Source organism: Thioalkalivibrio sp. K90mix, assembly GCF_000025545.1.
Lineage (GTDB): Bacteria > Pseudomonadota > Gammaproteobacteria > Ectothiorhodospirales > Ectothiorhodospiraceae > Thioalkalivibrio.
In genome coordinates this window covers 1166460-1395837 of the sequence record NC_013889.1, presented here as the reverse complement: position 1 = coordinate 1395837, position 229378 = coordinate 1166460, and the positions used below count along the sequence as shown (strand labels likewise).

The 229378-nt window shown below is 64.1% G+C and carries 209 protein-coding genes, 4 tRNA genes, 1 other RNA gene and 5 pseudogenes (2 of these 219 only partly in view); 78 read left to right on the top strand and 141 right to left on the bottom strand.

Features of this window, described 5'->3' with window-relative positions; translation table 11 throughout:
- The 4 genes from TK90_RS06625 to TK90_RS06610 form a co-directional block, all read left to right on the top strand.
- Positions 1 to 1854 carry the 3' end of a retention module-containing protein gene (locus tag TK90_RS06625; protein ID WP_012982709.1) on the top strand. It extends 4755 nt beyond the left edge of the window, so 1854 of the gene's 6609 nt are visible here — the last part of the coding sequence; the start codon falls outside the window, past its left edge; its stop codon occupies positions 1852 to 1854.
- A 104-nt stretch (positions 1855 to 1958) separates the two neighbouring features.
- Positions 1959 to 2288 carry a hypothetical protein gene (locus tag TK90_RS06620; RefSeq protein ID WP_012982708.1) on the top strand — a complete coding sequence of 110 codons (330 nt, stop codon included), beginning with the start codon at positions 1959 to 1961 and terminating at the stop codon, positions 2286 to 2288.
- Between the two features lie 145 nt (positions 2289 to 2433).
- Positions 2434 to 4290: a retention module-containing protein gene (locus tag TK90_RS06615; RefSeq protein WP_012982707.1), complete on the top strand. Its 1857-nt coding sequence runs from the start codon at positions 2434 to 2436 to the stop codon at positions 4288 to 4290.
- A 209-nt stretch (positions 4291 to 4499) separates the two neighbouring features.
- Complete coding sequence (locus tag TK90_RS06610; RefSeq protein WP_012982706.1) at positions 4500 to 6128, top strand: retention module-containing protein; 1629 nt, start codon at positions 4500 to 4502, stop codon at positions 6126 to 6128.
- A 62-nt stretch (positions 6129 to 6190) separates the two neighbouring features.
- Here the strand turns inward: TK90_RS06610 and TK90_RS06605 are convergent, their stop codons facing one another.
- Both TK90_RS06605 and TK90_RS06600 read right to left on the bottom strand, forming a co-directional pair.
- The gene (locus TK90_RS06605) at positions 6191 to 8098 is read right to left on the bottom strand and encodes a LapD/MoxY N-terminal periplasmic domain-containing protein (RefSeq protein ID WP_012982705.1); all 1908 of its coding nucleotides are present in this window, start codon (positions 8096 to 8098) and stop codon (positions 6191 to 6193) included.
- A 10-nt stretch (positions 8099 to 8108) separates the two neighbouring features.
- Entirely contained in the window at positions 8109 to 8786 is a 678-nt protein-coding gene (locus TK90_RS06600) for a transglutaminase-like cysteine peptidase (protein WP_017926617.1), read from the bottom strand.
- Positions 8787 to 9195: 409 nt separating this feature from the next.
- Here TK90_RS06600 and TK90_RS06595 point away from each other — a divergent pair, with 409 nt between their 5' ends.
- A complete protein-coding gene (locus tag TK90_RS06595) occupies positions 9196 to 10584 on the top strand; it encodes a TolC family outer membrane protein (protein ID WP_041444331.1) in 1389 nt (462 codons plus the stop codon).
- Between the two features lie 68 nt (positions 10585 to 10652).
- Here the strand turns inward: TK90_RS06595 and TK90_RS06590 are convergent.
- Positions 10653 to 10728 (bottom strand) — tRNA-Thr (locus TK90_RS06590).
- Positions 10729 to 10771: 43 nt separating this feature from the next.
- Positions 10772 to 10858, bottom strand: a tRNA-Leu gene (locus tag TK90_RS06585).
- 102 nt (positions 10859 to 10960) lie between these two features.
- Here TK90_RS06585 and queA point away from each other — a divergent pair.
- The 5 genes from queA to secF all read left to right on the top strand — a co-directional run bounded on the left by queA (position 10961) and on the right by secF (position 16425).
- Entirely contained in the window at positions 10961 to 12028 is a 1068-nt protein-coding gene (gene queA / locus TK90_RS06580) for a tRNA preQ1(34) S-adenosylmethionine ribosyltransferase-isomerase QueA (RefSeq protein WP_012982702.1), read from the top strand.
- Positions 12018 to 13133 (top strand): tRNA guanosine(34) transglycosylase Tgt, encoded by a 1116-nt coding sequence (gene tgt / locus TK90_RS06575; protein WP_012982701.1) that lies wholly within the window; start codon positions 12018 to 12020, stop codon positions 13131 to 13133. The genes queA and tgt overlap by 11 nt, the downstream gene beginning before the upstream one ends.
- Positions 13134 to 13229: 96 nt before the next feature.
- The gene (yajC, locus tag TK90_RS06570; RefSeq protein ID WP_012982700.1) at positions 13230 to 13559 is read left to right on the top strand and encodes a preprotein translocase subunit YajC; all 330 of its coding nucleotides are present in this window, start codon (positions 13230 to 13232) and stop codon (positions 13557 to 13559) included.
- Between the two features lie 36 nt (positions 13560 to 13595).
- The gene (gene secD, locus TK90_RS06565) at positions 13596 to 15464 is read left to right on the top strand and encodes a protein translocase subunit SecD (protein WP_012982699.1); all 1869 of its coding nucleotides are present in this window, start codon (positions 13596 to 13598) and stop codon (positions 15462 to 15464) included.
- Positions 15465 to 15477: 13 nt separating this feature from the next.
- Entirely contained in the window at positions 15478 to 16425 is a 948-nt protein-coding gene (gene secF / locus TK90_RS06560; RefSeq protein ID WP_012982698.1) for a protein translocase subunit SecF, read from the top strand.
- 81 nt (positions 16426 to 16506) lie between these two features.
- Here secF and TK90_RS06555 read toward each other — a convergent pair whose 3' ends face one another.
- From TK90_RS06555 to TK90_RS06540, 4 genes are all read right to left on the bottom strand, one after another.
- A complete protein-coding gene (locus TK90_RS06555; protein WP_012982697.1) occupies positions 16507 to 17025 on the bottom strand; it encodes a DUF302 domain-containing protein in 519 nt (172 codons plus the stop codon).
- A 40-nt stretch (positions 17026 to 17065) separates the two neighbouring features.
- Positions 17066 to 17596, bottom strand: a complete 531-nt coding sequence (locus TK90_RS06550; protein ID WP_012982696.1) for a C40 family peptidase — start codon at positions 17594 to 17596, stop codon at positions 17066 to 17068.
- Positions 17597 to 17912: 316 nt separating this feature from the next.
- The gene (locus TK90_RS06545) at positions 17913 to 18686 is read right to left on the bottom strand and encodes a hypothetical protein (protein WP_012982695.1); all 774 of its coding nucleotides are present in this window, start codon (positions 18684 to 18686) and stop codon (positions 17913 to 17915) included.
- 51 nt (positions 18687 to 18737) lie between these two features.
- A complete protein-coding gene (locus TK90_RS06540; RefSeq protein WP_012982694.1) occupies positions 18738 to 20300 on the bottom strand; it encodes a bifunctional aminoglycoside phosphotransferase/ATP-binding protein in 1563 nt (520 codons plus the stop codon).
- A 152-nt stretch (positions 20301 to 20452) separates the two neighbouring features.
- Here TK90_RS06540 and mrcB point away from each other — a divergent pair, with 152 nt between their 5' ends.
- The 5 genes from mrcB to truD are packed head-to-tail and all read left to right on the top strand — an operon-like array spanning position 20453 to position 27083.
- Positions 20453 to 22795, top strand: coding sequence for a penicillin-binding protein 1B (gene mrcB, locus TK90_RS06535; protein ID WP_012982693.1), 2343 nt, complete (start codon positions 20453 to 20455; stop codon positions 22793 to 22795).
- The gene (locus tag TK90_RS06530; protein ID WP_012982692.1) at positions 22795 to 23343 is read left to right on the top strand and encodes a tetratricopeptide repeat protein; all 549 of its coding nucleotides are present in this window, start codon (positions 22795 to 22797) and stop codon (positions 23341 to 23343) included. Before mrcB ends, TK90_RS06530 begins: the two co-directional genes overlap by 1 nt.
- A 43-nt stretch (positions 23344 to 23386) precedes the next feature.
- Positions 23387 to 25330: an ATP-dependent DNA helicase gene (locus tag TK90_RS06525; RefSeq protein ID WP_026148259.1), complete on the top strand. Its 1944-nt coding sequence runs from the start codon at positions 23387 to 23389 to the stop codon at positions 25328 to 25330.
- Positions 25321 to 26022 carry a tRNA (adenosine(37)-N6)-threonylcarbamoyltransferase complex dimerization subunit type 1 TsaB gene (gene tsaB, locus TK90_RS06520; protein ID WP_012982690.1) on the top strand — a complete coding sequence of 234 codons (702 nt, stop codon included), beginning with the start codon at positions 25321 to 25323 and terminating at the stop codon, positions 26020 to 26022. The genes TK90_RS06525 and tsaB overlap by 10 nt, the downstream gene beginning before the upstream one ends.
- Positions 26019 to 27083, top strand: coding sequence for a tRNA pseudouridine(13) synthase TruD (gene truD, locus TK90_RS06515; protein WP_012982689.1), 1065 nt, complete (start codon positions 26019 to 26021; stop codon positions 27081 to 27083). The genes tsaB and truD overlap by 4 nt, the downstream gene beginning before the upstream one ends.
- A 29-nt stretch (positions 27084 to 27112) precedes the next feature.
- Here the strand turns inward: truD and TK90_RS06510 are convergent, their stop codons facing one another.
- Complete coding sequence (locus TK90_RS06510) at positions 27113 to 27556, bottom strand: PAS sensor domain-containing protein (RefSeq protein ID WP_012982688.1); 444 nt, start codon at positions 27554 to 27556, stop codon at positions 27113 to 27115.
- Positions 27557 to 27780: 224 nt separating this feature from the next.
- Between TK90_RS06510 and TK90_RS06505 the strand changes: the two genes are divergently transcribed.
- Positions 27781 to 29001, top strand: coding sequence for an ISL3 family transposase (locus TK90_RS06505; protein ID WP_012981499.1), 1221 nt, complete (start codon positions 27781 to 27783; stop codon positions 28999 to 29001).
- 49 nt (positions 29002 to 29050) lie between these two features.
- On the opposite strand, the gene TK90_RS06500 is transcribed toward TK90_RS06505, so the two are convergent.
- Together TK90_RS06500 and TK90_RS06495 are read right to left on the bottom strand one after the other, a co-directional pair.
- Positions 29051 to 29659: a DUF3365 domain-containing protein gene (locus TK90_RS06500; protein ID WP_012982687.1), complete on the bottom strand. Its 609-nt coding sequence runs from the start codon at positions 29657 to 29659 to the stop codon at positions 29051 to 29053.
- 216 nt (positions 29660 to 29875) lie between these two features.
- Entirely contained in the window at positions 29876 to 30436 is a 561-nt protein-coding gene (locus TK90_RS06495) for a Smr/MutS family protein (RefSeq protein WP_012982686.1), read from the bottom strand.
- A 125-nt stretch (positions 30437 to 30561) separates the two neighbouring features.
- Between TK90_RS06495 and surE the strand changes: the two genes are divergently transcribed.
- Genes surE through rpoS form a run of 5 tightly spaced genes read left to right on the top strand, consistent with a single transcriptional unit; the run spans position 30562 to position 34499 of the window.
- Entirely contained in the window at positions 30562 to 31335 is a 774-nt protein-coding gene (surE, locus tag TK90_RS06490; RefSeq protein ID WP_012982685.1) for a 5'/3'-nucleotidase SurE, read from the top strand.
- Positions 31325 to 31990: a protein-L-isoaspartate(D-aspartate) O-methyltransferase gene (locus tag TK90_RS06485; RefSeq protein WP_012982684.1), complete on the top strand. Its 666-nt coding sequence runs from the start codon at positions 31325 to 31327 to the stop codon at positions 31988 to 31990. The genes surE and TK90_RS06485 overlap by 11 nt, the downstream gene beginning before the upstream one ends.
- A 47-nt stretch (positions 31991 to 32037) precedes the next feature.
- Positions 32038 to 32622: a YqaA family protein gene (locus TK90_RS06480; RefSeq protein ID WP_012982683.1), complete on the top strand. Its 585-nt coding sequence runs from the start codon at positions 32038 to 32040 to the stop codon at positions 32620 to 32622.
- A 31-nt stretch (positions 32623 to 32653) separates the two neighbouring features.
- The gene (locus TK90_RS06475) at positions 32654 to 33394 is read left to right on the top strand and encodes a peptidoglycan DD-metalloendopeptidase family protein (RefSeq protein WP_012982682.1); all 741 of its coding nucleotides are present in this window, start codon (positions 32654 to 32656) and stop codon (positions 33392 to 33394) included.
- Between the two features lie 25 nt (positions 33395 to 33419).
- Positions 33420 to 34499, top strand: coding sequence for an RNA polymerase sigma factor RpoS (gene rpoS, locus TK90_RS06470; RefSeq protein WP_012982681.1), 1080 nt, complete (start codon positions 33420 to 33422; stop codon positions 34497 to 34499).
- A 24-nt stretch (positions 34500 to 34523) separates the two neighbouring features.
- On the opposite strand, the gene TK90_RS06465 is transcribed toward rpoS, so the two are convergent.
- Positions 34524 to 34904, bottom strand: coding sequence for an Mth938-like domain-containing protein (locus TK90_RS06465; RefSeq protein WP_012982680.1), 381 nt, complete (start codon positions 34902 to 34904; stop codon positions 34524 to 34526).
- Positions 34905 to 35100: 196 nt separating this feature from the next.
- Here TK90_RS06465 and alaC point away from each other — a divergent pair, with 196 nt between their 5' ends.
- Genes alaC through thrC form a run of 3 tightly spaced genes read left to right on the top strand, consistent with a single transcriptional unit; the run spans position 35101 to position 38876 of the window.
- Complete coding sequence (alaC, locus tag TK90_RS06460) at positions 35101 to 36330, top strand: alanine transaminase (protein WP_012982679.1); 1230 nt, start codon at positions 35101 to 35103, stop codon at positions 36328 to 36330.
- A gap of 55 nt (positions 36331 to 36385) precedes the next feature.
- Positions 36386 to 37699, top strand: coding sequence for a homoserine dehydrogenase (locus TK90_RS06455; RefSeq protein WP_012982678.1), 1314 nt, complete (start codon positions 36386 to 36388; stop codon positions 37697 to 37699).
- A 34-nt stretch (positions 37700 to 37733) separates the two neighbouring features.
- Complete coding sequence (thrC, locus tag TK90_RS06450) at positions 37734 to 38876, top strand: threonine synthase (protein ID WP_012982677.1); 1143 nt, start codon at positions 37734 to 37736, stop codon at positions 38874 to 38876.
- Between the two features lie 57 nt (positions 38877 to 38933).
- Here the strand turns inward: thrC and TK90_RS06445 are convergent, their stop codons facing one another.
- Positions 38934 to 39722 (bottom strand): dihydrofolate reductase family protein, encoded by a 789-nt coding sequence (locus tag TK90_RS06445; protein ID WP_012982676.1) that lies wholly within the window; start codon positions 39720 to 39722, stop codon positions 38934 to 38936.
- Positions 39723 to 39865: 143 nt separating this feature from the next.
- Between TK90_RS06445 and ribA the strand changes: the two genes are divergently transcribed.
- Positions 39866 to 41011, top strand: coding sequence for a GTP cyclohydrolase II RibA (gene ribA / locus TK90_RS06440; RefSeq protein WP_012982675.1), 1146 nt, complete (start codon positions 39866 to 39868; stop codon positions 41009 to 41011).
- 26 nt (positions 41012 to 41037) lie between these two features.
- Here the strand turns inward: ribA and TK90_RS06435 are convergent.
- A pseudogene (locus TK90_RS06435) lies at positions 41038 to 41580 on the bottom strand (glutamate dehydrogenase); the annotation flags it as partial.
- A gap of 103 nt (positions 41581 to 41683) precedes the next feature.
- Here TK90_RS06435 and TK90_RS06430 point away from each other — a divergent pair.
- Complete coding sequence (locus TK90_RS06430) at positions 41684 to 42958, top strand: IS256 family transposase (protein ID WP_012981820.1); 1275 nt, start codon at positions 41684 to 41686, stop codon at positions 42956 to 42958.
- 39 nt (positions 42959 to 42997) lie between these two features.
- Here TK90_RS06430 and TK90_RS06425 read toward each other — a convergent pair.
- Positions 42998 to 43888, bottom strand: a pseudogene (locus TK90_RS06425) (Glu/Leu/Phe/Val dehydrogenase); the annotation flags it as partial.
- A 63-nt stretch (positions 43889 to 43951) separates the two neighbouring features.
- Here TK90_RS06425 and dusA point away from each other — a divergent pair.
- The gene (gene dusA, locus TK90_RS06420; RefSeq protein WP_083767892.1) at positions 43952 to 44929 is read left to right on the top strand and encodes a tRNA dihydrouridine(20/20a) synthase DusA; all 978 of its coding nucleotides are present in this window, start codon (positions 43952 to 43954) and stop codon (positions 44927 to 44929) included.
- A 7-nt stretch (positions 44930 to 44936) separates the two neighbouring features.
- Here the strand turns inward: dusA and TK90_RS06415 are convergent, their stop codons facing one another.
- On the bottom strand, positions 44937 to 46094 hold the full coding sequence (locus tag TK90_RS06415) for a cupin domain-containing protein (protein ID WP_012982673.1): 1158 nt from the start codon (positions 46092 to 46094) through the stop codon (positions 44937 to 44939).
- A gap of 3 nt (positions 46095 to 46097) precedes the next feature.
- A complete protein-coding gene (gene purB / locus TK90_RS06410) occupies positions 46098 to 47465 on the bottom strand; it encodes an adenylosuccinate lyase (RefSeq protein ID WP_012982672.1) in 1368 nt (455 codons plus the stop codon).
- A 117-nt stretch (positions 47466 to 47582) separates the two neighbouring features.
- Here purB and TK90_RS06405 point away from each other — a divergent pair, with 117 nt between their 5' ends.
- Positions 47583 to 48971, top strand: coding sequence for a lyase family protein (locus tag TK90_RS06405; protein ID WP_012982671.1), 1389 nt, complete (start codon positions 47583 to 47585; stop codon positions 48969 to 48971).
- Between the two features lie 3 nt (positions 48972 to 48974).
- Here TK90_RS06405 and TK90_RS06400 read toward each other — a convergent pair whose 3' ends face one another.
- The 7 genes from TK90_RS06400 to TK90_RS06370 are packed head-to-tail and all read right to left on the bottom strand — an operon-like array spanning position 48975 to position 57240.
- Entirely contained in the window at positions 48975 to 50924 is a 1950-nt protein-coding gene (locus TK90_RS06400; protein ID WP_012982670.1) for a bifunctional diguanylate cyclase/phosphodiesterase, read from the bottom strand.
- A 45-nt stretch (positions 50925 to 50969) separates the two neighbouring features.
- Entirely contained in the window at positions 50970 to 51809 is an 840-nt protein-coding gene (locus TK90_RS06395) for an HDOD domain-containing protein (protein ID WP_012982669.1), read from the bottom strand.
- On the bottom strand, positions 51806 to 52198 hold the full coding sequence (locus TK90_RS06390) for a hypothetical protein (RefSeq protein WP_012982668.1): 393 nt from the start codon (positions 52196 to 52198) through the stop codon (positions 51806 to 51808). Before TK90_RS06390 ends, TK90_RS06395 begins: the two co-directional genes overlap by 4 nt.
- A gap of 15 nt (positions 52199 to 52213) precedes the next feature.
- Positions 52214 to 54961: an aconitate hydratase AcnA gene (gene acnA, locus TK90_RS06385; protein ID WP_012982667.1), complete on the bottom strand. Its 2748-nt coding sequence runs from the start codon at positions 54959 to 54961 to the stop codon at positions 52214 to 52216.
- A gap of 16 nt (positions 54962 to 54977) precedes the next feature.
- The gene (hflD, locus tag TK90_RS06380) at positions 54978 to 55607 is read right to left on the bottom strand and encodes a high frequency lysogenization protein HflD (RefSeq protein WP_012982666.1); all 630 of its coding nucleotides are present in this window, start codon (positions 55605 to 55607) and stop codon (positions 54978 to 54980) included.
- Between the two features lie 53 nt (positions 55608 to 55660).
- A complete protein-coding gene (gene mnmA / locus TK90_RS06375) occupies positions 55661 to 56782 on the bottom strand; it encodes a tRNA 2-thiouridine(34) synthase MnmA (RefSeq protein ID WP_012982665.1) in 1122 nt (373 codons plus the stop codon).
- Positions 56779 to 57240 (bottom strand): NUDIX hydrolase, encoded by a 462-nt coding sequence (locus TK90_RS06370; protein WP_012982664.1) that lies wholly within the window; start codon positions 57238 to 57240, stop codon positions 56779 to 56781. Before TK90_RS06370 ends, mnmA begins: the two co-directional genes overlap by 4 nt.
- Before the next feature lie 125 nt (positions 57241 to 57365).
- Between TK90_RS06370 and icd the strand changes: the two genes are divergently transcribed.
- From icd to clpA, 3 genes are all read left to right on the top strand, one after another.
- On the top strand, positions 57366 to 58622 hold the full coding sequence (icd, locus tag TK90_RS06365) for an NADP-dependent isocitrate dehydrogenase (protein ID WP_012982663.1): 1257 nt from the start codon (positions 57366 to 57368) through the stop codon (positions 58620 to 58622).
- A 143-nt stretch (positions 58623 to 58765) separates the two neighbouring features.
- Positions 58766 to 59092: an ATP-dependent Clp protease adapter ClpS gene (gene clpS, locus TK90_RS06360; protein ID WP_012982662.1), complete on the top strand. Its 327-nt coding sequence runs from the start codon at positions 58766 to 58768 to the stop codon at positions 59090 to 59092.
- A 5-nt stretch (positions 59093 to 59097) separates the two neighbouring features.
- The gene (gene clpA / locus TK90_RS06355; protein WP_012982661.1) at positions 59098 to 61365 is read left to right on the top strand and encodes an ATP-dependent Clp protease ATP-binding subunit ClpA; all 2268 of its coding nucleotides are present in this window, start codon (positions 59098 to 59100) and stop codon (positions 61363 to 61365) included.
- Between the two features lie 107 nt (positions 61366 to 61472).
- Here the strand turns inward: clpA and infA are convergent, their stop codons facing one another.
- Positions 61473 to 61691 carry a translation initiation factor IF-1 gene (gene infA / locus TK90_RS06350; protein WP_012982660.1) on the bottom strand — a complete coding sequence of 73 codons (219 nt, stop codon included), beginning with the start codon at positions 61689 to 61691 and terminating at the stop codon, positions 61473 to 61475.
- 206 nt (positions 61692 to 61897) lie between these two features.
- On the opposite strand from infA, the gene fabD reads away from it, so the two are divergent.
- The 10 genes from fabD to TK90_RS06300 all read left to right on the top strand — a co-directional run bounded on the left by fabD (position 61898) and on the right by TK90_RS06300 (position 70567).
- Complete coding sequence (gene fabD / locus TK90_RS06345) at positions 61898 to 62842, top strand: ACP S-malonyltransferase (protein ID WP_012982659.1); 945 nt, start codon at positions 61898 to 61900, stop codon at positions 62840 to 62842.
- A gap of 46 nt (positions 62843 to 62888) precedes the next feature.
- Positions 62889 to 63626, top strand: a complete 738-nt coding sequence (fabG, locus tag TK90_RS06340; protein ID WP_012982658.1) for a 3-oxoacyl-ACP reductase FabG — start codon at positions 62889 to 62891, stop codon at positions 63624 to 63626.
- 130 nt (positions 63627 to 63756) lie between these two features.
- Positions 63757 to 63996, top strand: coding sequence for an acyl carrier protein (gene acpP, locus TK90_RS06335; RefSeq protein WP_012982657.1), 240 nt, complete (start codon positions 63757 to 63759; stop codon positions 63994 to 63996).
- A 129-nt stretch (positions 63997 to 64125) separates the two neighbouring features.
- A complete protein-coding gene (gene fabF / locus TK90_RS06330; RefSeq protein ID WP_041444223.1) occupies positions 64126 to 65346 on the top strand; it encodes a beta-ketoacyl-ACP synthase II in 1221 nt (406 codons plus the stop codon).
- An 11-nt stretch (positions 65347 to 65357) separates the two neighbouring features.
- The gene (locus tag TK90_RS06325) at positions 65358 to 66689 is read left to right on the top strand and encodes an aminodeoxychorismate synthase component I (protein ID WP_012982655.1); all 1332 of its coding nucleotides are present in this window, start codon (positions 65358 to 65360) and stop codon (positions 66687 to 66689) included.
- Complete coding sequence (pabC, locus tag TK90_RS06320) at positions 66686 to 67495, top strand: aminodeoxychorismate lyase (RefSeq protein WP_012982654.1); 810 nt, start codon at positions 66686 to 66688, stop codon at positions 67493 to 67495. Before TK90_RS06325 ends, pabC begins: the two co-directional genes overlap by 4 nt.
- Positions 67482 to 68519 carry an endolytic transglycosylase MltG gene (gene mltG / locus TK90_RS06315; RefSeq protein WP_012982653.1) on the top strand — a complete coding sequence of 346 codons (1038 nt, stop codon included), beginning with the start codon at positions 67482 to 67484 and terminating at the stop codon, positions 68517 to 68519. The genes pabC and mltG overlap by 14 nt, the downstream gene beginning before the upstream one ends.
- Complete coding sequence (gene tmk / locus TK90_RS06310) at positions 68516 to 69175, top strand: dTMP kinase (protein WP_012982652.1); 660 nt, start codon at positions 68516 to 68518, stop codon at positions 69173 to 69175. Before mltG ends, tmk begins: the two co-directional genes overlap by 4 nt.
- Positions 69142 to 70149: a DNA-directed DNA polymerase gene (locus TK90_RS06305; RefSeq protein WP_210399560.1), complete on the top strand. Its 1008-nt coding sequence runs from the start codon at positions 69142 to 69144 to the stop codon at positions 70147 to 70149. Before tmk ends, TK90_RS06305 begins: the two co-directional genes overlap by 34 nt.
- A gap of 79 nt (positions 70150 to 70228) precedes the next feature.
- Positions 70229 to 70567 (top strand): PilZ domain-containing protein, encoded by a 339-nt coding sequence (locus TK90_RS06300; protein ID WP_012982650.1) that lies wholly within the window; start codon positions 70229 to 70231, stop codon positions 70565 to 70567.
- A 22-nt stretch (positions 70568 to 70589) separates the two neighbouring features.
- Here the strand turns inward: TK90_RS06300 and TK90_RS06295 are convergent, their stop codons facing one another.
- Entirely contained in the window at positions 70590 to 71708 is a 1119-nt protein-coding gene (locus TK90_RS06295) for an aminotransferase class V-fold PLP-dependent enzyme (protein WP_012982649.1), read from the bottom strand.
- Positions 71709 to 71889: 181 nt separating this feature from the next.
- Between TK90_RS06295 and TK90_RS06290 the strand changes: the two genes are divergently transcribed.
- From TK90_RS06290 to TK90_RS06275, 3 genes are all read left to right on the top strand, one after another.
- Entirely contained in the window at positions 71890 to 73251 is a 1362-nt protein-coding gene (locus tag TK90_RS06290) for an adenosylmethionine--8-amino-7-oxononanoate transaminase (protein WP_012982648.1), read from the top strand.
- Between the two features lie 222 nt (positions 73252 to 73473).
- Positions 73474 to 74172 (top strand): LuxR C-terminal-related transcriptional regulator, encoded by a 699-nt coding sequence (locus TK90_RS06285; protein ID WP_012982647.1) that lies wholly within the window; start codon positions 73474 to 73476, stop codon positions 74170 to 74172.
- Positions 74173 to 74636: 464 nt separating this feature from the next.
- Complete coding sequence (locus TK90_RS06275; RefSeq protein WP_012982646.1) at positions 74637 to 74921, top strand: hypothetical protein; 285 nt, start codon at positions 74637 to 74639, stop codon at positions 74919 to 74921.
- A gap of 140 nt (positions 74922 to 75061) precedes the next feature.
- On the opposite strand, the gene TK90_RS06270 is transcribed toward TK90_RS06275, so the two are convergent.
- From TK90_RS06270 to uvrB, 5 genes are all read right to left on the bottom strand, one after another.
- The gene (locus tag TK90_RS06270; RefSeq protein ID WP_012982645.1) at positions 75062 to 75814 is read right to left on the bottom strand and encodes an S-methyl-5'-thioinosine phosphorylase; all 753 of its coding nucleotides are present in this window, start codon (positions 75812 to 75814) and stop codon (positions 75062 to 75064) included.
- Between the two features lie 13 nt (positions 75815 to 75827).
- On the bottom strand, positions 75828 to 76379 hold the full coding sequence (locus TK90_RS06265) for a hypoxanthine-guanine phosphoribosyltransferase (RefSeq protein WP_012982644.1): 552 nt from the start codon (positions 76377 to 76379) through the stop codon (positions 75828 to 75830).
- A 158-nt stretch (positions 76380 to 76537) separates the two neighbouring features.
- Positions 76538 to 76906 carry a DsrE family protein gene (locus tag TK90_RS06260; protein WP_012982643.1) on the bottom strand — a complete coding sequence of 123 codons (369 nt, stop codon included), beginning with the start codon at positions 76904 to 76906 and terminating at the stop codon, positions 76538 to 76540.
- Positions 76907 to 77044: 138 nt separating this feature from the next.
- Positions 77045 to 78052 (bottom strand): beta-N-acetylhexosaminidase, encoded by a 1008-nt coding sequence (nagZ, locus tag TK90_RS06255; protein WP_041444221.1) that lies wholly within the window; start codon positions 78050 to 78052, stop codon positions 77045 to 77047.
- A gap of 78 nt (positions 78053 to 78130) precedes the next feature.
- Complete coding sequence (uvrB, locus tag TK90_RS06250; protein WP_012982641.1) at positions 78131 to 80164, bottom strand: excinuclease ABC subunit UvrB; 2034 nt, start codon at positions 80162 to 80164, stop codon at positions 78131 to 78133.
- Positions 80165 to 80267: 103 nt separating this feature from the next.
- Between uvrB and TK90_RS06245 the strand changes: the two genes are divergently transcribed.
- Together TK90_RS06245 and TK90_RS06240 are read left to right on the top strand one after the other, a co-directional pair.
- Positions 80268 to 81458: a pyridoxal phosphate-dependent aminotransferase gene (locus tag TK90_RS06245; RefSeq protein WP_041444220.1), complete on the top strand. Its 1191-nt coding sequence runs from the start codon at positions 80268 to 80270 to the stop codon at positions 81456 to 81458.
- Positions 81459 to 81513: 55 nt separating this feature from the next.
- Positions 81514 to 81589, top strand: a tRNA-Asn gene (locus TK90_RS06240).
- Between the two features lie 791 nt (positions 81590 to 82380).
- Here TK90_RS06240 and TK90_RS06235 read toward each other — a convergent pair.
- From TK90_RS06235 to TK90_RS06150, 14 genes are all read right to left on the bottom strand, one after another.
- Positions 82381 to 82863, bottom strand: coding sequence for a hypothetical protein (locus TK90_RS06235; protein WP_148216248.1), 483 nt, complete (start codon positions 82861 to 82863; stop codon positions 82381 to 82383).
- A 660-nt stretch (positions 82864 to 83523) separates the two neighbouring features.
- The gene (locus TK90_RS06230) at positions 83524 to 83829 is read right to left on the bottom strand and encodes a hypothetical protein (RefSeq protein WP_012982638.1); all 306 of its coding nucleotides are present in this window, start codon (positions 83827 to 83829) and stop codon (positions 83524 to 83526) included.
- A complete protein-coding gene (locus TK90_RS14480) occupies positions 83816 to 84334 on the bottom strand; it encodes a terminase small subunit (RefSeq protein ID WP_168021572.1) in 519 nt (172 codons plus the stop codon). The genes TK90_RS06230 and TK90_RS14480 overlap by 14 nt, the downstream gene beginning before the upstream one ends.
- A gap of 678 nt (positions 84335 to 85012) precedes the next feature.
- Positions 85013 to 85540: a hypothetical protein gene (locus tag TK90_RS06210; protein ID WP_012982635.1), complete on the bottom strand. Its 528-nt coding sequence runs from the start codon at positions 85538 to 85540 to the stop codon at positions 85013 to 85015.
- Positions 85541 to 85553: 13 nt separating this feature from the next.
- A complete protein-coding gene (locus TK90_RS06205; RefSeq protein WP_012982634.1) occupies positions 85554 to 86021 on the bottom strand; it encodes an ATPase AAA in 468 nt (155 codons plus the stop codon).
- 82 nt (positions 86022 to 86103) lie between these two features.
- Positions 86104 to 86595, bottom strand: coding sequence for a hypothetical protein (locus TK90_RS06200; protein ID WP_012982633.1), 492 nt, complete (start codon positions 86593 to 86595; stop codon positions 86104 to 86106).
- A gap of 4 nt (positions 86596 to 86599) precedes the next feature.
- Positions 86600 to 86824 carry a hypothetical protein gene (locus TK90_RS06195; protein ID WP_012982632.1) on the bottom strand — a complete coding sequence of 75 codons (225 nt, stop codon included), beginning with the start codon at positions 86822 to 86824 and terminating at the stop codon, positions 86600 to 86602.
- A gap of 16 nt (positions 86825 to 86840) precedes the next feature.
- Positions 86841 to 88199 carry a replicative DNA helicase gene (gene dnaB / locus TK90_RS06190; RefSeq protein WP_012982631.1) on the bottom strand — a complete coding sequence of 453 codons (1359 nt, stop codon included), beginning with the start codon at positions 88197 to 88199 and terminating at the stop codon, positions 86841 to 86843.
- Positions 88196 to 89077: a hypothetical protein gene (locus TK90_RS14475; RefSeq protein WP_012982630.1), complete on the bottom strand. Its 882-nt coding sequence runs from the start codon at positions 89075 to 89077 to the stop codon at positions 88196 to 88198. Before TK90_RS14475 ends, dnaB begins: the two co-directional genes overlap by 4 nt.
- A 423-nt stretch (positions 89078 to 89500) precedes the next feature.
- On the bottom strand, positions 89501 to 89743 hold the full coding sequence (locus TK90_RS06175) for an AlpA family transcriptional regulator (RefSeq protein ID WP_012982628.1): 243 nt from the start codon (positions 89741 to 89743) through the stop codon (positions 89501 to 89503).
- Positions 89744 to 89815: 72 nt separating this feature from the next.
- Positions 89816 to 90499: a hypothetical protein gene (locus TK90_RS06170; RefSeq protein WP_012982627.1), complete on the bottom strand. Its 684-nt coding sequence runs from the start codon at positions 90497 to 90499 to the stop codon at positions 89816 to 89818.
- Entirely contained in the window at positions 90496 to 91770 is a 1275-nt protein-coding gene (locus tag TK90_RS06165; protein WP_012982626.1) for a tyrosine-type recombinase/integrase, read from the bottom strand. The genes TK90_RS06170 and TK90_RS06165 overlap by 4 nt, the downstream gene beginning before the upstream one ends.
- A 273-nt stretch (positions 91771 to 92043) precedes the next feature.
- Positions 92044 to 92970, bottom strand: a complete 927-nt coding sequence (locus TK90_RS06155) for a cytochrome c (protein ID WP_012982625.1) — start codon at positions 92968 to 92970, stop codon at positions 92044 to 92046.
- Positions 92971 to 92973: 3 nt separating this feature from the next.
- A complete protein-coding gene (locus TK90_RS06150; protein WP_012982624.1) occupies positions 92974 to 93441 on the bottom strand; it encodes a cytochrome c in 468 nt (155 codons plus the stop codon).
- 229 nt (positions 93442 to 93670) lie between these two features.
- Here TK90_RS06150 and TK90_RS06145 point away from each other — a divergent pair, with 229 nt between their 5' ends.
- Positions 93671 to 94333 (top strand): L-fuculose-phosphate aldolase, encoded by a 663-nt coding sequence (locus tag TK90_RS06145; RefSeq protein WP_012982623.1) that lies wholly within the window; start codon positions 93671 to 93673, stop codon positions 94331 to 94333.
- Position 94334: 1 nt separating this feature from the next.
- On the opposite strand, the gene TK90_RS06140 is transcribed toward TK90_RS06145, so the two are convergent.
- Positions 94335 to 94883 (bottom strand): NUDIX hydrolase, encoded by a 549-nt coding sequence (locus tag TK90_RS06140; protein ID WP_012982622.1) that lies wholly within the window; start codon positions 94881 to 94883, stop codon positions 94335 to 94337.
- Between the two features lie 124 nt (positions 94884 to 95007).
- Here TK90_RS06140 and hspQ point away from each other — a divergent pair, with 124 nt between their 5' ends.
- The 3 genes from hspQ to TK90_RS06125 are packed head-to-tail and all read left to right on the top strand — an operon-like array spanning position 95008 to position 97752.
- Positions 95008 to 95328: a heat shock protein HspQ gene (gene hspQ, locus TK90_RS06135; protein ID WP_012982621.1), complete on the top strand. Its 321-nt coding sequence runs from the start codon at positions 95008 to 95010 to the stop codon at positions 95326 to 95328.
- 40 nt (positions 95329 to 95368) lie between these two features.
- Positions 95369 to 97054 carry a dihydroxy-acid dehydratase gene (ilvD, locus tag TK90_RS06130; protein WP_012982620.1) on the top strand — a complete coding sequence of 562 codons (1686 nt, stop codon included), beginning with the start codon at positions 95369 to 95371 and terminating at the stop codon, positions 97052 to 97054.
- A gap of 11 nt (positions 97055 to 97065) precedes the next feature.
- Entirely contained in the window at positions 97066 to 97752 is a 687-nt protein-coding gene (locus TK90_RS06125) for a rhomboid family intramembrane serine protease (protein WP_012982619.1), read from the top strand.
- Positions 97753 to 97756: 4 nt separating this feature from the next.
- On the opposite strand, the gene galU is transcribed toward TK90_RS06125, so the two are convergent.
- From galU to TK90_RS06040, 17 genes are all read right to left on the bottom strand, one after another.
- The gene (gene galU / locus TK90_RS06120) at positions 97757 to 98647 is read right to left on the bottom strand and encodes a UTP--glucose-1-phosphate uridylyltransferase GalU (RefSeq protein ID WP_012982618.1); all 891 of its coding nucleotides are present in this window, start codon (positions 98645 to 98647) and stop codon (positions 97757 to 97759) included.
- Positions 98648 to 98702: 55 nt separating this feature from the next.
- A complete protein-coding gene (locus tag TK90_RS06115) occupies positions 98703 to 98987 on the bottom strand; it encodes a ComEA family DNA-binding protein (protein WP_012982617.1) in 285 nt (94 codons plus the stop codon).
- Between the two features lie 63 nt (positions 98988 to 99050).
- Entirely contained in the window at positions 99051 to 99782 is a 732-nt protein-coding gene (gene pyrF, locus TK90_RS06110; RefSeq protein WP_012982616.1) for an orotidine-5'-phosphate decarboxylase, read from the bottom strand.
- Positions 99783 to 99805: 23 nt separating this feature from the next.
- Positions 99806 to 101032: a tetratricopeptide repeat protein gene (locus TK90_RS06105; protein ID WP_012982615.1), complete on the bottom strand. Its 1227-nt coding sequence runs from the start codon at positions 101030 to 101032 to the stop codon at positions 99806 to 99808.
- A gap of 326 nt (positions 101033 to 101358) precedes the next feature.
- Positions 101359 to 101676 (bottom strand): lipopolysaccharide assembly protein LapA domain-containing protein, encoded by a 318-nt coding sequence (locus TK90_RS06100; protein WP_012982613.1) that lies wholly within the window; start codon positions 101674 to 101676, stop codon positions 101359 to 101361.
- A gap of 5 nt (positions 101677 to 101681) precedes the next feature.
- Complete coding sequence (locus TK90_RS06095; protein WP_255349327.1) at positions 101682 to 102038, bottom strand: integration host factor subunit beta; 357 nt, start codon at positions 102036 to 102038, stop codon at positions 101682 to 101684.
- Positions 102039 to 102077: 39 nt separating this feature from the next.
- Positions 102078 to 103748: a 30S ribosomal protein S1 gene (rpsA, locus tag TK90_RS06090; protein ID WP_012982611.1), complete on the bottom strand. Its 1671-nt coding sequence runs from the start codon at positions 103746 to 103748 to the stop codon at positions 102078 to 102080.
- Between the two features lie 82 nt (positions 103749 to 103830).
- Positions 103831 to 104538, bottom strand: a complete 708-nt coding sequence (cmk, locus tag TK90_RS06085) for a (d)CMP kinase (protein WP_012982610.1) — start codon at positions 104536 to 104538, stop codon at positions 103831 to 103833.
- Positions 104535 to 105839: a 3-phosphoshikimate 1-carboxyvinyltransferase gene (aroA, locus tag TK90_RS06080; RefSeq protein ID WP_012982609.1), complete on the bottom strand. Its 1305-nt coding sequence runs from the start codon at positions 105837 to 105839 to the stop codon at positions 104535 to 104537. Before aroA ends, cmk begins: the two co-directional genes overlap by 4 nt.
- 3 nt (positions 105840 to 105842) lie before the next feature.
- A complete protein-coding gene (locus tag TK90_RS06075) occupies positions 105843 to 106724 on the bottom strand; it encodes a prephenate dehydrogenase/arogenate dehydrogenase family protein (protein WP_012982608.1) in 882 nt (293 codons plus the stop codon).
- Positions 106721 to 107878 carry a histidinol-phosphate transaminase gene (gene hisC / locus TK90_RS06070; RefSeq protein ID WP_012982607.1) on the bottom strand — a complete coding sequence of 386 codons (1158 nt, stop codon included), beginning with the start codon at positions 107876 to 107878 and terminating at the stop codon, positions 106721 to 106723. The genes TK90_RS06075 and hisC overlap by 4 nt, the downstream gene beginning before the upstream one ends.
- 12 nt (positions 107879 to 107890) lie before the next feature.
- The gene (gene pheA / locus TK90_RS06065; protein ID WP_020146707.1) at positions 107891 to 108949 is read right to left on the bottom strand and encodes a prephenate dehydratase; all 1059 of its coding nucleotides are present in this window, start codon (positions 108947 to 108949) and stop codon (positions 107891 to 107893) included.
- Positions 108950 to 109009: 60 nt separating this feature from the next.
- The gene (locus TK90_RS06060) at positions 109010 to 110173 is read right to left on the bottom strand and encodes a 3-phosphoglycerate dehydrogenase family protein (RefSeq protein WP_012982605.1); all 1164 of its coding nucleotides are present in this window, start codon (positions 110171 to 110173) and stop codon (positions 109010 to 109012) included.
- Between the two features lie 38 nt (positions 110174 to 110211).
- Complete coding sequence (gene serC, locus TK90_RS06055) at positions 110212 to 111297, bottom strand: 3-phosphoserine/phosphohydroxythreonine transaminase (protein WP_012982604.1); 1086 nt, start codon at positions 111295 to 111297, stop codon at positions 110212 to 110214.
- On the bottom strand, positions 111294 to 113906 hold the full coding sequence (gene gyrA, locus TK90_RS06050; protein WP_012982603.1) for a DNA gyrase subunit A: 2613 nt from the start codon (positions 113904 to 113906) through the stop codon (positions 111294 to 111296). The genes serC and gyrA overlap by 4 nt, the downstream gene beginning before the upstream one ends.
- Positions 113907 to 114047: 141 nt before the next feature.
- Complete coding sequence (mtnA, locus tag TK90_RS06045) at positions 114048 to 115124, bottom strand: S-methyl-5-thioribose-1-phosphate isomerase (protein WP_012982602.1); 1077 nt, start codon at positions 115122 to 115124, stop codon at positions 114048 to 114050.
- Positions 115125 to 115136: 12 nt separating this feature from the next.
- Complete coding sequence (locus tag TK90_RS06040) at positions 115137 to 117467, bottom strand: DNA internalization-related competence protein ComEC/Rec2 (RefSeq protein ID WP_012982601.1); 2331 nt, start codon at positions 117465 to 117467, stop codon at positions 115137 to 115139.
- Positions 117468 to 117580: 113 nt separating this feature from the next.
- On the opposite strand from TK90_RS06040, the gene TK90_RS06035 reads away from it, so the two are divergent.
- Complete coding sequence (locus TK90_RS06035; protein WP_012982600.1) at positions 117581 to 118147, top strand: DUF2062 domain-containing protein; 567 nt, start codon at positions 117581 to 117583, stop codon at positions 118145 to 118147.
- 65 nt (positions 118148 to 118212) lie between these two features.
- On the opposite strand, the gene TK90_RS06030 is transcribed toward TK90_RS06035, so the two are convergent.
- Both TK90_RS06030 and TK90_RS06025 read right to left on the bottom strand, forming a co-directional pair.
- On the bottom strand, positions 118213 to 118926 hold the full coding sequence (locus TK90_RS06030) for an ABC transporter ATP-binding protein (RefSeq protein ID WP_012982599.1): 714 nt from the start codon (positions 118924 to 118926) through the stop codon (positions 118213 to 118215).
- Entirely contained in the window at positions 118919 to 120169 is a 1251-nt protein-coding gene (locus TK90_RS06025) for a lipoprotein-releasing ABC transporter permease subunit (RefSeq protein ID WP_012982598.1), read from the bottom strand. Before TK90_RS06025 ends, TK90_RS06030 begins: the two co-directional genes overlap by 8 nt.
- A 91-nt stretch (positions 120170 to 120260) precedes the next feature.
- Here TK90_RS06025 and TK90_RS06020 point away from each other — a divergent pair, with 91 nt between their 5' ends.
- The 5 genes from TK90_RS06020 (at position 120261) to TK90_RS06000 (ending at position 126868) form a co-directional block, all read left to right on the top strand.
- The gene (locus TK90_RS06020) at positions 120261 to 120659 is read left to right on the top strand and encodes a hypothetical protein (RefSeq protein ID WP_012982597.1); all 399 of its coding nucleotides are present in this window, start codon (positions 120261 to 120263) and stop codon (positions 120657 to 120659) included.
- Entirely contained in the window at positions 120656 to 121726 is a 1071-nt protein-coding gene (locus TK90_RS06015; RefSeq protein WP_012982596.1) for an agmatine/peptidylarginine deiminase, read from the top strand. The genes TK90_RS06020 and TK90_RS06015 overlap by 4 nt, the downstream gene beginning before the upstream one ends.
- 6 nt (positions 121727 to 121732) lie before the next feature.
- Positions 121733 to 122632 (top strand): carbon-nitrogen hydrolase, encoded by a 900-nt coding sequence (locus tag TK90_RS06010; protein WP_012982595.1) that lies wholly within the window; start codon positions 121733 to 121735, stop codon positions 122630 to 122632.
- 99 nt (positions 122633 to 122731) lie between these two features.
- Positions 122732 to 126205, top strand: a complete 3474-nt coding sequence (gene mfd / locus TK90_RS06005; RefSeq protein WP_012982594.1) for a transcription-repair coupling factor — start codon at positions 122732 to 122734, stop codon at positions 126203 to 126205.
- The gene (locus TK90_RS06000; RefSeq protein WP_012982593.1) at positions 126206 to 126868 is read left to right on the top strand and encodes a CsiV family protein; all 663 of its coding nucleotides are present in this window, start codon (positions 126206 to 126208) and stop codon (positions 126866 to 126868) included.
- Positions 126869 to 126908: 40 nt separating this feature from the next.
- On the opposite strand, the gene TK90_RS05995 is transcribed toward TK90_RS06000, so the two are convergent.
- From TK90_RS05995 to TK90_RS05985, 3 genes are read right to left on the bottom strand one after another with little or no spacing between them, the layout of a single operon-like run.
- Positions 126909 to 127874 carry a S49 family peptidase gene (locus TK90_RS05995; protein ID WP_012982592.1) on the bottom strand — a complete coding sequence of 322 codons (966 nt, stop codon included), beginning with the start codon at positions 127872 to 127874 and terminating at the stop codon, positions 126909 to 126911.
- A gap of 9 nt (positions 127875 to 127883) precedes the next feature.
- The gene (locus TK90_RS05990; RefSeq protein WP_012982591.1) at positions 127884 to 128582 is read right to left on the bottom strand and encodes an HAD family hydrolase; all 699 of its coding nucleotides are present in this window, start codon (positions 128580 to 128582) and stop codon (positions 127884 to 127886) included.
- Positions 128579 to 129565 (bottom strand): RluA family pseudouridine synthase, encoded by a 987-nt coding sequence (locus TK90_RS05985; protein WP_012982590.1) that lies wholly within the window; start codon positions 129563 to 129565, stop codon positions 128579 to 128581. The genes TK90_RS05990 and TK90_RS05985 overlap by 4 nt, the downstream gene beginning before the upstream one ends.
- Positions 129566 to 129997: 432 nt before the next feature.
- On the opposite strand from TK90_RS05985, the gene TK90_RS05980 reads away from it, so the two are divergent.
- Positions 129998 to 132814 (top strand): Rne/Rng family ribonuclease, encoded by a 2817-nt coding sequence (locus TK90_RS05980; RefSeq protein WP_012982589.1) that lies wholly within the window; start codon positions 129998 to 130000, stop codon positions 132812 to 132814.
- A gap of 73 nt (positions 132815 to 132887) precedes the next feature.
- Here TK90_RS05980 and TK90_RS05975 read toward each other — a convergent pair whose 3' ends face one another.
- Complete coding sequence (locus tag TK90_RS05975) at positions 132888 to 133382, bottom strand: low molecular weight protein-tyrosine-phosphatase (protein ID WP_012982588.1); 495 nt, start codon at positions 133380 to 133382, stop codon at positions 132888 to 132890.
- Positions 133383 to 133606: 224 nt separating this feature from the next.
- Here TK90_RS05975 and TK90_RS05970 point away from each other — a divergent pair, with 224 nt between their 5' ends.
- Positions 133607 to 134842: a flagellar hook-length control protein FliK gene (locus TK90_RS05970; protein WP_041444217.1), complete on the top strand. Its 1236-nt coding sequence runs from the start codon at positions 133607 to 133609 to the stop codon at positions 134840 to 134842.
- A gap of 9 nt (positions 134843 to 134851) precedes the next feature.
- Complete coding sequence (locus TK90_RS05965) at positions 134852 to 135211, top strand: EscU/YscU/HrcU family type III secretion system export apparatus switch protein (RefSeq protein WP_012982586.1); 360 nt, start codon at positions 134852 to 134854, stop codon at positions 135209 to 135211.
- Positions 135212 to 135229: 18 nt separating this feature from the next.
- On the opposite strand, the gene TK90_RS05960 is transcribed toward TK90_RS05965, so the two are convergent.
- The 44 genes and pseudogenes from TK90_RS05960 to TK90_RS15495 form a co-directional block, all read right to left on the bottom strand.
- Positions 135230 to 135649, bottom strand: a complete 420-nt coding sequence (locus tag TK90_RS05960) for a DUF2802 domain-containing protein (protein ID WP_012982585.1) — start codon at positions 135647 to 135649, stop codon at positions 135230 to 135232.
- Positions 135650 to 135743: 94 nt separating this feature from the next.
- Positions 135744 to 135962 carry a hypothetical protein gene (locus tag TK90_RS05955; protein WP_012982584.1) on the bottom strand — a complete coding sequence of 73 codons (219 nt, stop codon included), beginning with the start codon at positions 135960 to 135962 and terminating at the stop codon, positions 135744 to 135746.
- Positions 135963 to 136062: 100 nt separating this feature from the next.
- Positions 136063 to 136521 (bottom strand): chemotaxis protein CheW, encoded by a 459-nt coding sequence (locus tag TK90_RS05950; protein WP_017926412.1) that lies wholly within the window; start codon positions 136519 to 136521, stop codon positions 136063 to 136065.
- Positions 136522 to 136605: 84 nt separating this feature from the next.
- On the bottom strand, positions 136606 to 137337 hold the full coding sequence (locus TK90_RS05945; RefSeq protein WP_012982582.1) for a chemotaxis protein CheW: 732 nt from the start codon (positions 137335 to 137337) through the stop codon (positions 136606 to 136608).
- The gene (locus TK90_RS05940; RefSeq protein ID WP_012982581.1) at positions 137334 to 138140 is read right to left on the bottom strand and encodes a ParA family protein; all 807 of its coding nucleotides are present in this window, start codon (positions 138138 to 138140) and stop codon (positions 137334 to 137336) included. The genes TK90_RS05945 and TK90_RS05940 overlap by 4 nt, the downstream gene beginning before the upstream one ends.
- Positions 138137 to 139054, bottom strand: a complete 918-nt coding sequence (gene motD / locus TK90_RS05935) for a flagellar motor protein MotD (protein ID WP_012982580.1) — start codon at positions 139052 to 139054, stop codon at positions 138137 to 138139. The genes TK90_RS05940 and motD overlap by 4 nt, the downstream gene beginning before the upstream one ends.
- A 7-nt stretch (positions 139055 to 139061) precedes the next feature.
- Complete coding sequence (locus tag TK90_RS05930) at positions 139062 to 139805, bottom strand: flagellar motor protein (protein ID WP_012982579.1); 744 nt, start codon at positions 139803 to 139805, stop codon at positions 139062 to 139064.
- Positions 139806 to 140912 (bottom strand): chemotaxis response regulator protein-glutamate methylesterase, encoded by a 1107-nt coding sequence (locus TK90_RS05925; protein ID WP_012982578.1) that lies wholly within the window; start codon positions 140910 to 140912, stop codon positions 139806 to 139808.
- A 2-nt stretch (positions 140913 to 140914) separates the two neighbouring features.
- Positions 140915 to 143062, bottom strand: a complete 2148-nt coding sequence (locus tag TK90_RS05920) for a chemotaxis protein CheA (protein ID WP_012982577.1) — start codon at positions 143060 to 143062, stop codon at positions 140915 to 140917.
- A 79-nt stretch (positions 143063 to 143141) separates the two neighbouring features.
- Positions 143142 to 143918, bottom strand: coding sequence for a protein phosphatase CheZ (locus TK90_RS05915; protein ID WP_012982576.1), 777 nt, complete (start codon positions 143916 to 143918; stop codon positions 143142 to 143144).
- Between the two features lie 102 nt (positions 143919 to 144020).
- Positions 144021 to 144401 (bottom strand): chemotaxis response regulator CheY, encoded by a 381-nt coding sequence (gene cheY / locus TK90_RS05910; RefSeq protein ID WP_012982575.1) that lies wholly within the window; start codon positions 144399 to 144401, stop codon positions 144021 to 144023.
- Between the two features lie 59 nt (positions 144402 to 144460).
- Positions 144461 to 145222: an RNA polymerase sigma factor FliA gene (locus TK90_RS05905; protein WP_012982574.1), complete on the bottom strand. Its 762-nt coding sequence runs from the start codon at positions 145220 to 145222 to the stop codon at positions 144461 to 144463.
- Positions 145219 to 146043 carry a MinD/ParA family protein gene (locus TK90_RS05900; RefSeq protein ID WP_012982573.1) on the bottom strand — a complete coding sequence of 275 codons (825 nt, stop codon included), beginning with the start codon at positions 146041 to 146043 and terminating at the stop codon, positions 145219 to 145221. Before TK90_RS05900 ends, TK90_RS05905 begins: the two co-directional genes overlap by 4 nt.
- A gap of 159 nt (positions 146044 to 146202) precedes the next feature.
- A pseudogene (flhF, locus tag TK90_RS05895) lies at positions 146203 to 147274 on the bottom strand (flagellar biosynthesis protein FlhF); the annotation flags it as partial.
- Between the two features lie 78 nt (positions 147275 to 147352).
- The gene (flhA, locus tag TK90_RS05890) at positions 147353 to 149464 is read right to left on the bottom strand and encodes a flagellar biosynthesis protein FlhA (protein WP_012982571.1); all 2112 of its coding nucleotides are present in this window, start codon (positions 149462 to 149464) and stop codon (positions 147353 to 147355) included.
- Entirely contained in the window at positions 149464 to 150615 is a 1152-nt protein-coding gene (gene flhB, locus TK90_RS05885) for a flagellar biosynthesis protein FlhB (RefSeq protein WP_012982570.1), read from the bottom strand. Before flhB ends, flhA begins: the two co-directional genes overlap by 1 nt.
- A 1-nt stretch (position 150616) precedes the next feature.
- Positions 150617 to 151378: a flagellar biosynthetic protein FliR gene (fliR, locus tag TK90_RS05880; protein WP_012982569.1), complete on the bottom strand. Its 762-nt coding sequence runs from the start codon at positions 151376 to 151378 to the stop codon at positions 150617 to 150619.
- 18 nt (positions 151379 to 151396) lie between these two features.
- Positions 151397 to 151666, bottom strand: a complete 270-nt coding sequence (gene fliQ, locus TK90_RS05875; protein WP_012982568.1) for a flagellar biosynthesis protein FliQ — start codon at positions 151664 to 151666, stop codon at positions 151397 to 151399.
- Positions 151667 to 151674: 8 nt separating this feature from the next.
- Positions 151675 to 152442, bottom strand: coding sequence for a flagellar type III secretion system pore protein FliP (fliP, locus tag TK90_RS05870; protein ID WP_041444215.1), 768 nt, complete (start codon positions 152440 to 152442; stop codon positions 151675 to 151677).
- A complete protein-coding gene (gene fliO / locus TK90_RS05865; protein ID WP_012982566.1) occupies positions 152442 to 152885 on the bottom strand; it encodes a flagellar biosynthetic protein FliO in 444 nt (147 codons plus the stop codon). The genes fliP and fliO overlap by 1 nt, the downstream gene beginning before the upstream one ends.
- A gap of 3 nt (positions 152886 to 152888) precedes the next feature.
- Entirely contained in the window at positions 152889 to 153500 is a 612-nt protein-coding gene (fliN, locus tag TK90_RS05860) for a flagellar motor switch protein FliN (protein ID WP_012982565.1), read from the bottom strand.
- 12 nt (positions 153501 to 153512) lie between these two features.
- A complete protein-coding gene (gene fliM, locus TK90_RS05855) occupies positions 153513 to 154487 on the bottom strand; it encodes a flagellar motor switch protein FliM (RefSeq protein ID WP_012982564.1) in 975 nt (324 codons plus the stop codon).
- Between the two features lie 8 nt (positions 154488 to 154495).
- Positions 154496 to 154984 (bottom strand): flagellar basal body-associated protein FliL, encoded by a 489-nt coding sequence (gene fliL, locus TK90_RS05850; protein ID WP_012982563.1) that lies wholly within the window; start codon positions 154982 to 154984, stop codon positions 154496 to 154498.
- 289 nt (positions 154985 to 155273) lie between these two features.
- Positions 155274 to 156368 (bottom strand): flagellar hook-length control protein FliK, encoded by a 1095-nt coding sequence (locus TK90_RS05845; RefSeq protein ID WP_012982562.1) that lies wholly within the window; start codon positions 156366 to 156368, stop codon positions 155274 to 155276.
- Between the two features lie 63 nt (positions 156369 to 156431).
- Entirely contained in the window at positions 156432 to 156884 is a 453-nt protein-coding gene (locus TK90_RS05840; protein ID WP_012982561.1) for a flagellar export protein FliJ, read from the bottom strand.
- A gap of 1 nt (position 156885) precedes the next feature.
- Positions 156886 to 158262, bottom strand: coding sequence for a FliI/YscN family ATPase (locus TK90_RS05835; RefSeq protein WP_012982560.1), 1377 nt, complete (start codon positions 158260 to 158262; stop codon positions 156886 to 156888).
- On the bottom strand, positions 158259 to 158960 hold the full coding sequence (locus tag TK90_RS05830; protein ID WP_012982559.1) for a FliH/SctL family protein: 702 nt from the start codon (positions 158958 to 158960) through the stop codon (positions 158259 to 158261). Before TK90_RS05830 ends, TK90_RS05835 begins: the two co-directional genes overlap by 4 nt.
- Positions 158957 to 159970, bottom strand: a complete 1014-nt coding sequence (gene fliG, locus TK90_RS05825) for a flagellar motor switch protein FliG (protein WP_012982558.1) — start codon at positions 159968 to 159970, stop codon at positions 158957 to 158959. The genes TK90_RS05830 and fliG overlap by 4 nt, the downstream gene beginning before the upstream one ends.
- Positions 159960 to 161618: a flagellar basal-body MS-ring/collar protein FliF gene (fliF, locus tag TK90_RS05820; protein ID WP_012982557.1), complete on the bottom strand. Its 1659-nt coding sequence runs from the start codon at positions 161616 to 161618 to the stop codon at positions 159960 to 159962. The genes fliG and fliF overlap by 11 nt, the downstream gene beginning before the upstream one ends.
- A gap of 29 nt (positions 161619 to 161647) precedes the next feature.
- Positions 161648 to 161977 carry a flagellar hook-basal body complex protein FliE gene (gene fliE / locus TK90_RS05815; RefSeq protein ID WP_012982556.1) on the bottom strand — a complete coding sequence of 110 codons (330 nt, stop codon included), beginning with the start codon at positions 161975 to 161977 and terminating at the stop codon, positions 161648 to 161650.
- Positions 161978 to 162097: 120 nt separating this feature from the next.
- On the bottom strand, positions 162098 to 163471 hold the full coding sequence (locus TK90_RS05810) for a sigma-54-dependent Fis family transcriptional regulator (protein WP_012982555.1): 1374 nt from the start codon (positions 163469 to 163471) through the stop codon (positions 162098 to 162100).
- A 186-nt stretch (positions 163472 to 163657) separates the two neighbouring features.
- On the bottom strand, positions 163658 to 165046 hold the full coding sequence (locus tag TK90_RS05805; RefSeq protein WP_041444213.1) for a sigma-54-dependent Fis family transcriptional regulator: 1389 nt from the start codon (positions 165044 to 165046) through the stop codon (positions 163658 to 163660).
- Positions 165047 to 165132: 86 nt separating this feature from the next.
- Positions 165133 to 165666, bottom strand: coding sequence for a PilZ domain-containing protein (locus TK90_RS05800; RefSeq protein WP_012982553.1), 534 nt, complete (start codon positions 165664 to 165666; stop codon positions 165133 to 165135).
- Between the two features lie 69 nt (positions 165667 to 165735).
- Positions 165736 to 169611: a phosphoribosylformylglycinamidine synthase gene (purL, locus tag TK90_RS05795; protein ID WP_012982552.1), complete on the bottom strand. Its 3876-nt coding sequence runs from the start codon at positions 169609 to 169611 to the stop codon at positions 165736 to 165738.
- Positions 169612 to 169697: 86 nt separating this feature from the next.
- Entirely contained in the window at positions 169698 to 170117 is a 420-nt protein-coding gene (locus TK90_RS05790; RefSeq protein ID WP_012982551.1) for a secondary thiamine-phosphate synthase enzyme YjbQ, read from the bottom strand.
- Between the two features lie 54 nt (positions 170118 to 170171).
- Positions 170172 to 170532: a transfer-messenger RNA gene (ssrA, locus tag TK90_RS14690) on the bottom strand.
- An 18-nt stretch (positions 170533 to 170550) separates the two neighbouring features.
- Complete coding sequence (gene rlmM / locus TK90_RS05785; protein ID WP_012982550.1) at positions 170551 to 171645, bottom strand: 23S rRNA (cytidine(2498)-2'-O)-methyltransferase RlmM; 1095 nt, start codon at positions 171643 to 171645, stop codon at positions 170551 to 170553.
- A 99-nt stretch (positions 171646 to 171744) separates the two neighbouring features.
- Entirely contained in the window at positions 171745 to 173478 is a 1734-nt protein-coding gene (gene soxB, locus TK90_RS05780) for a thiosulfohydrolase SoxB (RefSeq protein WP_012982549.1), read from the bottom strand.
- 473 nt (positions 173479 to 173951) lie between these two features.
- Positions 173952 to 174956 (bottom strand): class I fructose-bisphosphate aldolase, encoded by a 1005-nt coding sequence (locus TK90_RS05775; RefSeq protein ID WP_012982548.1) that lies wholly within the window; start codon positions 174954 to 174956, stop codon positions 173952 to 173954.
- A 134-nt stretch (positions 174957 to 175090) separates the two neighbouring features.
- Complete coding sequence (locus TK90_RS05770) at positions 175091 to 175648, bottom strand: RDD family protein (RefSeq protein WP_012982547.1); 558 nt, start codon at positions 175646 to 175648, stop codon at positions 175091 to 175093.
- A 32-nt stretch (positions 175649 to 175680) separates the two neighbouring features.
- Positions 175681 to 176151 carry an SgcJ/EcaC family oxidoreductase gene (locus TK90_RS05765; protein ID WP_012982546.1) on the bottom strand — a complete coding sequence of 157 codons (471 nt, stop codon included), beginning with the start codon at positions 176149 to 176151 and terminating at the stop codon, positions 175681 to 175683.
- A gap of 37 nt (positions 176152 to 176188) precedes the next feature.
- Complete coding sequence (locus TK90_RS05760) at positions 176189 to 177751, bottom strand: phospholipase D family protein (RefSeq protein WP_012982545.1); 1563 nt, start codon at positions 177749 to 177751, stop codon at positions 176189 to 176191.
- Positions 177752 to 177887: 136 nt separating this feature from the next.
- Positions 177888 to 177964, bottom strand: a tRNA-Val gene (locus tag TK90_RS05755).
- A gap of 267 nt (positions 177965 to 178231) precedes the next feature.
- Complete coding sequence (locus tag TK90_RS15495) at positions 178232 to 178429, bottom strand: ribbon-helix-helix domain-containing protein (protein WP_012982544.1); 198 nt, start codon at positions 178427 to 178429, stop codon at positions 178232 to 178234.
- Positions 178430 to 178573: 144 nt separating this feature from the next.
- On the opposite strand from TK90_RS15495, the gene TK90_RS05745 reads away from it, so the two are divergent.
- From TK90_RS05745 to TK90_RS05730, 4 genes are read left to right on the top strand one after another with little or no spacing between them, the layout of a single operon-like run.
- Positions 178574 to 178795, top strand: a complete 222-nt coding sequence (locus TK90_RS05745; protein ID WP_012982543.1) for a hypothetical protein — start codon at positions 178574 to 178576, stop codon at positions 178793 to 178795.
- Positions 178788 to 180026, top strand: a complete 1239-nt coding sequence (locus TK90_RS05740) for an Arm DNA-binding domain-containing protein (RefSeq protein ID WP_012982542.1) — start codon at positions 178788 to 178790, stop codon at positions 180024 to 180026. The genes TK90_RS05745 and TK90_RS05740 overlap by 8 nt, the downstream gene beginning before the upstream one ends.
- Positions 180019 to 180306 (top strand): hypothetical protein, encoded by a 288-nt coding sequence (locus TK90_RS05735; RefSeq protein ID WP_244406390.1) that lies wholly within the window; start codon positions 180019 to 180021, stop codon positions 180304 to 180306. Before TK90_RS05740 ends, TK90_RS05735 begins: the two co-directional genes overlap by 8 nt.
- A complete protein-coding gene (locus tag TK90_RS05730; RefSeq protein WP_012982540.1) occupies positions 180299 to 181261 on the top strand; it encodes a TraI domain-containing protein in 963 nt (320 codons plus the stop codon). The genes TK90_RS05735 and TK90_RS05730 overlap by 8 nt, the downstream gene beginning before the upstream one ends.
- 70 nt (positions 181262 to 181331) lie before the next feature.
- Here the strand turns inward: TK90_RS05730 and TK90_RS05725 are convergent, their stop codons facing one another.
- Positions 181332 to 181790 carry a hypothetical protein gene (locus tag TK90_RS05725; protein ID WP_012982539.1) on the bottom strand — a complete coding sequence of 153 codons (459 nt, stop codon included), beginning with the start codon at positions 181788 to 181790 and terminating at the stop codon, positions 181332 to 181334.
- Between the two features lie 155 nt (positions 181791 to 181945).
- Between TK90_RS05725 and TK90_RS15040 the strand changes: the two genes are divergently transcribed.
- Positions 181946 to 182320 carry a hypothetical protein gene (locus TK90_RS15040; protein WP_148216247.1) on the top strand — a complete coding sequence of 125 codons (375 nt, stop codon included), beginning with the start codon at positions 181946 to 181948 and terminating at the stop codon, positions 182318 to 182320.
- Here TK90_RS15040 and TK90_RS05720 read toward each other — a convergent pair.
- From TK90_RS05720 to TK90_RS05635, 17 genes are all read right to left on the bottom strand, one after another.
- Positions 182317 to 183425 (bottom strand): IS3 family transposase gene (locus tag TK90_RS05720; RefSeq protein ID WP_148216246.1). Its coding sequence is split into 2 segments (ribosomal slippage): positions 182317 to 183173 and positions 183173 to 183425, totalling 1110 coding nucleotides; the frame shifts between segments, so codons are not numbered across the junction. The genes TK90_RS15040 and TK90_RS05720 overlap by 4 nt on opposite strands.
- A 214-nt stretch (positions 183426 to 183639) precedes the next feature.
- A complete protein-coding gene (gene brxL / locus TK90_RS05710; RefSeq protein ID WP_012982536.1) occupies positions 183640 to 185688 on the bottom strand; it encodes a BREX system Lon protease-like protein BrxL in 2049 nt (682 codons plus the stop codon).
- Positions 185688 to 188048, bottom strand: coding sequence for a BREX-1 system phosphatase PglZ type B (gene pglZ / locus TK90_RS05705; RefSeq protein ID WP_012982535.1), 2361 nt, complete (start codon positions 188046 to 188048; stop codon positions 185688 to 185690). Before pglZ ends, brxL begins: the two co-directional genes overlap by 1 nt.
- Entirely contained in the window at positions 188045 to 188812 is a 768-nt protein-coding gene (locus TK90_RS05700) for a hypothetical protein (protein WP_012982534.1), read from the bottom strand. The genes pglZ and TK90_RS05700 overlap by 4 nt, the downstream gene beginning before the upstream one ends.
- Complete coding sequence (locus TK90_RS05695; RefSeq protein WP_012982533.1) at positions 188806 to 189798, bottom strand: hypothetical protein; 993 nt, start codon at positions 189796 to 189798, stop codon at positions 188806 to 188808. Before TK90_RS05695 ends, TK90_RS05700 begins: the two co-directional genes overlap by 7 nt.
- A gap of 130 nt (positions 189799 to 189928) precedes the next feature.
- On the bottom strand, positions 189929 to 193453 hold the full coding sequence (locus tag TK90_RS05690) for an Eco57I restriction-modification methylase domain-containing protein (RefSeq protein WP_012982532.1): 3525 nt from the start codon (positions 193451 to 193453) through the stop codon (positions 189929 to 189931).
- A gap of 8 nt (positions 193454 to 193461) precedes the next feature.
- Positions 193462 to 194379 (bottom strand): DUF559 domain-containing protein, encoded by a 918-nt coding sequence (locus tag TK90_RS14685; RefSeq protein WP_012982531.1) that lies wholly within the window; start codon positions 194377 to 194379, stop codon positions 193462 to 193464.
- Positions 194380 to 194482: 103 nt separating this feature from the next.
- Complete coding sequence (locus TK90_RS05680) at positions 194483 to 194845, bottom strand: hypothetical protein (RefSeq protein ID WP_041444209.1); 363 nt, start codon at positions 194843 to 194845, stop codon at positions 194483 to 194485.
- 146 nt (positions 194846 to 194991) lie between these two features.
- Positions 194992 to 196266 carry an IS256 family transposase gene (locus TK90_RS05675; RefSeq protein WP_012981820.1) on the bottom strand — a complete coding sequence of 425 codons (1275 nt, stop codon included), beginning with the start codon at positions 196264 to 196266 and terminating at the stop codon, positions 194992 to 194994.
- A complete protein-coding gene (gene brxC / locus TK90_RS05670; RefSeq protein ID WP_244406389.1) occupies positions 196218 to 199343 on the bottom strand; it encodes a BREX system P-loop protein BrxC in 3126 nt (1041 codons plus the stop codon). Before brxC ends, TK90_RS05675 begins: the two co-directional genes overlap by 49 nt.
- 14 nt (positions 199344 to 199357) lie before the next feature.
- Positions 199358 to 199909, bottom strand: coding sequence for a BREX protein BrxB domain-containing protein (locus TK90_RS05665; protein WP_012982530.1), 552 nt, complete (start codon positions 199907 to 199909; stop codon positions 199358 to 199360).
- Positions 199896 to 200675, bottom strand: a complete 780-nt coding sequence (locus TK90_RS05660) for a hypothetical protein (RefSeq protein WP_012982529.1) — start codon at positions 200673 to 200675, stop codon at positions 199896 to 199898. The genes TK90_RS05665 and TK90_RS05660 overlap by 14 nt, the downstream gene beginning before the upstream one ends.
- 61 nt (positions 200676 to 200736) lie before the next feature.
- Positions 200737 to 201942, bottom strand: coding sequence for a hypothetical protein (locus TK90_RS05655; RefSeq protein WP_012982528.1), 1206 nt, complete (start codon positions 201940 to 201942; stop codon positions 200737 to 200739).
- A gap of 504 nt (positions 201943 to 202446) precedes the next feature.
- Positions 202447 to 202893: a hypothetical protein gene (locus TK90_RS05650; protein ID WP_012982527.1), complete on the bottom strand. Its 447-nt coding sequence runs from the start codon at positions 202891 to 202893 to the stop codon at positions 202447 to 202449.
- A gap of 275 nt (positions 202894 to 203168) precedes the next feature.
- Positions 203169 to 203870 (bottom strand): YajG family lipoprotein, encoded by a 702-nt coding sequence (locus TK90_RS05645; RefSeq protein ID WP_012982526.1) that lies wholly within the window; start codon positions 203868 to 203870, stop codon positions 203169 to 203171.
- 20 nt (positions 203871 to 203890) lie between these two features.
- Entirely contained in the window at positions 203891 to 204499 is a 609-nt protein-coding gene (locus TK90_RS14680; RefSeq protein WP_012982525.1) for a hypothetical protein, read from the bottom strand.
- Positions 204496 to 205527 (bottom strand): YafY family protein, encoded by a 1032-nt coding sequence (locus TK90_RS05635; RefSeq protein ID WP_012982524.1) that lies wholly within the window; start codon positions 205525 to 205527, stop codon positions 204496 to 204498. Before TK90_RS05635 ends, TK90_RS14680 begins: the two co-directional genes overlap by 4 nt.
- A gap of 186 nt (positions 205528 to 205713) precedes the next feature.
- On the opposite strand from TK90_RS05635, the gene TK90_RS05630 reads away from it, so the two are divergent.
- From TK90_RS05630 to TK90_RS05620, 3 genes are all read left to right on the top strand, one after another.
- The gene (locus tag TK90_RS05630; RefSeq protein ID WP_012982523.1) at positions 205714 to 205902 is read left to right on the top strand and encodes a hypothetical protein; all 189 of its coding nucleotides are present in this window, start codon (positions 205714 to 205716) and stop codon (positions 205900 to 205902) included.
- Positions 205903 to 206368: 466 nt separating this feature from the next.
- A complete protein-coding gene (locus tag TK90_RS05625; protein WP_041444318.1) occupies positions 206369 to 208177 on the top strand; it encodes an ATP-binding protein in 1809 nt (602 codons plus the stop codon).
- A gap of 53 nt (positions 208178 to 208230) precedes the next feature.
- Positions 208231 to 209208, top strand: a complete 978-nt coding sequence (locus TK90_RS05620) for a sensor domain-containing diguanylate cyclase (protein ID WP_012982521.1) — start codon at positions 208231 to 208233, stop codon at positions 209206 to 209208.
- Between the two features lie 144 nt (positions 209209 to 209352).
- Here TK90_RS05620 and TK90_RS15245 read toward each other — a convergent pair whose 3' ends face one another.
- The 4 genes from TK90_RS15245 to TK90_RS05605 form a co-directional block, all read right to left on the bottom strand.
- Positions 209353 to 209679: a hypothetical protein gene (locus tag TK90_RS15245; RefSeq protein ID WP_012982520.1), complete on the bottom strand. Its 327-nt coding sequence runs from the start codon at positions 209677 to 209679 to the stop codon at positions 209353 to 209355.
- Between the two features lie 430 nt (positions 209680 to 210109).
- Positions 210110 to 210736, bottom strand: coding sequence for an outer membrane protein (locus TK90_RS05615; RefSeq protein ID WP_012982519.1), 627 nt, complete (start codon positions 210734 to 210736; stop codon positions 210110 to 210112).
- A gap of 130 nt (positions 210737 to 210866) precedes the next feature.
- The gene (locus tag TK90_RS05610) at positions 210867 to 211499 is read right to left on the bottom strand and encodes a hypothetical protein (protein WP_041444206.1); all 633 of its coding nucleotides are present in this window, start codon (positions 211497 to 211499) and stop codon (positions 210867 to 210869) included.
- A gap of 155 nt (positions 211500 to 211654) precedes the next feature.
- On the bottom strand, positions 211655 to 211939 hold the full coding sequence (locus TK90_RS05605; protein WP_012982517.1) for a hypothetical protein: 285 nt from the start codon (positions 211937 to 211939) through the stop codon (positions 211655 to 211657).
- A 198-nt stretch (positions 211940 to 212137) separates the two neighbouring features.
- On the opposite strand from TK90_RS05605, the gene TK90_RS05600 reads away from it, so the two are divergent.
- The 5 genes from TK90_RS05600 to TK90_RS05580 all read left to right on the top strand — a co-directional run bounded on the left by TK90_RS05600 (position 212138) and on the right by TK90_RS05580 (position 216397).
- Entirely contained in the window at positions 212138 to 212374 is a 237-nt protein-coding gene (locus TK90_RS05600; protein WP_012982516.1) for a type II toxin-antitoxin system HicB family antitoxin, read from the top strand.
- A gap of 98 nt (positions 212375 to 212472) precedes the next feature.
- On the top strand, positions 212473 to 212676 hold the full coding sequence (locus TK90_RS05595; protein ID WP_012982515.1) for a hypothetical protein: 204 nt from the start codon (positions 212473 to 212475) through the stop codon (positions 212674 to 212676).
- Between the two features lie 57 nt (positions 212677 to 212733).
- On the top strand, positions 212734 to 213726 hold the full coding sequence (locus tag TK90_RS05590) for a hypothetical protein (protein ID WP_012982514.1): 993 nt from the start codon (positions 212734 to 212736) through the stop codon (positions 213724 to 213726).
- Entirely contained in the window at positions 213723 to 214526 is an 804-nt protein-coding gene (locus TK90_RS05585; protein WP_012982513.1) for a DUF3320 domain-containing protein, read from the top strand. Before TK90_RS05590 ends, TK90_RS05585 begins: the two co-directional genes overlap by 4 nt.
- Positions 214527 to 215431: 905 nt before the next feature.
- Complete coding sequence (locus TK90_RS05580; RefSeq protein WP_012981492.1) at positions 215432 to 216397, top strand: IS5 family transposase; 966 nt, start codon at positions 215432 to 215434, stop codon at positions 216395 to 216397.
- 581 nt (positions 216398 to 216978) lie between these two features.
- Here TK90_RS05580 and TK90_RS05575 read toward each other — a convergent pair.
- From TK90_RS05575 to TK90_RS05565, 3 genes are all read right to left on the bottom strand, one after another.
- Positions 216979 to 217260 (bottom strand): helix-turn-helix domain-containing protein, encoded by a 282-nt coding sequence (locus TK90_RS05575; RefSeq protein ID WP_012982512.1) that lies wholly within the window; start codon positions 217258 to 217260, stop codon positions 216979 to 216981.
- Positions 217257 to 217607, bottom strand: coding sequence for a type II toxin-antitoxin system RelE/ParE family toxin (locus TK90_RS05570; RefSeq protein ID WP_017940737.1), 351 nt, complete (start codon positions 217605 to 217607; stop codon positions 217257 to 217259). Before TK90_RS05570 ends, TK90_RS05575 begins: the two co-directional genes overlap by 4 nt.
- 171 nt (positions 217608 to 217778) lie before the next feature.
- Complete coding sequence (locus tag TK90_RS05565) at positions 217779 to 218354, bottom strand: SOS response-associated peptidase (RefSeq protein ID WP_012982510.1); 576 nt, start codon at positions 218352 to 218354, stop codon at positions 217779 to 217781.
- On the opposite strand from TK90_RS05565, the pseudogene TK90_RS15365 reads away from it, so the two are divergent.
- The 4 genes and pseudogenes from TK90_RS15365 to TK90_RS05555 all read left to right on the top strand — a co-directional run.
- Positions 218333 to 218425 (top strand): annotated as a pseudogene (locus tag TK90_RS15365) (LexA family protein); the annotation flags it as partial. The gene TK90_RS05565 and the pseudogene TK90_RS15365 overlap by 22 nt on opposite strands.
- Positions 218426 to 218763: 338 nt before the next feature.
- A pseudogene (locus TK90_RS14660) lies at positions 218764 to 219042 on the top strand (type II toxin-antitoxin system RelE/ParE family toxin).
- 11 nt (positions 219043 to 219053) lie between these two features.
- The gene (locus TK90_RS05560) at positions 219054 to 219326 is read left to right on the top strand and encodes a HigA family addiction module antitoxin (RefSeq protein ID WP_012982509.1); all 273 of its coding nucleotides are present in this window, start codon (positions 219054 to 219056) and stop codon (positions 219324 to 219326) included.
- 87 nt (positions 219327 to 219413) lie between these two features.
- Positions 219414 to 219704, top strand: a complete 291-nt coding sequence (locus TK90_RS05555; protein ID WP_012982508.1) for a nucleotidyltransferase family protein — start codon at positions 219414 to 219416, stop codon at positions 219702 to 219704.
- 21 nt (positions 219705 to 219725) lie between these two features.
- Here TK90_RS05555 and TK90_RS15360 read toward each other — a convergent pair whose 3' ends face one another.
- The 3 genes from TK90_RS15360 to TK90_RS15355 form a co-directional block, all read right to left on the bottom strand.
- The gene (locus TK90_RS15360) at positions 219726 to 222887 is read right to left on the bottom strand and encodes a site-specific integrase (RefSeq protein ID WP_012982507.1); all 3162 of its coding nucleotides are present in this window, start codon (positions 222885 to 222887) and stop codon (positions 219726 to 219728) included.
- Positions 222887 to 224911 (bottom strand): hypothetical protein, encoded by a 2025-nt coding sequence (locus TK90_RS05545; protein WP_012982506.1) that lies wholly within the window; start codon positions 224909 to 224911, stop codon positions 222887 to 222889. Before TK90_RS05545 ends, TK90_RS15360 begins: the two co-directional genes overlap by 1 nt.
- 634 nt (positions 224912 to 225545) lie before the next feature.
- Positions 225546 to 226043, bottom strand: a complete 498-nt coding sequence (locus tag TK90_RS15355) for a hypothetical protein (RefSeq protein WP_231291122.1) — start codon at positions 226041 to 226043, stop codon at positions 225546 to 225548.
- A gap of 860 nt (positions 226044 to 226903) precedes the next feature.
- On the opposite strand from TK90_RS15355, the gene TK90_RS05530 reads away from it, so the two are divergent.
- Both TK90_RS05530 and TK90_RS05525 read left to right on the top strand, forming a co-directional pair.
- Positions 226904 to 228061 (top strand): hypothetical protein, encoded by a 1158-nt coding sequence (locus tag TK90_RS05530; RefSeq protein WP_012982504.1) that lies wholly within the window; start codon positions 226904 to 226906, stop codon positions 228059 to 228061.
- Between the two features lie 529 nt (positions 228062 to 228590).
- Positions 228591 to 229378, top strand: the beginning of a protein-coding gene (locus tag TK90_RS05525; RefSeq protein WP_041444204.1) for an EAL domain-containing protein. It continues 1504 nt past the right edge of the window; the window shows 788 of its 2292 coding nt (coding positions 1-788); the start codon lies at positions 228591 to 228593; the stop codon falls past the right edge of the window.

The window sequence follows — 229378 nt, the reverse complement described above, 5'->3', positions numbered from 1 at the left end:
AACCCGGATGGGCTTCCGTCTTGGGAGAATCGTGGCGGTACGCGGGACACCTTTAAGGTCTTTGTGAACGGCGAGGAGCTCTACGAGACCTCGTGGTACGACCCGGCCAATTCGGATAGCACCGTGTTCCCTGCCGAGGACGAGTCGCTGACGGTGACGCTGGATGAAAACGGTCAAGCGGAGGTTGTGTTCGAGGTGCGTTCTACGCATCCGGACGAAGTCGTCGATGTCAGCAACATCCAGGGGCAGCTGGATGTCACGTCCACTATCTACACGGTTTCGCTCGACGGCAGCATCGATGACCCGGGCGAGATCGACTACTACCAGCTGGAGGTACAGGGCGGCGAACTCCTGGTGAACGGCAACGTACAGTCAGCGGTCGATGGCCTTTATACGGTGAACCCGGCCGATATCGATGGATTGACGGTACGTCCCGATGCTGGATCCGATGAGATCGAGGTGTCGGCGCAAGCAGTTTCCACGGATGGCGTATGGAGCGACGTGGATGTCGACAGCACGGAGGTCGTTTACGCCAGTGCAGTGAGCGCGGTCGATAATCTGAATACGGCCTATGTCGGCGAGTCGTTGGAAGAACACCTGAGCGGTCGTGAGAAAGCGACGGATTGGACAGAGACTCGCGAGTTCACGATAAGTGAGGGCTATACGGGTTCGGTCTCTATGGCTGCGGAGTTCAGCCTTTGGGCAGGGATCATTTCTCAGGGCGAAGCCGAATTCACGTGGGCGCTCTACCAAGACGACATTGTTGAAGGTGAACAACTTCTTGCGAGTGATGTTATCACGCGAAAGGCTTCAGATGGTTCCGACTTGAACGTGCCGCTGGACCTACCCGAGGACCTGAGTTCGGGGTCTTACCGACTGGAACTGGTTGGGGAGCAAACCAACGGCTGGAGCTTTGGTCCCATCTCTTGGGGCGGGGAGGTCGGATTCTCGGAGATTGTGGTAGACCAGCAGGCGTCTAACACGGTTACTGGGAATGTGATTACGGATGAGGATGCCGAAGGCAATTCCGATGAGCCAGGAAGCGATTCGACGACCCTGAGCGTCTTCGATGGCGATGGATTCGTCGAAGTCGAAGGCGAACATACGGTGGCCGGGGAGTTTGGTTCACTGACCCTCGCGGAGGACGGGACGTATACCTATACGGCATCCAATGATGTTGCCAACGCCGGGAACATCGAGACCTTCGATTACAAGCTGACGCATCCGAACGGTGACGAAGCGGTTGCGACCCTTTCGATCCGTATCGACAGCCCGGATGTGGAGGTGATCTGGGGTGACGATCTCGAGCCGGGCGCAACCATTGCGGGTACGGAGGTAGACGAGATCCTGGTGGGCACCTCGGGTGCGGATCAGATCGCGGCTGGTGCCGGCAATGACATCCTGATCGGTGGTGACGGTGCCGATACGTTTATCTGGCCCGGTGATGTGGCCGGGGACGTCCCGTCGACCGGCCCAGGGAACTCCGGAGACGACTTTGATCCCGACGAAATGCCGCAGGATGTGGTGCGAGATTTCACGGTCGATTGGGAACAAGGTTTTACTGGCGAAGGGGATGCTGACCGGCTGGACCTTTCGGACCTGCTGGTCGGAGCGGACTCCGACAATGTCGATGAGTTCATCCTCGCGGTAGAGGATGGCGAAGGCAACACGGTTCTGTATGTACGAACGGAGGGCGACACGTCGCCGGGCAATAGTGGTAACGCGAATAACGGCAATGGTGAATGGGCGCACAATCAGTCCATCGTGTTGGAGGGCGTTAGCATGGACGGCAGGGATTCGGCTGAATTCGTCAAGCAATTGTTGGATAACGACCAGCTGAAGATCGACCAGTAACTGGTCGAACGGGAAGAAGCCCCGCCGGTCCGAATCGGCGGGGCTTTCCCGTGTCTGAGGGTGTAGGCTGGGTACTGGAATACCGAGCGGCCGGGAGGCGGCCTATGTATGTGAGACGGGATGCAGAAGGCAGGATTGACTTAGTGAGTCGGGACGCGAATGCCGAGTGTGCGGAGTTTATGGCGGCCGAGTCGCCGGAACTTCTGGGCTTCTTGGCTGGAAATAATGCTGAGCCTGCGCCCGCCGCGTTGCAGGCCTCGGATCTGGAGCTGATTCGTGTGCTGGAGGACCTGGTGGAGGTGCTCACGTACAAGGGTGTGATCCGGTTTACGGACCTTCCGGATGCGGCGCAGCAGAAGCTGCTGGGCCGCAAGGATCTTCGGGCTTCGGCTCGGCGACTGAATTTGATGGAAGACGACGAAGGCCTTCTCTAGAAAAGGCTGGCTAGAACATCACGTGTCATGCACAGCGGTGTGCCGGTGGCGATGGACCCAGACCAGGCACTGAGGTTGGATCGATTATGGACGCGAAGGCGTTTGTTTGAGCCGGTCTTGAGGGCTGGCGCATGAGGGGGATTCGATGGCAGTGAATACGGTAGTGGCCACCGTCCAGGCATTGACCGGGACTGTGATTGCGAGAGATGTCGACGGCAATTCCAGGGTGCTCGCCGTCGGCGATCCCGTGTATGCGGGGGAAGAGGTGATCCCACTGCAGGGGGCGTCGGTTGATCTGCAGGCGATGGAAGGTGGTGTCTTGTCGCTCGGTGAGGGTCAGCAGGTCCTGGTGGGCGAAGCTCTGGCGGATAGCGGCCGTGCGGACAATCCAGAGATTCCGACGGCGGAAGAAGTGATTGCGGCCCTGGAGCGTGGTGAGTCACTGGATGCGCTGATTGCGCCACCGGCGGCCGGTCTCGAAGGTGGTGATAGCGATGGCGGCGGTTTCGTGCGTGTCGCACGCATTAACGAGCCAGTAGAGCCGATTAACTACACTTTTCCGGAAAACGTCTTCGGTCGTCCCGATGCTCTGGGCGAGACCGTCGCGGTGCCGGGAGGAGAAACGGCGGACACGGTTGTGCCTCCCGGGCAGCCACCAGTAGAACCACCGGTTGAGCCGCCCCCTCCGGTGACCGCCAACCCGACGCTAACGGTGTCGGTATCCGTGGCGGCCGGATACGGCTATGACGACGCGAACGATGCGGCTGCGGGCGATGTGGTCTTCGAGGTTTCCCATACCCTGAATCTGGATGGGCTGGACCCCGCTCTAGCCAGCGCAATCGTCTACAGCATTGTCGGCGGCGATACGGCGTATCTTGCGCTCGCTCAGGATGGGGCGGGCAACTGGGTGGTGGTGCTGACCGAGGCCGGGGCGGCCGCAATCCGGGCAGGTGTGGTGGACGGTAACCAGTTGAACGTGATCGTGGAGGGGACGATTGAACTGGTGGACCTTCCCGATCTGGTGGATACCGACAACGCTTTTGCGCCGGTTCCCGAGCCGGGGATTGTCGAGCCCCCAGTTGAGGCGGATCTTTTCGCCTCAGCGCACGTGGTCGGGGCCAGTCCCGCCATCGGAACGATGGCAAACGTTCATGGCTTGAAGGACACAGGCGCCCAAAGTGCGGCCGTGTCTTACGGAGAGGGGTTTTTCGCCGTAGATCACCAAGGCAACAATAATCCCAGTGCGATTGACTTTATCGAAGCCCTGCTCTTCGAGTTTCGAGAACCGACCGACACCGCGGTGTTCCAGATTGAAGGTGCAATCAATGGCGGCTCGTATCACCTTTACGATGCCGATGGAGTGCGCATCGGCGAGGCTCGTGATCTTGCCGCGGATGTGAACGAAGACGGTTTCCTGGAGCTGAGCGGCGAGACGTTTTCCTATATTGCATTTCAGGGCGGCAGTACAGGTTCGGGAGGGAGCGGGGATCGAAGCGAGTTCTCGGTTCGACCGGTGGATTTGTCGGTCCAGGTTGGCGAGGGCGATGATGCCGATTTCTATCCTGCCGGAGGCGATGAAGCCCTGGTTGCCGATTCGGTGGAGACGCTCGAAGAGGCCGATGACTTTGGCGCGAACTTCCTGACGGTGGACTCGGATCAGGACATTTTCGTGGTTGCGGAAGGCGGGCAGGGCACGACGGACGACCCCGCTCGGTTCGTGATACAGGGGTTTAGTCTGGAAAGCGACAACGGCGCCGCCCAGATTACGCTCGGCGAGCTCCTGTCGAGCGCGAGCCAGGAGACCATCGACCAGTACCTGATGGCCGAGTCGCAGGGAGAAGATACGGTGCTGCACATCAGTTCCGGGGGCATGCTCGGGACGGATACGGGCGGGGCCGATTACGCGATTACGCTGGAAGGGGTCAGCATGGACGGTTTCGACTCGTCCTATGATTTCATTCAGACGCTGATCGAGAACGGCCACCTGACAATCGATCAGTAAGGGGCTGTCTGCCTGATGGAAGAAGCCCGGGCCGCATCGCGGACCCGGGCTTTTTTGTTCATACGCAACCGAGACCGCCAGTGTGTTGACGGTTGCGTGAGGCGAATCCACGACCTGTACTTCAGTACAGCTAACGGAATTTTGACGCTAGGCGTAACAATTCAATCATGAGCACCCCAGTGCGGGGGAGCATGATGAGGGATAAGGCCATGGGCCCGGAAATGATTGTTGCAACGGTTCAGGCGGTGATCGGGACCGTGACTGTTCGTGACGCCGAGGGCAACTCGCGGGTACTTCAGCAGGGTGACCCGGTTTATGCTGGAGAGGAGGTTACAACCCAGTCTGGCGGCTTGGTGGAGCTCGCGTTGGCGGATGGTTCGAGCGTCACCCTGGCGGAGGGCGAAGCGGCGACACTCACAGAGGACCTGGTGCAGTCCGCAGACGCGGATCCGATGGCGTCACAAATAGGCGATGCCACGGTCGAGGAGGTTATCGCGGCGTTGGATCGGGGCGAGAGCCTGGATGATCTGCTGGACGCGCCGGCTGCGGGTGTAGAAGGTGGAGCACCCGGTGAAGGCGGTAGCTTTGTCCGGGTCGTCCGCGTGAATGATGAAGTGCCGCCGGTGCAGTACGTTTTTCCCGTGAATGCACTGGGCCAGCCGGAACCCGGAGAGGGTACCGACTCGGGCGGGTCTGTTGCCTCGGCGGACGAGACCGTTGTCGATGAACAACCGCCGCAGGACGTGCCTGGCGACCAGGATCCGGGTGATGAGGGCCCGGGTGATGAGGATCCAGGCGACGAGGATCCGGGTGATGAGGGCCCGGGTGATGAGGATCCGGGTGATGAGGACCCGGGTGATGAGGACCCGGGTGATGAGGATCCGGGTGATGAGGATCCAGGCGATCCCGATCCGCGCGAAATCTATAGTGACGTGACGGCGCATACGGTCGGTAGCTCGACGCAAGGCACCGCTGCAACGGCTTCTGGCTTGAAACAGACTGGGCACCAGAGTGCCTCCGTCTCCGTCAGCGAAAATGGCTTCTATGCAGTGGATCATCAAAGCAATGCGGATGATCCCAACGCGATTGAGCACAACGAAGGGCTTTTGTTCGAACTAGTGCAGCCGGTCGATGGGGTTCAGTTCGCCGTGGAAGGCCCGATTACCGGTGCGACGTACGCCCTGTATGACGAACAGGGCGACCGGATTGCGACAGGAGATCTGGTGGTGGTCGACGGCGTGGCGACGATCGAGCACGACGAAAGCTTCGCCTACATTGCCTTCTTTGGCGGTCGGGAAGGGCCCAATCAGAGCGCTTATTCGGTCAAACCGCTGGGGGTGACTCTGGTCGGGACGGAAGACAGCGACACTCTGGTCGGCTCGATCGGCAATGATGTGCTGATTGGTGGCGATGGGGACGATGTCCTGTTCGGAGGCAGCGGCGGCGATACGTTGATCGGTGGGGCCGGAAACGACACGCTAACGGGCGGAGGCGGCAACAATACCTTCGTCTGGAATGCGGGAGACCAGGCGAATGTTGCGGGGCAGCCGGCCGAAGATACCGTCACGGACTTCAAGCCCTGGGACGGGACGTCGGGTGATGTGCTGGATCTTTCGGACCTGTTGCAAGGTGAAAGCGAGGACAACCTCGACAATTACCTGTACGCGCAAACAGAAAACGGAAACACTGTGCTGTACGTCCACTCGAACGGCGGTCTCAACGGTGACAAGGACAATGCGGATCAGATCATCACGCTGCAGGGCGTTGATCTGGGTGACAGTTCCGATGCCATCATCCAGGCGTTGCTGACTAACGATCAGCTAAAGATCGACCAGTAGAACGCGCGGTTCGTTGGTATCCGCGAGGCCCCACCATTGTTGGCGGGGCTTTTTTGTATTGATCAAGCCTTGAGGGACTGAACGGCTCGGCCGGTCACGCCGTCGATTCCAAGCTCCATCAGGGGCTCGATATCGTCGGTGCTGTCGCAGCCTTCGGCGACCACCAGAATGCCAATCGAGTGCGCCAGGGTGCAAAGCCCGCGAATCAGCGCCTGGGTCTCCGTGGATCGATGGACACCCTGGATCAGCGAGGCCTGCAGCTTCACGTAATGCAGCCCGTACGCGGTAAGGTCGTGTGAGCGGAAGGCCTCCGGCCCCGCGTGCTCCAGACCGACCACAAATCCCGTGACACGCGCGATACGGCACAGGTCGCGCAGTTCGGCGGGATGGGCCAGGGCGCCTCGGGCCGGGAATTCCAGCCACAGGCGACCGGCCACTTCCGGGTCGGAGGCCAGGCGGGATTCCAGACGCTGGCGAAAGCCGGTGTCCTGCAGGCTGTCGACCGACAGGTTGATCGCGAGCCGTTCGCTGGAGCTTCGAAGTTGTTCCAGTGCCGTTTCCAGCACGGCATCGTCCAGTTGCCGTATCAGGTCCAGACGCACGGCCCAGGGCATGAAGTATCCCGCCGGCCGGGATTCCCCATCGAGCAGCAGGCGCATCGGGGCCTCGTGGTGCATCAGTTCGTGGTCGGCGTCGATCACGGGGAAACGCGCAAGCTGCACGCCATGGGTAGCCAGGGCCACGGTAATCGCGGTCCGCCACTCGTTCTGGTTGGCGTGCGGCAGGACCGCGTGTGGCTCCTCGGCAATGGAATCGCCCGGTTCCAGCTCCGCACGAGCCAGCGCCTGATCGACGCGACTGAGGACCTCGCCGGTGCTGTCGTCGGGGTGGTAGGGCGTGCCCGCCAGATGCAGGGCCATCATGTCCGGGGCCGCGGGTCCCAGTTCGGCACGAATCGCGGTCAGCAAGGATTCGGCAAAGCGACGACTGTCGCCAATGCCGTCGCCGAAGACCGCGACATCCGACCCTTTCAGGCGTCCGGCCGCACCGTAGTCCGTTACGCTGACCTGCTGCTCGGCGACACCTGCAATCCGCGCCAGAAGCGCATCGAGTTTGTCGTGTCCGATGGCCTGATTGAGTTCGGGAAGGCTCGAAACACGCAGCACGACAAAGCTCCCGGCGGAGCCGGAATGGCGGTTCTCGAGGGTGGCCTGAAACCGTGCAAGAAAAGATTCTCGATTCAAAAGGCCCGTAACATCATCATGTTGCAGGCGGTTCTTGAGGCGTTCCAGCCGAGAGGATTCTTCCTGCAGCATCATCCGGACATGTTCGGTCAGCCGGTTCATGGCTCGTACCAGCGCGCGAAACTCCCAGGTGCGCGGTTCCGGTGTCGTCACGAACCGCCGTTCGCCCACTGCCTCGGCCTGATCCACGACCTGACGGAGCGGACGGATAAGACGTCCGAGCAGGAAGGATCCAAGCAGGCCGATGAGCAGAAGGCCTCCGGCAAAAATGGCGGTGAGGCGCAGGGTGCCTTCCCACAGGGACTCGTAGGCGTAGTTGGTCTGGCTCTCGACGATCAGTGTGCCGAACGACGACCAGCCGTCCGAGACATGGGCGATGCCGGGGCGCACATTGAACGCCAGAAGCTCGACGAACCAGTCGGGGACGCCTTGCGGTGGTTCGGGGTTGCGCCGTTCGATCATCAGCTCGCCGCCAGGATCCACCAGGCGGATATGACGGTAATGCCCGGTGTCAAACTGCGAGGCGATCTGCAGCTCCACAGTCGTGTCGTCCTTGGGCAGCTGCGAGAGGGACAGGGCCAGCGAAGCGGCGTTGTCGATGTTCTTGGTCAGCAGTTGCTGCGCCAGATAGTCGCGCGCCGACAGGGTGCTGACCACAATGCTTACCAGCAAGGCCAGCAGCATGATGATGGCCACCGCAATCCAGAGTTGTTTTCTCAGCGTCATGGCTGCGCCCTCATTCAGGGGTTCGGTTGATGGGTCGATCGAGATCAAGGCCGTAGTCGTCCAGTTGTTCGAGGACGCGACGCCAGCGTGACAGGCGAGCCGTCGGGTCGGCCGCAGACTGGGCTGCGCCGTCGGGCCAGAGGCCTTCGCTGTTGAACGAGAAGATTGGGGTCAGGTCGTCGCGCAGCGAGGCGCGTTCAATCCGGGTAATCAGGTTATCCAGGACCAGTGGTTCCTCTCGGGGGTCGGTGAAATAACCCAGGACCATATGCGCCTGGCTCAGATTGCTACCGGGGCCGCCCATGCGGGCCCGTACGTAGAACAGCCTGAGGCGTTCATCGGGGATCCCCAGCTTGCGCAGACTGACGTACTTGGCAATGGAGAAGTCCTCGCAATCCCCCGCGCCCTCGTTCAGGGCCTCCAGAGGCGTGGCCCAGAAATCCTCCTGTCCCCAGGTGATCTGGTCGTCCTGGTAGCGCAACTGTCGATTGAAAAACTCGTTCACCCGCGTGATCTGGGTCTGCTCGTCTTCATCGGCGAGATCCTCCAGCAGCTCGCGCCAGCGCCGCACGCGCTCGGCCGTTTCCGGCCCATAGCGGTCGGCCGCAACCCGTTCGAGCTGGGCAAAGCTGTCGAGGCCTGCATGGCTGGAGCCCAGCAGCCACGCCCCGACGACCAGCACGAGCAAGAGGCTTGCGCGCCGTATCAGTCGGGACGGGTTGCGGGGCCAGATGCCAGGCACGTCGGCGCGCTCTCCGGTGGGTGAAAAAAGCACTACTTCCCGAATGATGAGCTACGCCTTTGTGGAAAGCCAGAAACATAAATCCCAAGCGTAGTGCTGTGCGCTGTTTCTCGCCTTATCAGGCGTTTGTTTTCCGTTATGTGAACCACTTCAAAAATGATTGCGCGGGTATGGGCTTAGGCCTATCGTTCAAAGGTGTGAGGCGCACATAAGCGTTTCGTCCGGTTAACGGAGTGCGCTGGGTTGGTGACAAAAAGAGTGGGCGAACAGGTTTCATGGGAGGACAAAAATGATGAACGGAATTAGGCCTGTGGCTGGCAAAGGTGGTTTGCTGGCCCTGACGGTGGCCGTGGCGATGGTAGTGGGCGGATCGGCGCAGGCCGAGGCACCGGAACCCCTGCGTGACGCCGCGATGGAAGCGGTACTTTCCAACCCTGACGTACAGTCGCGGTGGCATGCCTTTCGCGCCTCGGGGGAAGAACAAACCGGCGCGCGTGGGCGTTTCTTGCCCGAGATCGATTTGAACGCCCGTGCCGGGTATCAGCGCCAGCGCTCCAGCGACGACAATTTTGATTCGTTCTCGCGTAACCCGCGGGGCGTCGACATCACGCTGACGCAGATGCTCTACGACGGCTTCGAGACCGCGAGCGAAGTGAGCCGCCTGGGTGAGATTCAGCGGGTGCGTTTCTTCGAGCTGCGCGAGACGACCGAAGAGATCGCACTGGAAGCCGTACGCGCCTTCGCCGATGTCCAGCGCCAGCGCGCCCTGGTGGACTTGGCGCAGGAGAACTACGACGCGCACAAGGAGGTTTACGACCAGATCGTGGACCAGACCGACCGTGGCGTGGGCCGCGGGGTCGATCTCGAGCAAGCCTCGGGGCGTCTGGCGCTGGCCGAGTCGAACCTGCTGACCGAGCGCCAGAACTTGCACGACGTGAACGCGCGGTACTACCGCATCGTGGGGCAGATGCCCGCCGACGGCCGGGTAGACCTGATTGGCACCTTCTCGGACGAGCCGATTCCCGGCACGGTTCAGGAAGCCCTGACCGAGGCCATCACCAAGAACCCGGCCATGTTCGCCTCGCTGCGCAACATGGAAGCGGCGCAGGAACAGCGCAACGTGGCCCGTTCGGCCTTCCATCCGCGTCTGGACCTGCAGCTGCGTCATGCCTACGAGAACGACATTCTCGAACGCGAGGACATCCGTATCCATGACACCTCGGCGCTGGTGGTGATGACCTGGAACCTGTTCCGCGGCGGCACCGACCAGGCGCGGGTACGTCAGTTCACCGAAGAGTTCAACCAGGCGCGCGATCAGCAGGAGTCGGTCTGCCGCAATGTGCGTCAGACCGTCTCGGTGGCGTACAACGACATGCGTTCGCTGGACAGTCAGCTGCGCTTCCTGCGCCAGCACCGTGATTCGTCCGACCGTGTGCGTACTGCGTATCGCCAGCAGTTCGGGATCGGCCAGCGCAGCCTGCTGGACCTGCTCGACACCGAGAACGAGCACTTCGAGGCAAGCCGCGCTTACATCAACGCCCAGCACGATATGGAGATTGCCAAGGCGCGGGCGCTGAATGGCATGGGCCGACTGCTCGAATATCTCGATATCTCGCGTGGCGACATGCCAACCGCCGCCGAGCTGGGGCTGGTGGATGATGCCGCCCGGATCGATCCGGAGTCGGTATGCCCGGCGGATGCCCCGCAGATGAGCGAAGCGCGCCACGAAAGCATCTTCCGCTAAGACCAGCCAGCGGAGTGTGGAAAAGCAAAGGGCCAGCCGTTTCGGCTGGCCCTTTGCTGTGTGCGATATGGAGCCGGCGACAGGAGTCGAACCTGCGACCCTCTGATTACAAATCAGATGCTCTACCAGCTGAGCTACACCGGCCAGGTGCGCGGTTTCGGGCTTGGCGGCAGGCCCAGAAAAAATGTGGTGCCGGGAGCGAGAATCGAACTCGCACTCTGTTGCCAGAACCGGATTTTGAATCCGGCGCGTCTACCAGTTCCGCCATCCCGGCTTTCGAGGCGCTAGTGTAGCGCACGAGCCGGGTGTGGCAAGGGAGATTGTGTCTTCGCTCGATCCGCATTCGTGGCGGCAGTGCGTGGTAGGATCGCGCGCCATGCGTGTTTCCGATTTCGACTATGAGCTCCCGCAGGAGCTGATCGCCCAGTATCCGCTGCCCGAGCGAGGCAGCTCGCGCCTGCTCGTGCTGGAAGACAAGCAGGCGGAAGATGCCACGTTCGGCGCGATCGAGTCTCTGCTGCGCCCGGGCGATCTCCTGGTGCTGAATGACACGCGCGTGATCCCGGCGCGGGTCTTCGGGCAGAAGGCGAGCGGTGGGCAGGTCGAGGTCCTGGTCGAACGGATCGAGTCACCCACCCAGGTGCTGGCGATGGTGCGGGCCAGTCGGGCGCCGAAGCCCGGCACGCGTCTCCACCTGGCGGATGCCTTTACGGTGGAGGTGACGGACCGTCAGGGGCCGTTTTTCCGGCTGCGTCTGGTGGATGGTGCCGATATGCTCGCGCTGCTGAAGCAGCATGGTCATATCCCGCTGCCGCCGTACATCGAGCGGGCGGACGAGGGCAGCGATGCCGAACGCTACCAGACCGTATTCGCGCGCAAGGAGGGTGCGGTAGCGGCGCCGACGGCCGGGCTCCATTTTGACGATGCACTGCTGGGCCGGCTGCGCGCGCAGGGGGTCGAGACGGCCACGGTTACGCTGCACGTCGGGGCAGGGACCTTTCAGCCGGTGAAGGTCGACGACACCTCGCGCCACGAGATGCACGCCGAGTGGCTGGAGGTGGGCCCGGAGGCCTGTGCCGCCGTGGCGGCCTGCAAGGTGCGTGGTGGGCGTGTGGTGGCCGTGGGCACGACCTGTGTGCGCTCCCTCGAGACGGCCGCGGCGGAGGGCGAGCTGACGCCGTTTCAGGGTGAAACACGACTGTTTATCCAGCCTGGATATCGCTTTCGCGTAGTGGACCGGATGGTAACGAATTTCCACCTGCCGCAGAGCACGCTGCTGATGCTGGTGGCGGCCTTTGCAGGATATCGGCGGATCCTGGACGCCTATGCCCATGCAGTGGCGAATCGCTATCGCTTTTTCAGCTACGGCGATGCCATGTGGCTCGCACCGGGTGATCCCGCGGATCTGCCGCCGAGTGTCCGGGAGGAACACGATGGAGTTTGAACACCTGGGGCAGGATGGCGCGGCACGCCGAGGCCGACTGCGGTTCCCGCGTGGTGAAGTCGACACGCCGGCCTTTATGCCGGTGGGGACCTACGGCACCGTAAAGGCCATGACGCCGGAGGAGCTGCGCGAGCTCGGTGCGCAGATCATCCTGGGCAATACCTTCCACCTGATGCTGCGCCCGGGGACCGAAGTGATCCGGGCGCATGGCGATCTGCATGACTTCATGCACTGGGAAGGCCCGATTCTGACCGACTCCGGCGGGTTTCAGGTCTTCTCGCTGGCCGAGATGCGTAAAATCAGCGAGGAGGGCGTGCGGTTCCAGTCGCCCGTGGACGGGTCGAAGGTGCTGATGACGCCGGAGTCGTCGATGCGGGTGCAGCGTGAGCTGGGATCGGACATCGTGATGATTTTCGACGAGTGCACGCCCTATCCGGCCACCGAGGACGAGGCGCGCCAGTCGATGGAGCTGTCGCTGCGCTGGGCCGCGCGATCGCGCGAGGCACATGGTGACAATCCGGCGGCATTGTTCGGCATCGTCCAGGGCGGTATGTACCCGGCGCTGCGCCGGGAATCGGCCGCGGGACTGCGCGAGATCGGCTTTGACGGCTATGCAATCGGCGGGCTGTCAGTCGGGGAAACCGAGGACGAACGACTCGCTACGCTGGATGTGACCGTGCCGCTGCTGCCGGAGGACCGCCCGCGCTACCTGATGGGGGTGGGGCGGCCCGAGGACATCGTGGAAGCCGTACGCCGCGGCGTGGACATGTTCGACTGCGTGATGCCTACCCGCAACGCACGCAATGGATTCCTCTACACCCGGGAAGGGGTCCTGCGCATCCGCAACGCACGATTCCGTGACGACACGGGCCCAGTTGACCCTGAGTGTGGCTGCTACACGTGCCGCAATTATTCAAGGGCTTACCTGAAACACCTCGACAAGTGCAACGAGATATTGGGTTCGCGCCTGGCGACGACCCACAACCTCCATTACTACCAGGACCTGATGCACGGCCTGCGCGAGTCGATCGCGGGCGGGACCCTGCAGGATTTCGTCGCCGATTTCTATGGTCGGCGCGGCATGGAAGTGCCGCCTGTGCCATAATCCGCGCGGCAATTTTCGCGAGCCCGATCACGGGTCTTGCGGGCGCCGGACGCTGGGGCCGGCGTCGTAACCGATTGGCTAGACAGGAGTGTTTCAATGGACTTTCTGATTTCTGCAGCGCATGCGCAGGACGGCGGTGCCGCCGGCGGTGGCATGATCGAATTCCTGATCATGATCCTGATCTTCTTCGCGATCATGTACTTCCTGATCATCCGCCCGCAGAGCAAGCGCGCGAAGGAGCACCGTTCAATGGTCGAGTCGCTGTCCAAGGGTGACGAGATCGTGACCAATGGCGGGGTGGCCGGCACGATCACCGAGCTGGGCGACAACTTCATCAAGGTCGACATCGCCAATGGCGTGAACATCGCCGTGCAGAAACAGTCGGTTCAGCAGGTCATGCCCAAGGGCACCCTCAAGGATCTCTAAAAACAGCCCTTCAGCGTTCCCCCAGGGTCTTCGAATATGCGCAATTCCTATCCGGCGTGGCTGTACGCCCTGATTGTCGTCGTCATCCTGGGTGCGGGGCTGTATGCCGCGCCCAACCTGTTCCCGGAGGACCCGTCGGTCCAGATCGGGAATCCGACCACCGGCGAGATTGATCAGAACATCCGTGAGCTGATGGGCACCATCCTGGGTGCCCAGGGCGTCACGCCGCATACGGTCGAGGAGCAGGACGACGGCCAGATCCTGCTGCGCTTCGAGACCACGGACGAGCAGTCCACCGCGGCGGAGATATTGCGCAACGCGCTGGATGATAATCACACCGTAGCCCTGAACATGGCCCCGGCCACCCCGCGGTGGTTGCGAGCCATCAATGGCCAGCCCATGGCCCTCGGCCTCGACCTGCGTGGGGGGGTTCACTTTCTGATGGAAGTGGACCTGGACGCCGTGATTGGCACCGCGATGGAACGCTACTCGAATGAGTTGCGCGGGCGCCTGCGTGAAGAACGTATTTCGTTCGACACCGTGGAACGCGGCTCCCGCGATCTGACCGTGATGTTCGAGAGCGAGGCGGATCGCGAAGCGGCCGAGGGCTGGCTGCAGCGCCAGTATCGCGAGGAACTGGTCTGGGAATCGCGTGGGTCCGGTGACACCAGCCGACTGGTAGCCACACTGGATGACGACCATCTGACTGAACTGCGCCGTCAGGCGCTGCAGCAAAACATCTCCACGCTGCGCTCTCGGGTCGACGAGCTGGGCGTGGCGGAGCCGATCATCGCCCAGCAGGGCGAGAACCGGATCGTAGTGCAGCTCCCGGGCGTGCAGGACACGGCACGGGCGAAGGAGGTCCTGGGCGCGACCGCGACGCTGGAATTCCGCCTCGTGTCCGAGAGTGGCGATGCTCAGGAGGCCGACGAAACCGGGCGTGCACCCTCGGGTACACGGCTTTATTACGAACGCGACGGGACACCGGTGCTGCTGCAGCGCCAGGTCATGCTGACGGGGGACTACATCACGGATGCCTCCTCGGGCATTGCCCAGGATACGGGCGGTCCGGCGGTGTTCATCAATCTGGACGGCCAGGGCGCGCGGATCTTCTCGCGCGTGACGTCGGACAACGTCGGCCGGCTGATGGCGACCGTGTTCATCGAGACCTCGACCGAGACGGTAGAGGAAGACGGCGAGCAGGTGATGCGTACCTCCCGTAGCGAAGAGGTCATCAACGTCGCGCGCATCAACGAGCCCCTGGGGCGTCGCTTCCAGATCTCCGGCCTCGACAGCAGCCGCGAGGCTCGCAATCTGGCGCTGCTGCTGCGCGCCGGCGCGCTCGCCGCACCGATGTCGATCGTGGAAGAACGTACGGTGGGCCCGAGCCTGGGTCAGGAAAACATCGATCGCGGTATGCAGTCGGTGGTCATCGGCTTCATTGCCGTGATGATCTTCATGGTGTTGTACTACCGGGTGTTCGGAGTCATCGCGAACGTTGCGCTTGCGTTGAATCTGATCTTCATTGTCTCGGTGTTGTCGATGCTGCAGGCGACACTCACCTTGCCGGGCATCGCGGGTATCGTGCTGACCGTGGGTATGGCGGTGGACGCCAACGTTCTGATTTTAGAGCGAATACGCGAGGAGTTACGGAACGGACTGTCACCACAGGCCGCGATCGCCTCGGGCTATGACCGCGCGTTCACTACGATTGCGGATGCCAACGTGACCACGCTGATCGCGGCGCTCGTACTGTTCCTGTTCGGCACCGGCCCGATCAAGGGATTCGCGATCACGCTGTCGATCGGGATCATCGCCTCGATGTTCACGGCGATCATGGTGACCCGCGCCATCGTCAACCTCACCTACGGGCGGCAGCGTCGGCTGAACCGTCTGGCTATCTGAGGCGGAGAACGACATGCTTCCGCATTTGAATTTCGCCGAATCGAATCTCGATTTTCTCGGGAAACGCAAGATCACGATCACGGTCTCCCTGATCCTGATCCTGATTTCCGTGGCGCTTCTGGCCACGCGCGGGCTGAACTTCGGCATCGACTTTACCGGTGGCACGCTGGTCGAGGTCGGATATCCCGAGGCGGTCGAGCTCGATCCGATCCGCGAGACGCTGGCCGAAGGCGGCTTCGCCGGGGCCCAGGTGCAGACCTTTGGTACCTCGCGCGATGTCCTGATCCGTCTGCCCCCGAGCGAGGACGACGACGACCCGGCCACGCTTTCGAACCGGGTGCTCAACGCCTTGCAGGATGGTGGTCCGGATGACCCGGATCTGCGGCGTGTGGAATTCGTGGGGCCCGCCGTGGGCGAGGAGCTGCGCGAGCAGGGGGGGCTGGCGATGATCTATGCCCTGGCCGGGATCCTGATTTACGTCGCGGTGCGTTTCGAGTGGCGGTTCTCGATTGGAGCGGTGTTCGCGTTGATCTACGATGTGGTAATCACGCTCGGTATCTTCTCGCTGCTGCAGCTCGAGTTTGACTTGGGGGTCCTGGCGGCGGTGCTTGCGGTGATCGGGTACTCATTGAATGACACGATCGTGGTGTACGACCGAATACGCGAGAATTTCCGGATATTGCGCAAGAAGGGCACCGAAGAGGTCATGAACATTGCGGTGAACAAGACCCTGGCGCGCACCATCATCACCAGTACGACAACCCTGCTGGTGTTGTTCGCGCTGGCGTTCCTGGGCGGGGCCGCACTGCAGAACTTCTCGATCGCCCTGATCATCGGGGTGATTGTGGGTACTTACTCGTCGATCTTTATTGCCGCTACCGCGGCATTGCTGCTGGGTGTAGACCGGCAGGTACTGCTCCCTGTGAAGAAGGAAGGCGCCGAGGAAGATCAGACACCTTAGCGGGTATGGGCTGGAAATAGGGGGCACAAAAAAGCCCGGCTGGCCTCGCAGGCTGCCGGGCTTTTTTGGTTCAGGGCGTGGTCAGAACGACAGGGCTTCCTTGATGATGCGCTCCACCAGTTCATTGACGTCTCGAAGGCTCTTCTTGGAGTCTTTTTCTCCAACCTCGGGGACAGGGGTATAGCCCATGTACACCACGCCCGGTTCATCGGTCAGCTCGTACACCGTGATGATGTAAGGGCAGAACACCATGTTGTGCGGGTCGGCCTCCATCGTGGCGCGCGAATAGCTGGCGCTACAGAAGTCCACGGACTTGCCATTGAGATAGATGCCCTCTCCACTCTCCTGGCCAGCAGTGCGGTCCAGCATGTCGGCGATGTAGCCGACGTTGTTGATCACCAGGCCTTCGGAGGCAATGGCCTCCTCGACCATTTCAAAGTAGTGATCGAACTCGCCTTCGATCTTGAAGATCACGCGTTCGTCGGTTTCCATGACGGTTTCGTACGCGCTGGCAGTGGCACCCAGTGCCAGGCCGGCGCCCAGGGTCAGGGCGAGCGCCGAACGACGCAGCAGTTGGGACAAATGAGGGAATGCCTTCATGGTTCCTTCCTCGTAGTAGGTTCCAGGGGCCCGAGGCCCATTAGTCGAAAAAATGGCCCGCGAATCGGGTGCGCGGGGCCCAGTAGGGATTGTCGAGTTCCTCGATGCGGACCTGCCCGCGGGAGCTTGGCGCGTGGACAAATCGGCCTTCACCGACATAGACCCCGACGTGGTCAATTTGATTCCCGTTGATGGCGAAGAACACGACGTCACCGGGGCTTGGGTCACCATCGCGCTGGACCGCGGCGGCGGCCTGTTCGCCCGTGGTCCGCGGGACATCTTGACCGGCCTCGCGGTAGGCGCGCTGGACCAGGGCGGAGCAGTCGAGCCCATTGGCGTCGGTGCCGCCATAGCGATATGGCGTGTCGAGGTGTCCGAGCGCCGCCAGTACGACCTCGGAGCGCTTCAGCTCGGCTTCGGGTACATAGCTCATCGGGCCTTCGACCACCTGGGGTTCCGGGTCGACCTTGAGAGGTTCCGGTGCAGGCCCGCGCGGCTCGGGACTGCCCGCACACCCGGCCAGTATGAGCACAGCCCCCAGCAACGGGAGAACGCTGTGCGGACACGGCAACCCCGATTTGGACCTGTGGGCCGGGGAGGGCGCGGACCCCGGAGTGCTGGGGAAACACGGATGAATGGACACCCTTGTGTTGGCACCCCAGGTTTTCCGAGACAAGGCGCGGCGCGCAGCCGGTAGTGGTTCTACCGGTAAGGGCCGCAATGCAGGATCGGGGAACCTGGGGTGCCAACCCCGAAGGGGCTCGGCCGCTTTTGCGCGGGAATAGCGTTGCGACTCCCTTGTGCAGAATGACTGCACGGCAGTCACCGCGCCTTGGTCACACGCAAAAGCGACTCGAGCGCGAGGGTGTCCATTCATCCATGTTTCCCTAGAACATCTCGGTTTCTTCATAGCTTTCCGGTACCTGGAACAAGGCCTCGCTCAGGGGGTCCGTCGACAGCCCTGCCAGTCGGGTCGTGACGCCATCGTGTTCGCGCACTTCCAGGGGAATGCCTTCCACGCGGGGGAGGAGCGAGGCCCCCATCTGGGAGGCCATGGGACCTCCGGCCTCAAGGGCTCGCAGTGACAACTCGTACAGGCGATCCATCAAGGCCCCGAGGGTCTGAAAATCGGATGTCTCCAGGCCCAGAGACTGGGCGTCGGCGACGCAGACCGTGCTTTGCGGACGATCGTCGATCAGCACTTCGATTTCGCTGCAGACAAATTCCCCGATCTCGCGTTGCTCATCGGTCTCGCGGGTGCTGATCTCGGCCTCGAACCCCTCGGGGCCGATCCTCAACTGCTGTTTGAGCTGGTCGCGAACGTCGGGTGGGAGCTGTTCCATCTGGCGGCGGAGGTCGCTGACCATGTCGGTCATTGCCTGGATCTGTTCGTCCATCACCTCGCGCGTCAGTGGCAGATAGGTCTGCTCCTCGTCATCCACGACGGTGAGCTGGTCGTTGCGCGCATCGAACAGCATGTACCCGGAGGTCCCGCTGATGGCCTCGTTCAGTTCCATGCGGATCATGTGATCGCGCACGAGAATCTGGCTCTCGAGCCCTTCGTCGTCGATGTAATGCAGCAGCGCATCGGCCTGCGCTGGCACGGCGGTCGCCAGAGCAAGCAGGCAGGTGGTCGAGATCAGGGTGAGAGAACGGTGCATAGGCATTCGCAGGGGTTGAGTCAGGCTATATTGTGGCACGTACGCGTCGACCTAGGCGGAAACCGGTTGCAGAAGCTGGCGTGCCAGGGCATCGGTATCCAGCGGCTGTTCCGGGGCAACCTCCACGACACCCTCCGCTCCGGTTGGCCATTCCTGTTGCGGGCGCTGTTGCTGCATCACTTGGTAATCGGCATCGGAGGCATCGTTGCCGGCCGCCGAACGTTGCTCGAGGCGTTCCTGCAGGACTTGGTCGCTGGCGTGGCAGGCCACGACCGCAAACCCCGCCTGGTGGCGGGTGGCGAGCTTCTGGAAGGGTGCCCGCTGGGCGCGGGTCAGGAAAGTCGCGTCAACGATCACGGTGTGCCCCAGCGCCAGCAGGGTGTCCGCGCGGGTGCGCAGGTGGTCGTAGATTTGCCCGCGGGACTCTTCGCTGTAGGAGACTGCGTCGCCCATGCGCTTGCGCTCGATATCGGAGCGCAGCCGCAGCGCCCCGAGGGCCTCGACGATCTGCGTGCTGATCACGGTCTTGCCGCTGCCCGATACGCCGTGCATCAGCACCAGGCGTGGCGCAGACGGCTCGGTCAGGCGTTCCGCGAGCGCGAGGTAGCGCCCCATTTCGGCGCGGTGCGCTGCCTGTTCGTCCGAGGGGAGGTGCGACTCCTGCGCGTGGATGCCCTGCACCTTGGCGCGGATCAAGGCACGATAGACCTGGTAGAGGGGCAGCAGACGGAGCCCCGCGATGTCGTCGCGACCGTCGAGATAGGCGTTCAGCAGGCGCCAGGCGTGTGCCCGGGCCTTGCGCGACAGCAGGTCCATGGTGGTGAACGCGATCTCGGAGATCACGTCGATCCAGCGCAGCTCGGGGTCGAACTCGATCGCATCAAACGCCGCCAGGGTCTCGCCGTTTTCCGGATCGTCGACGTACACAATGTTGCCCAGGTGCAGGTCGCCATGCCCATGGCGGATGAAGCCCTCGCGGTGGCGCAATTCGAGAAGCGGGCCAAGGCGTTCGATTTCGTTCCGGGTCCAGCGCTCCAGGGCGGTCAGCCGCGCCCGGTCGGCCTCGCCATGGATCGCCTCGCCCAGGGCCGGGAAGTTGTCCAGCATGGGCTGGGTCGCCGCTTCCGGGGTGCCGTGGGGCGAGTCGGCGCCGGCCCGCTCCGTGTATTCGTGAAAGGCGGCAATATAGTGGCCAAGGGCCTCCATGGCCTCGGTCGGCAACCGGCCCTGTTCCAGCAGGTTGTCCAGTTGCTTGCGGCGATCGAATCGACGCATGCATACGGCGTAGTCCAGAATCGGGCCTTCGCCATTGATGTGTGGAGCCGTGGCGTCTCCGTTCAGGGTCACCACATCGAGATAGATCTGCGGGGCGAGGCGACGGTTCACCTCGAGCTCGGTCTCGCAGAAGTGCTGGCGTGCCTCCAGCGTGGAGAAGTCCAGGAACCCCAGTGCCAGCGGCTTCTTGAACTTGTAGGCATAGTCGCCGGCGAGAATGACGGTCGAGATGTGGGTCTCGATGCGCTGCACCTGGTCGTGCCGGGGAGTTGGCTCCGGGAATCCCAGCGTCGTAATCAGGGCCTGCAGTTGTTGTTGGTGTTGTTCCAGCGCGCTCATCACGCCTCCGTGGGATTGGCAGATCGCGATCGGGTGGACGGGTTTTGTGCCGATTCGTTCCCGGAAACGCGGCATTCGCGGCATGTCCGATACTCCGGCTCAGGTTAACATTGGGGCCAATCCCGTTCCTTGTGCCGTTTCCAGAAGCCCTCATGCCCCGAAAACGTATGACCCGTTCCCGCCGAGGTGCCCGATCCGGAGGCCTGCGCCATTTCTTTGGTGCCGGGGTGTGGCTGTTCGCCGGTCTGGCGCTGGCCGGTATCGGGGTTGGGGCGATCTATGTCGTCTCGCTCGATCAGGAGATTCGCGAGCGCTTCGAGGGCCAGCGCTGGGCCTTGCCGGCGCGCGTCTACGCGCGACCGCTGGAGCTGTACGAGGGCCGGGCACTTACGCCCCAGGCGCTGGAAACCGAACTGGAGACACTGAACTACCGCAGTAGTGCACAGGGAAGCGGCCCGGGCGAGTATCGCGTGGACGGCAACCGGGTGTCGTTTACCACGCGCCCGTTCACCTTTGGCGACGGTCCGGAGCCGGCCCATTCGGTGCGAGTGGATTTTTCGGATGGAAGGGTGCAGTCCGTCCAGAAGCAAGGGAACGGTGAGCGCGTCGATCTGATGCGGGTCGAGCCCTTGCTGATCGGGAGCATCTACCCGACCCATGGCCAGGATCGCATCCTCGTGGCCATAGACGAGGTGCCGCGGGAGCTGATCGGCGCGCTGCTTGCGATCGAGGATCGTCGCTTCATGTCGCACCGCGGGGTAGACCCGGCGGGTATTGCCCGGGCGGCCATGGCGAACCTGCGCGCGGGGCGGACGGTGCAGGGTGGCAGTACGCTGACGCAGCAGCTGGTCAAAAACTTCTACCTGACACGGGACCAGACGCTGGCGCGCAAGGCGAACGAGGCGGTCATGGCCTTGTTGCTGGAGCGGCGCTACTCCAAGCGGGAAATCCTCGAGGCCTATATCAACGAGGTCTACCTGGGTCAGTCGGGCGAGCGCGCGATCCACGGATTCGGCCAGGCCTCTCAGTTCTACTACCAGCGGCCCCTGAACGAGCTGCGCCTGGACCAGCTGGCGCTGCTGGTGGGACTCGCCCGCGGTGCGAGCTACTACGATCCGCGTCGTCACCCCCAGCGTGCCAAGGCGCGCCGTGATCAGGTGTTGCGCGCGATGCTGGAGACCGGGTTGGCCGATGCCGACCAGATAGAGGCCGCACTGGATACCGAACTCGATGTGTCTCCCGTGGTGCCGCAGGGCCGCAGCCGATTCCCGGCGTTCCTCGACATGGTGCGTCGCGAGTTGCGCGCCGACTACGCGGACGAGGACCTGCGCAGCGAGGGTCTGCGCATATTCACCACCATGGACCCGGTCGTGCAGCTCACGCTGGAGGAGCGCCTGAAGGCGGGGGTGGATCGGGTGATTGAGCAGCGCGGGTCCAACCTGGAGCGGCTACAGGCGGCGGCCGTCGTGACCGACCCGCAGGCGGGAGAGGTCCTTGCGGTGGTGGGGGATCGCAATCCGCAGTATCCCGGCTATAACCGGGCGGTCGAGGCGCAGCGGCAGGTCGGGTCGGTGCTCAAGCCCTTCGTCTACCTGGCGGCGCTCACGCAACCTGGGCGCTATACGCTGGCGAGCCTGCTCGATGACAGCCCAATGACCATCCAGCTGCCGCATGGCGAGCCCTGGACGCCGCGCAATTTCGACCGCGAACACCGCGGCGACGTAACGGCCTGGGAGGCGCTGGTCCAGTCGTACAACGTCGCCACGGTCCAGCTGGCACAAGAGATCGGTATTTCGCAGCTGATCGACGTATTGCAGACGCTCGGTTTGCAGCGCACCCCGGCCCCGTTGCCCTCGCTGGCCCTTGGGGCGATCGAGTTGTCGCCACTGGAGGTGGCCGGGCTTTACCAGGCGCTCGCCAATGGCGGCTATGCGACCGGCACCCGTGCCATTCGCGATGTCCTCGACCTGGAGGACGAGGTTCTGTCCCACTACGGGCTGGAACTGCGCGGTGCCGTACCCGATGGCGCGGTCAGCCTGCTGACTCACGCCCTGCATGATGTGACCACCGAGGGGACCGGGCGGCAGATCAGCCAGCGCCTCCCGGGGCGTGTCGTGGCCGGCAAGACCGGCACCACGAACAACTTCCGCGATAGCTGGTTCGCCGGGTTCGATGATCGCCACGTCACGGTCGTCTGGCTGGGGATGGACGACAACGAGGCGACCGGCCTGACCGGAGGTGTGGCTGCGGCTCCCATCTGGGCCGATGTGATGGCCGGTCTTGGCGCACAGTCGCTGCAGCTAGGCCGTCATCCCGAGATTGCCTATCAGGAGATTGACCTGAAGTCCGGCCTCCGCGTCGAGCAGGACGATCATGCCTGCGAGGCGGTGAAAACGCTCCCGTTCTGGCAGAATTCCATCCCCGAGAGCCGTGCCGACTGCGACACGGGCCGTACCCCGGATGAGCGGGGCTTTTTTGAGAGATTGTTCCGCTAATGATCCCAAACAACTCCATACGCTTGCGCCTGCTGCTTCGACCTCGCCCGGTCACCGCGCTGCTGGTCGTCCTGTTTCTGGCTGCCTGTGCGGTGCCGGAGACACGGGGCCCGGCGCCCGAGCAGCCGCCAGGGGCCGAGACCCCAGAGCCGGAGGCGATTCCGCACGAGGAGTCGCGCGAGCCTGAACCGGCTGCGGAGCCGGAAGCTACGCCTTCGGCCGCGTTAGCCCTGGCCGAGCAGGCAGAAGGCTCGCGCAGCGAAGGGAACCTCGAGCGCGCTGCTCAGCAGCTGGAACGTGCGCTGCGGATTGCGCCGCGCGATGCCTCGTTGTGGCATCAGATGGCCCGCATCCGGCTGGAGCAGGGCAATTACCCGCAGGCGGACCGTCTCGCGGGGCGCTCGCTGCAACTGGGCGGCGAACGGGATCGCTCGCTTGCTTTGGGAAACTGGCGAGTGATCAAGGCCGCGCGCGAGGCGATGGGTGACGAAGAAGGCGCCCGGGAGGCCCAGGAGGCCATTCAGAGGCTGGAAACCGGCGTTGTCTGAGTCCGCCGAATCACCCGCGCCGACCCCAACCGGTTCGGCGGCGGTGCGCGCGCTGAGCCCCGGGGGCGATCTGGCTGAGGCCCTGCATGGGTTTCGTCCACGCGAGCCGCAGCAACGCATGGCAGTGGCCGTGGAGTCGGCCCTGGGGCAGGCCCCCACCGCCTTGCTGGTCGAGGCCGCCACGGGGGTGGGCAAGACCTTTGCGTATCTGGTGCCGGCCCTGCAGGCACGCCGCAAGGCCCTGATCTCGACGGGGACCAAGACGTTGCAGGATCAGCTCTTCGAGCGGGATCTGCCGACCGTATGCGAGGCGCTGGGCTATCGCCCGCGCACCGCACTGCTTAAGGGCCGCGCCAACTACCTGTGCCATTACCGCCTGGAACTCGCGGCCGCCGAGGCCGGAGGGCAGACGCAACGGAGCGCCCAGCGCGAGCGCATGCCCGTGATCGAGGCACTGCGGCAGTTCGCGCGCACCCATCCCACCGGCGATCTGGGCCAGGCCGGCATTCTGGCCGAAGACTCGCCCCTCTGGCCACAGGTAACGTCCACGGTCGACAACTGCCTGGGCGGCGAGTGTCCGCAGTACAACGACTGCTTCGTGGTGCAGGCGCGCAAACGCGCGCAGGATGCCGATATCGTAGTCGTGAACCACCATCTCCTGCTGGCCGATATGGCGCTGAAGGAAGAGGGCTTCGGCGAGCTTCTGCCGGAGGTGGATGCCGTGATCGTCGACGAGGCCCATCAGCTGCCGGAGATTGCCGGGGCGTTCTTTGGCGTTTCCGTCGGGAGCCGTGCGTTACGCGACCTGGCGCGCGATGTGCGCCGGGAGCAGGAGCAGGCCGCCCCGGAGATGGTCATGATCCGCGAGGCTGCGGTCGAACTTGAGACCGTAGTGAAGAAGCTGCTCGAGGCGACACAGGGCATGGAACCGCGCGCCGCCTGGGACGTGGTGAACGAGAAGGGCCAGGTGGATCCATCGCTTGAGGAACTGGACGAGGCCCTGCGCGCGTTGAGCGATGCGCTGGCGCCGGCCACCGAACGCGGGCCCGGGCTCGAGCAGGTGCAGGGGCGTGTACTCCTGATGCGGGAACGCCTGCAGGGCTGGCGGGAGGACACGCCGGATACCGTGGCCTGGGTTGAGCGCTTCGCGCAGAGCCTGATCCTGCACAGGACGCCGCTGGATGCCGCGCGCCCGCTGGCGCAACGGCGGGCCGCGCGCCCCGCCGCATGGGTCTTTACCTCGGCCACACTGGCGGTTGGAGAGGATTTCACCCACGCCTCGCGCCGTCTGGGCCTGCCCGTGGACGTCGCCCAGCAACGCCTCGAGAGTCCCTTCGACTTCGCCCGGCAGGCTTGTCTGGTGCATCCGCAGCCACCGCTGCCCAACCCGAACAGCCCCGACTACACGCGCGCCTGTGTCGCCTGGGCCTGGCCCCTGCTGCGCGACAACCCGGGCGGCGGGTTTTTTCTGTTTACCAGCCATCGTGCCCTGCAGGAGGCAGCGGCACTGTTACGGGCCGAGCTGCCGGACCGCGAGCTGCTGGTACAGGGCGAGCAGCCCCGCAACGACCTGCTGGCACGGTTTCGCGAGAGCGGGAACGCCTGGTTGCTGGGGGCCCACAGTTTCTGGGAGGGCGTGGACATCCGCGGCGAGGCGCTGTCGGTGGTGATTATCGATCGGCTGCCGTTTGCGGCGCCGAATGACCCCGTGCTGCAGGCCCGCGCGCAGGCCCTGGAGGCCGAAGGACGCTCGCCGTTTATGGAGTTCAGCCTGCCGCAGGCGGTGCTGGCCCTGAAGCAGGGGGCTGGACGCCTGATTCGTGATGCGGATGATGCCGGCATCCTCGCGATCTGTGATCCCCGCTTGACCGGAAAGCCTTATGGACGCCGGTTCCTGGCCAGCCTTCCGCCGTTTTATCGGACGCGGGACCCGATCGCGGCCCTGCAGTTTCTTGCGACGGCCCGGGAGCGTGTCGGATGCGACTGATCGCGATCGAGACCTGCACCGAGATGTGTTCCACCGCGTTGTGGGTGGATGGGGCGCTGGACAGTATCGAGGTCCGCGCCCCACGCCAGCATGGCGAACTGATTCTCCGGCAGGTGGAAGAGCTACTGGCCCGGGCGGAGATCGCCCGCTCGTCCCTGGATGCCGTTGCCGTCGGCCGTGGCCCCGGAGCGTTCACGGGGGTCCGGCTGGGGCTGGGTGTGGCACAGGGGATGGCCTTTGCCCTGGATTGCCCGGTGGTCCCGATATCGACCCTGCAGGCGCTGGCGCAGCAACTGGTCAGCGAGCAACCCGACACTCCACCGGTTGAGATCCTCGCGGCTCTCGACGCCCGTATGGGCGAGGTGTACTGGAGTCTGAATCCGGTCGTCGAAGGGCGTGCGCAGGCAGCGCCGGAGCAGGTTTCGGTACCCGGTCAGGTGTTGCCCGCCTGGCGCGGAGCACCGGATCGGGGCATCGGTTCCGGATTCGCTGCCTATCCTGAATTGGTCGAACGCAGCGGCCTGAGCGAGGAGCGGCTCTATTCGGATGCACTGCCGCGGGCGCGCGAGGTCGCCGTGCTGGCCGTGGATGCCTGGGAGCGAGGCGGGGCGATTCCGCCCGAACAGGCGCAGCCGGTTTACCTGCGGGATAACGTTGCCGCGCCGCCCAAGCCGCGAGAGGAGGGTCCATGACGCCGGCATATCCGTGGTCGCCACCGATTACCGGGCGCATGAAAGAGGCCCCGGAGGATTTCTGCGTGTTCGAGCTTCCTGCGACCGAGCCCGAAGGCAACGGCGAGCACCTGTGGCTGGAGATCGAAAAGCGGTTGCTCAACACCGAGGATGTCGCTGTCGCGCTGGCGCGGGCTTGCGGGGTACCGCGCGGCCAGGTGAGCTATGCCGGGCGCAAGGACCGGCAGGCCGTTACGCGGCAGTGGTTCAGCGTGCAGTGCACGGCCACTGCCGAACCGGATTGGCAAACTCCAGCGACCTTGATGGAACGCCTGGGCAAGGACGCCGAGGGCGAGGCCCGAGTGCTGCGGGCCGAGCGGCATTCGCGCAAGCTGCGCACCGGACACCTCGCGGGGAACCGTTTTGTCGTCTGGCTGAGGGGCGTTGCAGGCGATCGCGATATGGCGGAGCAGATCCTTCGGCGTATCCGGGAGCAGGGGGTCCCGAATTACTTCGGTCAGCAACGGTTCGGCCGCCGCAACCTGGAACAGGCCGAGCAATGGCTAAGCGGGGGGAGGGCGCCACGGGGTCGTAATCAGCGCAGCCTGCTGCTCTCTGCGGCGCGCTCCGCAATCTTCAATGTCGCGCTGGCAGAACGGGTAGCCGACGATACCTGGGCACGGTTTCTGCCCGGCGACGTGGCGACGTTTCAGGGGTCGGGCAGCGTCTTTCCGGTTCCCGAGGTGACGGTCGATATCGAGCAGCGTCTGTCCGAGGGTGTGATCCACCCGACAGGCCCCCTATGGGGCCGCGGCGACCCGCTAACGACGGGCGAGGTGCGCCGTCGGGAGGCGGAGTGCGCTCGCCAATTCGAGACCCTGGCATCGGGCTTGGAGGCTCAGGGTATGAAACCGGCCCGCCGGGCGCTGCGGCTACTTCCCGCGTCACTTGATTGGGAATGGCTGGGGGGTGACCTGCGTCTGGAGATCGCCCTCGGCCACGGGGAGTACGCGACCAGCATTCTCGATGCCGTCATGGACAGCGTACCGAACAAGGATACGGCTTACGGAAACACTGACTAGTGTTTGGTCCGTCGCTCAGGACTGCGCACTCAGGCGGAACGAGCCTTGGTGTCCTGTAGTTTCTGCTCGGCTTTCTCGGCCCGCTGCTCGGCCTCGATGCGCGCGGTAATGTCTTTCTGGATGCCGATATAGTAGGTCAGATGGTCTTCGTCATTGAACACGGGCGTGAGCGAAAGCTCGTTCCAGAACAGGGAGCCGTCCTTGCGGTAGTTGCGCAGCGTGACCCGGCAAGGCCGGTTTTCCTGAATCGCGGCGCGAATCTCGGTACGTGCTTCCTGGTCGGTATCGTCGCCCTGGAGGAACCGGCAATCCCGATAGAGGATCTCTTCCGAGCGGTAGCCAGTTAGTTTTTCAAACGCGCGATTGACATAGATCAGGATGTTGTCGTCGCCTTCGCGTTCAGCGATCACAACGCCGTCGTTGGAGGCGTCTACCGCGAGGGCCAGCAGTTCGGCATCAATCGTTCGCGTCATGGTTCGGTCTGATTTCGTGTTCTGGTGAGCGGACGAGGTCGTCGGAGGGTGATGTCCGCTTTGGGTTGAGGCTGCGTCTCGAACATAGCACGAATGGCCGCACACGCGGGCGATTGTCGGACGTTACGCATAAAAAAGGTTCATCGAAGGATACCGGGGAGGTATTCGTGCGCTGAAGGGCATCGTAATCTCGCGTGGAGCCGGGTTGGACACGGGAGAGGGGGATGCTGGACAAGAAGACGCTGCAGAAGCTGGGCGGCTGGGAAGGCTATCGGCTGGAACGTGCGGTATGGCCGGACGAGGCGGGCGGCACGCTGGAGTTGCACCTGAAGCCGACGCGGCAGTGGATGCACTGCGAACGCTGCGGCCACCGGACGCGTCAGGTGCACGAGACGACGCTGCGGCGGGTTCGGGATCTTCCCCTGTTCGAGTACCGGGTGGTGCTGGTGGTGCCGCGTCGCCGGGTGTGGTGCGAGCACTGCGGTGGTCCGCAGCTGGAGCGGCTGAGTTGGCTGGGGCGCTATCAGCGGCTGACCAACCGTCTGGCGGATGCCTGCAGTCAGTTGCTGCGTTCGGCCAGCATCCAGGCGGTGGCGGCCTTCTATGGCCTGGGTTGGCATACGGTGAAGACGGTGGACCGGCATCGGCTGGCGGCTTCGTTGCTGGAGCCGGACTGGGCGTCGATCCGCTATCTGGCGATGGACGAGTTCGCCCTGCACAAAGGCCACCGCTATGCCACGGTGGTGATCGAGCCGATCCGGCGCCAGGTGCTGTGGGTCGGGGAAGGCCGCTCGCGCGAGACCGCTCGGGCCTTCTTCGAGCAACTCCCCGAAGGCGTGCGCGAGCGCATCGAGGCGGTGGCGATCGACATGACCACGGCCTTCGAGCTCGAGATCCGGGCGCAGTGTCCCCGGGCCGAGATCGTCTACGACCTGTTCCATGTGGTGGCCAAGTACGGTCGCGAGGTCATCGACCGGGTGCGCGTCGACGAGGCGAAGCGTCTGGGCGAGGACCGTCGGGCCCGTCGCGTGATCAAGTCCAGCCGCTGGTTGCTGCTGCGTAACCGGGCGTCGCTGAACGCCGGCCAAGCGGTCCACCTGGACGAGTTGCTGCAAGCCAACCAGGCATTGCTGACAGTCTATCTGTTACGCGACGAGCTCAAGCGGCTCTGGTTCCAGCGCCGTCCGGAACAGACCTGGCAGGCCTGGCGACACTGGGTACAACAGGCACAGGAGAGCGGCATCCATGCCCTGCAGCGCTTCGCGCGGTTGCTGGAGCCCTATCTCCCCGGCATCGTCTCGCGCTGCCGGCATCGGCTGAACACCAGCGTCGTCGAAGGCATCAACAACACCATCAAGGTCATCAAGCGCCGCGCCTACGGCTACCGCGACCAGGACTACTTCTTCCTCAAAATCCGCGCCGCATTCCCCGGTAATGCTCGATGAACCATAAAAAAGGCCGCCCGAAGGCGGCCTCACGGTGACCCTTTGGCGCTTACATCTCTTGTGTAATCGAGAATGCGCCACGCACGTCACCCTCGCTGAAGCCAGTGGCCTGGTCGTCGGGGTACAGGCGCTCCAGGGCGTGCTTGACGTCGCTGCTGATGTCCGAGCCGTGGCAGGCCAGGCAGGCGCCGCCGGTCGGAATCGCCGCCATGAAGCGGAAGCGGGCACCATCCTCGTCCTCGACCACCTCGTGGCGCGGGGCAAGCTCGTTGGCGGGGGTGCCGTCGGCATGCTGGGACTGGAAGTGCTCCAGCTGGATACGCTCCCATTCGTCAGGGCTGTTGTCCGGGTTGCGAATCTTCAGACTCGTGCGACCCACTTCCCAGCCGGTGTCGGCCGCAATCTCGTCCGCGATTTCGGGTGCCCGCTGGTTGCAGACCTCAATGGCCTGGGTCGGTCCGCCTTCTTCCATGGCGGCGACCAGCTCTCCCTGGAGGGTGCTTGCGAACTGTTCGATCGCTGCTCGCGTGTCGGCGATGCGCTCTTGCAGTTCTTCTTCGGTCATTTCTTTTGCGTGATCGTCGCCAAGGGCGTGTCCGCTAGTGCTGACGAACGCGGCCAGGCCAAGGGCGATCGGGGCTAGTTTCCAATTCTTCATGAACAGGACCTCCCAATGCAGTGTCCGTTGCGTCCCATAGAGCTGTACAAGACCTGTACAGAGCATGGTATCGATTGTCGGGGATTGCAAGGATTGGTATAGGAAAAATGTGAACCAGTCCCACGTCGAACCCCTACCTGGAACCAGTCTAATCCCAAAAATCAGCGAATGGGAATATGTGACTGAAGTATAGCAGTAGAGCGGTGTAACGCCGCGCTAACGCGTGGTTTTCAGTCGTTTCAACAGCACATACACCGCACCGGTGCCACCATCGGCGGGCGGTGCGGAGCAAAACGCCAGTACGTCGTGGCGCTGGCGCAGCCAGTGATCGGTGAGTCCCTTCAGCACGGGCCCTTTTTGCCGCGAGCGCATGCCCTTGCCATGCACCACACGGACGCAGAGGCGCCCATCCGCACGGGCCTGATCGAGAAACTGCCCGATCGCCTGTCGTGCCTCGTCCGCGAACATGCCGTGCATGTCGAGCTCATCTTCCACGCGGTAATGGCCATGACGCAGTTTGCGAAAGATGCGGTGGCTGATCCCGTCGCGGGCATAACGCAGTTCGTCACCCGGCTGGAGGTCGGAGGCGCCGATCGGATCGCTGAGCCAGTCGGAATGCGCAGCGGCCTCGTCGCGGTCGCGTTGGTGCGCGCGGGCAGGGGGGCGCGGCTTGCCGGTGTCGGCCTGGTCATGGTGCAGGCGTCGCACATCGCCAATCGCGCGCAGGAATTCGTCCGCGTCATCGGGCATGTCGTTGGGATCATCACCGGAGTTCATGGCAGGATACTCGCGTTTTCCGTGATGTGGACGGAGAAGAGCCTCATGCAAACGGTGAGGTTCCTGACCGCGCTCGGTATTCCGAATCCAGTATATTAGGCCACTTCCCAGCGACCCCAATCCGCATGCGCATTCTGGTAAGCAACGACGATGGTATCCATGCGCCAGGCATCCAGTGCCTGGCCAAATGTCTGCGTGAAGTCGCGGAGGTGCGCGTGGTGGCGCCGGATCGTGACCGCAGTGGTGCGTCCAACAGCCTGACGCTGGTACGCCCCGTGCGGGCACGGGACGTGGGGCATGACGGGATTCAGGTGGACGGGACGCCGACGGACTGTGTGCATCTCGCATTGACCGGCCTGCTCGGCGAGTGGGAACCGGATCTCGTAATCTCCGGGATCAACTCCGGTGCCAATATGGGCGACGATGTGCTGTATTCCGGCACCGTCGCGGCCGCGATGGAAGGGCGCTTCCTGGGTTTGCCGGCGATTGCGGTCTCGTTGGTAGGCACGGACTTCACACACTACGACGCGGCCGGTCGTATCGTGCTGGATCTGCTGGACCGGATTCATCGCGTACCGCTACCGGCAGCGACGATCCTGAACGTCAATGTCCCCGATCTGCCGCGCGAACAGATTCGGGGCGTGCAGGCGACACGCCTGGGCAACCGGCACCGGGCCGAGCCGATGATCGCGGATACCGACCCACGTGGGCGGCCGATCTACTGGGTGGGCCCGGCAGGCTCGGAACAGGACGCCGGCCCGGGTACGGATTTTCATGCGGTGCGAGAGGGCTATGTGTCGGTGACTCCTATTCAGGTGGACTTAACGCGTTACGACGCCATCGATACGGTGGGCCGCTGGCTCGAGGATGCAACGCCCGGGAGCCACCATGGTTCCTGATGCACGCGGGGCCGGTTTGACGTCGGGTCGGGCAAGAGAACGACTGATCCGCGTGCTGGAAGGCCAGGGTATCCATGATCGCCGGGTACTCGAGGCCGTTCGCGATGTCCCTCGCCACTTGTTTGTCGAGGAGGCGCTGAGCCATCGGGCTTACGAGAATATCGCGCTGCCGATCGGGCATCGTCAGACCATCTCGCAGCCGTTTATTGTTGCGCGCATGACCGAGGCCTTGCTGGAGGGCGGTCCTGTGAGCACTGTGCTGGAGATTGGCACCGGGTCCGGCTACCAGGCGGCCGTTCTCGCCAAGCTAGTGGACCGCGTCTACTCCGTCGAACGCATTCAGGCGCTCAGCCGGAATGCGCGGGAGCTGTTGAGCCGCCTGGGGATCAACAACGTCAACCTGCGGCACGGCGACGGGGCGGAAGGCTGGCCCGAGCGCGCACCGTTCGATGGCATTATCCTGACCGCCGCACCGCACAACGTTCCGGAGACCCTACTGACACAGTTGGCCCTCAATGGCCGCCTCGTAGCACCGGTGGAGGGGCCGGACGGGCGCCAGCAACTGGTGCGCTATACGCGGACCGACGAGGCCTATGTGCGCGACATTCTGGATGCGGTCATGTTCGTTCCCATGTTGCCCGGGGCCGAGCAGTGAGGTACGCGGATGTCCAGGCGTGATGTCTGCAGCCACCAGAGATCGGCATGAAACTGTTTGAGCCGCTGTACGATCGGGTCATGCAGTGGTCCCGCCACCGCCATGCCCCGCGCTACCTGGCGACACTGTCGTTTGCCGAATCCTCCTTTTTTCCCGTGCCGCCGGATGTCATGCTGGCGCCTATGGCGGCCGCGCGGCCACGGGCGGCCTGGCGCCTCGCCGCCCTGACGACGATCTTCTCCGTACTGGGCGGCTTGCTGGGTTATCTGATCGGGTGGGCCGCGTTTGAATGGATTGGACCATGGCTGGAACGCTGGGGATACGGCGCCGAGCTCGCGCAGGCCGAGGCCTGGTTCGCGGTCTGGGGCGTTTGGGTGGTATTGATCGCGGGGTTCTCGCCAATCCCCTACAAGCTGTTCACGGTCACCGCCGGGGCCTTGTCGATGGCCCTGATTCCGTTCGTGATTGCGTCGCTGATCGGGCGAGGGCTGCGGTTCTTCCTGGTGGCCTTCGTGATGGCCTGGGCGGGACCTCGAGCGGAGCAACACCTGCGGCCCTATATGGAGCGTATTGGCTGGGCGGGTGTGATCGTGCTGCTGGGCGCGATGGTGATCGTGTTGCTGATGGAATGACGGCTTGAGTCGGCGATTCCTGCAAACGCTCATGCTGGCGGCCCTCGCCGGACTGGTCGTGGCGTTGATCAGCGGTTGTGCCACGCGGGCCCCCAGCGGTACCAGCGAGGCATCGCGCGCCAGTGGTCCGGTGCCTGCGACCCACACGGTTCAACGCGAAGAAACCCTATACCGCATTGCCCAGCGCTACGGTCTGGACTGGCGCGAAGTGGCCCAGCGCAACGCGATCAGCGCCCCCTACATCATCTACCCCGGGCAGGAACTGCGCCTGCGCGGGGCGGCGCGCTCGTCACCGCCACAGGCCCCGCGTCAGCAGCGCCAGGAACCCACGACCGCAAGCCGCAGTGACAATGATAGCGGTAGCTCCCGGGAAGCCGCGCGCTCGGATCCCCCGCCAGACGATCCGGGTGGATGGCGGTGGCCGGCGGATGGTGACGTCCTGCGCGGTTTCTCCAGCAGCGGAACGCGACGCGGGCTCGCGATTGGTGGGGAGCGTGGCGACGAGGTGCGAGCCACGCGGTCCGGCGAGGTGGTCTATGCAGGTGGCGGCCTCGTGGGGTATGGTCGACTGATCATCCTGAAACACGACGCGCGCTTTCTGAGCGCCTATGGCCATAACGACGAGCTCCTGGTCTCCGAAGGGGATCAGGTCGAGGCCGGCGAGACGATCGCGCGTCTGGGTTCATCGGGCGCGGAGCGCCCAATGCTGCACTTCGAGATACGGGTAGACGGAACACCCGTGGATCCGACCCGATACCTGCCGGATCGCTAGACAGAAAAGGGAGTACAGGGCATCCATGGCTAAATCCCGGAAGCCGGTCGATTCGGAACTGGACGACGAACACCTGATGGATGAGGGAACCGGCCTGTCGGGTGAGGAGCATCCTGCCGAACACCTCGGCGCGACCCGCGACCCTCTGGCGACTGAAGAGAGTCCCGAGGAGGTCGATGATGTCCCGGCCCCGGAAGACGAGAAGGAGCTGTCCCCGGAACAGGATGTCCCGGTACGTCCCCGAACACTGCGTGATGCCCGCCCGGCCGAGCTCGACGCCATCCAGATCTACCTGCGTGACATTGAATACCGGCCGCTGCTGACCCCCGAAGAAGAGCGAAAGTATGCGCGCCTGGCCCGCGATGGCGATGAATCCGGGCGCCGACGCATGATCGAGTGCAACCTTCGGCTGGTGGTGAAGATCGCGCGGCGTTACCTGAATCGCGGTCTGCCGCTGCTGGATCTGATCGAGGAGGGCAATCTGGGCCTGATGCACGCCGTGGAGAAATTCGATCCCGAACGCGGCTTTCGTTTCTCGACCTACGCGACCTGGTGGATCCGCCAGACGATTGAGCGGGCCCTGATGAACCAGGGGCGCACGATTCGCATCCCGGTGCATGTCAGCAAGGAGTTGCGCATGCATGCGCGGATCGCCCGTAACCTGACCCAGGAGCTGGGTCGCGATCCCACCGAGGAAGAGTTGGCCCAGCGCCTGGGCAAGCCCGTGGCCGACATCCAGAAACTCCGGGCGATGTCCGAGCCCTCAACCTCCATGGACCTGCCGCCCGGGCCGGACGGCGAGCGTTCCCTCACGGATATCCTGGCGGACGTGAATGCACAGGAGCCGTCGTCGCTGCTGGAGGATCAGGACATTCAGCACCTGGTGGACGAGTGGCTGGGTGAACTGGATTACAAGCAGCGCGAGGTGCTGGTGCGACGGTTCGGATTGCATGGATTCGAGCGCTCGACCCTGGAGCAGGTGGGGGCCGAGATCGGCGTGACACGGGAGCGGGTGCGCCAGATTCAGATGGATGCCCTGAAGCGCTTGCGGCGTTTGCTTGAATCGCGCGGGATGAAGGGCGACGAAGTGCTGCCCAATTCCTGATGGCGATGCGCCCTGAGGCCGGATTCAGTCGCCGCCGTCGATGATCAAGGCGGCCGCCACCTCGCGACCCTCGGCCATGATCAGGTTGTAGGTCCGGCAGGCGGCCGCGGTATCCATGATCTCCACGCCGAATCCTTCGCTGCGCAAATGGCGCCATACGACCCGGTCCGGAAAGCGTTGTACCTCGCCGGTACCAATCAGCAGGACCTCCGGGGGATGATCGATCACGGATTGCAGGTGTTCGACCGCCAGCGCATCGATGGTATCGACCGGCCAGTCCTGCTGCAGCGCATTCGGCCGTACGATCAGGCTGCGGGTGTACCCGACCTGATTGATTCCCACGGCGCCCGACTCGTATCCGGTCACAATGTAGGACTCTTCGCTGGTGACTTCTGAAAACAGCATGCGCTACACGCTACTCCGGGCGCGAGGCAGGCTCAAGATCAGGCAGTTGCAGGGTGGCCAGTTTGGTGCCCGATTCGTTGACAGAGGCGGGCCCGGGTTATACTTTGGCGCGCTTTCCGGTACGGTATTCAAGGGGATTCCGCGGCGTCTCCCCCGACCTGCTGCCGGCTCGCTTGGCCCAACCAGGACCTGACCTGTGACCGACGTCTTTCCCCGTATCGAGCGCCTCCCGCCCTACGTCTTCAACATCGTGAATCAGTTGAAGGCCGAGGCGCGTGCCCGCGGCGAGGACATTATCGACTTCGGCATGGGCAATCCGGATCAGCCGACCCCCCGCCACATCGTCGACAAGCTCTGCGAGGCCGCCCAGCGCGGCGATACGCATCGCTATTCGGTGTCCAAGGGCATTCCACGGCTGCGCAGGGCGATCACGCGCTGGTACAAGAGCGAGTTCGATGTGGACCTGGACCCGGAGACCGAAGCGATCGTGACCATCGGCTCCAAGGAAGGTCTCGCGCATCTGGCGCTGGCCACCCTGGGGCCCGGGGACGCGGTGCTGGTTCCGAATCCCGCCTATCCGATCCATCCCTATGGTTGCGTGATCGCCGGGGCGGACGTCCGTCATGTGCCGCTGACGCCGGACGTCGATTTCTTCGCCGAGCTGGAGCGGGCGATTCAGGATTCCTGGCCCAGGCCGAAGATGCTGATCCTGAACTTCCCGGCCAACCCGACCACACAATGTGTGGACCGGGACTTCTTCGAGCGGGTCGTAGCGATCTGCAAGGAGCATGGCATCTGGATCGTGCACGATCTCGCCTACGCCGAGATCAGCTTCGATGGCTACAAGGCTCCGTCGATACTGGAAGTGCCGGGTGCGAAGGATATCGCGGTCGAGTTCTATACCCTGTCCAAGACCTACAACATGCCGGGCTGGCGCGTCGGTTTCATGTGCGGCAACCCGACGCTCGTGGCCGCCCTGGCGCGTATCAAGTCCTATCTGGATTACGGCACCTTCACGCCGATCCAGGTCGCTGCGATCGCCGCGCTGGAGGGCCCCCAGGACTGCGTCGACGAGATTCGCGAGCTTTATCGTTCTCGCCGCGACGTGCTGTGCGAGGGACTCGGCAAGCTCGGCTGGCATGTGGAGAAGCCGAAGGCGACCATGTTCGTCTGGGCGCCGATCCCGGAGCCCTATCGCGAGATGGGGTCGCTCGAGTTCGCCAAGAAGCTGTTGCGTGATGCCAAGGTCGCGGTCTCGCCGGGCGTTGGCTTTGGCAACTACGGCGACGACTTCGTGCGCTTCAGCCTGATCGAGAACGAGCAGCGCACGCGGCAGGCCCTGCGCGGGATCAAGGCCATGTTCCGCGCCGACTCGATCCTGGCGGATGCGACCACCGAGTCGGCCGAGCCGGCTCGAGGCGAATAGCAATCAGGCATTCATTCGGGCGGTAGCGCCCGCACGCAGACAAGACAAGGCTTTTATGACGCCGGTAAAGATTGGAATCCTGGGGCTGGGTACGGTTGGCTGTGGCACCGTCAATGTGCTGGACCGTAATGGAATCGAGATCGCGCGCCGGGCAGGCCGTGGTATCCAGGTGGTCGCGGCCGCCGCGCGCGATATCGAGCGTGAGCGCGATTGCGACTGTTCGCAGATCCGCCTGACCACGGACCCCGCGGCGGTCGTGAACGACCCGGAGGTCGAGGTCGTCGTCGAACTGATGGGGGGCACCGATCCGGCGCTGAACCTGGTGCTGGCCGCGATCGACGCCGGCAAGCACGTGGTCACCGCGAACAAGGCCCTGATCGCCCTGCACGGCAACACCATCTTCCAGCGCGCCCAGGAAAAGGGCGTCATGGTCGCGTTCGAGGCCGCGGTGGCTGGGGGCATCCCGATTATCAAGGCCATCCGCGAGGGCCTGGCCGGCAACCAGATTGAGTGGCTCGCCGGGATCATCAACGGGACTGGCAACTTCATCCTGACGGAGATGCGTGACAAGGGCCGCGACTTCGACGATGTGCTCGCCGAGGCGCAGGCACTGGGCTATGCCGAGGCCGATCCGACCTTCGACGTGGAGGGCATCGATGCTGCCCACAAGCTGGCGATCCTGGCGTCCATCGCCTTCGGTATCCCGCTGCAGTTCGACCGGGTGGCGGTCGAGGGGATCAGCAACATCACCCGCGAGGATGTCGGTTTCGCCGCCGAACTGGGCTACCGCATCAAGCATCTGGGCATTGCGCGGCGCACCGACAAGGGCTACGAACTGCGCGTGCACCCGACGCTGATCCCGGAACGTCGGCTGATCGCCAACGTCGACGGGGTTATGAACGCGGTGCTGGTCAATGCCGACGCGGTGGGCCCGACGCTGTACTACGGAGCCGGTGCCGGTGCCGAGGCCACCGCCTCCGCGGTGGTGGCCGATCTGGTCGACGTCGTGCGTGCCCTGACCACGGACCCCGAGAACCGGGTCCCGCATCTGGCCTTCCAGCCGGATGCCCTGTCGGACAAGCCAGTGCTGGATCTGTCCGAGGTGGAGACGTCGTTCTATCTGCGCCTGCGTACCCAGGACCGTCCGGGGGTGCTCGCCGATATCACCCGCATCCTGGGCGAGCACGGCATCAGCATCGAAGCGATTCTGCAGCGCGAGCCGGATCCGGAGCGCGGCGAGGCCACGATCATCATGCTGACGCACAAGGTCCGAGAGGGTGCGATGAACGAGGCGATCGCCGCGCTCGAGGCACTGGACCACCTGCTGACCCCAATTACCCGCATCCGCATGGAAGGGTTGGGGCGCTAAAGCCTCTCCTTTCGCAACGACAAAGAGAACACCCATGGCCTTTGGACACCGCTATACCGGACTGATCGAGCGCTACCGCGACCGCCTGCCGGTGCACGACGACACGCGCATCATCTCGCTGGGCGAGGGCAACACGCCGCTGATCCGCCTGAACAACATCCCGCGCGATCTGGCGCGAGAGGTCGAGATCTACGTGAAGTTCGAGGGCCTGAACCCGACCGGTTCGTTCAAGGATCGCGGCATGACCATGGCGGTCACCAAGGCTGTGGAAGAGGGCTCGCGCGCGATTGTCTGCGCCTCCACCGGCAACACCTCCGCCGCGGCCGCCGCCTATGCGGCCCGGGCCGGGATCACCGCGTTCGTCGTCATCCCCGATGGCAAGATCGCGATGGGCAAGCTGGCGCAGGCGATGATGCACGGCGCCACCGTGATTCAGATTGAAGGCAACTTTGACGATGGCATGCGCCTGGTGAAAGAGGTCGCCTCCAACACGCCGGTGACCTTGGTGAACTCGGTCAATCCGTATCGTCTGCAGGGCCAGAAGACCGCCGCCTTCGAGATCGTCGAGGAACTGGGCCGCGCCCCGGACTATCACTGCCTGCCGGTGGGCAACGCGGGCAACATCACCGCGCACTGGATCGGCTACAGCGAAATGGCCGCCAAGAGCAGCGACGACGTGACCGATGCCTGCTCCTACTGCAAGGGCCACTGCAAGTACGCGGGTGGTGGCATGGTGGGCAATCGCCCGCACATGGTCGGCTACCAGGCGGCGGGCTCCGCGCCGTTCATGCGCGGGGCGATGGTCGACGACCCGGACACCGTGGCCACGGCGATCCGCATCGGACACCCGCAGTCCTGGGACATGGCCTGGAAAGTGCGCGAGGAATCCAGCGGCTGGTTCGACGAGTGTCAGGACGACGAGATCCTGGCTGCTCAGAAGCTCCTGGCCGAAAAAGAGGGCGTGTTCTGCGAGCCCGCGTCGGCGGCCTCGCTGGCCGGTGCCCTGCGCGATATCCGCGAGGGCAAGATTCGGGAGGGTTCCACCGTGGTGTGCACCCTCACGGGTAACGGTCTGAAGGATCCCGACACGGCCATCGCACAGAGTGTGGTCCAGCCGACCAAGGTCCCGGCGGAGCTGGACGCGGTCTCCCGAGCGATCCGCGACAACCTCGCCTAGCCAGGCGCCAGGCTACCCGGGGCGCTTTGAGCGCTGCGGCGAGCGGCCCTGAAACGTTCAGGGCTTGCTGCGCAGGTCCAGGTCGTAAAGGGTGTCGCCACCCAGTCGGAAGATGCGGCAGGGTGGGCGCAGGGCCTGATCGAGGGTGTCGATCTCGGGCAGAGTGATGCCGTGGCGCCCGGAACCGATCAGCATCGGTGCGATCGTCAGATGCAGGCGATCCAGGGTGTCACTGGCGAGGAAGCGCGACACCGTCCGGCCTCCGCCCTCGACCAGCAGTCGATGCAGGCCATGCTCGGCCGCCAGGCGGTCGCGGAGCGCGGGCGGCGCAAAGCGGCCATCGGCATCGACGGGCATCACCATGCATTCGACGTTGTCGGGCATATCGCAGGGGCCATGGCCCTCGGCGTGAACGACCAGCGTTTTCACCTCGCCGTCCTGGAAGACGCGGGCGTTGGGCTGTATGCGACCGTCCGGGTCGAGGATGACACGTACCGGATGGACGCCCTCGGCCTTGCGCACGGTGAGACGCGGGTCGTCGGCGACCACGGTGCCCGCGCCCACCACGACGCCGTCCACCAACGCACGCAAGCGGTGCAGGTGCTCGATGTCCTCGGGGCCGGTCACGTACTGGGAGTGCCCGCTTTGCGTCGCGATACGGCCGTCGAGGCTCTGGCCCAGTTGCGCTACGGTAATACTCTCCGCCTCGATGATCGGGCCGTACAGCTCGAGCAGGTCGTGCGCCGCGGGGGCAAGGGGGCCGGGCAGGGGACAGCAGCCCGGATCGGCACGCTGGGCCAGAAGCCAGCGCCAGGCCTCTTCCTCGGTCACCGGATAGGCAGTCATGCCTGAAAAACCCGGGTTTCGCGACCCTCCAGGGGCACATGCGATAGGCTTGGGGGAAACAGGGGCGACGGGTCGCGGCTGGACAAGGTGGAATTCGCGTCCTGCGGGCTGGTCATAAGAAACACTCCATTGGGAAGGACCTGATGCACAACGCCGATCGTGGGATTTTCGACCTTCGCCGGGGCCATCCGGTTTTGCTAAGCGGCGAGCAATCCAGTGTACTGGTAGCCGCCGTTGAAGGTCTGACCCCGGTGTTGCTGGATCGCCTGACGCATATGACCGGCGGTCGCCCACGTCTGATTCTAACGCCCCACCGCGCGTCCGCAATGGGCTGGCCGCAACCGCTGGCCGAGGGCTGGGAAGGCGTCGCGCTGGAATTTGCGCCCGGAACTGACCCGGAGGCCCTGTTTACCCTGGCCAGTGCCCCGGAGGCCTCGAACGAGGGGGAGCACCCGGCCCATGCCCTGGATCAGGCGGAGGTTCGTCCCGCCGAGCCCGCGGAAGTCGCGGCGCTGGAGCTGGCCCGCGCCGGTCGTCTGCTGCCGGCCGTCGTATCGGCGCGAGTGCCCGAACCGGTACCCGAGGCCATCCATTCGGCGCTCGCCGACGGGATGTTTCTGGATGTGGGCGAGCGCGAGGCACGGGCGGTTGCGCATCACCCACGCCTTGAGCTGGCCTACGTGAGCGAGGCGCCGGTACCCCTCGCGGATGCCCCCGTGACCCGGTTCATGCTGTTCCGGGAGGGAAACGGGATCCTGGAACATGTGGCGGTGGTTATCGGCGAGCCGAACGAGTGGCCGGATGCCGTTCCGGTACGGCTGCATTCGGCCTGCCTGACGGGCGATCTGTTCGGCAGCCTGCGCTGTGATTGCGGCGATCAGCTGCGCCTCGGCGTGAAGACGATCAACGAGAGTGGTGGCGGGGTGCTGCTGTATCTGGCCCAGGAGGGGCGGGGTATCGGCCTGGCGAACAAGCTGCGCGCCTACACGATGCAAACGGCGGGTCTGGACACGATCGATTCCGACTGCCAACTGGGCTTCGAGGCTGATGGACGCCGTTACGATGCGGCCGTGGAGATGCTGGAGTTTCTCGGCATCGACACGGTGCGCGTACTGACGAACAACCCCGCGAAGATCGAGGCGCTGCGCGCTGGGGGCATCCGGGTGGTGGCCCGCGAGCCCGTCCACGGCACGCTGAATCCGCACAACCTGCGCTATCTCAGTACCAAGGCGGACCGCGGCGGCCATTGGTTGCAGGAACTGCTGGCCTCGGAGGCGGAGCGGGGCTGACCGGGCCGACGGCGCCCGGACGTCCGTCAAATCAGCTTCAGGTCACTGCGGGCCCGCACGATCTTGCGCAGGGCAATCAGATAGGCCGCTGTGCGGTAATCCAGTACCTCCCCATTGCTCTCCACCTCGCGGGTCTCGTACATCTCTCTGAAGGCCTCACGCATGGTGTCGTCGAGGCCGGAACGCACGAGGTCGATCTCCTCTGCGCCGCGCACGATGGACTCGCGTATCCAGTCCGGCAGCTTGTGGTCCGCGGACATCTCGATCGCAGTGACCAGATGCTGACCCTGGGACTGGTCGTAGCGCCGCTCGAGCCGTCCAAAGCGCATATGGGCGAGGTTACGCACCCACTCGAAGTACGAGACCACGACCCCGCCGGCATTGACGAACACATCGGGGAGGATGGTGATACCGCGGTCCTGCAGGATGCGGTCGGCCTCGAAGGTCACCGGTCCGTTCGCAGCCTCCGCGATCAGGCGGGCCTGGATGCTGGGTGCATTCTCGCGATGGATCGCGCCCTCAAGCGCCGCCGGAATCAGGATGTCGCATTCGCGCTCCATGATCCGATTGCGAGTTACTGTCAAAAGTGGTGTACGGGGGGATTGAGGAAGGCGGCGTATCCGGCTGGAATGGAAGTGCGACCAACCAGCCAGCCAGAGGAGATACGCCAACATGGCTCACGATACGACAGAGAACCCGAACGGACCAGAGGACCCGTTGACCGATCTGCTGCGCCGCGGGGCGCGGGATCTGATCCAGCAAGCGGTGGAGGCAGAGTTGCGGACGTTCATGGAGACCTACGCGGAGGATCGCATGCCGGACGGTCGCCGGGCGGTCGTACGCAATGGCTATCAGCCCCAGCGCCGGGTTCAGACCGGCATCGGCGATGTACCGGTGCAGGTGCCGAAGACCCGGGATCGGTCCGGCGGTGGCCGGCACTTCACGTCGAGCCTGCTGCCCCCGTATCTGCGCCGGGCGCGCTCGGTCGAGGAGCTGCTGCCCTGGCTCTATCTCAAGGGGGTGTCCTCGGGCGACTTCCAGGAGGCGCTGAGCGCGCTGCTGGGCGAGCAGGCCCAGGGGCTGTCGGCCTCGACACTGGGCCGCCTCAAGCAGCAGTGGCTGACCGAGCACGCCGAATGGCGCGAGCGTGATCTCCGCGCCTACCGCTACAGCTACTGGTGGGCGGACGGTATCCACTTCAACCTGCGCGGGGAGGACGACGAACGCGCCTGTGTGCTGGTCATCATCGGGGTCCTGCCCGACGGGACCAAGGAGTTTGTTGCCCTCGACGACGGGATGCGCGAGTCCGAGCAGAGCTGGTACGAACTGCTGGTGCGCCTGCGGGATCATCAGGGCCTCGCGAACGGCCCGAAGCTCGCCATCGGCGATGGCGCGCTGGGCTTCTGGAAGGCCCTGGCCCGGGTCTACCCGGACACCCGCCGCCAGCGCTGCTGGGTCCACAAGACCGCCAATGTGCTGAACCGGCTGCCCAAGCGCAGTCAGCCCAAGGCCAAGTCCGCCTTGCAGGCGATCTGGATGGCCGAGACCCGCGCCGACGCCGAACAGGCCTTCGACGCCTTCCTGACCGCCTACGGCGACAAGTACCCGAAAGCCGCCGAGACGCTGGCCAAGGACCGGGAAGACCTGCTCGCGTTCTACGACTTCCCAGCCGCGCACTGGCAGTCGATCCGGACCACCAATCCGATCGAATCGACCTTCGCCACCGTGCGGCTGCGCACCGACAAGACCCGGGGCTGCGTGACCCGCAACACCGTCTTGAGCCTGACGTTCAAGCTCGGTCAGAGCACGCAGAAGCGCTGGCGTCGGCTCCGGGGTTACGAATGGCTCGACAAGCTCGAGCGCGGGGTCAAGTTCATCGACGGCATCGAGCAGACCGAACCGACCAACGACGAGGCATCCTCCATCACCGACCGGAGCGCCGCCTGAACCCGCCATCGCTCATACACCAGACTTGACCATAACTCTCCGATTGCCATTGCGCTCGAATTCCACCCCGGCGAAGCCTTCCATGGTCCCGGAGCGGCGGACGTAATCGTTCAGGGCATCGACATCGATACCGTCCTCGCAGTAGACCCCACCATCACTCTTGATCACACCGACGATCTTCGCGTGGTCATCGTTCTGCAGGAAATGCGCGGCGTGATAGCCCACATTGCCGAAGCCCTGCACGATGATGCGCTGGTCGCCCAGGCCGCCTTCCAGGCCGGCTTCGCGGGCGGCATTGCCCTCGCGGAAAAAGGCCTGCAGGGCGTACTGCACGCCGCGCCCGGTCGCTTCCAGGCGCCCGCGCATACCACCCAGGTCGACGGGCTTGCCGGTCACGGCGGCGCTGTGGTTCACGTCCTCCGGGTGGCGTTCGCGATAGGTCTCCATGATCCAGGCCATCTCGCGCTGCGAGGTCCCGACGTCCGGCGCCGGCACGTTCTGCGCGGGGCTGATGTAGTCGCGCTGGATCAGTTCGTGGGCGAAACGGCGGGTGATCCGCTCCATCTCCCATTCGTCATACTGGCGTGGATCGATACGCAGCCCGCCCTTGGAACCCCCGAACGGGATATCCACGATCGCGCATTTGTACGTCATCAGGGCGGCCAGGGCCTCTGCATGTTCCTGGTCCATGGTGGGGGAGAACCGCATCCCCCCCTTGACCGGGAGACGGTGGGACGAGTGCACGGCACGCCAGCCGGTAAAGACCTCGATGCGGTCGCGAAAGCGGATCGGAAAACTCACCTGGATGACCGAGTCGCAGGCCTTGATCGCATCCATCGCACCTTCGGGCAACTCGAGGAAATGCATGGCGCGATCGACCATGTGTGAGACACTGTCCAGAAAGGTTTCCGGCATTTCATTTTCCGACATGCGTATTCATCCCTTGGCATTCCGGGCACCACCCGCAGGGCGGGCGGCGCCGTGACTGGCTCGTTGCGTTTTCCCGATCCGCGCTTTTCGGTGGCGCCGATGATGGACTGGACCGACTCCTGGTGCCGGCGTTTCCATCGGCTGCTGACCCGGCGCGCGCTGTTGTACACCGAAATGGTACACGCCAACGCGGTGATCCACGGCGATCGCGACCGGCTGCTGGGCCATGTCGCGGCGGAACACCCGCTGGCGCTGCAGCTAGGTGGATCGGATCCCGACACGCTCGCTCAGGCCGCCCGCATCGCGGCAGAGCGAGGCTTCGACGAGATCAACCTGAACGTCGGCTGTCCCTCCGACCGTGTACAGTCGGGCACGTTCGGCGCCTGCCTGATGGCGCAGCCGGAGCAGGTGGCCCGGATGGTGCGCGCGATGCAGGATGCCGTCGATGTTCCGGTGACCGTCAAGCATCGTATCGGGATTGACGAACAGGATTCCGAGGCCGATCTGCGCAACTTTGTCGAAACCGTGGCGCGAGGCGGCTGCCGGCATTTCATCGTGCATGCCCGCAAGGCGTGGCTGCAAGGCCTGAGCCCCAAGGACAACCGCGATGTTCCGCCGCTTGACTACGAGCGCGTGTTCCGCCTTAAGGCGGAATTCCCGGAACTGACCATCGTACTGAATGGCGGCCTGGACGATGTCCGTGTGGCACACGGCTATCTCGAGCGGGTAGACGGGGTGATGTTCGGGCGGCTGGCCTACCACCAGCCCTGGGTGCTGGCCGAGGTCGACCGTCTGTTTTTCGACGAGACCGGTGGGGTGACGCGCGAGGCCGTGCTGCAGGGTCTGATCGACATGGCCCGCGAGATGCGCGCCAAGGGCGTACCGCTGGCGCGGCTCACACGGCATGTGCTGGGGTTGTTTCACGGCGAGCCGGGGGCGCGCCAGTGGCGGCGTATCCTGACCGAGGGTGCGCACCGGGCGGATGCCGGACCGGAGCTGATCGAGCGTGCGGCGGAGCCATGCCTGCGCGCCTGTACCTGATTGATTGCTAGTTCGGGCCGTCAGCGGGCTCGAGCCAGCCTTCCTCCAGCCCGTCGCGAAGCATGTCGTGAACCGCCGGCCACTGGTGTTCCCACTGCTCGGGCTTGACGATCTCCGTCGCACACAGCTGTTCCAGATCCCCAGGAGCCAGGCTGGATGCCGGATAGCTGTGGCCGGCGGCGCAGAGGATCGGCCCGGCCGGTGTCTGCAGCCAGTAGCGCCGAATACCCGGGTGTACACGGCACTCCCTCGCTTCGGCGGGGGGATCACCTGTATGCAGTTCGACGTTCCCCGCCGGGCGGGTCAGGAAGCGCCCAAGGAAGGCATCCAGTTCCGTGTCGTCGGCCGCGAGCATCTCGCGCAGGATGTCACGCAGTCGGGTGCGGTCGTGTGACGGCAGTTCGCTCACGTAGGCGGACACCGGGCGCTGGGGATCGCTGTATCGGGGCGCTTCGCCAACCCGGTTGGCCCGTTCCTCCAGGAACCCGGTCAGCAGGTCGAGGTAGGTCGGGGCCCGAAAACCGATCGACCAGGTCATGCACTGGTCATCCAGTGAAAGGCCGTAGTGGGGCAGGTTGGGGGGCAGGTAGAGCAGGTCGCCGGGTTCAAGGTCCCAGCTCTCGGTTGGTTCAAACTCGCGCAGGATCGCCAGCGGCAGGTCGTCGTGGCAGTCCAGCGGTCCCGGTGGTGACTGGATCTGCCAGCGCCGCCGCCCGGCCGCCTGGAACAGAAAGACATCGTAGGCATCGACATGGGGCCCGACCGAGCCGTCGGGTGATGCGTAGGAGATCATCAGGTCGTCGCGGCGCCAGCGCGGGACAAAGTCGAACCGGGCCAGGAAGTCGTGCCCTTCGGGCCAGAAGCGCTCGACATCGCTGATCAGCAGCGTCCAGGCGCGATCGGGCAGGGAGGCGAAGCGATCTTCCTCGAACGGGCCGTATTCGACTGCCCAGTCGCCGTGGTCGGTGTCGCCGAGTACGAGTCGGGCGCTGGCATCCGGATCACAGGCGAGCCCGGCCAGATCGTCGGGCTCGATGGGGTTGGCGAAGCCCGATACTGCGCCGCGTACGAGCAACGGCTTTTGTTGCCAGTAGTCGCGCAGAAACTCCGCCGGCGAGAGCCCGCCCAGTAGCTCCAGGCCCTGATTCGGGTCTTGGGCGGGCACGCCTTACTCGTCGCGAGCCAGCTGGCTGGCGATCCCGGTGTAGCGTCCCGGGGTCAGCGCGCGCAGGCGCTGCTTGGCCTCGTCCGGGATCTCCAGGCCGTCGATGAACTCGACCAGCGCCTGCGGCGTGATGCGCTGGCCACGGGTCAGGGCCTTCAGTTTTTCGTACGGAGAATCGATCCCGTAGCGGCGCATCACCGTCTGCACCGCCTCGCCCAGCACCTCCCAGTTCTGGTCGAGATCCTCGTCCAGCCGGCCGGGTTCGATCTCCAGCTTGCCCAGACCGCGCTGGAAGGCCTTGTAGGCGATCAGCGACCAGGCGAAACCCATGCCGATGTTGCGCAGCACGGTCGAATCGGTCAGGTCACGCTGAAAGCGCGAGACCGGGAGCTTGTTCGCCAGGTGATCGAACACGGCATTGGCGAGCCCGAGGTTGCCCTCGGCGTTCTCGAAGTCGATCGGATTGACCTTGTGCGGCATGGTCGAGGACCCGACCTCGCCGGCCACGACCTTCTGCTTGAAATAGCCCAGCGAGATATAGCCCCAGATGTCGCGCGAGGCATCCAGCAGGATCGTGTTCAGGCGCATGAAGGCATGAAACAGCTCGGCCAGGAAGTCGTGCGGCTCGATCTGGGTGGTGTGGGTATTGGGGACCAGCTCCAGGCTTTCCACCATGCGCCGCGAGAGCGACGGCCAGTCCACCTCCGGGTAGGCCGCGTAGTGGGCATTGAAGTTGCCCACCGCACCGTTGATCTTGCCCAGGCACTCGTTGGCGGCGATCGCGGCGCGCTGCCGCTCCAGACGGTGGACCACGTTGGCCAGTTCCTTGCCCATGGTCGTGGGCGAGGCCGGCTGACCGTGAGTCCGGGCCAGCAGGGGCTGATCGGCGAAGCGCTGAGCGAGCTCGCGCAGCGGCGCCAGCACCGCATCGAGCGCCGGCAGCATCACGTGATTGCGCGCTTCGCGGACCATCACCCCGTAGGCGAGGTTGTTGATGTCCTCGGAGGTGCAGGCGAAGTGCACGAACTCGATTTGGCTTTGCAGATCGGAACGGCCGCGCATTTGCTCCTTGATGTAGTACTCGATGGCCTTGACGTCGTGATTAGTCGTGGCCTCGATCTCCTTCACCCGGGCACCCGCGACTTCGTCGAATTCCAGGGCGATCTCGTCCAGAAAGGCCTCCGCCTCTGCGGTTAGCGGCGGGACCTCGGGGATGGCGGGCTCGGTGGCCAGGGCCTTGAGCCAGGCAATTTCCACCCTTACCCGGGCCTGCATCAGACCCTGTTCGGAGAAATAGGGGGCCAGGTCGCGGGTGTGGCGGGCGTAGCGGCCATCGACGGGACTGATCGCGGACAGGGGGCTCAGGGACATGGTGCACTCGAGTCGGATTGCATGGGTCCGTCAGGGGCATGGGAATGCACCCATCGGACGGTCGATTGACGCGGCGCAGTATAATACAAAGCTACGCCCGATCATTTGGAGGAGTGCATGTCGAACCCCCCGACCCGCCAGGAGCAGGACAGCCTCGGACCGGTGGAAGTCCCCAGAGATGCCCTCTGGGGCGCCCAGACCCAGCGTGCCATCGACAACTTTCAGATCGCCGGCCGGCCCATGCCGCAGGTGTTCATTCGGGCCCTCGCGCTGACCAAGGCGGCCTGTGCCGAGGCCAACGAGGAACTGGGGCAGCTCCCGGACGGTGTGTCCAGCGCGATTGTGGCGGCGGCCGAGGCGATCGCCGCGGGCGAGCATTCAGATGCCTTCCCCGTCGACGTCTATCAGACGGGCTCGGGCACCAGCACCAACATGAACATGAACGAGGTGCTCGCGCGGATCGCGTCGGGTAGTGGGGAAGAGGTCCATCCGAACGATCACGTCAATCGCTCGCAGAGCTCCAACGACGTGATCCCGACCGCGCTTCATGTCTCGGCGGCGCTGGCGCTGGAACAGGAACTGGTGCCTGCGCTGCGCCACCTGATTGCCACGATCGCCCGGCGCGAGCGCGAGGTGGGGGCACTGGTCAAGACCGGGCGCACACACCTGATGGATGCAATGCCCGTGACCCTGGGGCAGGAACTCTCCGGCTGGCGCCGCCAACTGGAACTGGACGTGGATCGTCTGGAACATACCCGCGTGCGTATTCAGCGTCTGGCGATCGGCGCGACGGCGGTGGGCACCGGTATCAATGCACCCCCGGCGTTCGGCGAGCGTGTAACAAGTCGCCTCGCCGAGCGAACCGGCCTTTCGTTTGTGCATGAGGGCAATGGCTTTGCGGCGCTGGCCAGTCAGGACACCGCGGTGGAGCTTTCGGGCCAGTTGCGGACCGTTGCCGTGGGGCTGACCAAGATCGCGAACGACCTGCGCTGGATGAACTCCGGTCCCCTGGCGGGGCTGGGGGAGATCGCCCTGCCGGCCCTGCAACCCGGCAGCTCGATCATGCCGGGCAAGGTGAACCCGGTGATCCCGGAGGCCGTGATCATGGCCTCGCAACAGGTGACTGGTCTGGATGCGGCGATCGCGGCCGCCGGCGCCGGGGGCAATTTCCAGCTGAACGTCGGCCTCCCGCTGATTGCTGACAACCTGTTGACTCAGATGGGCCTGCTGGCACGGGCCTCCAACCATCTGGCGGATCGAGCAATCGCGGGCTTCACCGTGAACGAGGACAACCTGCGGGCCGCGCTGGACCGTAATCCGATCCTGGTGACGGCCCTGAATGCCGAGATCGGATACGAGGCCGGCGCGCGTATCGCCAAGGAGGCCTATGCCACCGGGCGGCCAATCCTGGACGTTGCGGCGGAACGGACGGATATCCCGCGCGAGCGGCTGCAAGTGCTGCTCGATCCGGCGCAACTGACGGGCCCGGAGAGTGCAGGCGGGTAAGGCTTACCCAGTGCGCGGGAGGCGGGCCTGGTCCTGGAGCAGGGCATGGAAGTCATTAAAGGCCATGGGGCGCGCAAAGAAGTAGCCTTGTGCCTCGTTGCAGCCGAATTCTCGCAGGATTTCGGCCTGGCGCTCGGTTTCGACGCCTTCGGCGATGATGTTCAGCCCCAGGGTATGCGCCATCTGGACGATGGCCTGGACAATCCGCGCGTCGCTGTTGCTGCGCTCGAGGTCCTGGACGAAGGAACGGTCGATCTTGAGGGTGTCCGCCGGGAGCTTCTTCAGCTGAATCAGCGAGGCATGGCCGGTACCGAAATCGTCCACAGCCAACCGCATGCCGATCTCGCGCAGACGACCGAACATACGGGCAGCGCCTTTCGGGTCATCCATGATGGTGGTTTCGGTCAGCTCCAGTTCAATGCACTCGGGCGCGACGTTCGCGGCCTGCAGGATGGCGTGAAAGTCTCCGGCGAGGTCAGGCTGGCGAAGCTGCCGAGCGGAGACGTTGATGGCGACACGGAAGCCGTGATCCCGGCCCTGCGAGGGCAGCCGCTTGAGGTCCCGGCAGACCTGGCGCAGCACCCACTCCCCAATGGCCTCGATCAGGGTCATATCCTCCGCCAGCTCGATGAAGTGGCTGGGGGGTAACAGCCCAAGTTTCGGGTGTTGCCAGCGGATGAGCGCCTCTGCGCCCAGGATATCGCCCGTATGCAGGTCGACCTTTGGCTGGTAGTGCAGGACCAGTTGATCTTGCTCAATGGCAGTCCCCAGTTCCTTTTCCAGCTCGAAATGGTGGAAGGTCCGGGAATTCAGGTCCTGGGTGTAGAAGCGGAAGCCGTTGCGGCCACGTTGCTTCGCCTCGTACATGGCCGCATCGGCATTGCTGAGCAGGACATCGGAGTCTTCTCCGTCGTAGGGGAACACGGCGATCCCGCAGGACGCGCTGGTCACCACCGGCCGATCGAAGATCGTGCGTTCCACCGCGGTTGTGCGCACGACGTCGGTGACCAGTCGTACACAGCCCTCGAGACCCTGTAGATCCTCCACCAGGATGCCGAACTCGTCGCCCCCCAGGCGCGACAGGGTCGCGCGCAAGGGACGACCCGACCGGTCGCGACTGCGATCCAGCAGTTTTCCGAGATCCTGCGCCACCTTGCGGATCAGCTCGTCGCCGGCGCGATGGCCTAGCGAGTCGTTCAGGCGCTTGAAGTTGTCCAGATCCAGCAGAATCAAGGCGATGTGATGATCGGTTCCCTGGTGGCGGTGAATGGCTTGCGACAGGCGGTCACTGAACAGCATCCGGTTGGGGAGGTTGGTCAGCGAGTCGTGCGACTGGTGATGAAGCAGTTCGCGTGACTGGTGCTCGGTAATCCGCTGCAAGGCCTTCTGTCGACGGTCCATCATCTGGAAGAGGTCGGCACTCTCCAGAGCATAGCCGGTGTTGAACAGCACCATGGTCAGGGTCGAGAGGGTCATCTCGTGGCGCTGGAGGTCGTTCTGGCGAAAGCGGGCGGCAAACATGCCGCGAATGCGGGTTCGGGTCGAGATGACATGGAGCAACACGTTCTCGCCCTCGAAGCGCGAAGGCAGACAGACGGGATGATTCTGGTGCAGCGCCCAGGAGAAGGTACCTTCCTGAATCAGATCCTCGACGGCATCCGCGAGGTCGTATTCATCCTCTTGAGGATGCAGTTGATAGGCGAGATCAAACGATGACTCGCTGTCGAGTATGTAGACGGCCATGTCGCGGGCCGGCAGCAGACGCCGTATGGATTCCAGACTGCTCTGGATGATCAGGTCGGGGCTGCGATTGCGGTCGGTGTCGCCAAAGATTGCGGTGGTCGAGGCGAGCACGTCCATCGCGTAGGCATTCGCCTCCAGCGCTTCCTCGAGGAAACGGATGCGCTCGTGCAGCGCATTGACCTCTTCAGGCGTTTTGTACGAAGGGCTCATGCCGGGTCGTCCTTTACCTGCATCCGTGCGCTCATCCGTCCCTCGTCAGTCCAGCAGGATGGCCTGCATCTGTCCGAGTTGTTTCCGGGCATCGCCGATCACGGCCTCGTAGGTCTCCATCTCCAGGCCAATGCGGTCGAAGGTTTCCGCCTCCACGGGCGGAACGAAGCGTTCGCCCGACGAGCCCAGCCGCAAGGCATTGGCGATGCTGTCGGCCACGTGGACGATCGCGGTTTCGACCGGAAAGGCCTGTGCGTCACGCGGCGCATGATGGAAACGGGTGGCCTCCACCTGTGCCGGGGACATGTTCCAGTGCTCCATCAACTCCGCGCCAATGGTCGCATGGTCGAAACCAAGGAACTCCGTCTCGGCTTCGAACAGCAGCATCCGTTCCCGCTCGCGGATATTGATCAGCTCATCGGTGCGACTGGACAGATGCAGAAACATCAGCAGGCGCCCCAGGTCATGCATGATCCCGTAGAGATAGAGTCGCTCGATATTGGCCTCGCGCCGGAAGCGTGCGATCGAGCGGCTCAGCACGCCGACGGCCAAGCTGTGACGCCAGAAGGACTCCATGTCCACGCCGATGACCGGCACACCACGAAAATGCTCGATCACAACGGTCGACATCACGATCTGGCGCATCTGTTGCAGGCCGATGATGGAGACAGCCCGGTGCAGCGTGTCGATCGGTTCCGGGAAGCCATACAGCGAGGAATTCGCGACCTTGAGCGTCTTGGCCGCGATGGTGGGGTCGAGCTCGACGGCCTCGGTGATGGCCGCGACATTGGCCGTTGGGTCGCTCAGGCGAATGAAGATGGTGTTGTAGCTTCCGGAGAAGCTGCACAGGGCGTCGTCCGTAGCGAGGAATTCGTCGACGGTCATGCCTGTTCGCTCTGCCTTTTCGGAGCGTAGCGGCACAGGTCATCGAGCAGGGCTTGCCGAGCCAGACGGTAGATGCCGGACATGGGGTGATCCTCTACCGCGCAGTGTTGAAATCGCTCGGAGAGAATCTCGTCGGCACGAGCCTCCATCTGGGGGGTGGGTTCGGCGGCAGGGGGCCCTCCTGCATCTTGGGGGGCGGATATCGGGACGTCGTCCGCACCCTCCTCGAGCACCTCCACCGCCGTGATCCCCCAGGACAGCAGTACGCGAATCTGCTTGTCCTGGAGGACCATGCCAGCGGGAATCAGAAGCCGCCCGGAACGATCATGGACCGCCGTCGCCAGTGTGTGGCCGGACCTCACGTCCTCTATGGGTACCCGCCGCGTCATGCTATGACCTTAGTCTCATTGAGCGAGTTGGCGCAACACATAGGGCAGGATGCCGCCGTGGCGGTAGTAGTCGACTTCCTGCGGCGTATCCAGGCGAACCCGGACGTTGAAGGTCGTACGCTCGCCGTCATCGGCAACGGCGGTGACGGTTGCTTCGCGGGCCTCGCCGTTGTTCACGCCGGTAATCGAGAAGGTCTCGCGCCCCGTGAGGCCCAGGCTGGCCGCATTGTCACCCGGCAGGAACTGTAGCGGCAGAACGCCCATTCCGACCAGATTGGAGCGATGGATGCGCTCGTAGCTCTCCACGATGACCGCCTTTACGCCCAGCAACAGCGTGCCCTTGGCGGCCCAGTCGCGCGAGGAGCCGGTACCGTACTCCTGCCCGGCGATGACGATCAGCGGCGTGTCTTCCTTCTTGTACTGCATCGCGGCGTCATAGATGGACATCGGCTCGCCGTCCGGCAGATGCACCGTGACGCCACCCTGGGTACCGGGCGCCAGCAGGTTGCGCAGGCGGACATTGGCGAAGGTTCCGCGCATCATCACCTCGTGGTTGCCGCGCCGCGAGCCGTAGGAGTTGAAGTCGGCGGGCTTCACGCCCTGTTCCTCGAGGTAGCGTCCGGCCGGGCTGTCCTTGGCAATGGAGCCCGCCGGCGAGATGTGGTCGGTGGTCACCGAGTCGCCCAGCAGGGCCAGAACACGGGCACCCTGGATGTCCGTCAGCGGCTCGGGCGTCATGCCCATGCCTTCGAAGTAGGGCGGGTTGCGCACGTAGGTGGAGTCGTCCTGCCACTCGAAGCGGTCGCCGGTAGGCGCCTCGAGGTTGCGCCAGCGGTCCTCGCCCGTATACAGGTCGCCATAGGCGGTGGTGAAGCTCCGGGCGCCGACATGCGCCTGGACCGCCTGATGGACCTCTTCGGTCGTCGGCCACACGTCCTTCAGGAATACCGGATTGCCTTGCGCGTCTTCGCCCAGCGGGTCGTTGTACAAATCCAGCGTGCTGCGCCCGGCCAGCGCATAGGCCACCACCAGGGGCGGCGACGCCAGGAAATTCATCTGCACCTCCGAATGGATACGCCCCTCGAAGTTGCGGTTGCCAGAGAGGACGGCGCTGACGATCAGGTCATCCTTGATGATGGCCTCGCTGATTGGCTCGGGCAGGGGCCCGGAGTTGCCGATACAGGTGGTACAGCCATAACCGACCACGTGGAAGCCCAATGCCTCCAGGTCCTCCAGCAGCCCGGACTTTTGCAGATAGTCCGTGACCACACGGGAGCCGGGGGCCAGGGAGGTCTTGACCCAGGGCTTGACCTGCAGGCCCAGTTCCCGGGCCTTGCGGGCGACCAGGCCGGCCCCCAGCATGACCGACGGGTTCGAGGTGTTGGTGCAGGAGGTAATCGCCGCGATCACGATATCGCCGTGGTCGAGGGTGAAGGTCTCGCCGTTCATCTCGATGGCCGTGTGATGAGGCTCTTCGGCCTGGTGCTCCACGCCCACCGCGGTGTGGCCGCCTTCGGCCGCGAAGCGCTCGGCATCCTCGGGTTCGTCGGCGCCGCTGTCACGTTCCTTGAGCATGGTATCCAGGTGGCGGCTGATCTCGGCTCCGGCCTGGCTCAACGCAATGCGGTCCTGCGGGCGTTTGGGGCCGGCCAGGCTTGGTTCGACCGTGGCGAGGTCCAGCTCGAGCATGTCGGTGTAGCGGGCGATCGGGGCGTTATCGTTGCGCCACAGGCCCTGGGCCCTGGCGTAGGCTTCGATGAACTCGATGTGCCCCGCCTCGCGCCCCGTCAGGCGCAGGTACTCCAGGGTCTCGTCGTCGATCGGGAAGATGCCGCAGGTCGCGCCATACTCCGGCGCCATGTTGGCGATGGTGGCACGGTCGGCCAGCGGCAGATCCGCCAGGCCGTCACCGAAGAACTCGACGAATTTTCCCACCACCCCCTTCTTGCGCAGCATCTCGACGATCACCAGCACGAGATCGGTCGCCGTGGCCCCCTCGGCCAGTCGGCCGGTCATGCGGAAGCCCACCACCTGCGGGATCAACATGGAGATCGGCTGGCCGAGCATCGCGGCCTCGGCCTCGATACCGCCCACACCCCAGCCCAGCACGCCAAGACCGTTGATCATCGTAGTGTGCGAGTCGGTCCCCACCAGCGTGTCGGGATAGGCGAGGCAGCTGCCATCGTCGCGGTCCTCGACGAACACGGTGCGCGCCAGGTGTTCAAGATTGACCTGGTGGACGATGCCGGTGTCCGGCGGGACAACCTTGAAGGTGTCGAACGCCTGTTGGCCCCACTTGAGGAAGCTGTAGCGCTCGCGGTTGCGCGAATATTCGAGCTCTGCATTGAGGTTCATCGCGTTTGCGCTGCCGTATTCGTCGACCTGTACCGAGTGGTCGATCACGAGCTCAGCAGGTTGCAGCGGCGTGATCTTTTTCGGGTCGCCGCCGAGGGCTTCCATCGCATCGCGCATGGCCGCGAGATCGACCACTGCGGGCACGCCGGTGAAGTCCTGCAGCAGAACGCGGGCGGGCCGGAAGGCGATTTCCTGGGTGGGCTCGGCCTTCGGGTCCCAGTCGAGCAGCGCCTCGATATCGGCGCGCCGGACCGTGCGCTCGTCCTCGAAGCGCATCAGGTTCTCGAGCAGGATCTTCAGCGCGTAGGGCAGGTCCCGGGCGCGCGGGTCATCGGTAATCGGCACGTAACGGCACTCGCGGCCGCCGGCAGAGAGGTTTTCGGTCTTTTTCGGTTCTGCGTGGCTCATGATGCGTTATCCGCTGTCAGGTGTTCAGTCGTTGAAGGATATGGTCCGCTTGGCGAATCAGTCGCTTGCGGCCCAGAAGAAGTTTCCACCGAGATCCACCCGCCTGGCGCCAGAGCACGGCGGCACGGATGCCTGCCAGCAGCAGGGCGCGCACGCGCGCGGCGATCTCGGGATTGGAAAGATGATTCTGCTCGCCCTGGACGACGATACGGGGGCCCAGCTCGGAGATGGTCTCTTTGTAAATCTCGGCCAGGCGGGCGATCACGCTCTCGTGCGTGATGGTGAAATAGTCTACCTGCCGCTGGGCACCTTGCAGCCCGTCGCCCAGCTTTTGCAGCATGTCCGGGCGTTTTTGCAGCTTGCGCTCCAGAAAAATCAGGCCCACCGCGTAGCGGGTGATCTCCATATCCGGTGGCTTGCCGCCATTTTGCAGCTGGCTCTGCACCCGCTCCAGGCCCGGGCGCAAGCTAATAGCGCCGCGGTAGACATCCTCGGGCGTCTCCGCGTCGAACGCGAACAGGCTGCCAATCAGGATCTCGAATTCGTATTCGTCGCAGCTGCCGCGCCAGGCCAGGTCCTTGACCAGACTCGCGCATTGGAAGAGGGCGGCCAGCGCCAGGGTGCGGTTGTGGTCGTTACGGTCCAAGCGGGAGGGCTCCCGGAGCAGGCGTGAGTGGGTGGATGCGTAAAACGCGCCTACTATACCGGAACCGGGGCTTCTGACTCACTGGCCAGTGTGCGGCGGGTGGCTATCACGGCACCACCCAGGCACACGTCGCCGTTATAAAAAACGGCCGACTGACCGGGTGTGGCCGCGCGCTGAGGGGCGTCGAAGCGAACACGTACCCGGCCTCCATCGACGGATTCCAGTCGGCAGGGTTGCAAGGGCTGGCGATGACGCAGGCGCGCCATGACCGGCCGCCCCGGCTCGGGCGGGCGATGAATCCAGTGGACCGTCTCCGTCTCGATCTCGGGGCTCATCAGCAGCGGATGCCGCGGGTCCTGCGCGACGATCAGCCGATTGCTCCCCAGATCCTTGTCCACCACATACCAGGGGGCCTCGGGAAACCCGTCGATCCCACCAATGCCGAGTCCCTGGCGCTGTCCCAGGGTGTAGAACATCAGGCCCTGGTGGTGCCCCACGACCTGACCTTCAGGCGTGCACATCTCGCCCTCCGGCGCACGCAGGTATTGCGCCAGGAAATCGCGGAAGCGGCGCTCGCCGATGAAGCAGATGCCGGTGGAATCCTTGCGGGCGTGGTTGGGCAGCCCCAGCTCGCGAGCACGCGCCCGGACCTGATCCTTGGGGATGTCCCCCAGCGGGAACAGCGCGGGGCGCAATTGCTCCTGCGTCAGGGTATGCAGGAAATAGGTCTGATCCTTGTTGGCATCCGCCGCCATGCACAGCTCGCTGTGGCCGGGGAGGTGGCGCACACGGGCGTAGTGGCCGGTGGCGATCCACTGAGCGCCCAGCTGCCGGGCGTGATCCAGGAACGAGCGAAACTTGATCTCCCGGTTGCACAGGATATCCGGATTCGGCGTCCGGCCCGCCTCGTATTCGTGCAGGAAGTGGCGAAACACTCGCTGGCGATAGTCCTCGGCGAAGTTCGCCTTGTGCAGGGGGATCTCGAGACAGGCCGCGACCTCGCGGGCCATCTCAAAGTCGGCCTCGGCGGCGCAGTACTCCGCGTCGTCGTCATCCTCCCAGTTCTTCATGAACAGGCCTTCGACGCGATAGCCGGCCTCCAGCAGGCGGCTGGCCGCCACGGCCGAGTCCACCCCGCCCGACAGGCCCACGATGACCCGCTCGGGGCCGCTCACGGCCCCTCCGCATGAACCAGCGAGCCGGCCGCCGCCAGCGGCAGGCGCATGCCATCCTGATAGCGGCGGATGGTGCGCAGGACCAGCGGGCTGCGCAGCGGCCAGCCGCGACGCGCCTCGTCCGGGGTCAGCCAGTGGAGGGCATGGATGGCGGGATCGCGGGCCGGCGGATGGCTGGGGTCGCTTGCCGTGCCGCAGAACGCGACGCGCAGCGTTACCGCGCCATTGGCGAGCGCGAGCAGGTCGCAGCCGAGCAGGGCCTCCGGCTGGAAGTCCAGACAGGTCTCCTCGTGGACCTCACGGATCACCGCTTCGACCAGGTCCTCCTCGGCATCGAGATGGCCGGCCGGCTGGTTCAGTACATGGCGGCCGTCGTCGGTCTCCTCGACGAACAGGAAGCGCCCGTCCCGCTCGATGACGGCGGCGACGGTGATATGGCAGGGCAGGCGTTCAGTCATGCCGCGAATGATAACGCAGCGGCCCGCCGCGCTGGCGTTTTGCAGACCACGTTCCCCTCGGCGGGGACGGATGGGTATGTATAATCCCGGAGAACGATTTCGATTCTTACGCACAAGGAGTTTGCATGGCCTATCAGCACATTCAGGTCCCGGAAAAGGGCGAGCGCATCACCGTCGACGAGCAGGGCAAGCTGGTGGTGCCAGACCGCCCGATCATCCCCTTTATCGAAGGGGACGGGATCGGTGTGGACATCACGCCGGTCATGCGCCGGGTGACCGATGCGGCTGTGGAAAAGGCCTACGGTGGCCAGAAGGCGATCGAATGGATGGAGGTCTATGCGGGCGAAAAGGCCACGCAGGTCTATGACGACAACTCCGGGCTGCCGGAAGAAACCCTGGAGGCGGTCAAGGACTATCGCGTGTCCATCAAGGGACCGCTGACGACCCCGGTGGGCGGCGGGTTCCGATCCCTGAACGTTGCGCTGCGCCAAAAGCTGGACTTGTTCGTCTGCCTGCGCCCGGTGCGCTATTACGACGGCACCCCGAGCCCGTTGAAAGAGCCGGAAAAGACCGACATGGTGATCTTCCGCGAGAACTCGGAGGACATCTACGCCGGCATCGAGTTCGAATCCGGCACGCCGGAGGTGAAGAAGGTCATCGACTTCCTGCAAAACGAGATGGGCGTGACCCAGATCCGTTTCCCGGATACCGCCGGCATCGGCGTGAAGCCGGTCTCCAGCGAGGGCACCAAGCGCCTGGTGCGCAAGGCCATCGAGTACGCGATCGACAACGACCGCCCCTCGGTGACGCTGGTGCACAAGGGTAACATCATGAAATTCACCGAGGGCTCCTTCAAGGCCTGGGGCTACGAGCTGGCGCGCGAGGAGTTCGGCGCGAAGGATCTGGACGGTGGCCCGTGGCAGACCTTCAAGAACCCGAAGACCGGCCGCGAGATCGTGATCAAGGACGTGATCGCGGATGCCTTCCTGCAGCAGATCCTGTTGCGGCCAGAAGACTATTCGGTGATCGCCACGCTGAACCTGAACGGCGACTACATCTCCGATGCACTGGCTGCGCAGGTCGGGGGTATCGGTATCGCACCCGGCGCCAACCTTTCCGATACCACGGCGATGTTCGAGGCGACCCACGGGACCGCCCCGAAGTATGCCGGTCAGGACAAGGTCAATCCGGGCTCGCTGATCCTGTCGGCCGAGATGATGTTGCGTCACCTGGGCTGGTCCGAGGCGGCCGATCGGGTCGTGAAGGGCATGGGCGGCGCAATCAGCGCGGGCGAGGTGACCTATGACTTCGCCCGGTTGATGGACAACGTCGAGCCGGTGAGCTGCTCGGCCTTTGGCGAGGCCCTGATCAAGCACATGTAATGACAGCGGGTGCGGGCACTTGGCCCGAGCCCGGAACCGAACGACCATGAACATGGCCTAAGGAGCCAGGGAGACATTGGATCAGTGTTTCCCTGGATGGCCGAACTGGCATGACCAAACCGCTGAAAGCGTGAGTTCGACCGATGAGTGAGAAAAAGCCCCAGATCCCCGATCACGACAGCAATACCGCGGTCGAAGAATCGAGGCCGGAGCTCAAGCCACCGCGGCAGTACAAGGTGGTGCTGCTCAACGACGACTTCACGCCTATGGAGTTCGTGGTCGAGGTGCTGGAGACCTTCTTCAGTATGGATCGCGAAAAGGCCACCCAGGTGATGCTGCACGTGCATACACGCGGCAAGGGAATATGCGGCATCTATACCCGGGACGTGGCCGAGACGAAGGTGGCACAGGTGAACGATTACGCCCGTAGCCACCAGCATCCACTGCTTTGCTCGATGGAGGAGGTCTGACTCCCATGCTCGACAAGGAACTCGAATTCAGCCTGAACATGGTCTTCAAGGAAGCCCGGGAGAAGCGCCACGAGTTCGTGACCGTGGAGCACCTCCTGATGGCGCTGGCGCAGAACCCCAGTGCCGCGACGGTGTTGCGCGCCTGTGGGGGCGATCTCGACCGCATCCGCGACGAGCTCGAGGTATACATCGACGAGAACACCCCGCGCATCCCGCCGAATGACTCACGCGAGACGCAGCCGACCCTGGGATTCCAGCGGGTCCTGCAACGGGCGGTCTTTCATGTGCAGTCCAGCGGCCGCAAGGAGGTCTCCGGGGCGAACGTGCTCGTCGCACTGTTCGGCGAACAGGACAGCCAGGCGCTTTACGTGCTCGGGCAGCAGAACATCAGCCGCCTGGACGTGGTGAATTTCATCTCTCACGGCATCTCCAAGGTTGGAGAAGACGAACTGGGGGGACAGCAGAATCCAAACGATCCGCAGCCGGAGCCGGTGGAGGGCGAGCGCGAGGAAAAGACCAACGCGCTGCATCTGTACGCGACCAATCTCAACGAGAAGGCGCGCAAGGACGAAATCGACCCGCTGATCGGACGCGACCACGAGATCGAGCGGACCATCCAGATCCTCTGCCGCCGGCGCAAGAACAACCCGCTGCTGGTGGGCGAGGCCGGTGTCGGCAAAACCGCAATCGCCGAGGGCCTGGCCCGCCGTATCGTCGACGAGCAGGTGCCCGAGGCCATCGAATCCGCGACCGTCTACGCACTCGATCTGGGCGCGCTGGTGGCCGGAACCAAGTATCGCGGTGATTTCGAAAAGCGTCTGAAGGGCGTGCTGGCGCAGCTGAAGAAGGAGCCCGGCGCGGTGCTGTTCATCGACGAAATCCACACCATCATCGGGGCGGGCGCCGCCTCCGGCGGGGTGATGGACGCGTCCAACCTGATCAAGCCGATGCTCGCCTCGGGCGAGCTCAAGTGCATCGGCTCGACGACTTATCAGGAATATCGCGGCATCTTCGAGAAAGACCGCGCCCTGGCCCGGCGCTTCCAGAAAATCGAGGTGCCGGAGCCGACCGTGGACGAGACCGAGCAAATCCTGCGGGGGCTGAAGTCGCGTTTCGAGGCACACCACAATGTCCGCTTCACGCGCCCGGCGCTGCGCGCCGCGGCGGAATTGGCGGATCGCTACATCACCGACCGGTTCCTTCCGGACAAGGCGATCGACCTGATCGACGAAGCCGGCGCCAGCCGGCAGCTGCTGCCGATGAGTCAGCGCAAGAAAACCATTGGCGTGCAGGACATCGAGACGATCGTGGCCAAGATCGCGCGCATCCCGCCGAAATCGGTCTCCAGCTCCGACAAGGAGACGCTGCGCAACCTCGAACGCAACCTGAAGATGACCGTCTTCGGCCAGGACGAGGCGATCGGGACGCTCGCCACCTCGATCAAGATGGCACGTTCCGGCCTGGGTGACATGGACAAGCCGATCGGGTCGTTCCTGTTCGCCGGGCCGACCGGGGTCGGGAAGACCGAGGTCACGCGTCAGCTGGCGCAGCAGCTGGGGATTCATCTGGCGCGCTTCGACATGTCCGAGTACATGGAACGTCACACGGTCTCGCGCCTGATCGGGGCGCCGCCCGGCTATGTCGGCTACGACGAGGGCGGGCTGCTGACGGATGCGATCCTCAAGCATCCGCACTCGGTGCTGCTGCTGGACGAGATCGAGAAGGCCCATCCGGATGTCTTCAATGTGCTGCTGCAGGTAATGGACCACGGCACGCTGACGGACGCCAATGGCCGCGAGGTGGACTTCCGCAACGTGATCCTGGTGATGACGACGAACGCGGGCGCGGAGCAGGCCAGCCGGCCCTCGGTGGGCTTTACCCAGCAGGATCACTCCAGCGATTCCACCGAGGCGATCAAGCGGACCTTCACGCCGGAGTTCCGCAACCGCCTGGATGCCACCATCCAGTTCGGCCCGCTGGACGAGGCGACCATCCTCAATGTCGTGGACAAGTTCCTGACGCAGCTCCAGGCCCAGCTGGACGAGAAGAAAGTGCATCTGACGGTGGAACCGGATGCCCGCGCCTGGCTGGCCGAGCATGGCTACGACGTCAAGATGGGCGCACGTCCGATGGCGCGCACGCTGCAGGAGCACATCAAGAAGCCGCTGGCCGACGAGTTGCTGTTCGGGCGTCTGGCGCAGGGGGGCGAGGTCGTGGTCCGGGTGGGCGAATCCGGGCTGGAGCTCGATATCCGCGAGCCGGCGGTCTCCTGAGCCGCATCCCGGCCTGCAGAAACCACGAAGCCCCGGTCCAGCCGGGGCTTCGTCATTCGGGGATGGGCCCTTTGGTCTTGGGAGTGGACCGGCCCCCGGGGGCGGAACTACTTGTTGCGGTAGACGATACGGCCCTTGGTCAGGTCGTAGGGGGTCATCTGCACGATCACCTTGTCGCCACGCAGGATGCGGATGTAGTGCTTGCGCATCTTGCCGGAGATATGGGCGGTGATGGTGTGCCCGTTTTCGAGCTCTACCCGGAACGTCGTATTCGGCAGGGTCTCCACCACCGTTCCTTCCAGCTCGATTTCGTCTTCCTTCGCCATGCAGTTCCTCGCGTATTGAATTCGGTGGCGACATTATCCGGATGCCACGCGCGAACACAAGTCAACACGGGGTTTTCCGCGTGACAGCTGCCGGGTACGGGTGGCCGGGTGCCCGCCATTCGCGGAGGATGGCGGGCGTGTACATTGATCAGTGTTTCCCTTGGGCCTACACTACGCCCGCTTTTTACGCGCGAGACGAATAGCGAATGACCACTACCTGGGCCGCAGTCTTTCCGGGGCAGGGCTCCCAGTCCACCGGCATGCTCACTGATCTGGGCGACGACCACGCGGTCGTACGCGATACCTTTCAGGAGGCTTCGGACTGCCTGGATGCCGATCTGTGGAGCCTGTGCCAGCACGGTCCGGTCGAGCAACTGAACCAGACCGAATGGACCCAGCCGGTGATGCTCGCGGCCGGCGTGGCCACCTGGCGGTTGCTGACGCAGCAGACGGACGCGCGTCCCGCCGCGGTGGCGGGCCACAGCCTGGGCGAGTACAGCGCGCTGGTCGCGGCGGGCGTGCTGCGGTTCCCCGATGCGGTGCGACTGGTGGCCGAACGGGCTCGGGCCATGCAGGCTGCCGTGCCCGAGGGCGAGGGCGCAATGGCTGCGATCCTCGGTCTCGACGATGCCGCGGTCGAACAACTCTGTGCGGAGAACGCGAGTGGCGAGGTCCTTGAGGCCGTCAACCTGAATGCCCCCGGGCAGGTGGTGATCGCAGGCGCGGCCGTGGCGGTCGACCGGGCGGTTGGTGCGGCGAAGGACGCCGGGGCCAAGCGGGCGCTCAAGCTGCCCGTGTCCGTGCCGTCGCATTGCGCGCTGATGCGGCCGGCCGCCGAACGCCTGCAGTCGGTTCTCGACACGACGAGCTTTGCGGCCCCGGAAATCCCCGTTTGGCAGAATGTGACTGCGGCGCCCGCCGAGACGGCCGAGGCGATCAAGGCCAATCTGTCCGCGCAGCTCTACCGGCCGGTGCGCTGGGTGGAGACCATCCAGGGGCTTCGCGGCCAGGGTGTTGCGGTACAGGTGGAATGCGGACCGGGACGCGTGCTCACCGGCCTGGCCAAGCGGATCGATCGCGGGCTGGAACTGTTCGATGTGGCCGATCGCGATACCCTGGACGCCACCGTGAACCGGCTGGCAGCCGGCTGATCCACTACATTCGATTCCCAGTACGTCCAAACACAGAAGGCGAATGATGTCCGATAACAAACGAGTGGCCCTGGTGACCGGGGCCAGCCGCGGCATTGGCGCGGCCATTGCCCGCCGTCTTGCGGACCAGGGCCTGCAGGTCGTGGGCACCGCGACCAGCGAATCCGGCGCCCAGCGCATTACAGAGGCGCTGTCCGAGTGGAACGGGCGAGGCATTGCCATGGATGTGACCGACGCGGATTCGGTCGCGGCCGGGCTCGCCAGCATCCAGGAGCAGGAAGGACCGGTGGAGGTGCTGGTGAACAATGCCGGCATTACCCGCGACAACCTGTTCATGCGGATGAAGGACGAGGAGTGGGATGCGATCATTAACACGAACCTGTCCGCTGCTGCCCGACTGACGCAGCGCCTGCTGAAGGGCATGATGAAGCTGCGTCGTGGCCGCATCATCCTGATCGGCTCCGTGGTCGGCTCCGCTGGCAATGCCGGTCAAACGAACTACGCGGCGGCCAAGGCCGGGCTCGCGGGTTTCGCGCGGTCTCTGGCACGCGAGGTGGGTAGCCGGAATATCACCGTTAATACGGTCGCCCCGGGTTTCATTGATACCGATATGACCCGCGAGCTCGGGGACGAGACCAAGGAACACCTGCTGGGCCAGATCCCGCTGGGGCGCTTGGGCGCGCCGGAAGAGATCGCGGCTGCCGTGGGCTTCCTGGCCTCCGAGGAGGCCGGCTACATCACCGGCGAAACACTGCATGTGAACGGCGGGATGTTCATGCACTGATCAACCCGCGGGGCCCGAGGTCCCGCGCAGGCCCGAGCGGTTCGCGTCTCCCTGGAACGCAGCCGGGCTTTTCTCTAGAATGGCGAACCTTCAAACGAAGCCGCCTCAATTGGAAGGGGATTTCTGAACCATGAGTAGCATTGAAGAACGCGTCAAGAAGATCGTTGTCGAGCAGCTGGGCGTCAAGGAAGAGGACGTCACCAACAGTGCCGCCTTTGTCGACGACCTGGGTGCCGACTCGCTGGACACCGTGGAACTGGTGATGGCGCTCGAAGAAGAATTCGAGACGGAAATCCCGGACGAGCAGGCGGAAAAGATCACCACCGTGCAGCAGGCGATCGACTACATCAACGAGCACATGAAGGACTGATTGGGCGCCCCCTGGGCGCTCGAACAGGACGCGGACGGGCCTCTCTGCGAGCAGAGTGGCCCTTCGTCGTTTCGTTGAGCGCGTATTTCAGTCTTTCCGAGGAGAACATCATTGGCTAAGCGACGTGTCGTGATTACCGGACTGGGCATTGTGTCCCCGGTCGGCTCTACCATCGACAAGGCCTGGTCCAACATCAAGGCCGGCAAGAGCGGCATTTCTCCCATCGACGTATTCGATGCATCGGAGATGCCGGTCAAGATTTCCGGAGCCGTGCGGGACTTCGACGCCAATGAGTATGTCCCGACGAAAGACCAGAAGAAGATGGACACGTTCGTCCTCTACGGTCTGGCCGCCGGGATTCAGGCGCTGGACGACTCGGGTCTGGAAGTCACCGAGGAAAACGCGGACCGCATCGGGGTCGCGATTGGGTCCGGGATTGGCGGCCTGCCGTATATCGAACGGTCCTATGCCGCTTACCTCAAGGGCGGCGCACGCAAGATTTCGCCCTTCTTCGTGCCCAGTGCAATCATCAACATGGTGGCGGGTAATCTCTCCATCATGCGCAACCTGCAAGGTCCGAACATCTCGATCGTGTCGGCCTGCGCGACCGCGACGCACAACATTGGCGACGCGGCCCGCATGATCGCCTATGGCGATGCGGATGCGATGGTGGCCGGCGGTGCCGAGATGGCCACGACTCCACTGGGGATCGGCGGCTTTGCGGCGGCGCGCGCGCTGTCGACCCGGAATGACGATCCCGAGCGGGCCTCGCGCCCCTGGGATCAGGATCGCGACGGCTTTGTACTCAGTGACGGTGCCGGCGTGATGATGCTCGAGGAATACGAGCACGCCAAGGCGCGCGGGGCCCATATCTACTGCGAAGTCGCCGGCTTTGCATGGAATGCCGATGCCTACCACATGACCCAGCCTTCTCAGGATGGAGCGGGTGCGGCCAAGTGCATGCTTCGTGCGCTGAACGATGCCGGAGTGAACCCGGAAGAGGTGGGCTACATCAATGCCCATGGTACGTCCACTCCCGCGGGCGATCTCGCGGAAACGCAGGGGCTGAAGAAGGCCTTTGGTGATCACGCCTACAAGCTGCTGGTGAATTCCACCAAGTCGATGACCGGGCACCTGCTGGGTGCGGCAGGTGGCATCGAGGGTGTGTTCACGGCGCTGGCGCTGCGCGATCAGATCTCTCCGCCGACGATCAATCTCGAAAATCCGGGTGAAGGCTGCGATCTGGATTATGTGGCCAATGAGGCACGCGAGATGAACACGAAGGTGGGCCTGTCGAACTCCTTCGGTTTTGGGGGCACGAACGGCACCCTGGTGTTCCGCACCCTCTAGCTCGCCAGCATATGGCTGTCGAACGGCTGGGGCGCGGGATCGATCTGGCGCCCCTGGCCCGGCGCTTCCCGGAGCGCTATCCCCACCTGCTCGAGTCGGCCCTGATTGGTCAGGCGCCGGCTCGTTATTCGATCCTGTTTGCTTTTCCCGGTGTAACGGTCGATGCCCGAGCGAATGACGATCTGTTGTCCGTGCTCGATCAGGACCTGAGCGATTCAAGGGCCTCCACTGAAATCGAGCCGGGTTATGACCATCTGCCTTTTCTCGGCGGCTGGTTTCTCTATTTAGGGTATGAATGGGCATGGGACCTGGAACCCGCCCTGGGCCGCTGCCACGCGGATCCCTGGTTGCCCACCGCCCGTGCCATCCGCTTTCCCGCCGCCATCATTGTGGATCATCACGACGATCAGACCTTTCTGGTGAGCGAGGAGGGGGCAGACGCCCTCGTGGACATGCGGGCAGATGTCGAGCGGTGCCGGGGGGATGTACTGGGGCCAGGCGCCTTGCCGGAGCTCGTGATCGACGAGGAGAAGCCCGAGCGCTATCGCGAGGCGGTGAAGCAGGGACTCGAGTACATTCGCGCGGGCGATACCTTTCAGGTGAATCTGTCGCGCGAGTGGAAGGCCTCCAGCCTAGAGGCACTCGACGGGGCTTCGTTGTACGCGCGCCTGCGGCGCGCGAATGCCGCACCGTTCGCCGCCTGGCTACAGTTTCCCGAGGGCCAGGTGATTAGCTCATCGCCCGAGCGTCTGGTATCTGTGAACGGTGGCGAGGTTGAGACGCGGCCCATCGCCGGCACGCGCCGCCGGGACGACAATGCGGATAAAGATTCTCGTCTTTTTAGTGAACTACGCGGGAATATTAAGGAACGGTCTGAGCACGTGATGCTGGTTGATCTGGAGCGCAACGATATCGGGCGGGTGGCCGCGGCCGGGAGCGTGCGGGTGGCCGAACTGATGACCGTCGAGAGCTACCGGCGGGTTCATCATATCGTGTCGAGTATCGTGGGACGGTTAAAGCCCGGGACGCGCGCGGGCGATGTGCTGCGAGCCGTGTTTCCGGGCGGGACCATTACCGGGTGCCCCAAGATACGCAGCATGCAGATCATCCAGGAGCTCGAGGGTGGCGCGCCCCGAGGGGCGTACACCGGGTCCTGTGGCTATGTGAGCCGGCATGGGCGCATGGATACCAACATCCTGATCCGCACCCTGGTGCTGCGCGGCAACGAACTGCGCTTTCGCGCGGGCGCGGGCATCGTGGCGGACTCGGACCCCGATCGCGAACTCGCCGAGACCCGCCACAAGGCCCATGGTCTACTGGATGCATTGGAGAAACAGGCGTGATCCTGGTCAATGGCGTCGAGAGCTGCGTGCCGGGTGACGATCGGGGTCTGTTGCTGGGCGATGGTCTGTTCGAGACGATCATGATGGAGGCTGGTCAGCCACGCCTGTGGCGTTATCATGTCGCCCGCCTTGAGCGGGGCCTGAAACGACTTGGCTTTCCGCCCGCCGACGAAGCGCTGCTGCGCGAAGAACTGCAGCAGGTCGCACCGGAAGGGCGCTGTGTGGCGCGAATTACCATTACCCGCGGGCAGGGACCGCGCGGTTATGCGCCGCCCGACGCGATAGCGATGACCCGGATTGTCTCCGGCGGCGCCCTGCTGACTCCATCGACTGGTAGCGACCCGGTTCCGTTGCGCATGGGCTGGTCGCGTGTTGCGATGGCGATTCAGCCCGCGCTGGCAGGGCTCAAGCACACGAGCCGCCTGGAGCAGGTGGTAATCCGGCAAGGCTGGGAGTCCGGCTGGGACGAGGCCGTCGTTTGCGATACGCAGGGGCGGCTGGTGAGCGCCACGCAAGGCAATCTGTGGTGGCGTCAGGGGTTGGACCTGTTCACCCCCCCGGTGGACCAGGCGGGAATCGCGGGTACGCGCAGGGCCTGGGTATTCGACCATGCAGCTGCCTGCGGCTTGGCCGTGCACGAGCAGAGCGCGGAACCGCAGGCACTGGGCCAGGTGGACGGGCTTTATGTCAGCAATGCGCGGCTGGGATTATACCCAGCCCGGCTGATCGAAACGGACACGCCGAGTACGGCATGGCAGGATGACCCGGTTCGGGTTCTGAGTATGGCGCTCCATGAAGCGGATTAGTGGTTGGATAATCGGAATGGTGCTGGTCGGCGTGATGGCTGGAGGCTGGTGGTTGGCCGATCGCTATCACCAGGATCTCAACCAGCCACTGGCGCTCGACCAGACCGAGCGGTTCCAGCTTGAGCGGGGGCAGGGGCTGCGTCAGGTGAGCAAGGAATTCGAACGGCGCGGCTGGGTCGAGCAAGCCTGGATGGTCGAGCTGTACGGGAGGCGCCAGGGACTGGCGCCGCGGCTACAGGCGGGCGAGTACGCGGTCGACGCCGGTGCGACACCGCGCAGCCTGTTGCACGCCATGGCGCGTGGAGAGGTGGTACAGCATCGATTGACCGTCCCGGAAGGCTGGACGGTTGCTCAGGCCTTGCGTGCCTTGCGCCAGCACCCCGAGATCGAAGGGCCAGCGGAGTCCGTCGGGGTCGATAACCTGCTGGATGCATTGGGACTTGAGGAACTGGAGCATCCCGAAGGCTGGTTCTTGCCGGACACCTACTTCTTTGGCTCCGGAACCGATGCCCTGGATGTGCTGCGGCGTGCGCATCGCGCGATGGATGCCACACTGCACTCCGCCTGGGAGTCGCGTACCGAGGGCCACCCGGTCGAGTCACCGTACGAACTCCTGATCCTGGCCTCGATCATCGAACGCGAGACCGGGCGCGGCGAGGAGCGTGACCGGGTTGCGGGCGTGTTCGTGAACCGGCTCCGCCGTGGCATGCTGTTGCAGACCGACCCGACGCTGCTCTATGTGCAGGAACCTGGCGTGCAGCGGCTGACCCGCGCCGAGCTCCAGCGCGATCACCCCTACAACACCTACACTCGAGCCGGGCTGCCGCCGACCCCGATCGCCTTGCCGGGACGAGCGGCGATCGAGGCGGCTGCGCGGCCGGCCGAGACGAACGACCTGTTCTTCGTCTCCAGGGGCGATGGCACGCACCACTTCTCCGAGACGTATCGTGAGCATCGCCAGGCCGTGATTCGCTATCAACTCGGGGGCGATGGTACTCGCTATGGCATCCGGAACCGACAATGACGGCCGACGCATCCAGCGATGCCCGCTTCGTGGTCCTGGAAGGCATCGAAGGCTCGGGCAAATCCACGCAGCTCGCCACGGTGGTGGAGAGCCTGCGCGCGACGGGCATCGAGCCTGAATGCACGCGGGAACCGGGGGGTACGGCGCTGGGCGAGCGGTTGCGGGGGTTGCTGCTCGATCCCGACCTTCCCGGCATGTGTCCGGAGGCAGAGCTGCTGTTGATGTTTGCCGCCCGGGCGCAACATCTCGCCTCGGTGATCCGGCCTGCACTCGCGGCGGGCCGCTGGGTGGTCAGTGATCGCTTCACTGATGCCAGCTTTGCCTATCAGGGTGCCGGACGCGGGCTAGGGGCGGAGCGCGTGGCCCGGCTGGAAGACTGGGTGCAGGGCGATCTGCGGCCCGACCTGGTCCTGTTGCTGGATATCGATCCGGCCACCGGGCTGGAACGCGCCGTGCAGCGGGGCCGACGAGACCGCATAGAGCGGGAGGCCCTGGAGTTCTTCGCACGGGTACGCGAGGCCTATCTGGAACGGGCGCGGGCCTATCCTGAACACTATCGGGTCATTGATGGCCACGGCACCCCTGAACAGGTGGCCGACTCGGTCCGTCGGGCGCTGGACGAGTGGCAAACCAAGACCATGCCCCGGGGCGTCTGATGCCGATCCAACCGCCCTGGCTGGAACCCATCCGGAAGCGCCTCGTGCGGCGCGGGCGGGACGGGCGCTTGCCCAGCGGGATTCTGATCACCGGAAGCCCGGGGCTGGGCAAGACGCTGTTGACGACCAGCGTTGTCCAGAGTCTGCTGTGCCAACGGGCATCCGGTAATGAACCCGCCTGCGGCGAGTGCAACGCCTGTCGCAGCCTGGAGGGCGGCGTGCACCCGGAGGTACGGTTGCTGGAGCCCGCCGAGCCCGGCAAGGACATCCTGGTCGATGCCGTACGCGACGCCACGGAATTCCTCACCCTGAGCGGCTCGGGCGGGGCACTGCGCGCGCTGATTATCCGTCCAGCCGACGCACTGAACGTGAACGCGGCCAACGCCCTGCTGAAGACACTGGAAGAACCGCCCGCCGGGGCTACGCTGTTTCTCGAGGCCGCGCGTCCCGCCAGTCTGCCCGCAACCATTCGCAGCCGTTGCCAGCAAGTCGATGTCGTCAGTCCTTCGATAGAACAGGTCCACGAGTGGCTTGCGGCTGAAACCGATCAGCATGAACGGGTGGCTGAAGCCTACGCTGCGAGCCTCAATCGTCCGCTGCTGGCGCGGGAGATCCTGACGGATTCCGCGGCGCTGGAGGCCTGGGAGACCGATCGTCAGATCCTGACTGGGCTCCTGAATGCGGCAGATCTGCATTCTAGTGCTGCCGCCCTGCAGCGCAGCGTTCCGGAACGCTTGCTCCCGCGCCTGCAGGCCTTGCTGTTATCGGCGCAGCGCCTGCTGCTTGCGGGGCAACTGGATACCTTTGGCGAGCAATTTCCGCGCGACCGCCTGCTGGACTTCGCACGCGCGCGCGGCGCGCGTCGTCTCGCCTGGCTGGCGCAGCAGTCACTGGAGTGGCAACGCCAGAGTGGCGCAAACCTGAATCCGGCGCTTCGCAGCGAGACCATCGCGCTTGCGCTGGGGCGACGCTGACAGGATGCCCCAAGGGGGTGGCGCGCGCCACGCGGGATAGGGGATACTCGCTAGTCCAGACACCGTCACGGGAGGGAACATGGCCGGGCAGGGCATGCTGACCTTGGCAATCAAGGAAAAACCGGCGCTGTACGCCGCTTACATGCCCTTCGTGACCAACGGCGGGCTGTTTATCCCTACCGACAAGTCCTACAAGCTCGGAGACCAGGTCTTCCTGTTGTTGTCGTTGCTGGACGACTCTGACCGCCTGCCGACCCCGTGCACGGTGGTGTGGATCACACCGCCGAGGGCGCAGGGCAACCGACTGCGTGGCGTCGGCGTACAGTTCAACAAGTCCGACAAGGGTGTGACACACCGTCGAATCGAGGAACACCTGGGCGGCATGCTCAACTCGGACCGCAAGACCCACACGTTTTGAACTGTTGGATTGCTCCGGCCTGTCAGGCCGCGATCCCGAGAGCCTTCTGCACCTGATCCAGAGCACGCTCGATCTGCTGATCCGTCAGGTAGTAATGGGGCGAGAAGCGGATACCCCCACCCCGTACCGCGCACAGGACTCCGCCAGCCTGGAGCTGAGCGTAAACGGTGTCGAGATCTGCCGCAGGCGGGCGGAAGGTCAGAATCCCCGCACGACGGACACGCGGCGTAAGCACCTCGCACCCCATCGCCTCTAGTTCCTCGGCCAGGTGGTGCCAGTGGAAGCAGATGTCGTGGTCGATGTTCTCGATCCCCACCTCCAGCAGTAGCGAGAGGCTGGCATGCAGCGCATGGATGCCCAGCATGTTGTGGCTGCCCGGCTCGAATCGGCGCGCCGACGGGGCAGGGGTCAGGCTCGGGTTTGCGAAGTCACCGGCGTGGGCCAGCATGTTCCAGCCGTACTCTTGTAACCGCAGCTGTTCGCGAATCTCCGGGTTCACGTAGAAGATCCCGATTCCCTCGGGTGCCAGCATCCACTTGTGGCCATCCGCCATCACGAAGTCTGCGTGGCAACCCGGAGCGTCGAAGTGCAGCGCGCCCAGGTGCTGGATCGCGTCGACACAGAACAGGATCCCGCGGGCGCGCAGCTCCGCCCCGAGTGCCTGGATATCCACGCGTATGCCCGAGTCATAACGCACCGCACTGGTTGCGACCAGCCGCGTCTGACGGTCGCAGGCAGCCAGCAGGTCGCGTTCGGGTTCATCGCCGACCTCGACCTCGCGCACCTCGACGCCGAACCGTTCGCCCGCCGCGTGCCAGACGACCCGGTTGGATGGGAACTCCCCGGCCGGAAAGACGATATTGTCTCCCGCCGACCAGGGCAGACCGAACGCCACCATCGACAGCGCTTCCGAGGTGTTCTTGACGAAGGCGATATCCGCCGCATCGCGAGCGCCGATCAGGGCGCGTGCCAGCTCGCGCGTCGCATCCACCTGCTTGAGCCATCGGCCGTAGTCCTTCGATCCCTGACGGACGTTCTCGCGCGCGAACTCGCAAACCGCCTCTTCGGTGCGCCTTGGCCAGGCGCCCACCGCCGCGTGGTTGAGGTGAATGATGTCTTGCTGCGGAAATTCGGGGTGCATGGGATCCTCCTGGCCGGCAGCAAAGGGTACCCCAGAAGAGGGGGGTGGCTGAATCCCGGGGCACAGGCGGGATGCCTTGTCCGGCCACGGACCCCCTGCTACTTTCCGCGCATCGAAAAACTCGCCCCTCCGGCGCCTTCTTTCCAGCGCAGAGGAGCCACAGCGCCCGAGAATTCACTGCATGGACAACGAACAGCTCAAACGCCGGGACCTGCGTGCCCTCTGGCACCCCTGCACCCAGATGAAGGATTACGGAGAGGAGGGGACCTTGCCCCTGCTCCCGATCCAGCGCGGGGAGGGCGTCTGGCTGTACGACTTCGACGGCAATCGGTATCTCGATGCCATCAGCTCCTGGTGGGTCAACCTGTTCGGCCATGCGAATCCCCGGATCAATGCTGCGGTACGCGACCAGCTGGACGAGCTCGAACATGTGATTCTTGCGGGCTGCACGCATGAGCCGGTCGTGGAGCTGTGTGAACGGCTGATCGACCTCACCCCCGATGGGCTCGATCGGGTGTTTCTGGCGGACAACGGGAGTGCCGGGGTGGAGGTCGCACTCAAGATGAGCTTCCACTACTGGCTGAACAGTGGCCGGAGCGAAAAGACCCGATTCATACGGCTGTCCAACAGCTACCACGGGGAGACCCTCGGGGCGCTTTCCGTCAGCGATGTCCCGCTCTACAGCGCCACTTACAAGCCCCTGATGCTGGATGTGATCACCGTACCGGCACCGGACTGCTACGAACGCGAGCCAGGGGAGAGCTGTGCCGATGTAGCGCGCCGCCAGTTCACCCATATGGAGGCCGCGCTCGCCGAACACGCGGACGAGGTTTGTGCCGTCATCGTGGAGCCGCTGGTGCAGTGCGCAGGGCACATGCGCATGTACGACCCTGAGTACCTGCGTCTGCTCCGCGCCGCCTGTGATCGCCATGGCGTTCACCTGATCGCCGACGAGATTGCGGTGGGTTTTGGCCGAACGGGAACCATGTTCGCCTGCGAGCAGGGGCCCGTGGTCCCGGACTTTCTGTGTCTGTCCAAGGGGCTGACAGGCGGATATCTGCCCATGGCCGCTGTTCTGACGTCCGATGATATCTACAACGCCTTTTACGATGATTACGAGAAACTCAATATGTTTCTCCATTCACATTCGTATACGGGTAATCCTTTGGCCTGTCGTGCCGCGCTAGCGACGCTGGACATCTTTACTTCTGAACTCGTTCTTGAACGTAACAAAGTGCTGGCGTCTCACATCAAAAAGCGCCTTGCACCGCTCGCCGATCACCCCCATGTGGCGGACGTGCGGCAGCACGGCATGATTGCTGCGGTAGAACTCGTACAAGACAAGGCCTCCCGTACGCCTTATCCCTGGCAGGAACGTCGAGGCCTGGAAATCTACCGGCATGCCCTTACTCGGGGTGCGCTTTTGCGTCCATTGGGTAATGTCTCCTACCTCATGCCGCCCTACGTGATTACCGAGGACGAGATCGACTTCCTTGTCGAGGTGATGACCGAGGGTATCCACCGCGCCACACATCAACCTTAGACCGCCTAGTCATTCTGTGTATTCTCCGGGTGAGTTTCATCGCTCTGTGCTTGACGGGCCATCGGACCTGTGCCTATATACTTTTTAAAAGTACGGATACGTAGTTGGTATTAGGCCCATCGGAAGGGCTCCAGAGGCAAGTCTGACAAATCTAATCGGTTGACTCGGACCCGCCTCGTCTTTCCAATATCAATGCTTCAAATATGGAGAGAAGGTGACGGCATGAGCGATTTAAACGATGATTCACAAGTACTGATTGTAACCTCGGCATCCCCCCAGTCGGCGCTGTTTATCGAGTACGTTTCCGAGAAAACCAAATGCTCGGTAACAGGGCTGGAGCCCGGGTCCCCAAAGGTCGCCCAGACGCTCAGGGATTACAGTCTTGCACTGTTTGACGCCAGCGCCCTGGACGAGCGCGATATTGGGCATGTGCAGCAGGCCGTCGCGGACGGGGCAAAAACGGTCTTCGCCGGATTCAATATTCCGAACGAAGACGAGGCACTCCGACTCCTGGATGTGCTTTACCTGCAGGGCATTTTTTACAAGACGGATCAGCTGGACCTTTTGTGCAAGGGGATCCTGTGCCTGCTGAACGGCGACTTCTGGATGTCCCGTCACCTGATGACACGGCTGGTGCGGCTGTATCGTCAGCAACGGACCAACACCTATCGGCCCGCCTGTGGGTTGACCCAGCGCGAACTGGAAATCCTCGCCATGCTGGGTTCAGGCGAAACGAACATGAATATCGCGAAGCAGCTGTTTATCAGTGAGCACACGGTCAAATCCCACCTGTACAACATTTTCCGCAAGATCGAGGTCAAGAACCGCACGCAGGCGATCAATTGGGCCAAGGATCATCTGGGGGCTCCGCCACCCCAGGTTATGTGGCGTCGTCGTCGCACGGAGGCACGCGCCGTCTAACCTGCGCTGGCCCCCGGCACCCCGGGCCGGAGGGATGGGGTGAGGGCGGCTGTATTTGCCAAACCGTCCTCACCAGGCGAGGCGGGCGCAATGCCTGGAGCGGATGTACCTGCGCCATCGATCAAATCTGGAGCGTAGGACGAACGGCTGACCGAGCCGGCGATCCTCGATCGATTCGCAATCACATGGCTCATACTTCTCGCGTGATAACGACCGACAAAGCTCTCCCGAAAAACCACCCGTTATTCTGATGCCTGCCGTCAATCCGACCGCCATACTGCAGTTGGATTAACGGTCGGAGGCCGCCGTCGTGCCTGCACCCGCCGAGGGGGCCCGCGAGCGCCTGCCAGGCGATGCCGGAATTTACCTCGACCCCGACACCCGCGATCGGCCAGGCATCCTGGTCCGTCATGTTCCTGGCGATCCCTGACGGATTGCCCTTGGCCTGGAGAGGTGTTCACGCGATGTCGACATCGCCCAACGAATCGCGTATCGGCCTGCAAGCCTCCGGGCCCGAGGGTACCGCGTATTCCATTACCTGCACGGTCACCCGAACCCACGACGTCGAGGAAGTGGAATTCGAAGGCGTCGTGCCACTGGAAGTGGAATTTGAGGGGATCGGCGTGGATTGCAGGGTTGTACAACTCAGCGGGCCGGGGTATCTGGATCTGGTCCTGACGAAAAACGGCCATGTCACGCGTTCCCGTTGCCATGGTCTGAACAGCACCATGAACCTGAGGATCCGGTGACAGGGGCACTTGACCAACGCCACCCATAACGACGCATAATACATATTATGTTAAGTCCTGGATCCGTGAGGCACCGCCGCTTGTTCTAGTCGACGTGCCCCCTCGCCGGAAACGGCGCTCGTCAGCCTCGTCCCTGCGGTTCAGGACAACGTCTCGATCACGTGCGTGAGCACATCCTTCACCCGTGCCATCCCTTGATCCAGGTTTCGACCGATCTCGTCCATGGTGATCTCGCCCTCGGCACGACCGGCCGCCCAGTTGGCGATCACGGCGCAGCAGGCGTAATTCAGCTCCAGCTCGCGCGCCAGCGCCGTCTCCGGCATGCCGGTCATTCCCACCAGGTCGCAGCCGTCTCGCGCCATGCGGTCGATCTCGGCGGCCGTCTCCAGCCGCGGGCCCTGGGTAGCCCCATATGTCCCTCGGTCTGCCGCTTCGATGCACAGGTCATCAATCGCGTTCAGCAGGGTCTCCCGCACGCCCTGGTTGTAGGGCCAGGTCATGTCGATATGGGTGACCTCTTCGAGGTCGCCGCCTTCGAAAAAGGTATTAGCGCGTGACCAGGTGTAATCGATGATCTGATCGGGAATCGCGATCATGCCCGGCTTCATGGCTTCGGTAATGCCGCCCACGGCCGCGACCGCAATCACGTTATCGACTCCGGCATGCTTCAAGGCCCAGATGTTGGCCCGGTAGTTCACCTGGTGCGGCGGGATGGTGTGACGGGCCCCGTGCCGAGGGAGGAAGACGATCTCCGTGTCATTCAGCCGACCGAAGACCAATGGTCCCGACGGTTCGCCATACGGGGTATGCATGACCTGTCTGCGGGTAATCTCCAGCGACTTCAGCTGGGTCAGGCCGGTGCCGCCGATCACGGCAAGACGGGGTGTCGACATATCGCGGGTATCCCTAGTGGTTCGCGACGGCAAAAATGCCGGGTGCGTTGCGGAGGTAGTCCTGGTAATCCATCCCGTAGCCAAACACGTACCGATTCGGTACCTCCAGGGCCGCGAAATCGACGGTAATGGCCGGATCGCGTTCGGGATTGGCCTTGTCCACCAGTACAACGGAATAGACCTTCTCGGCGCCCTGCTCTTCGCAGAAAGCCTGGATGCCTTCCAGGGTAATGCCACCATCGAGGATGTCATCCACGATCACGACGGTACGGCCCTTGATCGGTGTCTGGGGGCGCGCGAGCCAGTGCAGCTGCTCCCCGCCCCGCGTGCCGCCGCGATAGCGCGTGGCATGCAGATAATCGACCTGCATTGGAAACGACCAGCGGGTCAGCAGCCCGCCCATCAGGACGACCCCGCCATTCATCACGCCCAGGACCAGGGGGTTGCGGTCCTTGAGCACCTGTGCCGTGCGTTCCGCCAGGCGGTCGATCGCGGTCTCGACTGCATCGCGGCTGTATAGGCAATCGGCATCTCGGAGCGTTGCGCGGGCCTGTTCCGGGCTCATCAAGGGTCCTGCGGTGGTGGTTTGGAGGAAGGATGTTGGCCGAGCGTCTGACAGACGGCAAGGCCTGGGTCCGGTATGAGCGGGCTTTACAGGGTCCATAAACGCAACCGGCCGGCGCAATGGCCGGCCGGATGGCAAAGCGACGGACGGGTAGACCCTTAGTAGGTAAAGGTCACGGTGTCGTCGTCCATGGCTTCGGAAATCACGTAGGCGCCGCCCACGGTTTCTTCGATTTCCGGGATCAGGTCGTTGCCCCACAGATCCAGAGTCGGGGTGCAGACCTTCATCACCACGCCGGCTTCGTGAGCGTCTTTCATGAAGTCGTAGACGCTCTTGCTGGAGCCTTCCTGGACAAACAGGTTTTCGGCAACGCCCTTCTTGGCCAGCTCGCCGGCACGACCGGTCATTACGACTTCAACGTCATATTCCATCGCGGCGGCCACGGTGGCCTGGAAGAACGGGGCACCCAGCTCAGACGGGTTGCTCGGATCGGTGTTAACCATGACGATCAGGAGCTTGTCGGCCATTTTTGATCTCCAACTTCAGTGGTGAGTGTGAATATTAACAGCTGCTCAAGCGCAAACCGGTGGCGCATTATAGGCGTGCCAGCGCCTGTGCGCCAATGTGCCCGCGGGAGTAACTCCTCCGCTCGGGGGGCGGGGTCTTCAGGCAGTCGCTGCCTGCCGGGCCGCAAGCCAGTGATGCAGCTGAGCGCGAAGGGCATGAATCCGCCTGGGATCATGCGCAATGGATTGTGCTCGCAACGCCTCGACCCTTCCTAAAGCGTGGGCGTCGAGCGGCTGTCCCTGCTGCGCCTCGAGGATGGCGTCTGCCTGCTCGGGCTGGTTGCAGATCAGCACCATGTCGCAGCCTGCCGCCCGCGCCGCCGCGGCCCGCTCGGCCGGGCTGCCGATGGCCTCGGCACCGGCCATAGCCAGATCATCGCTGAGAATTGCCCCGCGGAACCGCAGTTCGCGGCGCAGGATGTCCTGTAGCCAGATCCGCGAGAATCCGGCGGGCTGGTCATCCACCTGTGGGTACAGCACATGGGCGGGCATCACGGCATCGAGATCGCCCAGCACCGGGCGAAAGGCCGCGATATCGTCGGCCTCGATCTCGGCCAGCGGGCGGTCATCCACCGGGAGTGCGATATGGGAATCCGCCTGGACGGCCCCGTGTCCGGGGAAATGCTTGCCCACACTGGCCATGCCGCCGGCCGCGAGCCCGCGAATCAGGTCGCCGGCCAGGCGTGCGATGACATCGGGATCATGGTGGAACGCACGATCCCCAATCACCTCGCTGACACCGATGTCCCGGTCCAGTACCGGGGTGAAGCTGAAATCGATGCCCGCCTCGCGCAGCTCCAGCGCCAGCAATTCCCCGGTCGCATTGGCGAGTTCGCAGGCCTTGTTGCGATCGTAATCATCGACATGCCCCAGCTCGCGCATGGGCGGTAGCGCGGTGAAGCCGTCCCGCAGCCGTTGCACGCGTCCGCCCTCCTGATCCACGGCGATCAGGATGCCGGGTCGCTCCGCGCGTATCGCATCGGTGAGCGCCCTCACCTGCTCCGGCGTACCAGCGTTGCGGGCAAAGAGGATGACGCCGCCTGTCGCCGGGTGGCGCAGGCGTTCACGGTCTTCCGGGGTGAGTTCCAGACCGTTCACATCGAGCATGACCGGCCCCAGGGGCAGGGATACGGGAGAAGCCATTGAACCTGTACTCAACTGGCGCTCGTGACCCGAGCAATCTTTTTAGGATAGCGAGGCTTCCGGGCGGAACGCGAGTGCTTTGAGCTTCTCGATGCGGTCACGGATCCGCGCGGCCTCCTCGAACTCCAGGTCGCGAGCCTTCTGGAACATCTCCTGTTCCAGCTTTTCGATCTCCTTGGCGGCCTGCTCCGGGGCGTCGATGTAATCCGGCGCCTCTTCGGCCACCTTTTTCTGGCCACGCCGGCGACCGGAGCCCGGCGTGGCATTACGGGCCTCGAGGATGTCGGCGACATTCTTGCGAATGCCCTGCGGGGTGATGCCGTGCGCCTCGTTATGGGCGATCTGCTTCTCCCGCCGGCGCTCGGTCTCGTCGATCGCCCTTTGCATCGATCCGGTGACCTTGTCGGCGTACAGGATGGCCTTGCCGTTCACGTTGCGTGCCGCCCGCCCGATGGTCTGAATCAGCGAGCGATCGGAGCGCAGGAAGCCCTCCTTGTCGGCGTCAAAGATCGCCACCAGCGAGACCTCGGGCATGTCCAGGCCCTCGCGCAGCAAGTTGATCCCCACCAGCACGTCAAACTCCCCGAGGCGCAGGTCGCGGATGATCTCCATACGCTCGACGGTGTCGATATCCGAATGCAGATAGCGCACCCGCACGCCGTGTTCCGAGAGATAGTCGGTCAGGTCCTCGGCCATGCGCTTGGTCAGCGTCGTGATCAATACACGCTCGTCGCGCTCCACCCGGTCGCGCACCTCGGACAGACAGTCGTCGACCTGGCTGCCCGCCGGGCGCACCTCGAGAATCGGGTCCAGAAGCCCGGTGGGCCGGACGACCTGATCGACGATGGCCCCGGCATGCTCGCGCTCGTACGGCCCCGGTGTGGCCGAGACGTAGATGGTCTGCGGCTGCAGGGCCTCGAACTCCTCGAAGCGCAGGGGGCGGTTGTCCAGCGCCGAGGGCAGACGGAAGCCGTATTCCACCAGCGTCTCCTTGCGCGAGCGGTCGCCCTTGTACATCCCGCCCACCTGGGGCACCGACACATGCGACTCATCAACCACCAGCAGCGCGTCCTTCGGCAGGTAGTCGAAGAAGGTGGGCGGCGGCTCGCCCGGGGCCCGGCCGGAGAGATAGCGCGAGTAGTTTTCGATACCGTTGCAGTAGCCGATCTCCAGGATCATCTCCAGATCGAACAGGGTGCGCTGCTCCAGGCGCTGCGCCTCGACCAGGCGATCCTCCTTGCGCAGGAAATCCAGACGCTCCTTGAGCTCGTCGCGAATCTGATCCACCGCGCCCAGCAACGTCTCGCGCGGGGTCACGTAGTGCGTCTTCGGGTAGATGGTCAGGCGCGGGACGGTACGCAGCTGCTCACCGGTCAGCGGGTCGAAGTACGATAGCCGCTCGATCTCGTCGTCGAACAACTCGATGCGCACGGCCTCGATCTCGGATTCCGCGGGATGGATGTCGATCACCTCCCCGCGTACGCGGTAGGTGGCGCGCCGCAGCTCGGTGTCGTTACGGGTGTACTGCAGTTCCGCCAGACGGCGCAGCAGGTCCCGCTGGTCGATACGGTCCCCGCGCTGGAGGTGCAGGACCATGGACAGGTATTTGCGCGGATCACCGAGGCCGTAGATGGCCGACACCGAAGCCACGATGATGGCATCCCGGCGTTCCAGCAGGGCACGCGTCGCGGACAGGCGCATCTGTTCGATGTGGTCGTTGATCGAGGCATCCTTCTCGATGTAGGTGTCCGAGGACGGGACGTAGGCCTCCGGCTGGTAGTAGTCGTAGTACGAGACGAAGTACTCCACCGCGTTGTTCGGGAAGAACTCCTTGAACTCGCCATACAGCTGCGCGGCCAGGGTCTTGTTCGGTGCCAGGATGATGGTCGGACGCTGCAGATTCTCGACGACGTTGGCGATCGTGAAGGTCTTGCCCGACCCCGTCACACCGAGCAGGACCTGGTGGGCCAGCCCGGCCTCGATGCCATCGGTCAGCGCGCGGATCGCCGCCGGCTGATCGCCGGCGGGCTGATACTGCGATACCACCTTGAATTGTTCGCCTTCATCTGGCTGCACGCCTTATCCTCCGCGCCTGATTTCAGTATTATTTCGCGAGCCCGCGTCCGGTTGCGCATTCGCGCCTGGCCGTTCATCCAAATCAACCCGCATGAGGCCCGCCTTGGATATCGAGCTTTCCGATCGCGTTCAGCGCATCCAGCCCTCCCCTACCCTGGCCGTCAGCGCGCTCGCCGCGCAGTTGCGGGCCGAGGGTCGCGATATTGTCGGGCTGGGGGCCGGCGAGCCGGACTTCGATACCCCGGAGCATATCAAGCAGGCGGCGATCGACGCCCTTGCCCGCGGGGAAACCAAGTACACTCCGGTGGATGGTACCCAGGGCCTGAAAGACGCCATCATCCGCAAGTTTGATCGCGACAACGGGCTTTCGTTCGAGCGTGACCAGATTCTGGTCTCCTCTGGCGGCAAGCAGAGCATCTTCAACCTCTGCCAGGCCCTGCTGAACCCCGGTGACGAGGTGGTGATCCCCGCGCCCTACTGGGTCTCCTACCCCGACATCGCACTTCTGGCCGGTGCGCGGCCCGTAGTAGTCAGCGCCACCCAGGAGGCGGGATTCCGGATCACAGCCGAGCAACTCGCGGCAGCAATCACGCCGAATACCCGCCTGATGTTTATCAACAGCCCGTCCAACCCCACTGGAGCCGCCTACTCGGCCGACGAGCTGAACGCCCTGGCCGAAGTGCTGCGCGAACACCCCCGGGTGGTGATCGCCACCGACGACATGTACGAACACATCCGGTTCGGCTCTGCACCGTTTGTCAACATCGTGAATGTCGCACCGGATCTGCTCGAGCGCACGGTCGTGCTCAATGGCGTGTCCAAGGCCTACGCGATGACCGGCTGGCGTATCGGCTATGCCGGCGGACCAAAGAACCTGATTGCGGCAATGAAAAAGATCCAGTCGCAGAGCACTTCCAACCCCACCTCGATCGCTCAGGCCGGTGCTCAGGCCGCGCTGGATGGCGATCAGGGCTGCGTAATTGCCATGTGTTCCGCGTTCGCCGAACGGGCGCGACACGTGGTCGACGGCCTGAACGCGATCGACGGCATCGACTGCCTGATGCCCGACGGCACCTTCTACTGCTTCCCACGGGTCACCGGCCTGATGCAGGCGGCCGACATTGACACCGATGTCGCCCTCACCAAGCAATTGCTGGACGAAGTCGGAGTCGCCCTGGTGCCCGGCAGCGCATTCGGCGCCCCGGGTCATGTGCGCGTGTCGTTTGCCACCAGCGTCGACATGCTCGACAAGGCACTGGATCGACTCAGGCAATTCGCCGCGACGCACCGCTGAAGCAACAATTGAAGCTTGACGGGGTGGCCGCCCCCCATTACGATCTGCGGCCAATTCCCCGGTAGCTCAGTCGGTAGAGCGGGTGACTGTTAATCACTAGGTCGGCGGTTCGAGCCCGTCCCGGGGAGCCAAATAAAACAAGGGCTTAGGCGAAAACCTAAGCCCTTTTTTCTTGCCCTCTCACCCCGTGTAAGCACTATGTAAGCAGGCGGACGCAACCCGCTTACATCGGATAACAACACGGGCAGAACCGGGCCACGGCCCTGGCCTTGGGGAATGCCTGGTGGCCGCGGGCCGGTCCGATGATTGCGGCGGGTACCGACGTCACCCATGGCGCGACAACGCGACGGCGCCCCGCTGGCTCAGGCTGGCGGGGCGTTTTCGTTGGGGACGGCCGGGGGTCGGCCTGGCGTCAACGTGGCGTCGGCAGGTCGGCAGGCGGGCGCGGTCGGTGGTTAGGATGGTGGCCGCCTGGCTTGGGCTCGGGCGGCCGTGGTGCTGGTGGTGGGCGTCTGGTTCGGGGCGGTGTCCGTCCAGGCGCGGCGGGCGCGCGTTGGTGGCCTGGCCGGGCCGTCATGGGCAGCAACCCCGGATCCGGCACCAGGAACGACAAAGCCCCCGGGGTTCGGGGGCCTTGCCGGCTGCGCGGGTCGGGCCGTGGCGCAGTCTCGAATGCCCGATGCCATGGGCAGCGCGGGAACAGGGGCAGTATACGCGGCCCGGAATGGTTGCGCCCCGCCGGGAAGGTTCCAGACGGGGCGCGGGCGAAGGGGCCGGGCACCGATTCACTGGGTTTCACGTGCTGAATGGCCCGGCCGGCTGGCGGCAGCAACGGGGCACTGGGTGTCAGGTCGCCCCTGGCCGCTGCCAGCACGTTCAGCATAGCCACCGGCACCGCCGCGGACAATGCCAGGCCGAACGGTCACGCGCCGCCCGTGTTGGCCTCCAGCAAGCCGGCCGCGTGGGCGGCTTTCAGGACGCGGTTCACCGCAGCGGTCGCAACGCGGCCTTCCACCTGGCGGCCGTCCGTGGTCTCGCCACGCCACCCGCTCCGCGCCTTCGTGACGGTCCCGACTTCCACCCCGTCCACCAGAACGGTGAACCTGTCCCAGCTACCGGCGCGGCGCGTCTCCACTCCCTCATCCCCGGACCGGGGGCAGCGGCGGCGGGTGCGCCTGGTTGGGGCCTGGCTGGTGCTGGCGGCGCTGGTGGCCTTCTCCGGGCCGTTGGGCGCTTCGGGCCCGGCCTGGTCGGGGGCGGCGGTCTCAGCGGCTCCGGTAGGCGCGGGGGCAGCCTGGCCCCTGGTGGTGGTGCTGGCGTCCAGCAGGGCTTCCAGCGCCTCCCCGATGGTGCAGCCCCGGGCGGCAGCTTCGGCCTTCAGCTTGGCGGCCGTGGCGGCGGTCACGGTCACGTCCAGCCGCTGGCGGCCCTCCCGTGCCTGGCGGGATCGGTGGGCGGCGACGCGGGCGGCGGTGTGCTGGTGTCGTCTTGGTTGCGGCATTGCGTGGCCCTCTCAATCGTTACCGGAAACGATACAGATCAAGTATGGCAAGGGGTCATGGATTCAGCAAGGCACGCGGTGGGGTGTCAGGGGTGGCCAGAACGGAAGAACCCCGCCAGGACGGGGCCGTGGCGGGGTTCGGGTGTAGATGGCCGGGCATTGTGGCCTTGGGTTTCTAAGGTCCAAGCGGCCCGGCCGGTGCCGGCGTCGGGTGGCGGTGGGGGCTACTCGGCCGCCAGCGGGGAAACGATAGCGTGCTGCCTGGCTGGCGGGCAACGGAAAAGGCCGGCCCCGTTACGGGAACCGGCCCTGGTGACGGTGGCCCGCCGCCGGCGTGAGGGTTTGCCGACACCACCGCCGTGGCTATGGTCGCGTGTTGCCGTGCTGGCGTCCACGGTGGTCCAGCGGACGAAAAAAAGCCCCCGCCGGCAACCAGTCAGCGGGGGCAAGGTGGGGGGTATCGAAGCAACCGAAGCCACCCCCGTTGGGTGGCAAGTGCGGGGAGGAAACAGCCAGGCCGGGCACTACTCCAACCTTGACCGGGGCGGGCCCGCACTCGCCTTGTTATCCCGCCACGCCGCCGCCTTGGCGTTCTGTGTCGGCCGCCTTCCTGGCCGCCGTCTCTATCTCATTCACCACGCGCAACAGCACGGCGCGGGCCTCCACTTGGTCCACCAGGACCAGGCGGGCCAGTTCCAGCAGTTGGTGGTCTGGTGTCTCCAGAATGCGGGTTCGGACAGCCTCCAGCGCCTGGCAGGCCTCCGGCGGGAGTTCGGGCCCGGGGTGGTATCCCCGCTGCCAAGCGGCTTCCAGGTCCTCCCGTTGGGCTTTCCAAGGGTCCGGCCGACTGGTGGCTTCATTCGTTGCCATCGCTGCCTCCACTTTCTCCAGGGCTCAGCACAGAACCGTCAACCGTGGACAGCACGGGCGCCCGCGCCAGGTCCTCAAGGTGTCGGTGGACGTGACGGTCCAGCACCTGGTGGACGCGGGCGCCGTCTGCCTGTAGTTCTGCCGCGATTTCGGCGTAAACACGGGCTGGCCACTGGGCCCACGGCTTGGCCAGGGCCTGGCCGATTTCGTGAATCAGGCGCTTGGCCTTGGCGCGGTCCACCACCGCCCGGCGCTGGCGCTGGTACTCCAGTTCGGCCGCTTGGCGCCGGACTCGCATCAGGGCCGCCCGCTCGGCTCGATAGCTTGCCGCGTCCTCCGCTTCAGCTTCGGATCCAGCCGCCGCCGGCCGGTCAGTGAGCCAGGAGACCACCGCCGCAAGGTCGAAGGTGTAGGGCTTTCCCGGGCGGCCCTGTTCCTGGACTGGGCAGCCGCGCTTTACCCAGGCGCCCACCGTATTGGTGGACACGTCCAACGCCTTTGCCATCTCGGCTTTCGTCAATCGCAGGCCCATGGCCGAAACCCTCCCAGAAACTCCAACAACCACAACCGTTTACGCGGCTCTGACTTTTTACGAAAAACGCGCCTCAACGCCCCGCAGTCTTTATCCACAGGCCCAGGGTCCCCCGCCCCCGTCCGGGCCGCGCTCCGTCGCCAGCCGGAACGCATCGTCCGCTGCCTTCTCCCGGAACGCGGCCCGGTCTGCCGCCCGGCGCTGGTACGTTCTGGCCGCCAGGTCCGCCAGGGCCTGGCCCTGGTCGGCTCCCGTGGCACTGGGTGCGCATGGGTCGGGCCGCCGGTCCTGCTGCTGGTCAGTGCCGTGCCGGCGGCGGTTGGTATATGCGCTTGTGGCAATGGCGTTGAAGTCGGTCATCGTCGTTGCTCCTGTATGGGGCCGTGGTGGCCGTTTTCTGAACCTTTCCAGCCGAACCCGTGGGGCAGCCTATGCCGGGGCCAGATCGTCCGTTCTGGCTTGAGGAATCGGCCTTCTTGGGTGGTTCGCGGACACTGGGCGGACTGGGTACAGGGGGCACGTGCGACTGGTGCAAGCCTCCACCTGTTCGCGCCACGTACCGGCCCCGCCCATTGGGTCGTAGATGCATTCCTTGCACTTGGCATTGATTGCGCCGCGTAAGCTCGTGCCTTTCATCATCAGACCCTCCCTTCAACCTTCGGCCACGTCCGGCCACTCGGGCCGCAGGATGGCGTCCGGGCTCACGTCCGGTCGGCGCTCGATGGTCACGCCAGCGGCGGCCGCTTCGCGGATGGCGTCCTCCTCGGCGGTCTCAAGGGCCAGCACCTGGCGGTCCAGATCGGCAAGCCGTGCCGGCCGTTCAGACATCGGCAGGGCGTCCGCGTCCGGGTTCAGCCCGGACATGACGGCATCGCGCACCCGCTCGGGGAACATGGCGCAAAGCAAAGGCCCAACGTCGGCGGCCTTGGCCTCACCTCGGGCATACACGTGGAACGGGTCCACCTCGGTTTCCACGCGGCCGCCTGGCCGGGCCAGGGCCTGCCCTACCAGGCCGAAGCGCCGCTGGGCTTGTTCGGCCTTGCGGTTGATCCATGCATCCACCCGCGCCTGGATTTCCTCCGCAGGCAGCGGGGCGGTCGCCAACTGGTCCCGCTCGCGTCGGGTGTCCTGAATCTTCTGGCGGATTTCGTCCACCGTCTTTTGGTAGTTCTTGGCCATGGTGGCCTCCTGGTTAGTTGGTCGTGGGGCGGTCGCTGGCGCCAGGTGGCACCCACCCGAGTTCATCAGCAGCGTAACGCTTCAGGCGCTCGGCCAGCGCGCGCGCAGACTTCAGCCGCTTTCCGCTGGCCTCCCATTGCTGGTCCAGGTGGTCCAGGCGGCGCTGGGCGGCCTCTAGGCGCTGGTGCAGGCGCTCAAGCTGGGCCTGGTCATCGTCCGCAGCTTCTCCGTCCAGCGCACCGGCACGGCCTTCCAGCCAACCAATTTGGCGTTCGAGGTCGCGCACGGCGTCCAGGGCCTGGCCCCGTTGTTTGTCGATAGCCGCATGGGCGCCCGCCATTGCTTCGGCCTGGTCCATGAGTTCGAGCAGACGGGCCTCGTCGAACTCAACGCGGGCCGGCTCGGTTCGTGGCTCGCGGTGGATTGCCTTGCGCATTGCATCGGGGGGGACTCGCCACCCGTCTGGAATCTTGAGTTTCATTGCTGCCTCCGTCGGCTTGTTCGTTGTGGTGACAGGCTCAGTGAAGCGTGCGCGCCACTGAAGCGAAAAGGGGGGTTTGACTTCAGTGCCCTTCCGCCAGCCGCAGCAGCCAAGGCACGGAACGCGGGATCCGCTGGCCGGTGCGGAATGCGCGCCAGAGTTCGCGTTCCACCAGCGTGGCCCGGGCGGGCGGTTCGTCCAGCGTTCGCCAGCTCTGCCACCGGCGGCCCTCGAACACTCGAACGGCTTGGCCCAGGGCGGTGGCCTTGGCCCAGGTGGACGCGCCAGGACAGGCCGCCAGGGCGGTGCGCAGGTGGGCGTCTCGCCGTTCGCGGGCCAGGGTCCGGGCAGGGTGTTCCTGGCCGGCATCCAGTACCAGCCCGAAGGCCTCCGCCGGGGCGGCCCCGGCCTCCAGCAAGTCCACCGCGTCCGCCACCAGGTCCAGCGCCTCCACCGGCAGCGGTTCGCCCGCCCGGTAGGCGTCCCGCAACGCCAGCAGCAGGCGCAGCCGCTCGACCGGGGTGGCCGGTGCGGCTGACGCGGTGCTGGTGGATTGCGGGGCCCGGGCGTCCATCGCGTCAGCCTTTGCCGTCCCGGGTGGTGCGGGCTTTGCTGGTCAGGAACAGCAGGTCATCGGCCAGCGCCTCCAGGTTTGCCCGGCCATCGTAGGTGCCAACCACTTCCGCGCGGCCGGGCAGCGCGTGCAGGCGTCCCTGTCCGTCCTGAATGACCACCACGCACCCAGCGGTGCGGGCGGCGGCTCGGATCGCCCGGGCCCTGCGGCGGGCTTCGCTTGGCGTCATCGCGGCATTCCTCCCGTCACTCACCACGCGCCCGGCGGCGCTCCCTGAGCCAGGCGGCCCTGGTCTGATGGTCCAGGTCTCCGAACCGGGTCACCTCGCCACGGAAGGCCAGCGGCACGGTTCCGGTTTCGCCGTTCCGCTGCTTGCCGATGATGATCTCGGCAATGCCCCGGTCGGGGGTTCGCTCCCGGTACACCTCGTCGCGGTAAAGCAGCAGAACCAGGTCCGCGTCCTGCTCAAGGCTGCCGGAGTCCCGCAGGTCGGACATGATCGGGCGCTTGTCCGGCCGTTGCTCCAGTCCTCGGTTCAACTGCGACAGGGCCAGCACCGGCACGCCAAGCTCCAGGGCCAACGATTTCAGGTCGCGACTGATGACCTCGATTTCGTGGTTCCTGGATTCCCTGGCCGGTGGGGTCACCAGTCCGATGTAATCCACGACCACGGCCGTAAGCCCATGCTTTCGCTTCAGCCGGCGGGCCCGGGCGCGTATGTCGCTGGTCGTCACCCGGCTGGAGTCATCGACGTGGAGCGGGAGCGATTGCAACCGCTGAACCGTGCGCCGGATTGAGTCCGCCGCCGGATCGCCGTAGGGGTGCAGGTGGGGCGCTCGGAATGCCGGTAGCGCGATGCCTGTGTGCGACGCCACCAGGCGCGCCCATAGCTGCGACTTGGGCATTTCGAGGCTGAACACCACGACCGGCCCGTGGGTGGCCGCGATATGCTCCGCCATGCCCAGGCTGAGAGCGGTTTTGCCCATCGACGGCCGGCCCGCGATAACCACGTAGTCGCCCGGATGAAGCCCCGTTGTCTTTCGGTCCAGGTCGGTGAAGCCGGTAGTGATCCCGGCCGACTCGCCCGTCCGCCGCCGGCGCTCCAGGTCCGTCAGCCAGCCGTGGATGTCCTGGCCGATCTCGACCGGACCGTCTCCACCGGATTCGCCCACGGCCATGACCAGGCGCTGGGCTTCGTCCATGACGGTGGCGGTGTCATCACCGCTGGCGGCGGCGCGCTGGATTTCACCCGCCGCCTGGATCAGGGAGCGCCGCCGGGCCTTGTCACGGACAATGGCTGCGTAGGCGCGAACGTTGGCCGCGCTGGGGGTGTCGGTCGCCAAGGTGCCGAGGTAGGCCATGCCGCCGGCTTCCTCCATCTGGTCGTGCGACTCCAGCCATTCCGCCAGGGTGATGATGTCCAACGGGGTGCCCACGTCATCCAGCGCCCGCATGGCGCGCCAAATCAGCCGGTGGTCCCGGCGGTAGAAGTCCGGCTCGTCCACCAGGTCGCGCACGTCATCCCAGGCGCCGTTGTCGATCAGCAGGCCGCCGATAACGGCCTGCTCGGCTTCCAGTGACCACGGTGCAGTCATGGCAGTCATGCGCTCACCCCCTGGCGGGTGCCGTCCAAGGCAGCACGAACGCGAACCTTGAGGTCGTGCATGGTCTCGCCACGGCGCGGGTAGATGCCCAGGCGCTCACCAGTGGCGACCCACTCGTCATCGGAACGCGGGTGACCACCATTGCCGGGACGGGGCTGCGCGGGGGTGGCCCAGTCTTCGAGGAAGGCCAGATCCGGGCCCAAGAATGTGGCCGCCTGCTTCACGGTCTCGGTTCCGACCTTGCCTGTGGCCCGGCAAAACTCAGCGTATCGGTTCACGCCGGCAAGCATTTCGTCGGCGGTGTGCCCTTCCTTCGCCCTGGCCGACCATGCCCGGAATGCCCGGCGCTTCGGGTTGTCGCCGGCCCTCTTGGGATATGCAGCCCATGCGGTTTCAAACTCCGGCGGGTACTCGGTCGCTTTGCGCTTCGACTGCCGGGCCGTGTTCGACGCAGGCGAACCGGCCGTAGGGTTATTACTTTTCTCTACCCTCTTCTCTGGAAACGCTTTTGTAACGCTGTCAGCGTTACAGGTTGCGTTACGGTATCGGGCCACCCGTTTGTTCGTAAGTGCCCGTTTTTTCGCGGTTTGTCCGTTGTGACGGGTGAAGTTCACGAACGTGAGCCCGCCATCGGCGTTGGTCAACCACCCGACTTTCTGCATGGCGTCGGCAAAACCTGACACGCCTGCGATACGATCAAGTAACAACTTTGTAACGCCGCGAGCGTTACCGTCCGTTGTCTGCTGGTCCGCCCAGATCCATATGCGGATCAGCTTGCCGGTCACCGCATCCGGGTCGATGTTCAGGGCCTCTGCAATCTGGAACACTTCAGGCTTGTCCGGCGTGACGGTCTCAACCTTGATCCAATCGCCTGCCATCACCCACCCCCCGGCCCGGATCGGGCCGCTTGCAGCGCCGCCTTGACCTCGTGGTGCTTCCGGTGGGCGTCGTCAAGCTCGCATCTCCGGCAACGGCCGGACGCGGTATAACGAACGTCCTGGTGGCCGCGTGCGCAAGGGCGGCCGGCATCGAAGAAACGGTCGCCCCGCCGGGCAGCCGCCAGCCGTAGTTCTCGAATAGTCTTCATCGGTCGCCCCCTTCCAATGCCGCCACGATGGCCACGCGCCACCGCCGCACAGCGCGAACCTTGTCCGGGCCTTGGTGGTATCGAATGCACCAGGCGCGGAGCATCGCCGCTCGCCACAACGGGCTGGAGTTGATCCGCCGCGACGCTGTAACCTCGTCCCGTGTCTCCCCTTGCTGCCCCCGGGCGCCGCCCCTCTGCGGCGCCACGGGGGCGCTCATTCCCGCCCCTCCCAGGTGGACGTGCGCACGTTCCCGTTCAGCCACGCGGCGACATCATCCGCGCGGTATCGAACCGTGCGCCCGATCTTGACGTATGGGGGGCCGTTGCCTTCGAGGCGGGATCGGTCCAGCCAGGCTTTCGACTTCCCCAGCAGTTGCTGTACTTCGGCGGGGGTCATCAGACGCGGGAACGTCACCCGGTCGGAATCGGTGGGATGGTGTTGCGCGGTATCGTTCATGGTGCTGTCCTCGTGTTGGCTGTTGACCGTACGAGTCCAGCTTAGGCGGGGACAGGTTCGTAAGCTACTGCTTTAATTCACTTTTTCGGAAGTACGCTTAGCGTGGTTCCGCTTTTTTACTTCCTTCAGGGCTTCCCGGACCGCTCGCGCCGTAACGCCGTACCTGGCGGCCAGTTTCGCGGCTACGTTTCGGGGGTGGGTTTGAGCTTGGATCAGCTCCGCCCGCTCCCTTTCCAGGGTCTCGGTATCGGGCAGCTTGCGCCGTGCCCGCGCCGCAGCCCGGCCACCATTCGCCCGGGCGGTGCGCAGGACTTCCAGCCCGTCCTGGTTGTGCCGGCGGGCATCCGTGCCAGCCTTCAATGCGGCAGCGTTCGACGCAAGCCAGGCCAGCGCCTGCTCCCGGTCCACCCCGTGGCCGCCGGCCTCCAGCGCGACCACCAGGCGCAGCAGCCGGGCCGCCAGGTCTTCCAGCCCGTCCGCCGGCCTCCAGGGCCATGCCGCCACCGGGTTGCCATCGGTATCGGCAACCACGCTGGGGCGGGCACGGACCACGGCGGGCGCGTCCCCGTGGCCGGCCTGCACCCGGTATGCGCTTGCCACCTTGTCGGCGGTGATCCCCAGGGGGTCCAGGGCGGCGGCCAGCAGTTCCGCACAGTCTGCCGCCTCGGTGGTGGATCCAGCGTTCGCGTAGGCCATCGCCGCTCGGGCCGCCCGGCCCAAGTACCGCAGCCGCTCGGGGTCCGTGCCGGCGCTCATGCCCGGGCCTCCGCGGCTCCTAGGGGCACCACGTCCGCACCATCCCGCAGACCGCCGGCGGCCAGCATGAAGTCCGTGATGCGCTGCATCGGCCCTCGCAGGCGCTCCGGCGTCATCTGGATATAACCGGCGGTCACGTCCCCCGTGGTCTTGTGGTTCAGCAGGGCCTTGACCGCGTAGGCCGGAACGTCGAGGGATTCGGCCACGGTGGCGAAGGTGCGGCGCAGGTCGTGGGGCATGGCGCGCACGCCGGAGACTTCGGCCACCCGGTCCACGGCGTACCGAAGGTTCTGGAACCGGGTGCCGGCCGCGTCGCTGAACACGTACTCGCCCCCGCTCTCCTGCTGGCGGGCCTTCAGCAGTTCCACCAGGTAGTCCGACAGCGGCAGAGTGTGCGGCTGGTAGTTTTTGGGGTCCGGGATCGTCAACGTCCGGCCGGCAAAGCTCACGTCCTCCCACCGCAAGCCCAGGGCCTCATTCCGCCGCAGGCCGGTCAGTACCAGCACCATGAACACGTCGCGGGCAATGGCGCCGTTCCGTAGCTTCGGCTTGGTCTTGCCCTCCCCCGGTTCCCGCTCCGGCGGGTGGGCCAACCCCTGAACAGCTTGCATCCAGGGCCGCAGCTCGTGCCGCTCTATGTACGTCCGGCGCCGGTCCACCCGGTACCAAGCCTTGGTGGCGGACAGGCGCTTCACGGGATTGTCGGGCAGCAGGGGGCGGCCGTCCGGGTAGGCATGGGCTTCGCTGGCGTGATTCAGCACGGCCCGCAGGTAGCGGAAGGCCAGGTTCGCGAAGGCCGGGGAGTCCTCCCCCAGCTTGCGGTGGCGCCTCGCCACCATGTCCCGGGTGATCTCGGTGACGGGCCGGGCCATCCAGTCCGACAGCGCCTTCATGGCCCGGTCGAAACTGTCCCGGGTGGTGTCCGCCAGGTGCCGGGCGTCCCGGTATTCCCGCACGGCTTCGCGCAGAGTCAGGGCCTTAACCTTGCGCGCGTGCTTCTCCGCTCGCGGGTCCTTGCCGCTCGCCACCTCCCCGGCTATCCGCTTCGCCTCCGCCCTGGCCTTCTCCACGGTCAGGGCCCCGGGTTTGCCGATGGTCAGCCGCTGGCTTCGTCCGTTAACCCGCCCCTGCCAGACGAACGCCTTGGCACCGGCGGCGGTCACGCGCAGGCCGAACCCGGCCACCGCACTGTCCCAGATGAACGTGGTCCCTTTCTCCGGTGGGGTGGCGGCATCGCAGACCCGCTTGGTCAGTTTCTTGGTTTCGGCCATCGGTTTCTCCCGTGTAAGCGCTGTGTAAGCACTATGTAAGCAGTTGAGCGCGATTCAGCGCGAACGACTTATGACTTACAATGCACGGGAAAGCGCCCTATATCAAGCCTTTGCAAACTACTGCAACGTTGTGTAAGCACCCCGCAAAGTGGATTGGATATGACTGTTAATCACTAGGTCGGCGGTTCGAGCCCGTCCCGGGGAGCCAGATAGAAGAAAAAGGGCCAGGTCTGCGATGCAGCCTGGCCCTTTTTCATGCAGCCCACGTCTCGTTCAGTCCGGCTCGTGTTCGATGGGGTCCAGCGACTGCAGGTAGGCCGCGATTGCCCGGCGGTCGTCACTGGTCAGGTAGGACGTGCCATGCTCGATCACGTCGGCCATGCTGCTACCGGCAAAGTCGCCGTCACGGGTGATGCCCATCTCCAGGTAGCGGGCGATATGGCGCGCGCCCCATCGGCCGATGCCCGTTTCCCGGTCCGGCGTTATATTGGGTGCCACGTCGCCATCCGGCATGCGGGCCCCTGCTCCGAGGCGCTCGAGGTCCAGCCCGCCGGTCCGGGTGCGCGGGGTATGGCATTCCATACAGTGTCCCAGGGCCTGAGTCAGATAGGCGCCGCGGTTCCACTCCTCGGACTCGTCGGGATTCGCCTGGAATTCGCCCGGCTCGAAATGCAGCCATTTCCATACGCTCAGCGATGGCCGAAAGCGCACGAACCAGTCCAGATCATGCGGGGTGTTCTCCCTGGCGACCGGTTCGACCTCGGACTGCAGATAGGCCCATAACGCCTCCACGTCCTGGTCCGTCATCTTCGTGTATGCGGTGTACGGAAACGCCGGGTAGTAATGGGTGCCGTTCGGGCTTCGCCCTTCCCTCAGGGCCTGTTTGAAGTCGCCCTCCGACCAGCCGCCAATGCCGTGCTCTTCGTCCGGGGTAATATTCGGGCCGTAGAACACGCCGAAGGGGCTTTCGATCGGCCGCCCACCGGCCAGGAAGTCGCCATCCTCCGCGGTGTGGCAGGTCACGCAACCACCGGCACGCAAGACATACTCGCCGTAGGCAATGCGCTCGTCCTCGCCCGCCTGGGGATCCTCTTCACCGATCTCCACCTCCGCCTGTGCGACGGAACCCCATGCAAGGGCCGCAACGGCCAGGGCCGGCAGCCAGACGGCCGGCCCTGTGCGCCTTGTCGTCACCACCACCGATCAGTCGCGGCGGAAGTCGTCGTGGCAGGCCTGGCAGGATTGCCCCAGGTTACGGAAGCGAATCGGGAGTTCGTCGTCGTCACCGGCTTCAACCGCGGCATGCAATGCCTCGGCCGCATCCTTGGTGTCCTGAGAGAGCTCCTTGAACCGGTCCCAGTCGTCCCAGATCTCCTCTTTGGCATCGGTATCGGGGAAATCACTGCCTTCAGGGAACAGTGCCGGGATGTCCGCGGTGAGATCCACCAGATGCCTGGTGTGCATCTCGAGGTTGTCGCCGAATTCGGCGCCGTCGACAACGACTGCGGCGATGGAGCCGACGTTCCCGCCGATGGACCGCATCACGCCCTGACGGTAATCAATAGTGGCCTCGTGCTCGTCAAAGGCATGTACGGAATGCACAGCACCCAAGCCCAACGCCAGGGTCCCGGCAACGGAAGCCGCAGTCAGAAAACGAAGGGGTTTTTTCATAGGTTGTCCTCCCTGTTCAAGGAACATCGAAAGTGCCGCGCAACCGCTGCGGCCTGCCATGTGCAGCCTTCAATATAGATGTCCAGCCGGCGTTCGCGCCATCCGCGTCTTCACGTCCCGCTCACGCCAGCCTTTCGACATTGACCCCATAAACTAGCGGGTGTTCCCCGAGACATCCTTGGCGCCTGTCGCGATACAATCCGGCTTCCATCCATCCGCCCGGACACCGATGCCTGCCACCGATGAAATGGCCCTGCGCCAGGGGATTATCGACACCGCGCTCGAGACCAACCGCCGTGGTCTGAACCAGGGGACCTCGGGCAACGTCAGCGCGCGCCTGGGCGATGGCATGCTGATTACCCCGTCCGGCGTGCCCTACGAAGCCCTGCGCCCGGAGGACCTGGTCGCGGTTGACGCACAGGGACGCTGGCCAGATCATCAGAAGCCTTCCAGCGAGTGGCATTTTCATCGGGCGATCCTCCACGCACGCCCGGAGTTGAACGCCGTGGTGCATGTCCACTCGACCTACGCCAGCGTGGTCGCGATTCAGGGGCGTGATATCCCCGCCCTGCACTACATGGTGGCGGCGGCCGGGGGCAATTCGATCCGTTGTGCCCCTTATGCCACGTTCGGCACGGAGCAGCTTTCACGCTATGCGGTGGAGGCCCTGCAGGACCGACTGGCGTGCCTGCTGGCCAACCACGGCATGATTGCGACGGGGCCGGATCTCGCGCGGGCCCTGTGGCTGACCGAGGAAGTCGAGCTGCTCGCGCAGCAGTACGTGCTGAGCCTGCAAATTGGCGGCCCGCAGCTCCTCGGCGACGACGAAATGGCGCGCGTGCTGGAGAAGTTCCGGGACTACGGACCGTCCCGGGCCGCGCAAGACGGCTGATCTACAACCCGCCCAGCGGACTCGCGGACTCCGGGGCGCCCATCGGCGAAAATTCGCCCAGGTGGCGCGTTTGCTGGTAGTGCCCCAGGGCCCAGGACACCGACGGAAACGCGAGCTCCCCGGGCAGATCATTGAAGTCGAACAGCGCGACCTCCTTGGACTCGGGTCCGGGGGCAACGTCGTCCCCCAGCAGCTCGGCGCGGTAGATCATCTGCACCTGTCCGATGTGCGGCAGACTGTAGACCGCGAGCAGGCGATCAATACGCAGCCGGGCGCGCGCCTCCTCCCAGGCCTCTCGCTCGGCGCCCTGCTCGGTCGACTCGCCGAGCTCCATGTATCCTGCGGGCAGCGTCCAGTGACCCTTGCGCGGCTCGATCGCCCGGCGGCACAACAGGACCCGCTCTCCCCATGTGGCGACGACGCCCACCACAATCCGCGGGTTCTCGTAGTCCACGAAGCCACAGTGACTGCAGATCTTGCGTTCGCGGTCATCATTTTCGGGCACGGCCCGGTGAAATTCGGGGCGGGGGATGCTGACGTCACGGGACATGGTATACGTTCGCTTTGCGGGTTCAGGACCACGCGCCGGAACGCGAGACCCGGGCGATGGTCTTTTCTGAGAGACACTGTCAATGCAGCGCAATTAATGCACCAAACGCCGCCAGGGGGCAGCGATGACACAGGGAACACGCTTCACCGTGGGTGAACTGGTCCACCATACCAAGTTCGGCTACCGCGGTGTGATCGTCGAGGTCGACCCGGTCTACTCCGGCTCGGACGAATGGTACGAAACCGTGGCCAGGAGCCGCCCCCCCAAGGACCGGCCGTGGTACCACGTGCTGGTGGACGGGTACTCGCACAGCACGTATGTGGCCGAACGCCACCTGGAACCCGACACCTCCGGCCAGCAGATCGACCATCCGGCACTGGGCCAGTTCTTCGATCACTTCCTCAATGGGCGCTACTGCCGGGGAAGCAATTCTCGCACCCACTAGTCCGCCCTCTCCCGGGCCGGACAACGGACAGGACGACTCGATGACCCAGGACAATCGACGCAGCCGCGTCGTCACCGAAGGGCCACGCCGCACCCCCAACCGCGCCATGCTCAGGGCCGTGGGCTTCGGTGACGACGACTTCCAGCGCCCCATCGTTGGCATTGCCAACGCCCACAGCACCATCACTCCCTGCAACATGGGGATCGGGGCACTGGCCGAACGTGCGGAATCGGCCGTACGAGCCTCGGGCGGCATGCCGCAGACCTTCGGCACCATCACCATCTCTGACGGCATTTCGATGGGCACCCCGGGCATGAAGTACTCCCTGGTGTCGCGCGAGGTGATCGCCGACGCGATCGAGACGGTCGTCAACGGCCAGAGTCTGGACGGGCTGCTGGCCACCGGCGGCTGCGACAAGAACATGCCCGGCGCCATGATGGCGATCGCCCGGCTTAACGTGCCCGCGATCTTCGTCTACGGAGGCACGATCAAGCCGGGACGCTACAAGGACCAGGACCTGACGATCGTCAGTGCGTTCGAGGCCGTCGGACAGCATGGGGCGGGAAAGCTGTCGGATGAAGACCTGGCCGGCGTGGAGCGCAATGCCTGCCCGGGAGCCGGCTCCTGTGGCGGCATGTTCACAGCCAATACCATGTCCAGCGCCTTCGAGGCGATGGGCATGAGTCTGCCGGGCTCGTCGACCCAGGCGGCCGAGGACCCGGAAAAGGCCGACTCCGCCGCCCGTTCCGCCGAGGTCCTCCTGGAGGCGATCCATGCCGACCGCAAGCCGCGCGACATCCTCACGCGCGAGGCCTTCGAGAACGCCCTGGCCGTGGTTATGGCCGTCGGGGGATCGACCAATGCCGTGCTCCACCTGCTCGCCATTGCCCACTGTGCCAACGTGCCGTTAGCTCTGGATGACGTAGAACGGATCCGCCGGAAAACCCCGGTACTGTGCGATCTGAAGCCCTCCGGTCGACACGTGACCACGGAATTCCATGCGGTGGGGGGCACACCGCAGGTCATGAAGATCCTGCTGAACGCCGGTCTTCTGCACAGGCACTGCCTGACCATTACCGGCCAGACCCTAAGCGAGGTCCTCGCAGACATCCCTGATGCACCACCATCGAACCAGACCATCATCCGCCCGCTGGATGCCCCCCTGTACCCGCAGGGGCACCTGGCGATCCTGAAGGGCAATCTGGCGCCGGAAGGCAGCGTGGCCAAGATCACCGGGCTCAAGTCCACTTCGATTCGCGGGCCCGCGCGCGTATTCGAATCCGAGGAGGAATGCCTGGACGCCATCCTGGCGGGCGGGATTCAGGCTGGCGACGTCATCGTGGTTCGTCATGAGGGCCCCCGCGGCGGGCCCGGTATGCGCGAGATGCTCGCCCCCACGGCAGCGATCATCGGCGCGGGTCTCGGCGACTCCGTTGCGTTGATTACCGACGGACGCTTCTCCGGAGGCACCTACGGTCTCGTCGTCGGACATGTCGCTCCCGAGGCGGCGCAAGGTGGGCCCATTGCCCTGGTGCGCGAGGGCGACATCATCGAGGTCGATGCCGACCGTAATCGTCTCGCGCTCGAGGTACCAGAGGACGAACTGGCGCGTCGCCGCAGTGCCTGGCAGGCACCCCCGCCGCGCTTTGATCGAGGTGTGCTCGGGAAGTACAGCCGTCAGGTCGGATCCGCCAGTCGCGGCGCGGTCACCGACGACTTTCGCTGATCCCGGCCCCGATGACGCACCCGGACCCGCGCCACCCCGATTTCAGCATGATGCCACCGGTGATCGGCTTTTTGCTGATCACCAACGTGGCGCTCTTTCTTGCCCTGCCCTGGCTGGGCGACTGGCTGATGACCCATTTCGCCCTGTGGCCCATCGGAACGCCATCGATGATCCTGCAGGACGGGCAATGGCTACGTGTGCCGGACTTCCAGCTCTGGCAGCTGTTGACCTACGGGTTCCTGCACGGAGGCCTCGTTCACCTCTCGGTGAACATGTTTGCCGTCTGGATGCTGGGAGTGCAGATCGAGAACGCCTGGGGCTCCAGGACCTTCGCCCTGTACTTCCTCATCTGCGTGATCGGCGCAGGGCTGGTACAGCTTATGGTCACCGCCTATGGCGACAATGGGATGGTCTATCCCACTGTTGGGGCATCCGGCGGCGTGTTCGGGGTCTTGCTGGCGTTCGGGATGATGTTCCCCAACCAGCGGCTTTATCTGTTCTTCCTGCCGATCCCCATCAAGGCAAAGTACTTCGTCATCGCCTACGGCGCCCTGGAACTCTACCTGGGGATCTCGGGCACCCTCGCCGGTATTGCGCATTTCGCGCATCTGGGCGGGATGGCGTTCGGCTTCCTCGCCATCCAGTACTGGCGCGGAAGGCTTCCGATACGTCCGCGTCAGCGGAGGTTCTGGTGGTGAGGCTTCAGGAGGTGCTGGCGCGGGATTTCAGATAGGCGCCAAAGTCGTCCTTCAGCTCCGGGTGCATCAGCGCGAACTCCACAGTCGCCTCCAGATAACCCAGCTTGCTTCCACAGTCGAAGCGGCGACCTTCGAAATTAAGGGCAGTTACACGCTCTTCCTGAAGTAACTTGGCAATTGCGTCGGTCAGCTGGATTTCGCCCCCAGCACCGGGCTCCTGCTCGGCCAACAGCTCGAAGATGCGCGGGGTCAGGATATAGCGGCCCACGACCGCGACATTGGAGGGTGCGTCCGCCGGCTGCGGCTTCTCCACAATCCCGCGTACGTCCCAGGTGCGCGGGCCCGTTTGCACCGGATCAATGATGCCGTACTGATGGGTGCGGTCCGCCGGCACCTCTTCCACGCCCAGCACGCTGCATCCATGCTGGTTAAAGGCCTCGACCATCTGCTTCGTGGCACCGCCCTGCTCTTCTTCGATCAGGTCATCGGCCAGGATCACCGCAAAGGGCTCGTTGCGTACCACCGGCCGCGCGCAGGCTACCGCATGTCCCAGACCCAGTGCCTCGGCCTGACGCACGTACACACAGGTCACGTTGGACGGCACGATATTGCGCACCTTCTCCAGCATCTCCGTCTTGCCGCGCTCTTCCAGCTCCGTTTCAAGCTCGTAGGCCTTGTCGAAGTGATCGGGGATGGAACGCTTGTTGCGACCGGTCACGAACACCAGGGTCTCGATACCCGCACGCACGGCCTCCTCGGCCGCGTACTGAATAAGCGGCTTGTCGACAATGGGGAGCATCTCTTTGGGGTTGGCCTTGGTGGCCGGAAGAAAGCGGGTGCCCATGCCCGCGACAGGAAAAACAGCGGTACGGATCGGTGGCGTATTCGGGTTCATCCTGACTCCAGGTGGGAAAAGACGACGGGGATCGGCCCCGTCGTCCTCGATCGGGCTACTCGACCTCGATACGGTCGAGATTCATCTCCACCGTGCGCTCGCCGACGCCGGATACGTCCGTCAGCGCCTGCACCGAGGCAAACGGACCGTGGGCCTCGCGATGCTCGACGATCGCCTCGGCCTTGACCTGGCCGATGTTGTCCAGCGTCGCGAGTTCATCCGCCGATGCCGAGTTCACATTCACCGGCGTCTGCCCGCCTGATGCCGTAACCAGCGCCAGCGGCAGCACGCACAAGGCGGCGAAGAACCAGCATTTCACACAGTAGATGGCATTTTTCATGTTAACTGCTCCATGTTGAGTGATAACCGGCGCAACCCTTGCGCCAAGGTCATCCTAACGGGATCAGCGGCTCTGGAAAACCCTCTCCAGGCGATGTGCGAAATCGGTCGCAGCGGCCGCCGGATCGACCGCCCGGGTAATGGGTCGCCCCACCACAATGGCGCTGGCACCGGCCTTGATCGCGTTCTCCGGTGTCATCACCCTGCGCTGATCGTCTCCTTCGGCCTCCGGAAGCCGGATTCCGGGGGTCACCAGCATCGGGCCAGAGCCCAGCTCCTCACGCAGCAGGCTTGCCTCCTGCGCAGAACACACCAGCCCCTCCAGCCCAGCCCGCGCGATGGCCAGATTGCCCAGCAGGCGCACCTGGGCCTCCGGGCTGCGCTGAACGCCAATCTCGCGCAGCGTGTGTGCGTCGCTGGAGGTCAGAACCGTAACCGCCAGAACGGCGGTGTGATCATTGACCTCGCGGACCGCTTCGTGCGCCGCCTGCATCATCTGCAAGCCACCACTGGCGTGCACATTTACCAGCCATACGCCGGTTCGCGCCGCTGCCCTGCAGGCGGCGGCCACTGTGTTGGGGATATCGTGAAACTTGAGATCGAGGAATACCCGAAAGCCGAGATCGTGCAGTCTGCCCAATAAATCGGGCCCGGCCACGACAAACAACTCGAACCCGACCTTCAGGGCGCACAATGACGGATCGAGACGCTGCGCCAGCTGGATGGCACCGTCGGCATCGGCAAAGTCGAGTGCCACGATCAGACGCGGGGCTGGGGACTGAACGACTGCTCGCATGGCTCTTCCTGATTAAATGGGTTTCAGCGCGTCCCTTCGCGGACCAGCGCATCTTCAGCCTCCTCGGTAGAGGCATCGAGTTCAAAATCCAGCCCCCGCAGGGTATCCCATCGGCGACAGCTCGGACATTGCCAGACGTGCGCTCGACCCTGGTAGCCACAGTTCATGCACTGGTACAGATGCTGGCTTCCGAGCTGATCCGAAAGCGCTTTCTCGAACGCGGCGAACTCCACACTGTATTCCTGCACCGCGGGGAGAATCTTCATCCAGCGCACGGCCTCGAGCAAGCCCGATGTCGGCACCGGGCGTTGCGAAAGGATCATCCCGAGTTCGGAGAGTGCGGCATCCAGCCGCCCGGTGCGACGGTACAACCGCATCAGTGCGATCCGCGCCACGGTGATACCGCGGCTGTTCGCCAGATCTTCCAGGGTTTGCTCCAGCTGCCCCAGGCGGTTCTCACCTGGCAGTGCCTGGTGCAACCGCTCGAGGCGCGGCACGACCAGGGGTGCCAGCGGTGGCGTACGGGCCACGGCCTCACGGCCGCATGCAATCGCATCGGCGATGCGGTCTTCGCGTTCCGCGATCTCGGACTTGATCAGCAGCGCGCGCGACAGCCCAGGGACCAGCCCCTCTGCTTGTGCCGCTCGCTCGGCGGAGGTTGAGCGGTCACCTTGCTCCAGCGCAATAGTCGCCAACTCACAGTGATAATGCGCGATTCGAAGATGTTCATTCGGCACGTTATGCGCTTTCAGTCGTGTGCCGACCTCGATCGCGCGCTCCCATTCACGCTGGGTTTCATAGACATGCTGCAGGCCCTTCAGCGCCTGCACCGCCTGATGCGGCGAGTCCGCAAGCTCGCGGAAGACCGCCTCGGCCCGATCGAGAACGCCGGCTAGCAGAAAGTCCTGCCCGAGCTCGTTCAGCGCCTGGGCCCGCTGCTCGTCCTTCAGAGAAGGACGCGCCACCAGGTTCTGATGGATCCGGATCGCCCGATCGACCTCGCCTCGACGCCGGAACAGGCGTCCAAGAATCACATGGGTCTCAAAGGTTTCGTGGTCGACCTCCACCATCTCGATGAAGGCCTGCAAGGCATCATCGGTACGGTCGTCCAGCAGATATCGGACGCCCTCAAGGTAACGGTGAAGGGAAGGTTCCTGGTCCCCTGGGTCTTCCGGGTGGACGCGACGGGCTACCCACCAGCCGCTTGCCGCCGCCACGGGCAGCAAGAGCCAGAACCAGTCGTTGATCACGTGACGCTCCCGGACTCGGACAGCGACCCCAGCTTTCGGGCCGGGCCACAGGGCCGAGCGAACGCTGCGAGGCATACCCGTTTCCACACCCTGCAACATGACCCACGAGAAGGGCCTGGCCAACCAATCTTGTTACATCGGGTGATCAATAAACGAGCGTTCACGGGAGAGGAAACGAGCCATCCCAACCATATGGTCGATCGATTCTCGGACGTAGCGGAAGACATGGCGCGTCGTTTGTGCCTCAAGGCTAGCCTTCACCGGCTGCACTGTGCGCGTGGGCGAAATGGACTCCAGCGCGGGCATGCACAGTGATCCGCATTGCACTAATAAAAATCCCGCATCGGGGCCGTTCGCATCTGCTCGACCTCGGTCTTCAATGCGCGATTCTCCGCGCGCAGGTCCGCCACCTTCTGGTTCAGTCGGCGGATACGGAGAAGCAGAATGGCGGCCGTGACGACCACACCCACGAGCGCGGAAATGCCCAGCAGGACTACCAGGGGCGCTTGCACGTCTACCCATGGCAGGCTCAGGGTGACCTGGCCCTCGTTGAACACCACAAGAATACCGATCGCCGAAGAGATCAGGATCAGCAAGGCAAACGCGACTGCGTTGCGGACCTGCTGGCGCCGTCGATCGGACATGCCGATTACTCGTCGACAACCGCGGGGCTATTGACCCGCTCGCGCAGTTCCTTGCCGGGTTTGAAATGCGGGACATGCTTGCCCGGCAGTGCCACCCCTTCCCCGGTCTTGGGATTGCGTCCAAGACGCGGCGGGCGGAAATGCAGGGAGAAGCTGCCGAAGCCACGAATCTCGACTCGCTGACCATGCGCCAGGGCCTGACTCATCCGTTCCAGCAACGCCTTCACGCACATCTCGACATCCCGTGCGGGCAGGTGAGGCGATTTCTGGGCGAGGCTTTCGATCAATTCCGATTTGGTCATCTGACGCTCGTCACAGACAGAAGAAAGAGATCCGCAGTGTGCGGATAAAAAACAGTCCACGGCATCCGTACGGACACCGTGGACTTTATTGTGACGGACTTAGTCGTTCTTGCCCATCTGTTCCTTCAGCAGATCGCCAAGGGAGGTCGTCGCACTACCGCTCGCGGAGTAGTCGGAGACCATCTCGGCCTCTTCGGCGCGGTCCTTGGCCTTGATCGACAGGCTGATCGCACGGGTCTTCTTGTCCACACCCATGAACTTGGCCTCGACCTCTTCGCCAACGTTCAGCACGGTCCGCGCATCTTCCACACGGTCCTGGGAGATATCGGCCGCACGCAGGATGCCGTCGATACCGTCAGCCAGCTCGATCACGGCCGCCTTGGCGTCCACTTCCTTGACCGTACCCTTCACGATGCTGCCCTTGGTGTGCTCGGCCACGAAGTTGGAGAACGGATCGCGGTCCAGCTGCTTCAGACCCAGGGAGATACGCTCGCGCTCCGGATCCACCGACAGCACCACGGCCTCGACTTCGTCGCCCTTCTTGAAGTTGCGGATCGCCTCTTCACCGGCCTCGTGCCAGGACAGGTCGGACAGGTGGATCAGGCCGTCGATGCCGCCATCCAGACCGACGAACACACCGAAGTCGGTGATCGACTTGATCTGGCCACGGACCTTCTCGCCACGATTGTGGTTGGCGGCGAAGTCGTCCCACGGGTTGGACTGGCACTGCTTCATGCCCAGCGAGATGCGGCGGCGCTCTTCGTCCAGGTCCAGGATCATCACCTCGACCTCGTCGCCGATGGCCACGACCTTGCCCGGATTGACGTTCTTGTTGGTCCAGTCCATCTCGGACACGTGCACCAGGCCTTCCACGCCGTCTTCGATTTCCACGAAGCAGCCGTAGTCGGTAATGTTGGTGACCTTGCCGAAGATGCGGGTGCCGGTCGGGTAACGGCGGGTGATGTTCTCCCACGGATCCTCGCCCAGCTGCTTCAGGCCCAGCGAGACGCGCATGCGTTCGCGGTCGAACTTCAGCACCTTGACTTCGACTTCCTGGCCGATCTCGACCACGTCGGAGGGGTGCTTCACGCGCTTCCAGGCCATGTCGGTGATATGCAGCAGGCCGTCGATGCCGCCCAGATCCAGGAACGCACCGTAGTCGGTCAGGTTCTTCACGATGCCCTTCACGACCGCGCCTTCCTGCAGGTTCTTCAGCAGTTCTTCGCGCTCGGCGCTGTATTCCTGCTCGACCACGGCGCGGCGCGATACGACCACGTTATTGCGGCGGCGATCCAGCTTGATGAGCTTGAATTCCAGTTCCTTGCCTTCCAGGTACGCGGTATCGCGCACCGGACGTACATCCACGAGTGAACCGGGCAGGAACGCACGGATGTCTCCCAGCTCGACGGTGTACCCGCCCTTGACCTTGCCGGAGATCTTGCCGGTGACGTACTGCTCTTCTTCCATCGCACCTTCAAGACGATCCCAGGCCTTGGCCCGCTTGGCCTTCTCGCGCGACATGCGCGTCTCGCCGAAACCGTCTTCGGGGGTTTCGAGGGCCACTTCGACGACATCGCCGACCTTGACCTCGAGCTCGCCCTCGTCGTTCATGAACTGCTCGGTGGGGATGACCCCCTCGGACTTCAGGCCGGCATTGACCACGACCACATCCGGGGTGACCTCAATGACGGTGGCACTGAGGATGGCACCCGGCTGCATCTGGGTGTAGGCCATGCTCTCTTCGAGCAGTTGCGCGAAACTTTCACTCATGGATTTAAAAACCTGTGATTAAACAAACTCTTGAAGAAACTTCCTACAAGAGGGTTTGAACGTTAATGTACCCGCTTCGAGGCTATCCCTCGATTCGGGGGCTTTGTTCCGGGAGTACGTCCCGGAGGCGCTCCAGGATCATGTCCACCACGCTGACGATGTCGAGTTCCGTGGTATCCAGCACCCAGGCATCTTCGGCGGGCTTGAGGGGAGCCACGCTACGCTCGCGGTCACGGCGGTCGCGCGCCTCCATCTCATCCTGAAGGGCGGAAAGATTAGCACTAAGTCCTTGTTCCTTCAACTGCATGTAACGCCTGCGCGCCCGCTCCTCCGCCGAGGCCGTCAGGAAGATCTTGAGGTCCGCATCCGGGAACACCACGGTGCCCATGTCGCGCCCGTCCGCGACCAGCCCCGGGGCCTGAGCAAACCATCGCTGGCGATCGAGCAATGCCTCGCGTACAGCGGGCAGCGCGGCGACCTGCGAGGCATCGGAACCCGCCTGTTCGGTGCGCAGGAGCACGTCCACCGGCTGGCCCTCAAGCAGGGTCGTTACCCTTGCCGCATCGCCGTCGATCTCGAAGCTGACGTCCAGTGCGCCGGCCAGGCGTTCGAGTCCTTCGATATCGGTCAGCTCCACCCCATGCTGGCGCGCCGCAAGGCCCAGCAGTCGGTACAGGGCCCCACTGTCGAGCAGGTGCCAGCCCATCGCCGCGGCGACGCGCATGCACACCGTCCCCTTTCCGGCACCACCCGGGCCGTCAATGGCGAGCACCGGGATCGCCGCCGTCATGCCGCCTCCAGCGACAGACCGGCATTACGGGCAAGGTCCACGAAACCCGGGAACGATGTCGCCACATTGGCGCAGTCACGAATGCGAATCGGGCCACTGGCCCGCAGCCCGGCCATCGCGAACGACATCGCGATACGGTGGTCGCCATGGCTGTCGATCTCTCCGCCGGCGAAACCCTCGCCGCCCAGAATGCGAATACCATCGCGCTGCACCGAGCACTGCACACCCAGCGCCTGAAGCCCATCGGCCATCACCTGAATGCGATCGCTCTCCTTGACCCGCAGTTCTTCCGCGCCCGTCAGGACCGTCTCGCCCTCGGCGCAGGCCGCGGCGACAAAGATGGCCGGGAATTCGTCGATCGCCAGCGGCACCAGCTCGGTCGGGATTTCGATCCCCTTCAGGCGCGTGGCATGTACCTCGATGTCGGCCACCGGCTCGCCGCCGGCTTCGCGTTCGTTCTCCACGCGGATATCCGCGCCCATCAGGCGCAGGATGTCGATCACACCGGTCCGGGTCGGATTGATGCCGACGTGTTCCAGGCGCATCTGCGAGCCCGTCGCGATGCTGGCGCCCACCAGGAAGAACGCGGCCGAGGAAATGTCCGCCGGGACATCCACCGAACTGGCCTGCAGGCGCCCGCCACCGGTCACACAGGCCTTGGGACCATCCCGGGTAACGACGCAGCCGAAGCCATTCAGCATCCGCTCGGTGTGGTCCCGGGTGGGCGCGGGCTCGGTCACACAGGTTTTCCCGTCTGCCCACAATCCCGCGAGCAGGATCGCGGACTTGACCTGTGCGCTGGCCACCTGCAGCACATGATCGGTGCCCCGCAGGGGTGCGCCGCCACGGATGCGCAAAGGCGGCGTACCGGCCTCACTGGTCTCGATCTGTGCACCCATGAGCGCCAGGGGCTCGGTGACCCGGCGCATGGGGCGACGCGTCAGGGATTCATCGCCGATGAGCTCGCTATCGAACGACTGCCCGGCGAGCACCCCGCAGAGCAGCCGCATGGCGGTCCCCGAGTTACCCATGTCCAGCGGGCGATCCGGGGCCTGCAGGCCCTGCAGGCCCCGGCCCTGGATCACGACCTCGCCTGGCCCTTTGCGCTCGATCGGCACACCCATCGCGCGAAAGGCCTCCAGCGTCGCCAGGCAATCGGCCCCTTCGAGAAAGCCGGTGACACGCGTCTCGCCCTCGGCCAGCGCACCCAGCATGATCGAGCGATGGGAAATGGATTTGTCGCCCGGCACACGGGCGACACCGGAGAGCGTGCCCCCCGGCTGTACGGTAAAGGTGTTCATCTGTCAGGTATCCAGTTGTGCATCCGCCGGGTCACAAAAACGATCCCGGGTTTCCTTTGCGTGCCGAAAGCGCGTCTCGATCGCGGGCCCGTCCGCCGATTCGATCATCCCGCGTAACTGCTCCAGGTCACCCTGGTAGCGTTCGATCACCTCGAGGATGGCCGTGCGGTTGGCCAGGCAGATATCGCGCCAGACCACCGGGTCCGACGAGGCAATGCGGGTGAAATCGCGAAAGCCGCCCGCCGCATAATGAAAGATCTCGTCGCGCTCGCTCATGTCCGACAGTGACGCCACCAGCGTGTAGGCCAGCACGTGAGGCAGATGGCTCGTCGCCGCGAGCACCCGGTCGTGGTGGGCGGGTGTCATGAATTCCACCCGCGCACCAGTCGCCTGCCACATCTGTGCAATGCGATCGCTGGCCATCGGGTTGGTCGCATCCGCCGGGGTCAGGATCACCAGCCGGTCCCGAAAGAGGCTGGGGAATGCCGCCGCCACCCCGCTCTTCTCGGTCCCGGCAATGGGGTGACCGGGCACAAACTGGCGCGGCGTGGTGCCAAAGCCCTCGGTCACCGCGTCGATCACGGCCTGCTTGCTCGAGCCGACGTCCGTCAACGGGCTGTCGTCCGGCCAGCAGCCGGCCAGGTCGCGTGCCAGCGGGCCCATTGCCCCCAGCGGCACTGCCAGTACGCCGATATCCGCCCCTTCCGCGGCCTCCGCCACCGAGGTCGTCCAGCGGTCGATCACGCCCAGACGCTCGGCCTCGCGCAGGTTGTCCGCATTGCGCGAACAGCCCACGATCTCGCGTACCGCTCCCGCCTCGCGCAAGGCGAGCGCGAGCGAGCCACCAATCAGGCCAACCCCAAAGATGACCAGCCGCTCGATCATGCCAGGGCTCGATCCAGTGCCTGCAGGAAGCGTTCGTTGTCCTCGGCCGTGGAGACCGTCACCCGCAGATGCCCGGGCAGCCCGTAGTTCTCCACGGGGCGCGTAATCACGCCTTCGTGTTGCAGCGCCTCGTACACCGGCCCCGCATCACGCCCGGTGTCGAAGGTGATGAAGTTGCCTACAGACGGGATCGCGCGCAGCCCCCGCTCGCGCAGCCCCTCGCCCAGCTGCAGCAGGCCCTCGCGATTGACGCGCACCGAACGTTCGATATGGGCGGAGTCCCCCAGCGCGGCGAGGCCCGCAGCCTGTGCCACGGCATTAACATTGAACGGCTGGCGCACGCGATTGAGCAGTTCCGCGACCGCGGGTGAGCTGATGGAGTACCCCAGGCGCAGGCCGGCAAGGCCCTGAATCTTGGAAAACGTGCGGGTCACGATCAGATTCGGGTAGCGCGCGACCCACTGGGTGGTGTCGGGATAGTCTTCCTGTTCAACGTATTCCGCATACGCCTCGTCGATCACCACCAGCGTGGTGGCCGGCATCGCCGCCACAAAGGCCTCGAGCGCCGCGCGCCCGACCCAGGTCCCGGTCGGGTTGTTCGGATTGGCCACGAACACCACCCGCACGGCGTCATCCACGGCTTTCTCCATCGCCGCCAGATCATGCCCGTAGGGCTGTTCCAGGTCGGTCGCAGGCAGCGCTTCGACCACCCGTGCCTCGGCCCCCACCGCCTGGGTAACCAGCGGATATACCGCAAAGGCATGAGCCGAAAAAACCGAGGTACGACCGGGCGCCAGCCACGCCCGCGCAATCAGCTCCAGGATCTCGTTGGACCCATTGCCGAGGGTAATGGCATCCGGATCGACACCATGCCGAGTGGCTAGCGCGGCCTTGAGTTCGAAGCCTGCCCCATCGGGATAGATGTGGGCCTCGCTCATCGCCGCGCGCGCGGCCTCCACCGCCTGGGGCGAGGGCCCCAGCGGATTCTCGTTGGAGGCCATCTTGATCGCCTGCTGAATACCCAGCTCCCGCTCGAGCGCCGCGATCGGCTTGCCGGGCTGATAGGGCGTCAGGCCCCGAACGCCATCCACGACAAGCGCGGCGGCATCAAAGCCACCCGGGTTCATATCGGACGCGGGGTTGCGTGAAGCCATGGAATGTCTCGGTTAGGTAGCGGCCTGGGGGTAGCTCCCCAGCACCTTGACGGTATCGGCGGTCTGGCGCAGCTGTTCCAGACAATCCTGGATTGCCGGATCCTTCTGGTGGCCCACCAGATCCAGGAAAAACACATAGGTCCACTGGGTGCAGCGCGAGGGCCGCGACTCGATCCGGGTCAGGCTGATGCCGGCCTCTGCGATCGGCTTGAGCAGTGCATACAGCGACCCTGGCCGGTTCGCGGTACTAAGCATGATTGAAGTCCGGTCCGCACCACTCGGCTCGGTGGACGCGGTGCCAATAATCAGGAAGCGCGTGGTGTTGTCCGCGCGATCCTCGACATGCTGCACCCGCAGTGGAACACCATAGTGCTCGGCGGCCACGCGGCTGGCGATCGCCGCGCTTTCCGGATCTTTCGCCGCGACCTCCGCCGCCCGCGCGTTGGAGGACACCGCCTCGCGCTCCGCGTGTGGGAGGTGGGTGTCCAGCCACTGCCGACACTGGGCCAGTGCCTGGGCGTGCGCGCGGACACGGCGAACCTGGCTCAGGTCTTCGGCCTGCGCCAGAAGATGATGATGGATCGGCGTCACGACCTCGCCGCAGATCTGCAGCGGCGAATCGAGGAAACAGTCCACGGTATGCGTGACCACGCCCTCGGAGCTGTTCTCGATCGGCACTACACCGAACTGCGCCCGCCCGGCTTCCACCGCGCCAAACACCTGATCGATCGAGGTCAGCGGGGTGGTCTCCACCGCATGACCAAAGTGCTTGCGTGCCGCCAGGTGGGTAAACGTACCCTCGGGGCCCAGATAGGCGACCGTCAGCGGGTGCTCGAGCGCCAGACACTCGGACATGATCTCCCGGAACAGCCGGACCACGGCCTCGCCGGACAAGGGCCCGGGATTTTCCTCGCGCACGCGCCGCAGGATCTCGGCCTCGCGCTCCGGCCGGTAGAAGACCGGATTCGGCTCGAAGTCGCGCTTGACCCGCGCGACCGCCTCGGCGCAGCGTGCACGCTCGCTGAGAAGCTCCAGCAACTGCCCGTCCAGCGCGTCGATGCGGTTGCGCAAGGACCCGAGGTCTTCCGGCCCCGTAGCGGCTTTCGGCGATGGCCCCTTCTTCGTCACGATCTACAGCACCCGTGCGCGCAGCACGCCATCAATCTGCAGCAACGCATCCAGCGTAGACGGGTCGGGCTTGCCGTCCACGTCCAAAAGCGTATACGCGAGATCCCCACGGGAATCGTTCATCAGGTGCAGGATGTTCAGGTTGGATTCGCCCAGGACATGCGAGATGCGCGCCACGCGATCCGGGAGATTGCGGTTGACCACCGCGATGCGGGTGTCGCCCTTGCGGTCCAGCACCAGGGTCGGCAGGTTCACCGAATTGACCACATTGCCGTTCTCGAGATAGTCGCGCAGCTCGTCGGCGATCATCACCGCGCAGTTCTCTTCCGACTCGGTCGTCGAAGCCCCCAGGTGCGGCAGCGTGATGACCCGCGGGTGGCCCAGCATGTTGGGCACCGGGAAGTCGGTAATGTAGGCGTGCAGCCGCTCGGCATCGAGCCCTTCGCGCACGGCCTCGTCATCGACGATGCCCTCGCGCGCCAGGTTCAGCACCATCGCGCCTGGATTCATACCAGCCAGCCCCTTGGCATTGACGATATGGCGAGTGTTCTCGGTCAGCGGTACATGTACCGTCACCGCGTCGGCACCCTCCAGGGCAGCTTCCACGGAGCGCGCCCGCTCGATGTCCGAATCGAGGCGCCAGGCATTCTCGACCGTGACCTTGGGGTCGAAACCCACGACTTCCATGCCGAGGGCCTTGGCCGCATTGGCCACGCCGACACCGATGGCGCCCAGTCCCAGCACGGCGAGCTTGCGCCCGGGCAGTTCGAAGCCCGTGAACCGCTTCTTGCCGTGTTCGACCGCGGCCATGAAGTCGTCCTTGCTCGGGTCCAGCTCCTGCACATAGCCGGCCGCCGGGAGCAGATTGCGCGCGCCCAGCAGCAGGCCGGCGATCACCAGCTCCTTGACCGCATTGGCGTTGGCCCCGGGCGCGTTGAATACCGCAACCCCACGGTCCGACAGCGCCGTGACCGGGATATTGTTCACCCCGCTGCCAGCCCGCCCGACGGCCAGCACGGACTCCGGGATATCGACATCGTGCAGATTAAACGAGCGCAGCATCAGCGCGTCGGGCTGATTGATGTCCGAGGCGACCTCGTAACGGTCCCGCGGGAAGCGATCCAGCCCGCGTATGGCGATATTGTTGTAGGTCTGTATGCGGTACATCCGGGTCCTCCGTGATCGGTTACCCCAGGGGGACACGCTCAGGCGTGGCGGTTCTCGAAGTCCGCCATGAACTCGATCAGCGCGTCCACAGCACTCTCCGGCACGGCGTTGTAGATGCTAGCGCGCATACCGCCCACCGAACGATGCCCTTTCAGCGACGACAGCCCGGCGGCATCGGCCTCGTTCAGGAACGTACCATCCAGCGAGTCGTCCGCGAGGATAAACGGCACGTTCATCCACGAACGCGCATCCGGCTCGACCGGGTTGCGATAAAACGCCGAGTTATCCACGAAATGATAGAGTTTCTCGGCCTTGCGCTGGTTGATCTCGGCCATCTTGTCCAGCCCGCCCTGCTCCAGAAGCCACTCGAAGACCAGTCCCGCCAAGTACCAGCCGAAGGTCGGCGGCGTGTTGTACATGGAGTCGTTTTTCGCCTGCAGCGTCCAGTCGACCACCGCCGGCAGATTCGGATTCGACTCTTTGTCCAGCAGGTCATTGCGAACAATCACCACGGTCAGCCCGGCGGGCCCGATGTTCTTCTGCGCGCCCGCGTAGATCACGCCAAATTTCGACACGTCGATCGGGCGCGAGAGGATGGTGGAGGACATGTCCGCCACCAGCGGCTTGCCCCCGACATCCGGGACCTCGTGAAACTCCACGCCACCGATCGTCTCGTTCGGGGTGTAGTGCACGTAGGCGGCATTCGGGTCCAGATTCCAGCTGTCGCGCGCCGGGATCGAGGCGTAGCCACTGGCCTGCGAGCTGGCGACGATATTCACCGGCCCGAACTTCTGGGCTTCCTTGATCGCCTTGCCCGACCAGGCCCCGGTGTCGATGTAGTCCATCGGTTTTCCGCCCGAGTGCAGGTTCATTGGGATCGCCGCAAACTGGCCGGTCGCCCCACCCTGCAGGAACAGCACACTGTAGTTGTCCGGAATGTTCATCAGCTTGCGCAGGTCTTGCTCCGCCTTCTCGGCAACCTGCATGAACGGCTTGCCGCGATGGCTCATCTCCATAACCGACATCCCGGCGCCATGGAAATCGATCAGTTCTTCGCGTGCCCGTTCCAGGACCGCCTGCGGCAGCGCAGCCGGCCCCGCACTGAAGTTATGCACTCGGCTCATTCCGGATCTCCGTTGTCCATGGTGTTCTGCGTGGATTCGTCGTCCTCGCTGTCGCTGTCGTCGTCCAGGTCTTCATCCTCGCCCTGCAGCTTTTCGACCCGGGCCAGTTCCACCAGGCGCTCGCCCTCGTCCAGGCGGATCAGCCGCACACCCTGCGTATTGCGCCCGATCAGCGGGATCTGGTCCACCGGTGTACGCACCAGCGTACCGCCCGTGGTGATCAGCATCGCCTCGTCGTCTTCCAGCACGCGCGCGGCCCCGACCAGTGGCCCGTTGCGCCCCTCGGTTTGGATCCCGATCACGCCCTGGCCGCCACGACGGTGGACCGGGAATTCGTCGAAGCGAGTCCGCTTGCCGTAGCCGTTCTCGGTGGCCAGCAAGGCGGCACCCTCGGCGACATTGAGCAGCGCAATCACGCGATGATCCGATTCCATGCGCACGCCGCGCACACCGCAGGCGGTACGGCCCATCGGCCGCACGTCGTTCTCGGAGAAGCGCACTGCCTTGCCGGCCGTGGTAACGAGCATTACGTCCATCTGGCCATCGGTAAGCGAAACGTCCACCAGGTAATCGTCGTCGCGCAGATCCACCGCGATGATCCCGGTCGAGCGGCGGCGCGAGAAGTCGGTCAGCGGGGTCTTCTTGACCGTTCCGCGCGCGGTCACCATGAACACATAGTGGTCCGGGTCGTACTCGCGCACCGGCAGGATGGCGTTGATTCGCTCGTCCGCTTCCAGCGGCAGCAGATTCACGATCGGCTTGCCACGCGAGGCGCGCGAACCCTGTGGCAGTTCATAGACTTTCAGCCAGTAGACCCGCCCGCGGCTGGAGAAACACAGCACCGTGTCGTGCGTGTTCGCGACCAGCAACCGGTCGACAAAGTCCTCTTCCTTGAAGCTCGCGGCCGCCTTGCCGCGACCGCCTCGGCGTTGCGCGCGGTAGTCGGCCACCGGCTGGTACTTCACATAGCCGGCGTGGGAGAGCGTCACCACGACGTCTTCCTCGCCGATCAGGTCTTCCAGGGTGAGGTTCGCCTGGCGCTCGCGGATCTCGCTACGGCGTTCGTCGCCGAACTGCTCGGCCACGGCCAGCAGTTCGTTGCGGATCTCCTGCTGCAGGCGCTCACCCGAGCCGAGGATGTCGAGCAGGTCCTCGATCAGGTCCAGCAACTCGCGGTATTCGTCGAGGATCTTGTCCTGTTCCAGCCCGGTCAGGCGGTGCAGGCGCAGATCCAGAATCGCCTGCGCCTGGGCCTCGGACAGGCGATAGCCGTCGTCGCCCACGCCGTAGTCCGCTGCCAGATCCTCCGGACGCGAGGCGCTGGCCCCGGCCCGGTCGAGCATGTCGCTGACCACGCCCAGCGGCCAGCTGCGCGCCAGCAGGCCGGCCTTGGCCTCGGCCGGGTTGGGGGCGGCACGGATCAGTTCGATCACCGGGTCGATGTTGGCCAGCGCGATCGCCAGGCCTTCCAGGATATGGGCGCGCTCGCGCGCCTTGCGCAGGTCGAAGATCGTGCGGCGGGTAACCACCTCGCGGCGATGCCGCAGAAAGGACTCCAGCACCTGACGCAGATCCAGCACCTTCGGCTGGCCGTCAACCAGGGCGACGATGTTGATGCCGAAGACGTTCTGCATCTGCGTGTGCATGTACAGGTGGTTCAGGACCACCTCGGCCATCTCGCCGCGCTTGAGCTCGATGACCAGGCGCATGCCGTCCTTGTCCGACTCGTCGCGCAGCTCCGAGATGCCGTCGATGCGCTTTTCCTTGACCAGCTCGGCGATCTTCTCGGTCAGGCGGGCCTTGTTCACCTGGTACGGGAGTTCGGTGACGACGATCGCCTCGCGCTGTCCGCCCTCCAGCGGCTCGACATGCGAGCGCGCCCGGATCAGCACCCGGCCACGACCAGTGCGATAGGCCTCGCGCACGCCTTCCACGCCGTTGATGATCCCGGCCGTCGGGAAATCGGGGCCCGGCACGTGCTCCATCAGACCTTCGATGGAGATCTCCGGGTCATCAATCAGCGCCACACAGGCGTTGATCACCTCGCGCAGGTTGTGCGGCGGGATGTTGGTCGCCATCCCCACCGCGATCCCGGCGGAGCCGTTGACCAGCAGGTTGGGAAACTTGCTCGGCAGTACCGCCGGCTCCGTCTCGGAGCCGTCGTAGTTGTCGATGAAGTCGACGGTTTCCTTGTCGATATCGGCCAGCAGCTCGGCCGCGATGCGCGCCATGCGCACCTCGGTATAACGCATGGCGGCCGGGGAATCACCGTCAATGGAGCCGAAGTTGCCCTGCCCGTCGGCCAGCATGTAGCGCATCGAGAACGGCTGCGCCATGCGCACGATGGCGTCGTAGACGGCGGAGTCACCATGCGGGTGGTATTTACCGATCACGTCACCGACCACGCGCGCCGACTTCTTGTACGGCTTGTTGTAGTCGTTGCCCAGCTCGCGCATCGCGTAGAGCACGCGGCGATGGACCGGCTTGAGGCCGTCACGGACATCGGGGAGGGCCCGGCCCACGATTACGCTCATCGCGTAATCGAGGTAGGACTGCTGCATCTCGTCTTCGAGATTGACCGGGAAGATTTCCTTGGCAAATTCAGCCATCGAGGGTTACGCCGTCCGTCTGAACAAGCTCGCGATCATACCACAGGGGTAACCACTGGGACCTAGCAAATGGGCCTGAAATCGCCCCTCCGTAGCTCTCAGCCGGGGTGCACCACTGTGAAACACCGTGATCCGGCGCTGTCAGCCCTCCACAACAGGCTCTCCAGCGACGGCTTTCCGCCGCAGGGCGGCCAGTTTGTCCCGATCCGGCGCCTCGACCACACCGTGCTCGGTCACGATCGCGTCGACCAGGTGCGCCGGCGTGACGTCGAACGCCGGGTTGTAGGCCCGGGCGCCGTCCGCGGCCACGCGCTTCCCGGCGAGCGCCAAAACCTCGTCTTCGGCGCGCTGCTCGATCGGGATACCCTCCCCGTCCGGCATGTCGAAGTCGATGGTCGACAACGGGGCCGCGACCATAAAGCGCACGCCGTGGGCACGGGCCAGGAGGGCCAGCCCATAGGTGCCGATCTTGTTCGCCACATCGCCGTTCGCCGCAATGCGGTCGGAACCCACGATCACCCAGCCGACGCGTCCGGAACGCAGCAGACTGGCGGCCGCCCCTTCGCACAGCAGCTGTACCGGGATACCGTCATGCACGAGTTCCCAGGCGGTCAGCCGGCTCCCCTGGAGCCACGGGCGTGTCTCGTCGGCAAAGACCTCGGTCACCCGACCCTCGTCCCAGGCCGCGCGAATCACCCCCAGGGCCGTGCCATAGCCCCCGGTGGCCAGCGAACCCGTATTGCAGTGGGTCAGCACCGCATGTCCCGGCTCAATCAAGGAAGCCCCGTGCCGCCCCATGCGACGGTTGCCCGCGATGTCGTCGTCCAGCATCTGCCGGGCCGCGGTCGTAGCCGCCTCAATGGCGGCCTCCGGATCCGGGGCGCCATCGACCTCCCGGGCCATGCGGTCCAGTGCCCAGAACAGATTCACCGCCGTGGGCCGCGAGGCCCGCAGGCGATCCATGTCCGCGGCCACGCGCTCGCGCCAGTCGTCCCGCCCCCGGGCTTTCTGGCAGGCCAGCACGACCCCGAACGCGGCCGTGATCCCGATGGCGGGCGCACCGCGCACGACCATGTCGCGTATCGCGGTCGCCACCTCGCCGGCATCGGTGTAGCACTGGCGCACGGCCTCGCCCGGCAACAGGCGCTGGTCGAGCAGATAGAGGTTGCCGTCTTCAAAGCGAATCGGGCGGATCGTGTCGGAGCGGTGTTCGGTCATGGCGTTATTCTATCAGGGCTCATTTCGGTCAGGGCTTATTGGATGCCAGAATCGCAGCCGCGGACGGCCTGTCGCCGGAGCGCTGTCGAGTTGGGTACTGCTCGTGACCAGCGCCCCGCTGCGCCCAGTCTCGTACAGGGGAATACCGCTTAGCTCCAGCCGTTTCCGTGCCTCGTCGGGCAAACCGGCACCCTCGGCAGTCGTCGCAGCCCAAACCTGACCGGGCGGGAATTGCGCCAGCCAGTCGTCCTGCAGGGCGCGCGGGTTGGAAGTCCTCGGCGCTACCAGCAAGTCAACCGCAAATCCTGCGGTGCCCCGACGCATCACGGCCTCGCCGAGACCATCCAGCCCGCCCATGACCAGCAGGGTCGCGTCCGCCCCCTCCACCTTCAGCACACAGGACGCGGACGAGTCGTCATTCCAGCCCGGCGGCGGATGGAGTACCTCGAAGCGCACACCGTCCCAGTTCCACTGATCCCCCTTTTCGCAACGTTCGTCAGTGCCATGGCTCACCGGGGTGCGCCGCAGCGTGCGCCTCACCGAGATCTGTTCCCGGACTGCCGCCACGCCGCCGGCGTGCCCGGCATGCTCGTGCGTCACCATCAGCGTGCCCAGGGAGCGGATGCCGCCCGCCCGCAAGGCCGGCACCACAATCCGGTCACCCGCGCTGAAGCCGCCCTCCCGGCCCGGACCCGCATCAATTAACAGCGCGTGTCGTCGGGTCTCGACGATGGTGGCCTGCCCGGCGCCAACGTCCAGGACCTGAACGCGCCACTGCCCGGCCGCAAAGTCCGGGCGCAACGGCGCGACCAGGGCGATCGCAGCCACTGCAATCCAGGGCGCCAATCGCCGGGCGAGCGGCTGCAAGGCCAGGAAAACAGCCACCCCGCCCAGCAGGGACGCGGCCACCGGCACATGGCGCTGGTCCACCAGGACAGGGATCCCTGCCAGTGCCTCGAGCGTCATCACCAGCAGTGCCAACAGGCCATCCGCAATGCCTAACAACAAGCCACCTGCGGCCGGCCACCCCCACGCGAGCAAGGCACCGACCAGCAACAACGGCAAGATCAATAGCGTCACCATCGGCACCGCGACCAGGTTGGCCACGGGTGCGACCCAGGAGCCCAGCTGGAACCAGGCCAGACTGAGCGGCAGCATCGCAATCGCCAGCACGACCTGGATGCGCAGGCCTTCGCGCCAGCCGGTCGTCCCGACCCGACCCTGCAACAGCAGCAGGATCACGGCCACCGCGCCGAACGAGAACCAGAACCCCGGGGCCAGCACGCTCGGTGGGTGCACAATCAGCACCATGGCCGCGGCAAGGGCCAGGGCGCGCCAGGCAACACCCTCGCGACGCGACAGCACCGCAAGCGTGAGCGCAATCAGCATCAGCAAAGCCCTTTGGGTCGGGATGCTGAAACCGGCGAGTACCGCATAGCCCGTGGCGGCCACCAGCCCGACCACACCCATGAACAGCCAGCGCCGCAGCCGTCTTATAACGGCCACCCCGGACCACAACCATCCGGCAATGCCGCCGGCAAACCCCGCCACCAGGGCCACATGCAACCCGGAAATCGCCATCAGGTGATTCGTCCCGGTGTGTAGAAAGGCCTGCCATTCACTCTCGGTCATGGCCTGACGATTGCCGATGACCAGCGCCTGCACCAGGCCCGGGTGACGCAAATCCGGTGCCGCGCGCTCCAGACGTGCCTGCATTGCGGCCCGAAGGCGGTGCATGACCACGCGGCCCCTGGCCCCCTCGTGCACGCCTGCCAGTGGGGTAACGGAACGCGCAACGGCGCTGCCGTGCATCCCCTCGCGGTAGAACCAGCCTGCGGCATCGAATCCCCCGGGGTTGCGGGGGCCGTCGACACCACGCAATCGCAAGTCCAGCCGCAGCGAATCACCCACCTGTATCGCCGGCCGCGCGGGGAAGGTGCTCACCCACAACTCGCGGCCTTCAAGCTCCAGCCCCGGGCTGCCCTGCTCGATCTCCGACACCCCAACCCGGAACCGGCTGCGCCGCTCCCCGTGCTCCGGCAAACTGACCACCTGTGCCCGCACCGAGACCTCGACTCCCGACCACTCGGGACCCACGACCTTGCCCGACCAGTCCGTCGCATGCGGGAGTGCCAGCCACACGCCCGCGAGCAACCCCAGCGAGGCTGCTGGCAACCACGTGAAAGGAGAACCTCGCCGAGCCGCCTGGACCCAGCCAAGTGCGACCAGCGCGCCAGCGACAGGCAGGAACACTCTCAATGGACCTTCGAGCAAGACAGGCAGGACGGGGAGCTGGTGCAACCCCCACACACCGGCGATCAGACCCAGCACCGCGACCATCATGGCGCACGGTCCCGTCCAGGAAGAGTTGGAATCCTCTCCCCAGGGCCCAGTCCTAGCAGGTAGGATGCACGCCCAGGATTGGGCCTGCGAGAGTCCGACAGATACCCACAGACATGGCGAAGCACATCATCAGAAGGCTGTTCCCCGGCATGGAGGGCGTGCGCGGCCATCGCGCACTCTCCCCACTGGGGCCGCGCCTGCGGTCTCCGGATCTGTGGCATCTGAACCGCCGCTCCGTGGCTGGTGCGTTTGCCGTTGGGCTGTTCGTGACCTTCCTGCCTATCCCTATGCAGATGCTGGTCGCCGCGATTGTCGCGCTGATTGTGCGCGTCAACCTGCCCATCTCGGTGATCCTGGTCTGGATCTCCAACCCGATCACCATGCCTCCCATGTTGTATATGGCCTATACCGTCGGCCGCAAGCTGCTGGGTGAGCCGCCCCGCGATGTGCATCTCGACTGGAGTTGGGAATGGTTCAGTACCGAGCTGCTGACCATCTGGCAGCCGCTACTGCTCGGCAGCCTGCTCTTCGCGACGCTGGCCAGCCTCTCCGGATATCTGCTGGTGCGTGTGCTGTGGCGCGTGAATGTCGTACAGCGCCTGCGGACCCGTCGCGCGTTGCGGCGGTTGCGTCAGGAGCGGGAAAGGGAAAAAGCGGAAAAAGACGATTCGGGCCGGTAGCCGACGCACGCCAAGGGCTGACCGCAACTTCGCAAGGCTTTACCCAGCGCTCCCGAGCGGACGGATCAGTCGTCGGCCAGCTGGCCGTGGAAGTGCTCGCGCTCCAGGTGCCCCTTGACCAGCTGTACCGACCGATCCAGCTCGCGCGCGAGGGTGATGTCATGCGTCACCAGTGCCAGCGCGGTGCCGGTCGAACGGTTCATCTCGCGCAGCAGCGCGAACACATGCTGGGCGCGCTCCTGATCCAGATTCCCGGTGGGCTCGTCGGCCAGAATCGCGGACGGCCGCGTCACCAGCGCCCGCGCGATCGCCACGCGCTGGCGCTCGCCCCCCGACAGCTCGGCCGGCTTGTGCGCACCACGGTGCCCGAGGTCGACCTGCCCGAGCCAGTGCTCTGCCTCCTGGCGCGACCGACGGCTGGAGGTCCCCCGGATCAGCAGAGGCAGCGCGACATTCTCGACCGCCGTCAGCTCCGGCAGCAGGTGATGGAACTGGTAGACGAACCCGAGGTGCTGGTTGCGCATTCGCCCCCGGCGCGCCTCGCCCATGCGCGACCACTCCTGCCCCAGCAGCCGAACCTCGCCCGCCGTGGGGCGATCCAGTCCCCCGAGCAGATGCAGCAGCGTACTCTTGCCGGAACCCGAGGCACCGATGATCGCCGTCTGGTCGCCCCGCTCCAGGCGAAAATCGACGCCCTGCAGCACGGCCACGTCCAGCTTGCCATCGCGGAAGCGCCGCTCGACCCCCACGGCCTCCAGTACAGGCACAGTCTCAGTCATGGCGCAGGGCCTCCGCCGGCTGTGTACGGGCCGCCCGCCAGGCCGGGAACAGCGTCGCCACGACGGTCAGCAAGAACGCAATCCCGCCCACCCGAAAGACATCGGATGCTTTCAGTTCCGATGGCAAGTCACTGATGTAATAGACATCTGCCGCGAGAAACTCGATGCCCATTGCGCGTTCGATAAAGGGCACCACGACGTCGATATTGAGCGCCAGCGCGACGCCGGCGACCGAGCCTAGCAAGATGCCGATCGCGCCGATCACGACCCCCTGGACCACGAACACCAGCATGACCCCCGAGGGGGACAGCCCAAGGGTTCGCAGTATCGCGATGTCCCCCTGCTTGTCGGTCACCAGCATGATCAGCGTGGAAACGATATTGAAAGCCGCTACCGCGACAATGAGGGACAGGATGATGAACATCACCATCTTCTCGATCTGGATCGCCCGAAACAGGTTGGCGTGCTGGCGCGTCCAGTCGGACACCCGGAACAACCCGTCGAGCTGACTGGCCACCTCCCGCGAGACCACACCCGCCCGCATCATGTCCGTCAGGCGCAGGCGCAGGCCGGTGACGCTCTCGCCCGTCTGGAAGACCGCCTGGGCGTCCTGCAGGTGAATGAAGGCCGTCCCGCGGTCGTATTCGTACATCCCGACCTCGAAGATTCCCGCCACCTCGAATCGTCGCATGCGCGGCATTACACCCGCTGGCGAGACCGAGGCCTGTGGCGCCATCAGGATCAGCGAGTCACCCACGCGCACCCGCAGTTCTGCTGCCAGCTCGCGGCCCAGCACAATTCGGTAGGCACCGGGTTCGAGTTGCCCGAGCCGGCCCTGGGTCATGTGTTCGCCGATCCGCGCCACGCGTTCCTCGGCCTCCGGATCTACCCCGCGGATCAGCGCACCGGAGATGTTCCCGGTCGCACTGAGCATCGCCTCGCCCTGCACATACGGCGCGACCGCCAGCACCCGTTCGTCGATCGTCTCGACCTGCTCCTTCAGTGACTCCCAGTTGCGCAGACCGCCATTCACGTCCTGGATGGTCGCGTGCGACGCCATACCCAGGATGCGGTCACGCAGCTCCCGTTCGAAGCCGTTCATCACCGAGAGCACGGTGATCAGTGCCATCACGCCCAGCACCAGGCCGAGGATCGAGACGACCGAGATAAACGAGATGAAGTGATTACGCCGCTTGGCGCGCGTATAGCGCAGACCAATGGCGAGCGGGAGCGGGCGGAACATCGAGAAATCATGCCAGAGTTACACGGGCGCGCCTATCCCCGATGGCACAGACGTTCACCATGGGAGGCACAGCCAACAGGATGACGCTACCATGTGCCTTATCGTCCGCGAGCCATCGGAGATTCGTCTCATGCAAGGGAATCATGCAAAGCCAACGCTCACCCGCCCGCGCGGCCTTCTCGCCGTCGCGGCCGCCGCGGTTCTGGCCACGACCACGGGACTGGCCTCATTGCCCGTCAACGATGCGCAGGCCGAGATCCTGCGGGGCACAGGCGGAGACTTCGAAGTTCAAACCCGTGAAGGGCTCCCGGCCCGTGGCCAGAGCCAATCCGGGGTACGCAGTCGTCATGGCGAGCCGAACCAGCGCCACCCCACGGTCGGTGATCCGCCGATCACTCGCTGGGACTACAGTGATTTCTCGGTCGTGTTCGAGGGCGAATACGTGTTGCACAGCATCGTGCACGGCGACCAGACCCCGCGTCGGCCGTGACGGGCGGCACACCTTCCCCCAATACCCGGCGTCTACCAGCAGAGTGGGAACCGCAGGCCGGTGTTCAGCTCACCTGGCCGCATAGCGGTACCGACTGGGCCGGAGAACTCGACCAGGTCCACCCTGTCTTTGCCACCCTCGCGGCTGCGATCAGCCGTTTCGAGCCGGTGGTGATCGTCGCCCGCGACCCGGAACACATCGAAGAGATCTCCGGATTTCTGGTCGAGGCCGCCATCCGCAACGACCGTCTGTGGTTCGCGCTGGCCGACTCCGACGACACATGGGCTCGCGACCATGGGCCGATCACCGTACTGGAAGGGCCGCAGCCCCGCCTGCTCGATTTCACCTTCAACGGGTGGGGCGGGAAATTCCCTGCGGAGCATGACAACGCGATCACCACCACCCTGGCCCAGCAGGGTGTCTTCGGCCCGAACGTGCCGGAGCCCATCGCAATGGTGCTGGAGGGCGGCAGCATCGAGTCCGACGGCGACGGCACCCTCCTGACCACCGCTCAATGCCTGCTGCAGCCCACACGCAACCCGGACCTGGACAAGGCCGCGATCGAGCGCCGTCTGCACGAGCACCTGGGTGCGCAACGAGTCCTTTGGCTGGAACATGGCCACCTTGAAGGGGACGACACCGACAGCCACATCGACACCCTCGCCCGCTTCTGCAGCCCGGACACGATCGCCTATGTCCAGTGCGACGACCCCGACGATCCGCACCACGGCGAACTGGCGGCCATGGAGGAGGAGCTGCGCTCGCTGCGTCAGGCCTCCGGCGTACCCTACCGGCTGATTCCCCTGCCCTGGCCTCGCCCGCAACACGGCCCCGATGGCCAGCGCCTGCCGGCGACTTACGCGAACTTCCTGATCCTCAACGATGCGGTCCTGATGCCGGCCTACGACGATCCCGCCGATGCCATCGCACTTGACCGTCTGACCGAGGCCTTTCCGGGGCGCGAGATCGTGGAAATCGACTGCCGGGCCATCATCCGGCAGGGTGGCAGCCTGCATTGCCTGACCATGCAGTATCCCAAAGGCGCCCTTGGCATCCCGGAAGACTGATCTGCGATGACGACCGATACCCTTCCCGTGGCCTTGATCCAGCACCGCGACGCCGGGAGCGTCGCGGCCAACCTGGACGCGACCGCACAGGCCGTGGCCGATGCCGCGACGGGCGGGGCGCGCCTGGTCGTGCTGGCCGAGCTGCATACCGGACCCTACTTTTGCCAGACCGAGGATCCGGACGTTTTCGATCGAGCCGAACCCATTCCCGGCCCGTCCACCAAGCGCCTGGGACAGATCGCCCGCGACAACGGCGTAGTGCTCGTCACCTCGCTGTTCGAGCGCCGCGCCGCCGGCGTGTACCACAACACCGCGATCGTCTTCGAAGCCGATGGCCACCCGGCCGGCCTGTACCGCAAGATGCACATCCCGGACGACCCCGGCTATTACGAGAAGTATTACTTCACCCCGGGTGATACCGGGTTCGCCCCGATCGACACCTCGGTCGGCCGGCTGGGCGTGCTGGTCTGCTGGGACCAGTGGTATCCGGAGGCCGCGCGCATCATGGCCCTGTCCGGGGCCCAGTGCCTGATCTACCCGACCGCCATTGGCTGGGACCCGCGCGACGAGGCGGACGAGCAGACCCGCCAGCGCGAGGCCTGGATCACCGTCCAGCGCGGCCACGCGGTCGCGAACAACCTGCCGGTCCTCGCCTGCAATCGAACCGGGCACGAAGCGGATCCGTCAGAGACCAGTCCAGGGGCCCAATTCTGGGGCACCAGCTTCGTTGTGGGCCCGCAGGGCGAGTTTCTGGCGCAGGCGAGCGAGGGGCAGCCCGAGATCCTCCGTGCCACCCTCGATCTGGGCCGCACCGAGACGGTCCGGCGCATGTGGCCCTTTCTGCGTGACCGGCGCATCGACGCCTACGGCCCGATCCTCAAGCGCTACATCGACCGCGCGGACTGACCGCTACCTGCTAATTCAGCGCCTTCCCGACGGGGTTCCGCCGCAAACAGGATCGAATCCGTATAATGCCGGCCCGTTTTCCCGGATCGTCGACACTGCATGTCCGAACAGCCGCGCAACCCGCTAAACCCCGGTCGCTTTCCCGGCGACGGCTTCGAGATCTGGTCGGGGCTCAATGCCTCGGCCGCTCCACTGGCACTCGCACGCGCCGCCGCATCGGCGCAGTGGCCATTGCTGGTCGTCGTCGAGTCGAACGAGGCCGCGGACCGCTGGCAAGAGGAGTGGGAGTTTTTCGGTGCCGGGCTCGACCTGCCGGTCATGCGTCTCCCCGACTGGGAGACCCTGCCGTTTGATGTCTTCTCGCCGCACGAGGACATCATCTCCGAACGACTGCGTACGCTGTATCACCTCCCCTCGCTGGAGCGCGGGATCATCCTGATCCCGGTCTCCACGCTGATGCAGCGCCTGCCCCCGCGCGACTGGCTGACCACCCAGGGCCTCTCGCTGCGCAGTGGCCAGCGTCTGGACCGCATGCAGCTGCGGGAACGCCTGACCGAGGCCGGCTACAGCGCGGTCAACCAGGTCATCAGCCGCGGCGAGTTTGCCGCACGCGGGGAGATCCTGGACCTGTTCCCGATGGGGGCCGAACAACCGGTGCGCATCGAGTTTCTCGACGACGAGATCGACTCACTGCGCCATTTCGACCCGGAGACCCAGCGTTCCACGGAAAAGGTCGAGCGCGTCGAGATCCTGCCCAGCCACGAGTTCCCGCTGAACGAGGGTTCCATCCGCGCGTTCCGCACCCGCTACCGCGAGCAGTTCAGCGGCGACCCCAGCCGCCACCCGATCTACCGGGACATCAGCGAAGGCCTGGTGCCCCCGGGCATCGAGGCCTACCTGCCCCTGTTCTTCGAGGGCATGGACAGCGTATTCGACTACGCCCCTCAGGCTCGGGTGGTGCAGGTCGGCAATATCGCCGACGCCGCGCAGGAGTATGCGCGCGAGATCGCCGACCGCTTCGAGCAGCTGGGCCATCAGGTGGAACGCCCCCTGCTGCCGCCGGAGCGCCTCTATCTCGACGAGTCGGCCCTGAACGAGGCCCTGCGTGCCCGCGCCGGCATTGCCCTGGGCGGCGAGCCGCCGCAGCCGCTCCCGGCGGACCGTGGCCGGACTGTGCCCTTCACCTGTGATCCCCTCCCCGAACTGGGAATGGAACACGGCAAGGATGCCCCTGCCGAACGTCTGAAGCACTTTGTCGGGGAACAGGAACGAGTCCTGCTCACCGCCGAGTCCGCCGGACGGCGCGAGGCCCTGCTGACCCTGCTGCGCGAGCAGGATATCCCGCATCACGCGGTCGATGACTGGGAGGCTTTCCTGGAGGGCGAGCCCGGCCTGAGCGTGACCGTCGGTGCGCTCAGCGAGGGGTTCCGGCTGCCGGACGGGATCGTGCTCGTGCCGGAGTCCGCGATCCTCGGCGAACGCGCGCGGCAATCCCGCCGACGCAGCCGCCCCACCCGCGATGCCGACGCCGTCATCCAGAACCTCAGCGACCTGACAATCGGGGCCCCGGTCGTCCACGAAGAACAGGGCGTGGGCCGCTATCTGGGCCTCCAGACGCTGGATTTCAGTGGCCAGCCGTCAGAGTTCCTGACGCTGGAATACGCCGACGGAGCCAAGCTCTATGTCCCGGTCTCCTCGCTGCACCTGATCAGCCGCTACACCGGCGCCGATGCGGAACACGCCCCGCTCCACCGGCTGGGCAGCGAGCAGTGGAACCGCGCCCGCCGCAAGGCCGCCGAGAAGGCGCGCGATGTCGCCGCCGAGCTGCTGGAGGTCCACGCTCGGCGCGCCGCCAAGCAGGGGACGGCGTTTGCGACCGAGACCCCCGAGTATCACGCCTTTGCGGCTGCCTTCCCGTTCGAGGAAACCGCCGATCAGCTCCAGGCAATCGACGCGGTACTGACCGACATGGCTGACACGCGGCCGATGGACCGCGTGATCTGCGGCGATGTCGGCTTCGGCAAGACCGAGGTCGCGATGCGCGCCGCATTCGTCGCCGTGCAGAACAATCGCCAGGTGGCCGTGCTGGTCCCGACCACCCTGCTCGCCCAGCAGCACCATCAGAACTTCAGCGACCGCTTCGCCGACTGGCCCGTCCGCATCGAGTCCCTGTCGCGCTTTCGCAGTGCCAAGCAGCAGGCCGCCGTGCTGGAAGGGCTGAAGGAAGGCAAGGTCGATATCGTGATCGGCACGCACAAGCTGCTGCAGTCGAACCTGGACTTCTCCAACCTCGGGCTCGTGATCGTGGACGAGGAACAACGCTTTGGCGTGCGCCACAAGGAGGCGCTGAAGAGACTGCGCGCCGAGGTCGACATGCTGACCATGACCGCAACCCCGATCCCGCGCACGCTGAACATGGCCCTGTCCGGGCTGCGCGACCTCTCGGTGATCACCACCCCGCCGCGCGAACGCCTGGCAATCAAGACCTTCGTCAACGAGTGGAACGACGCGATCATCCAGGAGGCCTGCCTGCGCGAGATTCGCCGCGGTGGCCAGGTGTACTTCGTGCACAACGAGGTCAACACCATCGAACGCATGGCGGAACAGATTCGTGCGCTGCTGCCGGGCGCCCGCATCGGTATCGCCCACGGCCAGATGCGCGAACGCGAACTCGAACAGGTGATGCTCGACTTCTACCATCGGCGCTACAACATCCTGGTCTGCTCCACCATCATCGAGACCGGCATCGATGTACCCACCGCAAATACGATCGTGATGAATCGCGCGGACAAGCTGGGCCTCGCCCAGATGCACCAGCTGCGCGGCCGCGTCGGGCGCTCCCACCACCGGGCCTACGCCTACCTGGTCACGCCGCCGGAAAAAGCCATGTCGGCCGACGCGCGCAAGCGCCTGGAGGCGATCGCCTCGCTGGAGGATCTCGGCGTGGGCTTCACGCTCGCCAGCCACGACCTCGAGATCCGGGGCGCTGGCGAGTTGCTGGGTGACGAGCAAAGCGGCCAGATCCAGGAAGTCGGCTTCTCGATGTACAACGACCTGCTCAACCGCGCGGTCAACGCCCTGCGCTCCGGCAAGATGCCCGAACTGGAGACCCCGGAGACCCCCGGAACGGAGGTCGAGCTGGGGCTGCCCGCCCTGCTCCCGGATGCCTACGTGCCGGATGTGCACACACGCCTGATCCTCTACAAGCGCGTCAGCAGCGCCGAGAACAGCGATGCACTGCGCGAACTGGAGGTGGAACTGGTGGATCGTTTCGGCCTGCTGCCCGATCCGGCGAAGGCCCTGTTCGAGGCGGCCCGCCTGCGGCTCAAGCTGACGCCGCTGGGGATCCGCAAACTGGAACTGGGCCCGGCCGGCGGACGCTTCGTTTTTGGACCCAATCCCGAAATCGATATCGCCGCCCTGATCGAACTGGTGCAATCCGACCCGAATGCCTACAAACTGGATGGCCAGAAGGCTTTCCGCTTTTATGCCGAAATGGAGACTCTGGAGGCTCGCTCTCAGGCCGTCCAGCGTCTGATCCATACCATCAGCCCGAAACAACAGGCCGCCTGAATGCCCGCCAACACCAATCGCCCCGACCCGAACCGCCGCAGGCTCGTCAGCAGCCTCGCCCTCCTGCCACTACTCGGGCTTGGGACAACGGCCACCGCCCAGGTCGGCCGCCGCTACCGCATCGAGCTGGTCATCTTCGAGCACACGACCGCGGAGAGCCGGCGCCTGCAGGAGGAGATCGCCTCCGTGCGCGAACCCAACCTGGCAGGATCCGAACTGGGTGGGCGCATCTATCAGGATTCTCGGCGCGGCTTCGAGTTGCAACGGGCGGCCAGTCGGGTCGAAGACTCCGGCACCGGGCGTGTGATCGCGCGTCTGGCCTGGGATCAGCTGGGCCGCGATCATAGCGCCACCCCCTGGCTCAAGGTGCAGCAGGGCCGCCGTCTTGGGGCGCGTCAGGCTGTGTTTGGCGATTCCACCACCGCAGCGCAGCCGATCGTAGTGGACGAAGACCGCTACGAACTGGAGGGCCGGCTACGGGTATGGGTCGGGCGTTTCCTCCACCTGGAGACCGACCTCATCTATCACATCGACCGTGACGGGGCCGAACCGCTCGGGGTGGCCGTGCGCGGCCACCAGCGCATGAACTCCGGCAGCCAGCTCTTCTACCTGGACCACCCGGTCGTCGGGATCATCGCCCGCGTGACGCGGCTGGACAGCTAGTCCGGACGGAAACAGGCGTCACCCCGCCTGTTTTGCCGGCTCAGCGCCAGTTGGGCTTGGTCTCCATCGCCAGCCAGCTCTGCAGCGCCGACATGCCCAGGTCCTCGAACAGAAGCTGCAGGGCGCTGCGGCGCGGCTTGAAGGTCACCATTTTCTCGACACCAATCACGTCGCGTGCGACCGACTGATCCGTCCCCAGACCATCGATAAGGCCCAGATCCACCGCGCGTTGACCGGTCCAGATCAGGCCGTCGAACAGCTCCTCGTTTTCGGCCAGACGATCTCCCCGCCCCTGGCGGACCACATCGACGAACTGCTGGTGCAGCCCGTCCATCAGGTCATGGATATGGCTCACGTGACCCTCGTCGAGCGGCAGAAACGGATCCAGCAGGGCCTTGTTCTCCCCGGAGGTGAACAGCCGCCGTTCGACACCAATGTTCTCCAGCAGATCCACCACGCCAAAGCTGTCCAGGCGCACCCCGATCGAACCGACCATGCTGGCCTGGCTGGCGTAAATCTCGTCGGCCGCCACGGCGATGTAGTAGGCGGCCGAGGCCCCGATATCGGTGACGACCGCATAGACCGGGATGTCCTCGTGCTCGTCCTTCAGCCGCAGGATCTCGTCATGGATCGCGGCGGCCTGCACCGGACTCCCGCCCCCACTGTTGATGCGCAGCATCACGGCGCGAGTGCCATCCGCCTCGAACGCCCGTTTCAGGGTCTTGTTGAGCTCTTCCGCGTTGGCCCGAGCACTCGACGCGATCAGTCCGTCGACCTCGACAACGGCCACGTGCTCTTCGGGCTCGCGGTCGTCCTCGAACCAGGCGGTCAAGCCCATATCGCCGCCCCGCACCAGAACCAGCAGGGCGAACAGATAGATGAACAGCAGCAGCTTGAAGAAGATTCCCCAGCGCCGGGCACGCCGCTGTTCCACCACCTGGGCCTGGACCAGACGCTCCAGCGTCTCGCGCTCCCAGCCCGGCTTGTTCTCGTTCGACCAACCCATCGTTTGTCCTCAGTCCTCGGGAAGCGGCTCCGACTGCCGCAGGAGATCCAGCAGTTCCTTCAGGTCGCGGGCCACGGCCAGCGGGCGCTCAGCGCTCAGCCGGCGGTGATCGTGGACCCCATGTGTCACGGCCAGCGACGGGACGCCGGCTGCGCGAGCCATCTGCAGATCATAAACGCTATCACCGACCATCCGTGCCCGGGAACGTTCCACCCCGCAGCGCGCCATCACATGTTCCAGCATCACCGGACTGGGTTTCGACGGATGCTCGTCCCCGCAGGCCGTCGCGACAAAACGTCCCATGAGGCCGGCGGCTTCCAGGGCCTGGTCCAGCCCCGCCCGCGACTTGCCGGTCGCAACGCCCAGCAGCACGCCGCGTTCGTCAAGCCAGTCGAGCAAGGGCTCGACATGCGCGAACAGGGGCGTCTCTGGCGCATCGGTGGCGCCCAGATAGCACTGGCGATAGGTGGTGGCGAACGCCCCCACGAACGCAGAGTCGGCGCCCGGGAACAGTCTCTCTACCGCGGCCTCCACGCCCAGGCCAATAATATCGCGCAGCTCGCTTTCCGCGGGCGTCTCGCGCCCCAGGGCCGCACAGGCCCGCTGCAGGCAGTGAACAATCCGGCGTGGCGAATCCATCAGCGTCCCGTCCCAGTCGAATACGACCAGGCGCAAGGCATCCCCCTCCGGTGGCAGCAGTGTGCTCATCCGGACGCTTCGGGGCTTGCGAGCGCATCGAGGATCGACTGCAGCTCGTCCGGCAGCGGCGCGGAGTACACATGCGACTCGCTGGCCGAATCCTCGTACTGCAGGGCCTGGGCGTGCAGAAACAGGCGTTTCAGGCCTGCCCCGCGCAGTACCCGGTTTGCATCGGGCAATCCGTAGTCGTGATCGCCGCCAACGGGATGGCCAATCGCCTGGCCATGTACGCGGATTTGGTGGGTCCGTCCGGTACCGATCCGTACCTCGGCCAACTGAAAGGATCCATAACGTTCCAGCGGGACGAACTGGCTGATCGCCGAGCGCGCGCTCTCGGGGTCGGCATCCTCCCCCGCCCGCATGCGGCGCTTGCCGTCCGGCCCCCGACTGGAGGCAATCGGCTCGTCGCACACAATGGGCTGGTCGCTGGGGAACGCCCCCACCTGCAGCGCCAGATAGCGCTTCTCCACGCGCCCCTCGCGCAGGGCCGCGTGGAAGTCCTGCAACCCCGAGCGGCTCTTGGCCAGCAGCAGACAGCCACTGGTCTCGCGATCCAGCCGATGCCCCAGCTCAAGCTCGGAACCGGGACGCAGCTGGCGCATCGCCTCGATGATCCCGAAGGCCAGTCCGCTACCGCCGTGCACGGCAAGGCCCGAAGGCTTGTCGAGGACCAGGACCTGGTCGTCTTCATGCAAGATGGAGCGGCGCAGTCGGTCCAGGACCCCCGGGGGGATGTCCCGCTCGACGGCCTCGGGCCGGTCCAGGTCCGGCACGCGCACCTCCGAGCCGACACTCAGCCGCTGGGTCACCTTGGCACGGCGCCCATCGACCCGGATCGCCCCCTTGCGCACCAGGCGGTAGATCAGACTTTTGGGAACTCCCTTGAGCTCGCGCAGGAGGAAGTTATCCAGGCGCTGGCCATCCCCGCGCTCGGTGACCGAGAGCGTACGAGGCCCAGAGGGAGATTGCGGCTGACGGGGACGTGCTTTCATCGGGCGCGATCCTACCTCAGGCGCGCCATCCTAACCATGTACCCTGGCATTTCCGCGACGAAAAAACTTGCCCAATCGGGGGGTTATGCCCTACATTGGCGCACGGTACCTGCTGGCGGATATTGCGCCCGGGCGCCTCGAATTACCCGCCGATCTGGTCCTGCACAGTGCGACTACATGCGACCAGACGGCCATCGCCCAAAAGCGAACCTGTGACACTATTTCTTCTAACCCAGTCCTGTCTCCCCGGCCCCGCATCCCGCGGACGGCTGGTCCCGTGGCTATTGGTGAACACCTGGCTGGCGCGTTGGATTCCTCTTCGCGCCGCCATGGCGGGCATGCGTCTCGAAACGTCGACGTGCCGCCTCCGTTCCGCACCACACGGCCCCGGGCTTGTGACCGACGTACAGGACGACCGACCGAGTCCATTGCATGAAACGCATCCTGATCAATGCCACGCAGCCCGAAGAGCTGCGCGTGGCCATGGTCGACGGCCAGCGGCTGTACGACCTCGATATCGAACTGCCCTCGCGCGAGCGCAAGAAGGCCAACATCTACAAGGCCAAGATCACCCGCGTCGAGCCAAGCCTCGAAGCCGCGTTTGTTAATTTCGGCGCCGAGCGCCACGGCTTTCTCCCGTTCAAGGAGATCGCCCCCTCCGCGGTTGGCGCGCCGGCCGACAGCGACAAGCCCATCCGCGAGCTGCTAAAGGAAGGGACCCAGCTTCTCGTCCAGGTGGAGAAGGAAGAACGAGGCAACAAGGGTGCCGCGCTGACCACCTATATCAGCCTGGCCGGGCGCTACCTGGTCCTGATGCCGAACAATCCCAAGGCCGGTGGCGTCTCGCGACGCATTGAGGGCGAAGATCGCGCGGAACTGCGCGAGGCCCTGTCCGGCCTGACCATGCCCGATGGCATGGGCGTGATCGCCCGCACCGCCGGCGTGGGCCGCAGTACCGAAGAATTGCAGTGGGACCTCGACTACATGACGGCCCTGTGGTCGGCGGTCACCGAGGCGGCGGAAAAGGCCAATGCCCCAGCGCTGATCCATCAGGAAAGCAACGTGATCATCCGCGCCCTGCGCGATCACATGCGCAATGACGTCGGCGAGGTGATCATCGACGACGAGGCCGTCTATCAGCAGGCGGAGGATTTCGTCCGACTGGTGATGCCCAACAGTCTGCGCAAGCTGAAGAAGTACGACGACCCCGTCCCGCTATTCAATCGCTATCAGATCGAAAGTCAGATCGAGAGCGCCTTCGACCGCGACGTGCAGCTCCCCTCCGGCGGCGCACTGGTCATCGACCATACCGAGGCCCTGATCTCCATCGACGTGAACTCCGCCCGCTCCACCAAGGGTGGCGACATCGAGGAGACCGCCTTCCACACCAACCTGGAGGCCGCCGAAGAGGTGGCGCGCCAGTTGCGCGTGCGGGATCTGGGCGGTTTGATCGTGATCGACTTCATCGACATGAACGCCAACAAGCACCAGCGCGAGGTGGAAAACCGCCTGCGCGAGGCGCTGGAGCTCGACCGCGCGCGCGTTCAGGTCGGCCGCATCAGCCGTTTCGGGCTGCTCGAGATGTCGCGCCAGCGCCTGCGTTCCTCGCTCGGCGAGTCCAGCCAGATCACCTGCCCCCGCTGTCAGGGGCATGGCCAGGTCCGCAGCGTCGAATCGCTCGCCCTGTCGATCCTGCGCCTGATCGAAGAAGAGGCGATGAAAGACCGTACCGGCCTTGTCCTGGCGCAAGTCCCCGTCGATGTCGGCACCTTCCTGCTGAACGAAAAACGCGCATCGATCAACGAGATCGAGGCACGTCATCGGGTCGACATCAGCATCGTCCCGAACCCGCAGTACCTGACGCCGAAGTTCGAGGTCCAGCGCGTGCGCGGCGACGAACGCGAAGAGGTCGTCAGTGGCCGCGGATCGCATGAACTGGTGGAGCCCGTCGAAGAGGATACCGACACGCACGGCGAACGCCGCGGCAAGGTAGAGAAGCCCCTGGTCCAGGGTGTGAAGGTCAAGGCCCCGGCACCCATGGCCGAGTCCCCCGCCCCGCAAGCACCCAGCGAGCCCGTGCAACAACCCGGGTTCTTCACCCGCATCTGGTCCTCGCTCTTCCCCAATGCCGCCCGCAATCAGGAACCGGAAGCCGACGAGAAGGATGAGGGGCGCAAACGCGGCAAAGGCGGACAACGCCCCAGCCGAGGTGGCGGAAACAGCCGTGGGGGTGGCTCCAGCCGACGCCGTGGTGCGCGTGACGACGGCGGGGAAAACCGCGAGGCAGCCAAGGCATCAGGCAAAGGCGAGGCACGCCCGGATGGCAGCGCCGCTGGCGACGAGGGCGGCAAGGGCCGCTCGCGGCGGCGTGGCGGTGGCACGGGTGGCGCCGCCACCAAGACCCGTGACGCCGAACCCAAGGCTGCAAAACCGAAGGCGGAAGCGGAAGAGCCCACCACAAAGTCCGAGGAAGCCGCGGCACCGTCCGGGAACGGCCCGCCCACGTCCGACGACGATGGCAGCAAGGGCCGCACCCGTTCGCGCCGTTCGCGCCGTGGCGGGCGCCGTCGTGGTGGCCGTGGCCGTTCCACGAACAGTGAAGACAGCTCGGGCGGTGACAATGCCGGAAACCAGGATGCTGCCGGGGCCCCGAAGGAGGCCGACCCGTCCGGCTCCTCGTCCCCGGATAGCGACGTCCCCAGGAAGCCGGCGGTGAAGGAGTCCGGCAAGGGCGATAGCCAGTCAGGCGACAGCGAGTCCAAGCCGGCCGCGAAGCCGAAATCGGCCGACAAGGACTCCGGCCAGGCCACCGATGGCAGTAGCGCAAAGACGCCGGAAGAGAAAGGGGCCGGCAGCGACAAGGCTCAGGCCCCGGCGGAGCATTCCAGCGAGGCCGGAAAGGCCGATAAAGCGGCAGAAGACAGCCCCAAGGCTTCATCCGGCGCACGCCGGACGAAGGCGAGCGCTCAGTCCACGAAAACGGATGATGCCAAGGGCAAGAACGACTCCGGATCGCACACCGAGAATCGCCCTTCCGAAGCCGCCAAAGCGGATGACACCCCCGCGTCGAAGCCTTCTCGTGGCAAGAAAAGTGATGCCAAGCCGGCGCCCTCGAAGGCCACATCCGCCGAGGCCAGCGGTACTGCCCGATCGGAGCCGGACTCGGCACCACCGGCCGACAAGCCGGCCCGCAAGCCGGAACCGGAGTCTGCGTCTTCGGGCAGCGCGGACGACAAGCCGCGCGATTGAGGTGAAAAACGGCCGCTCGCGTTTACACGTTATCGGCCAGTGGGAGAACGCCCCGGTCGCCTGACCGGGGTCCTCAGGATACGCGCTCCAGCGCGTGTTCCCGGCAGATATGGTCCAGCAGGCCGTCGCTGGCGGCCTCGACCAGATCCATCACATGAACGAAGCCATCCGGCCCGCCATAGTACGGGTCCGGTACTTCGCGCTCGGGATAGTCCTGGGCGAACTCCAGGAAACGATGCAGCCGCGCGCGGGCGCCATCCGGCTGAATCTGCTGGGCATTGCCGTAGTTCGCCTCGTCCATCGTCAGGATGTAGTCGAACGTCTCGAAGTCTTCGACCTCCAGCTGCCGTGCCCGCAACTGATCGAGATCGTAGCCTCGGCGACGGGCTTCCTCGCGGGCGCGCGGGTCCGGCCGTGCCCCAACGTGATAACCCGCCGTACCCGCCGAATCCACCTCGATGGCGGACTCCAGACCATGCGCGCGCACGCGAGCCTGGAAGACACCGTGAGCCATGGGCGAGCGGCAGATATTGCCCAGACAAACCATCAGCACTCGAATCTTTTGCATGCCTACTTTATGTGTTCGCGAAATGAGCACACAGCATAGCAAAGCCCCGCTCCGATGCCCGCCCGTAGGCGCGGCGGACGCGGTGTGCGATGCTGGTGGCGTGCCTGCTGTGCGGGCAGCCGCTTCCCCGGCGACTCGGAGTGTCCATGCCCGACTTTACCGGCCCTCGTCCAACCGGAATGCCCGCAGGCGGCCTTGATCGGTTAGGGCCGCGCGCGAGCGCGATGCCAACGCTTGAGACCGGCACCCGGTTGCAGGTTCAGATCATCGGGCAGCTCGCCGAACGGGGAGTGCAACTGCGCCCGCTGACGTCGTCCGGCGCGCAAAGCGTGGACACCCGCGCGCCCACCTTCAATGCCCAACTGGCGACACCACTACCCAACGCACTGCTACCCGGCAACCAGTCCGGTCCGCGCCTCGCCCTCGCCGAGGTGATCCGCACGGAGCCGCGCCTGGAAGTGCGACTGTTACCCCTGCCCCCTGGCACCGCACTGGCGACCCGCCCGGCCACGCCCTCGACACCGACTTCACCATCGACTCCGACGGTGGGGCAGCAAGACGCCTCGCAGTGGCTGTTGCGCGAGTTGCGCCACCAGATACCGGGGGCGCGAGGGCTGGCCGGTGGCATGCAAACGATTCAGAACACCCTGGCCACGGCCATAGCAGCCGGCACGCCACCCACGGCGAGCGAAGCCCGACTGCTGCCGGCGATGAACCGCCTGATCGAACTGACACCTCCTGCCGTGCGCCTGACCAGCCCCGATAGCCTGAATCGCCATATCCAGCAGTCCGGCCTGTGGCTGGAGGCCATGCTCGCCCAGGGAGTACGAACCAATACCTCTGGCACAGCCACTCAGGACCTCAAGGCCCAGCTGCTGCGCGTCGCCGAACACCTGCGCCAGTCGGCCGAGACCCGCGCCCCTCTGCCAACACCCGCGACGACAACCACGGCCCCACCCGCGCCCACTACGGCGGGGCTGCCTCCCATGGGAGCACTGGCCGGGCTCATCGAGGGGATGCTGAAGCGCATTACCACGCTGCAGCTGCACTCACTGCAACCCAGCGCGCAGGGGGACGACGAGTCGCATCCTCGCTGGTTCTTCGAACTGCCATTTCGCAGCCCGCAAGGGCTTCACTCGCTGGCCGGCCAACTGCAGCACGAGGCCGGCCGCCCCCCCGAACGCCCGGAGGGATGGACCCTTGTGCTGGATCTTGATTTCCAGGCGCTCGGTCCCACTCGTGTAGCCCTCGCGCTGCGCGACGACCGGGTATCCGTTCATTTCACCGCAGAACGCCCGGAAACCGCCCAGCGCCTGCGCGCCGGCACGCCGGAACTCCACCAGCGGCTGGTCGGGCGTGACCTGATCGTCGGATCACTCTCGGTGCGTGAGGGTCGGGTGGAGCCACAGGATCCGGCGAGCCTTACCTTGCGTGACGGGCTGCTGGATGAACGCGCCTGAAGGCTTGAGATGAGCAAGCGCCGCCCCCCTCACGAGCACGATGAGCCGTACGTGGAGCCGCGCGGTCCCCGCCGCCCGCAAGCGGTAGCGCTGGAATGGGATCGGCAACGGGCGCCGCGGATTACCGCGAGTGGCAGTGGTGTCACTGCCGAACAGATCCTGCGTATCGCCGAGGAACATGGGATTCCCCTGCACCAGGACCCGGGCCTGACCGAGGCACTCGCGCAGGTACCGCTGGGTGAAGAGGTGCCGGAGAGTCTTTATGTCGCCGTCGCCGAGGTGCTGGCGTTTATATTTGTGCTTGCGGGGATCACGCCCGAGGACCGCGAACAGGGATACCGCCGCAACGATTCAACGTCGGGCGAGTGAAGGCACACACAGAAGGCGCTAACGACGACCCGCAGAGCCGGGGGCGTGCAAGCTGTACAGAAGATCCAGTTCGGTCGTGGTCAAGCCGCACATACGGCGCACCTCTTCCCGCTCGCGGCCCTGACGGATCAGCTCGATCGCCTGCTGATAGGCGCCATCATCGGCGTCGCGGGCCCGGAGCTCGCTTTGCTGGTCATTGAGACGCTCCAGCGCGCGTTGCACCGCAGACTGCGCCTGGCTGTGATTGACGACCCCCTGGGAGATGACCTTCATCGCGCCCTGCAGCGCCATCACCGAGGTGGCCTGGCGCTGATAGTCCTGGCGCAACGCTGCGAGCTGGCGCCGCAAGGTCAGCACGATCGAAACGGCCAGCACTGCCACGACGGTCGCCACCAAAGCGATTGCCGCGACAATCCAAACCAGAATGCCTTCCCCCATCGGCCCAATACTCCAAACGGTCCAGAGGCGATTGTCGCGTGAAATGCCCGGCTACACCAGCCGGGGCGATCCAGCGGCCCCGTGAACCGGACAATCAGGCGTAATCGTCGATCAAGCCCTTGCGGGGGCGCTTGCGATCACGCGGGGAGCGCTGTTGTGTGGGCTTTATGGCCGGACGCAGCACCGGGTCCCGATCGTGGTCATCACTGAGCGTCCGCCCGGGCACGGTGGTGTGGACGGGGCGAACCGTGGAGTTCGTGGCCGGCGGCTGCACGGGGCGAACCGTTCGATCCGGCTGCAGTTCATCCACCATCGTCCCACCTCCCCTCCGCTTGCCGTGTTCCGGGGAACCATCCACCGGTTTGATCCGTACTACTGCACGGCGGTTCCTGATCGCCGAATGTCCCGCCCTTCTACAGCTCCCGCAGCTGCGCCCATTCCTCGTCGGAAAGGAGCTTGTTCAGGTCAACCAGGATCGTCAGCCCCTGCTCCGTGCTCGTGACCCCCTGGATGAACCGCGAACTGTCGTCGTTCCCGACTTCCGGAGCAGGCTCGACCGAATCCAGCGAGATCCTTACAACCTCCGAGACCGAGTCCACCAGGATGCCGACATTCTGGTTGTCGACATCGATGATCACGATGCGCGAGGCTTCGTCTGGCTCGCGATCGTCCAGCCCCATGCGCCTGCGCGCGTCGATCACGGTCACGACGTTGCCCCGCAAGTTGATGATGCCGAGGATATAATCCGGCACACCGGGCACGGGCGCGATCTCGGTGACCTTCAGCACCTCCTGCACCTGCAGGACGTCAATCGCGTAGGTCTCCTCCGCGAGACTGAACGTCACATACGGGGCCGTATCGGCCTTGGCCATCGCTTCTACGTCTTGTGCGCTGCTCATGTCTTCCTCGTCGCTCGCGAACCCTGTTGCGGGCCCGGTGTTCGGTTCCTGAATACTTTATCGGCCGCGCTCGTCGCGGCTTGAGTCCGGAGCACCGCCCATTTCCCAGCTACCCTGGTCCAGGGTCCGGTCGAGGGCCTCCAGGTCCAGCAACGTGGCCATCTGTTCGCGCTCCACCCCGGCCAGCCAGGGCAGGCGCTTGCGATGGCTGCGCCAGCGCAGATTCTGGGGCTCTATCACACGGGTCCCCTGAATCGAGCGGCAGGCCAGCGCAAAGCGCGACCCAGCCAGGAACACGACGTGGCGGGCCGTCTCCGGCTCGTACTCCCTGTCTTCGGGCGTTACCACGGCCGCGAGATCAATCAACTGCACCCGCCCTTGTTTGGTGTCCGCCAGGCCCAGATACCAGACAGAGTGGTTGGGCGTGGGGCGCACCTCCAGATCGTCGAGCGGCGCAACACCGCCGAGCGAGGCTAGCGGCGCCAGCAGAGTCAGATTCCCGGCCTCCAGCACCAGCGCGGAGAATCGCTCGGACGGACGCGGATACTCCTCACTTTCGACAATCGTGCGCGGGGGTGCCGGGGGCGCGACCGCTTCGGCCACCACGGGGACGTCGGGTACGGCGGCAGGCTCCGGTTCAGCGGGAGCTGGTCTCGGTTCGAGGATATCCGGGCGCAGCAGGTGCGCCGGGGCGACCGGCGCCGGTTCGTCCAGCAGGCTGCCGAAATAGTCATGCAGGGCTTCGGGTTCCGCCTTGAGCGCCAGGTTGTGATCACGCGAATGGTTCATCCCTTCTGCCTCCGGGCCCGGGCATGCGGCTGCGAAAGCTGACCGCCAATTGCCTCCAGCAAGTCCGAGTACGCCAGCACCCCACGGGCGTCCGGAATCATGAAGCACAGGGGCTGGCCAGCACTCGACGCATCGCGGAATTTGGTATCGACCGGAATCACGCCGGGCCAGACCTCATCCCCATACAGTCGGCGCAGCTCGGCAAGCGCCTCGTGCGCGGCGCGGGTGCGCCGATCGAACAGGGTGGGAATAATCCGGTACTGCAGTTCAGCCTTGCGCGACTTCTGGACCATTTTCAGGGTATTGATCATTCGTTCCAGCCCCTTGAGCGCAAGGAACTCGGTCTGTACCGGGACCAGCAGCTCATCACAGGCCGCCAGGGCATTGACCATCAACACGCCCAGCATCGGCGGGCAGTCCATCAGCACGTAGTCGTACTGGTCGGCGACCTGCTCCAACGCCTGGCGCAGCACCAGGCCCATCCCGCTGCGCGTACCGAGTTGCCGATCGAGCGTGGCCAGTGCCGTGCTGGCCGTCAGCAGGTCCAGCCCCGGGAAGCGGGTCTCGCGGATCAGCCCCCGCGGATCAGGGCGCTTCCCCTCTGCACACTGGCTGAACAGCTCGTATACGCCCCGCGTGGCCGTCTCGGGATCGTGGCCAAAATAGGCCGTCAGCGAGCCATGCGGGTCGACGTCGACCATCAATACGCGCTGTTCCGGCCCCGACAGCAGGCCACTCAGGGTGACTGTGGTCGTGGTCTTGCCTACCCCGCCCTTCTGGTTGGCCACCGCCCAGATCTTCACTCGGTATCCCCCTCGTCCCCATCCATCGTCGGTGCCCCCAGCGAGACCGGCAGGTCCTCGCGCAATTGCTCGGGCTCCTGCGCCCCGTCTTCACGCGGGCGCGCGCCAGGCAGGACCACGATGGCGACCCGCCGGTTTTCCGCCCGTCCTTGCTCGGTGTCATTGCTCGCGACCGGGCGATGCTCACCGTATCCAAGGGCCACCAGATTCTTCGGCTCGATGCCCGCGTCTTCAAACACGCTTACCACGGCTGCGGCGCGTCCCGACGAAAGCTCCCAGTTCGAAGGATAGACCGCCGTCTGGATCGGGACATTGTCCGTATGGCCCTCCACGTGCACCCGCGACACCCGCGGCGCCAGGATCGCCCCCACCTCATCCAGCAGGGACCGGGCCTCTGGATTCAGCGTAGCCGAACCACTGCCGAACAACAGCCGGCTGGTGATCTCGATCTCCAACCAGTACGCCTCCCGGCTGACCCGCAGATCACCATCCTCGATCAGCGGGGCCATCGCCATTTCCAGCTCGTCGGCGACCTCAGCCAGTGCCTCCAGGAATTTCTGCAGCTCGTCATCCGTGCCCGCGTCGTCGAGCAGCCCGGAAAAGGCCATGTCGATGGGCGCTACACCGTCGTCAACGATGCCGGGCTGCACATCAATCGGCACCAGGGCACGCATCTCGTCGAGGGACTGCTCGCGCGACACCGTCGGTTCACCCACCTGGATCGGGTCGGTCTGCGCCGGGGCGCGGAAGGCATCCACCAGCGACTCCGACAGCACGCGATACTTGCCATCATCCACCGAGGAGATCGCGTACATCACGACGAAAAACGCCAGCAGCAGCGTGACCAGATCGCCATACGGAATGGCCCAGGCCTCGTGATTCTCCGCTTCTTCATGGCGTTTTCGCCGGGCCATCGCGACCTCACTCGTGGATGAAGCCGCTAAGCTTGCTTTCGATGTTGCGCGGGTTTTCGCCCTCGGCGATCGAGATCAGACCCTCCATCAGCATCAACTGGTGCTGCGAGCGCTTCTGGATGATCGATTTCAGCTTGTTGGCCACCGGCAGGAACAGCAGGTTTGCCGACGCGATCCCGTAGATCGTCGCGACAAAGGCCGCGGCAATCCCCGCCCCCAGCTTGCTGGGGTCGGCCAGGTTCTGCATCACCGCCATCAGCCCCATTACGGCGCCGACAATGCCAAGCGTCGGGGCATAGACCCCCATGCTCTCGAACACCTTGGCGCCCTGGGTATCGAAATGCTCGCGGTTGTCCAGATCCGCCTCCAGGATCTGCCGGATGGTCTGCGGCTCGGAGCCGTCCACCAGCAGTTGCAGCCCCTTGCGCGCGAACTCGTCGTTCTCCTCGTCGGCCAGCGTCTCGAGGCCCAGGAGCCCTTCCTTGCGCGCCACATTGGACCACTCCACGATGCGCGCCAGCATCGCCTCGTTGTCGATCCGCGGTGGCTTGAACGCCCACGGCAGAATGCGCATCCCGTGGAGAAATACCGCCATGCGCGCCTGCACCAGGGTGGCCCCAAGGGTCCCCAGCACCACAATCACGAACGCGGCCGCGTTCCACAGCGCGCCCAGACCACTCCCCTTCGCGATACTCCCCCCGAGCACCGCGACGAGCCCCAGGGTGATCCCGATGAGGCTCAGGATATCCATCTAGCAAAACCCCTTGACCAGTGCAGGGCCCACATCCGGCAACGGATACACATGGTCCACGAGTCCGGCCTCCGCGACTGCGGCCGGCATCCCATACACCACCGACGTGGCCGCATCCTGTGCCCACACCTGTGCCCCGGCGCCCTTCAGCGCCCGTGCACCTTCGCGGCCATCCGCGCCCATCCCGGTCAGCACCACGGCCAGCACCTGTCCGCGCAAGGCCTCGACCGCCGAGCTGAACGCCGCATCCACGCTGGGCTTGTAGATCGTGCCCAGCGGGCTCTCCGTCACCCGCACCGTTGTCTGGCTGCCGCGCTCCAGCGTGGTTTGCATACCGCCGGGGGCCAACAGGGCCACCCCGGGACGCATGACATCGCCGTCTTGTGCCTGCTTGACCCGAATCTGGCACATGGCGTCCAGGCGCTCCGCAAAGGCCGGCGTAAAGCTCGCAGGCATGTGTTGAATCAGCAGAATCGGCTGCGGGAAATTCGCCGGCAGGGCCTTGAGCACCTCCTGCAAGGCCACCGGGCCTCCGGTGGACGTCCCAATCAGCACCGCGCGGACCTGCCGCAGCGGCACGGCGGGCCGACTGACCGGCGGTGCCTGTCGCTGTACTTCGGCCGCCTTGCGATCGGACTCTTCACGACGCGCAGAGGGGCGGGCCTCGACCGCTGGACGTGCGCTCCCCGGCTGGCTGACCGAACGGGCCCGGCTGCGCGAAAGGCTGCGCACCCGCCGGCGCAGCATCATACGTGCGCTGTCCTCGTCGGATGCGATGTCACTGAAGCGTTTCGGCAGAAAATCGACTGCCCCCGCCTCCAGCGCATCCAGGGTCGCCTGGGCTCCCTCGGTGGTGAGACTCGAGAACATCAGTACCGGCCGAGGGTTCTCGGCCATGATCCGGCGCACCGCGGTGATACCGTCCATTACGGGCATCTCGATGTCCATGGTCACGACATCCGGGTCCAGTTCCTTGACCTTGCGAATCGCCTCCTCGCCGTTCTCCGCGCTGCCGACGACCTCGATCCCCGCGTCGGCGTCCAGAATTTCACTGATGCGGCGGCGGAAAAACCCGGAGTCATCCACCACCAGTACCTTTACCGGCATCCTTAGCCCTCGATTGTTTGCGCGGGCCGCCGGGTGCGGCCCGCCGACGGGATCTTGTGCGTCAGCAAGCCCACGAGATCGGCGACATCCAGGATCAGCGCAATCCCTCCGTCGCCCGTGATGGTCGCGCCTGCCAGACCCTTCACGCCCTGCAAGTTCTGCCCCAGTGGCTTGATCACCACCTCTTCCTGTCCGACCAGGTCGTCGACAACCAGCCCCACCTTGCGATCGGCCGTATGCACCACCACCACATGCGACTCCGCCTTCGCTTCGGGGACAAATCCAGGCTTCAACCAACGCTTGAGATAATGCACTGGAAGCGCTTGATTTCTTACAACAATTACTTCCTGATCATCAACATAATGCGTCTTGGTCAAGTCCAGATCGAGGATCTCCGACACTGATGCCAGCGGGATCGCGAACCGCCGCCCGTCGAGAATGACCATCAACGCAGGAAGTATCGCCAGGGTCAGCGGCAGCTTCACCCGCAGCGTGGTCCCGACCCCAATCTCGGAATCGATCTCGATGGTCCCGTTGAGCTGCGAGATCTTCGTCTTGACGACGTCCATCCCCACCCCGCGACCGGATACATCCGAGATCTCGGTCTTGGTGGAAAACCCCGCCATGAAGATGACGTTGAAGGCCTCGCGATCGGTCATCCGCTCGGCCATCGCGGGCTCCATCAGCCCCTTCTCGACGACCTTGCGCCGCAGGGCATGCGGATCCATACCGCCCCCATCGTCCTTGATCAGCAATGCGATGTGGTCGCCTTCCTGCGCCGCACCGAGCACCACCGTACCCTTGCGCGGCTTGCCGGCCTTTTCGCGCACCTCCGGGGTCTCGATACCGTGGTCCACGGCGTTGCGCACCAGATGCACCAGAGGATCGGACAGCGCCTCGACCAGGTTCTTGTCGAGGTCGGTGTCCTCGCCAAAGATCTCCAGCTCGATCTCCTTACCCAGGCTACGCGACAGATCGCGGATCACCCGCGGGAAGCGATTGAATACCTTGTTGACCGGCTGCATGCGGGTCTTCATCACCGACGTCTGAAGATCCGATGTCACCAAGGCCAGCGAACTAATGGCCTTGCCCAGCTCGTCGTCCACATGCTGGGTTCGCAACATGCTCAGGCGGTTACGCACCAACACCAGCTCGCCGACCAGATTCATAATCTCGTCGAGCCGTTCGGTGTTCACACGGACCGAGGCCTCACCCTGAGGGGCCTGCCGGGCGCCAGCCGCCGCGGCCGCAGGCTTGGCAGCCTGTGGCTTGGCCTCGGAAGCCGGCGGTTCCTGTGCCGCGCTGGCGGCGGCTTCGGGCTCCACGCTCGGCTCTTCCTGCGTGGACGACTCAGCGGCAGCAGGTGCCGGCGCGGCACTGGCAGGAGGCCCATCACCTCGCGCCTGCAACTCGTCCAGCAGGTTCTCGAATTCATCGTCGGAAATCAGGTCCTCTTCATCCCCGCTTGGCCCGGCTGCATCCGAATCCGTGCTGGGCGACCCTGCGTCCGCATTCGACGACGTAGCGGAGTCCTGGGCCGCCTGCGGCGAACCATCGCCGTGCAGCGAATCCAGCAGGGCCTCGAACTCATCGTCGGTGATCTCGTCATCGGCGCCGACCAATCCCGAGTCTTCCCCCGCAGCGTCGCCCGCGGCCATCGCGGTCGTTTCCACCTCCGCGGGGGGTGCCGGTTCCGGCTCCGGCTCGGGGGACTCGTCGGGCGTCGCGACTGCGTCGGGTTCGGAATTGCCGGCCACGTCTTCGTTCTTCGCCATCCGCCGCAGGTCTTCGACCAGATCAGCCTCCGCGGGCGTCGGATCGACCCCGGAGCGGAGGTCGCCAAACATCACGTTCAGCGTATCGAGGACCCGCAGCATGGTATCCATCAGGTGACCGTCGACCTGACGCTCCCCGTTGCGCAGGAGATTAAACACGTCCTCTGCGTGATGGCAGACGGTCACCAGCGGATCCAGGCTCAGAAAGCCCGCGCCACCCTTGATCGTGTGAAAGCTGCGGAATACCGCGTTCAACAGATCCCGGTCATCGGGATGCTGTTCCAGGTCGATCAGCTGCTCGTTGAGTCCTTCGAGCAGTTCCCCGGCCTCGATCAGGAAGTCCTGAAGGATTTCGTCGTTGGGGTCGATGGCCATTCGGTCTCTCCGTTCCGGTGAGGCTTGCCGTTAAGGGATGGGCGCCGGGAAGCCGCTGATTCAGGAATCAGCGGGCTGCCTAGAAGCCCAGACTGGACAACAGATCGTCCACCTCGTCTTGTCCTTGAACGACATCCTGGCCGGAATCTTGAGTCTTTGGCACTGCTGGTCCGTGTCCGCGCCGATCGCCCTCGCGCCGCTCGGTATCATCGTCGAGCGTCTTCTCGGCGGCCTCGATGGTCTCCATGCGCCCGCTGGACAGTCGAATGAGCGAGACCAGGTTCTCCTCCAGGTCCGTCACGAGCTGGATGACGCGCCGGATCACCTGCCCGGTAATATCCTGGTAGCTCTGCGCCATCAGTACTTCCGACAGCAAGCGCCGCAGCTCTTCGGTGTCGTCGTTGGCCTGCGCAAAAAACGCATCCAGCTCGCGGGCAAACTCCCGGAACTCATCGACCGAGAGTTGCCGATTTCGGAAACGAGTCCACTTCGCCGTCAGTTCGCCGGCCTGCTGGCTGAACGACTCGGCAATCGGCAGACTCGTCTCGATGGCGGTCAGGGTCTCGTGGGCGGCCTTCTCGGTCATCGTGACCACATAATTGAGACGCTCACGGGCATCCGGGATCTCGGCCTGGGTCAGCTCCACCAGCCGCGAATCCCCGCGGAAGCTTTGCAAGGCCTCGTGCAGGTCGCGCGTGAGCTTTCCGAGTTCGTCGAAGAGTTCGCGGTCGTAGGGACGCGCCAGCTCCTGGATCAACGCGCGCGCGGCCACCTCGTCCCCTGCCTCCAGAACCTGCACGAGCTCCCGCGCGCGAGCGATCTGCTGCTCACCGATCGATTGTTCTTGGTCTGTCATCCAAAGCCCCTTGCTCGCTCCCCATCCCGAACGTGATGCCCGGAATCAATCCCCCGGCCATGCATTGTCGCGGACCAGGAGATGTCGACACCGAAACCCAAGTTAACCTTGCGCTTCAATGCGTTCGAATATTTTGTCGATCTTTTCCTTGAGGGTTTCCGCGGTAAAGGGCTTCACCACGTAGCCGTTCACGCCCGCCTCGGCCGCCTCGACGATCTGATCACGCTTGGCCTCCGCCGTCACCATCAGCACTGGCATCGTCTTCAGCTTCTCGTCGGCCCGAACCGCCCGCAGCAGGTCGATGCCCGGCATGTTGGGCATGTTCCAGTCGGTGATCAGAAAATCGAAGTCGCCGTTCTGGAGCATCGGCAGTGCCGTGCTGCCGTCATCGGCCTCTTGCGTGTTGTTGAAGCCAAGATCACGCAAGAGGTTCTTGATGATCCGTCGCATCGTGGAGAAGTCATCCACGATGAGAATTTTCATTCCCTTGTCCACAGGTCACTCCGGGATAAATGATTCATGTGAGTACTAGAGCGCGGCCCTCAGAATAACTGCAAAGCCTCGCCGTCTTCGAGCCAGGAACCCAGGCGCGCGCGCAGTCGGATGACGGCCTGACTGCGGATCTGGCTGACGCGCGACTCGGTCACCCCCAGCACCGCGCCAATCTCGCGCAGGTTGAGCTCCTCGATGTAATAAAGCGACAGCACCAGACGTTCGCGTTCGGGCAAATCGCCCAGCGCGGCGGCCAGCTCCTCGCGAAATTCTCCAGCCTCGATTGTGCGCGAGGGCGAGGCCTCCTGCCCCTCGATCACCCGGTCCGCATCACCATCGGTGCCGCCCAGGTCGTCCAGCGCGAACAGATGGGCGCCGGCATGGTCCTGCAGCATCGAGTAGTACTCGTCGATCGGCACCTCGAGTTCCTCGGCCACTTCGACCCCGCGCGCCGCGCGCCCCTCTCTGGCTTCGACCGTCTGGATCGCCTCGGCGATCTTGCGGCTGTTGCGGTGTACCGATCTCGGCGTCCAGTCACTGCGGCGTAATTCGTCGATCATCGCGCCACGGATCCGAATCCCGGCATAGGTCGCAAACGTGGCACCCTGCCCGCCTTCGAATTGCCGCGCGGCCTCCAGCAGGCCGATCATGCCGGCCTGGATCAGGTCATCGACCTGGACCGAGGAAGGCAGACGCGCCATCAGATGATGCGCGATGCGATGCACCAGCTCGATATGCTCCGCAACGCGCTGCTCGTGGCCTGTCGCGGCCACGCTCTCGTATCCGGGGAGGCGATTACGCGGCGACATCATGCGCTCTGCAACATCCGTTCGACGAAAAACCCGACACCACCGTCGGCACCACGGGCCACCGGCCAGCGGTCCACCGTACGGGCGAGCTCGGCAAAGGCCTTGGCCGCCGGACTGCCCGGATACTGCTGCACGACCGGCGCACGTTTCTGTACGGCCTTGCGCAGATTCTCGTCCATCGGGATGTAACCGGCGAGATCCAGGATCACCTCCGGCAGGTAGTTGTCGCAAACCGTGGTGAGTTTCTGCAACAAACGCTCGGCCCCCGCGCGGTCCTGGACCATGTTCGTGACCAGCCGGAAACGCCGCATGCCATGATCGCGGTGCAGTACCTTGATCAGCGCATAGGCATCGGTGATGGACGCCGGCTCGTCGCAGACGACGATCAGGGTCTCCTGGACCGCCCGGCAGAAGGTCGTCACGGATTCCTGCAGCCCGGCTGCCGTATCCACCACCAGCACATCCAGCGGCTTGGAATACGCGCTGAATGCCTGGATCAGACCGTTGTGCTCTAGTTGAGTGAGATTCGCCATCGCAGCGATCCCCGAAGCCGACGGTATGACCTTGATTCCGTCCGGGCCCTCAATCAGGACATCCTGGAGGTCGTCCACCTGCCCGGTCACCAGGTCATGCAGGGTACGCTCGGGTCGCAGCCCGAGCAGCACGTCGGCATTGGCCAGCCCCAGATCGGCATCAAACAACATGACCTCGCGCCCCAGCCGCGCGAGCGCTACCGACAGGTTGACCGACACGTTGGTCTTGCCGACGCCTCCCTTCCCAGAGGCCACCGCAATGACCTTCAACGGCTGATTAGTGCGTGGCATAGCGTCCTTTCCCCACCGGATGGATCATCTCCAGAACGCCCGCATCCTGAGTACGGCGCGGCGACGGCGCACTGCGGCTGGCATTCGAGAACTCCGCCAGGCTTGCATCGGTCCATCGTTCGTCGCGGGAGGATCGACGCGCGGGGTTGCGTTCTTCGCCGAGCGCCCGCCGGGTCAGATCGCCCGTTTCGACCCGGTGGAAGTCTTCGGCAATCCGCTGCCCATCGCTGACAAACGTGAGACCCAGGTGTTGATCGAGCAATACCGACAAAGTCTCCCCCAACTGTTCGGCTTCATCGAGTTTAGTCAGTACCAGCGCCGCCGGCTCTGTCTTGCGGAAGGCGTCCAGCACCCGCCGCAGCGCCGAGGCCTGGGTCGTCGCGGAGACGACCAGCCAGCTCTCGCAGCGCACGCGGTCCGGCCAGCCGGCAAACAGGGACTCGTCACCCACCACCGACGGCGCCTGCCCGGCAGTGTCGGCCAGGATTAGATGCCCATCCTCGGCCCGCGCAGCCATATCCCGCAACTCGCGCGGGTTCTGCAACACCCGCAATGACACGCCCGCCATCTGCGCGAATGCCTGCAGTTGGCGCGTGGCCCCAATGCGCTGGGTATCCAGTGTGACCAGCGTAACCGAATCCGCACCCATACGACGGATTTGACGCAGGGCAATGCGTGCGAGCGTGGTGGTCTTGCCCACGCCCGTGGGGCCCACCAGGGCCAGCACACCACCCTCGTCCAGGATATCCGGATGCCGGGTGGCAATCGCCCCGGACAGGCGTGCACGCAGCCGCTCCCAGGCCTGTTCCACGGTGCTGTCGTCGAGAATACTCCCGGCGAGACTGCGCGCCAGTGACTCGCTGAACCCCCGGTCCATCAGACGAGACTTGCACTCCGCCGCCAGCGGGTGCCGCGCCGCCCACTGCGCGGCCTCGTTGTCGCTGTGCTGGCGAGTGAGCAGGCTGCGCAGATCCCGCAGTTCCTGGCGCATCGCGGCAAGCTCGGGGTCCGCGGGCCAGGCCGAGCCCGGGCTCGGCCGCGACGCGGATGGGTGCGCCTCGCGCGGGGTATGGACCGCGTTCACCGCGGCCTGCTGCTCGCGCTCCGGGACACCCGCATCCCCATCTTCCAGCGCCGCGACGACCTCCAGCCAGCCATCGACACGGCGGCTCGACAGGATCACGGCATCCTCGCCCTGCTGTTCACGCACTTGCCGCATCGCATCGCGCATGTCGCGTGCCCGGTACCGTCTCACATTCATCGCTGTTCTCCCGTTTAGCCCTGGCGGACCCGATCGCTACTGTTCGTCTCAGGCACTCGTGGGGGCTGCCTGCCGGGCCGAGTCTTCCTGGCCCACCGTGGCCACCACGCGGATCCGCCGGTTATCGGGGATCTCGGTAAAGGCCAGCACCGCCAGGCTGCGCACGGCTCCACGGAGCCACCCGGCAATCCAGGAGCGGATCTCCGGGGCCACCACCAGGATGGCCGGCTGCCCGCTGGCCTCCTGGCGCTGAGCCGCCTCGGACACCGAGCGCTGCAGGCGTTCCGCCAGGCCCGGCTCCAGCCCCACGGTCTCGCCATTACTGCCCTGAAGGGACTTATGCAAAAGCTGTTCCAACGATGGGTCGAGGGCAATCAAAGGCAGCTCATCGTCCGGTCCCACAAGGTCCTGCACGATCGAACGCGACAGCGAGACCCGCACGGCCGCGGTCAAAACGCCGGGATCCTGACTCTTCACACCCTCCTCTGCCAGGGTTTCGGCGATCGTGCGCAGATCGCGAATCGAGACCTGCTCGGCCAGCAGGTTCTGCAGCACCTTCAGGATCACCGACAGCGAGAGCGTCTTCGGCACCAGGTTCTCGACCAGCTTCGGCGAATGCCGCGCCAACTGGTCCAGCAGGTGCTGGGCCTCTTCGTGACCAATCAGGCGATGGGCGTTCTCGCGGAACACCTGCGACAGATGCGTGGCGATCACGGTGGAGCAATCGACCACGGTGTAGCCGGCGCCCTGCGCCTGATCACGATCGGCCGGGTCGATCCACAGAGCGTCAAGGTTGAAGGTCGGGTCCTTGGTCGGCGTGCCCGGCACGGTGCCGAACACCTCGCCCGGATTGATCGCCAGCTCGCGATCCGGGAAGACCTCGGCCTCCGCCACCGTGACACCCAGCAGTGAGATGCGATAGGCATTCGGACTCAGTTCCAGGTTGTCGCGGATATGGACCGGCTGCAGGAGAAAACCCAGCTCCTGGGAGAGCTTGCGGCGCACACCCTTGATCCGCCCCATCAGCTGGCCATCCTGGGTGCGATCCACCAGCGGGATCAGGCGATACCCGACCTCCAGGGACACCAGGTCGATCGGCGGCACATCGTCCCAGGTGAGGTCGCGATTTTCCGGACTGGTCTCCGCCGATTCGTCGGGCACACGCTCCACCTCCACGGTCTGTTCGCGTTCGCGCCGCTGCATCAGGTAGGCCGAGCCGATGGCCAGCGAGGCCAGGCCCAGGAAGACCGCATTGGGCATGCCCGGCACGAGCCCGAGCACGGCGATCACGCCACCGGCCACGTACAGCACGCGCGGGTTGGAGAACATCTGGCCAAAGACCTGCTGGCCCATATCCTGGGTGCTGGAGACGCGCGTCACGATGATCGCCGTGGCCGAGGACAGCACCAGCGACGGGATCTGCGCGACCAGGCCATCGCCAATCGTCAGCAGCACGTAGTTGGTCGCGGCGTCGCCCATCGACATGCCGTGTTGCAGCGTGCCGATGGTCAGCCCGCCAATGATGTTCACGAACAGGATCAGGATCCCGGCGATCGCATCGCCGCGCACGAATTTCGAGGCACCGTCCATCGAACCGTAGAAGTCGGCCTCGCTGGCGATCTCCTCGCGGCGCTTGCGCGCCTCTTCCTGGGTCAGCAGGCCGGCGTTCAGATCGGCGTCGATCGCCATCTGCTTGCCGGGCATGGAATCCAGGGTGAACCGGGCGCTGACCTCGGAGACGCGCCCGGCGCCCTTGGTCACCACCACGAAGTTGATGATGATCAGGATGGCAAACACCACCAGACCCACGGTGTAGTTGCCCCCCACGACGAAATCGCCGAAGGCCTGGATCACCTGCCCGGCCGCATCGGTACCGGTGTGACCCTCCAGCAGGATCACGCGCGTGGAGGCCACGTTCAGCGCCAGCCGCAGCAATGTGGCGACCAGCAGCACCGTCGGGAACACCGCGAACTCGAGCGGGCGCGGCGTGTAGACCGCGACCATGATCACGACCAGCGACAGCGCGATATTGAAGGTAAACAGGACGTCCAGGGCGATGGGCGGCAGCGGCAGCACCATCATCGAGAGCATCGCGATCAACAGGATCGGCGCCCCCAGGCCCCACTTGCCGACAGTTCCCAGGCGGTCGAAGAAGGCCATTAGCGGTTCCTCCGACGGCCGCGCTGCTGCTGCGGATCGAGATAGTCTTCCGGCACCGGCAGGTCATCCGGCATCGCGACGTCTGCATCCGAGCGCTTCAGCTGATAGACGTAGGCGAGGATGCGCGCGACCGCGACGAACAACCCGTTCGGGATCTCCTGGTTCAGATCCGTGGTGAAGTAGATGGCGCGGGCCACCCGGGGTGCTTCGACGCGAATGATCTTGTGTTCGTCCGCAACCGCGCGGATCGAGGCCGCGACCTCGTCCACGCCCTTGGCCACCAGCTTCGGCGCGGCCATGCGCGAGGCCTCGTAGGTGATCGCCACCGCATAGTGGGTCGGATTGGTGATGACCACGTCCGCCTTCGGCACCTCCTCCATCATCCGGCGCTGCGCCATCTCCTGCTGCAGCTGCCGGATCTTCTGCTTGACCTCCGGCTTGCCGTCGGTCTCCTTGTATTCGTCCTTCAGCTCCTGGCGCGTCATGCGCAGCTGCTTCTGGTGGTTCCACATCTGGAACGGAGCGTCAATCGCAGCCACGAGAATCAGTGCGGCCGAGACCGCAACGAAGGTCCCCAGCGCCAGCTGCGCCGCATGTGTGATCGCCTGCTCGAGGGGCTCGTACCCGAGCATCAGCAGGCGATCCGAGAAAGTCCACAACACCGACATCGCCACACCCGCGACCAGCACGAACTTGGCGAAGGTCTTGCCAAACTCCATCAGACCCTGCCACGAAAAGATGCGCTTGAGACCCTTGAGCGGGTTCAGCTTGGAGGCCTTGGGTTTCGCCGCCTGCCAGGAGAAGTTGGCGCCCCCGATCAGGATGGGCGCCAACACCGCCGCGACCATCAGCACCCCGAAAAGGGGCAGCAACGTACGCAGCGTCATGAAAATCTGTTCCGACAGATACGGCAGCAGCAGCGAGCTGTCATAGGCCAGATCACGCTCGATATCGAAGCGCCCGGCCGTCTGTTCGGCCAGCTGCCCGCCCAGCGTCGGACCGAAGAACGTCATGAACCCTCCGGCCGCCATCAGCACGAGGAAGGTCGACAGCTCCCGCGAACGCGGGACCTGGCCCTTCTCCTTCGCCTCGCGCAGGCGTTTCGGAGTCGGTTGTTCGGTTTTCTCTTGTCCGCTCTCGTTCTCGGCCATCCTAGAACCCCAGCATCGCTTGCATCAGGCCAAAGCCGTCGAACAACAGATCCCCAAGCCGCTCCGGCAGCCCGGGCATGGTCAGCATCAGCAGAATGAAGCCCATCAGGATCATCATCGGGAAGCCCACCGCGAAGATGTTCAGCTGCGGCGAGGCCCGGGTGATCACCCCCATCGACAGGTTGACCAGCAACAGCGAAGCCACGGCCGGGATCGCTACCAGCACGGCCCCCTGGAACATCACACTGCCAAACGCGATCAGCGAGGCCAGCGCCTCGGCATCCAGCCCCGAGGGCGCGACCGGCAGCGTCTCGAAGCTCGTCAGCAGCAGCTCCAGCGCGATCAGATGCCCATTCATCGCCAGGAAGATCAGCGTGGCCATGATCACGAAGATCGTGGAGACCACCGGCACCTGCACGCCCTGCGCCGGATCCACGATCGAGGCGAAACCAAGCCCCATCGACAGTGCGATCACCTCGCCGGCCTGCGTCAACGCGGAGAACACCATCTGCAGGATGAACCCCATCACCAGACCGATCAGGATCTGGTGCACGGTCACCACCACGCCCTCGATGCTGATCGGGTCCACCGCCGGCAGCGCCGGCCCCTGCATGGCCACGAAGATCGCCAGTACCAGGGCAAACAGGATGCGCACCGTCGCGGTGAGCTGGTCGCCACCGAACACCGGCATCACCAGGAGCATCGCCCCAATGCGGGCGAACGGCCACATGACCGCCCCCACCCACACGAGGATCTGCTCCATGGCGAGGTTCACGCCTGCCTACCCCACCATGCCCGGCGCGGCATCGTAGAGCCGTTCCGTGTACTCGATGATCAGCGCCAGCATCCAGTGCCCGGAGATCAGCAAGGCGGCGAACATCGCCAGCAGTTTGGGGATGAACGACAGCGTCATCTCCTGGATCTGCGTGGCCGCCTGCAGCATCCCGATCGCCAGCCCCACGGCCAGGGCCGTCAGCAGCGGCGGCGCGGCCAGCAGGACCACGACCGTGAGCGTCTCGCGCCCGACATCAACCACCATCTCCGGCGTCATGTATCCCCCTAGACAAAAAAGCTGGTGGCGAGTGTGTTCATCATCAGCGCCCAGCCATCGACGAGTACGAACAGCATCACCTTGAATGGCAGCGAGATGATCAGCGGCGACAGCATGACCATCCCCATCGACATCAGAACCGAGGCCACCACCAGGTCAATAATCAGAAACGGAATCAGGATCAGAAACCCGATCTGGAACGCCGTCTTCAGTTCGCTGGTCACGAAGGCGGGTACCAGCAGGCGCAACGGGATGTCATCGGCGTCGTCGAATCCATCGATGCCGTTGATCTCGGCAAACATGCGGATATCACTCTCGCGGGTGTGCGCGAGCATGAACTCGCGAAGTGGCTGCACACCGGCCTGCAGGACCTCTTCGGTCCCCATCTCCTCGTTCATGTACGGGACGACGGCGGTCTCGTAGATCTCGTCGAATACCGGTGCCATCACGAACAACGTGAGGAAGAACGCCAGGCCAATGAGGATCTGGTTCGAGGGGGTCTGCGTCGTCCCCAGCCCCTGGCGCAGGATCGCCAGCACCACGAGGATGCGGGTAAATGCCGTCATCATGATGAGCGCCGCCGGCAACAACGTCAGCAGCGTCATCAGCAGCAGGATCTGCAGGGTGACGGAATAGGTCTCGCCGCCCTCGCCGTCGGTGGTCACCGTCAGCGCCTCGATCCCCTCGCCGCCAAACTGGCCCCAGGCCACCCCCGGAAGCAGCAACAGCGCCAGCGCCAGCAAGGCGCCTGGTAGATGCCTGAGCCGACCCGCCATCACGACCGCTCGCCTCCCGCCTCGCGCCGCCCCGAGACGGCTCGGCGCAACGCACTGGAGAAGTCCGCCGTAGTCGTCTCTTCCACACTGACGGGTTCCCGCAGCGTATGCAGGGTTCGCATGCCCGAGGGCGCCACGCCGATCAGCACCTGCTCCTCGCCCACCTGGACCAGCATCAGGCGCTCGCGCGTCCCCACCGAGCGCACCGCGACCAGCTCGATCGTCTGCGAACCCCGGCTCAGGCCACCCTGGGTTCGCCGAAGAATCCAGCCCAGAATGACGATCGCGATGATCACGATGACCAGCCCGCCGATCATCTGCGTCAGGTGGGCGGCGGCCGAAATCCCGCCGTTCGCCTCCTCGGCAAGACCGATCGCAGGCCAGAGCCCCCCCGTGCCGGCCAGTCCGAGGACTGCCAGCCAATGTGCAAATCGTAGTGTCATCAGTTACTTGAGCTTGCGAATGCGTTCACTTGGGCTGATCACATCGGTCAGCCGTATGCCGAACTTCTCGTTGACCACGACCACCTCGCCATGCGCGATGAGCGTCCCGTTCACGAGCACATCCAACGCCTCCCCCGCGAGCCGGTCGAGCTCCACCACCGACCCCTGATTCAGCTGCAGCAGATTGCGGATGGGGATGCGGCTGCGACCGATCTCCATCGAGATGGTGACCGGCACATCCAGCACCATCTGCAGATTAATGTCCTCGGCCGACATGCCGGCCGACGCTGCCAGTTCCTCCGGCTTCAGAGGTTCGGCTTCCGGATCGGGCTTGTGCTTGCGTTCCCTTTTCTCCGCCCCCATCAGGGCATCGGCCGATTCACTTCCGCTACTGCTGGCCTGAGCCTGATTCAGCAGTTCGTCCGGATCGGCGGCCGGCTCGCCGTCGGTATCCTTCTGCTCGGCCAGCGCGGCGGCCCATTCGTCCGCCAGGGCGTCCTGATCTCCTTCGGTGTCACCCGAGTCGGTCTCTGCAGTCGCCTCGGTCGTTACATCGCCCTCCTCCTCGGAGGCCTGATTCTCGTCGTCTTTCTTCTGGTCTTCGGTGTCTGCCATGAGTGCAGCCCTCTATCGCTTGATAATGCGATCCGTCACTTGGATCGCATTCTTGCCATCGGATACGCCAAACTTCCCGCGAAACAGCGGGATATCTTCGACTTTTAATGTCACGGTCTCGGGGAGATTGATCGGGATAATGTCGCCCGGCTGGATATCGAGCAGCTCCTGCACCGTCACCTCGGTCTCGGTCAGCGTGGAGCTCACCTCGACCTCCGCGTCCTGGATCTCTTCTTCCAGCGCCTTCATCCAGCGCTGATCCACGTCCGATCGGTCCGACTGCAGCCCGGTGTCCAGCTGCTCGCGGATCGGCTCGATCATCGAGTACGGCAAGGTGAAATGCAGATTGCCGCCGCCACCATCGAGCTCGATATGGAACTCGCTAATCACGACGATCTCGGTGGGCGATACGATATTGGCGAACTGCGGGTTCACCTCCGAGTTCAGGAACTCGAAGCGCAGATCCATGACCGGCTGCCAGGCCTTGACCATGTCCTCGAATGCGCCTTCGAGGATGCCGTGGACCACGCGCATCTCCATCGGCGTGAAATCACGTCCCTCGATGCGCGTGTGGTAGCGGCCATCGCCACCAAAGAAGTTGTCGACCAGGATGAACACCAGCTTCGGGTCGAACACGAACAGACCGGTCCCGTGCAGCGGATGGGCCCGCACCAGGTTCAGGCTGGTCGGCACGAACAACGAGTGCATGTACTCCGAAAACTTCGAGACACGCGTGCCGACCACGGAGAGTTCCGCGGAGCGGCGCAGCATATTGAACAGGCGTACCCGAAGGTGTCGTGCAAAGCGCTCGTTGATCATCTCCAGCGTGGGCATGCGCCCACGCACGATCCGATCCTGCGTCGCGAAGTTGAATTCGCGGGCCTCTCCGTCATTCGGAAACGGGTCATCCGTTTCGATATCGCCGTCATCGACGCCGTGCAGGAGGGCGTCGATCTCGTCCTGGCTGAGGATGTCCGTTTGCGCCATGGTGGTGCCTACTGCATGACCAGTTCGTTAAAGCGCACCGCTTCCACATCATGTGGTGCGTCCCGCTCCTCAAGGATCTCGGCGATCGCCTCGCGCAGCTCCTCGGCGAGCGATTCCTTCCCGTCACGCGTATTGAGGTCGTCGTAGTGTTTCTCTCCAAGCAGGCCCAGCACATCATTGCGAACGGCCGGCATATGCCGCTCCAGCGCTGCAATCACCTCAGGGTCGGTTGTCACGACGCTTAGCTCGAGCCGGAGATAGCGAATGCGTCCGGGCCCATCAATGTTCACGGTCATCGGCTCCAGTCCGTGGTAGTGGCGCTCGGCAGGGCCTTCTTCGCCGGTCTCTTCCTCGTCACCGCCGGACAAGAAAAACCACGCAGCCGCCGCACCGGCCCCGGCGAACACGAGCACCAGCAAAATGACAATCCAGGTCAGCCCCTTCTTGCCCTTTTCGCCGGCGCCTTCTTCACCCAGTTCGACTTCTTTCTCCGCCATTTCCCACCCTCGAGATTCGTGAATCCGTCCATGTTGACGGCACGGGATCGCGCTGACTATTGCCTGAACTCATAGCAAAGGCGGTGCCAACATCATTTTATATAATTATTTCCGCTGCTTACGCGGATTCCAAGAGAACGCCGGAGGGGTGTAACCAGGAGCAAAAAGGGGAATCGTCAAGATTCAGCCGCCCCGAACCCGGCAGAAGACGGGATCTTGGCGGCACAACAACCGGGGGTGGGAACGACCGGGCGGGTTTACGCACCCGGTCTCTTGCAAACGGACTTACTCAGGCAAAGAGGTCGAGCCGGCGGTTCAGCATCGAAAGGGTGCTACCCGTGGCCTGCTCGCCCTCGGCCTCGGGCTCATCGGCCTCGTTCCGGGCCCGCTGCCCGTCAGCCAATGCCTGCTGACCTTCGTGCTCTTCGGCCGTCTGATCGGACACGGTCGCATCCTCGAGCGTGAGTCCACTCTGGGCGAGACTCTCGCGCAGCCGGGGCATCGCCGCCTCCAGGACCTCGCGGGTCACCGGATTTGCACTGATGAACTGGACCGTGGCCCGATCACCATCGACGTTCAGACGGACATCGAGTGTCCCCAGTTGCGGCGGGTGCAGCTTGATCTCCGTACGGCCGCCCTGGGCACGCGCCAGCATGCGGATCTGGTCCGTCAGCTCGCGCTCACCACCCGGTTGCAGCAGCCGCGCCAGGTCCAGGCGCAGCGAGCTGCGTGAGCCCTCGCTGCCTTCCGCAGCCTGTACATGCGCCGGCAAAATTCCGGCCAGGGGTTCCGCGCGTACCTGCCCCCTTTGCGTGTCCGTCCCCTGGGACATCCATTGCGCCAGCAGCTCCAGCACATTTTCGCGCGAAAGGCGGCTATTCGGACCCAGCAGCTCGATACCCGCCACGCTACCCGAACCAGTCGAGCCAGCCGGGCCCTGGCTGGACTCGAGGAACAGCCGCATGACCGCTGCCGGCAACGGCTTGATCTCGCGCGCACCACCGCTTTCATCGGCGCGGTCCATCCGCGCAACGGGCGGACCGGGGCGATCATCGACTGCCGTCATAAGCGCGGCCAGCGGCAAATCCTTGCCGCCCGGCTCGACTTCGACGGCCAGTTCTCCCTCGTCCATCAGGGACTGCAAGCGGGCCAGCATGCCGTCCAGATCGAGCCCCTCAAGCTCCTCCTCACCGACGCCCAGATCGACCAGCAGCGCCTCAAGCTGCGGCCGAAGAATATCGAGGAAGCCCTCGCCGTCTGCGGTTTTCAGGTCCTTCAGCCCTTCGAGGCCTTCGAGCGCCTGAAGGTCCTTGAGGTCACTGCCAGCCCCCAACAACTGCAGCAGCGGCATCATCCCCTGACCGGCATTGCCTGTCGCGATCATCAATGGATCCTCTGATTCATTGCCCGGCTCGCAGCCGTTGCCGGGCATTCCTGGTCAGCTTATTCAAGATTCTTGCCAGTCCTGGTGCGCAGCCTGCGCGCGCGTGTGCACTTGCCGGGTCGCCCACATGTCCTGCTCATGCTGGCGACGGCGGTCGGCCTCTCGCTCCTGTTCTGCAATGCGGCGCTCCAGGAGCTTTTCCAGGGACATCACCGCCCGGTGGCGGAGCAGCCACTCCTGGCGTGCCTGCTCCGCCTGTGCACCCGCGGCCTGCGCGCGAAGATCCTGCTGTTCCAGGGCATGCCGCAACTGATCCCGCATCCCGGAAAGCCACTTGAGCTGATTTGTGTCGTCGGGCAGTGGCGCGCGGAGATACTCGAGCTGATAGCCCTCCAGCTGAGTCCGCTGGGTCTCGACAGCGTCCAGTTGTTGCAGTCGCGCCCCCAGTTGGCGCGTGGCTTCACTTTCCTCGATGCGTCGCAGACGCAAAAGACGTTCCAGCCGCCGGGAATCCATTTCAGGCGCCCCCGATCAAGGCCAGGAGTTCGTCGCGGGCCTGATCAAACCCGACCGCCTCGTCGCGGCCCTGTCCAAGATAGGCCTCCAGCCGCTCGTGCATCGCCACCGCTTCGTCCAGATGGGTATCCGCCCCCCTGCGGTAGGCGCCCACGGCAATCAGGTCGCGGTTGCGCATGTAGGTCGAGGCAAGATCCCGGAAGCGCCGGGCCGCCTGCTCGTGCTCCGGCGTGATCAGCGCGCTCATCACTCGCGAGACCGACGCCGACACGTCGATCGCGGGATAGCGCCCGGTCTCCGCGATCTCGCGCGACAGGACCACGTGCCCGTCGAGGATCGCACGCGCCGCATCCACGATCGGATCGTTCTGGTCATCCCCCTCGGCCAGCACCGTATAGAACGCCGTGATCGAACCACCGCCCACATCGCCGTTACCGGCTCGCTCCACCAATTGCGGCAGACGCGCAAACACCGAGGCGGCATAGCCCTTGGAGGCTGGTGGCTCGCCAATCGCCATCGCGATCTCGCGCGCCCCTTGAGCAAAGCGCGTGAGCGAATCCATCAACAGCAGCACATTGAGCCCACGGTCGCGGAAGGATTCCGCGACCGTAGTGGCCACCCAGGCGCCGTGCTGGCGAAGCAGTGGCGACTGATCGGCAGGCACGGCTACGACCACGGTTCTCTGGCGGGACTCCTCGTCCAGAATCTCGTGGATGAATTCATTCACTTCGCGACCACGCTCGCCGATCAAACCAACCACGATCACATCGGCACTGGTGTTGCGCGTCATCATCCCGAGCAAGACACTCTTCCCGACACCGGAGCCGGCGAACAGGCCCAGCCGTTGTCCCCTCCCGACCGACAGCAGCCCGTTGATCGAGCGTATCCCGACATCCAGCGGTTCCCGCACCGGCGCCCGCTGTAGCGGGTTGATCGGGCGGCCCGACAGCGGACTGTGGTCGCGCGCGCGCAAGGGCCCTTTCCCATCCAGCGGCTGGCCATTGGCATCGATCACGCGCCCGAGCAGCGCGTCCCCGACCGGGATCTCGCGTTGGATATCCAGTGGTTCAATGCGCGCACCGGGCGTCAGGCCCGAGGCCAGCTCCTCCGGCATCAGAAAGGTGCGGTCGTTCTGGAACCCCACCACCTCGGCCGGGACGGCCGCGCCATTCTCGCCGTGGATCAGCGCTCGCCCCCCCATCGGCAGGCGCAGTCCTTCGGCCTCGAAGGTCAGGCCGGTCAGCCGCGACAGGCGGCCTTCAGACTGAGGCGGTTGCACGCGCTCCAGCCGGCCACGCGACTGCTGCAGACGATCCAGAAGCCCGGTGGTCAGTTGCTCTTGCCCCCGCTTGCGCAGGGTGTCGACGGGGGAGCTCATGAATCATCCTCCGATGCCGAAGCATCCTCGGGCGCCGCCGGACGGGCAGGTTCGGCCAGATCGCCCCAGACCGCCTCTACCGCCTGTTGCAGGCGGCGCTCCAGCGAGGCGTCCACAGACGCCGCGCCCGACTCGACGCGGCAGCCACCCCGCGCAAGGGTGGTATCCGCGACCCAGCGCACCCGCGTATCCAGCGACTGGGCATATTCGTCCAGCAAACTGCGATCATCCGGGTGAACATGCACCCGCACTTCCTGACTCCGCCCAGGCAGTTGTTCCAAGGCCTGATGCAACACCTGTTCGATCAGTTCCGGTCGCGTCTCCAGCTCCGCAGCCAGCACCTTGCGGGCCAGGGCGACGGTCAAGGTCAGGAGCTCCGGCTCCAGCTGGTCGGCGGCTGCGGCCAACGGGTCGGTCAGACCGCCTGCCAGTGATTCCAGTTTGGCCACCGTCTCGCGCAGCTGCTTGTCCGCCTTTGCCCGCGCGGCCTTCTCGGCCTCCTGTTTCCCGACCTCGTGGCCTTCGGCGTATCCGGCCTCGAACCCATTCTGACGCGCCTGTTCCTCGATCGCCTCGATCTCGGCGGCCGTTGGCAGCCTTCGCGCCGGACGCAGCCCTTCATCGCCAATCTCCGGCGGTTCCCAAACCGACGCGTCGGGGTCATGGACCCGCACCTGAGCGCCGGGACGGGACGTCACAACATCGCCTCGCTACCCTGCCCGCCGAGCACGATCTCGCCGTTCTCGGCAAGGCGACGGGCCACCGCCAGGATCTCCTTCTGAGCGGCCTCGACCTCACTCACGCGGACCGGGCCCTTGGCCTCCAGGTCCTCACGCAGCATCTCGGCCGCACGCTTGGACATATTGCGGAAAATCTTGTCCTGGAGTTCCTCGTCGGCACCCTTCATCGCCAACACCAGCGAATCGGTGGAGATCTCGCGCAGCAGGGTCTGGATACCGCGATCGTCGATATCCACCAGGTTCTCGAAGACGAACATCTCTTCTTCGATACGCCCGCCAAGATCCGAATCGGACTCCTTGATGGATTCCATGATCTCGGCCTCGCGCGAGCCTTCCATCAGGTTCATGATGTTCGCGGCTGTGCGCACCCCACCCAGCATAGAGGTCTTGCTGGCGGCATTCCCCGACAGCTGCCGATCCAGGATTTCATCCAGCTCCTGCAGCGCCTGAGGCTGGATGCCGTCCAGCGTCGCGATCCGCATCACGATGTCCGTCTGCACGCGGGTAGGCAGGTATTGCAGCGTGTCCGATGCCTGATCGGAATCCAGGTGCGACAGCACAATCGCGACGATTTGAGGGTGCTCGTTGCGCAGCATGTCGGCGATCGCGCGCGGGTCCAGCCACTTAAGGGCATCGATGCCCTTGGAATTGCGCCCCAGCAGGATCCGGTCGATAACGCCCGAGGCCTTCTCCCCAAGGGCATTCTCCAGCACGCTGCGCACGTACTCATCGGCGCCCACGCCAAGCGCCGTTTGTTCCTGCACATGCGTGGAAAAATCGTGCAGCGCGGAGTCCACATCCGCGCGCGAGATGCGGTCCATCGAGGCCATCGCGGTCCCGATCTTCTGCACCTCTTTGGGCCCCATATGGCGCATGACCTCGGCGGCGGCTTCCTCGCCGAGACTCATCATGAACACCGCGGCGCGTTCCGCGCCATCGAGCTTTTTGGGTTGCTTGTCAACGGCCATCGTCACCCAACCAGGTCTTCATTACCTGTGCCACGCGCTTCGGATCCTCGCGCACCATCTCGCGTACCGCCTCGAGATCCATCTCCTGCTGATCCGGCCCCTTGGGACCCGTCAGTGCGGCCACGGCCGACTGCGACCCCGCCGGCGCACCGGCACTATCGTCGTCCGACTCGTCCGTCAACGCCCTTTGCTGGTCGGCCCGCCGATCACGCGGCGGGCTCGCCATCAGCTGCTTGAGCGCCGGGCGCACCACCGTCAGCAGCAGGATCAGTGCCAGCAACAGGCCTGCGCCGATCTTGACCATCTCGAGGAACCACGACTGAGACCAGAACGGCACCTCGTCTTCGATCATCTCCTCCGCCGGGGCCTCAAAGGGCGCCGTCACGACGTTCAGCGTATCGCCTCGGGCCTCCGAGAATCCAACCGCTTCCCGCACCAGCGCTTCGATCCGTTCCAGCTCCTCCGCATCGCGCGCCACGCTCTCGGTGGCGCCGTCCTCGCCCACCTGCTCACGGAAGTCCACCACCACCGCGGTGGACACCCGGCGGATACCGCCCGGCGCCTCGCGGATATGGTTGATGCGTCGATCGACCTCATAGTTACGCGTAACGTTGGCGCTGCGGCTCGTCGGCAACGGGGCCGGGGCCATCTCGCCTTCCGGGTCTTCAACCGCTCCACCCTCCGGCGGCTGATTCGTCAGGGCACCGGGGACGCCAGCGGGGCCCCCGTCCATCCCCGTACGCTCGTCTTCGCGCGTCTGCTCCGAGCGCAAGGCGATGGTCTCCGGGTCGTAGAGCTCCTCGGTACGTTCCACCTGCGAAAAATCGATATCGGCATTGACCTGGACGCGCACCTTGTCCGAACCCACGATCGGGGCCAGCAGATCATGGATCCGTTCGGCATAACGTTGCTCGACCTCGCGCGAGAAGGACAGGCGATCACTGCTCGCCATGCCACCGCGGTCGGCGCCGTCCTGCGTCAACAGACGGCCACGCTGATCGACCACCGTCACCCGCTCCGCCTCGAGCTCCGAGGTGCTGGAGGCCACCAGATGCACGATCGCGGCCACCTGCGAATCGGAAAGCGATCGACTTCCACGCAGATGAACGACCACCGAGGCACTGGCAGGCCGGCGATCGCGTACGAACACCGACTGCTCGGCCTGCGCAATATGCACGCGCGCCCGTTCGACCGCGTCCAGGGACGCAACGGTGCGCGCCAGCTCCCCTTCCATCGCACGATGAAAACGCGCCCCCTCGACCATACGGCTGGTACCCAGTCCAGTGTCTTCCTGCAGCAACTCGAAGCCCACATCGCCCGAGCGCGGCAGGCCTTCCGATGCCAGCTGAAGACGCGCCTCGGCTACATCGCCCTGGGGTACCTTCACCTGTCCGGTCGTGGCATCCACCTGGTACGAAATTCCCGCCTGAGAAAGCGCCTGCACCACTTCTGCCGCTTCCTCGCTCTCCATACGCGGAAACAGGGGCACATAGGTGGGCCGAAAGGCCCAGTACAGTACCGCCACGATCACCACGATCGCGCCGGCGAGCATCCCCAGAAGCGCAAGCTGGCGCCCCGCCGGCATGCCATTGAACTCGCGGATACCGCCCGTGATTACGGTCGGCAGGGATTGTGCGTTCTCGGCCATGAGTACTTATTCTCCGTGGGGTCCGCGCATCAGACCTGCATCCGCATGATTTCCTGATACGCATTCAGGAGCCGGTTGCGCACCTGGTTCGTGGCCTCGAACGCGATGCTCGACTTGTTCATCGCCACCATGACCTGGGGCAGGCTGACGTTCTCGTCGCCCAACTCGAAGCGAGTCTGCAGATCGGTCGCACTCTGCTGAACATCATTCACCCCGCGCAGCGAGTCGCGCAATACGTTCTGGAACTCCGCCCCGCCGACCTTGCCCGGCTGCTGTGCGGGATTGGTCCCCTCCACGCCCGAGCTCTGGGTCAGTTGGCGCATCTGGGCCAGCACGTTCTGAATCTGCATCTCGCTCATGATCCGACTCCCCTATTCACCATCCACGCCCACGTGCGCGTGTCTTTCCCTTCGCGCCAATGCCCGTGTGGCCGGTCGGCGCCGAAATAGCACGAAGCAAAGGCCATGCCAGCCGGGTCACTAGTGACTCGACGAAGGAACCGCGAAGCCCGATTCCCGCAACCGGGCAATCTTGTAACGCAATGTTCTGGGGCTGATGCCCAGACGTTCCGCCGCCTCCTTGCGCCGTCCGCCCGACTCGCGCAGGACATTGAGAATCACCCGACTCTCCTGTGTCTGCAGGGTCTGTTCCAGCATGGGCGTCGAGTTCTCGTCGATCGAGTCGCGGTCAGTGGGCGCTGAAGCGTCCGATGCCCGACACTCGTGCGTGCCCCAGGGCATCAGCATGTCCAGGTCCAGCCAGATCGCCTCGATCCCGATCACGCAGCCGCGCGCCGCATCGTGCAGGGTCACCGCGCGTTCCATCACGTTAGCCAGCTCGCGCACATTACCCGGCCAGTCGTGTTCCACCAGCCGTTTCCGGGCGGACGCATCGAGATCGGTCAAGGTATTGCCGCTCAACCGGCGCAGCAGGGTACGCGCCAGCGGCACGATATCCTCCGGGCGCTCGCGCAGCGGCGGGATCCAGACAGGAAAAACGTTCAGGCGATAGTAGAGGTCCTCGCGCAGCTCTCCTTCCGCCAGTGCCTCGCGCAGGTCGCGGTTCGACGTCGCGATCACCCGCACGTCCACGCGGCGGGCCTGCCGGCCTCCCAGTGGCTCCACCTCGCGTTCCTGCAATACCCGCAGCAGCTTGGCCTGCAGGTTCACCGGTATCTCCGTGACCTCGTCGAGCAGCAGCGTCCCGCCATGGGCCTGGGCGAATTTACCGGGCCGCGCCTCCAGCGCCCCGGTAAACGCCCCCTTCGCATGCCCGAACAACAGGGCCTCCAGCATGGTCTCCGGAAGCGCCGCGCAGTTGACCGCCTCGAACGGACCGTTCGCACGTGGTGAGCGGGCATGTACCTGGCGGGCCAGAACCTCCTTGCCAACGCCTGATTCGCCGGTGACGAAAACCGTCGCCGGGCTGGCCGCGATCCGCGACACGAACGCATCCAGCAACTGCATCGAGGCGCTTTGCGCCACCATCCGCGGCACCACGATGCTGGGCGATGGCTTGGCCACCGAACGCAACCAGTCAGCCATCGCCTCCGCCATGTCGGGAAGCGCGAAATGCGCGGCCAGCCCTTCGCGCAAGGCCCCGATCTCGTCGTCCTGCGTGGCGTCATGCCCGACCGCGGCGACCGGCATCCGCGCACCCAGTTCGGCCCAATTGCCCGGGACGCCCCTGCGCGCCACCAGCACCGCCCGCGGACGATGGGTCTCCAGCGCGACCGGTAGCGCCTCGCCCCGACAGGATTCCAGCCGCACACGCGGGATCGTCGCCAATACACGGACCACCGCCTCGCGCAGCGCGGGTTCCGCATCGACTAGGAGAATGGTCGCTCTGGACATAAGCCGGTTCCTCGAAAGTTCAGGAGGCAACCAGCAAGAAGCAAGCCAGAAAGAAGAAAATGAAGGAATACAGGGACTTCAGGAGGGATTCAGATGCCTGTCGTCAAATCCTCGTCGGACGCATCGGTCTCGACGCGGCCCCCACCTGACGGCTTCCCGACGATGTGGGAGCAAGGGGTAGTCACCTCAGGCCTTGCCCAATCCGAACTTGCGCATACGCTCGACCAGGGTGGTGCGGCGCATGCCGAGCCGGCGCGCCGCACGCGCGACGACCTGTCCGGTTTCGTTCAGCGCCGTAACGATCATTTCACGCTCCAGGTCATTCAGATAGCCCCGCAGGTCTACGCCTTCCGGGGGCAACCCCTCGCGGGCCAGGCCCAATGCCCCGTTCGGCGCGCTGCCGGCCTGCCCATTCGCATCGCTCTGCGGTGGCATGGTCAGGTCTTCGATCCCCTCCGGACGGACCCGTGGGGGAAGCTGCCCGAGGTCCACTGGCAGATCCGGATACATAATGGCCAACTGCTCGAGCAGGTTCGCCAGTTCACGGATGTTGCCCTTCCACGGCAGCTGGCTCAGGTGAGCCATCACAGCCGGGGTCAAATGGGCCGGCGTCATGCCCTGCTCTCGCAACCGGTCCTCCAGCGCCGCCACCAGCGAGGGGATGTCGCTCGCGCGCTCGCGCAGAGGCGGCAGTTCGATCGGGAATACGTTGAGCCGGAAAAACAGATCCTGACGGAAACTGCCCTCGGTCACCGCGTCATCCAGATTGCGGTGCGTAGCGGCGATGATCCGTGCATTGGTGGAGATGGACTTGTTCGAACCGACGCGTTCGAACACCCGCTCCTGCAGAACACGCAGCAGCTTGACCTGCATCGGCAAAGGCATGTCCCCGATCTCGTCGAGGAACAGCGTCCCGTCACCGGCCAGTTCGAAGCGGCCGGTACGCGCGGTAAAGGCGCCCGTAAAGGCCCCCTTCTCGTGCCCGAACAGCTCGCTTTCGAGCAAATCCGCCGGGATCGCACCGCAGTTGACGGCGACGAAGGGCTTGTCCGCACGATCGGACGCCGCGTGGATCGCCCGCGCAATGACCTCCTTGCCGGACCCGGTCTCGCCCAGAATCAGCGCCGTGGCATCGGTACGGGCCACCTGTGCGACCAGGCGCTTGACCGCGAGCATCGTCGGATGCACACCCACCAGGCCCGGCATGTCGTCGTGACCGGGCTCGCGGCCGTACCGCAGCCACTGCAGGACCTGACTGACCTGGGCAATCGACAACGGGTGCTCGACCACGCAACCCGAGTTCGGGGCGCTGATCTTCTCGCCATCGGTGGGCTGCACGACCACGGTCGTCTGACCGTTTAGCCCATCGAACAGGCGCTGGTCCAGCTCCGCGGCCGGGCCGCACCACCATACCGCGGCGGCATCGGAACCCTGGTCGATCAGGGCTTCGGCGGATTGATGGGATTCGGTCTCACAACCAAGACAGGACAGAATCGCCTGCGTGTCGCGGGCAGCGCCTGGTTCACCGGTGAGAGCAATCCGTAGTTCCTGGCTGCGTCCATTCAGATCCGTCATACCGGCCACCGCTCGTAGACTGAGTTGACTCATGCAGGGTCCAAAGCCGACCCATACAAAGGTGTGATGAGTGTCTCAGTATCCGGCTAGTTGTGACCGGCGTCAACTTTCTGTCGTTTGTCGGCAATCTCGCGCCGGTGGAGGCGAAAAATCCAGCGACCGAGGGCCTCTCTCAGGCTGCCTTCCATGTCCGCCCACCGCATCAGCTGTACGTCTCCGGCGGTTGTCGGACTCTCGACACCCAGTACACAAGGCTGCGGCAGCAGCCGGCTGAGGTAGATCTCCAGCCGATCACAGTCCTCGGGTACGGTGCCCGCCGGCAATACAATCCCGTGGCGTGACAACGTGGCCTCCACGGGTGCTGGACGGGCCGGGTGCAGCGATTCGGCCACCAGATGCAGCAGCAGGTCGAGCTTGTGTTCCAGGCGCTGGATCTCGGGTGCGCTCTCGTCCTCGTGCGGGATCGAGCGCGGGTGAGTGTCGTCGAACAGATCCAGGCTTTCGATCAGACGCTGTGCGAGCCCCGGATCCGTCAAGGCGCGGTCGGATGGGCCGACTGCCAGCGCACTGCTCACTCGCAGATCATCCCCCAGGTACTCGCTCCATTCGCTCGCCGTCATCGGACCTCCTGGTTACCGGCGGGGTGCGTTCCCGCCACTTGCGCGGCTTGTACAGACGCTTATAGACGATCAGCCCACAAACACACGCGCATTGCGGAACAACCGCATCCAGGGGCCGTCTTCGCCCCAGTCCTGCGGGTGCCAGCTGTGCTGCACGGTGCGGAACACCCGTTCCGGGTGCGGCATCATGATCGTGGCACGGCCATCCTGCGAAGTGAAACCGGTGGCGCCGCCCGGGGAGCCGTTGGGATTCGCCGGGTAGAGGGTGGCCGGTGTGTCGTCGGCCTCGACGTAGCGCAGCGCCGCCTGATCGTGTACCGGGACTTCGTCCCGGTACTGCACGCGGCCCTCCCCGTGCGAGACCACGACGGGCAGCAGAGACCCGCCCATACCGTCCAGCAGGACCGAGGGTCCCGGCTCCACCCGAACGAGTGACAACCGGGCCTCGAACTGCTCCGAGCGATTGCGCACAAAGCGCGGCCAGTGATCCGCCCCGGGGATCAGCGGGGCCAGATGAGACAACATCTGGCAACCATTACAAACCCCGAGCGTAAAGCTGTCGGTGCGGTCGAAAAAGGCCTGAAACTGATCGCGCAGCGCCGCATGGTTCAGGATGGTCTGGGCCCAGCCGCCCCCGGCCCCGAGCACGTCCCCGTAGGAAAAGCCGCCGCAGACGGCGAGGCCCTGCATCTCGTCCAGTGCTCGTCGACCCGAGAGCAGGTCCGTCATGTGGACATCCACCGGCTGGAAGCCCGCGCGCTCGAATGCCGCGGCCATCTCCAGCTGGCCGTTCACCCCCTGCTCGCGCAGAATCGCCACGCGCGGCCGCTCACCGGTCGCGATCATGGGCGCGGCGATATCCTCGGCCGGGTCGAAACCAAGGCGTGCTGTCAGGCCGCCATCTTCGTCTACGCGAGAGAATTCCTCGTCGGCGCATTCCGGATCGTCGCGCAGCCGCTGCATCGCGGCCGAGGTGGCCTGCCACACGCCCTGCAACTGCGCCCGCGTCGTCTCCAGCAAATCCTTCGGTCCCTGGCGTACGAGGACGCGGTCATCCACGCGCACGGTCGCAACGCGGTGCAGGTGCGCGCCCAGGCCCACGGCGTTCAGCCCGTCACGTAGCGCCGCCTCGGCCCCCGGGGCCAGCTGCACGACTGCGCCCAGCTCCTCGTTGAACAGCCACTCCTGAGCGCGGTGGTCGTCGGGCACCGTGACCTCCAGCCCGCAACGACCGGCGAAGGCCATCTCCGCAAGTGTCGTGAACAGGCCGCCATCGGAGCGATCGTGGTAGGCGGCCAGCAAATCCTTGCGGCGTAGCCCCGTGATCACATCAAAGAAACCACGCAGGCGCGCCACATCGACCAGATCCGGTGCCTCGCGCCCGATATGCCCCCAGGCCTGGGCCAGCGCCGAACCGCCCATGCGGGTGTTCCCCTCGCCCAGATCAATGAGCCACAGGGTCGAATCCGCGCTTGGATTCAGCTCGGGCGTCACGCTGCGCCGGACATCGGCGACCGGGGCAAAGCCCGAGACAATCAGCGAGACCGGGGAGTACATGTCGCGCGCCTCGCCATCGGCGGTCTCCCAGACCGTACGCATCGACAGCGAATCCTTGCCCACCGGAATGGAGATACCCAGCCCCGGGCAAACGTCCTCGGCCACCGCGCGCACCGTATCGAACAGGTTCGCGTCCTCCCCGGGCACGCCGGCGGCCGCCATCCAGTTGGCCGACAGCCGAATCATCTCGGTACTGTCGATATCCGCGGCGGCCATGTTGGTCACGACCTCGCCGATCGCCATACGCCCCGAGGCCGGGCCGGAGAGCACCGCCAGCGGCGTGCGCTCACCCATCGCCATTGCCTCGCCGGTATAGCCCTCGAAGTCGGTCAGCGTCACGGCGCAATCGGCGACCGGCACCTGCCACGGGCCGACCATCTGATCGCGCGCGACCAGCCCGCCCACGCTGCGATCACCGATCGTGATCAGGAAGTGCTTGGCCGCCACCGCCGGCACCTGCAGCACGCGACGCACCGCCTCATCCAGCGGGCAAGCCCCCGCGTCAAAGTCAGTGGCCGGCGGTGCCGTACGACGGTCCTCGCGCGTCATGCGCGGCGTCTTGCCGAGCAGCATGCCCATCGGCATGTCCACGGGCGGCTCGTGGAACAGCCGGTCCTCGACCTTCAGGTGCCCTTCCTCGGTCGCACGCCCCACCACCGCGAACGGTGCCCGCTCGCGCTCGGCCAGCATGCGGAAGGTCGCCAGGCGCGCGTCGTCCACGGCCAGCACGTAGCGTTCCTGCGCCTCGTTGCACCACAGCTCCATTGGCGACAGGCCCGGCTCGGCGGTCGGGACCTCCCGCAGCTCGATCACGCCGCCCCGACCGGCATCGTCGAGGATTTCGGGAATCGCATTGGACAGGCCGCCCGCACCCACGTCATGGATCGACCGGATCGGATTCTGCGTCCCCAGCGCGGTGCAGCGGTCGATCACCTCCTGGCAACGCCGCTCCATCTCCGGGTTGCCACGCTGCACCGAGGCGAAATCGAGCTGCTCCGCACTGGCGCCACTCGCCATCGACGAGGCCGCCCCGCCGCCCAGGCCGATCAGCATCGCGGGGCCACCCAGCACCACGATCGGCGTACCCGGGGGCACGTCCTGCTTGTGCACGTGTTCGCCCCGGATCGATCCCAGCCCGCCGGCCAGCATGATCGGCTTGTGGTAGCCGTACAGCGCCCCGCTGCCATCCGAGCGCGGCAGGGCCATCTCGAAGGTGCGGAAGTATCCGGCCAGCGCGGGGCGGCCGAACTCGTTGTTGAATGCAGCGGCGCCGATCGGGCCATCCAGCATGATCTGGCGCGCGCTCTCGATGCGCTGCGGCCGGCCGAAATCATGCTCCCACGGCTGTGGCAGCTCCGGGATCTGTAGATTGGACACGGTAAAGCCGGTCAACCCTGCCTTGGGCTTCGAGCCCTGGCCGGTGGCCCCCTCGTCGCGGATCTCGCCCCCCGAGCCCGTGGCAGCCCCCGGGAACGGCGAGATCGCGGTCGGGTGGTTGTGGGTTTCCACCTTCATCAGGATCGGCAGATCCAGTGATTCGCGCTGATACTCGCCGGTGACTGCGTCCGGCATCAGACGGATACCCGCATGCCCGGCGATCACCGAGGCATTGTCGCTGTAGGCCGACAGAACGCGTTCCGGGTGCTTCTGGTGGGTACTGCGGATCATCCCGAACAGCGTGCGGTCATCCGCCTCGCCATCCAGGATCCAGGCGGCATTGAAGATCTTGTGGCGGCAGTGTTCGGAGTTGGCCTGGGCGAACATCATCAGCTCGGCATCGGTGGGCGCACGCCCGAGCGCCGCATAGCCCTCCGCCAGATATTCGATCTCGTCCGGCGACAGCGCGAGCCCCAGATCAACATTGGCGGCTTCCAGCGCCCGGCGCGGGTCGTCGCCCAGCTCGACACGACCCAGCGAGCGCGGCGTCTCGGACTGGAACAGCCGCGCCGCCTCCGCCGGATCCTCGATCACGGTCTCGGTCATCCGATCGTGCAGGACATCGCCCAGCGCCTCGAGGGCCGCGCCTTTGGCCCCCTGCCCGCCAATCTGCCAATGAATGCCGCGCTCGATCCGCCCGACAGCCTCCTCGAGACCGGCGTGGTGGGCGATCTCGGTGGCCTTGGACGACCACGGGCTGATCGTGCCAAAACGCGGAATCACCACCAGTTCGCGCTGAATCTCGAAGTCTGGCTCGCGCCAGGCTTCGCCCTCGCGCAGCAGGCGGTCCAGGATCGCGTCTTCTTCCGTCGTCAGGCGGCGTCGAGGTTCGATGAAGTAGACAAAACGCGCCGTCAGTGGGCCTGCGTCAGGGACACTCGCCCGCAGGCCGGCTTCCAGTGCCCGCAACCGAAATGGCGAGACGGCGATACCCCCTTCCACAAACCGCATTGCGCTTCCTCAATACCCGGAGATGACAAAGGCTGCGCATTGTACCGGACCCGGCGCCGGGCCGGGACCGCCGCTCGCCTGCTGGGTCACTCTCCGTGGACCGTCACAGTCAGCGTGCGGGTGTGCGCGGCGTAGCGGTGCTCCCACAGAAACAGGCCCTGCCAGGTACCCAGGATCAGCCGGCCGCGCCCGACCGGCACGGTCAGGTCGTTGTGGGTCAGCATGGCGCGAGCGTGGGCGGCCATGTCGTCGTCGCCTTCCATGTCGTGCCGGTATGCGGGATCGCCGTCCGGTGCCATGCGTGCGATCAGGGTTTCCAGGTCATGCCGCACATCAGGATCGGCGTTCTCGGTCACCAGCAACGAGGCGCTGGTGTGGTGCTGGAAGACGTGACAGGTGCCGGTCGTGATGCCGCTGGCGCGAACGATCTCCTCGATCTGACGCGTGATGTTGAGGGTCCCGCGCCCCTCGGTTCGTACGCGGAGGGTTTCCTGATGAATGGCCATGCCTTGCTCCCCAACAAAAAAGCGCCCGAAGGCGCTTGATTGGACTGGCTAATGTGGTGGAGGCGGCGGGAATCGAACCCGCGTCCGCAGGCCCTCCGCCTTCGGCTCTACATGCTTATCCCGTCTTTGAGTTTAACCAGACGCTACCCGACAGGCAGGGACAACGGCTGGCGATCCCGGTTGAGTTTTAATGGATCCACGCCGGGCGCGCTTCACCACGAGCTTGTGAGAGTCGACGCCCGATACTGGACGCACAAGCACGGCTCCAGTCGGACGGCATCTACCGGTTTTTAAGCGGCGAGTGCGTAGTTGTCGTCGTTGGCAACTATTTTTTTGCAGTGATTTTTACGAGGCTCACCACATCCTCGGCATGCACCTAAGGTTTCGCGACCCGCGTCGAATCCAAGTCGCCCCCTTGTAGTACACAGACAGTCTAGCGCGACCGCGGTTCCCCGACCAGTTGAATGTGTACGGTGACCTCCTCGCGGTCGTGATACAGCTGACGTGCCCTCACGTCATAGCCAACCCCCGCTGCGGCCAGCCGCTCGTCCAGATGGTTCAGGCAATCGCGCACGGTCTGCCAGCGTTTCTTCATCGGCAGTTTCAGGTTGAACACCGCCTCGCGACACCACTGCCTTTCGAGCCAGTCGCCTATGCGCGCTGCCACGCGCGCGGGCTTGTCGACGATATCGCAGACGAGCCAGGCCACTGGGTTCGGTGGTTCCCATACAAAGGCATCCTCGCGGTGATGCTCCACCTGGGTGGTCGCCATCAGCCGCTCATCCATTGGCCCGTTGTCGACCGCATGAACGTACATGCCTCGCTGTACCAGCTCCCAGGTCCAGCCCCCGGGCGCTGCGCCCAGATCCACCGCCTGCATGCCCTCGGCCAGCCGTACGGGCCACTCGTGCGCAGGGATAAAGGTATGCCAGGCCTCTTCCAGTTTCAGCGCAGAACGGCTGGGGGCCCCTGACGGCGCCCGCAGGCGCGGGATCCCGCCACGCCATTCGCTCCGTTCGCCGCGGCTTGAGAACGCGATCTGGACCGCATCTCCGCGACTCCAGAACAGATGGGCGCGTCGGCCATCGGCCTCATCCACCAAAACGCCACGTTTGCGCAACACACCCTGGAGCGGTCGCTCCAGCGCGCGCACAAGACGGCCGAGCGACTTGCCCTCGTTGGTGTCCGGCAACTCGTGCCAGACCGAATCGACCGTGATGCCCGCTGCCACCAGCTGATCGACCACCGGCGTCATCCGGTCGTCCCGGCTCAGGCGTTCCAGCGGCGCCTGCGCCAGAAGCCGCTGGCGCGCAAAGATCAGGGCATCCGGTGGCAGGGCCTCGGCCAGCCCCTCGAGATCCCCTTCCACCGGGACAAAACGCACGAATCCGGTATCCGGGCGTGCCTGGGGATAGGCCGCCTGCCCGGCCGTCTCACCCCGCTCGGTCAGCTCGGCAATCAGGTCACCTTCGAATCCCGGCCGACAGTAAAAAAGCAGCTCTGTCGTCGTCCCCGCGCCTTTCCCCACGCGTCTCTCCCCGCCATAAAAAAACCGCCGCACCCCAGCGGGATACGGCGGTTTCGAGACTACCCGGCCCAGGCGGCCTGGCCAAGTCCGTACGGCGAATCAGACATCCAGGCCGGGATCGCCCTCGACGTTCTTCATCTTCGGCAGATAGGGCTTGCCCGGGCTGACCGTATCGCGGCCCCGCAGGTACTCGGCCACCACTTCCCAGACAGGCTCGGAATCCAGCGGCTCGTGCACGTTGGCCCACCCGGCGACCACGTACTTCTTGCTCGGGTCCATGGGTTCGCCATTGATGTGCATGTCGCTGATGCGGCTGCCCATCGACTCGTGCGGGTCGATGGTGTACTCGATCCCGGAAGTACGCACCATATCGCCACCACGGTGGTGATACGGGTTCTGGTTGAAGATCGAGTTGGCCACGTCTTCCAGCGCATTCTTCAGCTGTTCGCCGGTCATCTCGTTGCGCTGGGTCTCGGAGTAGGTCGTCGCGGTCTGCGTCATCAGCTCCTCGAAGGTGATCGGCTGCCCCGGCAGCACACTGACGCCCCAGCGGAAGCCCGGCGACATTGCCACCTCGGCGTCCATCTCCTTGATCATCGCGTCCATGATGACCTCGTCGAACGTACCGTTGAAATTGCCGCGGCGATAGAGCACGCCATCGGTCACGGCCAGCTCTTCGTTGAGCTTGTCCTCGTAGGGCTCGCGGACCGCCTTGATGTGCTCTTCCATTTCTTCATCGGCATCGAGGAGGTTCGAGAACACGGGCAGGAGCGTGAACTTGTAGTCGCGAACACCGCTCTCGCCCACATCCAGGTCCATCACGCCGATGAACTTGCCGTTGGAGCCGGCGTTGGTCACCAGGGTCTTTTCGCCACCGGCGTTTTCGATCTCCATCGCGCCCGGCACGGCATCGTGGGTGTGACCACCCATGATCACGTCGACATCGCGCAGGCGGCGGGCCATCTCCATGTCGGTCACCATGCCGTTATGGGACAGGATGGCGACAACCTTCGCGCCCTTCTCGCGGCACTCGTCGATCATCCGCTGCATGTGCTCGTCGCGGATACCGAAGCTCCAGTCCGGAATCATGTAATCCGGGTTGGCCACGGTGGTGTACGGGAAGGCCTGGCCGATCACGGCCACCGGCACGCCATTCATCTCGCGGATGGTGTACGGCTCGAACACGGGGTCGCCCCAGTCGCGGTCCTCGACGTTTTGCGCGAGGAAATCGATGCCGTTCGGCTTGAATTCGTTCTCGACGATCTCCGTCACGCGCTCGGCCCCGTAGGTGAACTCCCAGTGGCCGACCATGATGTCGATCCCCAGCAGCTTCTGCGCATCGACCATATCCTGAGCATCCGTCCACAGGGCCGTCGCAGAGCCCTGCCAGGTATCACCACCGTCCAGCAGCAGGGAGTTGGGGCGATCCGCCCGCAGCTTCTTCACCAGCGTGGAAAGATGGGAGAAACCACCCAGGCGCCCGTATTTCTCGGCCGCGTCCTTGAAGTCCAGATGCGTCACCGCATGTGCCAGCGGGGTACCGGGCTTCAGGTCGAAGTATTCCATCATGTCCTTGCCGACCAGGACGGGCGGCTTGCCCTTCATGTCACCCACGCCAATGTTGACGTTCGGCTCGCGGAAATAGACGGGCTTCAGCTGGGCGTGGCAGTCGGTGTAGTGGAGCAGCGAAACGTTGCCGAATTTCGGCAGGTCGTACATCGAGGCATCAGCCGGCTTCCAGGACCCTTTTTCGCCCGCCCAGGCGTTCATCGAAAATCCGGCGGCACTGGTCGCGACCATGACTTCAAGAAATTCTCTCCGAGTCAGATTCATTGACTGGCTCCTATTGGTGGTTTGTATTGGATTGAAATCGTTTTCTAGTTAGGCCTGTTCCGGCCCTCTTCCCGGTTATTCCCGACGCGCATCGACCGATTTTGTTCCATCGGGCTCGCTGTGCCTGGATACCAGAATGATTGGAATTGCTGCGAGTTCGCGCGGGATCGGATGACAATCGAACCTGTTCCAATCCGATCCGCGCTGACAAAAAAATGCTCGGGGAGCCTGCCAGAGCCACTACACCGGTCACAAAAAAGGCCTGTCACCCTGGGGGTAACAGGCCAAGACGCGACATACACCGCCGGAGGACGATGCGGGGGGGCACGGCGCCGACAGCGCTGATCCCTGTGCCCTCGTCGATCGGCCCATACCCGGCAACGACAGTCTATGAACATCCATCACGGCGAGGATTGATTCAGATCAACTCGCCCGCGGATTCCAGTCGCGTCTCTTTTCGTAGCCCATATGGCCTAGGCCGCGTACTTGCCCTCGGCCGCCAGGCCATTGTCGCGGGCGCGCTCGTATACGGTCTTCTGGGCGCTCTCGAAATTCGCCTGCATGTCCTCGCCCCAGAGCTTCATCGCGGCCTGCTGCATGCCGCGCCCGTACGAGAACGACAGCGGCCAGGGCGTGCCGCCAATGCGATTCATCGCGTCCAGATGCGCCGTGGCATCGGCGTCACTCTGGCCGCCCGACAGGAACACAATGCCAGGCAGGATGGCGGGCACAGCGGAGGCGAGACAGCGCAGGGTCGCATGGGCCACATCGTCCGCACTGACCTGCTCCGGGCAATCCTTGCCGGGGAGCACCATGCTGGCCTTCAGGATCGTGCCTTCCAGCAACACGTGATGCTCGTACAGCGCGCTGAAGACGGCGCGTTGTGTCGCCTCGGTCACGCCATAGCAGGTCTCGATGTCGTGATCGCCGTCCATCAGGACCTCGGGCTCCACAATGGGCACCAGCCCCTGCTCCTGACAAAGCGCCGCATAGCGGGCCAGCGCATGGGCATTGGCCTCGATACAGGTATCCGTTGGCATGGTCTCGCCGATCGTGATGACGGCGCGCCACTTGGCGAACTTCGCCCCCATCTTCGCGTATTCCTGCAGACGCTCGCGCAGCCCGTCCAGGCCCTCGGTAACCTTCTCGCCGGGGAAGCCCGCCAGGTCCTTGGCGCCGGTGTCCACCTTGATACCGGGCAGAATGCCCGCCTCGCGCATCACATCCGCGAATGGCTTGCCGTCGCGCGTGGACTGGCGCAGGGTTTCGTCGTACAGGATGGCGCCGGAGATGTATTCGTTCAGCTTCGGCGTGGTCAGCAGGAGCTCGCGGTAGGTCCGGCGATTCTCCTCGGTGTTCTCCACCCCCACGGCATTGAATCGCTTGCCGATCGTGCCGGTGGATTCGTCGATCGCGATGATGCCCTTTCCAGGGGCCACCATCGCCTCGGCGGTCTCGATCAATGTGTCGATTTTCATGCCTGCTCCTTGGGGTCGGTATGCCCGTGTGGATTTCCGTTGGAGAGTAGTTCCCCACTCGGGGTTCTTCCATAGGGACTCCCAACGGCCGGGAGCAGTTCACAAACCGTCTCTGCCGCTAACGTGCCGGTGGCCTAGTTCAGCCACTCCTTGCGCACCACGAAGGTCTCCGCGATCAGGTCATGCAGCGCCTGGCGGCGGCGGGTAAAGGCCACCATCAAATAGCCGATCCCGAACAGCAGGCCCGAGAGAATCTCGGCGAGATAACGCCCCGTGGCCCGCATAAAGGTGATGCGCTCGCCATGATAGTCGACCACGCGCAACCCCACCGCCATCTTCCCGACCGTTGCCTGGTAGCGCGAGCTGTGCATGCCGGCCCAGTACAGCCAGGCCACCAGGATATTGATCAGCATCCAGGCAATATCGGCCGCCATCAACTCGGGTTCCGGACCCTTGGGGGCCATCGTCTCCGGGCTGATCACCATCTGCGCCACGATCTGCGGCACCCCGATCACCACCATGTCGATCAGGGTGGCCAGCACGCGCCGCCAGAAGCCCCCAAAGGCCGCGCGATCCTCCGGTGGGCCGCCCTGGGCGCGCGGCGATGCCCCCGCACCCGCCAGATCCGCGCCACAGCCATTGCAATAGCGCGCCTCGGGCGGGTTGTCCCGCCCGCATGCCTTACATTCCATGTAAACCCCTTTTCTTCCCTGACATTACAGCCCTACGGATGGACGACGGTGTTATGCCCGAATCGGATCTGCCAGCCATGATGGTCATCACGTTCAAGCAGGAAGCTCATGCGCGTGTACAGCACGCCATCGCCACGATCCGGAAGCCCGGCCGGCATGGACTCGATGTCCGAGACCCGCAGCACGGCCTCCGCGAATGCCAGGTCCTCGTTCAGCATTGCAATGTCCTGGACATCCACATCCAGCGAAGTCCCGGCGAAGGCTCCCTGAAACACCTCCGAGTGCCGCTTGGCGTTGGTCTCGCGATCATCAAAACGCATTCCGAACAGATTGATCAGCCCGGCATCGTCCTGATAGTCGCGCGCCCAGGCATCGCCATCACCCGCCTCCCAAGCGGCCTCCTTGGCCTCCAGGATGCGCTGGATCTCGCCCTCGTCGGCACCCGCTGTGGAGGCCAGAGCCACGAACGGCAAAACGGCGAGCGATAACATTTTCTTGGACATAAAACCTCCGGTGCACAACGTTGAACGAGCCCCCTGTTTACAGGAGTGGCTCCACCGGCGCCAGCCGCGTAATCCCGGACAGGAAGCGCCGCCAGATCCCTGCCTTTGGATCCGTGCGGTAGAGCGTGCCCTCGTCGTCCGTCCAGATCGGCCAGCCTTCGTCATCCAGCCGAACCTGATACGCCAGCTCCGGCCGGGTACTGTGCTCATACAGGTCCAGCAACTCCTGGACGATCGCCGGCTCGCGCAGGAACACGCCCAGTTCGGTGTTGGTGTAACGCGAGCGCGGGTCCAGATTGAACGAGCCGACGAACCCCTCCTCGCGATCAATGATCAGCGCCTTGGTATGCAGGCTCGCATGCGAGGAACCGACCCCCATCTCGCGATCCGCCGCTGCGCGCGGTGGCAGCGCCGTCGGGCGCAGTTCGTGCAGCTCCACTCCGGCCTGCAGCAACGCGGGACGTCGACGCGAGTAGCCGCTGTGGGTAAAGGCCACATCATTGGCCGCCAGGGAGTTCGTCAAGACACTCACGCGCACGCCCCGCTCGCGCATCCCGACCAACTGCGTCGTCCCACCCCGCCCCGGTACAAAGTACGGCGAGATCATCAACAGCTCGAATTCCACCGCATCCAGCCGTCGTGCCACCGCCTCGGCCACACCCTCGCGGATGTGTTCGTGCCCCTTGGCCTTGCCGACGTCATCCACCACCAGCTTCGCCTGAGCCGTCCAGGTGTAGGCCCCGGCATCATCGATCGGCTGGGTCAGGGGCGCGCCATTCAGCGGCTCCAGCGTCAGCAGCGGATGCTCCTGGTGCTCGGCCAGCCAGGCGTCGAGGTTCTCTCGGTATCGTGCGAGCTTCTCCGGATCCTGCTCCACCCGGCGCATGCGCCGCAGATCGATCGCCGCGCGGCTGTTCCAGTACTCCACGAACGAATGATCCACCTCCGTCGCCAGCGGGCCGACCATCACCAGATCCAGATCCGTAAAGTTGTAGTACGGGCTCACCTCGAAGTACTCGTCCCCGATATTGCGCCCACCGATGATCGCCAGGAGCCCGTCCACCACCCAGGCCTTGTTGTGCATGCGGTGGTTCAGGTCGCTGCCACGAAAGACAAACTCCACCCCCGCACGCACCGCACCCCGGCGCGTGCGGAACGGATTGAACACGCGCACCTCGATATTGGGATGCTGATTGACCGCGGCCAGCAGGTCATCACTGCCGCGCACATCCATGTCATCCAGCAACAGCGACACCGACACGCCCCGGTCCGCCGCATCCAGCAGCTCTCCGAGCAGCGTGCGACCGGCCACGTCATCGCGCCAGATGTAGTACTGGATATGGATGCGTTCCTGCGCCTTGCGCGCACTCTGCACCCGCCACTGGAAGGCCTCCGCCCCGGTATCCAGCAGCCGGAACCCCGTCTGCCCTTCCTCGGCCGCTGGCAACGTATCCAGCCAGGTGGCCAGATCGCCCTGCACCGCCGGCGCCTGTGGGGTACGGTCCACCCGATCCGGTGCCGGCTGCATCGGAGTACAGGCCGCCAGAAGCGCCAGCAACAGCGCCGCCAGAACCAGCCGAAGCCACACGCGCGTATTCATTCGCAGATGTCCGGCACCCGCCCCCGACAAAGGACCCATACCGACAGCATGTACCGCCCGTGCGAACCTTTCCATGGCCCGTATCCCCAAACAAAAAAAGCGAGCCGGGATACCCTGGCTCGCTTTCTCAAAATACTGGTAGGCGCGATTGGACTCGAACCAACGACCCCCACCATGTCAAGGTAGTGCTCTAACCAACTGAGCTACGCGCCTGTCGTCTTCGAGCCGCGTATTGTACCGACTCCCCGCCCCCTGTCAAAGCATCCGTTAACCCGCTGTTTTACGAACATACTTTCAACCCGGTCCACGGGAAGAACGGGGCGGACAACGGTAAGACTCCTGCCGCCATCCCAACTCCCCGTCGGTGGCTGAGACACTTCTGGGACACGAATGAGACAGCTCTGAGGCAATCGGCTTGTCTGCCCTACGAATCCAGGCCACCGATTCTGAGCACCACCCCACCATCGCGATGATTGAAACTCAGCTTGTCGTGCTGTGCCCTGTCCCGATGGATCGCTTGTCCAGGAATTCCTCAATCGCCATCCGCACCACGTCCGAGCGAGTTGGGATATTCGCGAATTGATCGCGGAGCTCGGTACGGCATGTATCAAGCCGCGCGAGCGTTTCGTCGTCCAGACGGATATTCACCTGCTTCTGCTGCGTTCGAGTGGGCTTCATCCGATTTCCAATCTTGCTGGTTAAGAGCGAATTATAGGCGCACCGCGTATAGCCGTATAGCTCGCCTCCTAGGATCTTGACATCGGCGTATAGCCGCTATACAGTTAAGTCATGCCGTATAGCGGCTATACGCACGGAGGAATCATGACTTATCTAACTTCAGTAGAACTCGCCCACAAACTCCACATGAATCCGCGCTACGTGAACAACGTGCTGCGGAGGGAAGCGTTATCCGAAGGTCGACACTACGTTCGTCCCTTCGGGCGACGGAAGGTCCTCTACATCTGGGAGAACATCGAGGAGGACATGTACACCGACGCCATGCCGGCAATCCCGATGGCCAACGGGGGTGCCTGCCATGGGTAATATCCGCGCCAGAAAAGAGAACGGGCGCCTGTACCTGGATTTTTCCTACCGGAAGACCCGCTGTCGGGAGTACACCGCGCTCGACGACACCCCGTCAAACCGGAAACGACTCCAGAAGATGCTCGAACGAATCGAAGCCGAAATCCTTGTGGGTACCTTCGATTACGCCAAAACGTTTCCCAACAGCCCTCGCGCGGCACGGTTCTCCCAACCCACGTCTGTGCTACAGGCCGCAGAAGGCGCAAACGCAGGCCCTACGTTCCAGGAGTTTGGGGAGACCTGGTTTGCTGAGAACGAGCCCACCTGGAAGCCGTCCTACCGGACGAAGCTGCGAGACATCTTCGATAAGCAACTGGCCCTGCAGTTCGGGGAGAAGAAAGTCAGCGACATCCAGAAATCCGAGATCCTCCAGTACCGCGCCGAACTCGCCAAAGTATGCCGCAACACTGGAAAAACGCTGTCTGCGTCCCGGATCAATCAAATCATGAATGTGCTCCGGCAGATCCTGGTGGAAGCCGCTGACCGATTCGACTTTATCACGCCCTATCAGGGCATCAAGCCGCTGCGTGTCCCCCGCACACAGGTCGACCCCTTCTCGCTGGAAGAGGTCCAGAAGTTTCTCGATACCGTCGACCCCAAATGGCGGCCGTACTTCATCGTCCGGTTCTTTACGGGTATGCGGACATCCGAGGTGGACGGTCTGAAATGGCAGTACGTGGACTTCGACCGACGGGAGATCCTCGTCTATTCCGCCCGCGTCAACGGTGAAGACACCACGACGAAGACCGACGGGTCGATGCGCACCATCCAGATGTCCGAGATGGTCTACCAAGCCCTCTTACAGGCCCGAGAAGCGATGCGCGAACGGCCTGTCGCCTGTCGGAGCGATTACGTGTTCTCCAGTCGCTTCGGCTATCCGCTCTCATACCACAACGTGAATCACCGCGTGTGGTACCCGACGCTCAAGAAGGCCCAGCTCAAACGGCGTAACCCGTATCAGACGCGTCATACGGCCGCGACGCTGTGGCTTGCCGCCGGTGAGAGTCCGGAGTGGATTGCCCGTCAGATGGGCCACTCCAACACCAAGATGCTGTTCACCGTGTACTCGAGGTATGTCCCGAACCTCACTCGTCAGGATGGCTCCGCCATGGAGCGACTGCTGCGCTCGCGCATGCAGTTTCCTCAGACCACTCCCGATCCGGTCACCGAGGAGGTCTCCGATGATGAGTGAGTCCCCGAAGACGACGCGCGTCGGCAACCACCTGATGCAAACCGATGCGCCACAACAGATGGCATCGGCGCTCATTCGGGCATACCAGCTCGAGCACCGGCCCAGCCTCGCCCAAGCGCTTGGTACCGATGCTAGCGAGCCTGTCCTTGAAACGGTCGCCGCATGGATCGCCAGGGAACTACCTTGCACACCCCTGGCATTAGACGGCGCAGTGATCAACTGGCTCGCATTCCGCCTCGAGGAAGCGCTCAACGCTCAGGAGGCGACCGGGCATGTGTAAGACCGTCGCAGACGTAAAAAACCTGCTGGAAAATCCGGAGTTCGAGATCGACGTTCCCGTCACTGGGACCTTCGGTGCAGAGATCGGCAAACCGAGGTCCGGACGGAATGGCGTGGCGTACTACCCCGTGGATCTTTGGGATTACACGGGCAGCGTTCGCGCCTTCGCGCAGAAGACGGAGTGGAAAGGAATCCTCCCGGGCCTACGATCAATGCTCGAGTGCGGCATCGAGCTGCGGCGCGACCGCTACGGACAAGCCCAGGCGGTTCTCCGTCCCACTCGGGAAACCGACAACCCGAGGTCGTCAATCGAACTACTGCCTGGCCACGTCGCGCCCAACGTCGAAGACCTGGAACGGCTCGTCGACCTGGCCAACTCCCTGTGCACACCCGCCTATCGCGAATTTCTCGAGAACGTCTTTCGTGACCAGTCCTTCACCCGGCACTTCGTGACCCTCCCGGCCTCCAAAAGCTGTCACCACACGGATGCCGGTGGCCTGCTTGCTCACAGTCTGGAAGTCGCAGAGGCTCTAAAGGCGGCCACGCGCGAACTCCCGAGCACACCGGCGTTGTTCGGCGAAGCCGCTGTGGTGGTCGCCCTGCTTCACGACGCCGGGAAGGTTCTGCTGCGCGGCCCCGACGGCCATCGTTACCCCTGCCGGCACCACGAGCACGACAAGCTCTTAGAATTTGTTCTCAGCGCTCCGCTGACTCAACTCAAAGAGACGCACAAGGATGCGGCAGCCGCCCTGTGGGGAACGATCAAGGCGTACCAAACCGGCGACGCCTACAACATGCCGCTGGCGGGAGTCATCCGCGGCCTGGATGGGACAAGCGCCCAGAACAGTGGGATCAAGACGCATCGCGCCTTAAACTCTGGCTACTACTGGACGACTCTCGGAGGGCGGCGCCCGCTCTGGATCCCGCCAGCCCTCGATCATCCCAGCGTGCCCTGAGTTGGGGCACCCTTCCCTCTATCGGCCTCGGACACGACAAAAGCGCTCCAAGCCGAGCATCAGAGCCCCGTCACCCGTTCGCGACCACCATTGGCAACCTCAGCTCTGGAGAAACGTTCTGCATCAACTGGGTCAGGCGAGCTACCGAAATTTGATATTGGCCGTTGCTCGGCTTTCGTTTTCCTTCGAATTCTCGCCAGACAATCTCGCCCGGGCCGTTATAAATCTCTGCGAAACCACCCCCCCGATCCAGCCGAAGCACCAGCAGATGCTCCGGACCACTCCGTAGCCCGACTCTTGTTCCCTGAGTCGCCTTGATCTCGATTTCTCGCCCATCCTTCACGGCGTCCACGCCGGGTGAGGATGCACGGAGTAGATCAAGCCCGTAATGATAGGCCGCGAGGCACTCACCCAGACTGCCCACAAGGTGACCATCCGGCGTGAAATGCCTTCCGGGAAACATTGTTTCCAGCTCCCTCACAACGCGATACAAGTCGGCCATCAGACTCGGGAGATGCTTCTTATCCATGTGCAATGCCTCTGAGCTCTGTCGAAATCCGGTGCCGAACGTATTCGTTGAGGGAGGAACTAGGGAAATCTCCCAGTCCTCTCAGCATCCCCGGCCTACCGGAGGACAACCTCGCGAAACTCCACACCGCTGCAGGCCCCAGGATTGCCCACGCCATGACGAAGCAGGCACCGATCTTAGGCTGCCGGCGTGAGAGCCGCGTTCAGGAACTCCCGCACCACGATCACCGGGTCATCCAGCGACAGAACCGTCACTTACCTTACCTGCACCATAATTGCGACCTGCTCCGGCATCAGGGCCGTGCGCAGAATTTGCGGGTGATGCAACCGGTCTTCCGCTTCGTTGCACAAACGCCGCATCCGCACGGTCATGCGAGTAATGCCGATGCATCGGACCGCCTCGTTGTTTCTCACGCTGTCCGGTACTTCCTACATTCTCGCGAGTTCTGGGGCGCCGTTCGCGGGATCGAATGGACGATCCTCGCCACGATGTCAGCCCTGCGCAGCCCCGTGTCGACTTCCCCCAATTAGGTCCACGCATAACTAGAGGTTTCCGGGGTGTGTAACTGACGGTATTCGACCGGCGTGAGGTCCCCCAGCGACTCGTGAGGGATGGTTTCGTTGTAGTCCTGCAGCCACTGCTCGGTGTGTTCCCGGACTTCGGTCAGCGTACGGAAGACATAGAGATCCAGGACCTCGCGGCGGTAGCTGCCGTTGAACCGTTCGATGAAGCCGTTCTGCATCGGTTTACCCGGCTGGATGAAGCTCAGTTCCACGCCCCGCTGCTCGGCCCAGTCGGCGATCGCGGCCGAGACGAACTCGGGGCCATTGTCGAGGCGGAGTTGCTGCGGATAGCCCCGCCAGGCGGCGATGCGTACCAGCACCCGGATCACACGGAGTGCGGGCAGGTTCAGATCGATCTCCACAGCCAGCGCTTCCCGGTTGAAGTCATCCACGACGTTGAAGGTGCGGAAGCGCCGTCCGTCCCATAGCGCATCTGACATGAAGTCCGCTGACCAGCCCACGTTCGGGGCTTCGGTCGACGCCAGGGGCCGTGGCTCCCGTGGTGGCAAACGGCGCTTGCCCTTGCGCCGCAGGTTCAGCTTCAGGGCGCAGTACACGCGCCAGACCCGCTTGTGGTTCCAGGGCATGCCCCGACGCCGGATCAGCTTGAACAGCTTGCCAAAGCCCCGCTCCGGATAGCGCTCCACCAGCTCCTGCAGAAGCGCGATCACCGCATCGTCCCGGTCCGGTTGCTTGCGATACCGCACCACCGACCGCGCAACCCCTGCCGCCTGACAGGCCCGGCGCTGACTCAGCCCGTGGTCCTGCGTCAACGCAGTGACCACACGGCGCTTCTCGTCCGGGCTCAGAGCTTTTTTGTGATCACGTCCTTCAGGGCCGTGTTCTCCAGGGCCAGCTCGGCATACATCCGTTTGAGCCGGTTGTTCTCGTCCTCCAGCTCCTTCAACCGTCGGACGTCGGCTGCCTCCATGCCGCCGTATTTCGACTTCCACTGGTAGTAGGTCGCTTCAGAGACCCCGATCTCCCGACACACGTCCTTCACCTTCCGGCCGCCTTCGACCTGCTTCAGCGTCTGAACAATCTGGCTTTCCGTAAACCGACTCTTGCGCATCTCGGCCTCCTTTGGCTCTAGTGTGCCCGGAGACCTCCAGTTTTCAATGGACCGAATTTACGGGAAGGCGACACTCCCACCGGGCGGTCGAAAGCGCCGACCCATAACCCCTTCCGTTGCGGCTGATGAACCCCAGGCTGGAGGGGCTTCAAGCAGTCAGGCGAGGGGACTACGAAGTCGCCCCCGCACAGCGGTCCAGAATGGATCGCGAAGATCAATCGGCGATCGCCTTAATCAGCGCATCGCGCGCATCCGAGTAGAACTGGATGTCGACCTTCGTCGCCATATCGTCGGAGAGATCAAAAAGCTGCTTACGGCACGTGACCGGCATCATCACCACGGAAGCGCCCTTTTCCACCGCCAGCTCGACCATGTTGATGGCGTCGTGAACCGGCTCTATGGAACCCCCCAGGTTGATTTCGCCGACCACAATCAGGCCACCGCGCACACTGCGCTTGAGCAGCGATGTGCACAGCGCGATCAGGCCAGCCATACCCACCTTCGCACCCGACTTCGCAGCGTCGAAACCCCGCAGCTGTGCGGTGAACTCATGTTGGCGCGGATCCTTATCGCCTACGAGCTGGCTGGCACGGGCGTATAGATTCTGCTCGGCGAACCCCATGCTCTCCTTGAAGGCGGGGGGCACAGGCTTATTGAGAATCTTGACGCCGCTTCCTGGACCTTCGTTCGCCTCGATTCGAAATAGACCCGGGTATTCTTCGCCAGTGCCAGGACTGATTGTCCAGACCTGGCCGGGCTCCAGCGGATCGTCTCCGATCCCCCCTTCGCTTTGCAGCTCGGGCGTCGAGACGAACTGCTCGACGCCATCGTCTCCCATCACATAGCTGAAGTGCGTATTCCGGAACTCTGCGGCGCCGATGCGTTTTTGCTGTTCCTTCACGCGGCGCCGCGCTTCTAGTGCGAGACGCGCGGCCCATTCCAGATCTTCGTCCAAAACCTGGCCGTTAGCGGGATAGAGTAGCTTGAGCAAGCCGCTTATCGTCTTGTTAACGGCATTGGTGTCGCGCCCCGATAATGCCCCGCCGAAACGCACCCGATCCTGGATGGTCGCCACCCGGCTCTGGGCGCGAAGCTGACTCCAGCACTCCGACAGGAAATCGCTTACCAGACCAAAATGGTCCGTCAGGATCTCCTTGCGCACCTTCGGTACGTCCCAGCCCGGAAGGAAGGCATGGATGCGGTCCATGAAGGCGGTGTCATCCTTGATCTCCGGTGGCATCGGTCCGAACAGATGCCCGACGCGCTGCTGATGCTCAACGTCCACCTCGAAATTTCCGACGAGCACGATGCTCCCATCCGCCCGGATGCTCTCCTTCCCACGGCTGAACTCACCGGACTCCATGTAGCCCTTCATGATGTTCACACCGTCCTTCTGGTCGAAGGAGATACCGGAGACCTCGTCGAAGCAGACCACGTCGTACTGACAAACCAGGCCGCGCTGACCATTGGCGTTGTTTACGAACATCTTGGCGACCGTCGCCTTGCCGCCCGAGATCAGATGCGCGTAGGGCGATACCTGCTGGAACAGATGGCTCTTGCCCGTGCCCCGCGGCCCCAGCTCCACCAGGTTGTAGTTACGCTCAACGAAGGGAACCATGCGCAACATCAGTGCGTCTTTCTCACGATCGCTCAAGCTACCGGGTTCGATCCCGATCGAGCGGAGCAAGAAGTTCTTCCACTGCTCGGTCGTAAACTGCTTACGTGCGTCCCCTAGCTTCTCCAGCACGTCTCGGCTGGAGAGCTGAATCTCGCGAAGCCCCTCGATGCCAAACGGCCGGCCGTTCTGCTCCGCAGCGATGGAAGCGTCGTAACCGAGCGTGATCTCGGCATAGAAGCCACCGGTGAACATCCGCTCATGCCCATTAGCCATTTCGGGCGTGATGCGAGCGTCCTTGATGCGCAAGCTGGGAAGCGTCGCCACGTAGGTATCGGTCTTGGTGTCCAGGCGGGCCGTGATCATGTCGATCAGTTTGATCTCGCCTTCTTCGCGCGCTCGGGACTTAAAGAGCTCCTCCTCCCCGGCCTTCACCGTGCGCGATTGAAGCTGGCGCTGAACAATCTCCAGTCCTTCCTGAATCTCTTCCTCGTCGACGCTGGCGCAGTAGCGCCCCAACAAGAACTCGACCACGTAGGTCGGCACCGGAAACTGCCGACTGAACGTGCGCACGAGATCCTTGCGTACCAGATACCCGTCAAGGGCGCTCACCGCCCGGCGGTCGATGTCATCAAGCTCTACGGTCATTAGGTTCCACCAATCACGACGTCACGCTGCTGCAGGAGCTGGCCATCCTCGTCGAGGATCACCAAGGTCGCCGTCTGGCCCTCCAGGCTGTCATCCTCGACGAGCATCGAGCAGGTGCCATTTTCCTTGAAGGGCCTCACGGCGTTGACGATGCTACTGGCGGAGTCGCCCGCCCGCTGCCGGATGTCCGCTTTCCAGCCTTCGGCGCCCCCCTCCACGGCCACCGTGCAGCGCAGTCCCTTCCAGCCAACATCACTGATGGTGGCTGCAGTGTGTGACTGCGTGCCATGCCGCACGGCCAACTGCAGTGTCAGGCATTCCTGCAAGCTCAGGCCGCCATGTGCATAGTCCTCGCCGCGCTTATAGCACGCGATACCATCCGCCAAGGCGAACTCCTGGTGCGGATCCCAGTACCACGGGAACAGGCGCTCCACGGTCTTGGCTCCCTGCTTGATGGCCGCGCACCGGCCCCACTTGGTCTCGGCGAGCGCACTCGGGAGTTCGATCTTTGGCAGGCCACCGGGCATGAGCAACCAGCCGTGATCGGTCACCACCCGCACTTCTGCCCAGCCGGCCGCCAGCAGTTCTTCGATCCGCTCCCGAATCTCATCCAGCATCCCATCCAGATGCATCGCGAGTTTCCAGCCCCGGGAGTGGCCCTCGTGATCGATGTCGCCGAACTCGCACCAAGCCTGGCCCTGACCGGCGCCAGTCTCATGTCCTTTCAGATACTCCCAGCCCGCCTGGCCGAGGAGTTTTCTCAGGTGATAGCTATTCAGGCGGACCTTGCTCTCACGCACATTCGGTTCAAAGTCCGTGCTTCCGGGTGCACCCGTGATCTGGTCCCGCACCGGGGACACCGCGGCCTTGCCCGTTGCAGTCACACTCGGCAACGCGGTCCACGTCGGATCTTCCTCAACTTCGAAACCAGCAGATTCCAGGCGCTCTGTCAGTCGCTTGCCCGTATCGAAGCGCAACCCATCCACAAAGAGCACGCATTGATCCTTGCAAATATAAGGAGGCGGATCGTCTTCACGCGTACCGCCCGGCGGGGTGACCTGGCTCACGATCTTTTGCAGGTATCGAGCTGCATCCTCACTCCAGGGCAGATACACCGCGCGCACGGCCGCCGTAATGGCTTCGTAGTCCGGATTGCTTGAGGCGTGTTCCAACGCCCGCATCACCGCATCGTCGGCCCTCCAGCCCTGGCTCGCGTAGGCCGCCGCGAGATCGTCGAGCGAACCGGCAGCCAGCGAATCTCCGGTCACACTGGCCAGTGTCGCGAGATGTTGTAGCGCACAGGCCAGCGGCGCTTCACCCAGCTCCGCCCAGACCAGATTCCTCCGCTGCGCATGCTGCCTGTCCAGCGACAAAATCTGCTCCCGCGCCTGGTGGGGGGCCTTCTGCTGCAATGCCAGCAGCCCTTTTTGCAGCTCTTCTTCTTCGTGGTCATTCCACTGCGGCCACCCCCCCATCGTCTGAGCATCATCGCCCAGGTCGAATGCCGGCGCCTGACAGCGCCGGATCTGCTTCGGGATATTGGGGTAGCGCCGCGCGGATTCGCAGAAGCGCTGCCAGACATTCGCCCACGGCCCCTGCCCTTTCGCCAGCAGATCCGCGGCCGCCAAGGGCCCGTCCTGTACGTTAAAAGCGAACTGTGAACGGCAGACTTCCGCGAACGCCGCCTTTTCCTGATCGGTCCGGGCAGCGTCGAAGGCCTCCGGATCCTCCAGCCATTGCAGCAGATCGCGCGTCGGGTCACCGCCTGTCAGCAACGTGTTGAAGTAATTGGCGTCCAGGCGCTTGTCGCGGAGCAGCGCAACGTCTTCGTCGATCAAATTGGACAGTGCCAACAACATGGCCCGCTTGCTGTCCTGATCCTGGGCCACATCCAGGCCCAACCCACCCTGCTCCGACTTCAGGAAGGCCAGCACCGTCCAGTCCTTGGTGTTGATCTGGGCCGAAGTCACACCGCGATACTGCAGCTCGGCCAGCGGCTTGAGCGACTCCGGACAGCTCTCCACCGCGCGCAGATCCTGGCGCCCCACGCCGGGCAGGTAGATCACCGGCGTTTGGCCCGGCGGCAAGGTGATCTCGTCCAGCGTGCCGGCCATGGCACAACGCAGCCAGATAGCAGGGCCCCTGCGGCGCTCGGGTTCGTACTCACCGAAGACCAGCAACTCCGGCATATCGCCCTGCAGTGCCGGGATCACGCTTTGCCATTGCTGCTCGCGATCCGTCCAGAGGATGCAATGCGGCGCGCTCTCCACATCCGGGTTATAACGGGCGCTGCGCCGCACGGCGGCCACCAGCGCTTCCGCCACCGTCTGCGACTGTTGACCGGCCTGCTGCTCACTCATACCTGCACTCCGAACATCTGCCCCAGTCGATCGAGGATCTCGTCACCGCTCTCATCGGTGATATCAAGGGTTTTCAGGTAACCCGCATCCAGTTGCCCTCGCTGCGCATCCAGAAACTCGTGCAGATCACGCCGCGCGGTCTCGGGCAGTTCAACCGTCTGGCCTGGTACGAGCATGCGGTACAGCCGGAGGATATCGCTACGGTGCTTCTTCACGTCCTTGGAATCGATGGGCTCACCCTCGGCCCTGCGCTTGCTCAAGTCCAGCCAGGCGCGCGCCTTCAGCGGGATCAGCGCGTACTCGGTGATCACCGGCACCCCCAGAAGCTCGCGCTTTTGGGCGTGGATGAGCGTGTAATAGTCAGAGTCCAGCAGGATAGCCGACAGGCTGACTACCGCCTCGTCAATCGGCACCGGCGTCAGGTGGCTGTCCTCGACGAGCGGAAGATGCCCCGGCTCGCGGGCGAAAAATTCCAGCATCGTCGGGAAATGCGGATCGCTCGGCTTGCTGAAGCGATAGAACGTGCGCGGCGCCTCTCCCGCCTGGCGCACCTCGTAGCCCCCCTCTTCGATGAAATCCCACATGCGCTGTCCGAACTCGGCAGTCAACGACTCCACGCACAGCACGATGTCGAGATCCCGCGTAGCGCGGGGCTCCAGGCCAGCTTCCTCCTGCACCAGATAAGCCGCTGCCCCGCCGATCAGCACGTAGCAATCTTCGAAGCCGGCAAAGCGCTTGGCGAACCATTCCAGCCCTCTCACCATGGCAAGGCTTCCAGCATTTCCGCCACCGCCTGCTCCACACGCTCGTCGGTGCGGTCACGCAGGCTCAGATCCAGCGAGAGCGGGTCCACACAGCCCTCGCGCGCACTCGCTTCCGGCGGATAGCGCCATAGCTCCACCAGGCAAGTGCCGTCGTCCTGCACGGGAATCAGCTCCAGGCCCTGACCAAGCCGCCGCCAGGCGCGGCTGGCCAGGGCATAGACCGGCTCCGCGGGCGGTCCCAGCAGGGAGTACTCGGCCAGCGCCGACTCGCCGGCACGCGGCAACGACCATTCCGCAATATCCGTCGCCATCACCCGCACCGTCTCGCGCACCGGGCTGCGCAACCAGGGTTGCGCCTTCTGCCATAGATCCTTCGGCGGCTCGGCGAGCTCAACAACGCGCTCCCGCCCATGGAGCTCGGTGCGCACCAGCCCATTGCCTTCCAGCTCCTTGATTGCACGGCTCATACTCATGGCGGTATAGCCCAGTGGCTCAGCCATCGCAGTCGCGCTGGCAGGCATGCCGATCTGGCCGAGCAACATGGCCACGAAGACCGCCTGCGTAGCCGGGCTCAGCCGCTCGGTGGGTGCCGCGCCCCGCCGCTGAGAGCGCTGGTTGGTCATCAGATGGCCCAGGCGCGGCCAGTAGATCTGCTCGCCGACCACCACGAAGGGCACCCGCACACCCACCAGCCGCCGTCGCAGATAGCTGGGCAATGCATCGGCCACCAGGCAGTACGCCGAGTCTGCCTCGCCTGCCAATTCCATGGCCTTCTCGATCTGCGCGACAAAGGCGCGGGTGCCTCGAATTCGGCCCTCGTCGCGCAGCAGCAACGCCACCACGCGCTCGCCGTCAATCGTGCATTCGTGCAGCTCGAACAGTTGGCGCAGGTACGTGGGCAGATTGGCAGGCAAAGCCCGCCCCCAGGTCACGGGCAGCCCCGTCTCCTGCTCGAAGTAGCGCGCAAATGCCTTTCCAAGCGTCATCGTCGGGCAACGCTAACATAATTCTCTATCGCTAACATTTTTTTTGTTAGCGTCTGGACATCCTGTTAGCTTCGCTCCCGGTCACCGAGGCAATAACGGGCACCCCCGCGACAGCCCCCATTCTCGCGCATTACACACCACGCGCCGCCCGCTTCTCGGCCAGGGTCAGATGGTGATCGTTGATCCGCTCGCCCCCAAAGGTGTCGAACCAGGGGGCGGACTCGACGTCCTTGCCGCGATCCTTCTTCCAGAATTTCAGCTGCTTCGTCTTCAAATCACGAGTTGTCACTCGATCGCGGAGAATGCCCGCATCCTTCACCTTGATGTCGGGTACATAAACGAAGGGCCGGATGTTGAGGCGCACGCCGTCGTTCAGATCGGGGTTCCAACCGATGGGCTGCTCGGCCAGCGGCTTCCAGCGCACGAAAATGTCGTGGGGCTTCTCACCTTCCAGGATCAGCAGCAGGCGCTCCTTGAGGGCCTCTGCGGCGGCGAGCCTTTCCTGGGCGCCGTCGACGCCGCTGCTGATGTCCTGCTTCTGCCTCTTGATCCAGTCGCCGAGGTAGGTGTAGATCAGCGTCTCCAGGTTCTTGTAGTCCAGCCGGTGGTAGTTCAGCAGGGCCGAGAAGCCGTCGCGCAGGCCGTCCCATACCTGCCAGATGAAGGGCCGATTCTGGAAGAGCTTACAGTGCTGGGCGAAGAACTTATCCCGCAACCAGCTCTCCAGGGTCTTTCCAGCATGGCCGACGCTCGCAAGTAGGTTGGCCTGTACCTGGCCGGACCACTCATCGCCATAGGCGGCCGCCAGCAGACCAAGCAACCGGTCCTCAGCGGCCCCCTCCCCCCGCACCGGCGGGATGCAGACGATCCCATCGCGGTCGACATGCGGCAGCAGCGCTTCACTGCGCTCCACCCACTCGCGCTGCTCGGCGGCCAGCTCCATCTCCGGATCCAGCTCCGCAGGCCAGCGGTAACCGAGCAGACGGGCAACTGCGACCTGCAGAACGGTATCGTCGGTACGGAGTGGACCGTGGGCCGTCCGTTTGCTGTCTTCATCCCAGACGACCGAACCGCTGGGGTGGCCGTGGAATATCCACTGGGTGGGGTCGTCTGTGTAGGGCTTTGGTAGGCCGTGGGGATATTGCTCGGCGGCGACTTGAGTCCAGCGTTCGAGATCGAAGGGGACTTTGACTAGGGTTCCATTCGCAACGATCACATTCTGATCAATTTCCCTGACTCGCTCGTAATAATCCGTTGACTTGCAGTACGCGTAGACAGCCGCGATAATCGATTCGTCGGTCGGAATTAAGGCTGCCATCGACTTGTCATGTTTTGCTCCAGTATAAAGCGAACATCGGAGACCACGCATAAGCGCGACCCCAATGCCAGATTTATTCCAAGCTTGCTGCCCACTTTGGTCTTGATTGTGAATTCGCTCTCGGTACAGCCGATCCATCCCCTTAACGCGATTGGAGTTCTTTTCCCAAGCGACCAATGAGGACAGACCATCAAAGTCCGCGCGATTCTGTGGCGCTGTCTGCAACAAAGCCCAGTCTGATGGCCTCCGGTCAAACTCCCAGAACGAGCGGCCAAATTGCTCAAATCCGCCTGTGCCAAGCCCGAGAAAACTGTTCACCGAATCGCTAAGGATGCTGCCGGTCTCCAGATCTTCCAAGGAAACCCGCGCATCCGGATTCTCCAACTGCCCGGCCTGATCCACGCTCTTGACCTCAGCGCCGAGCAGCGCGGCAGCCTTGTCGGCGGCGGTTCTGGGTTCAGAGACATCGACGCCGCGAATGCGCTGGGTGACCGTCTCGCCGGAAAAGAGCGCGCCGTGCTGGCTGGTGGCGTTGCCACGGGTCAGGGTGAGCATGGCAACAAAGGCCCCTGCAGCCTGAGGCGAATCGAAACCATGCTCGCCAAGGCGAGCAATCAGGTTCCAGGCTTCCTGCTTGAGCAGCTTTTCCCGGAACTTCTTGTAGCTGCTGAGGAACAGCCAGTTCTGCGGCAGCACGACGCTGCTGCTGCCGCCCTCGGCGCATAGCTCCAGGCAGCGGTCGAGGAAAACGGTGGCCAGGTCGTTTTTGGCGGCCGGATAGTGCTTCTCGCAGAAATCGCGCAGGCGCTCGGACTGCTTACCGCGCGAGAGATAGGGCACGTTGGTGACCACCCAGGTGTACTGGCCGGCAAGCAGCGTCGCGGCCTTGGCCAGGCCCTGGGCGACCACGGCGGCTTCCTGCTGGGCGTCGGTGCGTTCCTGGCTGAGCGCCCCGTCCAGCACGCTGGACAGCTCTGACCACTGCACGACCTTGGCGGCGTCGGTCTTGGCCGGATTCAGCAGGCTGCCCAGCACCGGCGCGTCGCGAAAGGCGTCGTGCATCCAGTCGAGCGCGATGGAGAGGTTCTTGCGGCCCAGTCCGAGCTGCTTCCATTCGTCCTTGGCCACGCTGACAGAGAGGCCGGAACAGGCCACCTGGATTTCCGGCAGCTTGCGGTAGCCGCCCGTCCCGGGGTAGCGCCAGGCGGTGAGCGCCAGGGCGAAGGCGGCCAGCTCCACGCAGCGCTGGTCCAGCTCCAGACCGTGGAGGTTGTCGCGCAGCACGGCGTCCACAGCCTGCTGCGGGTCGAGCCCTTCCAGTTCCTGGCGCATGGGCACGAGCATGAGCAGCACCGCCACCAGGAAGTGCCCCGAGCCACAGCAGGGGTCCATGATCTTCATGTCCGCAATGTTTTGAGGCCATTGCACGAAGGTGCCGGCCGCCGGCGTCCATGCGCCCTGCCCGGCACCACCTTCTGGCTGATCATCGCCGGCCTGCCCGTCCACGGCGTAGGTCTCCTCGCGCACAAAGCGCAGGTACTGCAGCGGCACGCCGGGGATGGCAGCCTTCTGGCGCAGCGCTTCCTCGCTTTCGGCGTTACGCAGGTCGTCTTCCGTCAAGCGCCGCGCCGCCCACCAGGCACCAAGGGCGTTGTCCAGCAGGAAGCTGACCATGTACGGTTCGGTGAAGAGTTGCGTGACCGCCGGCAACTCGCGCGCGCCGATCTTGACCTCCGAGCGGTTGATGCGCTCCTTGTTGTTGGTCTGCCAGAACTGATAGACCCAGCCGAGGGCATCCGAGGCCGTGAAGATCTCTGCCGGCAGCTCCGCCAGCAGGCGTTCCAGCGGCTGCTGGAAATTGGTGGGCAGCTTCAGCTCGAAGACCGGCGAATCCACGCGGAAGATCTGCGGCAGCATCTGCGCGGCATAGCGCGCGGCCAGCTCCCAGCCGTTGGCGGCGCCCTCGTCGGCGGCGAGGTCCTCGCAGTCCTGCAGGCTCACCGGCACTGCACCCTCCGGGTCCGGGTACATCAGCAGCTCGTTCTCCGCCAAGAAGCGCGCAAACAGCATGCGGTGCCAGTGCTCATAGGCGACCTCCTCGACGAGGCGCTCCATGCTCTGCTCTTTGCCGCCATTCAACGGATCGCCGAGCTGTCGTCCATGCAGGCGTAAACGACGCCGCAAGTCGCGTTGGCCCTCCGTCAGATGCGGATACGGAGTGCCCTCGCCCACCCCCAGCTCTTCGAGCGCGGCGCGCGCGGCCTTTTCGGCCAGTTCGCGCGCATCCACCACCGTGATTTCGAGTTGTTTGCGCAAGTCTGGATTAAGTGTATGCATCCTACAGATCACTCCGGAAAAGCACATTCATACGTTTCCGCCAAAGAGATGATTCGGCGCGCACAATCCGGTGCATCCCGGTACACCTGTTTAGCCGAAAACCGCACCGTCACGTACCCATTCATTAGGAGATCTTGATCTCTAACTCTGTCTTCGAAAAACGAATCATCATTATCATGATATCTCTTGCCATCCACCTCCACCACCAACTTTTCATTAATCATAAAATCCACACGATAACGAAGAATATTGATCTGCTGGGCCAGAAGTACGACCCCAATAAGGCGACCATTCAAGACCTCGAGTTCGGCTTCCGAAATCATAGCCGCAAGCAAAATCTGTTCCGGTCCAGATTCGCATAACTCATAGAATGCTGCATACTTTCCGTGCTTATCTTTTATAGACGCTTCTCGTCTCGCATCCTCGAGCTCCTGTTCGGAGTTTTTAATTTCTCTCCTAAGTGCATTTATTTTTTTTTCCGCTTCAGAAAAACCCTTCATTGCAGCGGAATTAAAATAATCTAGTGCCTTATGCAGGTCTTTCTCAAAACCGTCTTGCCCACAGGCATACCTTTCGCCCACCCAATATAGCGCTGGGCCATACCCCTTTTCAGCGGCCGCTTGCATAATTTTCACACCCGCCATCCGGTCCTTGACCCCATGCTGCTTGTATATTAATGACCGAGCATACATATACATGTCAGCTGGCTGCTCTTGCTCAGCGCCATCCTTATATTTTCGAAATTCCGCATCTCTCTCAATCGTGTATGTTCGAGTCTCCTCCTTTCGCCTATTTGATTCTTTGTATGCACTTATGTAATGCCAGCCAATCCAAGCAGCATATGCAAGCCCCAAAGGAGGAAACGTAAGAAACAAGATGACCGCAAACGTTATAGCTATCGCAGTCAGGAATATAGAAGTAATCATACTACCCCCATCAAACCAATCTCAGACTGCGGCCAGACGTATATAAATTCACAATATGGATGTCCCTCAGAAGAGCCAATTCTCTCCTCGAACGGACTGATGATCATCTCGGAATCACCGGGCCGTTCGCCAGGCATCTCTTTAGGTCGTCTTTTGCTTCCTCAGCCCACTTGTCGATCTCGGCCTCAGATTGCAATGTAGGGCGCGGGAGGTTGACGAACTGCACTTCCGGCTCGCGGAGAAGCGCGGCTTCTTCCAAAATCTGGCCGAAGCGGCCGGACATGGCGGCGACGCGGTCGGCCAGGGTGCCGAGTGGGATGCGGTCGAGGGTGGCGAGGACATCAGCGGTGGTCTGCACCTTGATCTCCGGTGCATCTGCATTGGTAAGACGTTGGGCCGCCAGTAGGCTATTGCGCTGTTCCGGCTCCAGGGCTTGCCAGTTGGCGTCTGCGCTCAGACGTGCCATACCCGTTTCGTGCTCCGTCTTATAGGCAGCGTCGAGCCGGTTCAATTCTTCGCGCAGGCCTTGGGCCAGGTTGTTGGCCAGCTCCGTACAGGGATCCGGATCGGCGAGGAGTTATGGTCAAGTCTGGTGTATGAGCGATGGCGGGTTCAGGCGGCGCTCCGGTCGGTGATGGAGGATGCCTCGTCGTTGGTCGGTTCGGTCTGCTCGATGCCGTCGATGAACTTGACCCCGCGCTCGAGCTTGTCGAGCCATTCGTAACCCCGGAGCCGACGCCAGCGCTTCTGCGTGCTCTGACCGAGCTTGAACGTCAGGCTCAAGACGGTGTTGCGGGTCACGCAGCCCCGGGTCTTGTCGGTGCGCAGCCGCACGGTGGCGAAGGTCGATTCGATCGGATTGGTGGTCCGGATCGACTGCCAGTGCGCGGCTGGGAAGTCGTAGAACGCGAGCAGGTCTTCCCGGTCCTTGGCCAGCGTCTCGGCGGCTTTCGGGTACTTGTCGCCGTAGGCGGTCAGGAAGGCGTCGAAGGCCTGTTCGGCGTCGGCGCGGGTCTCGGCCATCCAGATCGCCTGCAAGGCGGACTTGGCCTTGGGCTGACTGCGCTTGGGCAGCCGGTTCAGCACATTGGCGGTCTTGTGGACCCAGCAGCGCTGGCGGCGGGTGTCCGGGTAGACCCGGGCCAGGGCCTTCCAGAAGCCCAGCGCGCCATCGCCGATGGCGAGCTTCGGGCCGTTCGCGAGGCCCTGATGATCCCGCAGGCGCACCAGCAGTTCGTACCAGCTCTGCTCGGACTCGCGCATCCCGTCGTCGAGGGCAACAAACTCCTTGGTCCCGTCGGGCAGGACCCCGATGATGACCAGCACACAGGCGCGTTCGTCGTCCTCCCCGCGCAGGTTGAAGTGGATACCGTCCGCCCACCAGTAGCTGTAGCGGTAGGCGCGGAGATCACGCTCGCGCCATTCGGCGTGCTCGGTCAGCCACTGCTGCTTGAGGCGGCCCAGTGTCGAGGCCGACAGCCCCTGGGCCTGCTCGCCCAGCAGCGCGCTCAGCGCCTCCTGGAAGTCGCCCGAGGACACCCCCTTGAGATAGAGCCAGGGCAGCAGCTCCTCGACCGAGCGCGCCCGGCGCAGATACGGGGGCAGCAGGCTCGACGTGAAGTGCCGGCCACCGCCGGACCGATCCCGGGTCTTCGGCACCTGCACCGGTACATCGCCGATGCCGGTCTGAACCCGGCGCTGGGGCTGATAGCCATTGCGTACGACCGCCCGGCGACCGTCCGGCATGCGATCCTCCGCGTAGGTCTCCATGAACGTCCGCAACTCTGCCTCCACCGCTTGCTGGATCAGATCCCGCGCCCCGCGGCGCAGCAGATCGGTCAACGGGTCCTCTGGTCCGTTCGGGTTCTCTGTCGTATCGTGAGCCATGTTGGCGTATCTCCTCTGGCTGGCTGGTTGGTCGCACTTCCATTCCAGCCGGATACGCCGCCTTCCTCAATCCCCCCGTACACCACTTTTGACAGTAACTCATCGGCGAGCAGCTTGCGGTGCTGTTCCAGGCTTTCCACCTGGGAGCGCAGAGCCTCAGTGCTGTCCAGCGCCTCAGCGTGCCGGGCGAGCTGCTTGACGGTTAGCCATTGCGGCCAGCGCTCCTGGATCTTGTCGCGGGTGGCCTGCCACTCCTTGATGGATTCGGCAATGGTCTCTCGCTGGTTGTAGATGGCCTGAAGCTGCTCGTTGCCCACGCAGCGGCGCAGCTCATTGAGAAAGCCGCTATCCGGCGGCTCCGGCTTGGGGGCTTCGCCGCCTGCGGTAGCCGCGAGCTCGCGCAGTGCCTCCAGGAACTGAGGCACGTAGCTCAGCTCCTCACCGGACTTGGCCTTGATGCCCAGGGGCTGCATGAGCTTGCGAACCTGGATCCGCTGCGCCGTCGTGATAGTGGCGGATTCGACCCGGAACTGGGTCTTGCCGATCGCGCGACGGTCCAGGCTCGCCGGATCCATTGGGTTTCCGCGATCATCCTGCGCGCGCGCGTGCCCTGAAACCATCAGGACATGCAGGGCGCCATCGACGGCATCCCCGGACCAGCCATAAGGCGGGCCCTCGAAATGGGCGCGAATATCGGCACCGCTCTTGCCTCCCGCGATGAAGCCGAGCACTTCTTTGCACACGGGGTTCTTGTCCGGTTCGCCTTCGTCGCCGACAGCCTTGAGGGCATCCGGCGCGCCCTTCTTGGCGTGCTCCAGGACCTTGCCCCAGGCGGGATGATCCGCCGCATCAAACTTCGGGTAGAGGCGAATCTGGGCCGCTTCTGCCGCCTCCTGCATCATGGCCAACAGGTCATTACCGCCGATTTCGTTGCCGCCGCCCTGGAAGACGCGGGCCTCGGCGAAGCACTCTTTTAGCAAGCCGTCAATCCGGCCTTCGGCGTGACGCATGCTGGTCTCCATGGCCTCACGCGCCTCTTTGCCGTCCGGCGTGCTGGGCGCACCACGTTCGTCCAGGGTGTACTTGGCGGCCTTGTACTCCATGAACTGTTCGCGCAGTTCGTCGCCATGCCGCTTGGGGATGAAGACGAAGACGGTGGGCGAGCCGCTGCCGGCCTGGCGGGCCTCGGCTCGTACGGAGTTCTCGTCGGACGACCAGCCCTCGCGCACCCAGAGATAGATGCGGCTATGGGCATCCTTGGGGAGCTCCGCATCGAAGCAAGACTCGACCTCGCGGCTGACATTCGATTGCCCCTGTTGAAGGCTTAGCCGTCGGGATAGGTCACCGAACATCTTGCGGATACGGCGATCGCGCTCGTCCTCGACCACATGCTGCTGGTTGGCGATATTCGAGCGGTGGTTAAGGAAGGCGTCGTTCCAGGCCGTGCTTTCTTCGGTCTGGATGCGGTATTCCTCGCCCACCTTCATGACCAGATGGCAGTCATCTAGCAGCTTGGGCAGCTTGCTACGCAGACTGGCCGACCCGGCCGGCAAGTCCTCGATCAGGAGATCCGCGAGCGTGTCCACGGTGGGGGCGATGCCAATCTGCGGTTGGCCGCTGACGACCTTGTTGATCAGGAAGATCATCGCGCAGGCGCGCGCCTTTAGTTGCTCGTCCGCGCTGCCGCGCGACCAGGTCTGTATGGCCTCGTAGACCTTCTTGGGCAACATGCGCGCCTGGAGAAGCTTCTCGGCGCCATCGAAGTAGATGTAGTCAGCACGCACGACGTTGCCGAGTTCTGCGTCCAGATTGCTCTGAATGGCCTTGTGCACCATCTGGAGTTGATTTCGGAGCTGGCTGTCGGTGCCGGTCTGGTCCAGCACGCGCAGCGCGGTTTCCCAGAAGCGGCGCCGCACCGGCAGGATGGGGTAATCCTGAACGAAGTACTCGCGGTCGTCCTGATTGTGGGCAATGGAGCTGCCCGTAAGGTGTCGAGAGATCTCGCCCAGGTTGGTGTTCATAACTTGGTCAATCGTGTCGGTGACCTCGGGCTTCTTGGCCAGGATCACCTTGCGAATGACCGTGTCCACATCTGCATCGGAGAGCTGCACCCGGACGGTGAAACGGCCCTGCAGGCGCGCGAGATTGGCCGTGCCGGTGATCGCGGTCTGGCCGGTCCCGACGAACAAGAGCTTGGCTTTAAGGTATTTGGCGCAAGCCTCGACGGCTTCCTGCACGTCCTGGGAGCGTTGCGCATCGGGGCCGATGTACTGCTGCACCTCGTCCAACACGACGAGCGTCAGCGGTAACTTGCCGTCGTGGGTTAGCGCCTGCTCGATGGCGTCCTGCATCTCTGTGCTGGAGACATCCTTGACGTTTGGAAACATATTGTTGAGCGTTTCGACGCAGGCGCTTTGCGATGCAAAGCGCTTGGGCATCAGCTCGGTGAGGGCTTCGTGCAGGCCGTCCGCGACGTAGAAGTTGTCCAGCTCTTCTTCCCAGTCGTACCCCTTGGCTTCCACGGCCGCCTTGACCTTCTCAAGCACACCTTCGTGCTGCAGCCACATAACGAAACGGGCGTAGGGATAACCTTCCGGCAGACCGACCGACTTGAAGATGATGCGCAGCAGCGCCAGGCGTACGCTGCCGCTCGCCCCTGCTCCTAACGTGCCGGAGGCTGCATGCAGGCCGCCGTGGCGCCGGCCCTGGGCGGTCAGTTCAGTGAGGTGCTCCTGCACCGAGGGGGGCAGGTGCGCGATGCCGCGCGGGGTGGCGCCGTCCGGAAAGGGGGTATCCAACCAAAGGGCACGGAGCATCTTCGCGAGGTGCGATTTACCGGAACCGTAGAAGCCGCTGATCCAGACGGCGGGCTGCTCCTCGTGGCCCAGGTTTTTAAGGTAGGTGTCCAGGATGTGGGCGACACCGCGCTCGTACTCGCCGTCGCAAACGAAGGTTTCCAGCTCGTAGCGCAGGACATCCAGCGCCGACCCCGAGGTGTCGTCGTTGACGTTGGCGACGCCATTGTTGGCGAGGTTCCGCGTCGACGGATCCTTCTGGTAGATCTCCCGGTTTTGCATGCTGAATCCTTTCCTTAATGCGTCTTGTCAGCCGTGATCGGGATGGCGAGATAATTCCAGCCATCATAGCCATCCAACAGACGGTAGTTGTTGTTCTCGAAGCTGCCCGGAAAGAACACGAGCAGCCGCCCGTTCACCAGGGGCGCAAAGCGGTCCACGACATCCTTCACCTTCACCAGGCCAAAGAGCGAACCCACACCAGACACCGCCACGACGCTGCGGGTGTGGGCCCCCTGTTCGGCGACAAAGCGTTCAAAGCACTCGCCGAGGTAATCCAGGTAGCGCGGCAACAGGTTGGCCAGGAGTTCAGGCTGGGCGAAGTACTTCTTCGCGTAACGCTGGCCTGACAACCAGCATGCGAAGGTATCGGTGAGATCGAAGTGGCGCCAATCGTAACCGGCTTCGCGCGTGACCAGGTCGAACTCGTCAACCTTGGCTCGAAGGGTACGTTCATCGGTTTCGCGGTAGACGCAGAAGATGACGCGCTGGGCGGGCGCAGCGTCCTCGCGCCAGGGGACCGCGATATGGTCGCCGTAGTTCTGCAGGAGCTGCCTAATCTTGCTCATGCAACCGCTCCAGGTCGGTGGCGTTGGCGATATCCGGGAAGGCCACTTCCATGACCTCCCCGAGCCGTTTGAAGCGCATCCAGCCCCTCCGGCTGGCACCCTCGGCCAACACGATGGCATCTTCGATCACGCAGTCCATAGCCTTGGCGTAAAGCGTTTGGAACAGGGCCGGGCCAAGCGCCCCAGAGGCCCGGCTAAGCAACAACGCGTAAGCGACAGCGCCAGACGTCGGCTGTGCCGTGACGCGATACTTCTTCATCCGACCCCGAAGGTGGCCGGACTGCGTCAGCGTCGCATTGATGTTCTGTGCCACGGATTTCCGAGTAGCCGGGCTGAAACGTCCAGGGTCCAGCACTTCGATCTGCTCTTCAACCCACTCCCTGGTAACGAGCGCACCGGGCTCTGCTGCCCAGATACGCGGGGCGACGTCCGCCAGAATCCTGTCGCGGGCCAGCGCGGCGCAGAGCGCCATGAGCGGGCGACCGTCCGGGTCCTTGTTCCAGAAATAGCGCAGCCCACGAAAGACGAGCTGTGCGTCGCTTAAACCGTAGAGATCCACCAGATGGCGATACGTCAGCGTCCTCGATTTCGCCGAGCGCTTACCGAGGCAGTTGTTCTCCTCGATCGCTTGTCGGAAATCCGCTGGCGCGACCGCGCTCTCGCCACAATAATCCAGCAGCTCGCTCAACTCGGCCAGCATCATCGTACGGGCAGTATGTGCACCCCCACGCTGCGCCCCCTTGAAGCCACTCGTCTCAATCTTCAAGTGGAATACCTTCCGTTCACCCAGCTCGGGACGCAGCTATCACTATGTGAAGTCGCATCGATCAATCGCTCAAACGCTCAGTCAACAGGCGGAATTCCTTCCGGATCTCCTCGTTCTGGAACTCAGCCGTTTCCGGCACCTGCAGGTCGGACAGCGCTTCAAAGGTGCCCAGGCCGTCGCGGATGAGATCTGCAACGTTCGAGCTAAGACGAACGGTCCGATAGGTATTGATGGCGACCTGGTGCTCGCGTTCGCTGATCTCCAGGGCCTCGGCGACCTTCTCACGTTGACTGGTCACGATGCGCAGGTAGAGATCAATGGCTCGCTTGGTCAGCTCATTAGCCGCGATATTGCTTTCGAGCCCGATCCGGTTGCCTCCGCTACGTATGAGTTCGCGCGATTCATCAATGATCTCGTCCGCCTCGTCACGGTACGCCTGCAGGTGAGGGAGAATTTCCTCGTCCACTTTCTCAACGAAGCCCTCCTGCATGGACACCACCAAGCGGTGCAGCATGACGACCATGCCGTAGTAGCGACTGGCGACGGCGAGGTTCTCGACGCTCTCACGTGTCAACTCTTCAAGGCGCTGGGTGATGGTGCGAATACTGCGGAACACGACGCCCATGGACACGACGTCATCACCAATCGCCGAGCTGAGCCACAGCTCGAGCTGATCCGGGGGCATCTCGAGACCAATGGCCGCAAGGGAGTCGGACATGCCATGCTTGAGGCCTTCGAGCTCCTCCTCGTAAGCCTCAATATTGGCTTCGCGGGCCTCGATCAGCCGATCGTAGTCACCTCGCGTGCTCGCTGTCATGGACCGCAACGTGTCGGTCGGGGTGAAGCGAGACAACGTACTGGCATCGGTATCCGGGGCAAACATGCGTCGCTCACGGAGTTCGGCGATCCGGTTCTGCTCGGAGGCGATTCGGGATTCGAGGCGACGGTAGTCTTCCCGCATACCGACGATCTCGGGGACGTCCATCACCTCAAGAGCGTCATCGATCAGGCCATCAATGTTCCGCTTTGTGCCTTCCTGGTCGCGCCCGAACCAGCGGCTTTCCGGCAACGACGCGATGTCGTCGAAGTAGCCAGCCGCATCACCCAGCAACTGGAACACCTTGCCCTGGTCGAAGGTGGGCGCCTCGCGCTCCTCGACTGCGTCGTCGTTCTCCGGCACCGGCCCGTCCGCCAACGCAGGCGCTATAGCCAACGCCCCTGCGACCGGAAACGCCAGTGCCGCCAAAACCCCTTTCCAATTACGCACGCAACTTCTCCCCCAACCCTATCCAGCCCAGCGGACCGGGGTTCGTACCCGGTTCCTTGTTATTCACCCTTGCGCCGACGAGCCTACCGTATCAGTCACGACACACCAGTAGCGATCTCGCTGGTCCTCCAACTCGCGGACCCGCACCTTCAATCCTGTCCTACCCTGGCGAAGCGCCTCCGTATTCACGGCTGTCCGGACTCCGTGGTGATTTCCCATGTTGGTCACGGAGCCGAAGACTCTCGCGGCAAAACCCGCTCAGCCACCTGCGTCTGCTGAGATGTCGCCGGTGGCGACTTTGACGAAGCAACAGCAACCATGACTGGAACGGTGTTCCGCAGGCGAAGCAAAAGGTGGCGGTATCATTGTTTTATTGCCCCCATTGAGAACAGAACATTGCCGGTCAACCAGATCCGAGATTATTAATTCCGATCCACCACAATCCCGGGCGGCGTATCGCCGCCACCGAGCGTCGCACCCGCAGGGGCGTTAACACGCAGGAAGTCACATAATCCCGGCACGGCGGCATGCGTTTTGGTCCACCGTAATGGAGGTAAATCGTCGGCCTTTCGAATCTCTATAGGTATGAATGAAGGTCACGCCGGCTCGCAGGGCTGGCGCAATATCGGGGTGACCGCAGCTTTCGCGGATGCTGTATTCTCGCATCGTCTGCCGAGTGCCCTGAGGATTCTCTACCTGACCACCGTCCAGCCCCGTGAGCGTGTATCGATACGTGATCCCAATGGATGGGTCGATAGAGGCTCCATCCAGACGTACGCCGGGTTCAGTAACGATCGGCACCGATCGATTGATCTGCTCGATTACCGGATAAAACTCATCATATATGGATGAAGCGGACGCCGTTCCCCGGTTGACGACTTCTAAGAGGAAGCCGAAAACAAGGGAAGCCGCCAGAATGAGAATGATCCAATAGGAAATCTTTTTTATCATATTATAAACCCTTCCTTACGGTATCAGAGATGCGTCTTCTTAAACTCATTGCCAACGCCACGTGCATTCCTTTAGAAACCTCAATATACAGAACATGCGTAATGGGTGAAGCGGTGGCCTGAAGCCATGGGCACGTGAATTTCCTGATGGCCGAGTCAAACGACGCTCTCGATACGGTTGCCCGCCGTAGGCAGTTTCTGTTTGATGGCCTCGTTCAGAGGCGGAAAACGTTCGTGGTCGTGCGAACCCGAACCCGGAAGGTTTGCAAAGCCCCATCACTCTATCAACTGAAGTACCCGCTCACGGTATTCGTCTTCGGACAACACGCCGCGATCGCGCAGGCGGCGAAGTGCTTCGATATCCGCCTCCAACTCGCTTGAGGATTGGGTTTCCGTGGGCCCTTCGGCGATGGCCCGGTGCAGGTGCTCGTCGTCCAGGGCCTCGTCGATCGTCTCCCACAGGGTCCGCGTCAGGAGTTCTTCCAGTTTCTCGATCGACGCGAAGATGCCGCCGCCTGCACCCCCCTCGACGTTGCTTGACCGAACGGAATTCTCGTACGCGATCTGGCGAGATTCACGTTCGACCAGGGTGACATCCAGTCTCGAATGCGCCTCTCGGCGCATCATCTGATTCGAATCCAGTTGCTCGATATCGACCTCCAGGATGAAATCCCCCTCTCCTTCCTGCGCCAGCATGCCGCGCTGTTCCAGCCCCGTGATGAACTGTCCGCGGACCACCTCGGATACCGGCTCCTCGGTCTCGAGCGTTTTCAGTGGATTCCCGAAGCCACCCCGAATGGCCCCCAGCCAGTTCGAGCCGTGTTGTCGGCTGTCCGTAACGGAACCCATCTCGACATTCGCCGAACCGACGCCAACCATGTCACTGCTCTGGGCAGGATCCAGGCTGACTGGCGTCGTGGTGCACCCGACCAGGAACATGCCGCCCAACATCAGCCCTGCCAGTTTTCCGCTGATCACTATCTCTTCCCCTGTTTCGTTCAGGCCCTAGCCTGTTGCCTGCGACTTGATGGAGAGGCCGAGTCGCGACTCGCCCGTCCCCCGAAATAAAGCTCGGTCGCGTGCGCCTCGCTGAACAGGTCATGCCCTCGCACACATCGGGTCTGCGTCGTCCAGACGATGAAGGCCCCGTCGTGGGTTTTGTCGCCGCACACCTCTTCCAGGCACGTCACGACGTCATCGCATTGCACACAGCGAAGTTCTCCCGCGATCGCCGAAACCATTCGCGTGAACCGGCCGCGCAGTTCGGACCGGAACGCGTCCGGGAGATCGGTGATGGCATCGACACGATCGTCCGCGGCCTGCAGCCATAACCGAAAGGCCCGACGAGGCCCGTCCGGTCTTGCCGCGACCACAGGTGGGTCACGTTCTTCCAGCCAGTGCTCCAGGTCGCGGGCGGAAACAATCCATTCACAGCCGACACCTGACTGCCCCTGCTGGGGTGACAGAAGCCGAACACGGCGGGTGCACCGCGGAAGCTCCAGCAACAGATTGCCCACGGTCCATGCGCGGATGTCCTCGCGCGTTGCCTGGCGCCTGCGACCGGATAAGCACGCCCAACCGTTGCGCAAGGCACGGAAGGCTTTCATGCGGGATCTTTCGTGCGGTAGGCCAGACGGGCGGATTCCAATTCCTGGGCAATGGCGTCGCGCAGTGCCTGGGGTCCAAGGACCTCGACGCCCGCCCCCAGACCCAAGAGCCACCACTTGAGCCGGGCGGTGTCGCGCACGGTAGCCGTCACACGCGAGGTGCCGTCGGGACCCCGCTCAATGACCTGGTCTTCCGCCAGGCGGGCCTCGTGGAGGTGGTAGGCAAGGTCCGCATTTACCCGGAGTTCCAGGGGGATGGCATCACCCTCGGGATAGTCGAAGGCGCCGTTGCGGATGATCTGGTCGAGGTCGAATCCGCCCTCGGGATCGCGGGCGGGCTGATCGGTCAGGGCCGCGGCCTCGATACGGTGGGCCGCCAGATGCACGACATCCTGATGCGGTTCCATCGTGGCCAGCAAGTAGGTAACCGGCTCGCGGAACACGAGTGCCAGCGGATGGATCCGGTGGTCTTTAACCTGCCCCTTCGAACGGGAACGGTAGGTGATATCGAGGCAGCGGCGTTCCAGCAGGCCCTGCTGCAGGACCAGGAACACGCCGTCCGGCATCTCGGGCGGAGTGAGCGGCGGACCGTTGGAAAGGATGCGAACCCGCTCGGGCCACAGGCTCAGACCGGAGGCTTCGCCGGCGGAGTCCAGGACTTCCCGGGCGCGGGCAGCCTGCGGCTTGAGTCGCGCCCGGGCCGAAGGCGGTAGCAGTTGTGCGGAATGCGCGTCCAGGATCTGCAGGGTCAGGGCCGTTTCCGGGTCCATCGCCGGCACGTCCTGCAACGGCGCCTCGGACAGCCAGTACCAGCCGTACGGGCGGTCCCGTTCATCCCGACCCAGCGGAAGGAACCCAGACAGGGCCTCCAGATCCCGTTCGATGGTACGCAGCGTGGTGGAGAGCCCGCGTGTCTGGAGGCGTCCGACAAGATCCGGTGCGCTCACTCGACGGGGCTGCCGCGGGATCATCCCTAGCAATAACATCCGACGCTGCAGCGTGGCGCGCATTCCCTGCCCTTCCGGCATCCCTTCTCTCCTGTCGCCCGGTCCGTTAAATGCCGGTGCATTTGCCGCCACCTTATCCCACGCCGCCCTCATGGCAAACCGGACCCCTGCCGTGCCGTTTCCTCCCAGTACATCGCATCGGGGCGTCAGGTCATGTCGCACAAAGGTGCCAGACTGATGAAAACGTCACCGGATCAGGAGATCGCCATGAGATGGATCGTGATCGGAATCGCATGCCTGTTGGCAGGGTGCGCCGCGACGGTGCCTGCCGGATTCGGGAAGCCCTCCATCTATGACGCCGACGGGAACCGCAAGGGCTACATCACCGAAGGCGCCCTGGGTCAGAAGCAGGTCCGCGATACTCGAGGCGTACTGCTCTACGAGATCCGCGACTGATCGGGCAACACGCATTCGCCAAGGAGTACGAGGCCCGTCCCTTTAGAGGGACAAGGACGGTCCTTCCGAATCTGTCATGCGTCAAACTCTGTCGCCTTCCTGGATGAAGCTGGGGCCTCACTAGATCCAGGAGTGCTCCATGCCCTTGAACCTTCGTCGTCGCCTACGCAGGCACCGCATGCGATCCAGCCGTCCATCCCCCTCGAACGACGTACGAAACATGAGAACGCTGTGGAGCCTGCGAATCCTTGCAACCGCCCTGCCGCGGGATGCGAGCGACAATCTGGGTTCCTTGTCAAATAGAGGCGAACTAAAGGGAATCGGCATACACCTCGACGAAGAAGACGAGGATGACCATCTCGCCTTGGAGCAAGCCGTTCAGGAACGCCTTCAGGCATTCGAGGCCGATGAATCGCGGTTCCAGGACCGCGCGATCGCGCGGAACATCCGGATCCTTGCTGAACCATTGGGCCTGAACGACACCGAATGCGAAATCCTGGAGTTTCTCACCCTATACGCGTCCCACTACAGCTTTGAAAAGCTGTTATCCGAAGTTCGCGAATCCTGCGACCTGGCCTCGGCAGAAATCGTCGCGCTCGCCCTGAACCGGACCACAGGGGAGATCCAGAACGCCCTCTCACACAGCGAAACCCTGGTCCGTTCTGGCCTTGTCAGGGTGTCGTCGTCCAACGGGCGCGATCTCGGGTTCGATTTGCTGGACAGCCTCGCCTCCCAACTGCTCGGAACGTTGGACTCCCCCGACCGCATCTTCGCGGGGTTCTTCCGTGACGCGCCCGTTCCCGAGGAGAATCAACTTGCCCTGTCACACCTCGAACCCGATATCGAACGAGTCAAGGCGCTGCTCCTGCAGGCGGCCGGGGATGGCGTTCAGGGCGTCAACATCTTGTTGTATGGACCCCCAGGCACGGGGAAGACGCAGATCGCACGCCGCGTCGCCCATGAAGCCGAGCTACACGCACGGGAGGTGAACCACGAAGATGACGACGGTAGCCCCATGGAACCGCACCGTCGGCAACGCGCCTACCAGCTCTGCCAGTACCTGTTGCGCCGTACCAAGGATGCCTTGATCGTCTTCGACGAAATCGAGGATGTGTTCGACGCCAGTTCAGACGCGGCGCAGTTTGGCGGCCACCATCGCTCGAAAAATCGCGGGAAGGCCTGGACCAACCAGATGCTGGAGGAAAATCCCGTTCCGGCGATTTGGATCACCAACCATTGGGATCAACTGGACCCAGCGTACCTGCGCCGTTTCGACTACGCCCTTGAAGTAGGGCACCCACCACGCTCGGTCCGACGCGAACTCCTGGCGCGCGCCTGTGAAGATCTCGACGTGACCGAGGCCTGGCTCGATTACACGGCCGGGAGAGACGCCCTGACCCCCGCCGAGATCAGCCGCGCCGCCCGGGTGGCACGGCTGCTACGTAATGGCCCCGATACGCCGGAATCGATCATGGCCAATCACCTTGACCAGCAAGCAGAACTTCAGGGGCGCCCACCAATGATCACGCCCCGTGGGCTGGATGCACTGGATTACGGGCTCGAATATCTCAATACCGACACGCCGGTCGAGGCGGTCGTCCAGGACCTGGTCGCTGGTGGGCAAGGCACCCTGCTGGCGTATGGCCCACCAGGCACCGGCAAGACAGCGCTGGCTCATCATCTTGCCGAACACGCGGACCGTCCGCTGCGCAAGCGCACCGCCTCGGAACTGATCTCGCCATACGTGGGGGTGACCGAGAAGAACCTGGCCCAGGCTTTTCGGGAAACGCGAAAGGAAGGGGCCGTTCTGTTACTCGACGAGGCGGATAGCTTCCTCACGGCTCGGTCCCGGGCCCGCCAGACCTGGGAGATGACGCAAACCAATGAACTGCTGGTCCAGATCGAGGCGTTCGACGGCATCCTCATCTGCGCCACCAACTGCCTCGAAGCCCTGGACCCGGCCGCCCTGCGCCGCTTCGACCACAAGCTGGAATTGCGCCCACTGGATCACCAGCAACGCGCGCAACTCTTCGACCAACTGGTCTCGCGACTCCAACCGAGCGATGCCGACGATCGTGCCGCGCTCGATACCGCTCACGCCGTCGTACGCCGACTTGATGGCCTCACCCCCGGCGATTTCGCGACGGTCGTACGAAGCCAATCGCTCCGGGGCACGCCAAGCTCGGGCCTCACCTTGCAGGCCCTTGCCAATGCCCTGGTCGCCGAGCATCGCATCAAGCCTGGTGCGGGCGCACGACGGGCCGGCTTCGCCTGACCCAAAACCGCCAACACGTAGCAGCACGGATTAGAGAGGCCAAGGGACGCCACATGGATGACATCCAAGAGTCGACACAAGCTGGCACCATTGCCGCCCTGAAGGCGGAAAGGGATCAACTCCTCACGCTGCTGAAAGCCCTCCCCGACATTTCCTTCGTGCTGGACGCGGAAGGGCGGTACGTGAAGGTCATCGGCGGGGCCAATGAGGCCATGTATGCGAGCGGCAAGTCGCTGGAGGGCTATACGCTCGCGGATGCCCTTCCGCCCGCGGTCGCCGAGGCATGCTTGACCCACGTGCAGCAAGCCCTGCGCACCGGAGAGATGCAAACGCTGGAGTATCAACTATGCGTTGCCGATGTGACGCTGCTTCCTCCGTCCGTCCGGGACAACGATCACCACCAGGCCGAGCAGTGGTTCGAGGGCCGGGCCCTTCCGCTGCCCAGCTACGATCATTCAAAGCCGGTGGTCCTCTGGGTCGCGGTCAACATCACGCCCCGCAAACAAGTCGAACAGTACTGGCGCGAGGCGGCCTACACCGACCCCCTTACCGGCATCGCCAACCGGCGGGCCCTCTTCGAGCAGGCCGAGCATGAAATCGAACGGGCTCACCGCCACCACCGTCCCCTTTCGCTACTCGTCCTCGACATCGATCACTTCAAGACGATCAACACCCAGTACGGTCACGCCCAAGGGGATGAGGCCCTGCGCCAGTTCACACAGTGCTGTGCCCGCCTGTTGCGCGATACCGATTTCATGGGGCGCATCGGCGGCGAAGAGTTCGTGATGCTCCTGCCGGAAACCGATCAGTTGGGCGCTGAACAGCTCGGTGCGCGCATCGTCGAGGCAATACCAACCCTCGACGTGCCGGGGATGAACAACGAGCACAGGATGACCGTATCGATCGGAGCCGCGACGCGGCTCGAAGGCGAGGGGTTCGAGGACCTCCTCGTTCGGGCCGACGACGCATTATCAACAGCGAAACGTTCAGGTCGAAACCGACTACGAGTGGATCAAGCGGCGACCAGGTAGAACCCATTCTCAGATGCGACTTCTCAATATCGGCTTTCACCCCGGACTCGCTTGCTCATTCGTCCTCCGCCTTCCGTATCGTTCCACTCAGATGCTGAACTCCGAACGGACGACCTCACAATCCCGCTATGCGATCACGAACGGCTAGCCGCCGAGGGGTTCCACTTTTTCGTGAAGACGGATGCGCCAGAACCCTTTCACTCCACCCTCCTCCCAGTATCCTTCCAGCAGCTTGCTGTTCGGAAATCGGTGCAATGTTGCTCCTCCAGTTTCTTCTGGTCTATTCGCCAAAGCCAATATGAAGTGACCAGGAGCATCAGCCGTTCCGGTATACTGATAGTTCTCCCCTTCAAGATCATATGAGACGCTAATCTGATCGCGCCCAATCGTAACCTTGCATGGGGCGCGCAACGTTGCTTCATCACTGGTGTAGTAGACCGTATCCATGGATCCATCCCAGATCTCTTTCATTTAAATTTTCCCTGAAAGTAAATCGCCAAAACTCTCATTGCCCACCCGCACTACCACCCGACTCAAAAACTGACCATCTCACTCTGGACTCTCTTCCACGCTCATCCGCGCCCACCGGACGGAAGCCGGACAGCGCCTCCCTATCCCAATCGGTGGGCACAAGGTGTTCGACAATCCGTGCATTTGCAGGTGTTCGACCAGTTCCGGTGCGCTCAAACGGCGGGACTGCCGCTGTAGCGTGGCACGCATTCCGTTGCCCTGACTCATCTCCGGCTCCCTGTTCATCCGGCGTAGGCTCCAGCCCCCTGTTCAGACTGACAGGCGACCTGCCCCAACGCAAAACCGGGAGATGGCAACGACGCCACCTCCCGGTATCGGATACCGCTCGGCACGGTCATCCCACATGCGCACGAAGGCGCGATTCGATCCGTCAAAACCGGTAGCCAAGCCCGAACTGCACTCGGGTCGCACCGGGGTCGATCTCCAGGTCGCCATACGACTCGCTGCTGTAGGCGGTGTACGACACCTCGCCCCGCATGAACCATCCGGTATCGCGCTGCACTTCCACGCCCGCCCCAATCCTCGGACCGTTGATGCGGTCGGTATCAGAGCCGTTCACGAAGCCCGGACCGCGCACGCTGCTGCGGACTTCCGTTTGCTGGTAACCCAAAAGCCCGTAGACGAGCACGTTGTCGCTCACCAGCCCGCCGATACGTCCGGTGACTCCGTAGCTGTGACGGGCCTCGACACCCGCAGTGCCTTCGCCGTCGATCGACACCGTAGCATCCGCGTCCTCGATCTGGGCGTCGATCTCCACGCCACCGTAGACACCGCCGCTGGAGACACCACCGTACCCCGCAAACAGGCCCCCAACAGCCCCGGTTCCGCTGAGACCGGACAGGCTGCCCAGCCCACTCACCGAGGCATCGATGTCGTAAGACGCCCCGCCCACCTGACCGCCAATGTAGCCACCGTCAAAACCGGAGGCCTGAGCGGCCGTGGCGCCGAGGCCCAGCATGGCGATGAGGCCGGCGGTCGTGATGATCCGTTTCTGCATGTCGATCTCCCTAGTCTGGATGAATCACCCGTATGCGGGCGGGATTCAGAGACTGAAGGAGAAAGGCGACCATCCCTGACGCCTGGAAATAGAGCCCTGACATCGGACTACGCACCGCACGCGAATACCGTTATTCCCCAAAGAGGCAAATCGACATCGGTTCTCCATCTGTTATCGACAGCGGTGCGGCCAGAACCAGGTCGGATCCTTCGGAAAGGTTTCGGGTTACGGATTGCGCAACCCGATCCACCGTTGCCGGCGTCACGGTGGCATCGACCGGAAGCACCACCAGAGCCGAGGACACCGGACCACACCGGCTCACCTGTGTGGCGAGATACCTTTCGACGTCCTCCATATCGCGCTGTGCTCTGGGGGCCGGATACTCGACCAGTACACCCACCCCACGAGACGCCGGCAGCACCGAGAACACATCGGCCGCATCGATACCCATCATCCCCGGGGAGAGTGCGCGCTGGAAAAATCCGGCTACCTCCGAGGAGTGGGCGCGCGGGAACCGAATGCGCTTGGCGCGCGGCTCATGCCCGTCCACATGGACCTCGGCAATGGACCCACCAAGACCGTCACGGTCGTCCTCCAGGCGGAGACTCAAGGCGGCGGGTCCACATCGCGCTAAACCTCGCTCGCTTGCCGAGGTAACGGGATGGCTCTCAAGAACAGCGAATGGGCCGCTTCCCGGTTGCTGGACCCATAGCGTCCAACCGCCATCGCCATGTTCTACAACGCGGCTCTCGAAATCTTCCACTTCATCCCCCTTTGGTCCATTCCAACCACCCTGAAGCCACGTGAGAACCCCCTGCTTGGTTCACAGGCGTCCGCGTACATGGGGGCGCTACCCCGCTCGACTCCCGAATCAGGGACCGTTCGTGGATCCACGCATTCGCCACCTGCCCACCCTAATCAGTCGATCTGGCGCAGGATTCGACCATCCGTTCCGCGAATATAAGTCGGTGCCGAGCCCGGTCCCTCTTCTACCGTCCCCAGGATCCGCCCGTCCGGGGCACGAATGTATGTCGGCCCGAACCGCTTCTCGTCGACGTATCCCGTGATCCGGCCATCCGCGTCGCGGATCAGGGGCTGGCCCACGTGGTGGCTATTTCCCGAGGGGAGCGTCGGAGTGGTGCAGCCTGCAAGCAAGGTCAGCACAAGCGGGGCAATACCCCGGGCTAGGCGCTTCGTCTTCATTGGCCTACTCCTCCGGCTGAATGCCTTCCCAGCATCTCACCCCAGTGCGTCGTTTTCTGTCGCCCAGGTTTTGTATCGTGTCGTATCGGGTGGAACGGAATTCACCCCTCGGGCCCGCGACCGGCCTTCAATATCGGCCTCGTGGGTCACCGGAAAGACAGCCTTATCGACGGTTGACGCAAGACCAGGAGGATGGCCATGAACGCACCGCATTACCCTGTCCGCATCGAGCGCGACGCCGCTGGACGGTACCTCGCCACCTGCCGCGACGTACCGGAGGCGCTCACTGACGGCGCTGGACGTGATGAAGCCAAGACCGAGATGGCCGATGCGCTGATGGTCGCGCTGGAGGGCTACCGGCTCGATGGCCGCCCGCTGCCCTCAGCTTCGCGCCCGGAACCGGGCGAAGTGCTGATCCGCGTGAAGGCGGATTGATTTCCCCCTGCCCGTGTCGGCACTGCTCCCGGTCTTCAATCCCGTGCACGGGGGAGCAGCCGCCATACCGTCGCGCAACCTTCTCTCAGGAGCCGTTGATGGAACCGGATACCGATGCAAATACGGATCGCCTGGAACCCCTGGAGGGACTCACCCTGCACCCCGAATTCGTGCGCATCGAGGACGGCTCCCGGGTGGTCCTGCTGCGAGAGGACGAGTTCGTACAGATGATCGCCGCGCTTCTCCAGTACGAGGCATTACGTGCGCATCTCGGGGGCGACCCGCTTGTGGATCCTGACTGAACGGTGGTGCCTATACCCGCGGCAGTCCGCGCTCGGCTTGGGTGATAGGCTCAGCCCATGGCATTACTGAAGGTTGGCGAAAAGGACCGCGACGGCCGGCAGAAGCGCATCGAACACACCGGGCGCTATCTGCGAGCCAGTCGTACCGGCGGGCTGTCGCTGCGGGCGCAGACGCGGGCCGCCGGGATCAACTTGACCGGCAATACCAACCACGGCGTACGGGTGTCTACGCGTCTGGCGAAAAACACCCAGGTCGCCTTCCAGAACGGTCGCTTCATTCTGCGCGGACGCTATGGCTCGGATGCAGCCAAATTCAACCTGTCGAAGTCGGGCGTCACCGTCTCCACCAAGACCCCGATCGGCTCGTTCAACTGGATCCGGCCCGGGCGCTCGTCAGCCAAAATTGCGGGGGTTCAACTGCGGGGGCACAACGCAGCCGCCATCCAGGGGATCTTTGCTCTTTTCGCCAGCGTTTACTGGCTCCTCGGTGGGGTCCTGCGACTCTTCGCGGGGCTTATCGGCGGGATCGGGCGCCTCGCCGCCGCGGCCCAGGCCCGCCGCCAGCTCGCGGAGGAGGAAGCGGCACGCCCTGAGTTTTCTTTCGAGACGGTGCGGGCACTGGGCGACCAGGTTCTGGCCGAGCACGAGGTCGACCCCTCGACCTGGTCTGGCCGGGATCAGCTTGCGACCCTCGCCTTTGCGTTCCTGGCCCTGGGCCGCGGGGCTGCACTGCCGCACCCTTCTAACGAGAGGGACTCGACTCCTGCGGTTGAGGCGGCCTTGTTCGAGGACATGCAAACCGCCAGCGAGCACTGGCGCATCTGGCTGGGACCTCTGCCGCCGGAAGATATCGAACCGGCCATGGGGATTGTGACGATCCTGGCGCAGAGCCTCGGACAGACAGCCGATTCGGAGTGGCGCGGCGAGGTCCTGCTGGCCCTGGATGACGCCTGCCTGCGCGATGGGCCCAAGACCCTGCTGCAGGAAGCGATGATCGACCTCACCGCCGAGGCCATGGGCGTAGAGCTGGTCCTGGAGGGCGAGCAATGAGCGAGACAGCTCCTGGGGCCCTGGAGGCCCTGGTCCGGGCACACCAGCATTTCATCCAGCACCCCGGACCGAATGAGACCTGTGCCGCCTGGCGCTCGTATTGCCGAGATCATGATTGCGAATGGGTGACCACCTGGGATACGCAGCCCTACCGGGAGACCGAGACGAATGGTCTTGCTCTTTCGGGACATGACCGGTTCGACGACATCCCGCAGGAGGCACTCGACCGGGCTCTGTTGCGGATCGCCGACACCGAAGGGCCGGTTCACCTCGTCATCCTCACCCGGCGACTGCTGGAGGCCGCAGGGTTTTCCCGGGCCGGCTCCCGGATCCAGGCGCGCATCCATGAGCGTCGCGCGGCCCTGGGTGCGCAGGGTCTGATCCGCCTGGAGGGTGAATTCTCCGGTCGTGACGAACAGTTCACGGTGCCCTGCCTGCGGGACTGGAGCAATCTGCCGGATGCGCTGCGCCAGCTCGACCACGTCCCCGATACCGAACTGACGTTATCGCTGGTTCGGACGGTGGCTGAAGCCGGCACACTCGACCGCGATATGGCCATGAACGATGCCCTCCACCGGATGGGGTTCATCCGCCTGACGGACAACGCGCGGGACCGATTGCAGGACCCACTGGCGAAAGCACTCGAACGGGGACTGCTTGTCGAATGGCAGGAGATCCTCGAAGCCGGCGCGAATGCGTTCAGGAGGCCCCGGAACCGGCGGGAGCAAAATGAGAGAGTGGGCACCCGTCTTCTTCCAGGCGCCACACCGTCATCCCGAGCGCAGAGTCGGGGTTTCTGACGCCAGGATTAGCCTCGGCGCCCGAGATCTCGGATAACCGCTGTGCGGTTTTCGGGATGGCAATACGATCCAACATTCATAGTTGGAAGACAGGCCCCGTGAACCTCCGCGCTCGGTGCACTCAATCACCACCGAAAGGCTGTCCGTCAAAGGCTGGATTCGCTAGAGTTCCTCTGTTCCCGCTCTACTGCTGGTATCGGGCATTCGAGACTGCGTCCAAGGTCCGTCCGGCGCAGCCAAGCCAGGACACGTTCGATGAAGAACCGGCCTGGCTTGCGGCATAGCCCTCTTCGCGAGGGCTATTTTCTATCTTTCATAGCCTCCTGACCCAAACCTGCCTGTCAGATTTCTTCCAGCGCTGTTCACGAAACCTCGGACATCTCGATGGCTGTTTCAACTGTCCGTGGATAGGACGGTGTGGGCTAGGGTCTCCACAAATCCGCGGTAAGCGCCAACTCCAGCAATCCGACAGGACGCGACTCTCCAGCAACCAGGGACTGCTCACGTTCGCCGCTACCGGCGTAACCGTCCGTCACGCAGTACAGGGGATCGCGTTCCCCGCAACCGCGGGGATGCTACGGGCTTGTAGGGCCCCGGGCAGTTGACGTAGGCGCGTTCCCGCAGTCACGGGCATGAACCGGCGATCGAGTGCCCACAAAGAATAGCCCCCGCACACGGTTACCGGGCGCAGCCGTTCACCCAGACCCCGCCCATTACCGCAGGAACTGGATGGCCAAGATCAGGGTTTATCGCTCGAGCATGTCCGGCGCCTCTGACGTGCCAAAGCGAGATCCTTGCGCTCCAGATACAACGCTAGGGAAACACTGATTTATTCCGCCGTGGGTCCCGCCCACCTGGCGGGTTTGGGATAATGGCGCCAGGTTTCCTGCCCGAGGTGATGGCCGATGTCCCAGCGCAGCTTTTCCGATCTCGAGTATTCCGCCAAGCGTAAGCAGACGCGGCGCGACCGCTTTCTGGGGGAGATCGATGCGATCACGCCCTGGGCGGCGCTGGTGGAGGCGATCGAGCCGCACTACCCGAAGGGGAAGCGGGGTCGTCCGCCGATTGGTCTGGAACGGATGCTGCGGATGTACGTGGCCCAGCAGTGCTTCAACCTGTCGGACGAAGGGATCGAGGACGCGGTGTACGACAGCCAGGCGATCCGGAGCTTTGTCGGGATCGACCTGAGCCGCGAAGACGCCCCGGATGCCACGACCCTGCTGCAGTTCCGCCGGCTGCTGGAGCAGCACAACCTGACCCAGGTGATCTTCGACCGGATCAACGCCCATCTGCAGCAGCGGGGACTGATGTTGCGCGAGGGCACAGTGGTGGACGCCACCCTGATCGCGGCCCCGCCGTCGACCAAGAACCGGGAGAAGGCGCGCGATCCAGAGATGCACCAGGCGAGGAAAGGCAACCAGTGGTACTTCGGGATGAAGGCGCATATCGGGGCCGATGTCGTCACCGGCCTGGTTCATACCGTGAAGGGTACCGCTGCGAATGTCTCGGACGTCTCGCAGGTGCCGGAACTGCTCCACGGCGAGGAAGCGAGCCTGCATGGCGATGCCGGCTACATCGGTGCGGAGAAGCGACTGGAAGGCCATCGTCCGGAGACGCACATCGCGCGCAAGCGCGGCACGGTACGTGCGATGCCAGAGGGCCCCGAACGCGATCAGGTGCGCGCCGCTGAACGGCACAAGGCTCAGTTGCGTTCGATCGTGGAGCATCCGTTCCATGTGGTGAAGAACCTGTTCGGATATCGCAAGGTGCGCTACCGCGGCCTCAAGAAGAACACCGCGCAGCTGCACAGCCTGTTCGCCCTGGCGAACCTGTACCGTGCGCGACAATGGGGGCTGCTGCCGCAGGGGTAGTGTGTCCGCAGGACCGGAAATCGCCCCTGTAACCGCCAAAAACGGCGGTTACAGGGGCCCAGGCCGGCCGTAATGGCCCCAGTGCCCTTCCAAAAACGCTTCGGCGGGGCACGGAGCCGGATGCAGGCCCATTGATCAGCGTTTCCCTAGGGCGATTACGCCGGCTCCACCGATCACCACAAGCGCGAAGATGGACCAAATCATAGCTTGGCGTGCCTCGTAGCAAACACGCGGGGGTGAACGCACCAGCACTTAGACAGATACACCATTGCCACGCTCCTGTCGGTCGGACCCACACGATTCTGCCCCACCGAAGTGGTGGCACAGGGAGATTCGGCGAAACACATGGACCAATCTGGCATGCTTCGATTGTAGCAATCCAAACACCGGCAGGATGCGATGTGCGAACCGAGAGTCAACCGGTGCGACTCTGCCCACGCTGCTCAGCCGCAGCGCAGTTCAGTCTGTCGCCTTCGTCGCCGAGGGCGACCAATGGACCGCACGCGTAAAGGTCTGCCCCCCATGAAACGCTCACGGTAGGCCGACGCGAGAACTTGTGCGATCAGGAGATGCGGACACAGCTACGCGGCGTCGAGGACCCGCAACTCAACGTGCAAGCCGGCGGCCGCTGCCATGTTCACCAGGGCATCGAGGCTAAACACGTCGATCTTTCCTCGCATCAGATCAGAGACTCGCGGCTGCGTGACTCCGAAGAGTTTCGCGGCCTCGCCCTGTTTCATTTCCGAGCGAACGAGATGGTCCTTGAGGGCCCTCATCAGAGCGGAACGCAGCTTCAGGTTCTCCGCTTCTTCCGGGGTGTTCTCAATCGCATCCCACACGCTGTCGAATCGGTGCTCGGTCATTGGCCTATCTCCTGCAGCAAATCGCGATAACGCTGAGCGGCCAAGTCCAGATCGCTCTTGCGGGTCTTTTGTGTCTTCTTCCAGAAGCAATGCAGCACGTAAACCGCATCCCCGAACTTGGCGACATAGAGGACCCGAAATGCTCCGGCCTCGTCTCGGATCCGGATTTCTCTGACACCCTTCCCCACGGACTGTATCGGCTTCCAGTCGTCGGGGTCCCTTCCATGCTGGACCTGGTCGATCTGGTGCCCCGCCTCCCGTCTAGCCGATAAGGGGAAAGCACGGAGATCGTCCAGTGCCGTCGCTCGGAACACGACTGGCTTGGGGCCTGAACCGGACATACTCATAGCCTATACAATTTTTTGTATCTTTGCATCACGCCTGAGGCTCCTGGGGCTCGCGCTGACTCACTCGGACTTGGACGAACGCTTCGGGATGCTCTGCTCCTGCACATCCAGAGAAAGACAACGGCTGGGAGATGCCCCCCAGCGACGGGCCTCGGGCACGCAAACGGTGGATTAAGCCCGGTCTACGGGATCAAGCACGGACCGATCGTCATTCGCCGGACGATTCACTCGGGTGGAAACTGGATACGCCCGCAAAGCGGAGGGCGGCATACGGCGAGTGATATGGCGGACCTGCTCGCGATCGGTGATCTCGGGGTCGAGCCAATCCCATCGGCATTCGGCGTCGAGCGCGAGTGGCTGCCGGTCGTGGATCTGCGCCAGGTGCTCGGACGCAGGCTCGGTGATGATCGCGCAGCAGGCCCCGCCGTCGGTGGTCGATTCCCAGATGCCGGCCAACAAGAGCACGTCCTGCGGCGCGTTGTCGGTCAGCGTAATGAAATGCGGCTGATTGCCCTCTTCGGTCTTCTGCCACTCGTACCAGCCGTCCGCCGGGATGATGCAGCGCCGATGCGCGAAGGCCCTGCGGAAATACGGACTGCTCGTGACCTTCTCGGCGCGGGCGTTGATGGGCTGCGGCCCATCCGTTACCCGTTTGGGCCGGAACCCCCAGTGCATCGGCTGAAACGCGGCCGGCGTTTCCTCCCCCGCCCGAAAGGCCTCAATGAGAGAATCCGGCGTATCCGCCATTACACGTTGCCCTGGACCAGCTTCAGATCCAGGGCGTACTCGTGGGGCAGATGAGGCGTTATTCATCATGAGGCCGCCGCGGAGGGACGACTACTCTTCCTTCATCATCCACCAGAGCACCCGCCGAGGCTGAATTGACCGATCCAGACGACAGACTCATTCGACGCGCAACTGTCTATGGGAAGCGGAGTTGGCACAAGCGGATGCCATGCGCTTGTTGTGAGAGGCTGATGAGAGCACATTCACTGGCGCTCCGAACCCGTCTGATACACGACAATGCGGAGGGGCCGCAAATCGCCCGTGTCTCTGTTGCGGCGGATGACGGCAACGGCCAAGCCTTGATCTGGAACTCAGGCGGGATACCAACGCCCAAGCGCAAGCCGTATAGTCTGGCTATACGATTACAAGTGTGATCAAGAGCTTCCGGCACAAAGGTCTTCAGCGATTTTTTGAGACGGGCTCCAAGACCGGCATCCAAAACGGACATGCCGCAAGACTGTCGCGCCAACTCGCTGTGCGGAACCGAGCCAGTGGGCCATCGGACATGAACCTGCCGGGCTGGGCGCTACACCCGCTGAAGGGCGGCTTGTCGGCGCAGTAGTCCGTTTCGGTCAGCGGTAACTGGCGGCTGACGTTCAAGTTCGATAACGGTGACGTGGTCCTGGTCGATTATCAGGATTACCACTGAGGAGGGTCACTATGACGATGCACAACCCGCCGCACCCCGGAGAGCTCCTGCGCGATGATGTGCTGCCAGCCCTGGGCCTGTCGGTAACGGCCGCCGCCCGGGAACTGGGCGTCACGCGGGCAGCGCTGTCACGGGTGCTGCATGGTCACGCGAGCATCTCGCCCGAGATGGCTTTGCGCATCGAACGTTGGCTCGGTGTCGAGCGAGGCGGGCGTGCCGAAGTCTGGGCGGGAATGCAGCTCGACTACGATCTCTGGCGTGCCCGCCACGGCCAAGCTGCGTAGAGTTCGAAGGGTGCAGGGGCTACCCCGCTGCTCTAGTTAGCCATTGTGCAGTAAGATTTTCTCATAAAGCAGCCGAGACGCCGGACCATGCAACCCTCGAGGGCCGTAGAGATACACCGGGATGCCATCAGGAGAGTGGTCGCACGTCACCACGCCAAGAACGCACGTGTTTTTGGCTCGGTCCTGCGGGGACAGGACACCCCCAACAGCGACCTGGAACTCCTGATCGATCCGACGGACGAGACCTCCCTCTTCGATATCGGTGAAATTCGCATGGAGCTGCAAGAACTCCTCGGTGTCGAGGTCGACGTCGTCACCCCCGGCGCGCTCCCCGAAAAGTGGAGAGCCCAGGTGCTCGAGACAGCGCGAGCCATATAAGCCAAAGGCCCGGAGCACACGCTATGGCGTCAGCAGTGCCAGTTCTGGATGCTCGTCGTTCGCCTTCAGCATAACGAGTGCCCAACAGACCCCGTACACCCAGCGGTGCCGGCCAGCCTCGCCACTTCGTCGGTGCCGGGCAACCACGACGCCTCTTCGTTTCTCGGGGAGATGCTCCGCGAACGGCTCGGGATTGGCGTCACCAGACTCGAGCGCGACCGGTGCGCGCTGCGCCCAGTATTGATACTGCCCCATCGGCGTTTCTCGGCCTCCACCCTTACCAGAGAAATGCATGTATTCGAAGGCATCATCGAGCTGGATCTCTCGGAGGAACCGCACCCAAAGATCCAGCGCGGGCAAGGTCGCCAGGACAACGTCGAGCGGACCGCTCGCCAGCTTCCCTGACAGAAAGATCCGAAGCAGGCGGGCGCGTTCTTCCTTGCCCCAGGCGCCTTTCACACTCAGGAGTAACTGGACCGCTTCCTTCGATAAACCCAGCCCCTGCTGAGTCCGGGGTGGCGCAATGATCCGTTCATGGCGCCCTGTGGGAGGTCTGCGAAAGTGCTCCGGAACGTCCGACAGCCAGGCCCTCAACACATCGAGAGTGGGCCCTTGCCAAGGCCCCACGAAATGAACGACTTTCGAATCGTCCTGCGAAGTGCGATTCAGGTGGTCAGTCAAGGACAGGAGTGCTGCATGAGGATCACGCGGCGGGAGTAGCTGCTTGGGCTCTTCTGCATCCACGTCCGCAGGGACAGGGCTGCCGAGATGACGGTCCAGCATCCTTTCAAGCAGAAGTACCGGGTTCCCCGTTTGGAAGGTTCGCTCGCTTCGTTGAACATGCTTGAGAGACACACCCAGTATTCGAGCCACATCATGGAATTCGAGCGGGGGAAGCGCTCCCCGCACGGCTTGCCCCCAAACAAGATCCGTCAGATGAATGTAGTGATTCATCGTGATCTCGGTCGTCAGATGCCCCATCAAGGCACTGATCAGCCGCAGGCTGCGGCGCTGAACCGGGGAGTCGCCAAGGAGGGTTGTTCGTAACGTCGCGACGTCTTCAAAACCGATCAGGGGATCAAGCCGTTCGACCACCAGCGCATCATCGCGGTGCTCGTGCCGCCACAACGCGAGCAGGAGCTGATTGGCGAACGAGTGCCGCAGGTGGTGATAACGCAACCCCCCATCTCCCGTCACCCGTATTAAGGCATCGGTAACTCGTTCCAGGTCCCGATCGAAGCGCCGCAGATTGTCGTTTTCCGCTCCCTTTTTTCGGGGACGGTCGAACAGCGGCACCGTCGCAGGATCGCCACCTTCCGCGAGCATCGTTTTTCGACGCTCAGCCCACCACTTCTGCAGTCGGTTCAGGTATCGCGCAGGCAGGAGCACGCCCAGTGGGACGACTCGGTGCGCGCTTGAGCTTTTGAGCCCCCGATTTCGGTTCGGTCGCACGACGCAGTCCCAGGCGGGTTCGCCATCAAGATCACCAATGAGCAGCCCAATCGCCTCAGAGCGCCGCAGGCCCGCGAAATACCCGAGACACGCGATCAAAACGAGGCTCTCCCGCAGCTCAGGATCCTCGGCGTAACGATAGTCCAACCAGCGTACCGCCCATTCAAACGCGCGCGGTTCGATGAAATTCGCATCGACGGCGTGGGGCTGGCGCCCGCGAACCGTGAAGAGACCCGCCGACGCAATATCTGGTGCCCCGTGCGCGTTCCGCAGGAAGTCATGAAAGCTCGCCAGAGCTGCGGCTAACCGCTTGCGCTTTGACAAAGTATCGGCTGTTTCAAGGACGGCGGTGTAGACCTCCACGAAGTCGTCCACGCATTCGAACGCGGCCGGATCCTCGTTGCCGAGAAAGCCAGCGAGAGGGACGGCCAATGCATTGAAGCGATCGTAGGCCGTCTTGGGTTTCATGGGTCGGGCACCGGCACGGCTCGAAAACAGCCAACGCTGGGCCCACTCTCCCATCTTCACAACACTCGGTGGTACCGAGTCAGGCTCAGATCCCTCACCATTCGCTTGGCGTTCAAGCCAGGCCGCCACACGTTTGGGGTCCGCCGCCGATCCCCCACGGATTGCACTTCCCAATTCGCGAATCCAGGGGCCCGCCGGCGGGGCAATTGGCCTGCCCTGGCTCTCAGAATCTTCACCAACAGCCGACTGTCCTACTGGCACTACGCCTTCAGAGTCAACAGTGACGAGTCCTTCGCCCGAAGGCACCTGACCAGGCGGGAACTCTATTCGCTGAATTACTTCCGGCGACAACGATACGGAGTTGTAAAAGCCCGTGGCGTACCCCATCAGGTGCGGTGGGACGTACAAGGCCAGACGGGTTTCGACGAAGTCGCGCAATTCCGTCCAGTTGTCCGGAATCCGCAGGCTGGGGTCCAAACGCCGTAAGTAGGAACCAATCACGCGACTGAGAAACGCCGGGCTCCGCCCCTTACCAGGAGGCATCTCCGGCCAACCATCGTCTCTCCAGTGCATCACCACCGAACGCGTGATCGGATCCAGGTAATGCCGACGAATCACCGGTCGCTGGTTGTCGGGCAATGACCGCTCGATATCCAGCCAATGTAAGTGCGCCGGCGCATGTTTGAGCGAATTCGGGACCGCGTCAAGCCACGCTGGCTGCACCAGACCACCAAACAGCAGGAGGGAGCCGAGAATCTGTCCCCATCCAAGCTGCCCGTCATCTAGGTGCTCAAGATCAGCGCTCACCTCATCCACGAAACGCGCATACAACGGCTCGTACTGAACCATGCGCTCGAAGCTGTCAGGGCGAAAAATCGGTCTCCCGGGCGGTGGGAGCGGAGCTGGAATGTCATACAGTGGGATCTTCCACACACCCAATCGATTACCAGCATCGAGCACTTCGGCTACCCGCCAGCGTGCCCGAAAAGAGGACCCCCGCGGGGCCGCTCGACGGACCGTGTCCATCAGGGCCACAAACTGTTCACGGGACCAGACCGACTTGAGAATCCGGTCTCGCCTAAGGACCTCCGGGTGATGCTTTTCGATGGCCGAAATGACTCTGCCAAGCTCCGAACCGGTATCCCGCGAAAGATCGTCGCGAACGCACCAGAGATGATCCCTGTGGGCTAACAGGTCTTCCATCGGCTCCACAAGGTGACGCCAGAGCGAACAGACCTGCTGGGTTTCCGGGGCGTCAGACATCAGATCCGGACAACCTCGAATTTCAGGTGGTCCAGCATCTGGTCCAAAATCGGTTCAACTTCATTCCGTAACCGCACCGGATCCATTGCCGAGTAGGCGGTCCAGGGCTCCTCGCCGTAGTGCCAATGCCCCATCATCGTGTTAATGACCGTCGAGGGCACATCCAACCACGTCAGATAGGTCCGATGAAAATGGCGCGCCTGGTTCTCAATAGGCCACGAATTCTTGCTCACTTGCTCGCACTGCTGTTGCAGGCTTTTCCCGGTCATCTCCACCGGACGCCACTCGTCCCTCGCTACCTCCTCCCAGAAATAGAGGGATTTCCTAAGGTCCAGCAGAAAGCCTTCCGCCCCGTAGCGGCTCCGATCCCGGCTTTTGGTCGCCTTGAGTTGAAGCACCGTTGGCATGTCCAACGAACCCGAAAGAAAGCTCCGTTGCAGCCAGGTGAGATAACTCTGCACCTGGTCGTACACCCGTTGCGGCATCAGAGCGAGACGAGCGTGCAAACCGTCACCACGGTCCTTCTCTTGCAGGCAGAGCGTTCGGGTTGGCCCATGGATCGCAGTGAGATCTGGGATGGGGGTACGGATGGCGCGGGCCCCCGTTACAAGAACCAACGCCAATGCCGTATAAAGGGCGAGCCGGTTATGGAGCGTATACGCAGATCCAACGTGCGCGGCCACGATCCGGTCGCGGACTTCCTGCAGAAAATCGGCCATCGGCTTGATGCGTGGCGTCCGATCATCCCCAACCCAGGTTTTCTTTTTAGGGTCAATCGTCGCCTTTGTACATGAAGCCGCCGGGCATCGAGCCAGAACAGCGTCATTCCGTTGATCGACCGTTGGAAGTGCGATAGCGGCACCCAGGTCATCCAGGACCTCTTGAAACCTCTGCGCGAGCTTCTCCCGGTTAACGGCGGTGTAGAACTGGTGCGTAGCCGCGAGCGGGTCATTCTGTCCGAACAACATCGAGGCGCTGATGTGCTCTCCCTCTTCCAGGCCTCTGAACCAGGCCGGCAACACTGCCGCAATACCGTCGAATGTCTGGTGACGGTCCGACACACCCATCCGCTTGAGCAGAGGACGAACCCGGCGATCCCATACGTCGGTGTACGTATCCAGTTGGTGCATGGCGAACGGCTTTTCGCCAATCGCCGTCCCGTTCTTCCATCGAAGAAGGCCCCAGACATCCGGGATCAAAACCTTTTGTGTGCTCGGAATCATCTCACTCGCGACGTCCTCTCGAACCTTCCTGCGTTCCGGTCCTTCGTAGCTACGAACCCATACTCCAGACGCCAGGTCGATATTGAGTTCGCTCGGCGGTTGCCCTATATCAGCCTCCACGAGAATTCGCGCATTCCTCACAGCCTGGGCCGGCGTGCCTGTGACCAGGCACGCCGCGGCGAACTCCACCGTGCGACAAAGCTTTTCGCGCTCAGACGCGGAAATTTCGTCGGGCAGTCGGCTGGAGCTCGCCATCCTGTAAACATCGTTCAGACCGCTAACGAGGCGCTTGATCTCCTGGAGCCTAGGTCGCGACCGAGCGATTCGGAGTCGCTGATTTTGGACCGCGATATGGCGGCCTCTGTGCGCCGCCTTGGCGAACACTGTCGAAAGGTGGGGCAATGCACCCAGATCCGACATGTCCGGGTCGAACCCCAGTACATCTTCAATCGCAATCGCGGCGCCTTCCGGATCCCCGAACTCCGCAGGATCTATGTCCGCATCGAGCAGTTCCTTTCGAGCTTCGCCACTCGGAACGTAGAACCCCAGCTCGATCCCTGATTCTTTCCACAGTTGCACATCCTCTATGCGCTTGAGGATGGACCAGTACATCGCATGGTGGGAGTACAGAAACTGGGCTGGAAGGCGCCCATTTTGCGTTCGCTTCTGAGGCGCCTTCGAGTCCCCGTCAGATCGATCGTCCGTAAATCTGTACGCAATCGAAAGCAGATCGCCGAACGCTTTCAGATCCGCCGGCAATGATCGATACTGACCGCGCCGTTTCCCCTTTACCGGCTCCATTGCCCTTGGATCCTGCCAATCCGGACCAATTTGCTCGCCTTGGTATTTCAGCGATTCCATCAACTCCCGAGGATGCTGACAAGACTCCTTCAAGCGGTCTAGAAGCCACTCAGTACGCTGATCATGAAGGTTCCTGATCAACCGACCCGCCTGGCAACGGCGATCATCCAACAGTTTTTTTGGAAGGTCGAATCGCCGTCGAACTAATATCGATGCGATGAGGGCTTGAGCTTGCAACCAACCATACGTATCCCCCCGATCAGTTCGCGAATGCGGATCCCAAAAACGAAACCACATCGCGGCCCAAATACCATGTTTCGTATACACGCCGTGCAAGGGTGGGCGGATACGATCGCGCTCAACATGCCCGTAGAAGAGTTCCGAGAAACCGACCCGGAGAATTTCGTTATTTTTGAGGTTGTCCACCTCTCTAGCCCATCGAACAATCTGCTCTGTTCGGTGTCCCCAGCCCTCCTCCAATACGGACAGCTTGGGCTCAAGATCGACGAGATTTTCAGCAATCAGCAATAGCCCTTCACAACCTTCGGGCAATTGCAGATCTTCCTTAAAACTCTCCTGCAAGCGGCACAGATCGGGACCTAGGAGTTTGCAGACCGATGAATAGATTGAGGCCTCAGCCACCTGCTTCGCCCCCTTTTTTGACCACCCGCTGCACCGTCTGTCTGCTTACCCCCAAGAAATCCGCGATCCCCTCCCGTGTGGGATCAACCCACATAAAACGCAGCCATTTCTCGTTCTGATCCGCAGCCTTTAGGTATCGGGAAATCGTCTCTTCGTCAGTTGGTGAGCCCAAGAGCGGACACACCAATTCGTCCAATACCGCGACCATCTCGGTGTTCTGGAACGACGTCGATACGACCCACGTAAGACGCCCTGGATCGTCTGCCAATGCGCGGATAATTCGGTAGGTTCGATGACCACCACAAAGGCTCATATCCGTCTGGTCAACGACTATCGGATGGAGTAACTCGAGCGTCGAAAGGTGTGGCGAAAGCTTCTGGATCGCGACCCTGATGGATGCTTCTGGGAGTCGCGCTTGAGGGCTATTCGGTGGAACAACGATGCTGCCGAAGGGCACCTGTTTCCATTCAGGCTTGCGTCTTGGTGGCATGGGGTGGTCTGTGCTGAGTGGTGTTCACTCTAGAGTGCCACATCGGCACAGACTAGGGATCTTGTCTTGAGACACAATTAGAGACGTTTTGAGCCCAACAGGGGATCTGGGATGACTTCAGATGCCTCGTAAGGCCTTGAATATGGGAATTTCGAGGGAGGGCCTGAGGACGCGGACTACTATGTCAAGGTGGTGCTCAGTCGGGCGGAAGGGGACATCCATCTTGTTTACATGCCGCAGCAGCCCCTCCTCCCACAGGAGCCCAGCCCCTCGGGCGATGCTTTGCGCATAACGGGGTCGGACCACGGTAACCCACTGTAGGAACAGGACTTTCTTGCTTTCAAGGGCGGTTTCTGAGCCTTAAACGAAGCATTTCAGACCCGAAATGGGCCCTTCTCGGTCCCTTGGGCGCACACACCCGCGATTCGCTCAAGATCGTTATCGGAACACCCATCTTCTTCCAGGCGCCCTCGCCCTTTGGACCGGCCTGAGCTTTTGAACGCGCGCCGCGTTGTAGATCGGTATATCGGGGTCGGACCACGGTAACTCACTTTTGGTCCAAGGTGACTGGCTGTGGGAATGGTACTTTCAGGTCTTGAAGGGCCATGTGTGAGCGAGAAACGAGGTATTGTCCGCTCCCGAAATGGGGCTTGTACGGCACTTTGGGCAGTCCCAGTGGCGTCTGGATTAGACCTTGCCTTCTGCCGATGAGGTCCGATCAGAGGGGAAGGCCGTTCGGATCACAACGTGTCGTGATGGCCACCGATCGCAAGTGGTACAAGGCTTGATCGTTTAAACGGTAGATTCCGGGCACAAATTCGCGGAGCACAGGGCGAAACGCAGGCACAGGGGAGGTGCGCATGTGGATGATGGTGGGGATCGTCACGCTGATTGGCATGGCGATTTTGTTTTACCGACAGCGGCTGGAGGATCGCTGGAAGCCGGTTCGGTTGTCACCGGTGGACCCGATGACGGGGCAGCGCCGGGAGCGGCCGCCGGAGGACGCGCTGTATAACTCCAGGGACCGTCGCCACCTGGCGCCGTTCGAACGCGTGGGGTTCCACCGCGCACCGGACGTGGGGTTTCGCGCCAAGCGGCGACGGTGGTGGGACGTGGTGTTCACGGCGATCGGCCTGTCGGTTGCGTGCCGGACGGGGAACCGCGCGTTTGACCGGGCCTTTCATCTGGTCAGCGATCAGGATTCCATCTGCCGTGCGCTGAAGGGGTGTGAAAAGACGCAGAGCTTGATGCTTCAGATCCTGGAGCTCTGTCGGATTCATGGCTATCGGTTCCGACAGCTGCGTGTCTGCGACCAGCAGGTCTGGGTGGAGGTGGTTTCGCTATGGGGTCACGACAGTCTCCCGGCGCCGGAGCTGATGCGGACGTTCTTGCCAACGCTGCGCGAATTGTCGGCCGCGCTGGACGCCGAAATTCCGGAAGCTGCACGTGGACGCGGTGATCGCTTCGCGTGGAAGGCGGCGTTGATGACCGGAATCAGTACGGCATTGTTGATCACCGGCGTCGTTCACTTTGCGGGACGGATCTACGTACCGCTCCCCGGTCTGGTCGCGCCGGGAACCATGGTGCCACTGGCATTGGTATCCGGCGCGGTGATTGTGGGGGCACTGATCGCCCTTACCATCGCATGGATGGGGCGCACGTCCCGAACCCACCTGGTGGTGCTGGAACTGGTTCTGGTGGGATTCATCGGTGCGTCCATCACCAGTTTCACCCTGGCTCGGGAAGCCAACATGACGCTGGACTTCTCGCCTCCGGAACTGCACGTGGTAGAAGTGTTGGATAAGTCCTATTCGCCGGGATACCGTCACACCAGCTACTACCTGTGGCTCGAAGGCTGGGATGGAGCCGTGGACCGCAACAGAATCCGCGTTGGCAGGAGCTTGTACAACGAGGCCAACAAGGGCGGCCAGCTGCTGCTCAAGGAATACCCCGGCCTACTCGGCTTTCCCTGGGTGCGGCTGGAGGTGAGTTCTCATAACGGGGTCGGACCACGGTAACCCTCTGTAGGAACAGGACTTTCTTGCTTTCAAGGGCGGTTTCTGAGCCTTAAACGAAACATTTCACACCCGAAATGGGCCCTTCTCGGTTCCCTGGGCGCGCACACGCACGATTCGCTCAAGAGCGTTATCGGAAGAGGACATCCATCTTGTTTACATGCCGCAGCAGCCCCTCCTCCCGTAGGAGCCCAGCCCTTCGGGCGACGGGGCCCTGAATACGCTCGATCGGCGAGAGGGCTCGCCTCCTACAGTGGGTAAGCTCCAGCCTCGGTGACGCACAGGCGCAAGCGCTTTGGGGCGGTATCGCCGTTTCGCTGAGGGCTGGATTCCGGCGCAGATCGCTAATGGATCGAGGCAGTACCAAAAAACTCAACCATGCGTGGAAGGGTTGTCTATAGTTCACAAGACACATTCCAAGAGGACTTCGAATCACATGGCCGATGCTTCCGGCAGCACCCCGCAGGCGAAGTCCTCTCCAACTCCATCCGATAACACCACCAGCCGGGAGTTTGTCCGGGGCCTGCCACGGATGGTCGCCGACCTGGCCGACCGGTGGTACATGATCCGGCAGCGGGGCTGCCGCCATGTGGACCTGGGGGAGATCCGCGCGCTGACCCGGGTGATCGCCGGAGGGCTGGCCGGGACGGCGCTGAAGGAGGCGCTGAACACGGCGCGGCGCATTGACGAGCGCGTGGCCCAGCACCTGCAGAGCCCGCTGCCTCCCAGCTCCAACGAACAGGAGACCATTGGCGCTCTGATCCTGCGCCTGCAGGGGACGCTTCCGGATGATCTCGCCGCGTCGGAGGGGCACCCGGCGGCTCCGGAGGCCGACAGTGTGCCGACTCCGGTTCCCGACCGGCTGCGGGTCCAGTTACTCGGGCCCGCAGGCGCGCCGCGGGACGAACTGGCATTGCAACTGGTGGCCTGCGGCTTCCGCGTGGACGCCTTTGCCAACCTGCAAGAGGCGGCTCATGTCGAATCGACGGCAACGCCTCATGCACGCGTCGTCCTGTCAGCGCCACCGGGTCCGCCGACACCGGACGATGAGACCCACCTGCCCAACATCCTGGTTCTGCACGGAGCCCAAAGTGGAGAACAGCCGAAGACGCTGGACGACTGGGACGCGGTCCTGACCATGCCCACGATTCCCTCCGAAATGGCCGCGACACTGGAGGGCCTGGTGGACTCCAGCCCGTGGGACCCGCTGCGGATCATGCTCGTCACCACCGGGCAGTCGGTCTCCCCGACCCGCGCCCTGCAGGAGTCCCCGGCGCTCGACATCCAGCGTCTCTCGCCGGTGGACGACGTGCCTGGCCA

What these genes read in the sequence shown, in the direction of transcription:
- TK90_RS06620 (WP_012982708.1), top strand. Translation starts at nt 1,959, where the DNA reads ATGTATGTGAGACGGGATGCAGAAGGCAGGATTGACTTAGTGAGTCGG.
- TK90_RS06615 (WP_012982707.1), top strand. Translation starts at nt 2,434, where the DNA reads ATGGCAGTGAATACGGTAGTGGCCACCGTCCAGGCATTGACCGGGACT.
- TK90_RS06610 (WP_012982706.1), top strand. Translation starts at nt 4,500, where the DNA reads ATGGGCCCGGAAATGATTGTTGCAACGGTTCAGGCGGTGATCGGGACC.
- TK90_RS06605 (WP_012982705.1), bottom strand. Translation starts at nt 8,098, where the DNA reads ATGACGCTGAGAAAACAACTCTGGATTGCGGTGGCCATCATCATGCTG.
- TK90_RS06595 (WP_041444331.1), top strand. Translation starts at nt 9,196, where the DNA reads ATGGTAGTGGGCGGATCGGCGCAGGCCGAGGCACCGGAACCCCTGCGT.
- queA (WP_012982702.1), top strand. Translation starts at nt 10,961, where the DNA reads ATGCGTGTTTCCGATTTCGACTATGAGCTCCCGCAGGAGCTGATCGCC.
- tgt (WP_012982701.1), top strand. Translation starts at nt 12,018, where the DNA reads ATGGAGTTTGAACACCTGGGGCAGGATGGCGCGGCACGCCGAGGCCGA.
- yajC (WP_012982700.1), top strand. Translation starts at nt 13,230, where the DNA reads ATGGACTTTCTGATTTCTGCAGCGCATGCGCAGGACGGCGGTGCCGCC.
- secD (WP_012982699.1), top strand. Translation starts at nt 13,596, where the DNA reads ATGCGCAATTCCTATCCGGCGTGGCTGTACGCCCTGATTGTCGTCGTC.
- secF (WP_012982698.1), top strand. Translation starts at nt 15,478, where the DNA reads ATGCTTCCGCATTTGAATTTCGCCGAATCGAATCTCGATTTTCTCGGG.
- TK90_RS06555 (WP_012982697.1), bottom strand. Translation starts at nt 17,025, where the DNA reads ATGAAGGCATTCCCTCATTTGTCCCAACTGCTGCGTCGTTCGGCGCTC.
- TK90_RS06545 (WP_012982695.1), bottom strand. Translation starts at nt 18,686, where the DNA reads ATGCACCGTTCTCTCACCCTGATCTCGACCACCTGCCTGCTTGCTCTG.
- TK90_RS06540 (WP_012982694.1), bottom strand. Translation starts at nt 20,300, where the DNA reads ATGAGCGCGCTGGAACAACACCAACAACAACTGCAGGCCCTGATTACG.
- mrcB (WP_012982693.1), top strand. Translation starts at nt 20,453, where the DNA reads ATGCCCCGAAAACGTATGACCCGTTCCCGCCGAGGTGCCCGATCCGGA.
- TK90_RS06530 (WP_012982692.1), top strand. Translation starts at nt 22,795, where the DNA reads ATGATCCCAAACAACTCCATACGCTTGCGCCTGCTGCTTCGACCTCGC.
- tsaB (WP_012982690.1), top strand. Translation starts at nt 25,321, where the DNA reads ATGCGACTGATCGCGATCGAGACCTGCACCGAGATGTGTTCCACCGCG.
- truD (WP_012982689.1), top strand. Translation starts at nt 26,019, where the DNA reads ATGACGCCGGCATATCCGTGGTCGCCACCGATTACCGGGCGCATGAAA.
- TK90_RS06510 (WP_012982688.1), bottom strand. Translation starts at nt 27,556, where the DNA reads ATGACGCGAACGATTGATGCCGAACTGCTGGCCCTCGCGGTAGACGCC.
- TK90_RS06505 (WP_012981499.1), top strand. Translation starts at nt 27,781, where the DNA reads ATGCTGGACAAGAAGACGCTGCAGAAGCTGGGCGGCTGGGAAGGCTAT.
- TK90_RS06500 (WP_012982687.1), bottom strand. Translation starts at nt 29,659, where the DNA reads ATGAAGAATTGGAAACTAGCCCCGATCGCCCTTGGCCTGGCCGCGTTC.
- TK90_RS06495 (WP_012982686.1), bottom strand. Translation starts at nt 30,436, where the DNA reads ATGAACTCCGGTGATGATCCCAACGACATGCCCGATGACGCGGACGAA.
- surE (WP_012982685.1), top strand. Translation starts at nt 30,562, where the DNA reads ATGCGCATTCTGGTAAGCAACGACGATGGTATCCATGCGCCAGGCATC.
- TK90_RS06485 (WP_012982684.1), top strand. Translation starts at nt 31,325, where the DNA reads ATGGTTCCTGATGCACGCGGGGCCGGTTTGACGTCGGGTCGGGCAAGA.
- TK90_RS06480 (WP_012982683.1), top strand. Translation starts at nt 32,038, where the DNA reads ATGAAACTGTTTGAGCCGCTGTACGATCGGGTCATGCAGTGGTCCCGC.
- TK90_RS06475 (WP_012982682.1), top strand. Translation starts at nt 32,654, where the DNA reads ATGCTGGCGGCCCTCGCCGGACTGGTCGTGGCGTTGATCAGCGGTTGT.
- rpoS (WP_012982681.1), top strand. Translation starts at nt 33,420, where the DNA reads ATGGCTAAATCCCGGAAGCCGGTCGATTCGGAACTGGACGACGAACAC.
- TK90_RS06465 (WP_012982680.1), bottom strand. Translation starts at nt 34,904, where the DNA reads ATGCTGTTTTCAGAAGTCACCAGCGAAGAGTCCTACATTGTGACCGGA.
- TK90_RS06455 (WP_012982678.1), top strand. Translation starts at nt 36,386, where the DNA reads ATGACGCCGGTAAAGATTGGAATCCTGGGGCTGGGTACGGTTGGCTGT.
- thrC (WP_012982677.1), top strand. Translation starts at nt 37,734, where the DNA reads ATGGCCTTTGGACACCGCTATACCGGACTGATCGAGCGCTACCGCGAC.
- TK90_RS06445 (WP_012982676.1), bottom strand. Translation starts at nt 39,722, where the DNA reads ATGACTGCCTATCCGGTGACCGAGGAAGAGGCCTGGCGCTGGCTTCTG.
- ribA (WP_012982675.1), top strand. Translation starts at nt 39,866, where the DNA reads ATGCACAACGCCGATCGTGGGATTTTCGACCTTCGCCGGGGCCATCCG.
- TK90_RS06430 (WP_012981820.1), top strand. Translation starts at nt 41,684, where the DNA reads ATGGCTCACGATACGACAGAGAACCCGAACGGACCAGAGGACCCGTTG.
- purB (WP_012982672.1), bottom strand. Translation starts at nt 47,465, where the DNA reads ATGTCCCTGAGCCCCCTGTCCGCGATCAGTCCCGTCGATGGCCGCTAC.
- TK90_RS06405 (WP_012982671.1), top strand. Translation starts at nt 47,583, where the DNA reads ATGTCGAACCCCCCGACCCGCCAGGAGCAGGACAGCCTCGGACCGGTG.
- TK90_RS06400 (WP_012982670.1), bottom strand. Translation starts at nt 50,924, where the DNA reads ATGAGCCCTTCGTACAAAACGCCTGAAGAGGTCAATGCGCTGCACGAG.
- TK90_RS06395 (WP_012982669.1), bottom strand. Translation starts at nt 51,809, where the DNA reads ATGACCGTCGACGAATTCCTCGCTACGGACGACGCCCTGTGCAGCTTC.
- TK90_RS06390 (WP_012982668.1), bottom strand. Translation starts at nt 52,198, where the DNA reads ATGACGCGGCGGGTACCCATAGAGGACGTGAGGTCCGGCCACACACTG.
- acnA (WP_012982667.1), bottom strand. Translation starts at nt 54,961, where the DNA reads ATGAGCCACGCAGAACCGAAAAAGACCGAAAACCTCTCTGCCGGCGGC.
- TK90_RS06370 (WP_012982664.1), bottom strand. Translation starts at nt 57,240, where the DNA reads ATGACTGAACGCCTGCCCTGCCATATCACCGTCGCCGCCGTCATCGAG.
- icd (WP_012982663.1), top strand. Translation starts at nt 57,366, where the DNA reads ATGGCCTATCAGCACATTCAGGTCCCGGAAAAGGGCGAGCGCATCACC.
- clpS (WP_012982662.1), top strand. Translation starts at nt 58,766, where the DNA reads ATGAGTGAGAAAAAGCCCCAGATCCCCGATCACGACAGCAATACCGCG.
- clpA (WP_012982661.1), top strand. Translation starts at nt 59,098, where the DNA reads ATGCTCGACAAGGAACTCGAATTCAGCCTGAACATGGTCTTCAAGGAA.
- infA (WP_012982660.1), bottom strand. Translation starts at nt 61,691, where the DNA reads ATGGCGAAGGAAGACGAAATCGAGCTGGAAGGAACGGTGGTGGAGACC.
- fabD (WP_012982659.1), top strand. Translation starts at nt 61,898, where the DNA reads ATGACCACTACCTGGGCCGCAGTCTTTCCGGGGCAGGGCTCCCAGTCC.
- fabG (WP_012982658.1), top strand. Translation starts at nt 62,889, where the DNA reads ATGTCCGATAACAAACGAGTGGCCCTGGTGACCGGGGCCAGCCGCGGC.
- acpP (WP_012982657.1), top strand. Translation starts at nt 63,757, where the DNA reads ATGAGTAGCATTGAAGAACGCGTCAAGAAGATCGTTGTCGAGCAGCTG.
- TK90_RS06325 (WP_012982655.1), top strand. Translation starts at nt 65,358, where the DNA reads ATGGCTGTCGAACGGCTGGGGCGCGGGATCGATCTGGCGCCCCTGGCC.
- mltG (WP_012982653.1), top strand. Translation starts at nt 67,482, where the DNA reads ATGAAGCGGATTAGTGGTTGGATAATCGGAATGGTGCTGGTCGGCGTG.
- tmk (WP_012982652.1), top strand. Translation starts at nt 68,516, where the DNA reads ATGACGGCCGACGCATCCAGCGATGCCCGCTTCGTGGTCCTGGAAGGC.
- TK90_RS06300 (WP_012982650.1), top strand. Translation starts at nt 70,229, where the DNA reads ATGGCCGGGCAGGGCATGCTGACCTTGGCAATCAAGGAAAAACCGGCG.
- TK90_RS06295 (WP_012982649.1), bottom strand. Translation starts at nt 71,708, where the DNA reads ATGCACCCCGAATTTCCGCAGCAAGACATCATTCACCTCAACCACGCG.
- TK90_RS06290 (WP_012982648.1), top strand. Translation starts at nt 71,890, where the DNA reads ATGGACAACGAACAGCTCAAACGCCGGGACCTGCGTGCCCTCTGGCAC.
- TK90_RS06285 (WP_012982647.1), top strand. Translation starts at nt 73,474, where the DNA reads ATGAGCGATTTAAACGATGATTCACAAGTACTGATTGTAACCTCGGCA.
- TK90_RS06275 (WP_012982646.1), top strand. Translation starts at nt 74,637, where the DNA reads ATGTCGACATCGCCCAACGAATCGCGTATCGGCCTGCAAGCCTCCGGG.
- TK90_RS06270 (WP_012982645.1), bottom strand. Translation starts at nt 75,814, where the DNA reads ATGTCGACACCCCGTCTTGCCGTGATCGGCGGCACCGGCCTGACCCAG.
- TK90_RS06265 (WP_012982644.1), bottom strand. Translation starts at nt 76,379, where the DNA reads ATGAGCCCGGAACAGGCCCGCGCAACGCTCCGAGATGCCGATTGCCTA.
- TK90_RS06260 (WP_012982643.1), bottom strand. Translation starts at nt 76,906, where the DNA reads ATGGCCGACAAGCTCCTGATCGTCATGGTTAACACCGATCCGAGCAAC.
- nagZ (WP_041444221.1), bottom strand. Translation starts at nt 78,052, where the DNA reads ATGCTCGATGTGAACGGTCTGGAACTCACCCCGGAAGACCGTGAACGC.
- TK90_RS06230 (WP_012982638.1), bottom strand. Translation starts at nt 83,829, where the DNA reads ATGGCAACGAATGAAGCCACCAGTCGGCCGGACCCTTGGAAAGCCCAA.
- TK90_RS14480 (WP_168021572.1), bottom strand. Translation starts at nt 84,334, where the DNA reads ATGGCAAAGGCGTTGGACGTGTCCACCAATACGGTGGGCGCCTGGGTA.
- TK90_RS06210 (WP_012982635.1), bottom strand. Translation starts at nt 85,540, where the DNA reads ATGGCCAAGAACTACCAAAAGACGGTGGACGAAATCCGCCAGAAGATT.
- TK90_RS06205 (WP_012982634.1), bottom strand. Translation starts at nt 86,021, where the DNA reads ATGAAACTCAAGATTCCAGACGGGTGGCGAGTCCCCCCCGATGCAATG.
- TK90_RS06200 (WP_012982633.1), bottom strand. Translation starts at nt 86,595, where the DNA reads ATGGACGCCCGGGCCCCGCAATCCACCAGCACCGCGTCAGCCGCACCG.
- TK90_RS06195 (WP_012982632.1), bottom strand. Translation starts at nt 86,824, where the DNA reads ATGACGCCAAGCGAAGCCCGCCGCAGGGCCCGGGCGATCCGAGCCGCC.
- dnaB (WP_012982631.1), bottom strand. Translation starts at nt 88,199, where the DNA reads ATGACTGCCATGACTGCACCGTGGTCACTGGAAGCCGAGCAGGCCGTT.
- TK90_RS14475 (WP_012982630.1), bottom strand. Translation starts at nt 89,077, where the DNA reads ATGGCAGGCGATTGGATCAAGGTTGAGACCGTCACGCCGGACAAGCCT.
- TK90_RS06175 (WP_012982628.1), bottom strand. Translation starts at nt 89,743, where the DNA reads ATGAACGATACCGCGCAACACCATCCCACCGATTCCGACCGGGTGACG.
- TK90_RS06170 (WP_012982627.1), bottom strand. Translation starts at nt 90,499, where the DNA reads ATGAGCGCCGGCACGGACCCCGAGCGGCTGCGGTACTTGGGCCGGGCG.
- TK90_RS06165 (WP_012982626.1), bottom strand. Translation starts at nt 91,770, where the DNA reads ATGGCCGAAACCAAGAAACTGACCAAGCGGGTCTGCGATGCCGCCACC.
- TK90_RS06150 (WP_012982624.1), bottom strand. Translation starts at nt 93,441, where the DNA reads ATGAAAAAACCCCTTCGTTTTCTGACTGCGGCTTCCGTTGCCGGGACC.
- TK90_RS06145 (WP_012982623.1), top strand. Translation starts at nt 93,671, where the DNA reads ATGCCTGCCACCGATGAAATGGCCCTGCGCCAGGGGATTATCGACACC.
- TK90_RS06140 (WP_012982622.1), bottom strand. Translation starts at nt 94,883, where the DNA reads ATGTCCCGTGACGTCAGCATCCCCCGCCCCGAATTTCACCGGGCCGTG.
- hspQ (WP_012982621.1), top strand. Translation starts at nt 95,008, where the DNA reads ATGACACAGGGAACACGCTTCACCGTGGGTGAACTGGTCCACCATACC.
- ilvD (WP_012982620.1), top strand. Translation starts at nt 95,369, where the DNA reads ATGACCCAGGACAATCGACGCAGCCGCGTCGTCACCGAAGGGCCACGC.
- TK90_RS06125 (WP_012982619.1), top strand. Translation starts at nt 97,066, where the DNA reads ATGACGCACCCGGACCCGCGCCACCCCGATTTCAGCATGATGCCACCG.
- galU (WP_012982618.1), bottom strand. Translation starts at nt 98,647, where the DNA reads ATGAACCCGAATACGCCACCGATCCGTACCGCTGTTTTTCCTGTCGCG.
- TK90_RS06115 (WP_012982617.1), bottom strand. Translation starts at nt 98,987, where the DNA reads ATGAAAAATGCCATCTACTGTGTGAAATGCTGGTTCTTCGCCGCCTTG.
- pyrF (WP_012982616.1), bottom strand. Translation starts at nt 99,782, where the DNA reads ATGCGAGCAGTCGTTCAGTCCCCAGCCCCGCGTCTGATCGTGGCACTC.
- TK90_RS06100 (WP_012982613.1), bottom strand. Translation starts at nt 101,676, where the DNA reads ATGTCCGATCGACGGCGCCAGCAGGTCCGCAACGCAGTCGCGTTTGCC.
- rpsA (WP_012982611.1), bottom strand. Translation starts at nt 103,748, where the DNA reads ATGAGTGAAAGTTTCGCGCAACTGCTCGAAGAGAGCATGGCCTACACC.
- cmk (WP_012982610.1), bottom strand. Translation starts at nt 104,538, where the DNA reads ATGACGGCGGCGATCCCGGTGCTCGCCATTGACGGCCCGGGTGGTGCC.
- aroA (WP_012982609.1), bottom strand. Translation starts at nt 105,839, where the DNA reads ATGAACACCTTTACCGTACAGCCGGGGGGCACGCTCTCCGGTGTCGCC.
- TK90_RS06075 (WP_012982608.1), bottom strand. Translation starts at nt 106,724, where the DNA reads ATGATCGAGCGGCTGGTCATCTTTGGGGTTGGCCTGATTGGTGGCTCG.
- hisC (WP_012982607.1), bottom strand. Translation starts at nt 107,878, where the DNA reads ATGGCTTCACGCAACCCCGCGTCCGATATGAACCCGGGTGGCTTTGAT.
- TK90_RS06060 (WP_012982605.1), bottom strand. Translation starts at nt 110,173, where the DNA reads ATGTACCGCATACAGACCTACAACAATATCGCCATACGCGGGCTGGAT.
- serC (WP_012982604.1), bottom strand. Translation starts at nt 111,297, where the DNA reads ATGAGCCGAGTGCATAACTTCAGTGCGGGGCCGGCTGCGCTGCCGCAG.
- gyrA (WP_012982603.1), bottom strand. Translation starts at nt 113,906, where the DNA reads ATGGCTGAATTTGCCAAGGAAATCTTCCCGGTCAATCTCGAAGACGAG.
- mtnA (WP_012982602.1), bottom strand. Translation starts at nt 115,124, where the DNA reads ATGACCGAACACCGCTCCGACACGATCCGCCCGATTCGCTTTGAAGAC.
- TK90_RS06040 (WP_012982601.1), bottom strand. Translation starts at nt 117,467, where the DNA reads ATGATGGTCGCGGTGCTGGGTCTGATCGCCGGTGTGTGGGGGTTGCAC.
- TK90_RS06035 (WP_012982600.1), top strand. Translation starts at nt 117,581, where the DNA reads ATGGCGAAGCACATCATCAGAAGGCTGTTCCCCGGCATGGAGGGCGTG.
- TK90_RS06030 (WP_012982599.1), bottom strand. Translation starts at nt 118,926, where the DNA reads ATGACTGAGACTGTGCCTGTACTGGAGGCCGTGGGGGTCGAGCGGCGC.
- TK90_RS06025 (WP_012982598.1), bottom strand. Translation starts at nt 120,169, where the DNA reads ATGTTCCGCCCGCTCCCGCTCGCCATTGGTCTGCGCTATACGCGCGCC.
- TK90_RS06020 (WP_012982597.1), top strand. Translation starts at nt 120,261, where the DNA reads ATGTGCCTTATCGTCCGCGAGCCATCGGAGATTCGTCTCATGCAAGGG.
- TK90_RS06010 (WP_012982595.1), top strand. Translation starts at nt 121,733, where the DNA reads ATGACGACCGATACCCTTCCCGTGGCCTTGATCCAGCACCGCGACGCC.
- mfd (WP_012982594.1), top strand. Translation starts at nt 122,732, where the DNA reads ATGTCCGAACAGCCGCGCAACCCGCTAAACCCCGGTCGCTTTCCCGGC.
- TK90_RS06000 (WP_012982593.1), top strand. Translation starts at nt 126,206, where the DNA reads ATGCCCGCCAACACCAATCGCCCCGACCCGAACCGCCGCAGGCTCGTC.
- TK90_RS05995 (WP_012982592.1), bottom strand. Translation starts at nt 127,874, where the DNA reads ATGGGTTGGTCGAACGAGAACAAGCCGGGCTGGGAGCGCGAGACGCTG.
- TK90_RS05990 (WP_012982591.1), bottom strand. Translation starts at nt 128,582, where the DNA reads ATGAGCACACTGCTGCCACCGGAGGGGGATGCCTTGCGCCTGGTCGTA.
- TK90_RS05985 (WP_012982590.1), bottom strand. Translation starts at nt 129,565, where the DNA reads ATGAAAGCACGTCCCCGTCAGCCGCAATCTCCCTCTGGGCCTCGTACG.
- TK90_RS05980 (WP_012982589.1), top strand. Translation starts at nt 129,998, where the DNA reads ATGAAACGCATCCTGATCAATGCCACGCAGCCCGAAGAGCTGCGCGTG.
- TK90_RS05975 (WP_012982588.1), bottom strand. Translation starts at nt 133,382, where the DNA reads ATGCAAAAGATTCGAGTGCTGATGGTTTGTCTGGGCAATATCTGCCGC.
- TK90_RS05970 (WP_041444217.1), top strand. Translation starts at nt 133,607, where the DNA reads ATGCCAACGCTTGAGACCGGCACCCGGTTGCAGGTTCAGATCATCGGG.
- TK90_RS05965 (WP_012982586.1), top strand. Translation starts at nt 134,852, where the DNA reads ATGAGCAAGCGCCGCCCCCCTCACGAGCACGATGAGCCGTACGTGGAG.
- TK90_RS05960 (WP_012982585.1), bottom strand. Translation starts at nt 135,649, where the DNA reads ATGGGGGAAGGCATTCTGGTTTGGATTGTCGCGGCAATCGCTTTGGTG.
- TK90_RS05955 (WP_012982584.1), bottom strand. Translation starts at nt 135,962, where the DNA reads ATGGTGGATGAACTGCAGCCGGATCGAACGGTTCGCCCCGTGCAGCCG.
- TK90_RS05950 (WP_017926412.1), bottom strand. Translation starts at nt 136,521, where the DNA reads ATGGCCAAGGCCGATACGGCCCCGTATGTGACGTTCAGTCTCGCGGAG.
- TK90_RS05945 (WP_012982582.1), bottom strand. Translation starts at nt 137,337, where the DNA reads ATGAACCATTCGCGTGATCACAACCTGGCGCTCAAGGCGGAACCCGAA.
- motD (WP_012982580.1), bottom strand. Translation starts at nt 139,054, where the DNA reads ATGGCCCGGCGAAAACGCCATGAAGAAGCGGAGAATCACGAGGCCTGG.
- TK90_RS05930 (WP_012982579.1), bottom strand. Translation starts at nt 139,805, where the DNA reads ATGGATATCCTGAGCCTCATCGGGATCACCCTGGGGCTCGTCGCGGTG.
- TK90_RS05925 (WP_012982578.1), bottom strand. Translation starts at nt 140,912, where the DNA reads ATGCCGGTAAAGGTACTGGTGGTGGATGACTCCGGGTTTTTCCGCCGC.
- TK90_RS05920 (WP_012982577.1), bottom strand. Translation starts at nt 143,062, where the DNA reads ATGGCCATCGACCCCAACGACGAAATCCTTCAGGACTTCCTGATCGAG.
- TK90_RS05915 (WP_012982576.1), bottom strand. Translation starts at nt 143,918, where the DNA reads ATGACAGACCAAGAACAATCGATCGGTGAGCAGCAGATCGCTCGCGCG.
- cheY (WP_012982575.1), bottom strand. Translation starts at nt 144,401, where the DNA reads ATGAAAATTCTCATCGTGGATGACTTCTCCACGATGCGACGGATCATC.
- TK90_RS05905 (WP_012982574.1), bottom strand. Translation starts at nt 145,222, where the DNA reads ATGATGTCGCCGCGTAATCGCCTCCCCGGATACGAGAGCGTGGCCGCG.
- TK90_RS05900 (WP_012982573.1), bottom strand. Translation starts at nt 146,043, where the DNA reads ATGCCACGCACTAATCAGCCGTTGAAGGTCATTGCGGTGGCCTCTGGG.
- flhA (WP_012982571.1), bottom strand. Translation starts at nt 149,464, where the DNA reads ATGGCCTTCTTCGACCGCCTGGGAACTGTCGGCAAGTGGGGCCTGGGG.
- flhB (WP_012982570.1), bottom strand. Translation starts at nt 150,615, where the DNA reads ATGGCCGAGAACGAGAGCGGACAAGAGAAAACCGAACAACCGACTCCG.
- fliR (WP_012982569.1), bottom strand. Translation starts at nt 151,378, where the DNA reads ATGGAGCAGATCCTCGTGTGGGTGGGGGCGGTCATGTGGCCGTTCGCC.
- fliQ (WP_012982568.1), bottom strand. Translation starts at nt 151,666, where the DNA reads ATGACGCCGGAGATGGTGGTTGATGTCGGGCGCGAGACGCTCACGGTC.
- fliP (WP_041444215.1), bottom strand. Translation starts at nt 152,442, where the DNA reads ATGGCGGGTCGGCTCAGGCATCTACCAGGCGCCTTGCTGGCGCTGGCG.
- fliO (WP_012982566.1), bottom strand. Translation starts at nt 152,885, where the DNA reads ATGACACTACGATTTGCACATTGGCTGGCAGTCCTCGGACTGGCCGGC.
- fliN (WP_012982565.1), bottom strand. Translation starts at nt 153,500, where the DNA reads ATGGCAGACACCGAAGACCAGAAGAAAGACGACGAGAATCAGGCCTCC.
- fliM (WP_012982564.1), bottom strand. Translation starts at nt 154,487, where the DNA reads ATGGCGCAAACGGACATCCTCAGCCAGGACGAGATCGACGCCCTCCTG.
- fliL (WP_012982563.1), bottom strand. Translation starts at nt 154,984, where the DNA reads ATGGCGGAGAAAGAAGTCGAACTGGGTGAAGAAGGCGCCGGCGAAAAG.
- TK90_RS05845 (WP_012982562.1), bottom strand. Translation starts at nt 156,368, where the DNA reads ATGATCGCGACAGGCAATGCCGGTCAGGGGATGATGCCGCTGCTGCAG.
- TK90_RS05840 (WP_012982561.1), bottom strand. Translation starts at nt 156,884, where the DNA reads ATGGATTCCCGGCGGCTGGAACGTCTTTTGCGTCTGCGACGCATCGAG.
- TK90_RS05835 (WP_012982560.1), bottom strand. Translation starts at nt 158,262, where the DNA reads ATGAGCTCCCCCGTCGACACCCTGCGCAAGCGGGGGCAAGAGCAACTG.
- fliG (WP_012982558.1), bottom strand. Translation starts at nt 159,970, where the DNA reads ATGGCCGTTGACAAGCAACCCAAAAAGCTCGATGGCGCGGAACGCGCC.
- fliF (WP_012982557.1), bottom strand. Translation starts at nt 161,618, where the DNA reads ATGGCCGAGAACGCACAATCCCTGCCGACCGTAATCACGGGCGGTATC.
- fliE (WP_012982556.1), bottom strand. Translation starts at nt 161,977, where the DNA reads ATGAGCGAGATGCAGATTCAGAACGTGCTGGCCCAGATGCGCCAACTG.
- TK90_RS05810 (WP_012982555.1), bottom strand. Translation starts at nt 163,471, where the DNA reads ATGTCCAGAGCGACCATTCTCCTAGTCGATGCGGAACCCGCGCTGCGC.
- TK90_RS05805 (WP_041444213.1), bottom strand. Translation starts at nt 165,046, where the DNA reads ATGACGGATCTGAATGGACGCAGCCAGGAACTACGGATTGCTCTCACC.
- TK90_RS05800 (WP_012982553.1), bottom strand. Translation starts at nt 165,666, where the DNA reads ATGACGGCGAGCGAATGGAGCGAGTACCTGGGGGATGATCTGCGAGTG.
- purL (WP_012982552.1), bottom strand. Translation starts at nt 169,611, where the DNA reads ATGCGGTTTGTGGAAGGGGGTATCGCCGTCTCGCCATTTCGGTTGCGG.
- TK90_RS05790 (WP_012982551.1), bottom strand. Translation starts at nt 170,117, where the DNA reads ATGGCCATTCATCAGGAAACCCTCCGCGTACGAACCGAGGGGCGCGGG.
- soxB (WP_012982549.1), bottom strand. Translation starts at nt 173,478, where the DNA reads ATGAATCTGACTCGGAGAGAATTTCTTGAAGTCATGGTCGCGACCAGT.
- TK90_RS05775 (WP_012982548.1), bottom strand. Translation starts at nt 174,956, where the DNA reads ATGAAAATCGACACATTGATCGAGACCGCCGAGGCGATGGTGGCCCCT.
- TK90_RS05770 (WP_012982547.1), bottom strand. Translation starts at nt 175,648, where the DNA reads ATGGAATGTAAGGCATGCGGGCGGGACAACCCGCCCGAGGCGCGCTAT.
- TK90_RS05765 (WP_012982546.1), bottom strand. Translation starts at nt 176,151, where the DNA reads ATGTCCAAGAAAATGTTATCGCTCGCCGTTTTGCCGTTCGTGGCTCTG.
- TK90_RS05760 (WP_012982545.1), bottom strand. Translation starts at nt 177,751, where the DNA reads ATGAATACGCGCGTGTGGCTTCGGCTGGTTCTGGCGGCGCTGTTGCTG.
- TK90_RS15495 (WP_012982544.1), bottom strand. Translation starts at nt 178,429, where the DNA reads ATGAAGCCCACTCGAACGCAGCAGAAGCAGGTGAATATCCGTCTGGAC.
- TK90_RS05745 (WP_012982543.1), top strand. Translation starts at nt 178,574, where the DNA reads ATGACTTATCTAACTTCAGTAGAACTCGCCCACAAACTCCACATGAAT.
- TK90_RS05740 (WP_012982542.1), top strand. Translation starts at nt 178,788, where the DNA reads ATGGGTAATATCCGCGCCAGAAAAGAGAACGGGCGCCTGTACCTGGAT.
- TK90_RS05735 (WP_244406390.1), top strand. Translation starts at nt 180,019, where the DNA reads ATGAGTGAGTCCCCGAAGACGACGCGCGTCGGCAACCACCTGATGCAA.
- TK90_RS05730 (WP_012982540.1), top strand. Translation starts at nt 180,299, where the DNA reads ATGTGTAAGACCGTCGCAGACGTAAAAAACCTGCTGGAAAATCCGGAG.
- TK90_RS05725 (WP_012982539.1), bottom strand. Translation starts at nt 181,790, where the DNA reads ATGGATAAGAAGCATCTCCCGAGTCTGATGGCCGACTTGTATCGCGTT.
- TK90_RS15040 (WP_148216247.1), top strand. Translation starts at nt 181,946, where the DNA reads ATGACGAAGCAGGCACCGATCTTAGGCTGCCGGCGTGAGAGCCGCGTT.
- brxL (WP_012982536.1), bottom strand. Translation starts at nt 185,688, where the DNA reads ATGACCGTAGAGCTTGATGACATCGACCGCCGGGCGGTGAGCGCCCTT.
- pglZ (WP_012982535.1), bottom strand. Translation starts at nt 188,048, where the DNA reads ATGAGTGAGCAGCAGGCCGGTCAACAGTCGCAGACGGTGGCGGAAGCG.
- TK90_RS05700 (WP_012982534.1), bottom strand. Translation starts at nt 188,812, where the DNA reads ATGGTGAGAGGGCTGGAATGGTTCGCCAAGCGCTTTGCCGGCTTCGAA.
- TK90_RS05695 (WP_012982533.1), bottom strand. Translation starts at nt 189,798, where the DNA reads ATGACGCTTGGAAAGGCATTTGCGCGCTACTTCGAGCAGGAGACGGGG.
- TK90_RS05690 (WP_012982532.1), bottom strand. Translation starts at nt 193,453, where the DNA reads ATGCATACACTTAATCCAGACTTGCGCAAACAACTCGAAATCACGGTG.
- TK90_RS14685 (WP_012982531.1), bottom strand. Translation starts at nt 194,379, where the DNA reads ATGATTACTTCTATATTCCTGACTGCGATAGCTATAACGTTTGCGGTC.
- TK90_RS05680 (WP_041444209.1), bottom strand. Translation starts at nt 194,845, where the DNA reads ATGGCACGTCTGAGCGCAGACGCCAACTGGCAAGCCCTGGAGCCGGAA.
- TK90_RS05675 (WP_012981820.1), bottom strand. Translation starts at nt 196,266, where the DNA reads ATGGCTCACGATACGACAGAGAACCCGAACGGACCAGAGGACCCGTTG.
- brxC (WP_244406389.1), bottom strand. Translation starts at nt 199,343, where the DNA reads ATGCAAAACCGGGAGATCTACCAGAAGGATCCGTCGACGCGGAACCTC.
- TK90_RS05665 (WP_012982530.1), bottom strand. Translation starts at nt 199,909, where the DNA reads ATGAGCAAGATTAGGCAGCTCCTGCAGAACTACGGCGACCATATCGCG.
- TK90_RS05650 (WP_012982527.1), bottom strand. Translation starts at nt 202,893, where the DNA reads ATGATAAAAAAGATTTCCTATTGGATCATTCTCATTCTGGCGGCTTCC.
- TK90_RS14680 (WP_012982525.1), bottom strand. Translation starts at nt 204,499, where the DNA reads ATGAAAGCCTTCCGTGCCTTGCGCAACGGTTGGGCGTGCTTATCCGGT.
- TK90_RS05635 (WP_012982524.1), bottom strand. Translation starts at nt 205,527, where the DNA reads ATGCCGGAAGGGCAGGGAATGCGCGCCACGCTGCAGCGTCGGATGTTA.
- TK90_RS05630 (WP_012982523.1), top strand. Translation starts at nt 205,714, where the DNA reads ATGAGATGGATCGTGATCGGAATCGCATGCCTGTTGGCAGGGTGCGCC.
- TK90_RS05620 (WP_012982521.1), top strand. Translation starts at nt 208,231, where the DNA reads ATGGATGACATCCAAGAGTCGACACAAGCTGGCACCATTGCCGCCCTG.
- TK90_RS15245 (WP_012982520.1), bottom strand. Translation starts at nt 209,679, where the DNA reads ATGAAAGAGATCTGGGATGGATCCATGGATACGGTCTACTACACCAGT.
- TK90_RS05615 (WP_012982519.1), bottom strand. Translation starts at nt 210,736, where the DNA reads ATGCAGAAACGGATCATCACGACCGCCGGCCTCATCGCCATGCTGGGC.
- TK90_RS05605 (WP_012982517.1), bottom strand. Translation starts at nt 211,939, where the DNA reads ATGAAGACGAAGCGCCTAGCCCGGGGTATTGCCCCGCTTGTGCTGACC.
- TK90_RS05600 (WP_012982516.1), top strand. Translation starts at nt 212,138, where the DNA reads ATGAACGCACCGCATTACCCTGTCCGCATCGAGCGCGACGCCGCTGGA.
- TK90_RS05595 (WP_012982515.1), top strand. Translation starts at nt 212,473, where the DNA reads ATGGAACCGGATACCGATGCAAATACGGATCGCCTGGAACCCCTGGAG.
- TK90_RS05590 (WP_012982514.1), top strand. Translation starts at nt 212,734, where the DNA reads ATGGCATTACTGAAGGTTGGCGAAAAGGACCGCGACGGCCGGCAGAAG.
- TK90_RS05585 (WP_012982513.1), top strand. Translation starts at nt 213,723, where the DNA reads ATGAGCGAGACAGCTCCTGGGGCCCTGGAGGCCCTGGTCCGGGCACAC.
- TK90_RS05580 (WP_012981492.1), top strand. Translation starts at nt 215,432, where the DNA reads ATGTCCCAGCGCAGCTTTTCCGATCTCGAGTATTCCGCCAAGCGTAAG.
- TK90_RS05575 (WP_012982512.1), bottom strand. Translation starts at nt 217,260, where the DNA reads ATGACCGAGCACCGATTCGACAGCGTGTGGGATGCGATTGAGAACACC.
- TK90_RS05570 (WP_017940737.1), bottom strand. Translation starts at nt 217,607, where the DNA reads ATGAGTATGTCCGGTTCAGGCCCCAAGCCAGTCGTGTTCCGAGCGACG.
- TK90_RS05565 (WP_012982510.1), bottom strand. Translation starts at nt 218,354, where the DNA reads ATGGCGGATACGCCGGATTCTCTCATTGAGGCCTTTCGGGCGGGGGAG.
- TK90_RS05560 (WP_012982509.1), top strand. Translation starts at nt 219,054, where the DNA reads ATGACGATGCACAACCCGCCGCACCCCGGAGAGCTCCTGCGCGATGAT.
- TK90_RS05555 (WP_012982508.1), top strand. Translation starts at nt 219,414, where the DNA reads ATGCAACCCTCGAGGGCCGTAGAGATACACCGGGATGCCATCAGGAGA.
- TK90_RS15360 (WP_012982507.1), bottom strand. Translation starts at nt 222,887, where the DNA reads ATGTCTGACGCCCCGGAAACCCAGCAGGTCTGTTCGCTCTGGCGTCAC.
- TK90_RS05545 (WP_012982506.1), bottom strand. Translation starts at nt 224,911, where the DNA reads ATGGAGCCGGTAAAGGGGAAACGGCGCGGTCAGTATCGATCATTGCCG.
- TK90_RS15355 (WP_231291122.1), bottom strand. Translation starts at nt 226,043, where the DNA reads ATGCCACCAAGACGCAAGCCTGAATGGAAACAGGTGCCCTTCGGCAGC.
- TK90_RS05530 (WP_012982504.1), top strand. Translation starts at nt 226,904, where the DNA reads ATGTGGATGATGGTGGGGATCGTCACGCTGATTGGCATGGCGATTTTG.